The organism is Pseudomonas sp. MSSRFD41 (assembly GCF_014230245.1).
GTDB lineage: Bacteria > Pseudomonadota > Gammaproteobacteria > Pseudomonadales > Pseudomonadaceae > Aquipseudomonas > Aquipseudomonas piscis.
The window spans coordinates 57,283-287,968 of the sequence record NZ_JACKZK010000006.1 but is presented as its reverse complement, the minus strand read 5'-3'; the positions used below and the strand labels follow the sequence as shown (position 1 = coordinate 287,968).

The following is a 230,686-nucleotide window of genomic DNA, read 5'->3' as shown; positions in this document are numbered from 1 at the left end:
ACTCCGGCCGCGGTGTTGAGCAGGATCGGCCACAGGGCGGCGAACGCCAGCAGGAAATAGATCGGCTGGTCGCCCACGCCCATCAGCATCACCACCACCGGCATCCAGGACAGCGGCGAGATCATCCGCAGGAACTGGAACGCCGGGGTGGTGGCCGCCTCCAGGTGCCGATAGCTGCCCACCAGCAAGCCCAGGGGCACGCCGATCAACAGGGCCAGCAGCAGCCCCACCAGGATCCGCTTGAGGCTCACCCAGGCATGCTCGTACACCTGGGGTTGCCCCAGCAGCTCGAACAGGCTGGCGAACGTCGCCTCGGGAGAGAAGCGTGCCGCCAGTCCATCGTCACCCGCCAGGTGCACGCCCAGCCACCAGCCCAGCAACAGGCTCGCCAGCCCGGCCAGCCCCAGGCCCCAATGCCCCAGGGAGGAAGGTCGCTTGTCCATCAAGGGGCGAACTCCTCACTGCGCTCGAAGCTATCGGCCAGGCCGAAAGCCTTGAGCCCGCCGACGCTGGCGATGGCGTTGCGCACGAAGCGATCGTCCACCAGGTCCCGGGCGGTGTGCTGGGGGTCGAGAGCGGCAAGGAAACCCTTGTCGCCTTCGATCAAGGTGTCCTTCAGGCGCTTGACCAGTTCCTCGGTGTAGCTGGGGAACGGATACGGCTGGAAATCGATGCGCTGCTCATCCCATTGGCCATTGCGGATCGCTCCACTGGCCAGGTAAGCCTCGCGGTCCGTGGCGGCTGGCGCCAACACCCGGTCCAGCACCTGGGGCGCGTGGGGGGTGTAGCGGTTGCTGCCGTCCTTGGACAGCAATCGGGCGGCTTCGGCGCGGTGCTCGCGGGTCCAGAGCTGGGCCTTGACGATGGCGTTGACCACCTTCTGCGACCACTCGGGACGGTGGTTCAAGTCTTGCTCGTGCATGAACACCACGCAGCAGGCGTGGTTGCGCCAGACATCGCCGGTGAAGCGTTGTACCCGGCCGACCTTGAGTTCCTCGGCCAGGGCATTGAAGGGCTCGGCGACGATGTAGCCGGCAATGCGCTTGCTGGCCAGGGCCGGCGGCATGTCCGACGGCGGCAGCACCACCAGGTTGACCTCATTGGCGCCCAGGGCGCTGCCCGCGGCCTTGCTCACCGGCACCAGGCCGTTGTCGCGCAGCAGCTGCTGCAGCACCACGTTGTGGATCGAGTACCAGAACGGAATCGCCAGGGACTGCCCCGCCAACTGCCGGACCTCGGTGATGCCGGGAGCCACGGTCAGGCCGGAACCGCCGACATGGTTCCAGGCCACCACCTTGGCCGGCACCTGACTGCCGTAGCGGGCCCAGACGGTCATCGGCGACAGCAGGTGGATGACGTTGACCTGCCCGGAAATGAACGCCTCGATCACTTGGGCCCAGCTGCGTAACAGCACCGGGCGTTCGGCCTTGATGCCCTCGGCCTCGAACAGGCCGTTGTTGTGGGCGACCAACAAGGGCGTGGCATCGGTGATCGGCAGGTAACCGATGCGCACCGGCGCATCCGGCTCCAGGGCCGCGCGAGCCTGCAGGCTGTTGAGCAGCGGCAAGGCACCACCGGCGGTCAGCAGCGCGCTGAGTTTGAGGAAGTCACGACGCGTGTGGGTGAAGTCGTCCAGGCACATGGTCAATCTCCGACGGTGCAGGCAAAGGGGAATTGAGGGGGGTGCGGCTCGCCCGCCGAAGGGTCTTGAGAATCTCGATGCGCAAGGCGCCCAGTTCCTCGATCCGTTCGGCGCGCGGAGCCGGCAGGTCGATGCGCCACTGGCCGAGGATGTGCGCCGGGCTGTTACCCAGTAGCAGCACCCGGTCGGACAGCAGCAGGGCCTCGTCGATATCGTGGGTGATCAGCAGCGCCGCAGTGCGGTGCTGGCCGATCACCTGGAGCAGCAGTTGCTGCATGTCGGCCCGGGTCACCTCGTCCAGGGCGCCGAAGGGCTCGTCCAGCAACAGCACCTGGGGTTGACGGGCCAGGCAGCGGGCCAGCGCGGTACGCTGGGCCATGCCGCCCGACAACTGCGCCGGGTAGCGCTGGCGCGCATGTTCCAGGCCGACATCGGCGATGGCCTGGTCGATGCGCTCCTGGCGCTGGCGGGCACTCAGGTGCGGCTGGCGGGCGAAGTCCAGGCCAAAGGCGACGTTGTGCTCGAGGTTCAGCCAGGGCAGCAGGCTCGGGTCCTGGAACGCCACCGCAACCCGTGGATGGGGGCCTTCCAGCGCCTCGCCGGCCAGGCTCACCTGGCCCTTGTGCGGTGCCTGCAAACCGGCCAGGACCCGCAGCAGGCTGGATTTGCCGACGCCGCTGGGCCCCAGTACCGAGACCACTTCCCCGGCTTGCAACTGCAGGTCGAAGTCTTCCAGTACCGAGTGCCAGCCATCCGGCCCGTGGTACCCCAGGCTCACCTGCCGGGCGTTCAACAGGCCGCTCATGCAACGTTCCGCGCCTGGCGTTGCAGCTCGGCGCGCAATTGCACCAGGCTCGGGGTGACGATGGGCACGAACGCCGACTCGCGCCAGCGCCGGGCGAAGCCACTGCCGTGCTCGCACAGATAGGCCTTGCCGCCACTGGCCTGCAACTCCAGCTGCACGGCACTGGCAGTGGCTTCGGCCAGGGCGATGCGCACCCGGAACAGCGCCGCAGGCTGGCCGAGGAAGCGACCATCGAGCAGGCCGGCCTTGAGCTGCGTGACGCTCTGCTCCAGCGCCTGGCGTTGCTGCTGCAGAGGCTCCTGGAGTATCGAGCGCTGCCCCAGGTGGCTCTCGACTTCGGCCAGGGCCCGGCGCGCCAGGCCAATGGACAAGGCGCATTGCAAGCCGAGGAACCCCGGGCGCAGCGCCGGCAGGAACACCCGGGCATCGTCGTGCAGCAGCCAGTCGCGGGTGAGCTGCACCTGCTCCAGGTCCAGGGCCGCGGTGTTGCTCGATTGCAGGCCCATCAGTTGCAGGTCGTCGGAACGTTGCAGGCCCGGCAAGGCATCGGGGATCGCCAGGATCAAGGGCGCACCACCCTCCTCGCGTTCCACCGCTGCGGCCACCACGAACCCGCTCCTGCGCAGGTTGGTGACCCAGTGCAGGCGCCCGTTCAGGCTCCAGCCGTGTTCCTGGTCACGGGCGCGGACCTGCAGGGCCTCGATTCCGGAGAGGTACTTCATGGCGTTGGACAGCCCGGTGGCACCGGCCAGCTCGCCACTGAGCAGCGCTGGCAACAGGCGCTCGCGCAGGGCCTGGTTGGGGCTGTGCAGCAAGTACTCGATGAAGGCCCGCTGGCCCCAGCAGACGAACGCTGCCGCCAGGGAATGACTGGCCACTTCGGCCATGGCCTCCAGGGTATCGGTCAGGTCGCCGCCGCTTCCCCCCAGTTCCTGGTCGATGCCGATCCGTAGCACGCCACCGGCCGCCAGCTGGGCGAGCACCGACTGCGGGTCGCATTGCCCCAGGTCCAGTGCCTGGGCCTGGGCATCCAGCCATTGACTCAATTGCGTATCGAGCATGTGATTTCTCCTTGAAAAAGGCGCCGCCAACCTGCCGGCGCCCTGGCTCATTGACCTTGCGCGGACCAGCGATACTTGGCCAGCTCGGGGTTCAGTTCAGTACCGGCGAACACGTTGGCGAAGTTGCACAGGGTCGCCAGGCTGATGCCCAGGATCACCTCCAGGGCATTGCCTTCGCTGTATCCTGCGGCCTTGAATTCGGCGTAACGCTGGTCGCTGACCTTGCCCCGGGTGGCGATGACTTCCCGGGCGAAGGCCGCCAGGGCCTCCAGCCGGGCCTCGGGCAAGGTGCTCTGCTCACGCAGGGCGCTGATCACCGGATCGGCGAGTTTGGCCTTGTTCAGGGCCACGGCGGTATGACCTGCGACACAAAAATCGCAACCATGGGTGGTCGCGGCAATCAATTGCACCACTTCACGCTCGGCCAGGCTCAGTTCGGACTTGGCGTTGAGTCCCGAGACCGTGACATAGGTTTCCAGGGCAGCCGGGGCATTGGCCAGGATGCCCAGCAGGTTGGGAATGTAGCCTGAGTTCTTCTGGGCGTTTTCCAGGAATGGCCGGGCCGCTTCTGGAGCGCTGGACAAGGTGTGTAGAGTGACGCGGGACATGGAGTGGACTCCTGCTGTGTAGGTGTGCGTCAAGTCTGTTGGTTATAAGAATTCCGATCCATATTCTAAAGTAGCGATTACTTGCTCCTGAGTATTTCCCTTAGATGATTTCGTCGAACCCAATGGTTGATTGGTTATTAGAAGGCCTGGAGCTGGACGCCAGCCTGTTCCACGTCGGACGCTACTGCGGCGGCTGGCATGCCAGTACCCAGGGCCTGGCCCGGGCCAGTTTCCACCTGATCGTGCAGGGGCACTGCTGGCTGCATATCGACGGGCTGTCCCAGGCGGAGCGCCTGGAAGCTGGTGATGCGGTGTTCCTGTTGCAGGACCTGGACTACCGGTTGTCCAGCGCGCAGCAAGCCTCCCAGGCGCAGCAGTTGCCACGCCTGCCCATGGCCGCCCTGGACCTGGGCGCCCAGGATGGGGTCGGACTGGTGTGCGGTTTCTTCCACTTCAAGTCCGGGCTGTCGTCGCTGATCATCGAGGGCTTGCCCGGCTGGATCGTGCTGCGCGCCGGCGATCCATCGCTCGCCGCGGCCCGGGCCCTGTTCCAGCTGATTCTCGAGGAATGCCGGCGCGACCCCGCACCATCCGCCGCCCTGCTGGAGCGCCTGAGCCACTTGCTGTTCCTGTATGTGCTGCGCCAGCAAGTCAATGATCGCCAGGACCTGGGTGGCCTGGTGGCGCTGGCCCGGCACCCGGCCTTCGCGTCGTTGCTCGAGCAGTTGATCCAGCATCCCGGCCAGCCCTGGCCCCTGGAAAGCATGGCGGCCCTCACCGGCCTGTCGCGCTCGGCGTTCTTCAAGCGCTTCAACGAACTGGCCGGGCAATCACCGGGGCAGGTCCTGCTGGCCTTGCGCATGCGCCATGCCTGCCAACTGCTCAAGGCCAACCAGACCGTTGAACAAGCCGGCGCCGCCGTCGGTTACCAGTCCATCGCCGCCTTCACCCGAGCCTTCACCAAGGCCGTGGGCCTGCAACCGGGGGCCTATCGCAAGCAGCATGAAGGACGTTGAGCCTCAGGAGCGGCTCGGGCAACCCAGCGACCGTGGCTGGCGCAAGGCCAGGGCGCAACAGCACGCCGCGACCAGGGTGATGGCGGCCATTACCTGCAGCAACTGGGCGAAAGCCTGGCTATAGAGCTGCCACAGCAAGGGCTGCGACAACGCATCGGCCAGCGCCGGCAGCACGGCCCCATCCCCCATGGCCAGGGCGGTGGCCGCAGCCGCCACGGCACTTGGGTCATATCCCGGCAAGCCGTTGGCCAATCCGCCGACGAGCAGGGCCTTGAGCAAGGCCAGGCCGGCCGCCACGCAGATCGCTTCACCGCAGGCGCGCAGGGTGGTGAAGATGCCCGTAGCCATCCCGGCCCGCTCCACCGGCACCACACTGACCGACAGATCATCCATCAGCCCCCAGGGCAGGCCGGTGCCGATGCCGATCACCAGCAGCGGCCAGAGCAGCGCCATGGCCGGCTGCCCCACAGGCACTTGGCTCAACCAGAGCAGGCCGCCGGCAGCGATCACCAGGCCCAGGCACGACAGGCTGGCCGCGCTGCACCAGCGAACCAGCAGGCCCGCCACGAACGGCACCAGCGCCATCGGCGCCGACAGGGCGATCATCATCGCCCCGGCACGCCAGGGGCCCAGGCCTTCGATGCCGATCAGGCGCAATGGCAGGAGAATCAGCAGGACGATGAAGCACACGGCGGTCGCCACCGGCAACAGCTGGATCCCGATGAACCGTCGGTAACCGAACAGGCTCAGGTCCAGCATTGGCCGCCGGTGCCGCAACTCGATGTGGATGAACACCCCCAGGCTCAGTGCTGCGCCCACCAACAGGCCCAGGACCCGCAGGCTACCGAGGCCATCCTGGGGGATCTGCATGATGGCGAACGTGAGCGATACCAGGAAGGTGCTGAAGGTGAAGATGCCTGACTTGTCCAGTGCCTGGGCTCCGGGGTCGCGGCTCTCTTGCATACGCGGTACACCGAAGATCAGCACCGCGCCACCTATCACCGCCCCCAGCAGGAAGATCGATTGCCAGCCCGCTAGCTGTACCAGGGCCCCGGCAATTACCGGCCCGGAGGCCAGGCCCAGGCCGAAGGCGCTGCCCAGCAGGCTGAAGGCCCGGGTCCGGGCCCGACCTTCGAACGCCTGGGCCAGGGCCGCAGCGCCGGCGGCCATGGCCAGGGCCGCCGCGAATCCTTGCAAGCCCCGCAACAGATCCAGCAGCCAGACCTCGCGGCAGAAGCCGATCAGCAGCGACAACGCGGTGAAACCGGCCATGCCCAGGACGAAGACGCGCTTGCGCCCGTAGCGATCGGCCAGGGTTCCGGCCAGCATCACCGAACTGCCGAAGCTCAGGGCGAAGGCGTTGATCACCCAGGCCAGGGCCACCGGGCCGCCGCCTAGGGCTTGCTCGATGGCGGGCAAGGCCATGGCCGGGCCGGTGTACTCCAGGGGCAGGATCAGACCGGCGGCGCAGACCGCGAACAAGATCCAGTAACGATCGGTAGCTGAGGGAGAAGACATGGGACCAGGCTCGAAATCCAGTGAGCCTGTGATGCTATTACTGCGTTTTATGCATTGACATGACCGCCACGTCAAAATCAAATTGCGCCATGCGCAAGAATCCAGACAACGCCGCATGGCGGATATTTTTCCGGGTAGTGGAGCGCGGCAGCCTGACCCTGGCCGCCGAGGACCTGGCCCTGGAGCCCTCTTCGGTCAGCCGCCAGCTCACCGCCCTGGAGCACCGGCTCAATACCCAGTTGCTCAATCGGAGCACCCGCAAGGTCAGCCTGACACCGGCCGGCACCCGGGCCTATGAACAGATGCGCCCGTTGCTGGAGGAGATGGACGCCTTGCTGGCCAGCCTCGACCAGGGCACTCCCGAGCTCTCTGGACGCCTGCGAGTCAGCGCCCCGGTGGCCCTGGGCGAACGTCATGTCAGCACCTGGCTCGCCGGTTTCCAGCGCCAGCATCCGGCCCTGGTCCTGGACCTGGTGCTGTCCGACCGGGCGCTGGACCTGATGGCCGAAGGCATCGATGTCGCGCTGCGGGTGGGCCACCTGCGGGCCTCGTCCCTGGTGGCCCGCCCCCTGGGACAGTTATCCCATGGCCTGTACGCCAGCCCTGACTATCTGCGAGTCCATGGCGCCCCACTCCAGCCAGCGGATCTGGGCGAACATCGGGCGCTGGTCTACTCCTGGATGACCGAGCAGAACCCGAGCCAGCTGCTGCTCAGCCAAGCCGGCGAGGTGGCGAAAGTCGAGCTCAAGGCCAGCTTCTTCCTCAACAGCCTCGGCGCTATCCATAGCGCCCTGCTGGCCGGCGCCGGACTGCACGCCGGGCCGGACTGGCTGCTGGCGCCGTCGGCACGCCGTGGAGAACTGGTGAAACTCCTGCCCAACTGGCAACTACCCGCCCTGCCGGTGCACCTGATGCGCCTGCACAGCCGTTTCGTGCCCCAGCGCATCAGCGCCCTGTGCGATTGGCTGGAGCAGTGCTGGCAGCAGCTGGAAGACTTGCGCTGAGCGTCAGTTCAGCGCCGATGGGCCAGGGACCTGACCAGGCGATCGCCGGCACTCTGCACCCCCTGGACCAGCAGCACCAGGATCACCACAGTGGCCACCATGACCTGGTTGTTGAAGCGCTGGTAACCGTAGCGGATCGCCAGGTCCCCCAGGCCCCCGCCACCAATGACCCCGGCCATGGAAGAAAAGCCGATCAGCAGCACCAGGGTCAGGGTCAACCCGGCCAGCAGCGCCGGCAGCGCCTCGGGCAGCAGCACCTTGCCGATCACATGGCCGACATGCCCACCCATGGCCAGCACCGCCTCGATCCGGCCCTTGTCCACCTCGTCCAGGGCGTTCTCGACGATCCGGGCGAAGAACGGGAAGGCGCCGATGCTGATCGGCACCACGGCGGCGGTGCTGCCCAAGGTGGTCCCCACCACCAGCCGGGTCAGGGGGATCAGGGCGATCAGCAGCACCACGAAGGGCAGTGAGCGCCCCAGGTTGACCAACATCCCCAGCAAGCGGTTGAGTCGCACCATGGGGAGCAGCCCGTCCTGGCGGCTGACGAACAGCAAGATGCCCAGGGGCAGGCCGATCAGCACAGTGAACAGCGCGGCCAGCAGCACCATGTACAGGGTTTCGCCGGTGGCGTTGAGCAGCAGTTGCGCCAGTTCGGGCCCATCCAGTGCCAGGCTCATAGCCGCTCACTCCGCACACCGCGCTGGGCCAGGGCGCCCAACAGCTGCTCGAAGCGGCCTGGGTCCGCCGCGCCGGCAGCGATACGCAAGCGCCCTACCCGCTGGCCGGCCACGGTCTCCACGCCGGCGGCCAGGACCTGCAGCTTCAGCGCCTGCTGCTGGCTCAACTGTTCCAGTAGCGGCGCGGCGCGCTGGTTATCGAAAAAGGTCAATTCGGCCTGCAGTTGCTCGCCTGCCACGGGCAGGTTGTAGCCCGGCAGCAGTGCCCGCCCGAGCGCGGACTGCGGGTCCGCCAGCAGGCGCTCGATCGGCCCGCACTCGAGCAACTGCCCGGCAGCCAGCGAGGCCGCGTGGCTGCAGATCGCGCGCACCACCTCCAGTTCATGGGTGATCAGCACTATGGTCAGCCCCAGCTCACGGTTGATCCGTTGCAGCAGTTGCAGGATCGAGGCCGTGGTGTCCGGATCCAGGGCACTGGTGGCCTCGTCCGAGAGCAGGTAGCGCGGACTGGCCGCCAGGGCGCGGGCGATGCCTACTCGTTGCTTCTGGCCACCGGACAACTGTGTGGGAAACGCCTGGGCCTTGTCGCCCAGCCCCACCAGTTCCAGCAACTCCAGGACTCGGGCGCGGCGTTGCGTCTTGGCCAGGCCGGCGATTTCCAGCGGTACCGCGACGTTATCCAGCACCGTGCGTGAATGCAGCAGGTTGAAGCCCTGGAAGATCATGCCGATGCGCTGGCGCTGGCGACGCAACGCGGCTCCGGACAGGCGGCCCAGGTCCTGGCCATCCACCAGTACCCGCCCGCTGCTGGGGCGCTCCAGCAGGTTCAGGCAGCGCAACAGGGTGGACTTGCCGGCACCACTGCGGCCGAGGATGCCGTAGATCGCTCCGTCGGGAATCTCCAGCGATACCTGCTGCAAGGCCGCCGGCTGGCCGTCACCGTAGCTCTTGCCCAGTTGCTGGACCTGGATCATGGCTGCTGGCTCGCGACCGGGAGTACCGAGCCGGCGAAGGTCCGGGTGATGAAACCGGCCACTTCAGGCGATGCCAGGTCCTTGGCCAGTTGGCGAATACGGGGATCGTCCTTGAGCTCGGGCGTGGTCACCAGGATATTGGCATAGGGGTTGTGCTCGGCCTGCTCCAGGCCCAGGGCATCCTTGGCCGGCACCAGCCCGGCCTCCAGGGCGTAGTTGCCGTTGATCACCGCCAGGTCCACGTCCTCCAGGGCCCGGGGAATCTGCGGCGACTCGATCTCGAGGATCTTCAGGTGCCGTGGGTTCTCGGCAATGTCCTTGGCAGTCGCCTGGTCGCGGGCCGGATCGCTGAAACCGGGCTTGAGGCGGATCAACCCATGGTCCTGCAACAGGTAAAGGGCGCGGCTGAGGTTGGTGACGTTGTTGGGCACCGCCACCGTACCGCCCTGGGGCACCTGGTCGAAAGCCTGATGCCGCCGGGAATAGATGCCCAAGGGTTCGATATGTACGCTGGCCGCCACCGCGAACGGTTGCCCGAGGGCCTGCTCCTGGGACTTGAGGTATGGCAGGTGCTGGAAGTAGTTGGCGTCCACATCGCCATGGGCCAGCAGCTCATTGGAGTTCACACCGTTGGGAATCTCGATCACCTTGAGCTCCAACTGGGGGTCGAGCTTTTGCACATAGGCGAGGATCTGGGCGTGGGGCACCGGGTCGGCGGCGACTCGCAGCGGTTGCGCGGCGGCGCCCAAGGGGCCGAGCCCGATCAGCAACGCCAGGGCGGACAGATAGGTCTTCTGCATGGGCAATGTCCTTGATCGACGAAAAGGTCAGGCACTCACGGCCTTGGGCACCAGGGCATCGGCATAGAAGCGCCGGGCCACATCCGGATGCGAACGCAGGCGGCCCTTGAGGTAGTTCCAGCCAACGTCTCGAAACAGCGGGTTGTGCGGGTCGCTGGCCGGGCCGCGGGCTTCGTCTCGCAACGCTGCGGGCAATGGATACAGCGGCACTCGGGCATCCAGCTGGGCGCCGAGGAAAAACGCCAGGGACAGCCGCTCGCGCCCCGCCGGTGGCGACAGGACCCGGTGCACGGTAGCCCGCAGGTAGCCATGGGTGGCCAGCTCCAGCAGCTCGCCGATGTTCACCACCAGGGTGCCGTCCCGTGGCGGGGCATCGATCCAGCGGTCCTCCTCAACTTGCACTTGCAAGCCCGCCTGCTGGTCTTGCAACAGGAAGCTGAGGAACCCCGAGTCCTTGTGCGCCCCGACGCCCTGGTTGCTCTGCCCGGGCACCTGGCCCGGATAGCGGATCAGCTTGATATGTTCGTTGGGACGCTCACCGTACAGCTCATCGAATGCGGTCTCCGGCAACGACAATGCCAGGGCGAAGGCGCGCAGCAGGCGCAGGGACATGCCGGTCATCGCCTGCTGCCACTGAAGCAGCAACGGCTTGAATTCAGGCAACTGCGCGGGCCACTGATTGGGTCCTTGCAGGCGAACCCAGGGTGGGCTGTGCGGCTCCAGGTCCAGGGCCGGGCGCTCGGCTCCCAGGTCGAACTGTTCGCGCAGGTCCGGCTGGCCACGGGTGATTTCCGAGGCCGCGCGGGTGTAGCCACGAAAGTGCGGCGAGTGGATCATGTCCACCGCAGCCTTGTCGGCCTCGGGCAAGGCAAAGAAGGCCCTGGCCTGGTCCTGCACTCGACGCAACAGCTGGCTGTCGAGGCCATGTCCTTTGAGGTAGAAGAAACCGACATCCCGCGCCGCCTGGCGCAGGTCGTCGAGAAAGGCCTGGCGCGGTTCGGGCGCGGCGTCCAGCTGGGCCAGATCCAGGACAGGTAATGCAGTGATATCCAGCGAATGCGGCATGTTTCACTCCCCTGTGAATGATCATCTCCGAAGAGCGGTGCCTCAGAGCTTGGCGAGGGACACCTCGGTGGACTTGACGAAGGCGATCACCTCGCTGCCGACCTTGAGCTCCAGGTCGCGCACCGAACGCGTGGTGATCACCGAAGTGACGATGCCCGAAGCGGTCTGTACATCGATCTCCGAAACTACCTGGCCCTGGTGGATCTCCTTGATCACGCCCTTGAACTGATTGCGTACGTTGATCGCTTGAATGGTCATGCGGGCACATCCTCTGTTGGCACCGGACTCAGGAGTTGAGCGGCTGGCGATTAACATGCACCTTCGCTCAAATCCTTAAAAGGAATAAATAATTAGAACTTTATTCTTTTTAGAGATATTCAAGATTCCACCGTCTTGCTTTCATTCCCACGCCTTCGGTGCTTGACCGGCACTGGACGCTTTGTTTCCCTGTGCCCTTCCCTCATCGATCCACAGATGCCAGGAGATAGTCATGCGCAGGTTGCAGCTCGCCGGTATGCAGGTTCCAGTCATTGGCCAAGGCACCTGGCGAATGGGCGAGGATCCTCGGCAACGAGACCGGGAAGTCGCGGCATTGCGCGGCGGCCTCGACCTCGGGCTGAGCTTGATCGACACCGCCGAGATGTACGGCGAAGGCGGCGCCGAGGAAGTGGTCGGCCAAGCCATTGCCGGGCGGCGCGACGAAGTCTTCCTGGTCAGCAAGGCCTATCCCCACAACGCCGGCCGCAAGAGCCTGCCCCAAGCCTGCGAGCGCAGCTTGAAGCGCCTGGGCACCGAGGTCATCGACCTGTACCTGCTGCACTGGCGTGGCCAGTATCCGCTGGAGGAAACGGTCGCGGCCTTCGAGCGCTTGCGCCAGGACGGCAAGATCCGCCGCTGGGGCGTCTCCAACTTCGACGTGGCGGACCTGGACGAGCTCGATACGCCGGCCTGCACCACCAACCAGGTGCTGTACAACCTGGAATCCAGGGGGATCGAGTTCGACCTGTTGCCAACCTGCCAGCGACTGGGAATGCCCCTCATGGCCTACTGCCCGATCGGCCAAGGTGGCGCCTTGCTGGCCGAACCAGTGCTGCAACAGGTGGCACGGCGCCACGGCGTTACACCGGCCCAGGTGGCCCTGGCCTGGCTGTTGCGCCAGGACGGCGTACTGGTCATTCCCAAGGCCGTGCATCCCGAACACGTGCGCCTCAATGCCGAGGCTGGCGAGGTGCAGTTACAACCCCAGGATCTGCAGGAGCTGGACCAGGTGTTTCCGCCCCCTGCTCGCAAGCAGCGCCTGGGAATGGTCTGAGCCAAGTCCGCACTACGCACAGGCAATGCTCCTGGTGAACGAACAACACTCGCCATGACACCAGGCAGGCCGTGGCCTTGTACTCAGACAAATCTAATTTGCCGTCGATGATTTAAGAATTGTCTGATGCCGGCCTGTCATGCCCACAATTACAGTTGGCGCATGAGATTAAAAAGCTATCTACATCAGATCAATCCTCTATTTTCCTCTCCCGAAGCAGCCCGCCGGCTGCTTCGTGTCGTTGCGCTGATCTTTCTCATCGTCCTGCTGGGCGCCGTCTACAACTTCCTGCGCTCGACCCTCAACAATGAACTGTCCCAGCGACGCAGCTACATGAGCAGCGCCATCACCGAAGCCCAGGCATTCTTCACCACCCGTAAAGCCCTGCTGGAAAGCCTCAGCCTGGCCGCCGTGTACCAGCCCCAGCCGATCACCGACGACCTCGCGCCAAGCAACGACGCCTCCGAAGAGATCCACCTGCGCCTGGGCTCGCCCGGCGAACACCAGTGGGGCCTCTGGCTCACCCAGCGCATGCGCGACTATCTCGAGCACAAGCAACTGACGCTGTTGTACGTCCACGCCGGGCCACAATACGAAGTCCAGCAGCTATTCAGCCCCCATCCGGAAACCACCATCCTGCCCCGGCCCCTGCTCACCAGGCTGTCCAGCCTGACACCCGGCGAAGTGCCCATGGGCGATGAGCTATGGCTGACGGATCATTCTTCCGGAGCGGCTCGGCTGTACATCTTCACCCGCCTCGACGAACGCTTCGCCGACTCCGGCTGGCTGGGCCTGGAGATGGACGGTAGCAGCGTCTCCGAAGCCCTGCAGAACCAGGACGCCGGTGACTTCATGATGTTCAGTTCCCTGGGCGGACTGCTCCTGAGCAGCACCCCCAACCTCCAACTGATCGAAGCCGTGCAGCGGGTCAAGGGTGAGAGCTTCTTCGGTTTCCTGGGCAGCCGCTGGTGGCCCGACCATGTAGTGATCCGCAAACAACTCGGGACTTCCGACTGGCAGTTGGTGTACTCCTTCGACCTGTATGCCCTGCTTAGGACTCTCTTCCCCCAGTTGCTCGCCGCGTTGTTCATCAGTCTCTTCGGCATGGCCCTGATCGGCCTGCTGACCCACTGGATCGAGGTGCGCCTGATCGCTCCGGCACTGCATCGGATCCAGGCCCTGATCGAAAGCGAGGCGTTCAGCCGCGATGTGATCCAGATCGCTCCCGTGGCCCTATGCGTACTGCGCCGCAGCGATGGCCAGGTGGTGTTGGAAAATGCCCTGTCCCAGCAATGGCTGGGCAATGGCAGCGAACGCCAGCAGTTGTGCACCGGCTGGATCGCTCGGGCATTCGAAGCCAATCGCTCCGACGGCTCGGACTATTTCGAGACCGCTGGTGGCCGCCACCTCTATCTCAGCTCGGCACCCACCCGCTACAAGGGCGAAGACGTGCTGTTCTGCGCGTTCAGCGACATCACGGCACGCAAGCAGATCGAGGCCACCCTGGAAGAAGCCAGGCGCCTGGCCGATACCGCCAATGAAGCCAAGACGCTGTTCCTGGCCACCATGAGCCACGAGATCCGCACGCCTCTGTACGGAGTCCTCGGAACCCTTGAGCTGCTGGCGCGCACCCACCTTGACGAGCAACAACGGGATTACCTGCGGGCCATCGAAGGCTCCTCCGGCACCCTGCTGCAACTGATCTGCGACGTGCTCGACGTATCCAAGATCGAGGCCGGGCAACTGGCCCTGGAGCTCAGCGAGTTCAACACCCTGGAGCTGGTGTACGAACTCGTCCAAAGCTATGCCGCAGCTGCCCGGGCCAAGGGCCTGCAACTCTATGCCTGTATCGATCCGCAATTGCCGGAGATGCTGCTGGGCGATGTCACGCGAATCCGCCAGATCCTCAGTAACCTGTTGAATAACGCGGTCAAGTTCACCGACTCGGGACGCATCGTGCTACGAGTCGGGGGTGGCCACCGCGATGGCTCGCACAGCGACTTGGTCTGGCAAGTATCCGATACCGGCCGGGGCATCTCCCGGGACGATCAGGCAATGATCTTCGAGCCTTTCTACCAGACCGGAGGCAACACCAACGTCGTCGCTGGCACCGGCCTGGGCCTACCGATTTGCCAGCGCCTGACCCTGTTGATGGGGGGCTCACTGCGCATGGTGAGCGAGCCGGGACTGGGCAGCAGCTTCAGCCTCACCCTACCGCTGGAAGCTGGCACCGCCTCGCCACGACTCATGCCCGCCAGCCCGTTGCCTGCGCGGATGATCCACGTGATATCGCCGGTCCGCGAACTGGCCGAGTCGGTGACCGGCTGGCTACGTCGTTGGGGCGCGCGGGCCCAGGTCGGCCTGTCGGGTTGCAGCGGCCATGACAGTGACAGCGTCCTGATCGAAGTACACCCCGGTATCCTGGAGCAAAGGCTGGAACCCGGCTGGACCGGGCCGCTGGTACTGGCCTGCGGTGACGGTCACCACGCGACACCCACCCACGAAGGCGCCTGGCAGGTCAACAGCAACGATCTGCGGGGGATCCACCAGGCCGTCAGCCAGGCCCTGGGAGTCTGGGTCAACCACGACGAACACCACCACGACAGTCGCGACCTGAAGAAACTCAGCCTGCATGTGCTGGTGGTCGAGGACAACCTGATCAACCAGTTGATCCTCAAGGACCAGCTGGAAGAACTGGGCTGCAGCGTGGAGCAGGCGGCCAACGGTGAAGAAGCGCTAGGCATCTGGGAGAACGGGGATTTCGACGTGGTGCTGACCGATGTGAACATGCCCAGGCTCAACGGCTACCAGCTAGCCAGGGAGCTGCGTCGTCGCGGCTGCTCGGCCCCCATCATCGGGGCGACGGCCAATGCCATGCGCGGAGAAGAACAATTGTGCTTCGACGCCGGGATGAATCATTGCCTGGTCAAACCCTTTGTATTGAGGGCGTTGTTCAACTACCTGGCACTGTATGAAAAAACCGCCCATGAAGCTGCGAAACACTTCGAGCGCCGAAAGATCGCGGCTCCCGGAACTCGACATTCTGGCGCCCCGCCACCTGGCGGCGAACCTCGGCGCAGCAAGCCGCCACCGGCCTGGACGGTAGCCCCACGACCGGGCACCGGCTGACTCGCAGGGAACTGGCCTGCGGTATGGCCCATCCGGCACTGATCTCCTCCCACCCTCTGTCCCGGCCCTCTTCGGGACCTAGAACCGTATTCAAAGAAACAGCCCCGTCAGCGGGTCTTAGCCATGTGTTCGGTATATCAGTGATGAAGTCCCCCACTCTCTTTCCAGATTGCCTGGTTCGCTGCCAGCCACGGCTAAACCTGGGCTTGTTGATCCTGCTCGGGCTGGCCCTGCTGTGCACCAGCCTGGGCTGGACAACGGTGTGCTTGGTGGAACGTCAGTCCGATACGCTGCGGGTGCACTTCATCCGGTTGATGGAGAACATCCAGGAGCAGGAACTGTTCCTCAAGCGTGCGGCGAGCCTCGCTCTGGCCAGTTCGTACCAGGCCAATACCCGCTATCCGCTGCGATTACCTACCGCCTTCGCGCCTCTGGTCCATGGCAGCTGCGCTGATCGGCCCCGGTCGGGCTCCATGGTCCCGCACCGCCCACTGGTTACCAACGACCTGCCGCGACTGCTCATGGTGGGCATGCATTTGTCGACGTTCTATCGAAGTTTCTGGTCCGGGTCCCACTACAGCCCACCCAAGGTGCTGCTGCTCAATGCCTGCAGCGGTTTCGACCTGGCTACCCTCGCGCCTCGTGTCCGCTCTGAAAAGCTGGACGCCCGTGCTGATACAGACGCTCCGTCGGTGCCGGAGCTGCGCCTGGCGCTACTGAAGCAGCGACGCCTCGTCGCGCAACCGGTTGACTGGCAACCGTATTCCCAATCCGGCTCGACCGGCAGCGGCGCCCAACTGCTGGCCCACATCACCCTGCAGCTGGCTCCGACACAGCTACAGGTAATGGGAGCCGACGGCTGGATGAAGATGGTCTCGCTGCTGGCACTGGACCAAGCCGGCAAGCTGGAGGGTCTCCTGAGCGCGCCGGTCTATGACGACTTCACCCTGATCGACCCGGCAGGCACCGTGCTGGCCGGTTCCCTGGGCTCGACCACGACCCTGCACGATGGCGCGAATTTCGACCGCCAGGGCGTCATCCTGAAGTTCACCAGTCACACTCCTCCATGGACCGGTCTCTACCGCATCAGCTACCGCAACCTCTACGGGCAAGCACCACGGGCCATGACCTGTCTGCTGGGGTTGGTATTGGGAGCGGTCGCCTGGGGCTGGGGAGCCAGCCACTGGCAACGCAATCGCAAGCCAGTCGCGCTACACCCACACCATGAGCAAGTGGTGGAAAGCGAAGCCTTCAGCCACACCCTCATCGAGAGCGCCCTCACGGGCCTGTGCGTAGTTCGCCGAGAAGACTTCAAGCTCCTGCTGGAAAATCCCTACGCTCGGCAAGGAGCAGGCAGCAGCGGCCTGCTATCGGTGCTGGCACAGGACCCGCAGCGTATCGACGACGGCGAGACCTGCCTGGTCGTCGGAGGGCGCCACTTGCAGGTGAAGTTCGTCGCGACGCGCTACCAGAACCAGGACGCGGTGCTCTGCACCTTCAATGACATCAGCCAGCAAGTTGAAAGCAGCCTGGCGCTGAAGCTGGCCACGCAGGCGGCGGACCAGGCCAGCGAAATCAAGGCCCGGTTCCTGACGATCATGAGCCAAAGACTGCGGACACCGCTGTACGCAGCACTGGGGACCCTCGAACTGCTCGGCCTGACGCCACTGGATCCGCGCCAGACCAACTACCTGCACACCAGCCAGCGCTGCTCGAATGCCCTGCTCCAATTGATCAGCAATGTTCTCGACATCTCTCGGATCGAGGCCGGGCATATCGGCATCGCTCCCGTGGAGTTCTGTCCGCTGGACGTGGCGGAGGCAGCCCTGCAGGAGTTCGCGGCCGCGGCCCAGCAGCGAGGGCTGCAACTCTACGCCTCCATCGATCCCCAACTGCCAGACCTGTTATGGGGAGACGCCCGGCGGATTCGCCAGGTACTCGACAACCTGCTGGGCAATGCCATCAAGTTCACCGACAACGGCCGGGTGGTGTTGCGCCTCCGGCTGCTGGGATCGATCGGACAGCAAGCCTGCATCGAATGGCAGGTCACCGATACCGGCATCGGCATCCCCGCGGCAAAGCAGGCGCATCTGTTCGACCTGCATCAGCAGTTGAACGATGTCTCCAGTCGTGCCGGCTTTGGCCTGCCCCTGTGCCATCGGCTCTGCACCCTGATGGGTGGACAATTGCAGGTCACCAGCGAACCTGGATTGGGCAGCAGTTTTTCCGTGCGCCTGGAGATGCCGCGCCTGCCCGGCTCCTTGCCAGGCCTGACGCCCCTTCCGGACGGGCCTCCCGTGCACGTCCGGGCACCAGTACCGGAATTGACGAAAAATATCTGCGACTGGCTCAACCGCCTGGGCATCCAGGCCTCGCCCGCGCCTGCCGAATGGAGCCAGCAGCCGCAACACCGGGTCCTGGTCGACCTGCTACCCCGGACAGCCCTGTACTCCTGGCCAGGACCGCGGGTCAGCGCGCTGTGCGACCCATCCCAGGAACGACAATCCCGGGACCAGGAGTGGATAGTCAGCGCATACGATATCCGGGCCATCGCCAAGGCGGCCTCCCGGGCCCGCCAGGGACAACTCTCTGCCCAAGCCCCGGCGGTCGATGGCACCAGGAACCCGTTGTGCCTGCATGTACTGGTGGCCGAGGACAACCCCCTCAATCAGGCGATCATCCAGGAACAACTCCAGGCGCTGGGCTGCCGGTCAACCCTGGCGGACAATGGCGAGCAGGCCCTGCAGTACTGGCAACCACGGCTGTTCGACCTGGTGCTGGCAGACCTCGACATGCCGCTCATGGACGGCTATGAGCTGGCCCGGCAATTGCGCCGGCGCGACCCGCAACTACCGATCATCGGCATCACCGCCCATGCCCTGGGCGAAGAGCGCAGCCGTTGCCTCGCCGCCGGGATGAACGCCTGGATCGTCAAGCCCATGGACCTGCAGCACCTGTGGCGGCAACTGTCGCTACTCTGCCCACCCACGGCCGATGCACTTGCGCCCCAGGCATCGCCCCCCCGACCCGGTGACCTGGAGTTCCCGCAGCTCTCTGCAAGGATGCGCCCGTTGTTCGTCGAGACCCTGAACCACGACCTGCGACGCCTGGATCACACACTCGCCAGCGTCGACCTGCAAGCTGCCGCGGAACGCCTGCACAGCATCGCCGGCGCCCTGGGGGCCGTGCAGGCTCGAGCCCTGGCCAGGGCCTGCGCCGAACTGGAGTGCCGACTGCAGGACGAGCCATGGAGCCCATCCCTGGAGCAGCAGGTCCGGCAGCTGATGCAGCGGTTGTCCGAGCTGCTGGCGTTTCTTGAATAACCAGGGGCGGTGATTGCATATGCCGCCCGTCCTACGTTCACCCAGCCGATTGGCGTACTAAACGGATTGTCTCTGTCATGGAAAAACTCAAAGTAATCATTGCCGATGATCACCCCATCGTGCTGCTAGGCATCCGCGAACTGATGGAGCGCGACGAACGCTTCGAGATCGTCGGCGAGGCAATGAGCTCAGGGGAGTTGGTTCAACTGCTGGAGAGCCGGCGCGTGGACCTGGTGATCACCGACTACAACATGCCCGGGAACTCGCCCTACGGCGACGGCCTGAAGCTGGTGGAGTTCATCACCCGTCACTTCGAACGCGTGCAGATTCTGGTCCTGACCATGATCTCCAATCCGCTGATCCTCAGCCGCCTGCAGGAATTGGGGGTCATGGGGATCATCCAGAAAAACCAGTTGCACGAGGAAATCCAGCTGGCTCTCAAGGCCGTCGCCCAGAAAGGCATCTACCGCAGCCCAATGCCCAGCAGCCACTCGGTGGTGGAGTCGAACGTGGCGCTCAACGAGCGGATCTCGGCCTTGTCGCCCAAGGAATATGAGATATTGCGCCTGTTCGTATCCGGCAAGAGCGTCAGCGAAATCGCCCGCAGCCAGAACCGCAGCTCCAAGACCATCAGTGCCCAGAAGATCTCCGCCATGCGCAAACTGGAGGTCCAGAGCGACCTGGACCTCTTGACCTATTGCATTGGCCGCAATCTCTTCAATTGAACCCCGCCCGCAAAAGGAATCGCCCCAACATGCCCCCTTCAACGGCCCGTGACACCGACCTGCTGGATCTGGAACGCCTGCAAGGCGCCTGGGAGCAGACCGGGATGGAAGACAGCGGCATCCTCAACCCGCCCGACGAGCACAGCGCCCCGGGCGCCCTGACCTGGATCGAGGGCGAACGCTTTCGCGTGGTGACCGTGGATGGCCAGCTGCTGCTGGCCGGAAGCTTCACCCTCGATAGCAGCACCACGCCCAAGTCCATTACCTGGGTCGACTGGATCGGCGCCGATGCCGGCCAGCCCCGGCCTACCCGCTTCCACACCGCCCCCGGGCAAACCCTGCGGCGCTTCGCCCGGGTTCGTCCGGGCCGCTGAAGACCTCCAAGCCTGCACGCCCCATCGACGGCGCAGCGGTTGCTACTGGCAGTCCCGCGCCGTTTCTTCCTTGGCGATAGCCCACCAGCGCGGCAACAACCGGCGTACCCGCGGCTCGGCAAAACGATCGTCGATCAGCATCAGCACCCCTCGATCGGCCTGGCTGCGGATCACCCGCCCTGCCGCCTGCACCACCTTCTGCAAGCCGGGGTAGAGGTAGGTGTAGTCATAACCGGCGCCGAACAGCGCGCCCATGCGCTGCTTCATCTGCTCGTTCAAGGGATTGAGCTGGGGCAGGCCCAGGGTGGCGACAAAAGCCCCGATCAAGCGCGAACCCGGCAGGTCGATGCCTTCGCCGAACGCCCCGCCGAGTACGGCGAAACCTATGCCCTGCCCCTCGGCCTGGAACCGCAGCAGGAATTCCTCCCGCGAGCTTTCGTCCATGCCCCGCGACTGCAACCAGATGGGAATTGCCGGATGCTCGCGGGCCAAAAGCTCAGCCACCTGTTGCAGGTAGTCGAAACTGCTGAAGAACGCCAGGTAGTTGCCAGGGCGGGCCGCGAACTGGCCGGCCATCAGCTCGACGATGGGCGCCAGCGAGGCCTGGCGCCGGGCATAACGGGTCGAGATCTGGCTGACGATGCGTACATCCAGTTGCGTGGCCACGAACGGCGACTCGACATCCAGCCACACGGCGCTATCGGGCAAGCCCAACAGGTCGCGATAGTAACGCTGGGGTTCGAGGGTCGCGGAAAACAGCACCACGCTGCGGGCCGCCTCCAGGCGCGGGCGCAGCAGCGCCGCCGGCACCACGTTGCGCAGGCTCAGGCGCGACAGGCTGCGCCGGGCACTCAAGGTGCGCTTGCTGACATCGAAGATGAAGGGCTGCTCGTCGAACAGCTCCGCCACCCGGGCAAACTGCAGCAGCTCGAAATACAACCCCTGCACTGCCGCGTCCAGGCCCTGGGGGTGTTCATTGAAGTAGTCGCCGATGGCTGCCACGCACAACCCCAGGGCCTTGAGCCAGGCGCCGGGCAAGCATGCATGGGCCTGGTACGGCGCGACCTGGTCCTTGTGCAGGGCGTTCCACTCGCGGTTCAGGCGCTGCAAGGAGCTCTTCAGGGCCTGTGGTGCCTGCTTGCGCACCTGGGCCAGTTGCTGCTGGTCGAGGCTGGCGCTGTACATGCCGCGACCGCGTTCCACCAGGTTATGGGCTTCGTCCACCAACACCGCCAGTCGCCACTGGTCGGCCTGGGCCAGGCCGAACAACAAGGCCGTGAAATCGAAGTAGTAGTTGTAGTCGGCCACCACCAGGTCGCTCCAGCGGGCCATCTCCTGGCTCAGGTAATAGGGGCAGACCTGATGCTCCAGGGCCAGCTGGCGCAACGCCTGGCGATCCAGCAATGGCACCTGGCTGGCCGCCTGGCGGGCCGCCGGCAGACGCTGGTAGAAACCCTTGGCCAATGGACAGGACTCGCCATGGCAGGCGTTGTCCGGGTACTCGCAGGCCTTGTCCCGGGCCACCAGCTCCAGCACCCGCAGCGGCAACCCGCGATGCTCGGCGAACAGTACCCTGGCGGCATCCAGGGCCAGTTGCCGGCCCGGGGTCTTGGCGGTGAGGAACAGCACCTTGTCCAGTTGCTGCGGGGCCATGGCCTTGAGCATGGGAAACAGCGTGCCCAGGGTCTTGCCGATACCGGTGGGAGCCTGGGCCAACAGGCAGCGACCGGTGCTGACCGCCTTGTACACCGACTCGGCCAAATGGCGCTGGCCGGGACGGAACTGGCCATGGGGAAAGGCCAGCTCGCGGCAGGCCCGGTCCCGGTCTGCGCGGTGCCGCAGTTCCTGTCGCGCCCACTTCAGGAAGATCGCGCATTGGCGCTCGAAGAACGCCTGCAACTGCCCGGCGCTGTACTCCTGTACCAGGGCGGTTTCCTCTTCGCTGTGGATGTCGAAATACACCAGCGCCACGCGAATGCCCGGCAACTGCCGGCTCTGGCACAGCAGCCAGCCATAGACCTTGGCCTGGGCCCAATGCAGTTGCCGATGGTTGTCGGGCATGCGCGACAAGTCGCCGCGAAAGGTCTTGATCTCCTCCAGCAGGTTCTGCCGGGGGTCGTAGCCATCGGCCCGGCCCTTGACCCGCAACGGGCCGTGATGGCCCTCCAGGGACACTTCGCTCTGGTACTCGGGGTTGCGCCGGGCGGCCACCGTGCGATGGCCCTGCATGCCTTCCTGGGCGGTGGGCGATGGGGTGAAGCGCAGGTCAAGGTCCCCGTGCTTGGCGCTGAACTCGCACAAGGCGCGCACCGCGATGCGATAACTCACGCCGGGGCGTCCTGCCATTGCACGTAGCACACCGCCACCGGCATGCCGTGCTCCTGGCAGAAGTCCAGCCAGCGCAACTGGTTGTCCTGCAAGCGGTCGCCCGGGCCCTTGACCTCGATCATGCGGTAGCGCTTGTCCTCGGGCCAGAACTGGATCAGGTCCGGCATGCCGGCGCGGTTGGCCTTGATATCCAGCAGCAGGCGCTCGAACCAGTGCTTGAGGTGCGCGGCCGGCAGGCAGTCCAGGGCCTGCTCCAGCAATTCCTCGCTCAAGGCGCTCCAGAACACGAAGGGCGACTGCAAGCCCCACTTGGCCACGAAACGCTGGCGGATGCTGTCGCGGTAGCGACCATCGTCCAGCTCCTCCAGGCAGGCCTGGAACAGCTCGCGGCGGCGCTCATGGAAGTCCTCGCTGAGCAGATCCACCGGGCCGCGCTGGAACGGGTGGAAGAACGCGCCAGGCAACGGCGCGAAGATCGCCGGCCAGCAGAGCAATCCGAACAATGAATTGACCAGGCTGTTCTCCACATAGTGCACCGGGGCCAGGGGCCGGTGCAGATGAGCCTGGACCACCTGCTCCACCGCCAGGCCCTCGCCATCGCGCGGCAAGCACAGCTCCAGGCGGGACACCTCACGGCTCGCCACCCGGGCCACCGGCGGGCCGCCCAGCTTGCGTCGCAAGCGCGGCAACATGCGCAGCAATTGCTGGGCCTCGGCCGCGCTTTGCGGCGCCGAAGCGGCCTGCTCGGCCAGTGCCAGGGCGGCGGGATAGTCGGCGCTGCGCTCCAGGACCCGGATCAGGCGCAAACGGGCCCCGGGATAGGGGCAGCGCTGGTAGATCAGCCTGGCCTGCTCCCAATCCGCCAGGCGCTCGCAGTGCTGGCCCAGCAGGAACAGCAGCTTGTCGCGACGCTTGTGCAGCCAGGGGTTGTCGCTGTCGAAGGCGCTGAGGCGGGCCAGCAGCCCAGGCAGCGACGCACCGGCCTCGAACGCTTCCTGGCACTGGTGCAGGTAGAAAAAGCCATCCACATCGGCACGGCTGCGCAGGCCCCGGGCATCGGCGCTGATCTCCACGGTCTCGTAGCTGTAGACCCCAAGATCCGCCAGGACGAACTCCGACCAGTCCTGGTAGAGGTTGCCGAAGAACATCAGGCGCAGGCGATCGCACAGGTCCATGACCGTCAGGCTCAGCAATCGATCCTCCAGTTGCGGGCACCACTGGCCGAATGCCCGGGCCTGGGGATAGGCCTCCTGCAGCACCTGCAGCCACTGCTCCTTCCTGGCCTTGGCCGGCAAGGCCTGGTCCTTGAAGCACAACTGGATCTCGGGCTTGCTCAGCAGGCCGAACAGTTCTTCCAGGGGCAGTGGCGCCTGGTCGTCGATCCAGCCCAGGTCGAGCAATGGCGCCAGGGCCCGGGCCGTATCGCCGATCTCCGGATAGCTCAGCCGGGCCTGGCGAAAATGCCGCCCCTTGCGCATCACCATGCGCACCAGCAGTGCCTGTGCCGGTTGCCCGAGCGAGGCGAAATCGACGATGAAGCGCTGCTCTTCGCCGCTCAACACATCGGCATAGCGTTGCTCCAGCCAGCCCAGCACTTGCCGGAAGTTATGCAGGTAGTAAAGGGGGTTCTCGAGGGGGTTGGAAGTCACGGAAGAAAGGCGCCACGGCAGGTCAGTACTGGTTATGCGTACAGATAGCAGCCGCTACCCCTGCCTGGCAAACGTTATTGGATAAATGGTGGAGAGAAGATTTTTTCCATGGACCAGCGAACTTTCGTCGTCTTCACTACACCAAGGGCCAGGACTTATAGTGCCCGCGCAACGCGGATACCCCATCGATATCGAGGTCTGTATGAACCTGAAGAACCTGGGCCTGCCCCTGGCCATCCTCGCCACCCTGGCCCTGGCAGGCTGCTCCACCCCCACCGTGGTAACCCTGCAGAACGGTACCCAGTACCTGACCCGCGACCAACCCAAGACCAAGACCGCCGACGGTTTCTATGAGTTCCAGGACATCTCCGGCAAGACCATCCGGGTCAAGGCCGACGATGTCGCCACCGTCCGCAAGGAAAAATGACCCGCCCGGCTCAGGGCGACCAGGGTGACCCGGGCAAACCGCCCTGCCCCGGTTCACAGAACACCCCGGCGGCCTTGCCACGCTTGACCAGTTCATCCCTTACCTGTCGGCAGCGCTGACGCTCCCGGGCGTTGGCATGGTCGATGCTGATGTTGCCGGTAGTGTCCGGAACCTTGTTGTCGCCCAGGCGCAGATTCACCACTGGCTGCTCGGGCTCCAGCCGGAAGCGGCTGCTGGTGGCCGGTTGGCTGTCCACGGGCGCCGGCTGGCCGGCTGGTAGTTGATCAGGGCTGACCCCGTAGCGTTTCAGGATCGAACCGGGAGGCAGCTCCCCGGCCGATGCCCACGTGGCCCACAGGGCCAGCACCAGGCCGCTCGCATACCTCTTGCTGCTACTCACTGTCAAAACGCTCCACTACCTTGAATCGATTGCACCGCGTGTCATGTGCCTGAAGTAACGCATCGGCGCCACGACACTTTAAGAGTATTGGAGTCATTGGTTGACCAATCGGTCACTCGATTGCCCAAAAACAGCGCGAGTCCTGTCGAAGTCGCGCTGCTCGCCTGTCAGGCGATGGTGATGCCGGAACCGTTGAGCTGCGTGAGGCTGACGCCCACCAGGGTCACCGAATCCTGGCCGAAGGTCAGTACCGTATCATGGCCGCTGCTGCTGGCATGGGCCCGGTAGTCCTGCCCCGGCAGTACGCCGCTGACGCCCATGAACACCAGCTTGTCGCCGCCTTGGTAACCGACGATACGGTCCTGGCCGAAGTGGCCGGTGAACAGGAAGGTATTGTCGCCGCCCCCCGACTCCATCAGGTCGTTGCCGGTCCCGCCGACGAATACATCGTTGCCCTGGCCACCGATCAGGTGGTCGTTGCCATCCAGGCCGAACAGCCAATCCCCGCCGGCATGGGCCTTGAGCACGTTGTCGCCGGCATCGCCGCGCACCGACGAGGCGTAGCGGGTCAGTTCGTCACCAGCCTTCAGGCCCTGGTCGGTGACCTGGTGCAGCACCTCGTCCTTGAACAAGCCCCAGAGGAACCCCGGTTCCTTGCTCTGGATCGCGCCAATGTCGCGGGTGAGGCTGATTCCGCCGTTGGCATCGCGCACATACAGGGTGCCGGCACCGTCGCTGGCGAAACGGTAGTCGTTCACCGAGTGCTGCAGGTCGAGGACGTTGCTGCCCTTGCCGCCGAGGATGATGTTGTAGCCGCCGGCATCACGGAAGGTGTCGTTGCCATCGCGACCCTCCAGGTAATCGTTGCCGCTGCCACCCTGGATCAGGTCGTTGCCGTCGGTGCCGATGATGAAGGTGCTGCCCTTGTGGGTCTCGGCATTGCGGTTCAGGTCCTGGACCCAGGTGGTGGCCCGGGCCGGGTCCGACAGGTTGGCCACCACGATGGTGGAGTCCTTGCTGGTGTACTCATAGAACTTTGAATCCAGCACCCGGGTCAGGCCATCGCCATAGCCGGTGGGCAGGTGGGAGATCCAGGTGGAGATCTTGAGGATCGAGAACGGCACCACGTTCCATAGGGTCGAGGCGTAGTGGTCGTTGAAGTTGACGATGTTGTTGGTGGCCGACGCCTGATGGGTATCGTGGATGCCCACCGAGGCCAGGTTGAAGCTCGAGCCGTCGAGGGCACGGAACACCGGGTCATTCTCGTAGCCGATGTTCAGCACCTTGTCGCTGGCGCTCTGGGTCGGCGAGGCGTAGGCGATGTAGTGGGCGTCCTTGAAGAAGCCCGACCAGCGTCCACCACTCAGGTCGGCCAGGCTGTTGACCGCCAGGCCGCCCAGGCTGTGGCCACTGACCAGGATGTCCTTGCCGGACAGGCCGTTGGCCTGGGCGAAGGCCGCGACATCCCCCAGCAGCTTGCCAAAGGCCTCGCCGGCGTAGTTCTTGGCGTAGTCCTTGGGCCCCAGGGCTGCCAGCAGGTCGCTGATCAGGTCGCCGATGGTGTCGCTGATCAACGACTCCCGTGGCCCGCTGGTACCGCGGAAGGCGATGCCGATGGAGCTCAAGTGTCCTTGTGCATCGTACTTGCCGAGGATCTCCACCTGGGCCGTCTCATAGCCGTTCTTTTCGCCGAAGAACGTCCCCCGGGCATCGACCTTGCCGGTATAGCCCAGTTGCTGGGCGCTGATGGTGGACCAGCCCGCCTTGTTCAGCGCCTCCTTGGCGGCCCTCTCCGAGTCCGGGTTCCAGGGGATGCCGGGGATCACCCCCTGGGAATCGCTGCTGCCGATCAGCGCGGTGATCAGGGTCGCCGGCAGGCCGAGGCCGAAGCCATTGTGCTGGTAACCCACGGCAAAGCCGTTGTCGAGGTTGTGGTAGGAATACAGCGTGATGGCCATGGCATCGGTGAACAGCGCCTTGGATTCAGCCGTACTGAGGTTTTTGTAGTCATAGACACCCATGGTATTGCCTCTCTTTTGTTAGAGTTTTCAGAGATAGCTCGTGCCCCGCGAACCCATTGCCAGGGTCCGCGGGGCTGGTACAACACCTTGCATATCCGTTGCCGGGGCCTCAGAACGCCCAATCCAGGGTCAGGCCGACCCCATGGCTCTTGTCACGACTCCCCAGCAGTGCGTTGTAGTCCAGGTTGACCCGGGCCTGGCGACCCAGGGCGATCCCCGCCCGTGCGCCGACCACCGCCGCATCACGGTCCAGGGACAGCGCCTGGACCTTGTAGCTGTCGCCCTGGCCAGCGAAGGCCAAGTGCTGGTCGGACCCGGTGGAACTCAGGTTGTGCTGCCAGCCCAGGGTGGCGGACAGCTCCAGCGCCTGGCCGCTGGACAATTGCAGTTGTTTGCCGGCACGCAGGCCCAGGGTCGAGAGCCAGGCATCGCGATTGTCCTGTCCACCCTTGAGCGCGGCGGCGCCGCCATGCTCCTTGAAGCTGTCGCTGGCGATATGCACATAGGCCAGGTTGGCGAACGGCTCCAGCGCCATGCTCGGCAGCGCGACCTTCCACGCGGCCTCGCCGAACACCTGGGTGCTCTGGGCATCGCGCTTGCTCTTCTGGCGATCGGAGACCTCGTTGTACTGCAGCTCGCGCTTGGTCTCGATGCGGTGCCAGCTGTGGCTGCCACCCAGGCTCAGGCGCAGTTGCTCCAGCTCCTTGCCGGCATAGGCACCCAGGTGGTAGCTGTCGACACTGGCCGAAGAGTGACGGTCATCGCCCATGCTCAGCGAGCTGTCGCTGTAGCCGGTGAAGACCCCGAGGCGGGTGTCCTCGCTCATCTGCCCGTCGATCCCCAGCAACATGCCGCCAATCGAACGGCTATAGCGCGCATGTCCGGAGTCACCGTCGGCCTTGCCCCAGGCTCCCAGGGCCTTGACCCACAGGCCGTTGCCCTGGCCTTCCAGCGCCGGAGCGGCGGCGCTGCCCTGCTGACGGGTACGCTCGCCCACGGCATCGCGCAGTTGGCGGCTGTCGTTGAGCAGCAGGTTACCCACCGCCGGATGGATTTCCCCGGACAGTTGATCGAAAGCCTGCTGCGCGCTGCTGGCATTGGCCGACAACAGCAGGCTCTCGTAGACCGGATTGCCCGCACCAAGCCGGTCGGCCGCCGCGGCCACCGAACGCTGGTTGGCGGTCAAGCCGACACTGGCGAAGGACGTGGCGTTGCGCTGCACGGCCAGTTGGACCGCGCTGCCGGTATAGGCCAGGCCACCCCCGAGGAACAGCGAATTGGACTGCACATTGGCGAAACCGCCCTGCACCCCTCCTGCGGCATCCAGGATGTCGAATTGCCGTCCCACCAGGCTCGTCGCCCGCTGCGATTGCAGCGAAACCCCGGGGTTCTGCAGATCCAGGGCCAGGTTCGCACCGCCCAGGCTGACCTGGCCATCACTGACCAGGCGGTCGCTGCCCGCAGCGCCCACCTCCACGGCATAGGTCGAGCCCGGTTGGAAGGTCACGTCGTTACTGACGTGCAAGGTGCCGATGGAATTGCCCGGGGCCACCACGCCGCCGGCATTGGCCACCAGCGCGCCGATCCGGCCATTGCCGCCCAACACGCCGCCGTCGTTGACCGTCACCGTCGATTGCAGCGAACCATTGACCGCCAAGCGCCCCTGGTTGACCAGGGTTGGACCTGTGTAGCTGTTGTTACCGGTCAGCACCAGGGTGCCGATGCCCTGCTTGGTCAGGCCACCGTGGCCGGAGATATCGTTGCTCCACAGGTCCAGCACGCAGCTCAGGTCATTGCAACGCCGCTGGGTCGGCTTGCCGGCGTCCACCAGGGCGCCGATGCCCGGCAGGTCGACCACGAACTGGCTCGGGCCGTAGCCGCCGGCGATGCGGAACTCCTCGGGAATGTCCTGCTCGGTGACCAACATGCCCGGGCCACGGATGCCCTTGTCCAGGTTGATCATGCCCCAGCCGTACAGGGCATCGATGCCCGGCGCGCCCATGTCGGTGGCGGTGGTGCGCAGCACGCTGGCGATCTGTGCGCCGCTCATGTAGGGGAAGCGCTCCATCAGCACTGCCGCCGCGCCAGCGGCATGGGGCGCGGCCATGGACGTGCCGTTCTTGTTGGCGTAGCCCAGGGTCAGGTTTTCCAGGCTGGTGCCGCCAATCACCGCGCTGTAGATCCGGGTGCCCGGGGCCGATACGCAGAAACTCGCGGTGTAGCCACAGCGCGACGAGAACGTGCTGATCAGGTACGGGTTGGTGCTGCTGGTGTCGGGGTTCTGCTGCAACGCCGCCACGGTCATCCAGTTGGGAGCTATTTCCGGGACGAAAAAGCCCAGCCCGGCAATCGCATCGGGGTTGTTCAGGTTGTAGTCGTTGCCGGCGGCGAAGATGGTCAGGACTCCGCTACGGGCCGCAGCGATGGCGCCGTCATAGGCGCCACCGGGCAAGGTGCCCAACAGCGGCTGGATCTGCGCGAACTGCGCCCGGGCGTCGTCCACGGTGAAGTGCGGGAAATCCGGATTGCGCCCGCCCTTGGCAAAACGATCGGTGATGCCGATGCCCCAACTGTTGTTGATGATCCGCGCACCGCTGGCCACCAGGCTGTCCCAGCCGGCCTTGTACACCGCGCCATCGTTGCCCAGGACGATGCCATCCTCGGGGCCGGGGTCGCCGTTGTCGGCACTGATGATCTGCGCATCGAAGGCCACGCCGTGCATCGACACACCGTCGCGGTTGCCGGCGGCGATGCCGCCGACGTGGGTGCCGTGGGAACCGAGCTTGCCGTCCGAGCCCACCGACGGGCTGCCGTCATAGCGGAAGGCATCGCCGGCCTTCACCGGAATATAGGGGTCGGTGTACTGGCGGATCCCGCTGGTGATAAGGGTCACGATCTTGTCCTTGCCGGCGAACTCCGGGTGCTTGGCATACACCGGTTGGTCGAAGATCCCCAGCTTGACGTCCTTGCCGCTGTAGCCGGCGGCATAGGCGCTGTCGGCGTTGATCGCCCCCAACCCCCAGTCGGCCTTGAATTCGCTGCTGCGCCAGCTGCTGGCATCACCCAGGCGCCCAGTCTCCACGTAGGGCGCGGCCTGGGTCGTGCCCATCAGCGCTGCCCAGCCCACCAGCACCCGCCCCAGTGGGGCCAGGGCCCAGCCCTGCCCGAGCGCGCGGCCATCCTTTCTGACTTGCTTCACTACGACCTTCCTTAGTTGCATTGATGAAAAACTGCGTTGGTCAAACTCCGTATGGCAACGCCTGGCTGGCAAGCCCATGGGCTCGCCAGCGCCACGGCGTTTCAGAAACGCCACTGCAGGTTGAGTCCTGCACCATGCTGTTGCTCACGACTGGCCAGGCGCCCCTGATAGTCCAGGCTCAGGTCCAGGTCGCGGGTCAGCCCGACCCGGGCCTGGAGGCCCACCAGCGCGGCATCGCGCAAGGCCGGTGCCGTCTGCACCCGGAACGGCAAGTCGCTGCCGGCAAAGGCCAGGTGCTCGCGATCCTGGGTCCCGCTCAGGCGGTGCTGCCAGCCCAGGCTCGCCGCCAACTGCAGGTCCTGTTGCGAACCCAGTTGCCATTGCTGGCGTGCGCGCAAGCCCAAGGTGCCGAGCCAGGCATCACGCTGCTCGTCACCGGCCTGCAGGGCCGCGGCGTCGCCCTTCTCATGGAAGGCATCGCGATCCAGGTGCTGGTAGGTCAGGTTGGCGAAGGGTTCCAACTGCGCCGCCGACACCGCCAGGCGATAGGCCGCCTCGGCGAACAGCTGCTGGCTGCGGGCATCGAGCCGTGCGCGCTGGCGGCCGGACACCTGGCCATAGGCCAGGTCACGCCGGACCTCGGCGCGGTGCCAGCTGTAGCTGCCGCCCAGGCTCAAGCGCCACTGCTCCAGGTCATGGCGGGCATAGGCGCCAAGGTGGTAGCTGTCGACCGTGGCCCGGGAGTGGCTGCCGCCCATGCCCAGGGAGCTGTCGCTGTAGCCGGCGGCCAGGCCGGCCCGGGTCTGCTCGTCGACGTCACGGTCCAGGCCCAGCAGCAGGCCGCCCAGGGAACTGGTATAGGACTCGCTGCCCTGCACACCCTCGATCCGCCCCCAACTGCCCAGGCCCTTGAGCCAGAGCTGGGACGCACCCGCCTCACCCGCTGTGGTACCAGCGGCGTCGGTCTGCAGGGCCCCACCTTGCGCACGCTCGCCCAGGGCATCGCGCACCAGCGCGCCCTGGCTGAGCAGCATCGAATCCAGCGCCGGGTAGATCTCCCCGGCCAACTGCCGCAGGCCATCCCGGGCCTGCTCCGCCGAGGTCGAGAGCAACAGGCTTTCATACACGGGGTTGCCCGGCCCCAGCCGCTCCACGGCGCCACCACTGGCGCGCTGGTTGGCCGTGGCCCCGACACTGTCGAAGGTCGCGGCGCTGCGGCTCACCTCCAGCTGCACGCCGCTGGCCGAATAGTCGAGCAGGGTCCCGAGGAACAGGTAGCCGGGCTGGACCTGGGCGAAGCGTCCGTTGACCCCGCCCGCGGCCTGCAGGATGTCGAACTGGCGCCCCACCAGGCTCGCCACCGGGCCGCCGGCCAGCAGGTTCGGCTGGGGCTCGGGCACCAGGCTGAGATTGGCGCCAGCGACACTGGCCTGGCCGCCCACCACGAGCCGGTCGCTGGCCGTGGGCGACAGCTCCACCCGATAGGTCGAGCCCGGCTGCAAATCCAGGTTACCGGCGACATTCAAGGTACCGATGGAGTTGCCCGGCGCCACCACGCCCCCGGCCCTGGCGGTCAGGGCAGCGATCCGGCCGTTGCCGCCCAGGGTGCCGCCGGCATTGACCGTCACCGCCGATTGCAGGTTGCCGTTGACCGCCAGCAACCCGCCATCGACCCGGGTCGGGCCGCGGTAGCTGTTGTCCCCCGCAAGCACCAGCCAACCGGCACCGGACTTGACCAGGCTGCCCTGGTAGACCCGCTGCGCGGCGGCCGCGTCCCGGGCCATGCCCAGGGCGTAGTCAGTGCGATCCTGCTGGCTGGCTCCCGCCGCCAGGCCATTTTCCCAGCCGCGATCCTTGAGGGTCTGCTGCCAGGCTTGGCGTTCCGCGGCATCCTCGGCTTGGCGCTGCACCAGGGCCTGGTCGGAGATACCGTTGCTCCAGATATCGCCCTGCCCGCGCCCCAGGTTGACGTCGAACTCCCCCAGCAACTGCCCGGGGCCGTGCAACGCCCGATCCAGGTCCGGCACGCCCCAGCCCACCAGGTTGCTCGGTCCCTGGGTCGGCGAGCCATCGAGCTGGCGCGAGGTGGTCAGCAGCACTTGCAGGGCCTGCTGGTTGTTCAGGTAGGGATAACGCTCCATCACCAGGGCCAAGGCCCCGGTGGCGTGGGGTGCGGCCATCGAGGTGCCGTTGTAGGTGGCATAACCGCCACCCGGCACGGTACTGCTGATCGCCGCGCCCGGGGCGGCCAGGCACCAGTACTTGGCGATGCCGCACTGGTTGTATTTCTGCTGGTTGTTCTTGTCCAGGCCCGACACCGCCAGCCAGTGGCCTTCCAGCTCCGGTTGGAAGTACGGCAGCGCCGAGCGCACGCTGGCGTTGGCATAACCGCTGTTGCCGGCGCTGAACACGTTGATCACGCCGCGACGCGCCACGTCCCCGGCGGCGTCGAGCCAGGTGTCCTGCTGGAAATGCTGGGCATAGGCCGCACGCAAATCACCCAGGGTCTGGTAGCTGACATCCTTGGGCTGGCTGCCCCAGCTGTTGTTGATGGCCCGCACCCCGGCATCCACCAGGGCACCGTAGACCGCCTTGAAATACCGTGGATCGGGGTCGGTGCCGAACAGCAGCTTGTCGTTCTTGTTGGTGTTGCCCACATACACCTGGGCATTGAAGGCCACGCCATGCATGCCCACGCCATCCCGGGCCGCGCCCATGGTGCCGGTGACATGGGTGCCGTGGCTGTCGTTGGCGCCATTGAGCACCCCGGACACGCTGAACGGGGTGCCGTCCAGATACTGGCCGGTGGCGGTAACCGCGTGAAAACGTCCGGGACTGGCCTCGGGGTGGGCGGCATCGAACCCCGAGTCCAGGGCACCGATGCTGACCCCGGCGCCGGTGATCCCGGCGGCGTAGGCCTGGCTCGCCTGCATGCGCTCCAGGCCCCAATCCTGCCGGTATTCGGCCGAGCGCCAACTGGCGGGGTCGCCCAGGCGGCCAGTCTCCTGATAGGCCGCCACGGCCGACAGCGGCAACGCGGTGGCGAACGCCAGGCACAGGGTGCCTGTCAGCGTCTTGAGCTGATCACATCTCACATCCATGTCGATGACTTCTCTTGTTTTTGTTGTCGGACCGCCCGTTCCGGGTCGATCGGTGTGTCGCTGCATTGCCTGGCCGCAAGCCCGCGGCCCTATCGAGCCGGAGGCGGTCGCCCGCCCCTGGCCTGTGACTTGGATTTCAGGCGAAAACCAAGCTCGAGCCGTTGACTCCCTCCATGCCGACGCCCAGCAGCGTCACCGAGTAGTCGCCCACCTTGAGCAAGGTGTCGCCACCGCTCTGGGACAGGTGCTGGCTGTAGTCGAAATGGGCATCGACCCCCGGCACGCCCATGAACACCAGCTTGTCGCTGGCCTGGTAACCGTGGATCAGGTCATCGCCGAAGTTGCCGCTGAACAAAAAGGTGTTCACTCCGCCACCGCCGGACTGCATCACATCGTTGCCGCTGCCACCGACGAAGGTCACGTTGGGCCTGTCGCTACCCAGGAAGTCGTTGCCATCATGACCGAACAACCAGTCGCCATCGACGCCGGCCAACAGGGTGTTGCCACCGCCATCGCCATTGAGGGAATGGTTGTAGGCATACCACGCATGGCCGTCGAACATGCCGTCGGTGCTGAGGCTGTAGGTGACGTCCCGACCGCCCCACTGCCAGAAGCTGCCCTGCTCGTGGCTGACCAGCGCGCCGATATCGCGGGTCATGCTGATACCGCCGTAGGCATCGCGGATGTACAAGGTGCCGTCGCCGTCGTTGGCGATGGAGAAGTTCTGCAAGGGTTGGCGCAGCTCCAGCACGTTATGGCCCTGGCCACCGTGGATGATGTTGTAGCCGCCATCATCGCGGAACCGATCGTCGCCGGCGCCGCCATCCAGGTAGTCGTTGCCCTTGCCGCCGTGCAGCAGGTCCTTGCCTTCGGTGCCGATGATGAAGGTGCTGCCGCTGTGCTGCTCAGAGTAGAGGTTGAGGTCCTTGACCCAGACCTGGTCGCGCTTGCCCTCGGACAGGTTGGAGATCACCACCGTGGAATCGCGACTGGTCAGGTCATAGAAATCCGAGGCGATCAGGCGATTCAGCCCCGCGGCGTAGTCCACCGCGCTATGGGCCGACCAGGACGCGGGGTTGAGGATGCTCCGGGGCACCAGCTTGCCCAGCAGCGACGAATAGTGATCGGTGAAACTGACGATGTTGTTGGTCGCCGAGTCCTGGGGCCGGTCATGGGTACCCAGGGACGAGGCGTTGAAGTGGGTACCGTCCAACACCCGGAATACCGGATCGTTCTCATAACCGATGTTCAGCACCTGATGACTGTCGGCGCTCTGGGTCGGCGAGGCGAAGGCCACATAGTTGGCATCCTTGAAAAAACCGCCCCAGTGCTCACCGCTCATGGCCGCCAGGCTGTTGACCCCCAGGCCGCCCAGGCTATGCCCAGTGACCAGCACGTCCTTGCCGGCCAGGCCCTGGGCGGCGGCGAAGGCGGCGACCTTGCCCAGCAGGTTGTCGAAGGCCAGGCGGCTGTAGTTGTCGGCAAAACCCGGGGAAAACGCCGCCTGCAGGTCGTTCACCGCATCGGCCAGGCTGTCGGTGCCGCGAAAACTGATGCCGATGGACAGCAACTGCCCACTGGCGTCGTACTTGCCGAGGATCTCCACCTGGGCATCGCTGACCGAGGCTTGCTCGCCGGATATGGTGCCCTGGGCGCTGACGTTGCCCTCATAGCCCAGCTGTGTCGCGCTGATCGGTCGCCAGGACGTGCCCGGCAAGGGCTGTCCCGTGGGGGACGAGGCGTACAGGGCCAGGTTGATGGCGTCGCTGTACTGGGCTTTACCGGCACTGCCAAGGGCGTTCTTGTAATCGAAGATGCTCATCCGCTTTCTCCTTTTTTATCCCTGTGCCCGCGTCCTTCGGCAAAGGCCTAGGGCACCGTGCGTTGACCGAAGGCCTCGTCGACCCTGGCCAGGTCAGTTTCACGCAGGGTTCCTGCGTAGTAGTGCAGCTTGGTCCAGGCCATCAGGTAGTCGTAGCGGGCCTGGGCCAGGTCGCGTCGGGTGGTGTACAGCTGCTGCTCGGCGTTCAACGCGTCGAGGTTGACCCGCTCGCCGCCCAGGATGCTCTGCTTGGTGGAGACCACCAGCGCCTCGGCCGAGGTCAGGGCCTTCTGATAGGCGCGCAGCTTGTTCACCCCTGATAGACAGGCACTGAATTGCCGGCGCAGTTCAATCAGGGTTTCCCGGGTCCTGCCGTCCAGCTCGTACTCGGCCTGTTCCATATTGCGACTGGCCTGGCGCGTCGAGGCCGAGACCCCACCGCCAGCGTAGAGCGGCATGCTGATCTCGATACCGATGGTGTTGGTGTCGTAGCGCTGGTTATAGGTGTTGCCACTCTCGGACTCGTTCTGGCGCGAGGTGGCATAGGCGCTGAGCCTGGGCAGGTGCCCGGCGCGATTGCGCTCCACCTCGTAGCGGGCCACCTCCACCCGCTGGCGCTGGGAGGCCAGCATCGGGTTGTTGCTCAGGGCCATTTCGTGCCAGCTGTCGTAGTTGGCCGGGCTCAAGGCGAACGACTGGAAGCCCTCCTGCAGCGGATCCAGGTCACGCACGTCGATGGCCGGTTCGCCAATCAGCGCCGCCAGCTCACGCAGGGCCGCGTCTTGTTCGTCCCGGGCCTGGATCTCCTCGGCGGTGGCCAGCTCGTAGCGCGACTCGGCCTCGAGGATGTCGGTGCGGGTGCCCTCGCCTTGTTCGAACAGGTGGCGGTTCTGCTGGAATTGCTGGTCGAAGGCCTTTTTCTTGGCCAGGGCGATATCGATCTGGTCCTGGGCGAACAAGGCCTTGGTGTAGTAGTCCAGGACGCGCACCAGCAACTCCTGGCTCTTGCTGCGAAAGTTCTCGTCGGCGAACAGCGCCTGGGCCACGCCCTTGCGGTAGTTGGCGTAGGCCTCGTAGTCCAGCAAGGGCTGCTGCAAGGTCAGGGACGAGCCATAGCTGTCGTAGTTGCGTTTGTCGGTCTGGCTACCGCCCCGGGGAGCTGGATAGGTGGCCTTGGAATTGTTGTGGCCCTTGTTGTAGCTGTAGCTCAACTTGGGCAGCAATCCTGCCCGGCCGATGATGCGGTTCTCGAGGCCGGCGTCGCGTTCCTTGATGGCGGCCAGGAACACCGGGTCGTTGCGCAGCGCCAGCTCGTAGACCTGGAACGGCCCCATGGCCTGGGCCCCCTGGCACACCAGCAAGGACAGGGTTGCAGCGAGGATGGAAAACTTACTCATGCGACGCGACATCCTTATTCTTCGGTCAGGGCGGAACCAGCCCGGTCGATCAGGGGCTTGAACAGGTAGTTGAGCAATGAGCGCTCGCCGGTACGCACGAACATTTCCGCCGGCATCCCGGGCTTGATCACCAGGCCGTCGAGCTTTTCCATGGCCTGGTCGCTGACACTGCTGCGCAGCACGTAGTACGGCATGCCGGTGCGCTCATCGATCAGCTGGTCGGCGGAGACCAGGCTGACCTCGCCGGAGACCCGGGGGGTGCGGCTCTGGTTGAAGGCCGTGAACAGGATGTCCACCGGCAGCTGGGTGCCGACCTTGTCCACCAGGTTCACCGGCAATCGCCCTTCCACTTCCAGGTGGGTGCCCTGGGGCACGATTTCCAGCAGGGTGTCGCCCTGACGCACCACCGCACCCTCGGTATGCACCCCAAGGTTGACCGCGATGCCGTCGGCGGTGGCGATGATCTCGCTGTGCTGCAGGTCGAAACCGGCGGATGTCAGCTGCTGCTCCAGGGTCTGGGTCTTGAGCTGGGCTTCGGCCAGTTGGCTGCGCACTTCCTTCTGGTATTCCTCGCTGTGCTGCTGCAACTTGAGCCGGGATTCGAGAATGCCCTGCTCCACCCGACCACTCTCACCGGTGTTCTGCGCCAGCTCCTGCTGGACCTGGGACAACTGGCGCTGGTACTCCAGCAGGCGGTTGCGCGGTATATAGCCGTTGTCGGCCAAGGGTTGCAGGTTAGCCAGCTGCTGGCGCAAGGAACCGGCCTGGTTGTCCAGGTCGTTGCGGGCTCGACGCATGCCCGCCAACTGCGCGGTGGCGCCTTCGATATTGGCGCGGATCCCCGCCTGTTCGCGCATGAAGGCCTCGCGCCGACTGCTGAACAGCTGCCGCTGGCCCTCGAGCACCAGGGCCAGGCGCGGGTCGTCGCTGCTGGTCAGTTGCGCCGGGAAGTCCACCTGCTTGAGGTTGTCGCGTTCGCTGCGCCAGCGCGCCAGGCTGGCCATGGCCATGCGGTACTGGGCCTGCAACGACTGCACGTCCGCCGCCACCTGGGTCTGGTCCAGGCGGAACAGCGGCTGGCCCTGCTTCACGCTTTCGCCTTCACGCACCAGGATCCGGCTGACCACACCGCTGCTCATGGATTGCACGGCCTTGCGCTTGCCGGACACCACCACCGTGCCCTGCACCGGGATCCCCTGGTCCAGGGGCGCCAGGGCGGCCCAGAGGAAGAAGCTGCCGGCGCCGGCCAGTGCCAGGAACCAGCCCAGGCGGGCAAAGAAACCGGCGTCGCGTTCGACCCGTTCGGGCACGTAGTCCTGTTCGATCATCATGTTGCTGTCCTTGCTCATGCGCCTTGATTCCGCGTCGGGACCTGGTACTGGCGGCTCATGCTCAAGCCGCCGGGAGCCGCTGCGGCAGGTCGCTCCCGAGGTGCTTCCTGGGCCTGGGCTTGCTGTGCGCCGGCCAGGGCCTTGAGCACTTCCTGGCTGGGGCCGAAGGCCTGCAGGCGCCCTTCATTGAGCACCAGCAGCTTGTCGGCCAGGGCCAGCACCGAAGACCTGTGGGTCACCAGTACCACACTGGTTCCCCGGGCCTTGAGCTGGGCGATCGCCGCGGCCAGGGCGCTTTCGCCCACGGTGTCGAGGTTGGAGTTGGGTTCGTCGAGCACCACCAGGCTCGGGCTGCCATACAGCGCCCGGGCCAGGGCCACCCGCTGCTTCTGGCCGCCGGACAGGCCGCTGCCATCATCACCCAGGATCGTGTCGTAGCCCTGGGGCAGACGCAGGATCAGCTCATGCACCCCGGCCATCTGCGCGGCCTGGACCACCTGTTCCGGATCGGCCTGGCGAAACCGCGCGATGTTCTCGGCGACGCTGCCGGTGAACAGTTCGATGTCCTGGGGCAAGTAGCCGATGTAGGGGCCCAGCTCATCGCGGTTCCAGCGGTGGATATCGGCGCCATCCAGGCGCACCGTGCCAGCCAGGGTCGGCCACACGCCCACCAGCACTCGCGCCAGGGTCGACTTGCCGGAGCCGGAAGCGCCCAGCACCCCCAGTACTTCACCGGCCTGGAGGCTGAAGTTCACCTGCTGCAGGGTCGCCATGCGCCGCCCGGGCGGGCCGGCGCTGACCTGTTCGAAGCTCACCTGGCCCTTGGGCGCGGGCAGCGACATGGCGCTGTCACCCGGAGGAAACTCGCGCAGCAGCGAATCCAGCCGGTTGTAGGCCAGCTTGGCGGCGCTCCACTGTTTCCACACCGCGATCAGTTGGTCGATGGGACTCAGGGCCCGGCCCATGAGGATCGAGCCGGCGATCATCATCCCGGCGGTCATGTCGCCCTTGATCACCAGCCAGGCGCCCAGCCCCAGCACCAAGGATTGCAGGCACAGGCGCAAGGTCTTGCTCAGGGAGCTGATGACCGCGCCGGTGTCGCTGGCCTGGTTCTGCAGGCCGAGAAAGCGCGAGTGCACGCCGAACCAGCGCTTGCGCAAGGCACCTAGCATGCCCATGGCCTGGATGGTCTCGGCATTGTGCAAGTGGCTGGTGGCCAACTGCGTGGACCGCTGCGAATACCCGCTGGCCTCGCTCAAGGGCTTCTTGGTCATGGCCTCGTTGAGGAATGCCAGGGCGATCAGCAGGGCCGCGCCCGCGGTGGCCATGACCCCGAGCCAGACGTTGAAGGCGAAGATCACCAGCAGGTAGATGGGGAACCAGGGGGCGTCGAAGAACGCGAACAGCGCCGGCCCGGTGAGGAACTGGCGAATCTGGGTCAAGTCGCCCAGGGACTGTCCGGCATACCCCTCGCCGCGGGCGAGGTTGCGCTCGAACGCGGCCTGGTAGACCCGCAGGTTGAAGCGCCGCTCCAGTTGGCTGCCGATGCGGATGACGATGAAGCTGCGCAGCACTTCCAGCAGGCCGATGAAGACGAAGAAGCCCACCACCATCAGCGACAGCATCGCCAGGGTGGTCTCGTTCTGCGAAGACAGCACCCGGTCATAGACTTGCAGCATATAGATAGAAGGAACCAGCATAAGCAAGTTGATCAGCGCGGTAAAACAGCCAACGCTGATCAAGATGCCTTTATATTCGCCCAGTGCCTTGAACAGTGGTGCGGGATGAGTGTTCTTCACCATTTTTTAACCATATCCCTGAGCTGTTAATCCGCGTTCGATGGCGAGGAGACAATGTAGTACATCACTAACAAAGTGCTCTTCTTAGTTCATAAAGCCTGCGGACACAGACAATTCGGACAGCTGTTTGCAACAGCAGCCCGAACATACTCCTGTCGGTCAAGCGAAAGACAATATAGTGGCCGTCGAATATTGAACTAGACGAACATCACCGACCGTTAATTAGCGGCACGCTGCAGGACTATCAGGCCGTCACTTTTCAGGCGTGCTTCATACCGGCCTTCCTGCTGGCGACTGAAAAAGATCACCCTGGACCCTTCGCGCCCGGTGATGGAAATACCGTCGGGCTCGGGGAACCAGCCCACGGCGGTTTCACCGATCCATCTGGACAGGCACTCGACGCCATCGCCCAGGGCCGAACCCTGCAGCAAGTCCAGGGTGCAGGATTCGCCCGGCTGGGCCGCCTGCTGCAATTGCCAGTGTCCAACCAGCTCCGAGGGGTCCGCCAAACGCAGGCTGCTTGCCATGGTCATCGCTCCATAAAACATCGTCAGCATCGCCAGCAGCCGCAAGGCCGCCTGGCAACACAAGGTGTGAGGGTTCATAGGGTCCTCCGTCAGCGCAGTAGAATCGCTCAGCCCCAGGGCTGATACAACCAAGGAAGGCGACGCATGCGCGCCGCCCTCCGCCTACTTCACTCAGGCGACAATGTCGCTGACCGCTGCCTGGCCCACGGTGGTGACCAGGAAGTCCGCCACGCCGTGCCCGGAGAAGTCCACCGACAGGGTGCTGACACCACCGGAGGTGGTGAGGATGGCATCACCCGCCGCGCCGCTGAAGGCGTTGACGAAGTGCAGGCCGGCGCCCTTGGTGATACCGGTCAGATCGATCTTGTCCTGGCCGCTGACGAAATCCATGATCTGGTCGGCCGCACCCGGCTTGGAGTCGGTACTGGCACCGAACACGAAGGTGTCCGCGCCGGAACCGCCCCACAGCTTATCGGCACCGCCACCACCGTAGATGATGTCGTTGCCGGCACCGCCCTTGAGTTCGTTGGCGACATTGTTACCGATCAGCAGGTCGTTGCCCGAACCACCGATGGCGTTCTCCACGGTCACACCCTTGGCAATGGAAACGTTGCCGATCAGGCCACCAACGTCGGAGAACGAAGTCTCGTTGAGGTTGATTTTCTGATTCTGGGTAAAACCGGAGAAGTCCAGGGTGTCGTTGCCGCCACCGTCCCACACCGAGAACACCAGCTTGTCGGCCGACGAGGTCGCGCTGTAGAAGTCGCGCCCGGTGTTGGAGTTGAAGCCGTAGGTGGTGTCGCCGGCACGGGTGGCGTAGTTGGCACCGTAGAGCTTCTGGATCGCCGCGATGTCATCGATCAGCGGAGCGGACGCATAGGCTTCGACCCCGCCCTTGCTGAAGTTCTGGCTGGTGTTGCTTTCACTCCAGTAGCTCATGACGCTGTAGCCGCGGGTGTCCTGCCCGTAGGTCGCATCGTTGTAGGTCGGGTTGCCATTCCCGGCGTTGTAGTCGCCAGGGTGGGCCAGGCCCAGGGTGTGGCCGATCTCGTGGGTCAGGGTCTGGCGACCGTAGTTGTTCAGGTCCGGGGTCTTGTTCGGGGTATAGCTGCTGTTGATCAGGTACCACGAAGTCCCGTCATAACCCGCGCCAGTGCCCGGCAGGTAGGCGAACGCCGCAGCACCATCCTGGCCGCTGCTGTAGTTGCCGAAGGTCATGTGGCCATCACCACCGGAAGCCTTCTCGGTGAAGACCACATTGGCCACATCGGCCCAGGATTGCATGGCGAGCACGGCCTGGGCTTTCTGCTGGGCATTGAACTGGCTGAACCCGGCGATACCATGCTTGTTCATGGTGCTCTGGGAGGCCGAGGTCAGGAAGGTATAGGTCAGATCGATCTTGCCATTGCCGTTCAGGTCCTTGTACGAAGCACCGTCGCGCAGGATCTGCGTGGCGGCCTGGTCGACCGAGAACGAAGGTTTGCCATTGACCGTGAGATTGCCGCCACGATCGTACTGGTGGCTGAAGCTATTGACCTGGTTATACGCCGAACTTGCTGCTGCCAAAGGCACCAGTTGTTGTTCGGCGGCATCAATAGCGTCATTCACTTTTACTTTCGACATAAACACACTTCCTTGTAATCAATGGAACAGTTTTTGTCCGATAGCGACAATCCCTGGCGAGATCGTCCTATCACTCGCCTTAAGTAGGCGCAAGGAAACTGACACAATTTGAAATCGGACGTCCACTACTTTTTTGACGTCAAATTCCACTGTTCCGGGAAACTCCAGCAAACAATGACTGCCCAGTCCAGATATTCCCTTTTCAATTGCTGGGCAGCACTCATTGTCTGACAATCTACAATTTAATTATTAAATATCGCTCCTGTTGAATTATGCCGACTGTGTCTCAGTTTTTTTGTACTTACTTAATGTTCCAACCACTGAGTTGCAGTGCATTCCTCAATATCTGCGGAGTCAGGGCCGGTACTTGCACGCCGTCGGCTCTGGTCATCGGCTCGCCAGCCAGCAAGGCATTGATGATCGCCTCTTCCACGGCCTCGGCGGCAGCGCTGAACAGCGGAGAAATGTGATCGTTGTTGAGCATTGCCAGCGCAGAAGTGAAGCCCTGGTCCTTGCGCGCGTAGTCCGCCGTCGGCAGGTCCCGGTTTCCCGTGGCAAAGGCCAGGAAGATATCGCCGCTGGAATCCTCGGTCCCCCCACCGGTCCGGGCGATACCGACGGATGCCCGCTGGGCCAGTCGCTGGCACTGGTGCGGCAACAGCGGTGCATCGGTGGCCAGGATCACCACGATCGAGCCCATGCCCGGGGTACCGCGCTCGGCGAAGGGCGAGACGATATCGCGTAGCTGGCGCCCCACCGGATAACCATCGACTCGCAACTCCTCGCGCTTGCCATGGTTGGCCTGGACCAGCGCGCCGACGGTATAGCCACCCTGCTCCGCCGCCAGACGCCGGGACGCGGTGCCGATCCCGCCCTTGAACTCATGGCAGATCATCCCCGTGCCACCACCGACCGCACCCTCGGCCACCGGTCCGGATTCAGCCTGGGCCAATGCCTCGCGCACCTGCTGCGGTCCCACATGCTGGCCCCAGATATCGTTCAGCAGGCCGTCGAAGGTTTCCATCACCACCGGCATGCACCAGTACACCGCAGGATCGGCCAGTTCCTCACGCTCCAGGGCAATCAGCGCATCACGCACCACGCCCACGCTGTGGGTGTTGGTGATGGCGATCGGCGTGGTCAGGGTGCCGGCCTCGCGGATCCATTCCAGGCCCGTGGCATCCCCATTGCCATTGAGTACATGGCAGCCGGCGAAACACGGCTGCAGGCGCGCATGCCCGGCACGCGGCTGGATCAGCGTAACCCCGGTGCGCACCTGCTTGCCGTCGATCTCGGTCTTGAGGGTGCAGTGGCCGACCCGCACCCCCGGAACATCGGTGATCGCATTGAACGGGCCAGGTGTTCCCAGCCCCAGGCTGATGCCCGCTTGACGTGCTCGCATAACCACTCCTTACAGTTTCTGGAACGCCGGGCTGTACCGGCCATTGGTGCCATAGAGAATCACCGACAGCGCCAGCAAGCCGACGATCACCATGATGTCGCGCAGGGACGCTGCAAGGAACAGGTTGACCAGCAGGTAGCCGGCACCGATCACCGCCAGCAGCGCCGGCAACGGCCACAGCGGCATGCGATAGGGATGCTCGCGATCGCGCAGCAACACGCGGCTCATCAACGCACTGAAGGCCACCACCAGGTACACCAGCATGATCAGCAGCACGCTGAAGGACGTCAGGTCCGCCAGGTTCGAGCTGAAGCTGAGCAGCGCCGAAGGCATCGCCAGGAACAGCGTGGCCAGCCAGGGCGAATCCCAGCGCGGATGGATGCGAGTGAACAGGCGGTTGATGCCTGGCGTCCACAGGGCATCGCGACCGCTGCTGAACACCACCCGGCCGATCTGGATGACGATGGCGACGATGGCGTTGAACACCGAGAGGAAGATCCCGGCGCTGACCACCCGGGCCAGGGTTTCGTTGCCGTGGCTGGTGAGCAGGTAGCCGATCGGGTCGGGGCTGGCGAGCATTTCGCTCAAGGACGGCGCACCGATGAGCAACGCGGTGAGCGGCACCAACTCGATGATCACCACCAGCGCCAGGGACCAGAGCACCGCCTTGTGCACCCCGCGTCCGCCGCACTTCATGTCTTCGGCCAGCAACACCGCCGGACCGAAGCCGTTATAGGAAAACAGGCCGATGCCCACCGCGCCGATCACCAGGGCCCAGGGCGCCAGTTGCAGCACTCCATGGTCGACGATCTGCGGCTGCAGCAGGATGCTCACCGGCTGGCTGGCGTTGCCGAACCCCAGCCAGACGATCACCAGCAACGCCGCCACTTCCAGCAACAGGCAGGTGCCGGTGATCCAGGCATTGAGCTTGATGTTGAGAATCCCCAGCAGGTAGCTGCAGGTGACGATCACCAGGGCCACGGTCTGGGAGTCGTACTGGGTGCCCAGGGCATTGTTCAGGTAAGTGGCGGCCCCCGTGGCCAGTACCGGCGGGATGAACAGCAACATCACCAGCACGGTGAGGAAGGTCGCGTAGCCGGCCAGGCCGCCGAACACCCGCTTGGCATACACATACTCGCCGCCGGCGCTGTTGTGGGCCCGGCCCAGCTCGGCGTAGCAGAAGGCGAACATCAGCGCCAACAGGCCTGCCATGACAAAGGCCAGGAACACCCCGCTGCCGGCCTGGTGGATAGCGAAGGGGGCAATCACGAACACCGAGCTGGCGGGGGTCACGCCAGACACGGTGATGGCCACCACATCGAACACGCTCAAGGTGGGTTTCAGCGCGCCATCGGGCGCGGAGGGAGAGCTCATATCGTTATCCTCGTGCTTATTGTTGGTCTGAGGCAGGAACGAGATTCATCGGGTGGGTGCGCTCTGGGTCGCACTTGACCGCAGCTACTCTAGGCAGTGGGGCGATGGCGACCAATTCCCCTATTGGAGTACTCCCCCTTGACGGCACCCGGTAAATCGACGAAACCGTGCCAGGACACTTGCAACAGACCCGTGGAGTAAAACCTTTGAGTAACCTGTTCAGGGAAGTCGGCCTGCATGCCAGCCTGGGGCGCACCCTCTCGCTGATCGGCCACCCACGCCTGTGGAAGCAGTTGATCCTGCTGTTGCACCAGGCCACGCCGTTCGACAACGCCCTGGCGATCTTCTACCCGGTGGACGGCCCGCCCCGGGCCTTGGAGGAGTACGACGCCGAACCCAGCAGCAAGCCGGCGTCGATGCTCACCTACCTTAATGGCCTGTATCTGCTGGACCCGTTTTTCCAGGCCTGTCGCGAGGGCTATCCCAGCGGCCTGTACCGTCTCGAAGAGGTGGCGCCGGACCACTTTCGCCAGAGCGAGTACTTTCTCAACTACTTTCACGACAACGTGCTGGAGGACGAAGTGCAGTTCATTCTGCAACTGCCTGGGGCCGGCACCCTGTCGCTGTCGCTGGGCAGCCAGCGGTTGTTCAGCAGCGAGGCCATCGGCCAGCTCACCACCTTCGCCGCCTGGGTGCTGCCCCTCATGGAACAGCACTGGCAGCACAGCCAGGCCCGCCCGCAGCTGCCGGCCGCCGAGGAAATGGCCAGCCAGATCCGCGATGCCCTGAGTCATTTCGGCAGTGGCGTGCTGTCGGAGCGGGAACTGGAAATCGCCCGGCTGATCCTGCGCGGGTTTTCCTCCAAGGCCATGGCCGAGCGCCTGAAGATCTCCCCGGACACCATCAAGGTCCACCGCCGGCACCTGTACGCCAAGCTGGACATCTCCAGCCAGCCGGAGCTGTTCTCGCTGTTCATCCAGTCCCTGGGGCACGACCTGGAAAACCCCTGAGCCCGTGCGCGACCTGCGACAGCGGCTACACGCAGCACGAACCTGTAGCCATCGCGAAGCTGCGACAAGGCCCGCAGGGCCTTCAACGATCACGCCACCCCACCAACCTCACGGCGGCTAAACGCTCTCAGGCATTCAATGAACGCGCACGGAAATCCCGGGGCGACTGTTCGAAGTGTTTCTTGAAGGTGCGGCTGAAATGCGCCGAATCGGTAAAGCCCCATTTGAAGGCGATATCGGTGATCGATTCGTTGCGCAGGTGTGGGTTGCTCAAATCCGCCGCACTGCGCTTGAGCCGTGAACGCTGGATGAAACGACAGACGCTGTCGCCCTGCTCCTCGAACAGCCGGTACAACTGGCGTACCGAAATGTTCAACTGGCCGGCCAGGGCCACCGGGGTCAGCCCCGGCTCGTTGAGCGATTGCTGGATCAGTTGCCGGGCCTGGTCGCGCAGGCACTGGCCATGCAGGACTTCATCGTGGCCGGCAAGGCTGTCGGCGGTCTGGCGCAGGGTCGGGCCGAGCAAGGCGATCAGCGCTTCCTGCAAGGCCTGGCCCTCCTGTTGCGCCGCACAGCCGTGCAGGTCGCCTGCGCAGATCTGCTCCACCAGCAAGCGCATCAGGCGGCCGCTGGCGCAATGCTGCGACAACTTGCCGAATTTGCGTTGCTGGGCCGGCAGGTGGCGATAGACCTCCTCCCGGCTCAAGTGGAACGAGGCATGCTCGATCAAGCCATGGGGCACGATTTCACAGGCGCCGGCGGAATCCAGCAAGGCCATGTCGCCAGGCGCCAGTTCGATGCTCTGGCCATCCTGGCTCAGGCGCGCATGGCCGCTGCGCTGGACGATCAGGAAGCAGTGCCGATCGTCGGCCTGGTCGGCGCGGGTGTCTTGCCGGGAAATCAGCCCGGCGTTGGTGCGGATCTGCGCCACCTCCAGCCCGGCATAGTCCCGCAAGCCCACTTCGCCGATGAACAGCGCGGGGTTGTGCGCCGGGCGGGCATCGAAACGGCCGCAAATGCCCTGCAGGGCGCCCAGCCAGGAACTGAAACTTTGGGAAGCAAGCACTGTGCACCTCCAGGAGCCGGTTCGGGCCGCCATTGTTTTTATGGCGATATCATTAACATGTTATCTATTTACCAGGCAAGGCGCCTGGCAGCAGGGATAACCTGTCACGGCTCAAGCAGAAGCTGGGCCAGCGGACGCCTCAGTAATCCGCCAGCAAGCGCTGCAGATGAGCGAAGCTGTCCAGCAGCGCCTCTCGTTGCACAGCATTCAAGCGGATATAGCGACGCATGCCCGGCAGGCGATTGACCACCTCGCTGGCGCCGAAGTGCTCCAGGCGTACCTGCCAGCCCTGGTCATCGCGGTGCAGCTCCAAGCGCTTGAAATCCAGGGGCAGCAACTCGGCCAGCAGCTGGGGGTCCTGGCACAGGCGCTGGATCAAGGGCGCCCAGTCGGCCTGCTCGCCGTCACGCACGCGAGCAGTGAGCCCCTGGCGGCGGATCGCCCCGGTATGGCGCAAGCTGATGCGCGCGCGCCCCGGGCCGGCAGCGGGCACCCGCAGCTGCCATTGGCACACCACGATATGCATCAGGAACTGCGCCTGGGCGCACTCGGCCACGTCGAACTCCAGGCCGCGCCGGGGGCAATGAAAACGCCCCCGGGCTGCGTCCTGGCCGACATAGCCGAGCCCCACCAAGTCCCGGCGCAACTGACCCAGGGTCAGCCCCGGGCGGTAACCCGAGGGCGGCCGGTGCCACAGTTCAAAGAGGTTTTGTCGCCAGCTTGAAAGGTTCATCGGCCACTTCCTGCCGAGAGTTCGGGAGATCTTCCGGGGCCAGGCCCAAGGCCTGTTCCAGCACCTCTTCCACCGGTACCGGGCGAAACGGATTGACCTTCTGCACCACCAGGGTCCAGACCAGCGCATACGCCGCGGTCAGGCCCAGCATGCTGCCGAACGGCACGTAGATGTCCCTCGGGTTCATCCCCGGTGGAGTGATGAACCACATGCCCAGCAGGATGCCTACCGAAGAGAGGATCTGCGGCAGCGGGAACCAGGGCGACTTGTAGGGCCGTGGCAGGTCCGGCCGGCGAATGCGCAGCATCACCACCGCCAGTGTGACCAACAGATACGCCGTGCTCCAGGCGCAGACCGCCGCCAGCACCAGGTGCATGATGCTGTCGGTGCTGCCGCCCAGCCACCAGGCGTGCAGGCAAGGAATCAGCACCGCCACGGCGATGCACAGCAGCGGCGTCTTGAAGCGCGGGTGCAGGTAGGTGAAGACCTTCGGCAAGGCGCCGTCCTGGGCCATGCCATAGAGGATGCGCGGCAACCCGGCCATCAGCGTATTGATGGTGGCGGCACCGGCGAACAGCAGGCCGATCCCCAGCCAGATACGCCCGAACGGGCCCATGACCTGCTCGGCGAAATGCGGGATGGCCATGGGTGTCTCCAGCAGGTGGACGCTGCCATCCTCGCTCAGGGCGACGTTGGCCACCTGGCGCTTCATCGCCGCGCCATAGATGAACATGCACACCGCCACCCCCACCAACCCCAGGGCCATGGCCCGGGGAATGGTCCGCGCGGCCTGGCGTACGTCCGGGGTCAGGGGCGTGACGAACTCGCAGCCGACGAACATGAACATCGCCATGCCCACCAGGGACAGGATAGTGGGCAGGTCGGTGCCCACCGTGGAAGCCCCGAACCAGCCATCGAGCTGCACCGCCGGGGCCTTGAGCACGCCCAGTACGCCGAAGATGATCAGGGTGCTCCACATGCCGAAGGTCAGGATCACCTCGGCACGGCTGAAGGCCGTGATCCCCACGGCGTTGAGCAGGCCGAAGAACAGCACCAGCCCCACCCCCACCAGCCAGGCGCTTCCGCTCTGCTCCAGCAGGGTATTGAGGGACTCGAAGTTGACCAGGGCCATGACCCCGCTGAGGATGGTTTCCGCGGTGCCGGCGAACACGTGGACGATCAGGTAGGCCGACAAGGTGCCGGTGATGGCGAAGAATCGCCCCAGGCCGCAGGCCAGGTAGTCATAGACCGAACCGTTGGTGGGCAACAGGCAGGCCGCCTCGGCGAAGGTGGTGGACTGCGCCAGCATCATCAGCAGGGCGATCGCCATGGCCGCGGCGAAGGCCCCGCCGCCGATGCCGAAACCGGTGGTGGCGGTGAGGATCACCGGGCTGGCCATGATCAGGCCCACGGCACTGGCCAGGGCCGTGGGAAAACCGACGACACCCTGGTGCAGGTGCCGGTTGAGTCTGTCGTTGAGCGACATGCTGGTAAACCTCGAAAGCAGGGATTGATGATTGTTGTTCTAGGCATTTCAAGGACACGCGTGGCCGCCATGCTCGGCTGTCTGGCGCAGCCTGGAGTCGTCCCGCAGGGCTGGCCTGCGGGACCTGGCTCAATAGGCGATGCACACCGACTTGTTCTCGGTATAGGCCTCGATGGCCGCATGGCCCATCTCGCGGCCGAGGCCGGACTGCTTGTAGCCACCGAAGGGCATCGAGGGGTCGAGCATGTTGTGGGTGTTGACCCAGACGGTGCCGGCCTTGATCTGCGGGATCAATTGCATGACCTGCCCCAGGTCGTTGGACCAGATGCTCGCGCCCAGGCCGTACGGGTTGTCGTTGGCCAGCGCCACCACCTCTTCCAGGGTGTCGAAAGGCATGGCGACCACCACCGGACCGAAGATTTCCTCGCGCACCAACTGCTGCCCGGCCTGCACATCGGCCACCACCGTGGGCCGCACGTAGAAGCCACGCTCGCCGAAGGCCACGCCGCCGCACAGCAGCCGCGCGCCCTCCTCGACTCCGCGCTCGACCATCTGCAGCACCCGGCGCTGCTGCTTGGCCGAGATCAACGGGTTGATCTGCGCTTGCTCGTCCAGGCCCGGGCCGATGCTCAGCGAGCCGGCAATCGCCACCAGCCGGTCGAGCACCTGCTGATAGATGCCGCGCTGGATGTACAGCCGCGAACCGGCGGTGCACACCTGGCCCTGGTTGAAGAAGATCGCCGCGCTGGCGCCAGCGGCGGCGGTGTCCGGATCGCAATCATCGAGCACGATCACCGGCGATTTTCCGCCTAGCTCCAGGGAAAATCGGGTCATGTTGTCCACCGCCGCATGACCGATCAGCTTGCCCACCTGGGTCGAGCCGGTGAAGGCCAGCTTGTCGATGCCCGGATGGGCCGCCAAGGCCGCCCCGGCCCCGGCACCACTGCCGGTCACCACGTTGACCACCCCGGGGGCGATGCCCGCCTCCAGGCACAGCTGGCCCAGGCGCAGCGCGGTGAGCGGGGTCTCGTCCGCCGGCTTGAGCACCACGGTGCAACCGCAGGCCAGGGCCGGGACGATCTTCCAGATGGCCATCAACAGCGGGAAGTTCCACGGCACGATGGCCCCCACTACGCCCACCGGCTCCGGCACCGTGTAGGCCCGGTACTGCGCGCCGGGCACCGCGGCGATGGACACATCCAGGCTCTTGCCCTCGATCTTGGTCGCCCAACCGGCCATGTAGCGGGTGAACTCCGCCGCCGCGCCCACTTCCAGGGCCCGGGCCAGGTGGATCGACTGGCCGTTGTTGAGGGTTTCCAGTTGCGCCAGCTCCTCGCCATTGGCTTCCAGCACATCCGCCAGCTTCAACAACAGGCGTTCGCGATCGGCCGGGCGCAGCGTCTTCCATTCTCCCTCGAAGGCCCGGCGCGCGGCCCCCACCGCCAGGTCGATGTCGGCCTGGGCGGCCATGGCCACTTCGGTCAATTGCTCGCCGGTGGCCGGGTTATGGACCGGCATCCGCGCCCCGGAGAGCGCCGGGCGGTTCTGGCCGTCGATCAGCAGGCCGTGCTGGCTGTCTATGAATGCGGCGACACGTGGGTCGATGGCAACGCTCATCGTCAATCCTCCTGGTTGTACCTGTCGACCGAGACTCTGAGCCCAAAGCCCGATGCCGTCTTGATCCTGGCTGCCGCAAAACTTGGCGCTGGCTGCCAGGCTCGGCAGCCTCGACAAACACCTGGCAGCCTGGATCAAATTGCCTGGCACACAGAGGCAAGCAACACGTCGGCCAATCGCGCCCTAATGGCCCCACGCTGTTCGAGCCCTATCAGGAGATCCAACGTGAGCCAAGCAAGCCATTTCTGGCATCCCATGCTGCACCCCAACGAGATGAAGCAACGCGAACCGATCCGCATCGTGCGCGGCGATGGCTGCTATGTGTACGACGACCAGGGCCGTCAACTGGTGGATGGCGTGGCCGGGTTGTGGAACGTCAACGTTGGCCACAACCGCAAGGAAGTGAAGGCGGCCATCACCGCCCAGCTCGATGAGCTGGAGTACTTCCAGCTGTTCGACGGGGTCAGCCATCCCCGCGCCGAGGAACTGTCGCGGGTCTTGATGAACCTGCTGGAGCCTGAAGACATGCGCCGCGTGGCCTTCAGCTCGGGCGGCTCGGACGCCATCGAAAGCGCCCTGAAGCTGGCTCGCCAGTACTGGAAGCTGGAGGGCCAGGCCGATCGCACCAAGTTCATTTCCCTGCGCCAGGGCTACCACGGCACCCACTTCGGTGGCGCCTCGGTCAACGGCAATACGGTGTTCCGGCGCAACTACGAGCCGCTGCTGCCCGGCTGCTACCACATCGACACTCCGTGGCTGTACCGCAACCCCTACAGCCAGGACCCAGAGGAGCTGGGCAAGATCTGCGCCGACCTGCTGGAGCGGGAAATCCAGTTCCAGAGCCCGGACACCGTGGCGGCCTTCATCGCCGAGCCGATCCAGGGCGCGGGCGGGGTCATCGTGCCGCCGGCCAACTACTGGCCATTGATCCGCGAGGTTTGCGACAAGTACGGCGTGCTGTTGATCGCCGACGAAGTGGTCACCGGCTTCGGCCGCAGCGGTTCGATGTTCGGTAGCCGCTTGTGGGGGGTCAAGCCCGACATCATGTGCCTGGCCAAGGGCATCACCTCGGGCTACATCCCCCTGGGCGCCACCGTGGTCAACCGGCGGATCGAGGAAGCGTTCGAGAAGAACGGCAACTTCACCGGCGCCATCATGCACGGCTACACCTACGCCGGGCATCCGGTGGCCTGCGCCGCGGCCCTGGCCTGCCTGGACATCGTGGTCAAGGAAGACCTGCCGGCCAACGCGGCGAAGATGGGCGACTACCTGCTGGCCAAGCTGCAGCCGTTCGTCGAACGCTTCGACAGCGTTGGCGAAGTGCGTGGCCAGGGCCTGATGGTGGCCCTGGACCTGGTGGCCGACAAGAGCACCCGCGAGCCCATCGACCCCACCAGCGGCTACGCCAACCAGGTGGCGCAGATCGCCCGGGAGCACGGGGTCATGGTGCGCCCGGTGGGCACCAAGATCATTCTCTCGCCGCCGCTGGTGATCCAGCCGGCGCAGGTGGATGTCATCGTCGACGCCCTCGCCCAGGGCCTGAGCCAGGCCCGGCGCTGACCGGCCCACCGGTACTGCCCGCATTCGCAGCGGGCAGGGCCGGCACTCTCCAATGGCCGGCCGCCATCGCGCGGCCCGCTACCTGCGCCAGCCCCGAGCCCCTGCCCAGCGGGCAGCCAGGAGTCTTCCATGAACGCAGTCGCCATGCCCCATGAACTGGGCCAACGCTGCATCGCCGCCTTCACCCGGGTAGTGCCCGCCACCCTCTGCGCCTTCTACCGCATCGACCCACAACTGCAAGCACAAGACTTCGCGCTGTACCGCATGCCCGAGCAAATGCACCAGGCCTACTTGCAACGCTATCGGCGCTACGACCCGCTGCAACCACAGCTGTGCGCGGCCGCCGGGCGCCCGGTGCTGTCGCTGCACATGGGCATGGCCCGCCAGGATCGTCACGACACCCTGGTGTACCAGGGCTTCCTGCAGCGCCACGGAGTGCTGGATGTGGTGGAGATCCTGGCCTGCGACAAACAGCGGCCTATCGCCGGGCTTTCGCTGCTACGCGACGCCAGCCTGGGGCGCTTCAGCAACGATGAGCTGACCACCCTGCAAGCCTTGCAGGGGCTGCTGGAAATCGCCGCCCGGGCCCCCTGCCCCGAGGCCGACCCGCGCTTGGCCGGGCTGACGCCCCGCGAGCGGGAAATCGCCTGGCTGCTGCGCGATGGCGCGGACAACAAGACCATCGCCCGGCGCCTGGACCTGGGCCTGCCCACGGTCAAGACCCACCTGATCAACCTGTTCCGCAAGGTCGGCGCGGGCAACCGCACCGAACTGGTAAGCACGCTGTTCCTCTGAAACAGCCAGGACTCAACCATCCGGTTGATGGGCAGGCACCGCACCAGGCCCGAACATGCAGCTCTACGACAACGCACAAGAGCCTTGCCATGAACCTGCAACCTGAATGGATCACCGTCGGCGCCCTGGCCGACGGGTTTGCCGGCGACAACCATATCCTCCCCGCCCGCGACGACTTGGCCGGGCGCCACCTGACCCTGCACTTCGACAACGGCTGGCAGATCGAGCACCGCTTCGGCGCCGCCACCCTGAGCTGGAACAACATCGGCGAAACCGCCAGCGAGGCACTGGCCTACCGCGCCACCTCCGTGCGCCCCGGCCTGTACCTGGTGGACTTTCTCAAGCAGGACCAGGGCACCACCCATTCGGTGAGCCTGGTCCTGGACCTGGAGCGCCAGTGCTTCACCGCCGTCCTCGGGCAGATGCCCAGCCGTGAAGAATCCCGTACCGATCTGTTCAGCCGGGCCCTGGCCGGCGGCGAGCTGACCAGCGTCAAGGCGCAGTTCCTGCACGGCGCCATCGACCGCCCGTGCACTGCCGACACGCCACGGCACGCCCCCACCCAGGAACTGGTCGGCCTGCGCAACCAGTACGTCTACAGCGCCAGCGAGGCCTACGAACACGTCTACCTCAATGCCGATTTCTACAGCTGGCAGTGCCTCAAGGGCGTCGAGCAAGGGCTGGCGGACACCGACCGTTGCCACTACTACAAGGTCGCCGAGCAGCTGTACCTGTTCGTCTGGCGGGAAAAGATCGTCCCGACCCTGGGCCTGGTGCTGATCGACCTCGCAGCCGGGCGCAGTGACGGCAAGATCTTCGGCTACCAGGGCGCGGACTTCGAAAGCTTCGCCAATTTCCCGGTGGGCGCCCTGGCCCGGGTGCTCAATCGCACCAGCCATTGCTGAGCCTTTGCCACCGCACACTTTTTACAGGACCTTGCCATGACCCTGGGACTCGACCTGCAACGCGTCGCCGACTGCTACCAGAGCGAACTGCAACTGTTTGCCGAGCGCCATCCGCGCTCCGGCGCCTTCTACCGCCAGAACCTCGAGCACTGGCTCTACGGTGCCCCGTTGCACTGGATGCAGCAATGGCCCGGCTCGTATCCGATCATGGTGGCCGATGCCCAGGGCGCGACCCTGACCGACTGCGACGGCCAGCAGTACGCCGACTTCGCCCTGGGCGACACCGGGGCCATGTTCGGCCATGCCCAACCCGCGGTGGCCGCAGCCATCGCCGAGCAAGCGCGGCATGGCTCGACCCTGATGCTGCCCACCGCCGACAGCCTGTGGGTCGGCCAGGAGCTGAGCCGGCGCTTCAAGCTGCCCTATTGGCAGGTCACCACCTCGGCCACCGATGCCAATCGCTTCGTCTTGCGCCTGTGCCGGATGATCACCGGCCGGCAGAAAGTGCTGGTGTTCAACTGCAACTATCACGGCAGCGTCGACGAGTCCCAGGTGGAGTTCGATGCCGGCGGCCAGATGATTCCCCGCGAAGGCGTGCATGCCAACGGCCTGCATCACCAGGCCACCACCCGCCTGGTGGAGTTCAACGACCTGCCGGCCCTGGAGGCGGCCCTGGCCCATGGCGACGTGGCCGCGGTCCTCACCGAACCCTTCATGACCAACGTCGGCATGGTGCCGCCGGCGCCGGGCTTCCATGACGGCCTGCGGCAACTGACCCGGCGCTACGACGTGCCGCTGATCATCGACGAAACCCATACCCTGTCCTGCGGACCTGGCGGCTACTGCGGCGAGCATGGCCTGGAAGCGGACTTTTTCGTCCTCGGCAAGTGCATCGCCGGGGGCATTCCCACCGCGGTCTGGGGCGCCAGCCAGGCCATGGCCGAACGAATCTGGCAGGTACTGCCGCACTTTGCGCCGGGCCAGGCGATCAACCACTTCGGCTTCGGCGGTACCCTGGCCGGCAACGCCCTGCAGATGGCCGCCATGCGCGCCACCTTCAGCGAGGTGATGAACGAGGCCAACTACCAACGCATGTTCCAGCTGGCCGAACGCCTGCGGGCCGGGGTCGAGGCGATCATCCAGCGCCACCGCCTGCCCTGGCACGTGACCCGCATCGGCGCCCGGGTCGAGTACCTGTTCATGCCCCATGCCCCGCGCAATGGCGGCGAAGCCCACCATGCGCGGCACGGGCTGATCGAGGCCTACCTGCACCTGTACCTGCTCAATCGCGGGGTGCTGCTGACGCCGTTCCACAACATGGCCCTGCTGTGTCCCAGCGCCAGCGAGGAGCAGGTGGACCTGCACAACCGCCTGCTGGACCAGTGCCTGGCCCAGGTGCTGCCGGGAGCAGGTTCATGAACGGCGAACAGGCAGGACGCATCGCCCTGGTCACCGGCTCCGGCCAGGGCATCGGCCGGGCCATCGCCCAGCTGTTCGCCGCCCAGGGCGCCAGGGTGATGCTGGCCACCCGCGGCGCCGCCGCCGGCGCCGAGACCCTGCGCCTGATCCGCGAGGCCGGCGGCTGCGCCGAGCTGCTGGCCATCGACCTGGGTACCCGAGCCGCCGCCGAGCAGGCCGTGGCCGCTACCGAACAGGCCTTCGGCGGCCTCGACCTGCTGCTGCACAACGCCGGGATCTTCCCCCTGCAGCGGCTCGCCGAACTGGAGGACGCGACCCTGGACAGCACCCTGGCGGTCAATCTCAAGAGCTGCTTCTGGCTGGCCCGGGCCGCCCTGCCGGCGCTGCGCCGGGCCCAGGACCCGCGGATCGTCGTGACCTCCTCGGTCACCGGGCCGCGCACGGCGATTCCCGGGCTGGCCCACTACGCGGCGTCCAAGGCCGGGGTCAACGGGTTCATCCGCGCTGCGGCGCTGGAACTGGCGGAATACGGGATCACGGTCAATGGCGTCGAGCCGGGGTTGATCGCCACCCAGGCCACCGACAACCTGGGCGATGCCGGTGCCCTGGCTAGGCACATTCCGCTCAAGCGCCTGGGCGCGCCCCAGGACATCGCCTGGGCCATGGCTTTCCTGGCCTCCCGGCAGGCCGGCTACATCACCGGGCAGACCCTGGTGGTGGATGGCGGTGCCGTGCTTGCGGAGAACACCCAGATCTAGCAGGACGTTGAACAACTACCTGCGTGGCCATCGCGGCGTTAAAAACAAGCCGGTGCGCCAGCCCGGTCAAAATGCTCATTTAGCACGCGTAAACTGCGCTTTTTCGCCTGTTTTGCCTTGCGTTGGCTGACTCGCCTAGGTTTTTTCAACGGCCTGTTAGCGGCTTGGGTTGTCAGTTGCCGCTGCGGACCTTGTTCCACAAACGGGTGCGGAGCCGGTCGATATCCAGCGGCATGGCCTGCAAGGCGAACAGCTTGTCCATCATCGCCGGGCTCGGGTAGATCTTGGGGTCGCCCTTGATCGCCGGATCGACCCGGCTGTCAGCCTGCTGGTTGCCATTGGCGTAGTGCACATGGTTGCTGATATCGGCCATCACCTCGGGACGCAGTAGGTAGTCCATGTAGGCGTAGCCGGCCTGCTCGTCCGGGGCGTCCACCGGCATGGCCACCATGTCGAACCACAGCGGCGAGCCCTCCCGGGGAATCGAGTAACCGATCTGGATACCGTTGCCGGCCTCCTTGGCGCGGCTTTCGGCCTGCAGGATGTCACCGGAAAAGCCCACTGCCACGCAGATGTTGCCGTTGGCCAGGTCGCTGGTGTACTTCGAGGAATGGAAATAGCTCACATAAGGCCGGACCTTCATCAACAAGGCTTCGGCTTTTTTGTAGTCCGCCGGATTCTTGCTGTGGTGCGCCAGCCCCAGGTAGTTCAGGGCTGCCGGTATCAGTTCCGGGCCGTTATCCAGGATCGCCACCCCGCACTTCTGCAACTGCTGCATGTACTCGGGCTTGAAGATCAGGTCCCAGGAATCCAATGGTGCATCGTCCCCGAGCACTGCCTTGACCTTGGCCACGTTGTAGCCGATGCCGGTGGTGCCCCACAGGTAGGGGAAGCCGTACTGGTTGCCCGGGTCATTGACCTCAAGGGCCTTGAGCAGCACCGGGTTGAGGTTCTGCCAGTTGGACAATCGGGTCTTGTCGAGCTTCTTCAGGGCCCCGCCCTGGATCTGCCGGGCCATGAAGTGGTTGGAAGGAAAGACCACGTCGTAACCGGATTTTCCGGTCATCAACTTTCCGTCCAGGGTTTCGTTGCTGTCATAGACGTCGTAGGTGAAACCGATCCCGGTTGCCTTCTGGAACTGGCGGTTGGTGTCCGGTGCGATGTAGTCGGACCAGTTGTAGATCTTCACCGTATCGGCGGCCTGGGCCAGGGCGGCGGCCAGGCACAACGGGCTCAGTAGCAAAGCGCGAGTCTTGCGGGTCATGGAGCGATACCTGTGGTTGGTTTTGTTATTGGCAGGCAGTTGGCGATCAGAAGATCAGCACGTAGGTCTTGCGCACGGTCTCGAGGATGTCCCAGGTCCCGGTGCTGTTGGCCGGCAACATCAAGGCATCGCCGGCCTGGATGTGCACGGTTGCGCCATTGTCGGGGGTGAAGCTGCAGCGGCCCTGGATGAAGTGGCAGAACTCCTGGGCGACGATCTGCCGCCGCCAGCGTCCTGGCGTGCACTCCCAGATGCCGGTCTCGACCCCGTCGCTGCGCTCCACGGCGGTGACCGAGGTCACGGCCAACGGCTCGCCCAGGGGCACGGCGACCGGAGCCGATTGCTCGAGGATGGCCGTGGCGGTGTTCTTCAATTGCGTGATGCTCATGGTGCTACCTCTGGCTGGAAGCGCCGAGCGCACAGCGCCCGGCAGGTGAAGCCGGGTCAGTGCATGAAGCCTTCCATGAACCCGGCGATCCGGCTGGCCATCCTGCGCCGCCAGGGAGCCGTGGCCGGATTGGCCAGGGTCTGGTCTTCGTGAACGAAGCTTTGAATGATGGCGTTGTAGCCCAGCCAGCGGCAGGGCTCGGGTTCCCAGGCCCGCAGTCGCTCCAGGCCGCCTTCGGGCAGGACCCAGGGCTGGCGTACCAACGGGCTGTCGCGCTCAAGGATCAGCTCGGCCAGGGTCCGGCCGCCCAGGTTGCTGGCCCCTACGCCCTCGCCACCGTAGCCGCCGGCCAGCGCGATGCCCTTGCGGCGGTCGCAGAGCATGTGCGGATGGAACTGGCGCGACATGCCCAGGTTGCCGCCCCAGGCATGGGTGATGCGCACGTTCTTGAGTTGTGGAAACAGCTCGCCGAACAGGTAGCGGCGCAGGTGCACTTCGTCCTCGCTCAGGCTGAAGTCGTGGCGCAGCTTGCCAGCGAACCGATAACCGCCCCGGGCGCCGAACACCAGGCGGTCGTCCAGGGTGCGCTGGCCGTAGGTGACCTGGCGACTGCCCTCGCTGAAGGCCTGGCCCTGGCTCAGGCCGATCTCGTCCCAGGTGGACTGGGGCAGCGGCTCGGTGGCCACCAGCAGGCTCTGCACCGGCAGTTGGTAGCGCCCCAGGGGCGCCAGGGTCACCGAATAGCCCTCCACCGCCGGTACTATCCAGCGGCTGCGCACCGCCGCCCGTGGAGTCTGCAGGCTGCCGGACTGCCAATGGGTCACCGGGCTGTTCTCGTAGAGCGCCACACCCAGGCGCTCCACTGCCCGGGCCAGGCCGCGCACCAGCCTGGCCGGCTGGATGGTGGCGCAATGGGCTGCCTGGATCGCCCCATAGGCATTGGCCACGCGCAATTGCCCGGCCAGTTGCTCGGGGGTCAGCCAACGGTAGTCGGCCTCACCCAGGCCCTGGTCATGCAGATGCGCCAGGTACTGGCGCAGGCTGGCGTGCTGCTCTGGATAACGGGCCGCGCAATACAGCACGCCACCCTTGCGGTAGTCGCAGACGATGCCCTCACGTTCGATGACGTTGGCCACCTCATCGGGGATGCCATGCAGCAGTTCATAAGAAGCCCGGCGCTGCTCGGCCGGTAGCGGCGCCAGCAGGCGGTCCTCGCCCAGGAGGTTGCCCATCAGCCAGCCGCCATTGCGCCCGGAGGCACCGAAACCGGCGATCTGCGCCTCGAACACGGCGATCTTCAACCCCGGTTCCAGGCGCTTGAGGTAATAGGCGGTCCACAGGCCGGTGTAGCCGGCGCCGATGATCGCCACGTCCAGGTCCTGGTCCCGCTCCAGGGCCGGCCGGGGGGTTAGCGGCTCGTCGAGCTGATCCATCCACAAACTGATATTGCGCCACCCAGGCATGCCAACACTCCGCTAACCGAACCTTCGATGAGCCGATCCTAGTGCCTGGCCTCAGGCGCTGTCTTGTGCCCGTGCACGCAAGGAAATTTCCCGGGCATAGGCCTTGGGGGTCTGGCCGGTGTGCTGGCGAAAGCAGTTGTAGAACGCCGACAGTGAATTGAAACCCGCGGCGAAGGCCAACTCATCGATCCGCACCGGCGGCACGGCCCGCTCCAGGACCACCAGCACATGTTGCAGGCGCGCCTGGTTCACATAGCGGTAGAAGCTCTGGCCCAGCATCTGGTTGAGCAGGTAGGAAATCTGGTTACGGCTGTAGCCACACTCGCTGGCGACACGTTGCAGGTCCAGCTCCGGGTCCAGGTAAGGCTGCTGGTGCTGGAAATACTGCTCCAGGTCGTCGGCCATGCGCCCCAGCTGGCGCGGCGATAACCCCAGGCGGCTGGCTGCCGGGCGCGGACCGCCGGCAGCCTGGCCCGAGGAAGCTTCGCGCACCAGGGCCGCATATTCGTTGACCCGCCAGATCAGGCCGTCGCGTACGGTGATCGCTTCGCTGGCCCGGAACGACACCAGCCCCTGGCCGCCCCTCAGGGTCACCTGGTACTGGATGAAGGCCGTGTCGCCATCCAGGCGGATGCGGTCGCAGTGCTCCAGGGTCTCGTCCGGTGCCCGCGGCATGCTGGCCTGCACGTATTCGCGCAGGTCGGCCAGGGCCAGCGTGCGATTCTGGAAGAAATCGTTGTATTGGACCTGCGGGTGGTACAGCGCCAGCACCCCATCCAGGTCGCGGTGTTTCCAACAAAGGTGGTAGCGCGTCACGGTGTCGCCGGTGGCCCGGGTCTGCGACGATGGGTCGTCAGCAACAGACATACATTTCTCGGACAGGAAAAAACGCAGCTTGCCGAACTTGCCCACAGGCGGCAATCGCCACCCCGATAACCGGGACAATCGGTGCGCATGATCATCCAGCACAGACAGGACTGGCATCAAACTTTCATGAACGAACCGCCGAACGGTGGCCAAAAAAACTGCAGGCGGCCATGACCCGGTGCTATTTTCAATACCTCACCCGAGCGGCTCAGCGACGAGCCCTCGTCCTCCCGCGAGCACAAGGAAGCGCTCAATGAATCAAGGTGGGCCACCGATGAACACAGTCTGGGCCAGCAAAGTCACCTTTCCCAACGCCTGCCAGCTGATGCGCTGGCATTTTCATCCCATGGGTTTCGAAGCCAGCATGGATGCGCCTGGCAGCATGATCGCCCGGCTGTTCGACCGCGCCAGCGGCGAAACCATGATCGCCATCGCCGGCATTCCCTGCGCGACGGTGATGAGCGCCGCGGATGTCGAACGAATAATCGAGGCGGTGGAGGATGAGCTGCAGGCCCTCTCGCCCTCCCTGGCCTTCAAGGCCTGACCCCTTCACCCAGGCCCGCCCAACCGGCGGGCTTTTTCATGGCCGCTGTCGCAGATCCTGGAAGTACGGCTTGTCCTTCGGCACCCGGTCCGAGGCCCTCGGAGCATTGCCCGCACTGGAGTCCTGGCGCTCGACATACCAGTAGCAATGCTTGACCGCGCGGGTGATGCCCACGTAGGCCAGGCGCAGGATCTCGTCTTTCTGGGCACTGTCGTAGGGCGTGGCGTCGCCGTCCTTGCCCAGCCCGGCCATGCGATACACCTGGTTCTTGTAGGGTGAGCTGCTCAGGTGCTGGCAATCGCCCAGCAGGAACACCACGTCCGCCTGCAGCCCCTTGGCGCTGTGATAGGTCAGTTGCTTGAGCCGGCGCGCCGCCAACGGCAAGCTAGAATCAACATTAACTATTTGTGAAATACTGTTTTCAATCAATAACTTATCGATACTTTTTCGAAACAACATCAAGATCGAATCGCCCTGCCGATAGTGCTCCGCCAAACGCTGGGCCAAGCCCTCGTCGTCCCGGTCCAGCACCTGCACCGGCCATGACTCGCGGGCCTCGCCGCTGGCCTTGGCCTTTTTCCCGGCGATGGCCGGGGCCGCGCGGACGATGTGCTCGGCGGCATCGATCACATGCTGATGGCTGCGGTAGTTCTCGCTGAGCATGACCCGGGTGGTGCTCGGCGAAACGAACTCCTTGTTGAACTCGATGAAGTAGCGCGGCGAGCTGCCACGCCAACCATAGATCGACTGCCAGTCATCACCCACGCACAACAGCGAGGAATGCTGCGCCCCTCGCCCCAGGTGCAGCGCTGAGCCTCGGCGGCGGATCTCGCCGAGGCTGGCCTTGATCCAGGAGACGATCTGCGGCGAAACGTCCTGGAACTCGTCGATCATCAGGTGCGACATCGGTCTCAGGCAGGCGTCGGCCAACAGCTTGAAGTTTTCCGGCGAACGCTCGCTGAACAGGGCGAACATGCGGTTGTAGGTCATGATCGGTGGCGACTGGTCCAGCAGATGGTCTTCCAGGGCGCGCCAGAACAGGCTCAGGGCCTCGAAGAAATACCGATCCGGGTCGTCCTGGGCGAAGCTCATGCGGCCCACGGCGTCGCCCACATCCAGCCCCAGGTTCTCGATGAACCCGGCGGCGGCGACGAAACAATCCAGCAACGGCGCCGAGGCCAGCTCGCCCTTGACCCGATAATCGAAGCCAGGGCCGGCACTGGCCTGGGCCGAAAAAGCGCCGAGGGCGCGCTTTGAATCTTCGTAACTATCAAGCCAAATCAATGGTTTACGGAAGAAAGCTTGAAACAGGGTGCGCTTTACCGCCCACTCCGCGCGGACGCTCAGCTTGGCCCCGGGACGGGTGATCTGCGGGTTTTCCCGTGGGTCGAAACCCAGCACCACCCAAGCATCGAGCTCGGCGCAGTAACCGTGGCAATGGAACTGCGCGCCGTTGATCTCGAAGCGCTGGCGCTTGGGTTCGATGCCCTTGATCGGCCAGGCCCCGGCCCTGAACCACAGGTCCTCGAGGGTGTCACACAGTTCTTCGTCGCGCTTGGCCGCCAGTTCGGTAACGGCCATGCGCTTTTGCACATCCGGATGGTCACGCTCCAGCTCCTTGAGTTGCAGGGCGTGGCGCACCAGCGGTTTCAAGGCCAGGCGAAAGCGCTCGTCGCTGTTGTACAGCGCCTGGTAGCAGGCGTTGAGGTGCTGGCGCTGGGCATCGTTGATGCGCAGGTCGAAGGGGTTGCTGTCCACCTCGGCATCGAGGCCCGGCTGCCGTTCGCTGAGGTTCTCGAACGCCTGCAGCCGTTCGAACCCCGGCAAACTGCGGACCATGGGCAGGATTCGCGAATGGAAGGTGCGCACCAGGTCCCGGGCCTGCCGGGCATCCAGTTGCCGCCCCCACAGGGCGAATACCTGGATCAGCTTGGCGATGAAATCCTTGCGCGACTCGCGGGTGAAGGTCACCACGGTCATGGAGTCCAGCTCGAATCCCAGGTAGTGATGGAGCAACAGCAGGCGCAGCACCAGCGAGGTCGACTTGCCGGCCCCGGCCCCGGCGATCACCGCAGTGGCCGGAGTGTCGCTGAAGATCATCTTCCATTGCGCGGCGCTGGGCTGGGCCTCGGGCGCCAGCAAGCGCGCGACATCGGCCTTGAAGCGCTTCTTCAGCTCGGCCCCCAAGGGCAGGCGCCAATCGTCGAACAACCGGTCGTCGACGCCAGGGGGCCGATGCTCGGTATCGCGGCTGTCGCGGATCAGCAACACCTGGCGCCCCTCCTCCAGGCCTTCGAGGCGCCCCTCGCGGTAGCCGTACTCCACGCCCGCAGTATGGCCACTGCGAAAGCCATCGGCCTGGCCGTGCAGCCAGGAAGCCCGATGCTGGGCTCGCAGGCGGGTCAGGCCGTGGCCGAAGAAGCGCGCCGCCAGGCGCTTGAACAACGACATCTGGGCCAGGGGCATGAGCTCGGGGGGCAGATCGGGGGTGTGTTGCGACACGCGGACTCCAGGGTGTGGTGCTTGAGCGGTAATGGTCGCCGGATTTTCTCGGAGCATCCAGCGAATTGCTTGCAGGTCATTAACTTAAGCGATGAACCGAAGGTTTGACACCAGCTTTTGGCCCGATAAAGCATCTAATTTATCGATTTGATAAAGGCACTTTTTGCGCTTTTTATCGATTAATGACTGATAGAAGATGCACGCCATCAACCCACGGCTATCGTCCTTGGCCAGGTGCAACGTGCCATGACGAGCCTTGATCAGGAGACGATCATGCTTGAACTCAGACCCTTCAGCTCCCTGGGCGGCGCCAACCACGGCTGGCTGGATGCCCATCATCACTTTTCCTTCGCCGAGTACTACGACCCCGAGCGCATGCACTGGGGCAACCTGCGGGTCTGGAACGACGATGTGATCGCCCCCGGCACCGGCTTCCCGCAGCATCCGCACCGGGACATGGAGATCATCACCTATGTGCGCGAAGGCGCCATCAGCCACCAGGACAACCTGGGCAACAAGGGGCGTACCGAGGCTGGCGACGTGCAGGTGATGAGTGCCGGCACCGGCATTGCCCACAGCGAGTACAACCTGGAAGACACTCCCACCAAGATCTTCCAGATCTGGATCATCCCCAACCAGGCCGGTTCTGCACCGTCCTGGGGCGCCAAGCCGTTTCCCAAGGGCCAGCGCGAAGGCTTCGTGACCCTGGCCAGCGGCAAGGACGGCGATGTGGAGAGCCTGCGCATCCGTGCCGATGCGCGGTTGGTGGCAGCCAACCTCAAGGCCGGTGAAAGCGCCGAGTACCACCTGGACAACGGCCGCCGGGCCTACCTGGTGCCGGCCACCGGGGTCATCGAGATCAATGGCTTGCGCGCCGAAGCTCGCGACGGCGTGGCCGTGCAGGATGAACGGGTGCTACGGGTAACCGCAGTACAGGACAGCGAGATCGTCCTGGTGGACCTGGCCTGAGACCGGGCACGGCACAGCGGCAAATAAAAAGGGGCGACCATGATGGTCGCCCCTTTTTCATTGCCGGCAATCGCCTGATCAGTTGCCGCTGATGGCGCCATCCACCAGGGTCTGGGCTTCCTGCACCAGTTGCTTGAGGTGATCGTCGCCGATGAAGCTTTCGGCGTAGATCTTGTAGATGTCCTCGGTGCCCGACGGTCGTGCGGCGAACCAGCCGTTCTCGGTCATCACCTTCAAGCCGCCAATGGCCTGGTCGTTGCCCGGAGCGTGGCTGAGGATCTGCTGGATCGGCTCGCCCGCCAGCTCGGTGGAGGTCACCTGCTGTGGCGACAGCTTGCTCAGCAACGCTTTCTGTTGCGGGTTGGCCTTGGCATCGACCCGTATCGAGAACGGCTCGCCCAGCTCATCGCACAATGCACGATAGGCCTGGCTCGGATCGCGGCCCGTGCGGGCGGTCATTTCCGCCGCCAGCAACGCTGGGATCAGGCCGTCCTTGTCGGTGCACCACACCCCGCCATCCCGACGCAGGAACGAAGCACCCGCGCTTTCTTCGCCACCAAAGCCCAGGGAACCGTCGAACAAGCCGTCGGCAAACCACTTGAAGCCCACCGGCACTTCATACAGGCGCCGGCCCAGGCGGGCCGCCACGCGGTCGATCAGGCCACTGCTGACCACGGTCTTGCCCACCGCGGCATCGGCGCGCCATTGCGGACGATTCTGGAACAGGTAGTCGATGGATACCGCCAGGTAGTTGTTCGGTGCCAGCAGGCCCCCGCTGGGGGTGACGATGCCGTGGCGGTCGTGGTCCGGGTCGCAGGCGAAGGCCACGTCGAAGCGCTCCTTCAGGCCGATCAGGCCCTGCATGGCGTGGCTGGAGGATGGGTCCATGCGGATCTGCCCGTCCCAGTCCACCGACATGAAGCGGAAAGTGGCGTCGACTTCACGGTTCACCACGTCCAGGTCCAGCTTGTAGTGCTCGGCGATCGCCGACCAGTAGCGCACCCCTGCTCCGCCCAGCGGATCCACGCCCAGGCGCAGCTTGGCGTTGCGGATGGCCTCCAGGTCGATGACGTTGACCAGGTCGGCGACATAGCTGTTGAGGTAGTCGTGGCGATGAGTAGTGTCGGCCTTCAGCGCCTGCTCATGGCTGATGCGCTTGACCCCGGCGAGCCGGGCCGCCAGCAGCTCGTTGGCCTTGGCCTCGATCCACTTGGTGATATGGGTATCGGCCGGGCCGCCGTTGGTGGGGTTGTACTTGAAGCCACCGCTTTGTGGCGGGTTGTGCGACGGCGTAATGACGATGCCGTCCGCCAGGCCCGAGGTGCGACCGCGGTTGTAGCAGAGGATGGCGTGGGACACCGCCGGCGTCGGGGTGTATTCGTCGCCAGCGGCGATCATCACGGTCACGCCGTTGGCCGCCAGCACTTCCAGGGCACTGGCCCCGGCCGGGGTGGACAGGGCGTGGGTATCGATCCCCAGGAACAGCGGGCCATCGATGCCCTGGGCTTCGCGGTACAGGCAGATGGCCTGGCTGATGGCCAGGACGTGCCATTCATTGAAACTCAGGTCGAACGAACTTCCACGGTGCCCGGAGGTACCGAAGGCCACGCGCTGGGTTGGAACCGATGCATCGGGCTGACCGGTGTAGTACGCCGTCACCAGTCGCGGGATGTCGACCAACAATTGCGTGGGTGCCGGTTTGCCCGCAAAAGGACTGAGAGTCATGCAAAACCTCAAAAAAAGGATGGTTCGGAAATGCCGCGCAGTTTACTGGCAGTTCGACCATTGCGCGACGGAATCTATCCCGGAATCGACAGCAAGATTTATCGACGGGCATACGCCAGCAATACCGGCCAAGTGCGGCATGCCAGGGGAAGCTGGGAAGGGAAAAGCACCAGGCCCCACGACTGGGGGCCTGGGATCGGGTCAGACCGGCTCGACCTGCAAGGCGACTCGTTCGCGGCATGGGCATTCGTCCATGTAGCGGTGCGCCTGGACGAACTCGCTGAACGGGAACACCCGGGTCTTGAGCGGCAGCAATACCCGGTCGGCGGTCAACTGGTTGATGTCGCGCAGGGCGCGCTGCAGCGCCACCTGGTCCTGGCTGATGCCCAGCTCGGGCTTGCCGGTGAAGTTGCCGATGCAGTGCACGAAGAACTGGATGTTCTTCTGGAACGCCGCGCAAGCCGGGAACGGTGTCTGGTTGCCGCCCTGCAGGCCGTACAGCACCAGGCTGCCACGGGGCGCCAGGACATCGCCGAGCATCGACATCTGCGGCCCGCCGAGGCCATCGAAGACCACGTCGACCCCACGACTGTCGGTGAGCTTGTTGACCTGCAGCAGCAGGTCCTGCTCCTCGGTGACTATGACTTTTTCCGCCCCCAGGGACAGCAGGTATTCACGCTCCTCGGCATTCTTGGTGACCGCGATCACCCTTGCGCCCAAGGCCTTGCCCAGTTGCACGAAGGCCGGTCCGGCGCAGTGGCTGGCATCGGTGACCAGGGCGAACTGCCCGGGCTTGACCCGGGCCAGGTCGGCGTAGGCGAAATAGGCGATCAGCAACGGCGTGTAGTGCACCGCCGCCTCGATCGGGCTCAAGACCTCCGGATAACGAGTCAGGGCCGAGCGCGGCAAGACGATCTGCTCGCCATACACCGGATAGTCGTTGGGACTCTCGGCGGGGAAACTGGCGACCTTGTCGCCCACCGCCAGGTCCTCGACCCCATCGCCCACGGCGGTGACCACGCCGGCCATCTCGTGGCCCAGGCCGGAAGGCAGCCGGGCATGGGAGGAAGCCAGGTTCTGCCGCCAGAGCACGTCATACCAACTGATACCGATGGCTTCGACTCGTACCTGCACTTCGCCTGGCGCAGGCAACGAGGCCGCATGCTCTTCGCACTTGAGCACCTCGGCCGCTCCAAACTTGTGAAAACGAATCGTGCGGGACATCGCAAACCTCGTCAAAAAATAACCTCTAATGCCGCGGACTTTATCCGGGCTTTGAAAGCAAGACTATCAGTGCCTATTAATAGTCGACATGCCTGTCATCGATTCCGTGCCCTTGAAAATCGGGGCTGGGCGGGCTGCGAGCCGCCTGCCAGGCAATTAGCCGGTGCAGAGTAGCAGCCTTTACCCGTAAGATTCACGCCGGCCATTGTTTCGATATGGCCGCTCCAGTCAAGTTCGCTGAATCTGCCAGGACTCCAGATGAATCGTAATGACCTGCGTCGTGTCGACCTGAACCTGTTGATCGTGTTCGAAACATTGATGCACGAACGCAGTGTGACCCGCGCCGCCGAGAAACTGTTCCTTGGCCAGCCCGCCATCAGCGCGGCCCTGTCGCGCCTGCGCAATCTGTTCGACGACCCACTGTTCGTACGTACCGGCCGCAGCATGGAGCCCACAGCCCGGGCGACGGAGATCTTCGCCCTGCTGTCCCCGGCCCTGGATTCGATCTCCACCGCCGTGAGCCGCGCCGCCGAGTTCGACCCGGCCACCAGCAATGCGGTATTTCGCATCGGCCTGTCCGACGACGTCGAGTTCGCCCTGCTGCCGATGCTGCTCAAGCGCCTGCGCGCCGAAGCCCCGGGCATCGTGCTGGTGGTGCGCCGGGCCAACTACCTGCTGATGCCCTCGCTGCTGGCTTCCGGGGAGATTTCCATCGGCGTCAGCTACACCACCGACCTGCCGGCCAACGCCAAGCGCAAGGTCCTGCGCCGCAGCATGCCCAAGCTGCTGCGCGCCGACACCGTGCCCGGTCCCCTGGGCCTGGACGACTTCTGCGCCCGCCCCCACGCCCTGGTGTCGTTCGCCGGCGACCTGAGCGGCTTCATCGATGAAGAGCTGGAAAAACTCGGGCGCAAGCGCCACGTCGTGCTCGCGGTGCCGCAGTTCAACGGCCTGAGCACCCTGTTGGCCGGCACCGATATCCTCGCCACCGTCCCCGACTACACCGCCGAGGCCCTCACCGCCGCCGGCGGCGTACGCGCCGAGGACCCGCCCCTGCCGGTGCGCAGCTTTGAAATGCACATGGCCTGGCGCGGCTCCCAGGACAACGACCCGGGCGAGCGCTGGTTGCGCTCACGGATCCAGATGTTCTTCGGCGACCCTGACAGCCTCTGAGACCACGCCCAGGACTTTTCCATCGATCTGCAGGCTCGCTGACCAGGACCCTACCGGTACCGACCGGCACCCTCAATAAGCAGGAAATTTCCTAACCCGAAGCTGGAAAACCTGAGCATGGGGCAATACCCTGCCACCACCGCCCGAGGTTACGAGCTGAAACATGTCAGGGAATACACCGTTTGAAAGCCCACGTTGGATGCGGGACCTGGTCCGCTTCCTGCCACTCAAGAGCCAGTTTGTCCTGTCCGGCAACATCCGCGACTTGCAGGCCAGCGAGGTGGCCCCCGGCACGGTCACGGCCCTGAGCTTCAACCAGGCCCTCGGCGACACCCTGCTCGCGGCCGGCTACGCCCATGTACTGACGTGGGACCCGGTGACCGGCATGCGCGCCATCGGCAAGGCGGACAGCGATCCTGCAGCGGGCCAGACCCTGCTCAAGGAGCTGGGCCTGACCCCGGTGGATGGCGCCGCCCCGGCAGGCCCCGATCTCTTGGCCGCCACCGTGCAGCGCCTGGTGAATCGCGCCGGCCCACCGATTGCCCTGGTCATCGACTTCGCTTCACGCCTGGTGGTGCGCAACGATTCCCTCAGCGCCGCCGAACACCAGCTGTTCACCCAGGCCCTGGTGCACTCCCACCAGGCCCGCAGCCGGCCACTGCCGGAGCTGCGCAAACCCTTCTTCAATACCTTGCTGTGGCTCGTGGAAAAGGAAGGCGACCTGCCCGACTGGCTGCTGGTGGACAACCCGCGGCTGCGCCACATTCCGGTATCCCGGCCCGACCAGCTGACCCGCCGTGCCCTGGCCCCGGCCCTGCTCAAGAGCCTGGCCGGCAGCCAGGAAGCCAGCGAGGACAGCACACGCGAGGCGGTGGATGCCTTCGTGCAGAATACCGAAGGCCTGCTGCTGCTCGATCTGAGCGCCATCGCCCAACTGGCAAGGGTCGAGGGCGTGGCCATGGAACAGATCGCCGATGCCGTGCGCCGCTACAAGATCGGGGTCACCGAAGATCCCTGGCTGCGCATCGACCGCCAGCAGATCCGCCAGGCCGATGAACGAGTGCACCAGCGGGTCAAGGGCCAGGATCATGCGGTGACCCACATGCTCGACATCGTCAAGCGGGCGATGACCGGGGTCGGCGCCAGCCGCAAGGGCAACCGGCCCCGGGGCGTGGCCTTCCTCGCCGGTCCCACGGGCGTGGGCAAGACCGAACTGGCCAAGACCATCACCAGCTTGCTGTTCGGCGATGAAAGCGCCTATATCCGCTTCGACATGTCGGAGTTCAGTGCCGAGCACGCCGACCAGCGCCTGATCGGCGCGCCGCCCGGTTATGTCGGCTACGACGTGGGCGGCGAGCTGACCAACGCCATCCGTGAAAAACCCTTCAGCGTGGTGCTGTTCGACGAAATCGAGAAGGCCCACCCGCGCATCCTCGATAAATTCCTGCAGATCCTCGACGACGGCGTGCTCACCTCCGGGCGCGGCGACCGGGTGTATTTCTCCGAGGCGCTGATCGTATTCACCTCCAACCTGGGCATCTATCGCCAGGGCGACAACGGCGAGCGCGTTGCCAACGTGCTGCCCGGCGAACCCTTCGAACAGATGCAGGAGAAGGTCCACAACGAGATCGACCGCTACTTCAAGCTGGTGCTGAACCGCCCGGAGATCCTCAACCGCATTGGCGAGAACATCATCGTCTTCGACTTCATCCGCGAGGATGTGGCGATCCAGATCTTCGAGCAGATGGTCGACACCACCTTCAAGGACCTGCAACAGCAACAGGCGTTGTTCATCGAACTGAGCCCCCAGGCCCGCCAAGGCCTGCGCGCGCTGTGCCTGCATGACCTGTCCAATGGCGGCCGGGGCATTCGCAACCAGCTCGAGGCGCGCCTGCTCAATCCATTGTCCCGGGCCCTGTTCGACCAGGATGCGCAGCCGGGCGAGCGTTTCTCGATCACCGCGCTGGACGCCGGCGGGTTGCTCATGGAACGCCGCTGAAGATGCAACTGAGCCTGTCGCGGGTGCATTTCCCGGTCACCACCCTCGGCCCCGGGCGGCGCCTGGGCATCTGGTTCCAGGGTTGCAGCATCCGCTGCCCCGGGTGCATTTCCGCCGATACCTGGGGACCGGGCCAGCGGCGCCTGGACATCGACCAGTTGCTCACGCAACTGGCGCCCTGGCTGCGCGAAGCCGACGGCATCACCCTGTCCGGCGGCGAACCTTTCGATCAGTTCGAGGCCCTGCTGCTTTTACTCCAAGGGCTGCGCCGCCTCAGCCCTGTGGACATCCTGGTCTACAGCGGCTATCCGCTGGAGCGCCTGCAACCCCAGTTACGCAAGGCCGAGGGCCTGATCGACGGCCTGATCAGCGACCCCTACGAAGAACGCCTCGAACAATCCCTGGCGCTGCGCGGCAGCGACAACCAGCGCCTGACCCTGCTCACGCCCCTCGGCCATGCGCGCCTGGCGTCCTATGAGCGTCCCCTGGAAGCCGCCGACAAGGCCCTGGACCTGATGTTCGACGTCAACGGCAGTGTCTGGATGGCCGGCATCCCCCGACGTGACGACCTGCTGCATCTGCGCGACCTGCTGCAGGAGCAAGGCCACCAAATACAGACCAGTGCGCACCGCCACTGAATGGAATTCTCCCGATGATTCGCTTCTGCCCCAACTGCCAGACCGAACGCCCGCTCCAGGAGCTGTTCTGCGAAGGCACCGTAGACCAGCACCCCTGCAACTGGGACCTGGCCGGCGAACCGCTGCGCGCCGACGGCTGGCGGCCCCAGGTCATCGTCACCCAAGACGCCATGCCCCAAGACCCGATGCCCCAGCACGGCCCAGGCCAGGACAGCCCGCCGCCAGAGGCCCCGGCCCAGCCCGAGACCATCGCGCCGGGCCTGGTTTGCAGCAACGGCCATGCCATGGAGCCAGGCGACTTGATGTGCCTGGAGTGCGACGCGTCTCCGGCCCAAGACCAGGACCAGGTCCCTGGCAACGCGACGCCTGGGCCGGCACTCCCTGATGCCGGAGGCGACCCGGCCAGCGCCAGCCAGACCCTGATCGACGGCTGGGCGTTGATCCGCCAGATCAGCAGCACCGACGGTGTGCGCGAACGCTACCTGGCCAGCCACCAGGCAACGCCACTCCAGGCGGTGTTGACGCTCTACCGCCCCGGCGCCGAACCCGACCCGGCGATCTACGATGTGATCCGCCGCCTGCCCCGTGCGCATGTGCCCGAGATCATCGCCACCGGACGCTGGGACGGCCGGGCCTACGAGGTCATCGAAGAGCTCAGCGGCGGCACCCTGGCGGACCTGGGCAGCATCATTCGCGACACCGACAGCGTGCGCCATGTGGTCCGGGAACTGGGCCAGGCGCTGCATGCCTTCAACGAAGCCGGGCTGCGCCATCGCGACCTGCGCCCGGCCAGCCTGCTGGTGCGCACCCGCGAGCCGCTGGACCTGGTGATCAGCGGCTTCGGCTCGGCGCGCCTGTCGGAGTTCGACCTGGATATCGTGTCGCCCCTGGAAACCAGCCGCTACATGGCCCCGGAAGCCATCGCCGGCGGGGTAGCCGCGGCCTCGGACTGGTGGAGCCTGGGGATGATCCTGCTCGAACAGTTGACCCAGGGCGCCTGTTTCGAAGGCATCCATGCCAATGCCTTCCTTATTCATGTACTGGCCAACGGGGTGCCGATCCCCGATGACCTGGACCCGGGGCTCAACCTGTTGCTGCGCGGACTGCTGGCCCGGGACCGGCACCAGCGCTGGCAGTGGCCCGAGGTCGAGGCCTGGCTCGGTGGCCATCCGGTCGCGGCGCCGGCCTCGTCGTTCCAGGAGCGCGACGACGGCGAAGGCGCCACCTTGCAGCTGGGCCAGCGCCACTACCACAAACCCCGGGTGTTCGCCCTGGCCGCGGCCCAGGCCGAACACTGGGCCCAGGCCCTGGACCACCTGCTGCGCGGGGTGATCGTGACCTGGGCCGAACAGCTCGGCCTGCCCTCCTCGCTGCTCGCCGGCCTGCGCCAGGTGGTGCAGCACGACGGCCTGGAAGACGACTTTCGCCTGATGCTGGCGCTCAAGCTGCTCAATCCGCAAGTGCCGCTGATCCATCGCGGCGACATCGTCACCCCGGGCTGGTTGCTCGAACACCCGTTGGAAGGCTACCGGCTGATCAGCGGTTCGGTTCCCGATCTGCTGGAGCAATTGCAGACCGACAACTGGCTGTCGCGCCTCAAGCTGCGCGCCGAGCAGGTGCGCCAGCGCGCCCTGCACCAACAGGTCGAACTGGTGGAAGAAACCCTGCGCATCTACCTGCTGTCGACCTCTCGCGCCAGGCTCGCCACCCAGTGGCAGGAGCGCCAGCGCCTGCTGCCGGATACCGAGCATCCTGGCCTGGCCTACCTGTCGGAACGGCGGGTGATCGCCGAAGAAGACCTGATCGTGCTGCTCAGCGCTGCCATCGAGCAATTCCGCTCGGTCGACTCGATCATCCAGGAAGCCACCGAGCTGGCCCAGCGCACCGAGGTCGGCTGGTTCGACAGCGAGCAAGCAAGCGCACTGCTTGAGCACCCGCGCCCGGACCTGTACCGCAGCGTCGACGAGCGCATCCGTGGTTTCGCCCGCAGCGGCGTGCCGGCGGTGGATGAGTGGGCCGAGCAGTTCCGCCTGGAACGGCGCATGCCCCTGGCCAAGGTGCTGGTGCTGCTGGCCATTCCCGAGAGCCAGTGGCTGGAGCCGCAAAAGCAGCACTACGTATCGCAGATCCTCGACTTCTTCGAGAAAAAGGTAGTCACCGCGGTGATGCGCGGCCCTTTGGTGCGCATGAACATCGGCAAGACCACCGCCCGCGTCGACCTGGCCGAACTGCACAGCGAGCGCCGTCCCGCCGCCGCCCTGCTCGACCACCTGCTGCAACGCAACGAGCGCGCGGTGAACCTCGACCCGGAATGCTTCCAGGCCGATCCGCGGATCGAGGCCCGACTGCATGCGCTGTACCGCCAGAGCGCGTTGTACAAGCGCGACACCGGCATCGACGGGCTCTACCTGGGCTTCCCCTTCTTGCTCAGCCGCGATCCGCGCGGCAACGCCCGCCCGCGGATCATCCCGTTGCTGCTGTGGCCGGTGAAACTGCTGCTGGAGCTGGGCCAGCGCGGCAACGCGCGGCTGGCCTTCGACGGCGAACGCGAAGAGGTGCGCCTGAACCCCGCGCTGGACAGCGTGCTCGGCGTCGAGACCTGCAAACTCTGGCGCAAGACCGCCGATGAACTGCTCGGCCGTTCGTCCATCCGCACCAACGACGTGATGGATGCCTTCGGCATGCTCGCCGGCGTACGCTCGCGCACCTTCGCCAGCCTGCCGGCCAGCACGGTGGAGGTCGCGCCCTACCAGGACGAACTGGCCTGCGCGGCGGTGCTGTTCCACGTCACCTTCATGGGCCAGGCCATTGGCGAGGACCTGCGCCAGCTCAAGTCGCTGTCACCCAACGGCACGGGCCTCGAGACCGCCTTGCGCCTCAGGAATGGCGAGGACGAACAGCCACCGGCCGATCCCGGGGAGCTGCAGCGCTATTTCACCGTGGCCAGCGACCCGTCCCAGGAAGCGGCAGTGCTCCAGGCCCGGCAAGGCCCCGGCCTGCTGGTGGAGGGGCCGCCCGGCACGGGCAAGAGCCAGACCATCGTCAACATGGTGGCCGACGCCATCGGCCGCCAGCGCAGCCTGCTCATCGTCTGCCAGAAACATGCGGCGCTGGAGGTGGTGCACAAACGCCTGGTGGCCGAAGGGCTTGGCCAGCGCATCGTCATGCTCAACGACGTCAACCGCGACCGCGAGCCGATCATCCGCAGTATTCGCGAGCAGTTGGAGGCCCTGTTCGCCGCTGGCGGCGACAGCCAGGGCTGGTTGCGCCAGCGTGAACAGACGGCGGCGCGGATCGAGGCCCTCGAGGGCGAACTCGATCGCTACCACCAGAGCCTGCATCACCCGGACCCGGCCAGCGGCCTGAGCTATCGCCGCCTGCTGGGCGAGCTGATCGAACTGGAAGATGGCCCCGCGCCCCTGGAATTCCCGGCCCTGCGCCAGCACCTGGCGCCCCTGGACCCCGCCAGCCTGACCCGCCTGGAGGAGCGCTGTGCACCACTGGTTCGCCTGTGGTTGCCGGCACGCTACGAAGGCAGCCCCCTGGCGCAGCTGCAAGCCTTCGCCGCCGATCGCCCGACCCTGCAAGCCTTCGACGACAACCTGCGGGACTTCGCCCAGGCCGAGGCCGATCGCCAGGCCACGCTGCAAGCGCATCCGGCCAGTTTCGAGATCGACGACCCCGCGCCCTACCGCGCATGGATGGCGGCGCACGTCGCCACCTTGCTCGACCTGGACCCGCAGCAGCGGCTGCGCCTGGCCCGCTGGCTACCGCTGTTCCGCCTGCGCGAGCATGAGTCGGTGGCCCGTGGCGAGGCGATCCTCGACGAGCTGCGACAACTGCAGCAGCAACTGCGCCAGTTGCCGGAAGATCGCTACCAGGCGGCGCTGTCGCCCGCCTTGGGGCTGATCGACCACAAGCGCCTCGGCAGCCTGGGCCAGGATTGCGCCAAGGTCATGGCCGCCCGTTCCTGGTGGTCGCGGATCAACCCCGTGCACCTGCTGCGCCGTGGCCGGCTGCGCGAGTTCCTGCAGCAACGGGGTGAAAACCGGGTCGAGGAAGTCCTGCCCGCACTGCACGCGGCCATCGACCTGGAGCGCCAATGGCGCCCGCTGCGCGCCGAACTCACGGCCCTGCAACGGGAGCTGGGACTGGACGCCCCCGCCCCCGAAGCCGGCCTGGAGCTGAGCGCGACGGTCACCCTCGACATCCGCCAGCTGCTGGAGATCCAGGTCCTGGCCCAGGCCCTGGCCCAATCGCCCCGCGTCCGCCAGGCCGACGCTGCGGTGCTCAGCGGCGACAAGCGCGAGTTCGAAGCGTTGCTCGGCGACCTGGACGCCTCGCTGATTCGCCAGGGCGTACGCCAGACCAGCCTCGACCAGCTCAAGCTGCTCGGCCACTGGCTGGGCGCCGAACTGCTGGGGCAACTGCAACAGGCTATCGAGCACAACCAGAGCAACGAGTTGCCCCTGGCCCGCCTGCAACAAGCCCTGCCCTGCCTCGGCGCCTACCAGGCGTTCCGTGGCCGAGCCAGCCTGCTGGGCCCGCAGGAGCTGGAGCTGCTGGCCCTGCTGCGCCAACGCCAGGCGCCATTGGACGCCCTGGCGCCCGAGCAACTGGAAGCCGCCGTGCGCCGCCTGCTGAACCGCGAGGCGCGGTTGGGCTGGAAGCACCGCATCGAGCAAGCCCACCCCGAGTTGCTGTACGGCCAGGACGAAACCCAGGCCAAGGTCGCCAGCCTGGCCCAGGCCGATACCCGCATGCGCGAGCTCAACCGCGAGCTGCTGGCCAAGGGCATCGATCCCTCGCGCCTGGGCAATCGCAAGCAATGGGAAGACGTGACCCGGCTCACCGGCAAGCGCTCGCGGCGCCTGCGCGAATTCATCGAGCTGGGCGCGCCGCTGGGGCTGATGAACCTGCGCCCGGTGTGGCTGATGAACCCGGACGTGGCCAGCCGCGTGCTGCCGCTCAAGGCCGGCCTGTTCGATACCGTAATCTACGACGAAGCCTCGCAGATGCCGGTGGAGTTCGCCCTGCCGACCCTGTTTCGCGGGCAGGTCACGGTGGTCAGCGGCGACGAGAAGCAGATGCCGCCGACGGCGTTCTTCTCCAGCCGGGTGGAAAGCGACGAAGCCGAACTGTTCGACGGCGACGAGCCCGACGCAGAAGCCGACCAGGAGCAACGCGAGGCCTTCGAAGACACCTGGAACCGCCGGGAGATCAAGGACTGCCCCGACCTGCTGCAACTGGCGCGCAATGCCCTGCCCAGCACCACGTTGCAGATCCACTATCGCTCCGCCTACCGCGAGCTGATCGGCTTCTCCAATGCCTCGTTCTACGGCAACCGCCTGAATGTGCCCGTGCGCCATCCACAAGCCAGCATCGAGCGGGTCAAGCCGCTGGAGCTGATCCAGGTCGAAGGCCTGTACCAGAACCAGAGCAACGCCCAGGAAGCCGAGCGTGTCGTGCAGTACCTGGCCGAGCTGTGGCGCCAACCCTACGAGCAGCGCCCCTCGGTCGGCGTGGTGACCTTCAACCGCAAGCAGGCCGAACTGATCGAGGAACACCTGGAGGTCCACGCCGCCCAGGACGAGGTGTTCCGCAGCGCCTACGCCCAGGAGCGCGAACGCAGCGAGGACGGCGAGGACATGTCGGTGTTCGTCAAGAACGTGGAGAACGTCCAGGGTGACGAGCGCGACGTGATCGTCTTCTCCTCGACCTTCGGCCGCAACAGCCAGGGCACCTTCCGCCGCAGCTTCGGCGTGCTTGGCCAGACCGGCGGCGAACGGCGCCTGAACGTGGCGGTCACCCGCGCACGGCACAAGGTGGTGATGATCACCTCGATGCCCATCGGCGACATCTCCGACATGCTCAATACCCAGCGTGCGCCGGCCAGCCCCAGGGACTACCTGCAAGGCTACCTGGAGTACGCACGGGCGCTGTGCGCCGGGGAGTTCGCCTACACCGGCAAGCTGCTCGACCGGCTGCAGACCGACCGCGGCAACCTACAACGCGACCAGGGCCAGGAGCGCGACGGCTTCGCCAGGATCGTCGGCCAATACCTCCAGGCCCAGGGTTGGCAGGCCGCGCCGGCCAGCGAGGGCGACGCCTTCGGCCTGGACTTCGCCATCGAAAACCCCGGTACCGGCACCTACGCCATCGGCATCGAATGCGACGCCCCTAGCCACACCTTGCTGGAACGCGCCCGCGCCCGCGAGATCTGGCGCCCGTCGGTCCTGCGCCGGGCGATCCCGCATATCCACCGGGTGTCGTCCCAGGCCTGGTACCACGACGGCGACAACGAACGCGCCCGTCTGCGCGAGGCCATCGAACGGGCACTGCCGTCCGCCCGGCCAGGTCCGGTCACGGCCTCTTCCAGCGATACGGAGATCTGCCCATGAGTGGTCCCAAGGTTGTGCGGATCGTCACCCGCGAAGAAATCATCGCCCTGTGCGAGGGGCACCTGCAGCGCCTGGAACAGGCCATGGCCCGCTGGGAAGCCCAGGCCGCCAGGCTCGGCGAATTGAACGAGGAACAACGCAACGCCACCCGCGCCCGCGCTGAGCGCCTGCGCGCCCTGCTCGACCAGGAACAGTTCGCCCAATTGCAGAAAGCCGTGCCGATCGAGATCGAGTACCTGCGCCGCGACCAGACAGAACGCGAGGAACGCGCGGTGCTGCGTGCGACCGAGCAACGCCAGCGCCAGCGCCGCCAGCAAGAAAATGCCGCGACCCTGCTCGGCGCCCTGCGCGCCGCACAGGCAGCGGTTGCGCCCGAGCTGTTGCAAGACGTGGCGCGCCTGGCCGAAGGCACCGACCTCGCCCATGCGCAGCAGGTCCTGGCCCAGGGCTTCAGCCAGCTGGCCAGGGTCGACGAGACGGACAGCTTGAGCGAGCGTCAACGCGAACTGGCCCGGCAACTGCGCGAAGAGACACCCCAAGCCAGCCTCGAACAGTGGATCGCCGCGCAACAGCCAGCCGAGCGTGATCCGCGCCTGCAACGCATCGACCGGCATATCGCCGAACTGCAACTGCTCCAGGGCGCGCCAGCCGCGACCCCGTTCCTGCAACGGCTGGCCCGGGCCGAAGCCCAGGAGCAGGCGCAACAGCGCAACCTGTTGCTCGACAGCCTGGTGATCGAGCTGGCCGAGGCCACGCGTGACTTCCAGCAGCGCCGCGAACTGCTTGGCCAGGTGCAGGACCTGGCCAGCGAACTCCATACCCATGCCACGGCCGATCACGCGGCCCTGCTGCGCCAGGTCGCCGAGTGCCACGAGCACAGCGACCTGGCGCTGCTGCAAGCGCTGAAGTCCGAATGCGAGGCCGCGCTCAGCGCTGTGCTACAGGCCCAGGCTGCACTGGCCCGGCGCCAGGCCATGCTCGAGGGGCTGGCCCGGCTCGGCTACGAGGTTCGCGAAGGCATGGCCACCGCCTGGGCCGAGTCCGGCAAGGTGGTGCTGCGCAAGAGCGCCACCCCAGGTTACGGCGTCGAAGTCGGTGGCAAGGCCGACAACGGCCGCCTGCAGGTGCGCGCTGTGGCCCTCGACCCACAGCGGGACAAGGGGCGCGATCGGGATATCGAGACGATCTGGTGCAACGAATTCCAGCGCCTGCAAGCGCTGCTCAAGGACGGCGGCGGCGAACTGCTGATCGAACGCGCCTTGGGGGTGGGCGAGGTGCCGCTCAAGGAAGCCACGGTCATGGGCGAGGAACCAGAGGCGGCGAACGTCCAGCAGCGAACGCTTTGAGCTCGCCGGACGCTCGCCCCTCTCTCGGTTCAAGCCGGCCCTGGCTCCAACCCGCGATGGGCCTGGCGCCACTGGATCGGGCTGACGCCGTACCAGCGGCGAAAAGCCCGGGAAAACGCGCTGATTTCCGAATACCCCAGGGCCAGGGCCAGCTCGGAGATCGGCAGGGTCGATTGCTGCAGGTAGTACAGCGCCAGTTCCTGGCGCACGGTGTCCACCAGGCTCGAGAAGGTCAGGCCGCTTTCCCCCAGGCGGCGCTGGATGGTCCAGCTGGGCATGCGCAGGTTATGGGCCACTTGCTCCAGGCACGGGTAGCCCTCGCCGAGCAGGTCGCGCACCTGGGCCCGCACCTCGGCGACCATGTCCGGTCGGCCTGGGTCGGCGCCGGCCACCGCGAGCTTGTGCAGGCTCTCCAGGAGGATCGCCAGCAGCTTCGGGTCGTGCCCGGGCATCGGCCGCTGCAGCACGCTGCGGCGAAACACCAGGGCGTTGCAGGGTTGGCCGAACAGCACCGGGGCATCGAACACCTTGCAGTGCTCATGCCAGGCCTCGGGCTGCGGATGTTCGAAATGCACCCGCTCCGGCGCCCAGTTCTGGCCCAGGGCATGGCGTATCAGGTTGGCGAACATGCCCAGGGACAGCTCGGCATCCTGGCGCTTGCGCAAGATGGCGCCGTATTGCACCTGGTAGTCGAGGCGACACAGCTCGCCGTCCTCCACCAATCGCAGCAGGCTGCCCTGCTGGTGCGCCGGAAAGGCCCGGGCGACGTTGCGCAGGCCCTCGCCGAGGGTCGCCGAGCACATCCCCACATAACCCAGCAGGCCCAGGGAGTCCGGGCGGAACTGCTGGCCATAGCGCAGGCCGAAATTATGGTTGCCGGTCTGCCGGGCCGCCTCCTCGAACACCGAGCAATACTGGTTCAGGTCCAGGCTCAGGGTCGGGTGCAGCAATTGCTCGGGATCGATGCCGGCCATGCCCAGGATGCGTTCGGGATTACCGCCGTGCATCTGGATGAAATCGCTCAGGCCGGTGGCGGCCGAGGCGAGGACGCCGACCTGGCTTTCATGGGGACGGCTCGTGGACGTGGTGATCAGGGGCACCGGGAACCTCCTTGCACAGTCACCATGGACGGGGGGCTGGACTACGCAAGTTCCATTCCAGATCCCCGCCAGGCCCCGCGGCGCCGGGCTCCGCGGTCTCAAGCCCGGCACTGTCGGCGCCAGGCGTTGCTCGGAGCCGGGCGCCAGTGCACCGGTGCGGGGCGTAGCGGTTTGTAACATCGATTCAATGCCCCCCGTGCGCCAGGACACCCCGCCAGCCGTCATCCAGGTAGCGCCGGCACAACCCCAGGGTCTGCTGCACCCACTCGCGCCCCAGGCACTCGGCCTGCGCCGTCCCCCGGTGGGTTCCGGTCCAGGCCAGCAGTTGCAGGCGCCGCTGCATGATCAGGGTCGGCAGCATGGCCAGGTCCTCGGGCGCAAGCGCCAGCTGGCTGCAGTAGCCCTGCAGCCAGTTGTCGATCCATTGCGCCAGCTCAGGACGATGCTCGAAGAAACTCAAGGCCGCGGCCAGGTCGTGCAGGTACCAGCCCAACCCGCAATCGTCGAAGTCGATGATGCGCGTGTGCTCGCCCTGCACCAGCAGGTTGGCCAGGCGCAGGTCGGCATGGATCAGGCCGAAACGCTCGGGCCCCTGGCCATAGTCGGCCAGGCGCTGGCCGAGGACGCCCACCACCTCGCCGATCAGCGCCCGAGCCCCCTCGTCCAGGTAGGGGGCCTGCTGCCAGGGGCCCCAATGCCCTTCGGGACCGAGCATGCTCGCGTGGTTCCAGGTCATGCGCGTGAAGTCCCGGGGCTTGCGCCAGCGCCGGGCCTGTTGGTGCAGGCGCGCATTGATCGCCCCCAGGCGGCGGAACGAAGCATCGAGGCCGTGGGACGGAGGCTCGCGGCCCTCGATCCAGTCGAACAGCACCACATACCGGCTGCCCAGCCCGGCCAGCTCGACTTGCTGGATCAACTGGCCATCCAGGCCGGCGATAGCGTCGGGCACTTGCAGCCCCTCCTCGCGCAGCGCCGCCAGCCAGGCCAGTTCGCTGGCGATCTCCTGGTACGAGTGATAGGCCGGGCGATGCACCCGCATCACCGAACGCCGACGGCTGTTGTGCAACAGGTAGGTGGCGTTCTCCGAATGGCTGAGCAGGCGCAGCTCGCCGTGCAGCGCCGGGGCATAGCGCAGGACGGCCCGGCTGGCCAGGGGGGCAACGGCATCCAGGTCGTTGGCGGGGTTCGAGGCAGTCATCATCAGCGCGCTCCAGGGTAGATAGGCCACCACAGGATGCGAGGCGGCCGACGCGCATCGCTTGACCGCCCGGGGCGAAATCTTGACTCCAGGACACAAGGCGCGCGGCCGTCGCCACAGATTTGATATTTCAGGGTAAAAGTTGTGCCGCGCGGTCAAGTGCGACCCAGCGTCCGCGCTCCACCATCCCGTTCAATCCACGCAAAAGGACTTATCCATGCTCACTTCACTTCAAGGCAAAAGCGTTCTGGTCACCGGCGCCACCAGCGGCATCGGCCTGGGCATCGCCTATGGCTTCGCCCGCCAGGGCGCCCGGGTCGCCATCAGCGCCCGCCACGCCGACAAGGTCCAGGGCGTTGCCCGGCGCATGCGTGACGAAGGCCTGCAGGTCGAGGGGTTCGTCGCCGATGTGGCCCAGGGCGCCGCGGTCCGCCAGCTGCTGGCCGACGTCGCCGGCAGCCACGGCGGGCTGGACGTGCTGTGCTGCAATGCCGGGGTGTTCCCCTCGGCCAGCCTCGAACAGATGAGCGAAGCCGACTGGGACGGGGTGCTGGCCACCAACGCCAAGGGCAACTTCCTCTGTGTCCAGGCGGCCCTGCCCTACCTGCGCCAGGCCGAGTACGGGCGGGTGATCCTCACCTCGTCGATCACCGGCCCCGTGACCGGCTTCCCCGGCTGGGCCCACTACGGCGCCAGCAAGGCCGCGCAACTGGGCTTCATGCGCACCGCGGCGCTCGAACTGGCCAGCGATGGCATCACCATCAATGCCGTGCTGCCGGGCAACATCCTCACCGAAGGCCTGCAGGGCATGGGCCAGGAGTACCAGGACAGCATGGCCGCCTCGGTGCCGCTGCGGCGCCTGGGCAGCGTCGAGGACATTGCCAACGCCGCGCTGTTCTTCGCCTCCCGCGAAGCCGGCTACATCACTGGGCAGAGCCTGGTCGTCGACGGCGGCCAGATCCTGCCCGAATCCCTCCAGGCCCTTGCCTAGAGGCTTCACCTCTCTGACGGAGTGCCCCCATGAGCGAGATCTATACGGACAAGCTGTCCCAGCAACTCGATGCACCGGCCCGGCCCCAGGAAGTCCAGCGCTTGCGCAAGAACGCCGTGGGCCTGATGGGGGTACTGTTCATGACGGTGGCCACGGCGGCGCCGATCACCGCCATGCTCGGCAACGTGCCGATCGCCATCGGCAGCGGCAACGGCCAGTACGCGCCCGCCGGCTATCTGGTGGCGACGTTGATCCTGGCGCTGTTCGCCATCGGCTATGCGCAGATGGCCAAGTACATCACCGCCACGGGGGCCTTCTACGGTTTCATTGCCCACGGGCTCGGGCGGGTGGTGGGCATGGCCGCCGGCATCGCCGTGACCCTGACCTACATCGTCTTCGAAGCGGCGCTGGTGGGCATCTTCGCCTTCTTCTGCGTCGACCTGCTGGCCAGTGTCAGCGGGCTCCAGGCGCCCTGGGTCCTGTTCGCCCTGGCCATGCTGGCGGCCAACGGCATCCTCAGCTACTTCGACATTTCCCTGACCGCCAAGGTGCTGGGCATCTGCCTGGTGCTGGAGATCCTGATGCTGGCGTTGATGGCCGGCGCCGTGCTCTGGCACGGTGGCGGCCCCCAGGGCCTGGCGCCAGAGTCGATCAATCCGCTCAAGGCCTTCACCCCAGCCCAGGGGGTGATCGGCGCCAATGCCGGTATCGGCCTGTTCTTCGCCTTCTGGTCCTGGGTCGGCTTCGAGTCCTCGGCCATGTACGGCGAGGAATCGCGCAATCCGAAAAAGATCATTCCCCTGGCCACGCTGCTGGCGGTGATCGGCATCGGCGTGTTCTACGTCTTCGTGTCGTGGATGGCCATCGCCGGCTCCGGCCCCAGCGAAGCCATCCGCCTGGCCCAGGACCCGGCCCAGGCCGCCGAGGTGTTCTACGGCCCGACGCGCCTGTACCTGGGCGAGTGGGCGGTGAGCCTGTTCAAGCTGCTGGTGGTAACCGGCTCGTTCGCCTGCGGCATGGCCTTTCACAACTGCGCCTCGCGCTACCTCTATGCCCTGGGCCGGGAGAACCTGTTCGACTGCCTCGGCCGCAGCGTCGGCCGCACCCACCCGCGCCACGGCTCGCCCCACGTGGCCTCCACCGTGCAGAGCCTGATCGCCACGGCCATCGTCCTGGCCTTCCTGGCCGCGGGCAAGGACCCCTACGCCGATCTCTATGCGTTGCTGGCGATCCTCGGCACCATGGGCATCCTGATCGTCCAGGCGCTCTGTGCCTTCGCAGTGGTCTGCTACTTCCACCTGGGCACCCGCCATGTGGCCCAGCGTCATTGGTTCAAGACCTTCCTCGCGCCGCTGCTGGGCGGGCTGGGCATGCTCTACGTGGTCTACCTGCTGTTCGCCAATCTCAGCTTCGCCGCCGGCAGCGCCGCGCAATCGCTGCTGTTCAAGCTGATTCCCTGGATCGTCGCCGCCAGCTTCGCCCTGGGTGCGGCCATCGCCCTGTACTTCCGGCATTTCGACCGGCGCAAGTACCACATCATCGGCAGCATCGTCATGGACGATGAGCGTCAAGAGCCCTGAGGAGCCTCGCCATGTTGAAAGTCAACGCCTTCCAGGCCGAACACGCCGAGGCCCTGGACAGCGCCCAGCGCGCCCTGATCGAGCGCCGGCAACGCTTGCTGGGACCGGCCTACCAGCTGTTCTACGAGCAACCCCTGCACCTGGTCAGCGGCAGCGGCGCCTGGCTGCAGGACCGCGCCGGGCGGCGCTACCTGGACCTGTACAACAACGTCGCCTCGGTCGGCCATTGCCATCCCCGGGTGGTCCAGGCCCTGGCCGGGCAAGCCGCGCAACTCAACACCCATACCCGCTACCTGCACGAAGGCGTGCTGGACTACGCCGAAAAGCTCTTGGCCACCCTGCCCGTAGAACTGGGCCAGGCGATGTTCACCTGCACCGGCAGCGAGGCCAACGACCTGGCCCTGCGCATCGCCCGGGACTACAGCGGCGGCACCGGGGTGATCGTCACCCGCTACGCCTACCACGGCATGACCCTGGCGATTGCCGAGCTGTCGCCCTCGGTGGGCGACTACGTGCCGCTGTCCCGGGACTGCCGGGTGGTGGATGCGCCGCTGCACGACGCCTGGCACCCGGAGCGGGTGGGCCAGGTCTTCGCCGCCCAGGTGCGCGCGGCCATCGCCGATATGCAACGCCATGGCATCCGCCCGGCGGCGTTGCTGGTGGACACCCTGTTCACCAGCGACGGGGTGTTCGCCGACCCGCCGGGCTTCCTCTCCCCGGCGGTGCAAGCCATCCGCGAGGCCGGCGGCCTGTTCATCGCCGACGAAGTACAACCGGGTTTCGCCCGCACCGGCAGCCACATGTGGGGCTTCGAGCGCCACGGCCTGGTACCGGACCTGGTGACCATGGGCAAGCCGATGGGCAACGGCCACCCGCTGGCGGGCTTGGCGGTACGCCCGCATATCGTCCAGCGCTTCGGCCAGCACGCCAGCTACTTCAACACCTTCGGCGGCAACCCGGTGTCGGCCGCGGTGGGCCTGGCGGTGCTGCAGGTGATCGAGGAAGAAGGCCTGCAAGCCAATGCCTTGCACGTGGGCGGCCTGCTCATGCAGGGCCTGCAGAGCCTGGCGGCGGATCATCCGGTGCTGGCCGAGGTGCGTGGCGCCGGCCTGTTCCTGGGCGTCGATATCCGCCAGCCGGACAGCGGTGCGATGGACCCGGCGACCGCCCGGCGCCTGGTCAACCAGCTGCGTGACGAAGGCATGTTGATCGGGGTTGCCGGAGCGGCCAACAGCACCCTGAAGATCCGCCCGCCGCTGTGCTTCAGCCAGGATCAGGCCGGGCAGTTCCTCGACGCCCTGGAGCGAGTCCTGCGGCGCCTGTCAGGGCACCGCTAAAAACTACCTGCATTGCCATCGCTGCGTTAAAAACCGGCGGGGGCGCCAGCCCGGTCAAAACGCGCATTTACCTCTTGTAAACTGCGCTTTTTCGCCGGTTTTTGCCTTGCGCTGGCTGCCTCGCCTACGTTTTTAGAGACGCCCTGCAAGGGCCAGGCCTGCCTTGAAGAACCCGCCAGTCAGTCAACCTGGAGGAGCGAAGCTTGCTCGCGAGGGTGGTTAACGCTAGCGCGTATTGCCTGGATCAACGCAGCGCCCTGAAGCCCATCGCGGGCAAGCCGGATCGCCGCCCGCTCGCTCCTACAATCTCCTTAAGCAACCTGGCCCGGCCCTGCTCCATAGAAGCCCTGCTCGGCGAACAGCTGGCGCAGCTCATCGAGCACCTGGACGTCCTCGATGGTCGCCGGCACCGCCACTTCCGGGCCCCGGGCCAGGCTGCGGATGGTCTTGCGCAGGATCTTCCCCGAACGGGTCTTGGGCAGGCGCTTGAGCACCAGTACCCGACGCAGCGAAGCCAGGGCCCCGACCTGCTCGCGCACCCGCTGCACCAGTGCCTGCTCCAGTTGCCCGGGGTCCACCCGGGCGTCCTGCTTGAGCACCACGAAGCCCACCGGCACCTCGCCCTTGAGGGCATCGTCCAGGGCCACCACGGCGCATTCGGCCACCGCCGGGTGCTCGCCCAGGGCCTGCTCCAGGCTACCGCTGGACAGGCGATGGCCGGCCACGTTGATCACATCGTCGATGCGCCCCATGACGAACACATAACCCTCGGCATCCACATAGCCGCCGTCGCCGCTCAGGTAGTAGCCGGGAAAGGTCCCCAGGTAGCTGTCGACAAACCGCTGGCGGTCCTGCCACAAGGTATTGAGCACCCCGGGCGGCAAAGGCAGGCGCAGCACGATGTTGCCCGGTTCGCCACAGGGCACCGGCTCGCCCTGGTCATCGAGCACCGCCAACTGGTAGCCGGGCACCGGCAGCCCCGCCGAACCGGTCTTGACCGGGTAACCAGCGGTTGCACGCGGCGTGCTGACCACTGGCCAGCCGGTCTCGGTCTGCCACCAGTGATCGATCACCGGGCAGGGCAACGACTCGCGCAGCCAGTCGTAGGTGGCCGGGTCCAGGCGCTCGCCGGCCACGTACACCGCCTTCAGGCAGGACAGATCGTGGTCCTGGCGCAGCCGGCCATGGGGGTCCTCGCGCTTGATGGCGCGAAAGGCGGTGGGCGCGGTGAAGAACACATTCACCCGGTGCTCGGCGATCACCCGCCAGAATGCCCCGGCATCGGGGGTGCGCACCGGCTTGCCCTCGTAGAGCAAGGTGGTGCAACCACGGATCAGGGGCCCATAGACGATGTAGGAATGCCCCACCACCCAGCCGATGTCCGAGGCGGCCCAGAACACCTCCCCCGGCTGGGCGTCGTAGACCGCCTGCATGCTGTAGTTCAGGGCCACCGCATGGCCGCCATTGTCGCGCAGCACGCCCTTGGGCTTGCCCGTGGTGCCCGAGGTATGCAGCACGTACAACGGCTCGCCGGCCAGCAAGGGCACCGGTGGCACTGCCTGGGCGCCGGCCATCAGCATTGCCCAGTCGGCATCCCGGCCTTGGCGCAATTCGGCGCCGGCCTGGGGCCGGGCGACGACCACCACCCGCTCCGGCGGCTGCGCCACCAGTTCCAGGGCCTTGTCCACCAACGGCTTGTAGGGCACCACGCGCTCGTACTCGATGCCGCAACTGGCGGTCAGCAGGACCTTGGGCCGGGCATCGTCGATGCGCACCGCCAGCTCCGCCGCCGAGAAGCCGCCGAACACCACCGAATGCACCGCCCCCAGCCGGGCGCAGGCCAGCATGCCGATCACCGCCTCGGGGATCATCGGCATGTACAGCACCACCCGGTCGCCCTGCTCCACCCCCAACCCACGCAACATGCCGGCGCAGCGTGCCACCTGTTCCAGCAGTTGCGCGTAGCTCAGGCGCCGTTGCTGGCCGGTGACCGGGGAGTCGTAGATCAATGCCAGGCGCTCGCCATGCCCGGCCTCGACGTGCCGGTCCAGGGCCAGTTGGCAGGTATTGAGCTGCCCATCGGCGAACCATTGGTAGGTCTGGGGATCCTGCTGCTGGAAGATCTGCCGGGGAAAGCGCATCCAGTCCAGCAAGCGGGCCTGCTGGTGCCAGAAGTCGACGGGATCGGCCTGGGCATGGGCCAAGGCGGTCAGGTAGGCATTCATTGCGCGATGTCCTGTTCTTGTTGGAGGTTCGATAGGCCGCGCTCGCCGTGCAGGTTCGCCGCCGGCCTGCGCCCATCCTGGGCAGGCCGCCCGGTCCCTGCTTGACCCTGCACCACAGTTTTTTGACTCTGCGCCGCGAGCCTCCTGGCAGCCTAGTCGATCCGCCACGGCCGGCCAGCCTGGCCCTCAGCTGCGCAGTGGGAAATCGGCGAAGAGTTCGCCCAGCTCCTGCCACAATCCAGGCAACCCCTGCCGGGGCGCTGTCGCGGGCAGGTCGGCATCGAGCATGCGCGCCCTACGCCCCCGTTGCACCACTAAACGCTGCATGCCCTAGGCCGGCGGCGCTGCCTCGGCCTTCCCCCGCACGCCGTTGTGGCCCTCGTGCAGCAGGGTGAAAGGGTTGGCAACGAGTGGCGCGCCCCCGCTCATGTTCATGAAGCGCCCCAATTGCACCGCGCCTTGGGGATCGAAGTCATGGCGCAACGCCTGTTGCAGGGCGTCGATCAGCGGCGCATCGTCCAGCGGATGGCGGTGCAGCAAGCCGCGCAAGTCAAGGCAATCTGCCTGGCCCGGTCTCCTGACGGCTCCTTTGCAGGTAGGCCAGACCAGGCATGGGCCGCCGGCGTCCGCCGCCCTACCCTGGGTGGCAGCGCAGGCATGCGATGAGTGCGCTCTTCTATGTTGACCCAACGTGTGCTGCACGAAATCTATTGGCATGCCTGCAGCATTTATCCAAAGGAATGCTGCGGGTTCGTGCTCGCCGATGCGGCTGTGTCAGCATGCCGGGGCGCGGCATCCAGATCCTCGTCCTCGACCGCCTGGCCGACTACCCCGGCTGAGCGCCGGGCCCAGCGGTGCCGGCCAGGCCCTGGCCGGCCCGTTCCAGGTGGCGCCACAACCACCCCGGCAACACCTGCGGGTCAAGGCTGTCGATCAGGTTCTTCAGGGTCAGGCCCAGTTCGGTATCGCCCTCGATCACCAGGCGCCGGCGGAAGAACAAGGTATCCGGGTCTTCCTGGCGACTGGCCAGCAGCAGGAACTCGCGCCAGTTGCCGCGGATGCTGACATCGGCCCGGGCCCGCCGGGCGATGTGCAGGCCATCGCGCTGGCGCGTCAGGTACCAGGTCAGGTCCAGGTCGCTGATGCGCAGGCACAACCAGCGCCCGCGCAACAGGTCGAACTCGCCCTCGGCCAGGGGCTCGGCCAGGCAGCGGTTGAGCGCCTGCTCCAGGGCCAGGCGCTGGAGGCCGAACGGCACCCGGCGCAGCAACGGCAAGATCCGGTCGGCACCCTTGAGGGCACCTCTAAAAACTACCTGCGTTGCCATCGCTGCGTTAAAAACCGGCTCAACATGCTCATTCACTTCAAGTGAACTGCGCTTTTTCGCCGGTTCTTGCCTTGCGCTGGCGGCCTCGCCTACGTTTTTAGCGGCACCCTTGAGCAGCCATTGCGTGGGTTTCAGCACAGTCCCGCCTCCTCGGCCCGCAACATGCCCGCCTGGCCATGCCAGTAACCATTGCAGCCATCCACGCACAGCGGTGGCGCCTCGCCCTGGCAGACCCGGGCGAAGGCCTCCACCACCTGGACCATGCCTTCTGCCCGGGGGCTCAGGCGCAACAGGTCGGCACCACAGGCCACCAGCCCCGGGTAATCGGCCAGCAGGTTGGTGACCTCGGCCGACAGGGTCTGGATGCCATTGAGGGTGAACAGCGCCTGGCCTTCCTGGCTGCTCAGGGCCAGGCCATCGGGGTAGTTGATGCAGCAGAACTGGCAGTCGTCCTTGGGGCGGTTTTCCGCGCGGGCGGTGAAGCAACGTGCCGAGTAGGCCAGCGGCAGGTGGCCGTAGGCGAACACCTCGACCTCGGGCAAGGCCCGGCCCAGCCCGGCAACTTGCTCGAGCACGGCGCGCACCAGCGCCGCGGAGCATTCCACCGGCGGCACCCAACGGATCATCCCGCAGTCCTGCAGCTTGGCCAGGGCGTGGCCGTTGTACAGGTTCAGTGCCGGGCCGGCCACGAACGGCAGTTGGCGCTCGGCCAGGAACTGCACCGCGCCCATGTCGTTGGCCTCCACCAGGAACTGGCCGTTGTCGCACAGGCGGCGCAGGCTCGACAGCTCGGAGGCGGCCTCGATCAGGGCCAGGCCCGACAGCACGATCTGCGCCGCACCGGCCTGCTGCAGCTCGCGCCCCAGGCCCAGCCACTGGTCCAGGTTGAGCACCCGGCGCTTGGAGCACACGGTTTCCCCCAGGTAGATCACATCCAGCGCCAGGCTGGCCATCTGTTCGTAGAATCGCGCCAAGCGCTCCTTGTCCCAGTAGTAGAGGACGGGTCCCAGGCTGAGCTTCATCGGTAGTCCCTCATTGCCATGCACGGTGGTAGGCGCCCAGGGTGGTCTGGCTGCCTTCGGAAAGCCCGGCCAGCACATGCCGCCACTGGTCCTTGACCGCGAAACGCTCGGGCGCCCGGCGATGGGCATCCAGCGCGGCGCGCCAGACCCGGGTGACCTGCTCGACATAGGCCGGGCTGCGCTGGCGCCCTTCGATCTTCACCGCCTGCACGCCGATCGCCGCCAACTCCGGCAGCAGGTCGAGGGTGTCGAGGCTGGTGGGTTCCTCCAGGGCATGGAAGCGCTTGCCGCCGACCATGAACCGGCCCTTGCACAGGGTCGGGTAGCCGGCCGGTTCTTCAGGCCCGTAGCGGTCGATCAGCACCTCGCTCAGGCGGGCGCTCAAGCCCTCGGCGTCCTCGCTCCAGCGCACCGCCTTGGCCGGCGAGCAGACCCCGCACAGGTTCGGCGACTCGCCCGTGATGTAGGACGACAGGTGGCAACGGCCCTCGGCCATGATGCACAGGCTGCCGAAGGCGAACACCTCGATGGGCACCGCGCTGTTGACCGCCACCTGGCGCACCTGGGCCAGGGACAGCACCCGGGGCAACACCGCGCGACGGATGTTGTAGTGCTGGGAGTAGAACGCCAGGGCGCTGGCGTTGGTGGCCGAGCCTTGCACCGACAGGTGCAGGCTCAGGTGCGGATGGCGCTCGGTGGCGTAGCCCAGGACTCCGGGATCGGCGGCGATCAAGGCATCCACGCCATGGTCGGCGGCGCGGTCCACCGCCCGTTGCCAGCGCTCCCAGCCCTGGGGCTGGGGGTAGGTGTTGACCGCCACATAGAGCTGGCGCTGGTGTTGGCGGATATGGGCGACGGCGGCGTCGAACTGCTTGTCGTCCATGTTCAGCCCGGCGAAGCTGCGGGCATTGGTGTCATCGCGAAAACCGACGTAGACCGCGTCGGCGCCTTGGCGTACCGCGGCCTTGAGTGCAGGCAGGTTGCCTGCCGGGCAGACCAGTTGCATGGGCATTCCTCTTCAAAGAACCTGCTGCCCCCACCTTTCGTGCAGACCGCCAGCAGGCCCGGAGCGCTGGAAAAAAAGCGCTGCCAGTCTAGCCAGCGCGCCCGGCAGGACCTTGACGATAATCAAGAGCGCTCACTGCATCCGCTCGGCGAACGAGAGGAACTGCACCGGGTCGTCCTGGCGCAGTTGCCGCTGGCACTCCACCAGCGCCAGGGACAGCAGCGCATGGCCGACGGCCTGCAACAGGTCGGACCAGGGCCTGTCCGGAACTGTCGATCTCGAAGGTGCGGGTATCGCTGATGGTCAGCGCGGCTGAGGTTCATGGATACAAGGGTGCGTTACGCCAAATGGCCATGGCCTGGGCGTCCTGTAGGCGGGGAATCGGCTGTGGGCCCACGCCTGGACCCGAAGCCCCGGCGCCCCCCCCGCCTTGGAAGTACTTCCGGGGGGCGGCTCAGGGCGCCAGGCGCTGGCGCCGCCACTGGCCATCCTGGCGCCGGTAGTCGAGACGGTCGTGCAGGCGGTCGGCCCGGCCCTGCCAGAACTCCAGGCGCTCGGGCTGCAGGCAATAGCCTCCCCAATGCGCGGGCCGGTGCAGGGGTTCCTCGACGAAACGGCGGATGGTCTGGGCCAGCAGTGCCTGCAACTCATCGCGATCGGCCAGCGGCCGGCTCTGGGGTGAGGCCCAGGCGCCGAGGCGGCTGGCCAGGGGCCGGGAGTCGAAATAGGCGTCGGACAGCTCGTCCGCCAGGCGCGCCACCGGACCCTCGATCCGCACCTGGCGCTCCAGGGCCGGCCAGAAGAAGGTCATGGCGGCCTGGGGGTTGGCCGCCAGCTCCAGGCCCTTGGCACTCTGGTAATTGCCGAAGAAGGTGAACCCCTCAGCGCTCACCCCCTTGAGCAGCAATACCCGGCCATGGGGCCGGCCCTGGCTGTCCACCGTCGCCAGGTGCATGCTGTTGGCCTCCACGGGAGCGCTCTCGGTTGCCCGTGCCTGCTCCAGCCACTGGCCGAACAGCAGCAGCGGATCGTCCGGCGCCTGCTCTTCGTGCAGGCCACCTAGGGTGTAGTTACGGCGCATCTGGGCGAGGGACAGCGGCATGGCGGTGATCTCCTGGTAAGTGCCGCGCAGTCTGTAAGCAGCACCACCTGCGCACCTTGACCGTCATCAACGCCGCTGGCGCTACTTGAGCCGCAAGCGCCTGGCCAGCTTGTGCAGGTTGCTCGGGTCCACCGCCAGCAGCCGCGCCGCAGCGGCCCAGTTGTCGCCGCTCAGGCGCAAGGCCTGGACGATGCACTGGCGCTGGCAGGCATCCACCGCATCCCCCAGGGAGGTCAAGGGCAAGCCCGGGGCCGCCGGCTGCTCGGGCACCGGCGGCGACGCCGGGGTGCTGTCCAGGTCCAGGACCGCAGGCTCCAGGGTGATGATCAGGCTGCGGCTGCCGTCGCGGCTGAGCTGCTTGAGCGCGGCCCGGCCGATCACGTGTTCCAGTTCGCGCACATTGCCCGGCCAGCGGTAGCCCAGCAGCGCCCGCTCGGCCGCCGCCGACAGGCGCAGCCCGCGCAAGCCCAGGCGGGTGCGGTTGAGTTCGAGAAAGTGCCCGGCGATCAGCAGCACATCGTGGCCACGCTCGCGCAGCGGCGGGATCGGCACCGGGTACACCGACAAGCGGTGATAGAGGTCGGCGCGGAACAGGCCGTCGCGGATGCTGTCGGGCAAGTGCCGGTTGGTGGCGGCGATGATGCGCACATCGACGTGCAGCGGCTTGTCCGCCCCCAGCCGTTGGATCTCGCCATTCTGCAAGGTGCGCAACAGCTTGGCCTGGACGCTCAGGGGCAGCTCGCCCACCTCGTCGAGGAACAGCGTGCCGCCATTGGCCGCGTCGAAGCGCCCGGCGCGATCGCTGGTGGCACCGGAGAACGCCCCTTTGACATGGCCGAACAGCTCGCTCTCGGCCAGGGATTCGGGCAAGGCCGCGCAGTTGACCTGCACCAGAGGCTTGTGGCTGCGCCGCGACAGGCGATGCAGGCGCCGGGCGAACAGTTCCTTGCCGACCCCGGTCTCGCCCAACAGCAACACCGGCAGCTCGGCGTCGGCCAGCACGTCCAGCTCGTTGAGCAACTGGTGCAACACATCGCTCTGGCCGAGGATCTCGCCCTCCTCCACGGGCCGCCGCATATCCACGGGACCGCTGCGGGACAAGCGCAGGCTGCGGTTCTCCTGCTCCAGGCGGGTGACGCGCACGGCCGCTTCGATCTGCAGGGTGCAGCGCTTGAGCTCGTCCCGGGCGGCATCGTCGAAAGTGCCGGCCTGCAAGGCATCGAGGGTGATCGCGCCCCAGATCCGGCCTTCGATATAGAGGCTCACGCCCATGCAGTCGTGCACGGCCAAGGGTTCGCTGACGGCGGTATCGAGCAGGCCGTCGTAAGGGTCCGGCAGGCGGCTGTCGGGTTCGAACCAGGTCGGCTCGCGCGAGGCCATGATCGCCGCCAGCCGGGGGTGCTGGGCAATCACGAAGCGCCGCCCGAGGGCCTCGTGCACCAGGCCGACGGTGGCCAGCGGCCGCAGGCTGTCCTCCTCCAGGCGCAACAGGCCGACCGCACCGCAACGAAAGTATTCGCGCAGGGTCTGCACCAGTCGTTGCAACCGCACGGCATTGGGCAACTCGACGATCAGGTCGGCGGCCAGGCTTTCTCGCAGCATGGTGATCCTCACCCTCTATGGTCATATCTACCCAGGGAAATCGCGGTGGATTTCACCATAGTCCCGGAAACGGCCATTGATTCCGGGCAATCAAAGCTGGCATGGGCGATGCACTCACCCGGCAGGACCCACACCACCCAGGAATCTCCTGATGAACCCGACACTGTCCCAAAGCGAACTCATCGAACACATCCTGTCGCGCTTTCACGACCGCCACCGTGAGCAACTGCCGGAACTGATCCGCCTGGCCCGCCGGGTGGAACAGGTGCATGCCGGCGACAGCCACTGCCCCGAAGGCCTGGCCGACCATTTGCAGGACATGCAACAGGAACTGGAAAGCCACATGCTCAAGGAGGAACAGGTGCTGTTCCCGCTGCTGCAACGGGGCATGGGCCGCCAGGCCGGCGCGCCGATCCACGTGATGCGCCTGGAGCACGACCAGCACGGCGAGGCCCTGGAGCGGTTAATGCAACTGACGGGGCAGATCACCACTCCAGGGGCCGCCTGCAACACCTGGCGCACCCTGTACAGCGGCCTGCAGGAATTTCGCGACGACTTGCTGGAGCACATCCAACTGGAAAACGACCTGCTGTTCACCCGGGCCCTGCAATAGCCCGCGCCCCTCCCGGTCCGGCCCGCTCCCAGGTGGAAACAGGCCGGCCCGCGTCGGTCAATGCCAATAGAACATGGCCTTGGCCAGGATCACGATCAACACCATATGCCCGAGGATACTGCGGCGGATGCCCAGCGCCCGGGCCTCGCTCAAGCGTCCGCCGAGCAGCCAGAACGCCAGCAGGAGGTAGTGGCCGATGATGCTCAGGGCCAGGATGATCTTCAGCCCCAGCAAGCTGGCGAAGGTACTGCCCAGCGGATGCGCCAGGGCCAGGCGGTGGTGCCAGGCCAGGCCGATGCCGGCGCCATAGAGCAACAGCACCACGCCATGCAGGACCTTGCGCGAGCGCACCGACAGCGCCTGGTCGACCCCGGCCTGGGCCGCGGCCGGTACCTGGCGGCGCACCGCCGGCCAGATGAGCAGCTCGAAGAACAGCGTGCCGATGAACGCGATGGCCGCCAGCAGGTGGATCAGCAACAGATAGGGATAGAACATCCTGGACTCTCCCGGACCTTAACCTGGTTGGCCGTCGACCCGTGGCTGCAGCAGCATCGGTCCGTAGCGCCAGGCATACAGGGCGAAGGCCAGGGCCCAGCACGCGCCCGCCAGCCACAACCCGGCCTGGGGCAGCCAGGGCACCAGCAGTACCCGGCCGACGCCGGCCAGATTGATCAGGATGAAGGCCAGGGTCATCCCCGCCGGTGTCTGCAAGGGCCGCCCGGTATGGCCGAGGCTGACCCGGGCGATCATCGCCAGGATCAATCCGGCCATGGCGCCGATGGTCAGGCAGTGCACCGCCAGGCTCGGGTTCAGCGCCACCCCGCCATGCCACAGGGCCATGCCCAGGCAGGCCAGCGCCAGCCAGGCATAGGCCAGGTGCAACGACCACAGCAGCGGTACCTGCCACAGGCCGCGATCATGCCAGCGCCACAGGCGTACCAGGTGCCCGAGCGCCAGGAAGGCGAACAACAGGCCCAGCCATGGCCTCGGGGCCAGGGCCAGCCCAGCGGCATACAGCAGCGCCACCAGGGCCGAACCGCCCAGCAACAGCCAGTCGAGCCAGGGCCAGGGCGCCACCGCCTCGGCCCGCCCCAGCCCGCGCTGGGTGAAGAACGGAATCACCCGGCCGCCGATCAGGCCCATGATCGCCGCCACCAGCCAGATGCCGGCCAGCACCGCCTGGCGCTGCCAGCCCTCATCGCCACGCACCAGGCCGCACACCGCCAGGCCATCCACCGCCGTCAGCAACAGCAGGACCAGCACCAGCGGATAGTTGCGCTGCTGGCGCACCCGCCACAGGGTCCGCGCCATGACCAGCGCCACCAACAATGGAAAGCCCAGCTCCAGCGGCGCCAGCAGCGGCCAGGGCAGGTCCGCCAACCAGGCTACCCGGGCGGCCAGCCACAACAGCGCCAGGCCCGCCAGCGGCTTGCCGGACAGGCCCGGCTGGCCGGTCCAGGTCTGCACCGCGGTGAGCAGGAAGCCGGCGATGATCGCCAGGCCGAAACCGAATACCAGTTCGTGGCGGTGCCAGGCCAGCCAGCCGCCCGCGGGCTGCCAACTGCCCAGCACGCCCTGCAGCGCCGCCAGCCACAGCGGTATCGCCAGCAGCGCGAGGACGCAGCCGGCGAGGAACATCGGACGGAACGCCAGGCGCAACAACGGCGCTACGGCCAGAGCCTTACGGCGATCAAGTACTTGCATCGAGCCACTCCTTACTTGTTGCCGGTGCTATCCACGACGAAGCGAAGCCCGGCGTCACCTTCTGCCATTCACCGACCGTCGCCGCCGCGCCACGTCAACGAAGCAGTCGATGGGCCGGTCGACGACAGCGGCGAACTGGCTGTCCAGGTTGATAGTGCAAGGGGCGTGCCCTGTGCGCGGGCGCGGCTGGCCGGCGCCCTGCCGCCAATGACGGGGTAAAAACAACCCGTTCATGGTCATTGCAACCCTAGTTACCAGGGTCATTTAAACCCTGCCGCCATTCAGGTCGAGGGTGCGCGGGCGTCCGGGGGCAGGTCCGGGCCTTGCTCGGCAAAGCTATCCCGCGTTCCTGGAGTTCCCATGAAAAACATCATCCAGCTCCTGGCCTGGTTCTGCATCCTCAGCGCCCGGGTGGCGACCGCCAGCGGTATTTCCCTGAGAACCTGTTCACGCTCTAGCGAGCGACGCTCAGGCAAGGCAAAAATAGCTGAGAAAGCGCAATTTATGGCCCTAAATGAGCATTTCGAAGCCACTTTTAACGCCGCATGAGTTAAGCGCAGCAGATCGTGAACAGGTTCCGAGCCTGGTCTGAACTCCTGAACGACGAGCAGCTCGACGAGTTGATGGCCACCAGCCAGCTGCTCAGCGTCGACAAGGGCGAGCCGCTGTTCCACCAGGGCGGACCCGCCGATGCGTTCTATTTCGTCATCGCCGGGACGGTGAAGATCTACCGCCTGACCTCGAACGGCCAGGAGAAGGTCTTCGAGGTGATCGGGCCGACGCACTGAATTGTCATCAACCGCGAAGCCCGATCATCTTCAACGGCCTGGCATTGGACTTACTTGGTCAAGGTCTTGTGGTCTGCTCGTCCAGGTAGTTGAAATGGTCGCGTAGATCGTTCAGGAGCCTGAGTACCAGTGGGGGTGCTTCGAGCGTTTCCAGCACAACGGGAAGTATTTGAATCGACTTGAAACCAGGTGTCAGGCTGACACCCGGCTCCAATACGCGCAGGCATGAATGTGGTTTGAGGTGGCGGTCCGATCCTTGACGAAGGCCTCACGTACCGAGTGGAGCATCGCCAGTGCCTGCTGTGCCGGGTCTTGACGTTGCACCACGCCAATGTTGCGCACAGGACAATAATTATTTGCGCCCGAGGGAATTGATAGGAACCTAACGAAAGGCGCATGCTAGAGGGCTTGCCATGGGCTTATATCATTCCGAATGATAGTTACCTTTGCTTCATTCGATTCGTGAGATACAAACCCGCCGAGCATCATCCGCCCATCTCAAATTACCTTGGCGGATGTACCCATGGACCAGTCAGTCAAACTCTTAAGTTTTCCACTAGCCGCGCTCGCCGTGCTGGTGTTGAGCGCCTGCGGCAAGGCTCCACAGACCGCCTCCGCCCCAGCGGCAGCCAAGGTCAGCGTGGCCAAGGTGCTGGAGCAACCCGTCAACGAATGGGATGAGTTCACCGGGCGCCTGGAGGCTCCGGAAACCGTCGAGATCCGCCCACGGGTCTCGGGCCAGATCGACCAGGTGGCGTTCACCGAAGGCGCCCTGGTGAAAAAAGGCGACCTGCTGTTCCAGATCGACCCCCGGCCGTTCCAGGCCGAAGTGCGTCGCCTGGAAGCCCAGCTGCAACAGGCCCGGGCCACCGCGACCCGCAGCGCCAACGAAGCCCAGCGTGGCCAGCGCCTGCTGACCAGCAACGCGATTTCCGCCGAACTGGCCGACACCCGCACCAGCGCCGCCCAGGAAGCCCGGGCCGGGGTCGACGCGATCCAGGCGCAACTGGACCTGGCCAAGCTCAACCTCAGCTTCACCCGCGTCGTCGCGCCCATCAGCGGCCGGGTCAGCCGTGCGCAGATCACCGCCGGCAACCTGGTGACCGCCGACGTCACCGCGCTGACCAGCGTGGTCTCCACCGACAAGGTCTACGCCTACTTCGACGCCGACGAGCGCGTGTACCTCAAGTACACCCAGCTTGCCCGCCAGGGCCAGCGCGGCCAGAGCACCCCGGTGTACCTGGGCCTGTCCAACGAGGACGGCCACCCGCACCTGGGCCAGATGAACTTCGTCGACAACCAGGTCAACCCCAAGACCGGCACCATCCGTGGCCGCGCGGTGTTCGACAACAGCGATGGCAGCTACACCCCGGGCCTCTACGCCCGGCTCAAGCTGGTGGGCAGCGGCACTTACTCGGCGATGCTGATCAACGACGAAGCCGTGGGCACCGACCTGGGCAAGAAGTTCGTGCTGGTGATGGACGCCGATAACAAGCCGGCCTACCGCGCCGTCGAACTGGGGCCGAAGATCGAAGGCCTGCGCATCGTGCGCAACGGTTTGAGCAAGGACGACACCATCATCGTCAAGGGCCTGCAACGGGCACGCCCGGGGGCACCGGTCACGCCTGAAGTGATCCCCATGGCCAGCAAGGAAACCCTCGCTGCCCTGGCCCAACAACGCCAAGCACTGGAAGCCAGCAACCTGCAGCAGGTCACCCCTGCCAAGCCGGCTGTGGCCGTGAAACTCGCCGCCGCGACTCCGCGCGGTTAAGGGACGACTCTCAAGATGAATTTTTCCCAATTCTTCATATCAAGGCCGATCTTCGCAGCGGTGCTATCGCTGCTGATCCTGATCGCCGGCGCCATCTCGCTGTTCCAGCTCCCCATCAGCGAATACCCGGAAGTGGTGCCGCCGACCGTGGTGGTACGCGCCAACTTCCCGGGGGCCAACCCCAAGGTGATCGGTGAAACCGTAGCCGCGCCGCTGGAGCAGGCCATCACCGGGGTCGAGAACATGCTCTACATGTCCTCGCAATCCACCGCCGACGGCAAGATCACCCTGACCGTGACCTTCGCCCTGGGCACCGACCTGGACAATGCCCAGGTCCAGGTGCAGAACCGCGTGACCCGGACCCTGCCCAAGCTGCCGGAGGAAGTGACGCGCATCGGCATCACCGTGGACAAGGCCTCCCCCGACCTGACCATGGTGGTGCACCTGACCTCGCCGGACAAACGCTACGACATGCTCTACCTGTCCAACTACGCCATCCTCAACATCAAGGACGAGCTGGCGCGCCTGGGTGGCGTGGGCGACGTGCAGCTGTTCGGCATGGGCGACTACTCGCTGCGCGTGTGGCTGGACCCGAACAAGACCGCTTCGCGCAACCTGACCGCCACCGACGTGGTCAGCGCGATTCGTGAACAGAACCGCCAGGTCGCCGCCGGTGCCCTGGGCGCGCCACCTGCGCCCAACGCCACCAGCTTCCAGCTGTCGGTCAACACCCAGGGCCGCCTGGTCACCGAGGAAGAGTTCGAGAACATCATCATTCGTTCCGGCGAAGACGGCGAGATCACCCGCCTGAAGGACATCGCCCGGGTCGAGCTGGGGTCGAGCCAGTACGCCCTGCGCTCGCTGCTGGACAACCAGCCGGCGGTGGCGATCCCGATCTTCCAGCGTCCGGGCTCCAATGCCATCGAGATTTCCAACGAAGTGCGGGCCAAGATGGCCGAGCTCAAGCAGAACTTCCCCGAAGGCATGGACTTCAGCATCGTCTATGACCCGACCATCTTCGTCCGTGGCTCCATCGAGGCAGTGGTGCATACCCTGTTCGAAGCCCTGGTGCTGGTGGTACTGGTAGTGATCCTGTTCCTGCAGACCTGGCGCGCCTCGATCATCCCGCTGGTGGCGGTACCGGTCTCGCTGATCGGCACCTTCGCGGTGATGCACCTGTTCGGCTTCTCGCTCAACGCGCTGTCGTTGTTCGGCCTGGTACTGGCCATCGGCATCGTGGTGGACGACGCCATCGTGGTGGTGGAGAACGTCGAACGTAACATCGGCCTGGGCCTGAACCCGGTGGAAGCCACCCAGCGCGCCATGCGCGAGGTGACCGGCCCGATCATCGCCACCGCCCTGGTGCTGTGCGCGGTGTTCGTGCCCGCGGCCTTCATCAGCGGCCTGACCGGACAGTTCTACAAGCAGTTCGCCCTGACCATCGCCATTTCCACGGTGATCTCGGCCTTCAACTCCCTGACCCTGTCCCCGGCCCTGGCGGCAGTGCTGCTCAAGGAACACCACGCGCCCAAGGACCGTTTCTCGCTGTTCCTCGACAAGCTGCTGGGTGGCTGGCTGTTCAAGCCGTTCAACCGCTTCTTCGAGCGCGCCAGCAACGGCTACGTCGGCACTGTGCGCCGGGTCATCCGTGGCAGCGGCATCGCCCTGTTCCTGTATGCCGGCCTGATGGTCCTGACCTGGTTCGGCTTCGCCCACACGCCCACCGGCTTCGTTCCGGCCCAGGACAAGCAGTACCTGGTGGCCTTCGCCCAGTTGCCGGATGCGGCGAGCCTGGATCGCACCGAGGACGTGATCAAGCGCATGTCCGACATCGCCCTGAAACAGCCGGGCGTGGAAAGCGCCGTGGCCTTCCCCGGCCTGTCGATCAACGGCTTCACCAACAGCCCGAACAACGGCATCGTCTTCGTCACCTTGAAGCCCTTTGAGGAGCGCAAGGACCCGAGCATGTCCGCCGGCGCCATCGCCGGGGCCCTGAACGGCAAGTACGCTGATATCCAGGATGCCTACATGGCGATCTTCCCACCGCCACCGGTACAGGGCCTGGGCACCATCGGCGGGTTCCGCCTGCAGGTCGAGGACCGTGGTGGCCTGGGCTACGAGGACCTGTACAAGGAAGTGCAGAACGTCATCGCCAAGAGCCGCAGCGTGCCGGAACTGGCCGGGCTGTTCACCAGCTACCAGGTCAACGTGCCCCAAGTGGACGCGGCCATCGACCGGGAAAAGGCCAAGACCCACGGCGTGGCGATCTCGGACATCTTCGACACCCTGCAGATCTACCTGGGCTCGCTGTATGCCAACGACTTCAACCGCTTCGGACGCACCTACCAGGTCAACGTCCAGGCCGAGCAGCAGTTCCGCCTGGAAGCCGAGCAGATCGGCCAGCTCAAGGTGCGCAACAACAAGGGCGAGATGATCCCCTTGGCGACCTTCATCAAGGTCAGCGACACCGCAGGTCCCGACCGGGTCATGCACTACAACGGCTTCGTCACCGCCGAGATCAACGGCGCGGCAGCCCCGGGCTACAGCTCCGGCCAGGCCCAGGCGGCGATCGAGAAACTGCTCAAGGAAGAACTGCCCAACGGCATGACCTACGAATGGACCGAGTTGACCTACCAACAGATCCTGGCTGGCAACACTGCGCTGTTCGTGTTCCCGCTGTGCGTACTGCTGGCCTTCCTGGTGCTGGCCGCCCAGTACGAAAGCTGGAGCCTGCCGCTGGCGGTGATCCTGATCGTGCCCATGACCCTGCTGTCGGCCATTGCCGGGGTGATCCTCTCCGGTGGCGACAACAACATCTTCACCCAGATCGGCTTGATCGTACTGGTGGGCCTGGCGTGCAAGAACGCGATCCTGATCGTCGAGTTCGCCAAGGACAAGCAAGAGGAAGGACTGGACCCGCTGGCCGCGGTACTGGAAGCCTGCCGCCTGCGCCTGCGGCCGATCCTGATGACCTCCTTCGCCTTCATCATGGGCGTGGTGCCCCTGGTGATCTCCAGCGGCGCGGGTGCGGAAATGCGTCATGCCATGGGTGTGGCGGTGTTCTCCGGGATGCTCGGGGTGACCTTCTTCGGCCTCCTGCTGACCCCGGTGTTCTATGTCCTGATCCGCAACTACGTGGAGCGCAGCGAGGCCCGCAAGGCCGCCCGCGCCCTGCAACTGGAGATGCAACAATGAGTTCGAAAGTCTTCCTGCCGAGCCTGCTGGTACTGGCCCTGAGTGCCTGTGCCGTAGGCCCGGACTACCAGACCCCGAGCACCGAGGCGGCGCACATCGGCGCCGCCGGCGACAGCGCTGCGGGCCAGAAGAATTTCGATCGCGCGCGCTTCGAAGGCATCTGGTGGCAGCAGTTCGACGATCCGACGCTCAACCAGCTGGTGAGCCAGTCGCTTGAGGGCAACCGTGAGCTGCGGGTGGCCTTCGCCCGCCTGCGGGCCGCCCGGGCGATCCGCGATGACGCCAGCAACGACGCCATGCCGACCATCACCAGCCGCGCCAGCAGCAACCTGGGCAAGGGCCAGGTGCCCGGCCAGACCAGCAAGCGGGTCAATAGCGAGCGCTACGACCTGGGGCTGGACATGGCCTGGGAGCTGGACCTGTTCGGCCGTATCCAGCGCAACCTGGAAGCCACCGAAGCCGACCAGCAAGCCGCCGAGGCCGACCTCTACCAGTTGCAGGTGACCATGATCGCCGAGCTGGTGGATGCCTACGGCCAGCTGCGTGGCGCACAACTGCGGGAAAAGATCGCCCTGGCCAACCTGGACAACCAGAAGGCCTCGCGCAAGATCACCGAAAGCCTGCGCGACGCCGGAGTGGGCGACCAGCTGGACGTGGTCCGCGCCGATGCGCGCCTGGCCGCGGTGGAGGCCAGCGTGCCGCAACTGCAGGCCGAGCAGGTACGCCAGCGCAACCGCATCGCCACCCTGCTGGGCGAGCGTCCGGACAAGCTCAGCGTCGACCTTTCGCCCGCGCAGTTGCCGGCCATCGCCAAGGCCTTGCCGATCGGCGATCCGGGCGAGCTGCTGCAGCGCCGGCCGGACATCCTCAGCGCCGAACGCAAGCTGGCCGCCGCCACCGCGCGAATCGGCGTGGCCAAGGCCGATCTGTTCCCGAGGGTCAGCCTCAGTGGTTTCCTCGGCTTCACCGCCGGACGTGGCTCGCAGATCGGTTCCTCGGCGGCCAATGCCTGGGCCCTGGGCCCGAGCATCACCTGGGCCGCCTTCGACCTGGGCAGCGTGCGGGCGCGCCTGCGCGGCGCCGACGCCAATGCCGACGGCGCCCTGGCCAACTATGAGCAGCAGGTGCTGCTGGCCCTGGAAGAATCGGAGAATGCCTTCAGCGACTACGGCAAGCGCCAGCAGCGCCTGCTCTCGCTGATCCGCCAGAGCGAGTCCAGCCGCGCCGCCGCCGACCTGGCCGAGATCCGCTATCGCGAAGGCACCGTGGACTTCCTGGTGCTGCTGGACGCCCAGCGCGAGCGCCTGGCCGCCGAAGACTCCCAGGCCCAGGCCGAAGTCGAGCTGTACCGCGGCATCGTCGCCATCTACAAGGCCCTGGGCGGTGGCTGGCAACCCGAGACGCTGGCCAGCAACTAAAGAATTGCAACGCGCTCCTTTGGTTGGCCGCAACCAACCAATGTTTGGCCCCGTGGATCATTCGGTCGCGGGGCCTTTTTTTGCCCGGATACCGACCTGCCGCCACGCAAGGCTGCGCCCGGCCGGGGCGGCATACCGATGCCGCAGGGGCAGGCGCTTGCACCCGCTGAAGATCGCCAAGCAAGGTCCTGCGGACCTTCGTGCAGCCTCGCCGATGGCTCGACAGCGGCTACACGGCGAAGAATCGCCGATAGAGGAGATCGATCAACCAGTCGGCCATTACGATTGGACAGCCACCCGGCCCGCTCCTAACCTGCGCTCGCCTCGTAGTCGCCCAGGCCCTTGTCCCCATGATCGTGCGTCCCAAACCGAACCTGATCGCCCTGCTCTTCGCCCTCAAGGGCTCGATCGCCAAGCGCATCGCCCTGCGCTGCGCCCTGGTGACCCTGCTGGCCTCGGTCATAGTGCTGGTGGAAACCTTGCAGCCCAGCTACTTCTCCAGGGTCAGCGCCACGCCGTTTACCCTGCTGGGGCTGTCGTTGTCGATCTTCATGAGCTTTCGCAACAACGCCTGCTATGACCGCTGGTGGGAAGGCCGCAAGCAACTGGGGCAGTTGGCCATCGAGGTGCGCTCGCTGATCCGCGAGAGCCTGGTGCTCGAAGGCCATCGCGAACGTGAAGGCTTGCTGCGTGACCTCTGTGGTTTCGCCCACAGCCTGGTCGCCCGGCTGCGCCACGAGGACGAGGCCAGTGCCCTGGCGCCCTGGGCCCAGGCGCCCGTGGACCGGCAGCACCCGAACCTGACCGACGCCCAGTTGCAGCACATCGGCCGGCGCTGCTCGCACTGGGCACGGCAAGGGCTGATCAGCGAATGGCGCTATACCCAGCTGGAAACTCGCCTGGTCAGCCTGAGCCTGGTTCAAGCCGCCTGCGAAAGGATCCAGAACACCCCGCTGCCCTTCCCCTACACTTTGCTGTTGCACCGCACCATCTACCTGTTCTGCATCCTCCTGCCTTTTGCCATGGCCGAACCCCTGGGCTGGCTGACGCCGCTCTTCACCGCCATCGTCAGCTACACCTTCCTGGGCCTGGACGAGATCGGCGACGACCTCGAAAACCCCTTCGGCTACGACGACAACGACCTGCCCTGCAGTGCCCTGCTGCGCGGCCTGGAGCGCGAAATGCTGGCGGCGTTGGGTGAACCGCAACTGCCACCGCCGCTGGAACCCCGGGAATACGTGCTGACCTGATCCCGGGTTTGACTCGGGCCGGTTCCTGGTCGAAGCTTGCTCCCTCTTCAAGTCGCCAATTTCCCGTGCCCATGACCCGAGTCCGCCGCTACCTGCTGATCAGCCTGCCCATCGTCATCCTCCTGGTCCTGACCTGGTCGTTCTGGCGCAGCGCTCCACCGGCGGTGCCGGATGCCATCAGGCACGGCTACGGCCAGGCGCTGGAGAAGGCGCGCAACGGTCAACCCGGTGCGGCCAGGGTGCTCTACCAGCAACTGGGCCGTCCGGATCTCGACGACCAGCAACGTATCCGCCTGCTGGCGGTGCTGCCCAACTACCCCAGCCCCCAGGCCTTGAAACTGGCCGACGCCGACCTGCAGCACCCTTCGCCCGAAGTGCGCAAGGCGGCCATCAAGAGCGTGCTCGGCCTGGTGCCCAGCGGCAAGCGCAGCCTGCTGCTGGGACCTCTGCTGAGCGATGCGGAGCAAAGCGTGCGCTTCGCCGCGGTGGACGCCCTGCTGGGCCTGTCCCCGGACGACCAGGGCCTGTACTTCGGCCCGCTGCAACAGGTGATCGACGAATACACCCAGGTGCTCAGGACCCGTGGCGATAATGTCGAGGCCCAGTACCAGCTGGCGCGCCTGTACCTGCACAACGCCGACCTGGCCAGGGCCCAGCAGACCCTGGAGCAGGCACTGAAACTGGCGCCGGACAACCTGCAGGCGGTGGTCTTGCAGATCGAGGTGCTGGACAAGCAGGGCCAGAGCGAGGCGGCCCGCCAGTTGCTGGCCAAGCAGCTGCAGGCCCAGCAGGACTCGGCCTACCTGCAGCACGCCCTGGGGCTGTGGCTGCTACAGCACGGCCAGGGTGAGTTCGCCCTGCTGGGCCTGGCCCGGGCAGTGGAACTGGAGCCGAACAATGCCGCCTACCGCTACGACCTGGCCACTACCCTGCACAGCCAGCAGGAACTGGAAGCCGCGCAGAAACAGCTGGAGGAAATCGTCCAGCGCCAACCCTACAACCGCAAGGCGCGGGTGTTGCTGATCAGCTATTGGAAGGAAAGCGGCCAGTTGCAGAATGTCCAGGTGCTGCTGGCCCAGCTGGAACAGCAGAACCCCGACGACCCGGCCCTGCAGCAGGGCCTCTGAGCCTTCGCCGCTGCGCGAGGCGCGACAAGGCCAGCAGGACCTTCAGCGTCCCACCAGGCCACCGCGTATTGCGGCCGCTGCGCGCCCGGGCGCAGCCTTCGGCAGCGGCTACATCCGTTGTTGCCGCTGCCGAGCCCGCGAGGCTGCGACAAAGTCCACAGGACCTTCAGCGCTCGACCAGGCGAATGGTTATGGGCCTGCGCACCCGAGCCCCGGTGGCGATAAAAGGTTGAACCGCGCTGGCGGCAAACGGTCAAGTGAACAAAGCGGCATCGCGGCCCGCGGGCCGCCACCGATCGAACTCATTGCGAGGGGATTGCTTGATCACTTCATCTACGTTGCTCAGCGAAAAGGCCGGCACCGGCATCGAAGGCCTGGACGACATTCTCAACGGCGGCCTGTCGCGCAGCCACGTGTTCCTGCTGGAGGGCGAACCCGGCACCGGCAAGACCACTATCGCCCTGCACTTCCTGCGGGCCGGGGCCCAGGCCGGTGAGCGCTGCCTGTACATCACCCTGTCGGAAACCGAGCGCGAACTGCGCCAGGGCGCCCAGTCCCATGGCTGGGAGCTGGACGACAATATCCACATCTTCGAGCTGACCCCGCCGGAGAGCCTGCTCGATACCGAGCACCAGCAAAGCCTGCTGTATTCCTCTGACCTGGAATTGGGGGAAGCCACAAGGCAGATCTTCGAGGTGGTGGAACGGGTCAAACCGACCCGGGTGGTGATCGACAGCCTCTCGGAAATCCGCCTGCTGGCCCAGAATTCCCTGCGTTATCGCCGCCAGATCCTGGCGATCAAGCACTACTTCGTGCGCTACGACGCCACCGTCCTGCTGCTGGACGACCTGACCAGCGACACCCTGGACAAGACCGTGCACAGCGTGGCCCACGCAGTGATCCGATTGGAAGAACTGACGCCGGGCTACGGCTCCGAACGCCGGCGTATCCGGATAATGAAGTACCGCGGCCAGAAATACCGCGGCGGGTTCCACGACTTCACCATCCTCGGCAATGGCGTGCATGTGTTCCCGCGCCTGGTGGCGGCCGAGCACCGCAGCGGTTACCAACGCGGCACCCTGGCCAGCGGCATCGCTGAACTGGACGCCCTGCTCGGCGGCGGGATCGCCAGCGGTTCCAGCACCCTGATCCTCGGCCCGGCCGGCACCGGCAAGTCGCTGCTGGCCCTGATCTTCGCCATCGCCGCCGTGGCCCGGGGCGAGAAAGCCGCGCTGTTCATCTTCGATGAGGAACTGGGGCTCTTGTTCGAGCGCATGGGCAAGCTGGGTATCGACCTGCAAGCCTTGCACGACAGCGGCGACTTGGTGGTGGAACAGGTGGATGCTGCCGAGCTGACGCCAGGCGAGCTGTCGCACCGGGTGCGGCGCTGCGTCGGCCAGGGCCAGATCAAGACCGTGGTGATCGACAGCATCAATGGCTACCAGGCGGCGATGCCCGAGGAGAATGCCCTGATACTGCACATGCACGAGCTATTGCTGTATCTCAACCGCCAGGGCGCGGCGACCTTCCTGACCGTGGCCCAGCATGGCCTGGTGGGCGACATGCAAGCTCCGGTGGACATCACCTACCTGGCCGATACGGTGATCCTGCTGCGCTACTTCGAATCCTTGGGCAAGGTGCGCCGGGCCATATCGGTCATCAAGAAACGCACTGGCAGTCACGAATCGACCATTCGCGAATACCGCATCAGTGACCGGGGCCTGACCATCGGCGAACCCCTTGACGCCTTCCAGGGCGTATTGCGCGGCGTGCCCCACTACCACGGCGAGGACAAGCCATTGCTCAAGGACGAGGTGCCATGACCCTAGGGCCGGCCTTTTCCGAACGGGCCCTGGTGCTCACGCCCCATGGCCGCGACAGCCAACTGGCACAGAGGATGCTGAGCGAAGCCGGGGTCAGCAGCCTCGTCACCCCGCATCTGGCGGCCCTCTGCGAGGAACTGGAGCAAGGCGCGGGATTGGCGATCATTGCCGCCGAAGCCTTGCTGGGAGTCGACCTCGAGCCGCTGCGGCGTTATCTGGAGCAGCAGCCGGCCTGGTCGGACCTGCCCATCGTGCTGCTGACCCGCCACGGCGGACCGGAACAGAACCCGGCCGCCAGGTTCAGCACGCCCCTGGGCAATGTCAGCTTCCTCGAGCGGCCCTTCCACCCCGCTACCCTGATCAGCCTGGTCAGCACCGCGTTGCGTGGCCGACGCCGACAATACGAGGCTCGTGACCGACTGGTCGACCTGAGCCAGAGCGAACTGCGCCTGCAACGCACCCTGGAAACCCTGGAACAGCAGGTAGAGGAGCGCACCGCGCAGCTGCGGCACAACGAAGAGGCCCTGCGCCAGTCGCAGAAGATGGAGGCCGTGGGCCAGCTCACCGGCGGTATCGCCCATGACTTCAACAACATGCTCACCGGCATCATCGGCAGCCTGGAGCTGCTGCGCCGGCGCCTGGCCCGGGGCCGGACCGAGGATCTGGACAGCCTGATCGAACTCGGGGTGACCTCGGCCAACCGCGCCGCCGGACTGACCCACCGCCTGCTGGCCTTCTCCCGGCGCCAGTCGCTGGATGCCAAGCCCGTGGAGATGAATGCCCTGGTCAGCGCCATGGGCGAGCTGCTACAACGCAGCCTCAGCGAGAACATCCAGCTGGAACTGCGCCTGGGCGAGCAGCTGTGGGTGGCCGAGGCCGACCCCAACCAGCTCGAGAGCGCCCTGCTCAACCTTGCACTCAATGCCCGCGACGCCATGCCCGACGGTGGCCAGTTGCTGGTGGAGACTTTCAATCGCCAGCTGGACCTTAGCTTCACCCAGGCCCACGACAACCTCGAGCCCGGCGACTATGTGGTGCTGCGGGTCAGCGACAACGGTTGCGGCATGCCCGAAGCCATCCTCAACCGGGTATTCGACCCCTTCTTCACCACCAAGCCCATCGGCCAGGGCACGGGCCTTGGGTTATCGATGATCTATGGCTTCAGCAAGCAGTCCCACGGCCACGTGACCCTGGACAGCACCCAGGGCCAGGGCACCCAGGTCTGCCTGTACCTGCCGCGTTTTCGCGGTGACTCGACCAGCGATGAACATCAGGTGCAGGAGCAAGCGACCACCGTGGAAAACGGCGAGACGGTACTGATCGTCGAGGATGACCCGGCGGTGCGGGTGCTGGTCAGTACCGTGCTGGGCGAGTTGGGGTACCACTTCATCGAGGCCGGCGACGCCCAGGGCGCCATGCCGATCCTCGATTCAGCACAGCGCATCGACCTCCTGGTCAGCGACGTGGGCCTGCCGGGCATGAACGGCCGGCAGCTGGCGGAAATCGGTCGGCAACTGCGCCCAGAGCTCAAGGTGCTGTTCATCACCGGCTACGCCGAGCATGCGGCGGTCCGGGGCGGCTTCCTCGACCCTGGCATGCAACTGATCACCAAGCCGTTCACCTTCGACCTGCTGACCACCAAGGTGCGGGAAATGCTCCGCGACTGAGGCCGCTCAGGCCAGCAACCGCTGGATCTGCTCGTGCAAGCTGTCGAGGTCGAACGGCTTGGCCAGGATCGGCGCCTTGCGGGTGATAGGGCTGTCGCACTCGAGGATTTCATTGGGATATCCGCTGATGAAAATCACCTTCAGGTCCGGGCGCAGCTTGACCGCGGGTTCGGCGATCATCACCCCGGTGATGCCACCCGGCAGCCGGTAGTCGGTGACCATCAGGTCCAGGTTGGGTTTGGTGGCCAGGATCTCGAACGCCTGTTCGCCGTTCTCGGCCTGCAGTACCCGATAGCCCAGGCCCGACAGGTAATCGGCCAGCAACATCATTATCACCGGTTCATCTTCGACGATCAGTACGACGTCTTGTGCATCTTCACTCATGGAAAACCTTTGTTCGGTCAATTACTGCAAGGAGCTGTTGGCGTTTGCCGACCTGCCCGCAGGCAAACGTCAGCAGCCACTGTACGACCATTGGCTCACGCAGAGGTTGCGTGGGCGTGACGCTTTTACGCACCAGTGGACAATGCCGCCTCCGCCAGCGGCAGGGCGACCCGGAACATGGCCCCCTCGCCAATCCGGCTTTCGACGCTGATCGTGCCGCCGTGGGCGGTGACGATCTGCTCGGAAATGAACAGGCCCAGGCCCAGGCCCGCGGCCACATGGCTGGCGCTGACCCGCTCGAACTGCTGGAAGATGCGCCTCTGGTTGTCCTCGCTGATCCCGATCCCATGGTCGCGGACCTCGATCCGGGCCTCCCCTTCCTGGCAATAAACCCGCACCTGGATAGGGCTCTTGGCGCCGTAGCGCAGGGCATTGGTCAGCAAGTTGGAAACCACCTGCTCGATGCGGAACTCGTCCCAGTTGCCTTCCACCGGCTCCTCGGCGTCCAGGCTCAGGGTGGACTGCGCCGCCTCCACCTGGGGCGCGAAGTTCTCTACCAGGCCTCGCACCAACTGCGCCAGGTCGAAACGTGACGGGCGGATCGACAACTTGCCGGTACGAATTCGCGAGATGTCCAGCATGTCCTCGATCAACCGGATCAGGCTCTTGATCTGCCGTTCGTCGCGATCGACCATGGCGTGCATCTTGTCCAGGCTGAAGGCCGCGGCATTGTCCCGGGCCAGGTGCATCTTGCGCAGCTGGGTCTCGAGAATCAGACCATTGAGGGGCGTGCGCACTTCATGGGCAACGATCGACATGAAGTCATCGCGCATGCGCACGGCCTGCTCCAACTCGTTCTGGGTGGCCTGCAATTGCCTGAGCAGGGCCTCCTGCTCGCGCCGGCTCTGCTCCAGGGCCTCGACCTGCTGCTTCATGGCCTTGCTCTGGCGGTACAGGTCGACGAACACGTTGACCTTGCTCTTGACCGCGTGAATGTCCAGGGGCTTGTGCAGAAAGTCCACCGCCCCGCTCTCGTAGCCCTTGAAGGCATAGTTGAGCTCGCGCCCGGCGGCGCTGACGAAGATGATCGGGATGTTCTTGGTCTTCTCGGTACCACGCATCAGCTCCGCCAGCTCGAAGCCGTTCATGCCGGGCATCTGTACATCGAGGATGGCCATGGCGAACTCATGCTGGAGCAACAGCGACAAGGCCTCGTCGGCCGACAGCGCCTTGTACACCTGACGGTCCTCGCGCTTGATCAGCGCCTCCAGGGCCAGCAGGTTTTCCGGCAGATCGTCGACGATCAGCAACTTGGCTTGGATATTACTCAACATGCGATTCGTTCCAGCTCGGCCAGCAGCAAGCTGATACCGCGCAAAGGGAGGATATGGTCCGGCTGGTGCAAGGCCAGTGCGGCATCGGGCATGGTCGATACCTGGGCCTCGCCGGGGTCCTGGACGATGGTCAGGCCGCCCTGGCGCTTGACCTCGGCCAGCCCGGCGGCGCCATCCTGGTTGGCCCCGGTCAGCAGTACGGCGGCCAGGCGCTCGCCATAAGCATCGGCGGCGGACTCGAACAAGTAGTCGATGGATGGGCGCGAATGGTGGACCCGCTCCTCCTGGCTCAGGGACAGGCTGCGGTCCTGCTCCACCGACAGGTGGTAGCCAGGAGCCGCGAAGTACAGGGTGCCCGGCACGATCTGTTCCTTGTCGTCGGCTTCCTTGACTCGCAGCGACAGGCGTCGGCCGAACACCTCGGCCAATTGGCTGCGGCGCTCATCAGGCAGGTGCAGGACCACGATCACCGGCAGGCGAAACCCACGGCCAAGGTCGCCGAACAGGCTCAGCAAGGCCTCGACGCCGCCAGCGGAAGCGCCCACCACCACGGCCTCGATCCGCGGCCGGGGATTGGTACTGCAAATGTCCTGGCTCATGACTTGCGGTAGATCCGTTCTTGTTTGACCAAAGGCTCGAAATGCTTGGCATAGGCGGAAAAGTCCAGGGTTTCCTTGCTGCCCAGCACCAGGAAACCACGGTGGCAAAGGGACTCATGAAACAATCCGAAGGCCCGATCCTGAAGCTTTTTATTGAAATAAATCAATACGTTACGACAAGAAATCAAATGCGTCTCGGAAAATACGCTGTCGGTGGCCAGGCTGTGGTCGGCGAAGGTCAAGTTCTCGCGCAGGCTCTTGTCGAAGATCGCGTAGTCGTAGGCGGCGGTGTAGTAGTCGGCGAAGGAACGCTTGCCGCCGGCACGCTGGTAGTTGTGGGCATAGGCCCGCACGTTCTCCAGGGAGAAGATGCCCTGCTTGGCCTTTTCCAGGGAACTAGGGTTGATGTCCGTGGCGTAGATGATGGTGCGCTCCAGCAGCCCTTCCTCGCGCAGCAGGATGGCCATGGAATAGACCTCTTCACCGGTGCTGCACCCGGCGATCCAGATCTTCAGCGACGGATAGGTCCTGAGCAGCGGCACCACTTCCTGGCGAATGGCCAGGAAGTGCGAAGGGTCGCGAAACATCTCGCTGACCGGGATGGTCAGGAACTGCAGCAACTGCATGAAGGCGGTCGGGTCGTGCAGGACCCGCTCCTGCAAAGCGGAAATGGTCTTGCAGTCGAACTGGCGCAAGGCATGGTGCACCCGGCGCTTGATCGAAGCGCCGGAGTAATCGCGAAAGTCGTAGCTGTATTTAAGGTAGATAGCTTCGATCAACAGACGCAGTTCGATCTCGGTATTGCGCTCCACTAAATTCTTTCCATCTTGGGTAGCCACACGCGGATAAGTGAAAACAACCGGTCAAGATCGATGGGCTTGGCCAGGTAGTCGTTGGCGCCGGCCTGCAGGCAACGCTCCTGGTCGTCCTTCATGGCCTTGGCGGTGACGGCGATGATCGGCAGCTTGCGCCAGCGCGGATCCTTGCGGATCTGCGTGGTGGCCTCGAAACCGTCCATCTCCGGCATCATCACATCCATCAGTACCAGATCGATGTCGTCGACCTCGTTGAGCCTCGCGATGGCTTCCAGGCCGTTACGACCGATCACCACCACCGCGCCCTTGTGTTCCAGGGCACTGGTCAAGGCGAAGATGTTGCGCACGTCATCGTCCACCAGGAGGATCTTGCGCCCCTCGAACACCTTGTCGCGGCTGCGGGCGGTCTTGAGCATCTTCTGCCGTTCATGGGACAACTGGGATTCGACTTTGTGCAGAAAAAGCGTCACTTCGTCCAGCAGGCGCTCCGGCGAGCGTGCGCCCTTGATGATGATCGAGCGCGAATACTTGCGCAGCTCGGCCTCTTCGTCGCGGGTCAGGTTGCGCCCGGTGTAGACGATCACCGGCGGGAACGAACAGATGTCCTCGGTGGACATGCGCTTGAGCAGGTCGTTGCCCAGCATGTCCGGCAGCTTGAGGTCGATGACCATGCAGTCGTAGATGTTCTCGCGCAGCAACTCCAGGGCGTCCTGGGCCAGGCCCACGGCGGTGATCTCGATATCGTCGTCGCCGATCAGCCGGGCGATGCTGTCGCGCTGCAGATCGTCGTCCTCCACCAGCAGCACGCGCTTGACCTTCTGCGTCAGCTTGGCCTCCAGGCGAGCGAAGACGTCCTTGAGCTCCTCGCGGGTGGTGGGCTTGACCGCATAGCCCACGGCGCCCATGTGCATCGCCGCTTCCACCCGGTCTTCGACCGAGATCACGTGCACAGGGATGTGCCGGGTCTGCGGATGCTCCTTGAGCCGCTGCAGCACGGTCAGGCCTGAGTGGTCGGGCAGGCGCATGTCCAGAAGGATCGCATCGGGGATGAACTGCGTGGCCAGGCCGTAGCCTTCGTCGGCGCCGTGGGCCACCAGGCACTGGTAGCCCAGCTCGTGGGCCAGGTCGAAGAGGATATGAGCGAAGTTGGCTTCATCCTCCACCACCAGGATGCTGCGGCCGCTGAACGGCGCCTTGTCCCGGTCGTCGGCGAAACGCGGGATCGGGGCAGGCTCCACCACTACCTCCGGCACCGCTTGCGGCGGTTGGAGCACGGCCACCGGCGCAAGCGGTGCCGGTTCCGCCGGGAGCACCGGCGACTCGGCGTCGTAGTGCTCCGGCAAGACCAGGGTGAAGATACTGCCGCGCCCCGGCTCACTGCTGACGCTGATGGAGCCCCCCAGCAGGTTGGCCAGGTCGCGAGAAATGGACAGGCCCAGGCCGGTGCCGCCATAACGCCGGTTGGTGGTGCCATCGGCCTGGCGGAAGGCTTCGAAGATGCTTTCCTGCTGGTCCTGGGCGATGCCGATCCCGGAGTCCTGCACGGCGAAGGCGATCCCGGCACCGGGGTGGGCGGACACCGTCAGGCTGACCTGGCCCTGCTCGGTGAACTTGACAGCGTTGGACAGCAGGTTCTTGAGCACTTGCTCGACCCGCTGGCGATCGGTGAACAGCGTCTGCGGCGCCCCGGGTTGCAGCTCCACGCGAAACTCCAGGCCTTTTTCCGCCGTCAGCGGCTGGAACAGGTTGCTCAAGCCCTCCACCAGGCGCGATACGCTGGCGTTCTCCGGCCGGACCTCGAGCTTGCCGGCCTCGACCTTGGAGATGTCCAGGATGTCGTTGATCAGGTTAAGCAGGTCGTTGCCCGCGGAATAGATCGACTCGGCGAACTTGACCTGCTCTTCGCTGAGATTTTCCTGGGCGTTCTCGGCCAGCAGCTTGGCCAGGATCAGCGAACTGTTGAGCGGCGTGCGCAGCTCGTGGGACATGTTGGCAAGGAACTCGGACTTGTACTTGCTCGAGCGCTGCAGTTCTTCGGCGCGCTCCTGCAGCTTGACCTGCGCATCGTTGAGCTCGCTGTTCTTGCGATCCATGGCGTCGCGCTGCTCGGACAGCACCTGAGCCTGTTCCGCCAGCTGTTCGTTGGTCTGCTCCAGCTCCACTTGCTGGGTTTCCAGATGCGCCTGGGACTCCTTGAGAATCCGCGACTGTTCTTCCAGCTCCTCGTTGGCGGTCTTGAGCTCTTCCTGCTGCACCTGCAGTTCTTCGTTGAGCTGCTGGGTCTCGGCCAGCACTTCCTGCAAGCGTTGGCGATAGCGCGCCGCCTCGATGGAAGTGCCGATGTTGCCGGCTATCAGTTCCAGGAACTCGATATCGCGCTCGCCCAACTCGCGCAGGAAGCCCAGTTCGATCACGCCGTTGACCCGGTCGTCGTCATGGGTCGGCACCACCAGCACGCTGCGGGGCAGACCCTCGCCCAGGCCCGAGCTGACCTTGAAGTAATCGACCGGCACCTCGTCCAGGCGAATCACCCGCTTGTGCTGGGCCGCCTGCCCCACCAGGCCCTCATCGCTGTACAGCGCCTGCCCCTGCTCTTCCTGCTCGCGGGAGAAGCCATAGGCTGCCACGCGCTTGAGACCGCCGTGCTCTTCGCGCACATACAAGGCCGCCACCGCCGTTCCCAGGTACTGGGCACAGAACTGCAGGACGTTGCGTCCCAGCAGGTTCAGGCTCAACTGCCCCAGCATCTGTTCGGCCAACTCGGTCTGGCCGTTGCGTAGCCAGGCCTGGCGCTCCAGCATGCGGGCACTGCGCAGCTCAGCCTCGAGGTTATCGCTGTAGCTGCGCGACAGGGCCAGCAGGTCGCGGCGCCCGACATAGGCCAGCAAGCCGCTGATGCCCACCACGAACAGCAGGTACAGGGCGACGCTGAAAATCGTGGTGCGACTGACGTTCTCATTACGCTGCTGGCGCAATTGCTGCTCCACGTCCACCGCATCGTCGTACTCCTTGCGTACCTCGTCGGTCAGGCGCTTGCCGCGTCCGGCCAGCACCGCCTCGCGGTAGTCGCCGTTATTGCGGCGCAGCTCGATCATGCCCTGTGCGTAGTTGTTCCATTCCAGTTGCAAGGCCTCGATGCGCCGGACCCGGTCCACCTGCTGCGGATTGTCCGCCACCAGATCCTGCAAACCCCGCAGTTCGCTGATGATGCGCGGCTTGGCCACCTCATAGGGATCGAGGAATTTTTCGTTGCCGGTGATCAGGAAACCGCGCATGCCGGTTTCCAGGTCGATGGTCAGGCGCGCGGCCTCGTTGAAGTTGTTGATCACCCGGTCGGTGTGCTGCACCCACTGGATCACCGACAGCAGGTAGGTGATCAAGGACACGAAAAACACCGCACTGAGTACGCCCACGCCAAGAGGCAGGCTGATGTTGCGGGTCAGCAGCTTGCGAAAACTCTGTTCATCAACCGAGGACGGACGAATCATTGGATGGACCTTGGCACTGGTAAAAGAAAGGAAGTTTGCCCCACATTCGGCCATCGCAGCTATTTTTTATAACCTGCATGCCGGTAATCTGGGATTTGCTCTGCCTTAGGACAATAGAAGCGGTTATTCTTGCTGGCACTTGTACAAGCGATTTTTTTGTACAGTTTCGGGAACTTGTGACCTCGCGCCATTTACTGATGCACAAGGCCGCTTGCCGCGGCTCCACCGAATCCACCCCTTGAGAGTGCCCCTATGCCCGCTAGTGCCCCCACCATCCTAGTCGTCGAAGACGATGCCATCGTGCGCATGCTGATCGTCGACGTCCTCGAAGAACTGGAATTCGCAGTGCTCGAGGCCGATGGCAGTGACGCGGCGCTGGAACGCTTGCAGGACCGGGAGCAACCCATCGACCTGCTGATGACCGATGTCGGACTGCCGGGCATGAACGGTCGGGAACTGGCCGAGCGCGCATTGCTGCTGCGTCCCCGGTTACCGGTGCTGTTCGCCAGCGGCTACGCCGAGTCCATCGACGTACCCGGCGGCATGGCGGTGATCGGCAAGCCGTTCTCCATCGACCAGTTGCGCGACAAGGTGCGCAGCATCCTCGGCTGAAGCGGGCGCCAGCCTCCAGGGCTGTGGTTTAATGGCGTTTTTTCGCCCTCGCTCGCCAGGAACCCTATTCCATGCCCATCACCGCCGCGATCAAGGTCCTGGTCATTGGCTACGTCTGGCCCGAACCGCGCTCCTCGGCCGCCGGCGGGCACATGATGCAGATCCTGCAGTGCTTTCTCGACCAGGGCTGGGACCTGACCTTCAGTAGCCCGGCCAAGCCCGGCGAACACAAGGAAGACCTAGAGGCCCTGGGCATCCGTGAATGTCCGATCGAACTGAACAACGCCAGCTTCGACCGCTTCGTCGCCGAACTGGCGCCGGACATCGTGCTGTTCGACCAGTTCATGATGGAAGAGCAATTCGGCTGGCGCGTGGAGCAGCACTGCCCCACTGCCGTGCGGGTCCTGGAGACCTCGGACCTGCAATGCCTGCGCCATGCCCGCCACCAACGCCTCAAGGACCACCTGAACAGCGGTGCCGCGGACGACGACTTCAGCCCGCTGTTCGCCCAGGCCCGGGCGGACGAATTCCGGCACATGGCCGAGACCGACCTGGCCAAGCGCGAGATCGCCGCTATCTACCGTTGCGACCTCAGCCTGATGATTTCCCAGGTGGAGATCCAACTGCTGCGGGAGCAGTTCGGCCTGCCACCGGCATTGCTGCACTGGTGTCCGCTGATGCTCGACCCAGGGCCCCGGGCCTGCGCGCCCTTCGAGCAGCGCGAGCACTTCCTCAGCATCGGCAATTTCCGCCACGCGCCGAACTGGGACGCCGTGCTCTGGATGAAAAGCCGTGTATGGCCGTTGATCCGCCAGCAGCTACCGAACGCGCAACTGCACCTGTACGGCGCCTATACCCCACCCAAGGCGGTGGCGCTGCATAACCCCGCCCAGGGCTTCTACATCATGAACTGGGCCGAAGATGCCTTGCAGGTGATGAGCGCCGCACGCATCTGCCTGGCGCCCTTGCGCTTTGGCGCCGGGATCAAGGGCAAGCTGCTCGATGCCATGCTCTGCGGCACCCCCAGCGTGACCACGCCCATTGGTAGCGAATCCATGAACGAACCCGGCCTGCCCTGGCCGGGCATGGTCGCCGAATCCGCCAGCGCCCTGGCGACGGCGGCAGTGCGCCTGTACCAGGACCAGGCCTTGTGGCAACAGGCCCAGGCCGATGGCGCGCAACTGCTAGAGGCCCGTTACCGGCGGCACGTCCACGGCCCGGCGTTGATCCAGCGCCTGCAAGAATGCCGCGAGCATCTGGCCCAAGAGCGTCGGGACAACTTCACCGGCGCCATGTTGCGCCACCACCATCACAAGAGCACCCAATACATGGCCCAGTGGATCGAGGCCAAGAACCGCACCTGACCCCTGGCGGCGTCGTATCCAGAGGGTATTTGCCCTCTTCAACCCGGCCTCCTGCAACACTGGGGCCTGAGTCCTTGCCAGTGCACCTGGCACCGCGCTGCACGAGACCTGCAGCTCTCCCGCATGGGCCGGCCATCGACGTGTCCATCGAGCAGCCGCGGCTCCCGATGCGGGACGACGGCCGTCGGCAAGACATCATCGACCGAGCCGAACCGACAGAGACGTCACGCTTTGAGAAGCGATCTCGTTCAGCTTCCGTTCAGCAGTTGTCAATGATTTTCATTTAGCAACAAGTATCATTATGTTACAACTTAGCTCCCTACCTTGTTTTCCCCGCGGGGGCCGAATGCTCGTTCCATTTCTGATCATGCTGCGCGAAGGGATCGAAGCCGCGCTCATCGTTGGCATCATCGCCAGCTACCTGCAACAGACCGGACGCGGCCAGTGGCTGCCCGCCGTGTGGGTCGGCGTGTTCCTCGCCGCGGCCCTGGCCCTGCTGGTCGGCGGCGGACTGGAGCTGGTGAGCGCCGAGTTCCCGCAGAAGCAACAGGAATTGTTCGAGGGCCTCGTCGGCCTGGTGGCCGTGGGCATCCTCAGCTCCATGGTGTTCTGGATGCGCAAGGTCGCGCGCTGCATCAAGCACTCCCTGCACGCCTCCCTGGACCAGGCCCTGGCCGGCTCCCGGAACCAGCTCATCGCCCTGATCGCCATGGTGTTCTTCGCCGTCGCCCGCGAAGGCCTGGAAACGGTGTTCTTCCTGTTGGCGGTATTCCAGCAGAGCGAAGGCCCCGGCGCGCCCATCGGCGCCCTGCTGGGGCTGGTGGCGGCGATCATCGTCGGCTACCTGATCTATACCGGCAGCATGCGCCTGAACCTCGGCGCCTTCTTCCGCTGGACCGGGCTGTTCATCCTGGTGGTGGCCGCCGGCATCCTCGCCAACTCGGTGCAGGCACTGCATGAGGCCGGGCTGTGGAACCACCTGCAGACCGTGCTGTTCGACTTCAGCGCCAGCCTGCCCATGGACAGCCCCCTGGGCTCGGTCCTGGCCGGCATGTTCGGCTACCAGGAGGCCCCTACCATCAGCACCCTGGGCGCCTACGTGCTGTACCTGGCGGTGACCCTGGTGCTGTTCTTCCTGCCCGGCGCCACGCTAGCCAAGGCACCCGGCTCGTCTTCCGTTTCCAGTCAGTAAGGCTCCCCATGACCCAGCAAGCCTCTCCCCAGGCCTCGCCGCCTCGCGCTCTGCGTTGGGCGGTTGCCGGTTCGGTGATCGTGATGGTCGCCGCCGGCGGGCTGTTCTACTACGCCTCGCACCTGGCAGCCGGCAAGCGCCAGGCCCACCAGGGCGAGATCGCCGTGACCATCCACCCGCACAGCTGCGAGCCCAACGCGCTTACCGTGCCCGCCGGCCGTGCCAGCTTCCGCATCGTCAACCGCTCGGAACGCGCCGTGGAGTGGGAAATCCTCGATGGCGTGCTGGTGGTCGAGGAACGGGAAAACATCGCCCCGGGCCTGAGCCAGGTGATCAACGCCAACCTGCAGCCCGGCGACTACGCCATCACCTGCGGCCTGCTGAGCAATCCCCGCGGCACCCTGCACGTGACCCCCACCGCCGAATCCGACGCCCAGGCCAAGGCCCGGCCGTCGCTGGTGGCCTTCGTCGGCCCGCTGTCGGAGTTTCGCGTCTACCTGAGCACCCAGGGCGGCGCCCTGGTCAAGGCGGTCGCGGCCTTGCAGCAAGCCATCGAGGCCGATGACCTGGCCCAGGCCCAGGCCCTCTACGTGCCGGCCCGCGCCGCCTACCAGCGCCTGGCTCCGGCCGCCCAGCGCCTGGCCGAGCTAGACAACGCCATCAATGCCCGCGCCGATTACTTCGAGCAACGCGAGCAAGACCCAGGCTTCAGTGGCTTCCACCGCCTGGAGTACGGGCTGTTCCAGCGCCGCGACCTGAACGGCCTGGCCCCGGTGGCCCAGCGCCTGGCCCAGGATGTCGCCAGCCTCAAGCAGCAACTGCTGGCCCAGACCCTGCCGCCGGAACAGCTGGTGGGCAGCGTCGCCCGCACCATCCGCAACCTGGCCGAGTTGCGTGCCACCAGCGGCGAGGAGGAACGCTACAGCCACAGCGACCTCAGCGGTTTCGCCGCCAACCTGGAGACCACGCGCAAGGTCGTCTACCTGCTGCGGCCGCTGCTGGCCAAGTCCGCCGCGCCGTTACTGGCCCGGGTGGATGAGGCCGGTAACGCCCTGGACACGCGCCTGGACAACCTGCGCGACGGCTTCGGCTACCAAACCTATGACAAGGTCGACATCAGCCAACGCCAAGCACTCGCCGACAAGGCCAAGGCCCTGGCCGACGCCCTCGATGGCATCGATCCCGCACTGGGCCTTTCGGGCCTGTAACCACACGAGTCCTGCGCCATGAACGATTCAGACCAGTCCAACCCTTCCTTCGATGCCCAGCGCCGGCGTGTGCTGTTGGGCATGGGCGCCGCCGGCATGGCCCTGGCCGGCAGCAGCCTGGCCGGCCCGGCCATGGCCGAGCAGGTGCCGGCCCAGGTGACCGTGGCGCCCAGCAGCGACCGGACCCAGGAACGCAACGCCTTCCATGGCCAGCACCAGAGCGGCATCGTCACCGCGCGCCCTGCTGCCGGAATGATGGTGGCCTTCGATGTCCTGGCCAGCGACCGCGACGACCTGGAGCGCCTGTTCCGCACCCTCAATGCGCGCATCGCCTTCCTCATGCAGGGCGGCCCGGTGCCCCAGGTCGATCCGAAGCTGCCGCCGCTGGACTCGGGCATCCTCGGCCCGGTGGTGACCCCGGACAACCTGACCATCACCGTCTCGGTGGGCGAGTCACTGTTCGACGAGCGCTTCGGCCTGGCCGACGCCAAGCCCAAGCGCCTGGTGCGCATGGTGGGCTTTCCCAACGACGCCCTGGAACCGGCCTGCTGCCATGGCGACCTGAGTTTGCAGTTCTGCTCCAACACCGCCGACACCAACATCCATGCCCTGCGCGATATCGTGAAGAACCTGCCGGACCTGCTGCTGGTGCGCTGGAAACAGGAAGGCAGCGTACCGCCCCAGGCCCCGGCCAAACCGGGCCAGCCGGCTCAGAGCGCGCGCAACTTCCTGGGCTTTCGCGACGGTTCGGCCAACCCCGACTCCAACGACCAGAAGGCCATGCAGCAGATCGTCTGGGTCCAGCCCGGCAGCGACGAACCGGCCTGGGCCGCCCATGGCAGCTACCAGGCGGTGCGCATCATCCGCAATTTCGTCGAACGCTGGGACCGCACCCCGCTGCAAGAGCAGGAAAGCATCCTCGGCCGGATCAAGGCCAGCGGCGCGCCCCTGGACGGCCAGTGGGAAAGCCAGGTCCCCGACTACGCCAAGGACCCCCACGGCAAGGTGACCAAGCTCGATGCCCACATCCGCCTGGCCAACCCGCGCACCGCCAAGACCCAGCAGAACCTGATCCTGCGCCGGCCGTTCAACTACTCCAACGGCGTGAACAAGAACGGCCAGCTGGACATGGGCCTGTTGTTCATCTGCTACCAGGCGGACCTGGAGAAAGGCTTCATCACCGTGCAGAACCGGCTCAACGGCGAACCCCTGGAGGAGTACCTCAAGCCCACCGGCGGCGGTTATTTCTTCACCCTGCCGGGAGTCACCAGCGACCAGGACTTCATCGGTCGGTCGTTGCTCGCCGCCACGGCTGCCAAGGCCAATACCTGATCTGCCCCACCACAATAACCCCCACGGAAACGTCCCATGAAAAAGTCGCCTCTCGCTGTGTTGCTGACCCTTGGCTTGCTCCACGCTCCGCTGTCGGCACTGGCCGCGCCGGCGCCGCTGGAGCTGGTGGGGCCGATCTCCGACTACAAGATCTACGTCACCGAACAACTGGATGAACTGGCCAGCCATACCCAGCAGTTCACCGATGCGGTGAAGCAAGGCGACCTGGCCAAGGCCCGGCAGCTCTATGCACCGACCCGGGTCTACTACGAATCGATCGAGCCGATCGCCGAGCTGTTCAGCGACCTGGACGCCTCCATCGACTCGCGCGTCGACGACCATGAACAAGGGGTCAAGGCCGAGGACTTCACCGGTTTCCACCGCCTGGAGTACTCGTTGTTCTCCGAGAACAGCACCCAGGGCCTGGGCGACCTGGCCGACCGCCTGAACAAGGACATCAAGGACCTGCAGGCCCGCGTCGCCGGCCTGACCTTCCCACCGGAAAAAGTGGTCGGTGGCGCCGCCGCGCTGCTCGAGGAAGTGGCCGCGACCAAGGTCTCCGGCGAGGAAGATCGCTACAGCCACACCGACCTCTATGACTTGCAGGGCAACATCGACGGGGCCAAGAAGATCGTCGACCTGTTCCGCCCACAGATCGAGAAACAGGACCAGGCCTTCGTCGCCAAGGTGGACAAGAACTTCGCCACCGTGAACAAGATCCTGGCCAACTACAAGACTGCGGACGGTGGCTTCATGACCTACGACAAGGTCAAGGACAACGACCGCAAGGCCCTGGTGGGCCCGGTCAACACCCTGGCCGAGGACCTCTCCACCCTGCGCGGCAAGCTGGGCCTGAACTGATCCGCCCGACAGGAATCGGTTCGCCGGTTCCTGCACCAGCGCCCCCTTGCGCTGCAAATTAGGCCTGGGCAGCCGTGCGTTATCCCGATAACGTGCACGCCCCGATGTTCCTCATGGAAGACCTGCTATGCCCACCCCCTCCGCCTCCAGGCCCCTCTCGCTCTTGCCGCTGATGGCGGCCTACATGGCCTGCACCATGTCGATGATGGCCTTCGTCTCGCTGATCGGGCCGATTTCCCGGGTGCTGCACCTGCAAACCTGGCATGCCGGGGTGGCGGTGACCGTGGCCGGGGTGATCTGGGTCTTGCTGGCCCGCCCCTGGGGCCAGGCCAGCGATCGCTATGGCCGCCGCCGGGTGCTGTTGCTCGGGATCGCCGGCTTCACCCTGGCCTACTGGGCCCTGTGCCTGTTCATCGATATATCGCTGCGGACCTTGCCCAGTGTCGCCGTGGCCTTCGCCGGCCTGGTCTTGGGCCGGGGCTTGATCGGCGCCTTCTACGCGGCAGTACCGGTGGGCGGATTCGCCCTGGTGGCCGACCACTTCGAACCCCAGCACCGGGCCCGGGCCATGGCCTCCCTGGGCGCGGCCAACGCCGTAGGCCTGGTGGTGGGGCCGGCCGCCGCCGCGCTGCTGGCCCGGCACAGCCTGAGCTTGCCCTTCTACGTCATGGCCATCCTGCCGCTGCTGGCGCTGGTGGTGATGCATCGGCGACTGCCGCGCCAGGAGCTGCACCTGGCCCAGGCGCCGGGCCGGGTGCGCCTGAGCGATCCGCGGCTGGCCCGGCCAATGGTGGTGGCCTTCGTCGCCATGCTCTGCGTGACGCTGGCGCAGATCACCGTGAGCTTCTATGCCATGGATCGCCTGCAGATGAATTCCGCCGACGCGGCGCAGACCGCCGGGATCGCCCTGACCATGGTCGGCCTGGCCCTGATCTGCGCCCAACTGGTGGTGCGCAAGCTGGAATGGCCGCCACTGCGGATGATTCGCTTCGGCGCCCTGCTTTCCGCGGTGGGTTTTGTCGGGGCCATGCTGGTGGACAGTGCCTGGGGCCTGTGGTTGACGTTCTTCGTCTCGGCGGCCGGCATGGGTGGGGTGTTTCCCTCGTTCTCGGCCCTGGCAGCCAACTCGGTGCAGGCTTCGGAACAAGGCGCCACGGCCGGTAGCATCGGCGCCGCCCAGGGCCTGGGCGCAGTGGTCGGGCCAATGGCCGGCACCTTGATCTACGCCATGGAGCCACGCCTGCCCTACCTGCTGGCGGCGCTGCTGCTGGCGTTGGTGGCGCTGTGGCCCTACCCGCCGAAGACAAGCTGACCCACTGGCCGCTGCACCACGCCGATCTCGACTTGCACAAAGGGCCTGCGGCCCTTTGTGCAGGCTCGGCAGCGGCTACGGGTTCGCGCTTCGTGTAGATCGCATGCCCCGCAGGGGCACGGTGATATTCACCGCCTGCAGGGCCTGGCGGCGACAGATCAGAGGATGCGGTACAGCAGGCGCTCGATACGCACGCGGCTGACCCGGCGCAGGAACTTGCTCACCGCCTCCGGGTAATCCGCCAGGCTGTCCAGGTGCTGGAAATGCTCGATGCGCCGGGTATGGCGGTAGATATCTTCCAGCTCGGCACGCCGCGGCTCCAGCAACTCGCCCTTGGGATCGTCCAGCAGCAGGGCGTTTTCCAGGTCCAGGCGGAACGCCCGTGGGTTGAGGTTGTTGCCGGTGAGCAAGGTATAGCGCTCGTCGATCCACAGCCCCTTGAGGTGATAGGTGTTGTCGCCGTCGCGCCACAGGTGCAGGTTCAACTGCCCATTGTCGATGAACTTCTGGTAGCGCTTGGCGAAGCGCCGCAGGCTGATTTCATACAGATAAGGCAGTGCGGCAATGACCTTGAACGGCTCGCTGGGCGCAATGAAGAAGTCGTTGGCGGTCTTGTCGCCGACGACGATATCGATCTTCACCCCACGCTCCAGGGCGCGATTGAGTTCGCGCACTACCGGCAACGGCAGGTTGAAGTACGGGGTGCAGAGGGTCAGCTGGCGCTGGGCTCCGGCCATCAGTTCGCAGATCACCCGATTCAACCGGTTGCCCTTGCCCACCCCGAGCAACGGGCTGACCGTCAGGCCGCTCTTGTCCAGGCTGCCGGCGGCGGTGTCGTAGGTCGCATGCTTGAGACGGCTGCGCAGGTCGCCGATATCGTTGCGCAGGCTGCGGGTGGTCGGTGGCTTGGGCAGGTCCAGGCGATGCACCGCCCGTGACTCCACCAGGCCGTGCTGCACCAGGTGATGCATGGAGTCGGCCAGTTCGCGGTTATGCAACAGGTGATAACGGTCGAAGCGGTACTTGTCGAGCTTGTGCAGGTACACGTTGTTCAGGCTGGCGCCGCTGTAGAGCACGCTGTCGTCGATCACGAAACCCTTGAGGTGCAACACCCCGAACAGCTCGCGGGTCTGCACCGGCACGCCGTAGATCGGGACCACGCTGGCATGGCTGCGGGTCATCTCCTGGTACCAGGCCGAGTTGCCCGGCTGCTTGCCGGCACCGATCAGGCCGCGCTGGGCACGCATCCAGTCCACCACGACCACCACATCCAGTTCCGGACGGGCAGCCTTGGCGGCGTGCAGGGCTTCGAGGATTTCCTGGCCGGCTTCATCCTGCTGCAGGTACAAGGCGACGATATAGATACGCCGGGTCGCCTGGGCAATCTGCTCCAGCAGGGTCTGACGAAATTGCGCAGCACCCCGCAGGGTGATGAAGGCCTCGGCGGCCAAGGGGAAGCTGCGCAGCTTGGGTAGCAGGGTACGTTTGAAAAGCAACGGCATGGGCTCGCGGTGACTCGAATCCGAAAGAGCGCAAGAGCTTACACCATGGATAGGTTGCAGTCCCCTGTCAGTCCCACATGACACTCAAACTGCCCGCAGCAAACGCACTTGGCGTCGCTCGGCGGCCAGTTCGCAACAACACATTGACCAAGGAGAACGATCGTTCTACTCTCTGTCGCATGAACGAAATCACTCACTCCGAAACACGCGACATCATTCTCGATGTCACCGAGAAGCTGATCTATAAAAGTGGCATCGCCGCCACTGGCATGGATCTTCTGGTCAAGACCGCCGGCGTTTCGCGCAAGAGCATCTATCGCTACTTCGACAACAAGGAGCAGTTGGTGGTGGCCGCCCTCGAACGGCGCGACGAGCGCTGGATGCGCTGGTACCGCGGCGAGGTGGACAAGGCCCAGGGCTCGGCCCAGCGCCTGCTGGCACTGTTCAGCGTGCTCAAGGGCTGGTTCGCCAGCGAAGGCTTTCGTGGCTGCGCCTTCATCAACACCAGCGGGGAAACCGGTGATCCGCAAGACCCGGTACGCCAGGTAGCCCGCCGCCATAAACAGAAACTGCTCGACTACCTGCTCGAGCTCTGCCAGGCACATGGCGCAGCGCATCCGGCACAACTGGCGGCGCAGCTGCTGGTGCTGATCGATGGCGCCATCACCGTCGCCCTGGTCATGGGCGATCACAGTGCAGCCGATAATGCGCAATGCATGGCGCGAAAGTTATTGGACCTTTGATTATCCGCAACCCCGGCAACTTCTTAGTTGCAACAGCAACTTTCACTGGAGACAGGTCATGTCATCTAACCCGCAAGTGCGTCCACCGCTTCCCCCCTTCACCCGCGAGTCGGCGATCGAGAAGATCCGCCTGGCCGAAGATGGCTGGAACTCCCGGGATCCGGAGCGGGTATCCCTGGCCTACACCCTGGATACCCAATGGCGCAACCGCGCCGAATTTGCCCATAACCGCGAGGAGGCCAAGGCCTTTCTCAGCCGCAAGTGGGCCAGGGAACTGGACTACCGGCTGATCAAGGAACTCTGGGCCTTCACCGACAACCGCATCGCCGTGCGCTACGCCTATGAATGGCACGACGACTCGGGTAACTGGTTCCGCTCCTATGGCAACGAGAACTGGGAATTCGACGAACAGGGGCTGATGGCCCGGCGTTTCGCTTGCATCAACGACATGCCGATCAAGGCCAGCGAACGCAAGTTCCACTGGCCCCTGGGACGCCGCCCGGACGATCATCCGGGCCTGACCGAACTGGGCCTGTAACGGCTACCTGTGGCCCTGCGGGCCATGCGCAGCCTGCGGCAGCGGCTACACGAAGCCCGATCTGTAGCCACTGGCCCGCAGGGCCTTCGACGCATCAGGCCGCGGCGTCCTGCCCGGCCTGGGCCTCCAGTTCGCGCACCAGGGGCAACACGCGGCGGCCGAAATACTCCACTTCCTCCTGGAAGTGCAGGAATCCCGCCAGCACCAGGTCCACCCCCACCGCCTTGAGTTCGACGATTCGCCGGGCAATCTGCTCCGGCGTCCCGATCAGGTTGGTCTTGAAACCATCGTTGTACTGCACCAGATCCTCGAAGCTCGACTTGGCCCAGTTGCCCTCGCCCTCCGGCGAAGCCTTGCCGGCCTGCCTGGCCGCCTCGCCGAAGGCCCGGACCGCCTCTGGGTCGGCCTGGTCGATGATCTGCTGCAACACCGCCCGCGCCTCTTGCTCGGTATCCCGGGCAATCACGAAGGCATTCACCCCGATCTTCACCTGATGCTGGTTGGCCGCGGCCTTGGCGCGAATGTCCTCCACCTGGGCCTTGATCCCTTCCACGCTGTTGCCGTTGGTGAAGTACCAGTCCGAAACCCTGGCGGCCATGTCCCGGGCCGCCCGGGAACTGCCACCCTGGAAGATCTCGGGCTGGCCCAGGGGCTTGGGCTTGAGGCTGTAGTTGTCGAAACGGTAGAAATCGCCCCTGAAGGTGAAGTGATCCTCGCTCCACACCCCACGCAGGCAGCGGATGAACTCCTCGGAACGGCGATAGCGCTCGTCATGCTCCAGCCAATGCTCGCCGATGGCCTGGAACTCGCCCTTGAACCAGCCACTGACGATGTTCACCGCGATGCGACCTTCGGTCAGCTGGTCGATGGTCGCCAATTGCTTGGCCGCCAACGCCGGTTGCCAGGGCCCGGGCAGAATCGCCGCGATCACCTTGAGCTTGCTGGTGGCGGCCAGCAACGCATGGCTGAAAGCCACCGACTCCTGCTGGTACTCGGCACCGTAGCCGGCGGTGAAGCGGATCTGCGTCAGGGCGTATTCGAAACCGGCGGCCTCGGCGATCTGCGCCAGCTTGCGGTTGTAGTCGATGCCCCAGTGGGTACGCTGCTCGATCTTGCTGACCACCAGGCCACCGCTGACATTGGGCACCCAATAGGCGAATTTCACGGATTGCTGACTCATGGTTCGGTCCTCGGGACTGGGAAGGTACCCAGGCCCCGAGCAGCATATGTGCCAACCCCGCCACGACCTCACCTGGCGGCCGCTGCGTGCCCGTGCGCAGCCGGCGGCAGCGACTACACGAGCCCGCGCTCTACGGGTGGTTTTCACGGATCGGCACAGCGCTTGGGAAGTACCGAGGATAGCTATTTGTTGCAGGGCTGTTGCCAGGGCAACAGTTGCCGGCGGACTGGGCACGGGCTCGGCCAGCAAAACCGCAGCCATGACAGTCGGCACGCTGTGTGCAATCACCAGCAGGACCTTTTGTCTTTTCCTGCCGATTGCGGAGCCATGCCATGACCGAACACCAGGTGATCAATCCATTGTCCACGGGGGTCGACTACGAGCCCCTGGCCGAGCGCTTCCGGCCGATCTTCCAGCGTATCGCCGAGGGCGCGGTACAGCGTGAGCAGCAGCGCGAGCTGCCCTACGAACCCATCCGCTGGCTCAAGGAGGCGGGGTTCGGCGCGGTGCGGGTGCCAGTGGCCTACGGCGGCGCTGGCGCCTCCGTGCCCCAGCTGTTCCAGTTGCTGATCGAGCTGGCCGAGGCCGACGCCAACTTACCCCAGGCCCTGCGCGGGCACTTCGCCTTTGTCGAGGACCGCCTCAATGCCGCCCCGGGCCCGGGGCGCGACCTGTGGTTCAAGCGGTTCGTCGAGGGCGATATCGTCGGCTGCGCCTGGACCGAGATCGGCGCGGTGGAGATCGGCCAAGTGCTGACCAAGGTCAGTCCGGACGGCGAGCACTGGCGGCTCGACGGCGAGAAGTTCTACAGCACCGGGAGCATTTTCTCCGACTGGATCGATGTCTATGCCCAGCGCAGCGACACCGGTGACAACGTGATCGCCGCCGTTCGCACCCGGCAGCCGGGCGTCGAGCAGAGCGACGACTGGGACGGTTTCGGCCAGCGCACCACCGGCAGCGGCACGGCGCGTTTCACCCAGGCCAGGGTGGAGGCCGGCAACGTCATCGACTTCGCCACCCGCTTCAAGTACCAGACCGCCTTCTACCAGTTGGTACTGCTGGCGACCCTGGCCGGCATCGGCCGCGCGGCGCTGCGCGATGTGGCCGAAGCGGTACGGCTGCGCCAGCGCGTCTACAGCCATGGCAACGCGCCACAAGCCAGCGCCGATGCCCAGGTGCAACAGGTGGTGGGCGAGATCGCCGCCCTGGTGTATGTCGCCGAAGCCGCCACCCTGCGGGCCGCCCAGCCGGCACAGCGTGCCTACTTGGCAAGGTTCGCCGGCGCCCCGGAGCAGGAACAGGCAGCCAACCTGGCGGCGGAACTGGAATCGGCCACGGCCCAGGTCGCCGTCACCGAACTGATCCAGCGTGCCACCAGCGAGTTGTTCAATGCCCTCGGGGCTTCGGACGTGCGCCGGGGCAAGGCCCTGGACCGCCACTGGCGCAATGCGCGCACCGTGTCATCGCACAATCCGGCGATCTACAAGGCACGGATCGTCGGCGACTGACAGATCAATGGCAACGAGCCGCCGTTCGCCTGGAAGGTCGGCAACGCTCCGAAAAGCTGAGGCGCGGACGGCGCTGAGCATGCACCGACGGCGGCAGCCAGGACCTTGGTCGCAGTCGCGCTGCGGCGCGCGATGCAGGTAAGATATCGGCCTTTCGCGCAGCCCCTTGCGCTCCCGCCGAATAAGCCGAATCCATGCCTTTCGATCTCAGCGTTGACTTGACCACCCTCGCCATCCTCGCCCTCGTGGCCTTCATCGCCGGTTTCATCGATGCCATCGCCGGCGGTGGCGGCCTGCTCACCACCCCGGCCCTGCTCACCGCAGGCTTGCCACCGCACCTGGTGCTGGGCACCAACAAGCTCAGTTCGACCTTCGGCTCGGCCACCGCCAGCTTCACCTTCTATCGGCGCAAGCTGTTCCACCCCCGGCAATGGATGCACGCCATCGTCGGCACCCTGGTCGGCGCCCTGACCGGAGCCATAGTCGCCCACTACCTGCCGGCCGAATGGCTGAACAAGATGCTGCCGGTGATCGTCTTCGCCTGCGGCCTGTACCTGCTGTTCGGCGGCACGCCCAAGGCCCCGCTGGACAGCGAGGCACCGATCAAGAAGAAATGGCAATCGCCCCAGGGCTTCAGCCTGGGCTTCTACGACGGCGTGGCCGGTCCGGGCACCGGGGCGTTCTGGACCGTCAGCAGCCTGCTGCTCTACCCCATCGACCTGGTCAAGGCCAGCGGCGTGGCGCGCAGCATGAACTTCGTCAGCAATATCGCGGCGCTGGCGGTGTTCATCTTTTCCGGGCAGGTGGATTGGATCATCGGCCTGAGCATGGGCCTGTCGGTGATGGTCGGGGCCTTCTTCGGGGCACGCACCGCCATCAGCGGTGGTGCCAAGTTCATTCGCCCGGTGTTCATCACCGTGGTGTTGGGCTTGACCGTGCGCCTAGCCTGGCAGCACTGGTTCAGCGTGGCCTAGGCGACGCGCCACATAGAGGTCGATCAGGTAGCGGGCAATCGAGCGCGACGCCGGCAACGGCGGCAGCGCGTGCACGTTGAACCACTGGGCATCCTCGATCTCGTCTTCCTGGGGCAGGATCTCGCCAGCGGCATACTCGGCATGGAAGCCCAGCATCATCGAGTGCGGGAACGGCCAGCACTGGCTGCCCACGTACTGGATGTTGCGCACCTCGATGCTCACCTCCTCGCGCACCTCGCGCACCAGGCAATCCTCGGCCGACTCGCCGGGCTCGGCGAAGCCTGCCAGGGTGCTGTAGACCCCCGGCACGAAGCGTGGCGAACGCGCCAGCAGGATTTCGTCGCCACGGGTGATCAGCACGATCATGCTCGGCGAGATCCGCGGATAGGCCCGCAGGTCGCAACCCTGGCAGTACATCGCACGTTCGAGCGGCACCTGCACCGTGGGTTTCCCGCAACTGCCGCAGAAACGGTGTTCCCGGGCCCAGGTGCCGATTTGCGCGGCATAACCGAGCACCTTGTACAGGGTATGGTCGCTCTCCAGCATGAAGGCCCGCAGGCCTTTCCAGCCGCAGCCCTGGACCTGGGCGCGGGAAGCGAGCTCGAGCAGGTACACCGGCTCGCCATCGAGGTGGCCGAGGCCATGCTCGGCCAGCACCGGCAGGTCCTGGTTCTTGAGCCAGTGCCGGGGGAACAGCACGCCATTGTCGTCGTAGAGAAAGCCTTCCGGGCCACGGGCCACGGCCCAGCCGCCGGGAAGGTCGGTATCCAGTACTGCGGTGGTCCAGCGTGCAATCATCTTCAGTCAGTCCAGGAATTGGGGTTTCTGTTTGCTCATGTGGGCGGCGATGGCCACGCGCAGGTCGTTGGACTGGAGCATGGCGGCGTTCCAGGTGGCCACGTACTCCAGGCCATCGTCGATGCGGTGGTCGCGCATGTAGCTGAGCATTTCCTTGGTGCCGGTCACGGCGATCGGCGACTTGGCGGCGATCTCCCGGGCGATTTCCATGACCCCGTCCAGCAGGCTGGAGGCATCGGCGTAGGTGCGATTGACCAGGCCGATCTGGCGCGCCTCCTCGGCGCCGAAGGTCCGTCCGGTGTAGGCCAGCTCACGCAGCATGCCGTCGCCGACGATACGTGGCAAACGTTGCAGTGTGCCGACATCGGCGGCCATGCCGATATCGATTTCCTTGATCGAGAACTGCGCGTCGGCCGCGGCATAGCGCATGTCGCAGGCGCTGATCAGGTCGATGGCGCCGCCCAGGCAGTAGCCCTGGATCGCCGCCAGCACCGGCTTGCGGCAGTTGTCCACGGCGTTGAACGAGGATTGCAGTTCAAGGATCTTGCGTCGCAGCAGGCGCGCGTTGCGCCCCACGTCCTTGCCCAACTCATTGGCCACCCCGGCCAGCAGCATCAAGTCGATGCCCGAGGAGAAATGCTTGCCGGCGCCACTGAGTACCACCACTCGCACCGCGTCGGTATCGTCGATCCAGCGGAAGATATCGACGATCTCAGTCCAGAACGCGGCGTTCATGGCATTGATTTTTTCCGGCCGGTTGATCTGCACATGGGCGATGTTATCGGCGAGCTCGACACGAAAGGCTTGGTATTCGGACATGGCGACGATCCTTCTCTGGTCAGCAAACAAGGGCCGAACTATAGCAAGCGGCAAGCGCGCCCCGTAAGGCAGCGCATTGGCCAAAAACAGGACTGGACCTGGCCTGCTGCCTCATTCGGTGATCGGTTCAGGCCTGTTTTATCGTGTAGAAGGCGGCGGTCTCATAAGGCACGGTCACCTCGCGGCTGTCCCGCAATTGGGGTTCGCTGGCAACCAGCTCGGCGAGCTGTCGCTCCAGCGCGTCGCGCTGGTCCTGAGGCAGCGCGGCGATGAAACTGGTGGAGCGCACGCGATTGAAGATCACATCTTGCACGGGCCCCGTGTGCCCATGGCTGAAGTGCTGCTCCTGCAACGGTCCGAAACCAGGATGGGGAAAGGCCTGGCGCCAGGCCCCGGTGTAGTAGCGTGGCGTATCGCCCTGCAGGGCATTGACGATGCGCTCCAGGTGCGCCACCCAGGGCACTCGCGCATCGCGCTGGTTCCAAACCAGCGCCAGCTTGCCATTGGGCTTGAGCACCCGGTGGATTTCATCCAGAGCCTGGTGGTTGGCGAACCAATGAAAGGCCTGGGCACAGGCCAGCACATCCACCGAGGCTTCGCGCAGCGGGATCGCCTCGGCGCTGCCATTCAAGGCCCGGGCATCGGGATACTGCTGCGCCAGCTTGGCACGCATCTGCGCCACAGGCTCCACGGCAATCACCTGGGCGCCGGTCGCCAGGAGTCGTGCGGTGAACTTGCCCGTACCGGCCCCCAGGTCCACCACTACCCTGCCCGGCTGCAGCGCCAGCACCTGGCGTAACCAGGGCTCCAGCTCGGGCGGATAGCCCGGCCGGCCGCGAGCATAGGTATCGGCCGCCTGCTTGTAGCCATCGGCCGCGGCATGATGAATGGGCCGGTCGTTCATGAGGCACCTCCTGGTCAGGGGAAAGCGCCGTTGAGGATAAACCCTGCATGCCGCCGGCCACATGAAATTAATGTCAGCACGCCCCTGCCGGGGCTGGTGGCTGACGCGTCAGCGCGACGTGGGCAGGCTCAGGCGAAACCGCGCGCCGCCCAGTGGCGAGGCTTCCACCGTCAAGGTGCCACCCTGGGCCTCCAGGGCCCGGCGACTGATGGCCAGGCCCAGGCCGAAGCCACCGGTGGAGCGATCGCGGCTGCGATCCAGGCGATAGAAGGGTTCGAACACCCGCTCGCGCTCGTCGTCAGGGATGCCGATACCGTCATCGTCGACCCAGATCTCGCACCCCTGGTCGCTGACCAGCACCCCGACCTGGATGCGCTTCTCGCAATAACGGGTGGCGTTGCGCAACAGGTTCTGCAGGGCCCGCGCAGTCAGGCGCGGGTCCAGGGTGAAACGCTCCAGGGTGCCGTGCAGCAGCACGTCGATGACCAGGTCCGATTCCAGCTCGTCGTCGACGCTGCCCAGGATGCTGTCGATGAACTCGTCCAGGGCCACCTCGATCTGCTCCGGCAAGCAGGCCGGGTTCTGCAGGCGGCTGTAGGACAGCAGCTCCAGCACCAGCTCATCCAGCTCGCGGATGTGCGCCACCAGCCCTTGCAGGCGCTCGCGGCTGGCTGCCGGCAAGTCGTCGGACAACGCCAGGGCCAGGCCGAAGTCGAGCCGGGTCAGCGGCGTGCGCAATTCGTGGGATACCGCATTGAGCAGGTCGCGCTGCTGGTTCAGCAGTTGCTCGATATCGCCGGCCATGGTGTCGAACACGTGGGCCAGGCTGCCGATGTTGGAGCTGGCCGGCAACTGCGTACGCTCGTCCAGATGGCCCTTGCCGAAGCGCTCGGCGGTGCGCTTGAGGCGCTCCAGGTCACGCCAGTGGGGACGCACCCACAACAGCAGGCAGGCCAGCAGCACCGCGCCGATCAGGACGTTGATGCTCCAGTACAGCAGGTTGACGTCCAGCGGGTCCGGCGGCATCACCAGCTTGACCGCCAACTGCTCGTGCAACGGCGACACCGCCAGGGTCCGCGAACCCCAGTCGCCAACCCGCACCACCTTCTTGCCAGCCAGCAGGCGGGCGCGTTCGTCGGCGCTGAAATCAGGATCGTCGATGCGGACCAGGGCCACCTGCAACGGGCGGAAGTCCTCGTCCATCTCCCTGGCGAGCGCCGGCCATTGCGCCGGGGGCTGGGCGCGGAACTGCCTGGCGATCAGCTCCTGCAAACCCCGGGACTTGGCCAGGTTGTAATCGATGAAGCGCTGGTGAAACACCTTGATCACCAGGTCAGGGACCAGGTACATCGCGGCACTGAAGGCCACGATGGTGATCAGGTACAGCCGGACCAGGATGCGTAGCATGGGTTCAGCATTCCCACTCGGAACGGCTGAACAGGTAGCCCTTGCCCCAGACGGTCTTGATCTTGCGGGCCTCGCCGGCGTGGTCGTCGAACTTGCGCCGCAGCTTGGAGATGGCCACGTCCACCGAACGGTCGGTGCCGTTGAACTCGATGCCGCGCAAGCGCTGGAGGATCTGGTCGCGGCTCAGCACTTCGCCGGCATGCCGGGCCAGTACTACCAGCAGGTTGTATTCGCCGCTGGACAGTTCCACCAGTTGCCCGCGCCAGGTTACGGTGCGCTCCGAAAGATCGATGCACAGGTTGCCCATGAGGATCCGGTCGCTGGCGGTCTGCGGCTCGCCCAGGCTGCTGCGGCGCAACAGGGTCCGGACCCGGGCCAACAGCACCCGCGGCTCGCAGGGCTTGGTCACATAGTCGTCGGCGCCCATTTCCAGGCCCAGCACCTGGTCGTGGCTGTCGTCGCGGGCGGTCAGCATCAGGATCGGCAGGCTGGCCGAGTCGGCCCGCAGCAACCGGCACACTTGCAAGCCATCCAGGCCCGGCAGCATCAGGTCGAGGATCACCAGGTCCGGCGGGTTGCTCCGGGCCCGCTCGCGCACCTGGTCGCCACGGCTGATGACGCTGACCTGGTAACCGTTGCGTTCCAGGTAGCTGGCAATCAGCTCGGAGAGCGCGGGGTCGTCTTCGACAAGGAGGATATTGGCCATGGAAGAGAAATCTTTATTGAAGAAATACGAACAACCGGCGTTATCCATAGATACGCCGGGAACTAGCAGCAAGGTTGCCAAGCATATACAACGCGGCCCCGACAGGCTCGTGCGCTTCACATTTTTTCACACAGCGGCTACATAGCTTCACAGCGCCTTAACCCCCATGCCCTTAGCATGCCGGGTTCATCATTGGGGTATCAGTATGTCGAACAAACTCTTCGCGCCGCTTTGCCTGCTGGTCATGGCCGCGACGCTGAGCGCCTGCGGCCAGTCCGGCAGCGAACAGAAACCGGAACCGGTCAAGGTCCGCACCGAGATCGTGCGCAGCCAGGCGTTGTCCATCACCAGCGAATTGAGCGGGCGGATCGCCGCGCCGCGCATTGCCGAAGTCCGCGCGCGGGTGGCCGGCGTGGTGCTGCAACGGACCTTCCGCGAAGGTTCGGACGTCAAGCAGGGCGACGTACTGTTCCGCATCGACCCGGCGCCGTTCAAGGCCGACCTGGACAGCGCCGTGGCCAGCCTGCGCAAGGCCGAGGCCACCGCGTTCCAGGCTCGCCTGCAGGAGCAGCGCTACTCGCGGCTGATCGCCGACCAGGCCATCAGCGGCCAGGAATACGACAACGCCCGTTCCGCCGCGCGCCAGGCCGACGCCGAAGTCGCCGCCAACCAGGCCGCGGTGCAGCGGGCCAGGCTCAACCTGGGCTACGCCACCGTCACCGCGCCGATTTCCGGTCGGGTCGGCCGCGCCCTGGTCACCGAAGGTGCCCTGGTGGGCCAGGGCGAAAGCACGCCCCTGGCGCTGATCCAGCAGCTGGATCCGATCCACGCCGACCTGACCCAGTCCACCCGTGAGCTCAACGAACTGCGCCGGGCCCTGCGCGCCGGCCAACTGCAGCAGGTCGGCAAGGACCAGGCCAAGGCCACCCTGGTGCAGGACGACGGCAGCCTCTATCCGCTACCGGGCAAGCTGCTGTTCACCGATATCAGCGTCGACCCCGGCACCGGCCAGATCACCCTGCGCAGCGAGTTCCCCAACCCGGAACTGGACCTGCTGCCCGGCAGCTTCGTCCGCGTCCGCCTGGAGCAGGCGGTCAACCGCCAGGGCATCAGCGTGCCGCAGCGGGCCATCCAGCGCGACGGCGCCGGTATCGCCCAGGTGTTGCTGGTGGACGCCGAAAACCGCGTGGTACAGCGCCCGGTGCACCTGGGCGGCGTGCAGCAGGACCGCTGGATAGTCACCGACGGTCTCAAGCCCGGCGACCGGATCATCGTCGAAGGGCTGCAGCACGCCCGTCCCGGCGAGCAGGTCGAGATCGATGACGCCCCCCTCGCGCACGTCCAGAACCCAGGCCAATAGGTAGTTACAGATGCCGCAATTCTTCATTGACCGCCCGGTATTCGCCTGGGTGGTCGCCTTCTTCATCCTGATCGGCGGCGCCCTGGCGATTCCCCAGTTGCCGGTGGCCCAGTACCCCAACGTCGCCCCGCCACAGATCGAGATCGCCGCCACCTACCCGGGTGCCTCGGCCCAGACCATGGACGAATCGGTGGTCAGCCTGATCGAGCAAGAGCTCAACGGCGCCGACCACCTGCTGTACTTCTCGTCCCAGAGCAGCCTGGGCAGTGCCACCATCACCGCCACCTTCCAGCCGGGCACCAACCCGGAGCTGGCCCAGGTGGACGTGCAGAACCGCCTCAAGGCGGTGGAGCCACGCCTGCCCCAGGCCGTGACCCAGCAGGGCCTGCAGGTGGAGAAAGTCTCTGCCGGCTTCCTGCTGCTGATCACCCTGAGCTCCAATGACGGGCGCCTGGACGAGGTCGCGCTCAGCGACTACATGGCGCGCAGCGTGCTGAACGAGATCCGCCGCCTGGATGGCGTCGGCAAGGCCCAGTTGTATGGCGCCGAACGGGCCATGCGGATCTGGCTCGATCCGCAGAAGCTGATCGGCTTCAACCTGACCCCGGCCGACGTCAACGCCGCCGTGGCCGCGCAGAACGCCCAGGTACCGGCAGGCAGCATCGGCGACCTGCCCGGCCCTTCCACCCAGGAAATCACCGCCACCGTGCTGGTCAAGGGCCAACTGAGCAACCCGGATGAGTTCGCCGACATCGTCCTCAAGGCCAACCCCGACGGTTCCACCGTGCGTATCGGCGACGTGGCGCGGGTGGAAGTGGGCAGCCAGGAATACCAGTTCGGCACGCGCCTGAACGGCAAGCAGTCCACCGCCGTCGGCGTGCAGCTGTCCCCCGGGGCCAACGCGCTGAACACCGCGACCCTGATCCGGGCGAAGATGGACGAGCTGTCGCGCTACTTCCCCGCCGGCGTGGAATACAAGATCCCCTACGACACCTCGCCGTTCGTCAAGGTCTCGATCACCAAGGTGCTCTACACCCTGCTCGAAGCCATGGTCCTGGTGTTCCTGGTGATGCTGCTGTTCCTGCAGAACATCCGCTACACCCTGATCCCGACCCTGGTGGTGCCGGTGGCGCTGATGGGCACCTTCGCCACCATGCTGGCCCTGGGTTTCTCCATCAACGTGCTGACCATGTTCGGCATGGTGCTGGCCATCGGCATCCTGGTGGACGACGCCATCGTGGTGGTGGAGAACGTCGAACGGATCATGGCCAACGAGGGCCTGCCACCCCGGGAAGCCACGCGCAAGGCGATGCAGCAGATCACCGGCGCGATCATCGGCATCACCCTGGTGCTGGTGGCGGTGTTCATCCCGATGGCCTTCATGCCAGGCTCGGTGGGGGTGATCTACCAGCAGTTCTCGCTGTCCATGGCCACCTCGATCCTGTTCTCGGCGTTCCTGGCCCTGACCCTGACCCCGGCCCTGTGCGCGACCCTGCTCAAGCCCATCGCCGCCGGCGAGCATCACGAGCGTGGCGGCTTCTTCGGCTGGTTCAACCGCCGCTTCGAGCGCCTGACCGACAGCTACCAGGGTGGCGTGGCCTATGCGCTCAAGCGCAGCGGGCGCTACCTGCTGATCTACCTGGCGTTGCTGGTGGTCATGGCGCTGCTGTTCGTGCGCCTGCCCTCCTCGTTCCTGCCGGTCGAGGACCAGGGCTACACCCTCACCGATATCCAGCTGCCACCGGGTGCCAGCCAGAACCGCACCATTCGCGTGGTGGAACAGATCGAGGCGCACAACGCCTCGGAACCGGGCGTGGGCGACAGCACCATCATCCTCGGCTTCAGCTTCTCGGGTAACGGGCAGAACGCGGCGCTGGCCTTCACCACCCTCAAGGACTGGTCGCAACGGGGCCGCGACGATTCGGCGATGAGCATCGCCGAGCGCGCCACCGCAGCCTTCGGCGAAATCAAGGATGCCGTGGCCTACGCCATCCTGCCGCCGCCGATCGACGGCCTGGGCACCTCCAGCGGCTTCGAGTTCCGCCTGCAAGACCGTAGCGGCGTCGGCCATGAAGCGCTGATGCAGGCCCGGACCGAACTGCTGCGGGCCGCGGAAAAGAGCCCGATCCTGGCCAACGTGAGGGAAAACGCCCTGGCCGAGGCGCCCCAGGTGCAACTGGCGATCGACCGCAAGCAAGCCAATGCCCTGGGCGTGTCCTTCGGCGATATCGGCAGCCTGCTGTCCACCGCCCTGGGCTCGGCCTACATCAACGACTTTCCCAACCAGGGCCGGATGCAGCGGGTGGTGATCCAGGCCGAGGGCGACCAGCGCAGCCAGGTCGAGGACCTGCTGCGCCTGAACGTGCGCAACAGCGCCGGCAAGATGGTGCCGTTATCGTCCTTCGTCAGCGCCAGCTGGAAGATGGGCCCCGCACAGTTGACCCGCTACAACGGCTACCCGGCGGTCGACGTCTCCGGCGAGCCGGCAGCGGGCCGCAGCACCGGCGAAGCCATGCAGGAGATCGAACGCCTGGTGGCCCAGTTGCCGAACGGCCTGGGCCTGGAATGGACCGGCCTGTCGCTGCAGGAGCGCCTGTCGGGCAGCCAGGCCCCGCTGCTGCTGGGGTTGTCGCTGCTGATCGTGTTCCTGTGCCTGGCGGCGCTCTACGAGAGCTGGTCGATCCCGGCCTCGGTGCTGCTGGTGGTGCCGCTGGGCGTGCTCGGCGCAGTACTGGCGGTGACCTTGCGCGGCATGCCCAACGACGTGTTCTTCAAGGTGGGCCTAATCACCATCATCGGCCTGTCGGCGAAGAACGCGATCCTGATCATCGAGTTCGCCAAGAGCCTGTACGACGAGGGCCATGACCTGCTGGACGCCACCCTGCAGGCCGCCCGCCTGCGCCTGCGGCCGATCGTCATGACCTCCCTGGCGTTCATCCTCGGCGTGGTGCCCCTGGCCATCGCCAGCGGCGCCAGCTCCGCCAGCCAGCAGGCGATCGGCACCGGGGTGATCGGCGGGATGATCACCGCGACCCTGGCGGTGATCTTCGTCCCGGTGTTCTTCGTGGTGGTGATGAAACTGGTCAAGCGCAGCTCGCGCTAACCGCTACCCGAGCGCGCAGCGGGCGCCAGCGGTGTACCGGGCCGATCGCGGTTCCACGGCCGCTACGCGCCCGGTCGCGGCCTCGCAGGTTCGGCAGCGGCTACAGATCGCGCAGGCGCGCCATGGCCAGCGCATCGACGTAGCGGCCGTCACGCACCGCGTAGTCGCGCAACTGGCCCTCGGTCTCGAAACCGAACTTGCGGTACAGGCCGATGGCCGCCAGGTTGTCGGCGTACACCGTCAGCTCGACCCGACGCAGGTTCATCCAGTTGTCCGCCACCTCCAGCACCGCCGCCAGCAGGCGGCTGCCGATGCCCTGGCCCTGCCAGGCCCGCGCCACCCCCATGCCAAAGCTCGCGCAATGGGAGCGCCGGACCCGCCCGATCTGCTCCAGGCTGCAATTGCCGATCACCACGCCCTGGTGCAGGGCCACCAGGGCCACCAGCCGCTCGTTGTCCAGCCCGAGGCGCTTGCGCCACAGCTCGCGGGACGGGTAAGGCATCTGCAGGGTCTGGCTGGCCACCGTCGGTTCACTGTAGAGCGCGGTCAAGCCATCGAGGTGAACCTCGCTGAAACGCTCGATGACGATGGTCGCGGGAGAACTGGGCATGGCGGGGCGTCCTTGTCGTTGGAGTGGCCATCGAGTGTAAAACGCCGGTCCCGGCCATGACGAGAATCTCCCTCAGGCAAACCAGTCCTCGCGCTCGGTGAAGGCATGCAGGATCAGGTCCACCAGTTGCTGGACCTCGGCCTCGTGCTGCACCTGGGCGTTCATCGCCAGCCAGGCGCGGCGCGGCATGCTTTCGCCGAACAGCCCGGGCAAGGCGGTCAGGCCCCGGTCGAAGCGGCTGATGTACCGCGGCAGCAAGCCGATGCAGGCGCTGCAGCGGATCATCTCCAGCATCAGCTCATAGGAATGCACGTGCACCACCCCGGCCAGCCGCGAATCCACCAGGCTGTTCCAGGGGCGGAAAGGTTCGATCTGCCGGTCGTGTTGCCACTGCACCAGCATGTAGTCGGCCAGGTCATCGACGCTGTCGGGACGCGCCGCGACCCGGGAGTAGCGCTTGGCGATGTGCGGCAGGTAGTCGATGCGCGCCAGGGGCATGGGTTCACGGATGGCGAAGCTGGGCCCCGGCAAGGGCGAGTCGGCGGCCCCCAGCCACAGCACCAGGTCGGCGCTCAGGGCCTGCAGCGACAGGTCGCTGTCGATGGAGATGATTTCCAGGCGCGCACTGGCGTTGCGCCGCAACAGGGCAATCAGGTCGCGACCCAAGATGTCATGCAGGAGGGTCTCGGCCACCGCCAGGCGAATCAGCGGCTGCTCGATCACCGGCAGGCGCCGCTGGTGGGCCAGGGCGATCAACTGGGCCTGCAATTGCAGGCCTTCGCGGCTCAGGCTCAAGGCGTTGCCCTGGTAGCAGAACAACGCACGCCGCAGGTGCTCTTCCAGCAGGGCCAGTTGCTTGCGCAGCAAGGTGGCCTTGATGTTCAGGCTGCGGGCTGCCTGCATGAAGCAACCGCAACGGGCGCTCACCAGGAAATACTGGGCGACCTGCGGATCGATCCCGGCCGCCAGGGCCAGCCAGGCTTCCCGGGGTTCCTGGGGAACACTGTAGGGAACAACGCCCTGGAGTGGAGCAGGTTCGAGAAATGACATCGGTGACTCCCTGTCTTGTTGAGTGTTGCGTCCTTGGCTTGCGCCGGTGTTGGCAGCAAGCAGGCCGTGACGGCACGCCCCACTTCCTGCCCTGCCCTGAAACCGCGTGGACCGGGCCACGACGCCCCGCGAGACGGCGCCAGCCCCTGGCCCCGCTCCACGCGGGCCGGTTACTGAGTCTTTTCCTCCAATGCCTGGTTGAGCGCCGCGCCATCGATACTCAGCGTCGCGGTGTTGAGCATGCCCTCCAGATAGGCCTTGGCGATCTGCTCCTGGCGCTGGGCCCGCAGGGCCTGGACCAGGCGCTCACGCACCTCGTCCAGGCTGGCGGTACGCGCCGGTTGCAGCTCGGTCAGCTTGAGCACATGGAAACCCGCCGCGCTCTGCACCACCTCCGATACCGCGCCGACCTTGAGCCGGGCCACGGCGTCGCGCACCTGGGGCACCAACTGCTGCAGGGGCTGCAAGCCCGAGTCGCCCCCGTGCCGGGCACTGTCCGGGTCCTGGGAATACTGCGCAGCCAGGGCGGCGAACTCACCGGGCGCGGCCTGGGCCTTCCTGGCGATCTCCTGGGCCTGGCGCCGCACCTGCTCCAGCGCCTGGGGCTCGGGCACCGCCAGGAAGACCTGGCTGACCCGATACAACGGCGGGGTCAGCCAGGCCGACTTGCCGCTGTCGTAGGCCTGTTGCAGTTCGGCGGCGCTGGGGTAATCCGCCGGCACCTGGCTGACCGACTGCATGTAGTCGCGAAAGACGATCTGCTCGGTGGCAGCGCGGGTTTGCTGCTCCACTTCCGGGCGTTGGCGCCAGCCCTGGGCATCGGCCTGCTCCAGCACCGCCTTCTGTGCCAGGCGCGAACGGATCCAGGTCTCCAGGGCCGGGCGATTGCCGCGCAGTTGAGCCCGGGCCTCCTCCGGCAGGCTGGCGAACAGCGCCTGGAGCTCCGCCACCGCCACCTGCTGGTTACCCAGGCGCGCCACCGCCGGGGTATTCGCCAGTTGCTGCTGCAGCGCCGCCGGGGCCGGCTGCTGGGCCGCCACCGGATCGCTGCCCGGACGCAAGGCCAGCCCCAGGGCCAGGCCCAGCAGGGTCAGCGCCCCGGCACCGACCACCAGGGTCGGCTTCTTCACAGGACCACCGCCTCTGCCGCGCCACTGGCCTGCGGCGTGCCGGCTGGCTCGACCTGGGCTTGGGCCTGCAGTTGGGCGGCCTGCTGGCTGTACTCACGCAGGTAGACGATGAACTCCTGGAGCAGGCGGTCCCACAACTCCAGCTGGCTGCGCAGGTGGGTATCGCTGACCCCAGCCACCACCACGTCCATTTCCATCACCAGGAATTCACCCTGCAACGACAGCCGGGCGAAGCGCCGCGAGGCGTTCCACAGCTCCGCCAGGCCGGCCGGCAACTCGCCTTGGACGCGCAACGCACAGCTGTAGGTGAAGTCCACGTAGTGCCCGGCCTCTGCCGCCGGGTTGCCGAAGCGCACGGCATAGCCGATGCCCTGGCTGGCGCTGAGCAACTGCACGATACCGTTCTGTTCGGTGTGGTTGACCCGGTAACCGGCGCCTTGCAGCAGGTCGGTCAGGCTGTCGGTGGTGACGCTGGTGATCAAGGTGGCTTGTGTCATGTCTGTTCTTCCCTGGTAATCAATGAGCGCTCGCCGCCCGTGGGGCGTCGAACTGAGTCTGGTACAGGTCATCGCCGAAACCCTGGGCCAGTTCCTCGAACTTGACCCTAGCACTACCTGCGAAAGGCTGGCGGATTTTGACCACCTCGGCCACGTCGATCTTCTCGTAGGCCGTGAGGATTTCCTTGGCGACGCCGTACATCCGTTGATTCTTGACTGCGCATTGCTGCACTTGTGTGTCACGTTCGTTCAATTGCGCCTGCAGCTTGACCCGCTCGGCCTCCTTGCCCCGGGCCAGCACCAGCAGCTCGTCGTAGGCTTTCTTGAACTTGCCCAGTTGCTCGCTGTTGGCGGCAGCCTGGGCCTGGGCCTGGCTCTGCAGGTTCTGCTGCTGGCCGGCCAGTTGCTCGGCCACGGCACGGCTCCTGGCCAGTTCGGCGGTGAGCTGCTTGACCTGGGCCTGGGCCTCCTTGGCCGCGTTTTCCGCCGCCAGCCGCGCGGCGGCGGCCTGGGCCTGCTCGCTCTGCAAGGCCTGCAACTGCTGGGTAGTGCTGCGCAACTGGGTGCGCAGGCGCTCTTCCATGCCTTCGGCGGCGGCGGGCGCGCTGGCCAGCGCGCCCCAGGCCAGCAACAGGCCCACGGCCCCTGCCCTCGTCCGGCTGTTCATAACCTTCCTCCCTGCGCTTAGAAGCGCGTATTGAGTTCAAGCTGCATGACGTCGACTTCATAACGCGGCCCGTAGACTTCCGAGGCGCTCATGTAGCGGGCCGTGGCATAGATGTTCTTGTCGATGCCGTAGTTGCCACCCAGGAAGTAGCCCTTGGCGTTGGTCCCGCCCAGGTGGAACGAAGAGTCGTTGAAGCCGTCGGGCAAGGCGTCGGGCTGGATGTACTTGTAGCCGGCCAGCAGGTTCCAGTCGCCGGCCTTCTTCATTTCCAGGGCATTACCCAGGGTGAACTGCAGCATCAGCGCATTGGCGCCGCTCTCGAACTCGCCATTGCGGTTGATGTTGTTGACGATCTGGCCTTCGCTGCGCTTGAGCATCTCGGCCTTGTCGTAGGCCAGGTTGCGGATGTAGTTGCCCTGGGTGCGCAGGCGCAGGTCATCCGGCAGCTCGGTATCCCAGGCCAGGTTCAGGTCCAGCACGTCGAACTTCGAGGCCAGGCCCACGTATTGCGGTTGCGGGGTCAGGCCGGGAGTGGCCGGGTTGGGCGCGATGTTGCGCAACAGGAACACGCTGTTGCCCTTCTGCATGAAGGCCACCCGCGAGCCGTCGGTATCGCAGCCCGGGGCGCCGGCCCAGGGCGTGCAAGGGCTGGAGCGCTGGCCTTCGATATCGTCGAAGCGGTAGTAGGCCAAGGCGCCCTTGAGGCTGTTGCTGCGGTTGATCTTCCAGTGGGCGCCGATCTGCCCGCCGAACAGCCACTTGGTGTCGCTTTCGTTCTTGTCGAAGCCGTTGCTGGTGGACGTGTCGTTGGTGTACTCCACCGGGAAGGCGCCGACCGTGCCGAACAGCCCCCAGTCGCTGTCGAGCTTGTGGTTGAAGATTGCCGCCACGCCGTCGAAGTTCAGGTCGTTGGAGTACAGCATGTCGGTGGAATAGAACGGGTTGGCGATCCGTCCGCCGGTCAGGGTCAGGTCCTGGGTGGCCTTCCAGGTCAGGTAGCCCTGGTCGAGCCAGATGTCCTTCTTGCCGAAGCCGCCGCCCAGGGTCTGGGTGGTGGACACCGGGTTGTTGTCCGAGCCGGTGCCGATGCGGATGCCGGCGGTCCATTCCGGCGAGATCACCGCCTTCATCCCCAGGCGCGCCCGCAGGCGGAACAGGTTGTCGCGGTCCTCGCGGGTATTGAGCAGCGGCGGCAGCTTGCTGTTGGTGTCCTTGTTGACGTCGTAGGGGCCGCTGTCGTTGAGCTTGGCGTAGTCGACGATCTCGTTGCTGTTGTTGTCGGCGAAGAACCGCGACTCGTTGCGCAGGCGAATGTCGCCATCGAAGGTGATGCGCGAGACCCAGTCCGGGAAGGTGTTGGGCTGGGCCCAGTTCTCCTGCTTGGCGGTGGCCATGACCTCGGCCTTGACCTGGTCGCGGATCTGGTCACGGACGATGGCCGGCACGTATTGCACCCGCACGTCCCCCGGCGCGGCCGCAGGTCCGCCGGCGGCCACCGCAGCCACCGCGGCGTTGGCCTGGCGAGCCTGCTGGGCCTCCTTCTCGGCCTGGGCGATCAGGCCGTCGGCCTGTTCCTGCTTCAGAACCCCCTGCTGCACCAACAAACGGATCAGGTTGATCGTGGCGTTCTCCGAAGGCGCGGCCGCCGCGGCCGTGGCCTGGCCGGCCAGGCCCAGGGCGACCATGCCGAGCGCCAGGGTCAATCGATTCAGGGTGGAAATCATCTGCACACAACTCCTGTAGAAACTGCAAAAGGGGTTCGATCAATTCGGGCGCCGGCCCTTGAGGGACAGGCGCACAGGCAAGGTCAGGGAAGCCGGCATGCGCTCCTTCAGGCGCGGCGTGGCCCGCAGCGCCGCCAGCACCTGTTCGTCGGTCTGGGCATCGCCGCTGGAGTGGGCCAGCAGCACCCGGGTGACCTGGCCGTCAGCACCCAGCCACAGGTCCACCTGCAGCGAATAGGCCTTCTTGCGCAGCTCCGGATCCTCGCGCAGCGCGCGCTGGAAGGTCGCCGCCAGGTATTGCTTGTAGGTCCCGGTGCCCAGGCCGCCGCCACCGGAGCCGGCCATGCCGCCGCCCTTGCCGGCGCCGATGTTGAACGCGTCGCCGCCGGCCTGGGCGTCGCCATCGATCTGCATCGGGCTGGCCAGGTCGTCCGCCGGCGATGGCGGCGCCTCTTCCTCGGGCTTGACCTCCTCGGGAGTCGGCGTGGGTTCGGGCTCCGGCACCTTTTCCTCCACCGGTTCCGGCTCCTTGGGCTTTTCCGGCGGCGGTGGAGGTGGCGGTGGTGGCGGCGGCAACGGGATGATGGTCGGCACCTTCGGCGCTTCCCGGCGCACCCCGGCCATGTCGTTGGCCCACTGCCACAGCAGCCAGGCGGCGACGCCGGCCAGCAGCAGCCCGAGGCCCCACTTGAGCAGGCGCACGCTTTTCGGCTTTTGCTGAACCGGTGGCAGCTGGATAGGTTGTTGTGCGGTCATGACTCAGCCCTGGGGTTTGCCGGTGACCAGCCCGACCTGGGACAGCTCCAGGCGGCGCAACAGGTCGAGGACCTCGATCACCTTCTGGTACTGCACCGTGGCGTCGCCGCGGACGATGATCGGGAAGTCCGGGTTCTGCGCCTTTTCGATGCGCAGGCGCTCTTCCAGCTCGCCCAGGGTCACCGGGTAGGCATCGAGGAACACCTGGCCGCCGTCGTTCACCGAGATGGCCTTGGTCTTGGCCTGCGACAACGACACCGAGGCGCTGGCCTTGGGCAAGTGGATCTGAATGCCCGAGACCTGGGCGGTGGCGGTGAGGATGAACATCACCAGCACCACCATCAGCACGTCCACCAGGGGCGTGATGTTGATGCTGTCGACGGCGGCATCGTCTTCGTCGTCATGGGAGGCGTTCACGGAAGCCATGGCAGTTCTCCTCAGGCCGGGATCGATGCGTTGCTGTGGCTGACCCGCCAGTGGGCGTTCTCATGCTGCTGGCTCTCGCCGTGCAGCTCCGCCAGGCGGGTGATGAACTCGTCGACGAACACCCGCATGTCGGCCCCCACTTCCTTGTTGCGGGTGATCAGGCGGTTGTAGCCGAACAGTGCCGGGATCGCGACGAACAGGCCCATGGCGGTGGCCAGCAAGGCCGCGGCCATGCCCGGGGCGATGGCGTTGATGTTGACGTCGCCGGCCATGGCGGTGCCGAGGAACACCACCATGATCCCCAGCACCGTGCCCAACAGGCCGATGTAGGGACCGCCGGCGATGGCGTTGGACAGGGTCGAGAGCCTGGCGCTCAGCTGCTGGTTCTCGCGAGTGCGCACCCCGTCCATGGAGCAGCGGATGGCTTCGATGGTGGCCGCCGACACCGACGAGGTATCGGCGCCCTGCTCGCGGCGGGTGCGGATCTCCTTGACCGCCACCAGGTACAGGCGCCACAGCGAGGAGTGTTCCAGGCGCACGGCCAGGGCCTGGTCATCGGCGAACATCTCAAGACGGGTGCCGACCTTGGCGAACTGCTCGCGAAACAGCGTATTGGCGGCGCTGACCCGGCTGACCATGCGGTTCTTGCGCAGCATGATCACCCACGACTGGATCATCATCGCCACCAGCACCAGGATGATCACCCAGGCGTCCACCGGCACCGCCTTGAGCAAGAAGCCCAGGCTGCCGAAGCCGAAGCCCGACTGCTCTTCATCGACACCGTAGGCCACCAGTTTCGACTCGGCGCCCTGGGCGCTGGCATCGGCCAAAAGCAGCGCCGCGGGACGTGCCACCTTGGACAGGCGCAGCTCGTCCATGGCTCCGGTGAACGGCAGGAAATGGCTGGCCTCGGCCCCTGCCGCGGCCGGCAGGTCGGCGCCGATGGCCAGCGGCGAATTGAACGACGGGATGGCCTGGGCCAGGCTCGCGGTTTCCCGGCCATTGACGTACAGCGCCAGGCGGCTGCCCTCGCCGCTCAGGGCCAGGTGCTGCCATTGCCCCGGATTCAAGGGCTGGGTGGATACGGCGCGCTGGCCGTCCACTTCCACGAACGGCATGCCCTGGTTGACCCCGACCAGCAGGCTGCCGGCGCCTTCGCGCCGGGCCAGCAGCAGCTGTTCGCCACTGGCCTGGTCCAGGCGGACCCAGGCGCTGAAGGTGAAGGCGCCGCCGGCATTGTGCTGCAGCGAGGGGCTGGCCGGCAGCAGCAATGGCTGGCCACTGAACTGCAGGGCACGGCCGATCACGCCGTCGATACTCGCCCCGGTGGCACCCTGCGCGGTGTTGCCATAGGCGGTGGTGTCCTTGGCCGGGATGCCGTTGCCACCCTCGAAATGGTAGATGGCGGTGTAGCTGGGATCGAAAGTCAGCTGGCCGTTGGCGGTGGCCGGGGCCTTCTGGTTGCCGTAGTACATCCAGATGTCCTGGCGCTGGCCACCTTCGACCTTGGGTACGTCGACCCAGATCAGCGCCATGCCCATCAGGGGGTCGAAGCTCTCGATCTGGTGGTTGAGCACGGTCTTGTCATCGGCGGCGACGAAGCGCAGGTCGGAGCCGTCTTCCTTGACCCCGTCGAAGGTGAAGTTGCCGGTATGCAGGCGTACCAGCAGCGCGGTACGGCCCAGGGCCTCGTTGATGGCCGCCCCCTGGGGCGTGGTATCGACACTGATCTGCTTGCGGTAATGCCAGTCGTCCTGCCACCAGGCATGGGCCGTGGCCGGGAGCACGAAGCCCAGGCAGATCAACAGGCTCAGGAATAAGCGTTGCATGGAAGGGTTCTCCGTAAAAAGTCAGAACGTGGCTTGCACACTGAAGTGCAGGCGCGGGTCGTATTTCTGAGTGTTGGGACCGTCCTTGAGGGGGTAGCCCCAGTCCAGGCTGCCGGACAGCCACTTGCTCAAGCTGGCGCGGGTGCCCAGGCCGACGCTGGCCAGGCTGTATTGGTCTTCCTGCTCGGGCAGTGGCTCATGCAGGCTCAGGCGCGCCCCTTCGGCGAAGGCGTAGAAGCGCCACTCCTGCACGTAGCTGCCGAGGAACTTGGCCAGGGACGGCGTGCGCAGTTCCTGGGAGAACAACCAACCTTCGTCGCCGGTGCGCTCGGCGGCCAGGTAGCCACGCACCGAGGTGGCGCCACCGGCGGAGTACTGTTCGTTGGAGACCAGCGGGCCCGAGGCCAGCTGGAACGCGGTCTTGGACGCCGATTGCCAGTCGTTGGCGAAGGTGTAGGTGAAGCTGGCGTCGCCCTTGAGCACCGAGAAGCTGGCGCTGGCTTCGTCACGCTTGTAGTGGAACTCGCGGGCGTCACTGCCATAACCGAAGAAACGCCGGGTACCGATCACCAGGTTCAGGCCCAGGCTCAATTGCGACTTCTCGCTGTAGCGGTAGCCGTTGTAGCCGAAGGTCAGCGGGGCGTACTTGAGCGGGATCTGGTCGCTGCTGCGGCCAAAGCGCATCTCTTCATCGAAGTCCTTGAAGTCCACGCCCGCCGACAGCGAGTTGGCCCAGTTGGCGCTGGCCGGCAAGGCATAGATCGCCGCGACCCCGTAGGAATGGCCCTTGCCCAGCACGTTGCTGCCGCCGATGGTGGCGATGTTGCTGTCGGACTGGTAGCCGGAGAACTGCAGGCTCCAGCGATCGCTCAGGGGAGCGGTATAGGAAGCGGACCAGACCTTGGCGTTGGAGGTGTCCTGGGGCGCAGTGAAGAAGGTCAGGGAAACGCTGTGGCCCAGTTGCCAGAGGTTGTCGTAGCCGACACTGGCCACGGTGCGCAGCTTCTCGGTATCGGCGCTGTAGTCGTTGTTCAGGCCGATGCTGGCGCGCCAGGGATTCTTGTCTTCCACCTGCAGGTCCACATCCATGGTTCCCGGCCGCTGGCCTTCGCGCACCAGGGGCATGACCTGGCGCCCAGCACCGCGATTGAGCCCCGCCAGCTGGTCCTGCACCGTGGCGAAGTCCGGCACCTGGCCCTCTTGCAGCGCCGGCACCTGCTCGCGGATCTCCACTGGCGAGTAGTGCTTGGCGCCCACCACGCGCACCCGGCCGACCCTGGTCTCGCTGACTTGCAGGTAGACGATGCCGTCCTCGACCTTCTGCTCCGGCAACTCGACATACACCGACTGGTAGCCGCGGGCCTGGTAGACCTTCTGCAGCGCATCGCGGGCGCCCTCGATGTCGCTCAGGGCCTTCTGCGGCCCGAGGAACGGATACACCGCCTCTTCGATGGCCCGGGCGTCGAGCACGGTATTGCCGCGCACGAAGTACTCGTTGACGTCCACCAGGCGCGCCGGGGCCTGGGCCTCCTGCGCAGGTTCGGCCGGCCCCTGGCCGCCCTCCTCGGCCTGCACCGCCGGCGCCAGCGCCAGCCATGCCAACCAGCCGCACAACGGCCACCAGCGCCCGCTACTGCCCGGTCGTCCTGATTTGCCCGAATACTCCACACCGCCCCCTAGAAGTCTGAAAATTGGCGCGCGCACGCGCATTGCCGTCGCCGTCTGCACAGCGTTTGGCCGATTCAATTGCTGGTGATCGAAGTGTTGTCGTGACGTGCCAGCCAGGTATGCAGCAGCGCGAAGTTCAGCGAGAACTCCGGCATCTGCAGCAAGGCTTTGCAGAACACTTCACCGATGATCTGGTGGATCAGGTGCACCGCCCGAGGGTTGTTCAACAGCGCGGCGATATCGCGGCTCAGGACACTGAAGCTCCAGACCTTCTGGTTCAGGCCCAGGCCGACGAACCAGCGGAACAGCAGGTTGTAGTTCAGCTGTTCGTAGAGCTGCTGTTCGCTGGGCACCGAGTACAAAAGCTGCAGCAACAGGATGTGCATCACCGTGCGTGGGGCGATGCACAGGCCGGCCTCGGCATTGAGGGTCTCGAACAACTCGGCATGGCGGTCCAGCAGCTCTTCGATCTGCGGGCGCAGCAGCACCAGCGAGTGCCCTGGCGGGATGTAGCTGGACACCTCCTTCAAGGCGCCCTGCCAGTCATCCTGGGAGACGATCCAGACCCACGGCGCCCCATAGCGATAGACCGAGACCGGCTTCTTGCGCGCCGCCTCGACGATCTTCGACAACCGCTGGTCCAGCTCCTGCATGCCCACTTTCGAGTAGCGTTCCATAGTCCCCATAGCCTCACTCCCGGCGTCCCGCCTCGGCTTAGAAAAGTGGCCTGGCGGCCCCCTCAAGCGCGTTACATACCCAAGACGTGCGTGGCGATGGGCTACCGAACTTTTGTCATAAAAGCTTCATTCACAAGCTGGGCAGCGGCCTGAAGCCGTCCGCCAGGTGGCGCGGTGGGTCGGGGGTCCTGCGGCCGCTGCGCGGTGGGTCGAGGTTCCACGGCCCCTGCACGACCGGTCGCAGCCTCGCAGGCTCGACAGCGACTACAGCCGTTGCAAGCCCGGAGTGGTGGGTCAGGCGGAGCACAAAGGCAGGCACGAGCCACCACAACGCAGCCCAGGCGTTGATCGAAGGCTTCGAGTCACTGTTGGGGGAAAAAACATTCTGGCAAATGGCCTCACAAGAACAGCTCTGTGCGGCCATGCGGGAAATGCTCAATTATCACGGACACGGGCGCCTGGAGCCTCGACCTGCCTGACCTCGCCCGGCTGTTTGGCGAGCATACGCAGAGCGACGGAATGACCGTCTCGAGGCTGGCCGGTTTTGCCGGACCTGGACCTTGCAGGCTACGGGTTTGCCGATCAGTGTGTTTCGACCAGGCAGTGACGACAGGATCAATGGTCCATTCCGGCTAAATGCTGTATTACGTTGCCGACAACAGCGACCGGTAAGCCCCGCTGGAAAATCACCACGACCATCCATCCCCGCGCAGGAAACGGAACCACCCCATGAAGTTCATTTCGGCAGGCAAGCGCGTCGAGCCGCGGCGGGTCGGCTATCGGAGCCTGGGTTTCGGCGAAGCCACATCCCTGGAGACAACCCCCTTTGAGCTGCTGATAGCCCCTGGGGAGCTGGCCCAGGGCTTTATCCAATGCGCCGACGGGTTCATCAGCCAGTGCCGGGACGATGACCTGGCCCAGGGTTTTGCCGACATCGTGCAATTGCAGCGCCTGGGCTACCCGAAGTTCGAAGACCTGCTGGCGAACCAGCCGCAGCTGGCAGCCGGGCTGATCAAGGACTACCTCTACTTCGACCTGCTGCATGCACTGTTCCCCAACACCAGCGCACTGGCGCTGGTCATCAACGAGATCGCCAGCGTCCTCGTCGCGAAGAGCACAGTGACCATCACCGGCCTGGCGTTTCCCGTCGATCACCGACACTCAGCGCACTGACCTGCCGGCGCGAACCTTAGCTGGTCGTTTGCAACAGGCGGGCCATGTCCAGCAGGTAGGCGGCCCGGGCCTGGCTGTCGAGATCTTCCAGGCTAGGCACCACCGGCAACAGCAGGCAGTAGTCCGCCAGGAGCTGCGCATCCCCCCATGAACGAGCCCGAAGGCATCCGGCCAATCACCTGGTCATTGGCGCCCTGGCGGGCCAGTTCGACACGTTGCGAAATCAGCGACATTCATTACCCCTTGATAGGGGGCCCGGCCTCGGCCACCAAGAAGCAAGTGCTCAAGCCTCGCTCGAAAGTGAGCGGTTCCATACCGGCAACCCCATGCTTCTACAGTGGCCTGGCACCGGCCTACGGCCTACACCGCACGCACGACGGTGTAGGTCAGCGTGGCCGAGAACAGCGCCAGGACGATGGCCGTGCCCCTGGAAAACAACGGGCCCGATACCCGGCCCAGGTATTGCGCGCGAATGCCGGCACCGAGGGAAACCCAGAGCAAGGCGATGGGTGCCAGCGCCAGGAAGAATGCGCCCAATGAAGGAACGAAACTCCCCACGTTGGCAAACGAAGTGGCCGGGAAAATCACGCTGGCAAAGATCAGCCCCTTGGGATTGAGCACGGTGGCGATCAGCAAGTGGCGCGGCCAATTGTCGAAGCGCTCGACCTGATGGGCGCCACGGGTCGAGGTCTTCCAGGTCTTCAGGGCCAGCGCCGCGATGTAGCAGGCACAGGCCAGCTTGATCAAGTGGATCAGCCACGGATGGTCCTGGGACAACAACGCCAGCCCCCAGCCCCAGGTACAGATCGAGACGGTGTAGCCGAGCATCTCGATCAGCACCAGGGGCAAGGAGCGCCACACACCGAACTTGAAGCCCGAAGCCAGCAGCAAGGTATTCGAGGGGCCTGGCACTATCAGTATCAGGGATGAGAACAGCGCGATCTTGTAGAGGTCGTCCATTGGTATGTTTTCCTATTCCGTCAGGAAAGTCGTTCTTGTTCGAGGAAATGCGGCTACTGCGTTGCCACCGGTCAGGTGGAGCGCCCACCCACGGATTTGTAGAGGCTGATCAGGTGCGTCCGGAGCTGGCTGTCGCTATCGACCAGGTCGCGCTGGGCCTCGAGCAGGGAACGCTGGGCATCGAGTTGGTCCAGGTAACTGGCATCCCCGGCGGCGTGCCTGGCACGGGTCCACTCGTAGGCGCGAGCCTTGCTGTCGTAGCTGTCCTTGAGGTGTGCCACACGCCGGTACTCGTTGTGGTAGCGGCTCAGGGCATCGTCCACCTCCTGCCATGCCGCCAGCACGGTCTGGTGAAACGCCACGGCCGCCTCCTGCTGTTCGAGCTTGCGCAGGACCACGGTCTTGCTGCGTCGCCCGCGGTCGAACAGCGGCAGGTCCAGGCGCGGCCCCACCGACCAGCTTCGGCTGCTCCAGTCGGCAAACTTGCCGCCTTTATAGGATTCGAAGCCGAAGTCGGCCCCCAGCATCACGCTGGGATAGAGTTCTGCCTCGGCTACTCCGATGCCGGCCGTGGCCTGGTGCAACCTGGCTTGCGCGGCGCGAATATCCGGACGCTCGCGAGCCAGCTCGGCCGGCAGCCCCAGCCGCAAATCCGGCAATGAGTTGCCAGGAGCCGGCCCGGGTGAGCCGGCCAGCAAAGCGTCCAGAGCACCGGGACGCTCGCCCAGCAATACGGCGATGCGGTTGGCCGCCTGGGTCTGTCGTGCCTTCCAGCCGGGTATCTGGGCGTTCAAATTTGCCAGTCGCGCCTCCTGGCGCTCCACCGCAAAACCGTCCTCCTCGCCTTCACGGGCCTGCACCGTCACCACTTGCAGGTGCTCGGCGAGGATCTTCGCTTCCTGCTCCAGCAGGCTGGTCTGGCGCTGCGCGGTACGCACCTCGATGTAATTTCTCGCCAGTTCGCTGGAGACGCTGAGCAGTACATCGTCCAGGGTCGCGGCAGCGCTATCGACCTCGGCCTCGGCGGCTTCGCCAAGGCGCGACACCCGCCCCCAGATATCCAGCTCCCAGGAAACGTCGAACCCGGCCTGGTACAGGCTGTAGGGATCGGTCAGGGCCTTTTCCAGGGTCTGGCGGTCGCCGCCCAGGGCTTCGAGCATGCGATTGTTCGGGGCATACCGGCTTTGCCGATTCCTGGAGGCCGCGCCGGAGAAAGACACCTCGGGCGTCTCCAGGGATGCGACGATCTGGCGCTGCAACCGGACCTGGGCAAACCGCAGCAAGGCGGTATGCAGGTCCGGGTTGTCCTCCCTCACCCGGGCCTGCAGGCGGTCCAGGACCGGGTCGCCAAACACCTGCCACCAATTGCCGTGGCTGCCTTGGGCGGCGGTCACGGATGGCGCTCCAGGTGCTGCCGGCAACGCCGGTCCACTGTGCCAGTCCGTCCACCGATCAGGGCTTTGCACCTGGGGCGCCTTGAAGTCAGGACCGACGGTGCAGGCCGAGACAGCCATCAGCAGGGCCGCCGCCAGCCCATTGAGCAGATATGCAGAATGAATCGTTTTCATGACGTTCCTTATCCAGCCAATTCAAACCAATCGATTGCGAAACAGCCAGGCGGCCAGTGGCAGGGTCACCAGCGCCACGGCGAACATGGGCACCAGGTTCGCCGAGACATCGGCCAGGCTCGCCCCTTCCAGGTAGATCCTCCTGACCAGGTCGATGGCGAAGCGCAGCGGGTCGAGGTAAGTCAGCCATTGCAAGGCCTGGGGCATGCTATGCACCGGGGTGATCAACCCGGACAGCAGGATCAGCGGCATCATCAACACGAAGGTGTACACCATGGCCTGCTGCATGTTGGCCGAGAGAGCAGATATGGACAGGCCGATCCCCACGCAGGCGCTGGTGAACACGAACAACCCCAGGTACAGGTCCAGCACGGAGCCGATCATGGGGATCTCGAACCAGAACAGCCCGACCAGCAGGATCAGGCTCGATTGCAGCAAGCCGATCAGCACCGAAGGCAACGCCTTGCCCAGCAAGATCACAAAGGGGGTGAGTGGCGTGACCAGCAGTTGGTCGAAGGTGCCTTGCTCACGTTCCCTGGCCACCGAGAGCGCCGCCAGCATCAGGGTCTGGATCATGCTCAAGGCGGCGATCAGGCCAGGCACGATGTTCCAGCGGGTCTGCAAGTTGGGGTTGAACCAGGCACGTGTTTCCAGGCGTACGGGAGCGTTGGCGGCCCCCAGGAACTGCTGGTTGAAATCACCCACCAGGTTGGCGATATGCCCGGCCGCCATCCCGGCGGTCGTGGAGTTGCGCCCATCCAGCACCAGTTGCAGGCCGGCATTGTCCTGGCGCGCCAGGCGCTCGTCGAAGTCCACGGGGATGTGCAGCACCAGCAGCGCCTCGCCACTATCGATGGCCGGGGCGATCTCGCCGACGCTGGTCAGCGTCGCCGCCCGGGCAAAGACCCCGGAAGCATCGAAACGCGCGATCAGTTCCCGCGAGGCACGCCCCTGGCTCTGGTCCAGCACCGCGTATGGCACGTAGTTCAGGTCGTAGGTCGCGCCATAACCGAAGAGCAGGGACTGGACGATCGCCGGAGCGATCAGGATCACCCGGTTGGCCGGGTCCTTGACGATGGCCAGGATCTCCTTCTGGATCAGGAACAACAGCTCGCGGAGGAAGTTCATCAGCTTGTCCATTGGCTCACCCCACCTTCTTGCGCGTGCACAGGCGTGCTGCGTTCAACAGGAACACCGCATAGACCGCGAGGATCGCCAGGTTCTTCGCTACCAGCGCCCAGTTGTTGCCGGCCAGGAACAAGGTCTTCACCAACTCCATGAAATAAGTGGCCGGCAGGATCGAACCGACCATGCGGATGAAGGTCGGCACATTGCGCAGGTCGAACAGGAACCCCGAGAGCATCAACGCCGGCAGGAAGCTGAAGATGATCGCGATCTGGCTGGCCAGGAACTGGTTGCGGGTCTTGGCCGAAATCAGCAGGCCGATGCCCAGGGTCACCAGCAGGTACAGCATGGAACTGAACAGCAGGAGCAACAGCGATCCCTGGATCGGCACCTGGAACAACAGCCGCGCGGAGACCAGGCACATCACCAACCCCAGGAGTCCCACCACGAAATACGGAATGATCTTGGCCAGCAGGATCTCGATCGACTTGACCGGGGTGACGAACAACGACTCGAGGGTGCCCCGCTCCCATTCCCTGGCCAGCACCAGGGACGTCAGGAAGGCTCCCACCAGCGTCATGATCAGGGCGATCAGCCCCGGAACCAGATACCAGGTGCTGCTGTTGGCGGCGTTGAACCACATCCGCTCCACCACCAGCACCCGTCCCGAGGGTGGCGCCTGCCTGGTGCGTTCCAGGTACTGCTGCTGCCAGACCGCCAGCGCCCCCCTGACATAACGCCCGAGGGTCGCCGCGCTGTTGGCATCGGCGCCATGCAGCAACAACTGCAAGCGAGCGTCATGCCGTTCGAGCCGCCTGGAGAAATCGGCCGGAACCCGAACGATGCCATCGACCCGACGCTTGTCCATCAGTGCCTGTGCCTCGACCATGCTGGTGACCCGGGTGACCGAGAAGTAGGTCGAGCTCTCCAGCTTGGCCACCACATCCCTGGCCGTGGGCGAGCTGTCTTCCAGGACCACTGCCAAGGGCGTGTTGCGGATATCCAGCGACAAGCCGTAGCCAAATATCAGGATCAGCACGATGGGCAGGATCACACCGATGGCCATGTTGCTCTTGTCCCGCAGCAACTGGCGGAACTCCTTCCTGGTCAGTGCCAGCAGCCTGCGCCGCATACCCGATCCCGCGCCATTGAAGTCGGACATGCTGGCTCCTTAGTGCGCCGCGGCCCGGGCTTGGGCCCGGGCACGCTCGACGACGGCGATGAATGCACTGTTCATGTCGTCCAGTGCCTGGTTGTCCTGGTGACGGACTTGTTCCGGGGTGCCCAGGGCCAGCAAGCGCCCGGCATCCTGAATCACGATGCGGTCGCAATACTCGGCCTCTTCCATGAAATGGGTGGTGATGACGATCGTCGTGCCGCTTGCCGCCAAGGCGGTGATCCGTCGCCAGAAAGCCCGCCGGGCCAGGGGATCGATGCCGCTGGTGGGCTCGTCGAGAAACAGGATTTCCGGCTCGTGCAACAAGGCGACCGCCATGGCCAGGCGCTGCTTGTAGCCACCTGGCAGCTCGCCGCTGCGCACATGTTGTTGTTCGCCCAGTTCGAACTGCTCGAGCATCTGCGCCATCCTGGCCCGTAGCCGGGCACCATGCAGGCCATAGGCGCCGCCGAAGAAACGCAGGTTCTCCACGGCCGACAGGTTGGCGTACAGGGCGAACTTCTGCGACACGTAGCCGATGCGACGGCGTGCCGCGGCCCGCGCGGTGCGCAGGTTGACCCCGGCCACCTCCAGGTAGCCACTGGAAGCCGGGAGCAAGCCGCAGAGCATGCGGAAGGTGGTGGTCTTGCCCGCCCCGTTGGGACCGAGCAAGCCGAAAATCTCGCCCTTCAGGACTTGGAACGAGGTGCTTGCGACTGCCGTGAAATCGCCGAACTTGCGCACCAGGTCGCGCACCTCTATGACCACCGGACGCTGTAGGGCGGCCTTTTCCTGGCTGTCGTTGGCCGCTGGCTGTTGCGTCCCATCGACTGCGACGGTTTCCTTGGCCTGCTGCCTGAGCAGCACCATGAAACCATCCTCCAGGCGCGCCGCCAGGGCCTGGGGCGCCGCCAGGCCGGCCAGGGACTCGATCTGCGCCAACTCCGCCTGGGCGCTGCGGATGAAGCGCACCTGGCCACCTTCCGGCACCGCATCGACCACGTGCTCGCGATCATCGAGCAGGCCGGCCTGCAACGCCCTGGCGGGGGTACCGTTGGGCGGTGCAACGCCATAGCACATGCCTTGCGCCAGCTGGCACAGCTGTGCGGGTGGCCCCTGGGCGATCATTTGGCCCTGGTACAACACGAAGACCTGGGCGCAGCGCTGGGCCTCGTCCATGTAGGCGGTACTGATCAGCACCGTCAGGTTCTCCTGCTCGATCAACTGCTCGATGATGCTCCACAGCTCCCGGCGCGACAGCGGGTCCACCCCTACCGTCGGCTCATCGAGCAGCAACAGTTGTGGGGAGCGCACCAGAGTGCAAGCCAACCCCAGTTTCTGTTTCATGCCGCCGGAAAGCTGCCCGGCCAGGCGTCCACGGAACCGCTCCAGGTCCATCATGTGCAAGAGCCGGGAAAAGCGCTGGTCGCGCTCCGGACCGCAGACACCGTGCAGATCGGCATACAGTTCCAGGTTCTCCTGGATAGTCAGGTCCTCATAGAGCCCGAATTTCTGAGGCATGTAGCTGATGCGGTCCTGCACTTGCTGTGGCTGCGCGCCGACATCCAGGCCCAGCACGCTCAACTGGCCCGCGTCGGCCTGCATCAACCCGGCGATCAGCCGCAGCAAGGTGGTCTTTCCCGCGCCGTCAGGACCGACCAGGGCACTCAACTGGCCACTGGGAACCTCCAGGGATACCCGGTCCAGGGCTAGCTGTTGCCGGGCGCCGGCCTTGAAGTGCTTGACCAGTTCGGACGCCTGGACCGTAGCCACCGCGGCGCTCATGGCGTGTCCTCGGCACCCGGCGCCTGGTCGAGGTAGACGGTAGCCGGCATGCCCAGACGCAAGCGATCGCCAGGGTCCTTGACCAATATCCGGATCTCGTAGACCAGGCTGGTGCGCAGGTCCTCGGTCTCGACCGACTTCGGGGTGAATTCGGCGACCGAGGAGATGTAGCCCACCCGGCCGTCGATGGCCTGGTCGGGAAAACTGTCGGTGAACACCCGCGCGGGCTGGTCCGGTCGGACCTGGCCGAGCTGGCGTTCGTTGACATAGGCGCGGACCCATTTCGGATCGGTCAGCGCCAGGGCGAATACCGGTCGCGCCGGGGAAGCCATGTCGCCGGGTTCGAGCAGGCGGGTGCGTATCCGGGCCTGGGTCGGGGCCTTGAGCTGGGCCCGGGCGAGGTCATGTTCCAGCAGATCGAGATCGGCCCTGGAGACCTGCAGGTCGGCTGCTGCCTGGGCGATGTCTTCGTCCCGTGGGCCGATCTTGGCCAGGGTCCAGGACTCACGCTGTTCCTGGACCTGGGCCTTGGCCACTCGCAAGCGAGCGGCCGCCTGATCCAGGCGCTGCTGGCTCACGCCCTTGCCCTGGGTGTCGTCGGCGATGCGCCGCAGGCGTTGGTGTTCCAACTGGGCCAATTGTGCTTCGGCCTGGGCTGCCTCGAACCGCGACCGGGCCTGCTCGACCTCCTGGGGCCGGGTACCATTCTTCAAGCGCAGCAATGCCTGTTCCTGGGCATTGATCCGGGCCCTGGAGCGGGCAATCTCCAGACGCAGCGTGCGAGTGTCGAGCTCGGCCAGAACCTGGCCGGCCTGCACCAGGTCGCCCTCCTCGGCATGCAGCGCCGCGATCCGTTCACTGCCTTCGAACGCCAGGGACACCTGGCGGATGTCGACGTTGCCATGGAGCTTGAGGCGCCCGTCCGACTCTCCGGGCTTGAGGAGAAACCAGGAAACCCCTGCCGTTACCGCCAGCAGTACGGCAACCCCTGCAATCAACTGCTTCTTCATCCATGAGTCCTTTGTTTGCCAAGGCCTAATTAAAATTCAATTTGAATTGAAATTGAAAAATAACAGATACTGGCCGTGAAGCAACCCCCTATGCCCGACCATGAGGAACCCCATGAGCACTCGACGCAGAGCCGGCAGAAGCGACGGCGAACACACCAGAATCCGCATCCTCGAGGTGGCTGCCCGGCTGTTCGCCCAGCACGGCTATGCCGCCACCGCGAGCAAGCTGATCTGCGAAGAAGCCGGCGCCGACCTGGCCGCCATCAACTACCACTTCGGCAGCCGCGAGGAACTGTACAAAGTGGTGCTGATCCAGGGGCACCAGCAGTTGGTCGACGTCGAGATCCTGGCGCGCATCGCCCACAGCGAGGAACCGGCACAGGCCAAGCTCGATGTGTTCATCGACACCCTGGTCGACCGGGTACTGGATGAGCAAAGCTGGCAAAGCAAGGTCTGCGCCCGGGAAATACTGTCGCCTACGGTTCATTTTTCCAGCCTCATCCAAGAGGAAGTGATGCCCAAGTTCCGCCTGCTGGAGGCCATCATCAGCCAGATCACCGGCTTCGCTCCCGGCGATCCCGCGCTGGCCCGCTGTGTCATCAGCATCATTGCACCGTGCCTGATGCTGGCGGTGATCGACCGCCAGCAGGCCAGTCCATTGCAGGCCGTGCTGCGGCACGATGCGCACGCCCTGAAAACGCACCTCAAACTGTTCGCCCGATCCGGCCTGGCTTCCATCGCCCCATGAGCCACTCAACTCACCAGGCTGCCGGCCGCTTGGTGCAGGGCGCCCCCCAGGACAACCTTCACCCGGGACATGACCTGGCCATCGAGGAAGAAATGCCCGCCGGGAAAAACGAACTGCTCGAAACCGCAGCCCGCGTACTCCCGCCATTGCCCCATGGGTTCGGGCGGAGCGATTAAGTCCTGGGCGCCGCTCAGGCACGTGATGCCGACCTCCAACGGCCCGGGGTGGGCACGGCCATAGGAATGAACCATCGCGATATCCGCCTGGATGATGGGCAAGTACATCTGCATCAGGTCTTCCTCGGCCAGCACCACCGCTGGCACGCCTCCCATGGCTTGCAGCACTGCGATGGCCTGCTGCGCGGGCAGTTGGTGCAAGGGTTCCACCCGCTGCGGCAGATGGGGCGCGACCATGCCTGACAACACCAGTTGCAAGGGCAGGCGCTGCCGGCGCTGCTGCTGCACATTGGCGACCGCGAACGCCAGCAATGCCCCCATGCTGTGCCCGAAGAAACAGCAGGGGATATCGTCGCTGAACTGCTCCAGGCAATCAGCCACGGCCTGGGCCGCGACCTGCAGGTCGACATAAGGGGCTTCCCGGCTGCGCCCTTCCCGTCCCGGCAGTTGCAGCGCATACAAGTCGACCTGGTCGTACAGCGGCAGGAACCAACGATGGAACACCGATGCCCCGCTCCCGGCGTAGGGGAAGGTGAACAGGCGCATCTTGCCCCGTGGCCGGCTGGCATAGGGAAACCACAACTCCTGGTCCAGGCGTGACGCAGTCCGCATGTTCAGCCCTCCACTCGCCGGGCCAGGGCGAAGCGATCGACCTTGCCGTTGGCGTTGCGCGGTAGCGCCTCCAGGCACAGCAGTCGGTCGATGATCATGTAGCGCGGCAGGCGCTGGGCGCAGTGGCGCTTGAGATCGATGATCGACAGCCGAGCCTGGCCCTGGGGAACCAGCACAGCCCACAACTGGGCGGTCATTCCCTCCCCGCTCACCAGCACCGCCGCCTCGCTGACCAGGGGATGGGCGAGCAACGCGGCCTCCACCTCCCCGCGCTCGATGCGGTTGCCACGCAACTTGAGCATGTCGTCGCGCCGCCCCAGGTATTCGTAGTTGCCGTCCGCCAACTGCTTGACCATGTCACCGGTCTTGTAGGGCCCCTGGTGCGCTGGCTTGCCGAAATAACCCAGCATGACCGTGGGGCCCTGGACGATCAGTTCGCCCTCTTCGCCAACGGCGCAGGGGCTGCCATCGTCTTTCTGCGCCCAGATGCGGTTGCCGGACGCCGCAGTGCCGATGGGCACCGGCAACAGGCGCTGGGGATCGATGGCAGTCACCTCGAACGCGGTGCACACGTTGGTTTCCGTGGGACCGAACAGATTGGCCAGGCGCACATCGGGATAGGCGCCACGCAGTTCGCGCAGGTGCTTGATCGGGAAAGGCTCGCCGGCGAACAGCACGACCCGCAAGGTGCCTTGCAGATCGCTCAGGAGGTCGCCGTCCTGCATCATCAGCATGAGCACCGAGGGCACCGAATACCACACCGTGATCTCGTGGAGCCTGACGAACTCGGTCAGCAATCGCGCAGAGTAGGCGCTGGACTCGGGCACCAGGTAGACCGTCCCGCCGCTATTGAGCGCGCCATAAAGATCCAGGACCGAGAGGTCGAAGTGAAACGGCGCATGGTTGGCGAAGCGATCGCCCGCCTCGAAGCCGTAGCTGGCGCACGCCCAGTCGACGAATGCCAGGGCGTTGCGATGGCTGAGGGAAACCCCCTTGGGCACGCCGGTGGAGCCGGAGGTATAGAGGATGTAGGCCAGGTCATCGGGCTGGATCTCGAGTGACGGCACCACACAGGAACCGGCCTCGATATTGCGCCAGTGGCGCGCGTCGGCCGCATCGTCCAGCACTACGCAGCGCACCTGCTGCAGTTCGGAAGCGACGAGTTCCTCCAGGCGCGCACCGGTGCAGATGAGCAGCACTGCCTGGGAGTCATGGACGATCTTTTGCAGACGCGCCACCGGGCTCATCGGATCGACCGGCACGTACACCACGCCCAAGCGCAAGGCGGCCTGCATCACCGCCACCAGGTCGACCGACTTGTGTGCCCACAGCACGACCCGCTGACCCTGGCGCACCCCCAGGGCACAGAACATGGCGACGAATTCCCGGGTCCTCGCCTCCAGCGCTTCGTAGCTCAGTCCCTGGTTTTCGTCCACCACGGCCAAGTGCTGCGGATAACGCGCAGCGCTATGCATCACCCGTTCATGTAGCAGCCTCATAGCTTCAACTCCCGGGCGATGATCTCGTGTTGCATGTCGGTGGTGCCGGAGAAAATCGTGGTGCCGACGGAATCACGCAGCATCGACTCGATACCGAAGGACTCCAGGCAGCCCCTGCCGCCGAAGATCCTGATCGCATCGATGCTCGAAGCCAGCGCCCCCTCGCTGATCGCCAGCTTCGACAAGGCGATGTTCAGTTGCCCCGGATCGCCCTGGTCCATGCCCCAGCACGCCCGGAACAGCAGCAACCGGGCCGACTCCAGGCGCAGCTTCATCTGCGCGATGCGGTGCGAGACCGCCTGGTTGTCGCCGATGGCCTTGCCGAACTGGCGCCGGGTCCGGGCGTGCTCGATGACCTGCTCCAACTGCCGTTCCATCATTCCCAGGAATCCCGCGAACAGGCAGGCACGCTCCCAGCCCATCGAACTCTGGAACACCTGCCGGCCCTGCCCCTCTTCCCCCAGGCGATTGGCTTCGGGAACCTGGCAATCGTCGAAGAACACTTCGCCGGCCGGGCAACTCTTGAGGCACACCTTGGCCAATGGATCGCTGACCCTGATGCCTGCGGTATTGCGTTGCACCACGAACCCGCTGACGCCCAGGGCGCCGTACTCGGGGTTACTGGTGGCATAGGTGACGAAGATGTCGGCGATCGGCGCATTGCCGGCGAAGCTCTTGTGGCCGCTGAGCCGGTAGCTGCCGTCTGCCTGGGGCCAGGCCCGGGTCTTGAGGTTGCTGGAGTCCGAGCCCGCTTCGGGTTCGGTGATCGCGTTGGAACCGATGAACTCGCCACTGGCCAGCTTGGGCAGGACCTCGCGCTTGACCTGCGTCGAGGCGAACTCGGCGATGGGCATGGCGCAGGCGAACTGGTGCGCCGCAGCCGCGAAGACCAACCCCATGTCGGTGCAGCCCAGGCCGAAGGCATGCATCGCGATGGCCGTCGACAGCGCCCCCAGGCCCTGTCCGCCGTACTCCTGGGGAATCGACAAGCCCAGCAAGCCCGCCTCGCCGCAGGCCGCCCACTGCTGTGCGGTGAAGTAGCTCGAATGCGGGTTGCGACTCTCGGCCAGCGGGCCGGCACACAGCTCGGCAATCATGGCGACGTGTTTTTTCTGGGCGACATCATAGTTGAAGTCCATTTCAACTCTCCTTGCGCATGGAAGGTTTTCTGAAGGATCGATAGAAGATCAGCCGGCCGACCTCCGAAGGCACCTGCATCAGGCCCCACCAGAGCGCCTTGAGCTTTCGCAGGGTGGTCAGTTGATAGACACGAGCGTGAGGATTAGCAAAATCAAAAATAGGCGGAACAAAACTGGCCTTGGCCAACTCCGCAAAAATGCGGCTTGCAGCGTGCGCCGCAGAAACCTGGGTGCCTTGGACGTCATCACAAAGGTCCAGCGTAGTGTTGAGAATATCCTTGTACCCCTGGTACAGCGGCATCCAGAAACCATCCTCGGCCAGTCGGTCGATCTCCTCGAAAGCCTGTGGGTCCAGGGACTTGGCGAAAGCATCGTTGACCTTGCGCGCGGTGATGGTGGCGGCGATCGACTGCAGCAGCCAGACCCGGGCGAAGGCGTTCCATAGCTCGGGGTCGCGAAACGCGACATAGGCGCCTGCAGCTATCCGATCGCTCAGCTTGATGATGCTGTCCTGGGTGACGATGAACTCGCGCAGCGCCCGGCTGCGGTAATCCCCGCTGCGTACCGCATCGATCAAGCGATGGGCCAGGCCCAGCACCAGTTCCGCGCCATTGGAAAGCTTGCGCGAGAACAGCAGGTCGTTGGTCGCCGCGCCTTCGTCGAACATCAGGCAGCGGCGTTCGAGCGCCGAAGGGCACACTTCGCGCAGCGGCTCGCGAACCGTCCATTCCCGTACTCGCCGGGCACCGCCCAGGTGCTTGGCCAACCCGGGATACTTGTCGACCAGCCCAGCCAGCACCTGGTCGCCGTCAGCGCCCTGGCAAGCATCCTCGCGTACCGACACCAGCACGCTGACCAGCGGGTTGCGCGAATGCGCGTGGTTGTCGAAGGGAATGATGCCGACCCAGCCTTCCTCGAGCACATGGTGCAGCGTGCCGTCATGCCACTGGCCGGGGAAATCGTCTTCGACGCAGGCATCGAACGGCACCACCCCGAGCATATGGGTGGAAAATCCCCGGGTCCGGGCCTGCAAGGTGCAGGCCTCCGAGGGCAAGCCGGCGTGGCGGGCGACCATCTGCCCGGCCGGGCTGCCGTCGACGATGAAGTCGGCGCTGACCCACCCTCCCTGCGCCACCGCGACCCTGGCTCCGCGGTCGTCGAGCACGACCCGCGGGGCATCCTCCACCTCCACCAGTTGCACGCCATAACGCACCGCCGCAGCCAGCAGGTAGGCATCGATATCGGGCCGGAACAGGTGGTTCTCACCATGTTCGGAAGGCACGTTGAATTGCAGCGCCTGGCCCATGTCCACCGCCCGGCCCGGCTGGTGGTAGATGAACCCGAGGTTCTTCTTGACCCCGGAAGACGGCATGACCTTCTGGTGGATATCGCGGGTACGGGCAATATCCTTTATCTCCGGCACCGAATAGCGGTCGGCGATCAACTCGAAAATCATCGACGTATAGGGAATCGTCGCCTCGCCCGTCAGGTCCGGCGGCAGGTGCCGGTTGCGCAGCAAGCCGACACGGACATCGTTCCTGGCCAGGCAGGCAGCGAGCATCGTCACGCTGATACTGTTGCCAGCCAAAAGAACGTCGTAATGGTTTGGCACCTGGCCAAACAGCGCATCATTCATAACCACCTCAATGGCAGATCATTCTTCAGGTATCGGTGCCACAGGCCCGTCAGGCCTCGGCCAGGCAGCCCTGTTCCCTTATGGAGCGGGCCAGGAAATCCGGCCACATCAGGCCCGGGCATTCGAGAAACTCACGAGCCTTGATCTCCAGCTTCAGATCGCGGCGACAACGGGCCACCATGTCCATGACCAGCAACGAATCCAGGCCGTAGTCCATCAGGCTGCCGCCGTCTTCGAGCTTGGCCCGCACCTGCTCGGTCTTGACCCCGAGCAGTTGGGCGTACTGCTCCCAGACATAGTCATCGAGCAAGGCCAGCACCCCAGCCTCGTCGCTGGCCGAGAGCCGCTCCAGAATGTCGCCACCGGTGCTTTCGGTGACCCTGGCGACCGGCGCCTGGCTGCGGATGTACTCCAGCAGGGGCTGCGGGCCGCGAGACTCCAGCAACGGCTTGAAGCGATTCCAGTCGACCCCCGACACCACCAGCTGGGTCATGCCGCTGGCCAGGATCCGCGACAGCAGGCCGATGTTCTGCGCCGGCACGATCTGCTTCAGGCCGACACTGGTGAGGAAGTTCAGGACCTGCTCGTCGAACAGGTGGCTGCCTCCGGCCCACAGCCCCCAGTCGATCACCAGCGCCTGCAGGCCCTGGCTGCGGCGATGCCACGCCAGGCCATCGAGGAACTGGTTGGCGGCGGCATAACTGGCCACGTGTTGCGAGCCCCAGACGCTGGCGATCGTCGAGCACATGACGAAGAAGTCCAGGTCCTGGCCCAGGGAGAGTTCATGCAGCAACCAGGTGCCCTGGACCTTCGGCCGCATGACCTGGTCGAAGCTCTCGCTGTCGATATCCCCGAGGTCCTGGGGAATGGAGATACCCGCCGCATGGAAGATGCCCTTGAGCTTCAGGCCTGGCGCTGCGCACCCGGCGAATACCCCGAGCATGTCCTGGCGCGAGGTGATATCGGCCTGCACGTAGCGAACCTGCGAAGCCTGCGCACCGAATCGCGCCAACTCGGCGCCCACCTGCTCCAGCGGACGCCGGCCGGTGATCACCACCTCGGCGGCCCCCTTGTCCAGCAGCCACTGGGCCATGGCCAGGCCGATCCCGCCCATGCCGCCGGTGATCAGGTAGCTACCCTGGGCGCAAGGCACATAACCGCGGCTGGGCAAGCGAGCCTCACTGAAGTGATTCAGGCGCTGGACATAACGCTTGCCGGGGCGCAGGCAGATCTTGTCTTCCCCATCGGGATCGATGACTTGTGCAGCCAACGCCCGGGCCCAGTCATGATCGTCGGGAGCCAGGTCGATCAGGCCGCCCCAGTGCTCGGGATGCTCCAGGGCGATGGTCTTGCCAAGCCCCCACAAGGGTACCGTCGCCACCTGCATGGCCTGGCCGGGCTCCAGGCCGACCGCGTTCGCCCCCTGGGTGACCAGCCACAGCCGGCCGCCGCGCTCGCCCAGGGCGATCAGCGCCTGGACCAGTTCCAGCACCGGGTGGAACAGCTGCGCCGACAGGTTCGACAGCTCCTGCAGGCTGGTGCCATGGGCATCGACGACGCCCTTGCCGTCGAGCACGACGATCTCGGCGGCCAGCGCCTGGCTGTCCAGCGAAGGTGACTGGCCCGGGGCCTGGGCCAGGGCGACTCGACTGGCTTCGAGCAGTGCCTGGGGCGACATGACCAACGCTCGGTGCCCGGCCGACTGCAACTGCTCGACCAGTGGCTGGGCCAGCTCCGGTGAACTCGCGACCAGGGTGAACAACCGATCCGGACGGGGCGCCTCGGCCTGTTTGCGCGGACGCTCCAGCCAGTCGAGGCTGTAGAGCACATCTGGCTGGCAAAGCGTGTCGCGCAGTGCCTGCTCGTCGCCAGCGACGTCCAGGCTCACGCCTTCCAGCCGCCCCACGGGCTGGCCGGTGCTGCCATACAAGATGCAATCGAACTGTTGCGGATCCGCCGGGCTGGCGACCAGGGCCAGGCTTTGTACCTGGTGCATGCTGGCCCGCGTGCACGTCCAGCGCCGGATACCTGCCACCGTTGCGCCCGCGTTATCCGGTATCGCCTGGCCGAGGTACTCCAGGATCTGGGCCAAGCGGTTGCCTTGGCATTCGGCTTCCGCCGGCAGCTGCATGTGGTAGACGAACCCCGGTTCCTGCGTCGGCTCCTGGGCAGCGTCCGGCAACGACCCGGCGCCGTCGGGGTGCGCATCCAAGGTCAGCGACAAGACCGCTTGCCAATCGGCAGTGGCGGCTTTGGCCGCGTCGCTCAAGGCAAAGCAGCGCACTTCCCAGGCCGAGCCTGCAAGCGGCTTGAGTTCGGTGAACAGGTTCAGTTGGTCATCCGGATGCATGACCAGGGCCCGGGGCATGCTTGCCAGGCTGACGACACAGGACTCCAATTGCAGCTGGTCGATGATCTCGGCCGTGAGAAGCGCCAGCAACCGAGTGGGCCGCAGCACCACCAGGTCCTCGCGGCACTGCGCGCCCAGCGCCTGCAGCCGGGCACTGTCCAGGGTCGCCTCGAACGCCGGGGTCGGTGCCTTGACCGGGTGCCCCAGCAAGCCCGAAGAACCGGGCTGGGCCGACGAGCCGCCGGCCGATGCGCCCTGGGCCACGTCGAACCAGTAGCGCTGGCGCTGGAACGCATAGCTGGGCAGGGGTTGGCGCAACGCGCCGTCGTGTTCGTGCAGTCGCGCCCAGTCCAGATCGTAGCCGGCGACATAGAGCTGCGCCGCAGCGATACGCAGGTCCCGCGAGGGCTCGCCGGTGCGACGCATGCTGGCAATGGCCAGCATCTCCTGCGCCCCTTCGTCACGACCGACCAGCGGCGTCAGCACCGCATCGCCAGCCACTTCGAGGAAAGTCCCGATCGACAGCGCTTCACGCAAGGTAGTGATGCCAGCGCTGAACCGGACGGCCTGGCGGGTATGCATGCACCAGTAGTCAGGCGAACTCAGGCTCGACAACGTATGCACCTGCCCCGTGACGCCGGCAATGACGGGCATGCGTGGCTCGCTGAAGCGCAGCTGCTTCACCGTCTCGCGGAATGCTTCGAGCATCGGCTCGGTGGCGGCGCTGTGGAAGGCATGGGACACGGCCAGCTCGCGCACCTTGCAACCACCGGTGCGCAGGCGCTCGGCCAGGGCCCGGACCTCGGCCTGCGGCCCCGCTACCACCACGTCCTGCGGGCTGTTGACCGCGGCCAGCTCGACGCTGGTTCCCGGCGACTCCCGGAGCACTGCGGCCAACTGCTCTTCGCCCATGCCCAGGGCGCACATCGCCCCACCCGCGGTCATCAGTTGCTGCGCCAGGCGACCACGCGCCTCGACCATGCGCAAGGCATCGGCGAGGGAAATCGCCCCAGCCACGCAAATGGCGCTGATTTCACCAAAGCTGTGCCCGAACACCGCATCCGGGGCGATTCCCCAGTGCATCCACAGGCGAGCCAGGGCGTACTCGACGGCGAATATGGCTGGCTGTGCGTACCGGGTCTGCTCCAGGTAGCCTTCGCTGGCGGCCGAATCGTCCAGCACCAGGGTGAGCAGATCCACCTCCATCATCGGGCCGAGCAAGGCCCGGCACTCGTCGATCCGTGCCTTGAAGAACGGTTCGTGCTCGTACAGGTCCCGGGCCATGCCGCGGTACTGGCAACCCTGGCCGGGAAACAGCATGACCAGCCCCTCGCCGGCCCCTTGGCAGCGTCCGTCGAAGACGTTGCCGATGATCTTGCGCGATGCATAAGCCGCCAGCTGCTCGCGCAGCCCTTCGCGGCTATCGGCAACGGCGGCGAAGCGATGGCCGAAATGCGCGCGGCCCAGGTTCGCCGTGTAGCACAGGTCGCGCAATTCGAGTTCGTCATGCTCGGCGATGAAACGCTCGTAGCGCCCGGCAACCTGGCGTCGCGGAGTTTCGCCCTTGGCCGAGATAGTCAACAGCTGCCAGGGGCTGCCACGTCCCGCGGCGCGCGTCCTGGGCGGCGGGTCCCCCACCACCACATGGGCATTGGTCCCGGTGACACCGAACGAACTGACCCCGGCGTGCCGCGCCTTGCCCTGGCGCGGCCAGGCCGTGGCCTCGGTGACCACCTTCAGGGCCAGGCGATCCCACTCCACCCGAGGGTTGGGATTATGGAAGTGCACTTGCGGCACCAGGGTTTCCTGCTGCATGCACAAGAGGATCTTCGCCAGCCCGGTGACCCCGGCGACTGGCTCCAGGTGCCCCATGTTGGCCTTGATCGAACCGACCAGCAGCGGTGCCGCGCTATCACGCTGCTGACCCAGCGCGGCATGCAGTGCCCGCAGTTCGATCGGATCGCCCAGGGCCGTGCCGGTGCCGTGGGCCTCGACATAGTCCACCTCCGGGCCTTGGAGCCCGGCCTGGCCCAACGCCAGGCGGATGACTTCCTCCTGGGCATGGATATTGGGCACCGTGATCCCACTGCTGGCCCCGTCGTTGTTGACCGCGCTGCCCTCGATCACCGCCATGATCGGATCCTGGTCGCGCACCGCATCGCCCAGGCGCTTGAGGGCGAGGATCACGCAGCCTTCAGCACGCCCATAGCCATCGGCCGCGGCATCGAAGGTCTTGCAGCGCCCATCGGGCGCTACCGCGCGCAGCTTGCTGACCAGGATGAAACCGTAGGGCGACAGGATCAGGTTGACCCCACCGGCCAGCGCCACGTCGCTCTCGCGATTGCGCAGGCTGTTGCAGGCCTGGTGCAGGGCCACCAGGGACGAAGAACACGAAGTGTCGAGCACTACCGCCGGCCCCCTCGAGCCCAGGGTGTAGGCGATGCGCCCGGCGACGAAACTGGTCTCGCCATAGAACTGGTAGGCATTGACGTCCTCGGCCACGCCCAGTTGCTGGCGCAGGCGCACGTAGTCATTGGTGCTGACGCCCATGAACACTCCCAGCTTCTTGTCGTGCAGGCTGTCAGGGGCGATAGCGGCATGTTCCAGGGCCTCCCAGGCCACCTCCAGGGCCAGCCGCTGTTGCGGGTCCATCCCTTGCGCCTCCTTTGGCGAGATGCCGAAGAAAGTCGGGTCGAACTGGTCCACCGCGTCGATGAACCCACCGCGCATGACATAGGCCTTGCCGGGCGCCTGCGGATCGGGATCGTAGTAGTCGGTACCGTAGAGTCGGTCGCTGGGCATGTCGCCCACCGCATCGGTGGCGTTCTTCAACAGGTTCCACAAGCGCCTGGGGTTATCGGCGTTGCCCGGCAGCCGGCAACCCAGGCCGACGATGGCGATGGGCTCGCCGGATGCCTGGGACTTGCCGGCGACCTTGTCCTTGAGCGCACGGATGGTGGTGATCGCCTGAGCAAGGCTCTCTTGCAGCTGGTCCTTGCTTACATCGCGGATATCGTTATCCATAAAAGGCCTCGATCGATGATTCTCTGGCAGTTGGCGCGCAACTGCCGGGCTAGTAGTTGGCCAGTTCCCGCAACTCATCCTCGAGTGCGCCAATCAGCTCGGCCCGGGACAGTTGATTCAGGTCCTGCTGTTGCGCTGCCTGCGCGCCGGGCTCGGCAGCGACAACCGGTGCGGGCTCCAGGAGCTGGTCCACCAGGTAATTCGTCACCTGCTCGATGCAGGTGTACTCGAAGCCGAAGGTGGACGGCAGGTCGATGCCCAGTGCTCGGTTGAGCCTGGCGCGCAGATCCAGCGACATCACCGAGGACATGCCCATGTCGAAGAACCCCTTGCGTACGTCCAGGTCCCGGCCATCGGTGATGCCCAGCACCTGCCCGACCATTTCGCAGACCAGCGCCTGCATCGCTCGGCGCTGGCGCGCGGGAGGCATGCCGGCGAACGCGTCCAGGCGCGGGCCTTGCTCGATGTCCTGCATGCCTACGTGCTCCAGCAGCGGCCAAGGCAGGATGCTCTGGTACAGGCGCTTGAGTTGCGGCCACTGGACGTCGAGCAGGCCGCGTGGGCCATGACCGCCCTCGAGCAGGCGCAGGATGCCCTGCTCGATTCGAACCTGGCTCAGCGGTTGCAGCCCACTGGCTTGCAGCGCCGCCCTGGCGTTGGCATCGTGCTCCAGCTCGCGCTCGCTTTGCGTCACCTGCAGCAGTTGGCAAGCAAGACCTTGGCGGCGGCGCTGATCGTGGATCCAGGTGGCATAGGCATCGGCGATGGCACAGGCGGCAAAACCCGCACCGCCGAGCAGGGAGGTGACGCTGCCGATGATCAGGAAGAACGCCCGAGGGTCGTCCAGCGCCTGGTGGATCTGTTGCAGGACTTCAAGCTGGCGGGCGAGCGCCCGCGCCTGGGAACCGAACTCCGGTTGGGCCAGGGCCACGGTGCGCCAGTCGGTGCCGAGATGAACGAATCCGGCGATAGGCCCCTGTGCCCGCAGTGAGCCAAGAAGCTGCGCCAGGGCCAAGTCTCCCTCCTGCGCAAGCATGACTGTCGACAGCGGCAGCGGCGTCGGTTGCGGCCTGCGCACTTGGTCCGGGGCCTGGCTGAGCAGCAACGCGCGCTGGGCGCCGCGCCGGGCGAGCGCCAGCAACACCGGTTCCAGGTCGCTGCCGGGGCAAGCGTGGATCAGTACCGTTCCGGCCAGCGGTGGCAGGTCCAGCGGCCATACACCAGCGGCTGGCTCCTCCACCAGGTACTGGGCCCGGACCCGAACACCCTCGATCGCCAGGTGGTCATGGCTGGGTTGTCCCCGCAGCAGCTGGCAAAGGCTGGCGTAGCTTCTGCTGTCGCGTCCATCGAGGCTGACCAGGCCACCCCACCAGGCCGGATGTTCCATGGCGAAGATATGCGCCGCACCTTGCCATGCGGCGTGGATCACGGCCGCCACCGGTTCACTGGCCTGGCTGCCGGCCACGGCAAACCAGATCGGCTTGGCGGGCTTGGCGCTGCTCGCCGTCGCGGCGGCCAGGGCCTGCATGAAGTCGGTGCCGGCCAGCAGCGCCGGCGACAGGCCACCTTGCCCCACCCCGGTACCGGTGGTGCCGAGCACTACCAGCCCACGACAGCCAGCGTCCGCGCCGACCCGGCGCAACACCTGGGCAAGCCGCTGCGGTAACGGCTGTGTGTCGTCCTGCAAGGCGATGACCTCGACCGGGCAATGCCCTGCCTGGCAGGCCGCTTCCAGCGGGCGTGCATCCTCGGCCTGACACGCCAGTACCAGCCAATGTCCCGGAGCCGGTTCGCTGGCCTCGGGCAACGGATAGTCGCGCCATTCCCGGCGGATCATCGGTACTTCGGGGGCCGCCTCGGCGATCTCGGCCAGGTACCGCGAACCAGGTTCGGCCAATAGTGGAGCCTCGAACAGAGCGACCCGGCAGCCCTGCAAATCGAAAGCTTGCAGGCAGCCCGCCTGGCCATCCGCCCCAGGAGCCAGCACGACCCTCAGGCTTGATGGCAGGTCGGCAAGCACCTGGACCCGGGCAAACCCGAGCAGGGCCGCGGCATGGGCACCCTCGAAGAGCTTGATCGCGTTTTCCAGCAAGTCCGCCTGGCGTTGCTCCGGCGCCAGGGACGCCGCGAAGTGGCTCAAGGCTTGTCGCGGCCCTGCCGCCGAGCTTGCCGACAATCCGGGCAAGCCCTCTTCGGATAGCTCCAAAGGCTGTTCGCCAGGCACTTGCAACTCGCCCGGCAGGTGCATCTCGCAATCCTGTAGCGTTCCGCTCATGCACACGTGGCGGATTTCGTCATGGACGCCCTGCACGGCCAGCTCGAACGTGGCACCGCACGCCTGGAGATGCAGGGTCAGATGCGAGATCAGAGGTTGCCCGGTGGCCAGGCCCACGCGGGCAATGCGCAGGTCGCGAATCTGCTGCGGGCCCCGTGGTGTTTCGCGGATGGCCTGCAACAGCGCATCGAGCAGCCAGTACGGCTTGAGCCCCTGGCCCCGGCCAGCGAGGGGCTCGTAGTAGTCACCCTGCGGATCGAGCACCGCGGACCAGTACCAGATGTCGCCCGTCGGACGTGCCAGGGAATGCAGGCAGGGATGGGCCGGTAGTGCTCGCGACGACGGGCCGGACAACGCCGGGGCGACGGTCTCGATCCAGTAGTCGTTGAGCTGCCAGGGGTAGCCCGGGAGCTCGAGTGCCCGATGCCCCTCTGGCAAGCGCTCGGGACAGGACGACCGGTCCCCGCGCATGAAGGCGTCGGCCAGGAGCGCCCAGGGCTCATCGCATGAGACCTTGTCGCCAATCGCTGAAGAGCCCTCGAGCCAGGCCTGCAACGCCTCGCGCAATTCCTGGCAGTTGCGCCCATGGACCACCAGGCGTTCCTTGAACCAGGTACGGCGCACCAGGGCGTTGGAGCAGATCTCCTGGGCGGCATGCCCGGTCTCGGCCAGGAAGGCCAGGTAACGACCGGCCAGGGCCGACAAGGCCGCCGGCGTGGCCGCGGATAGGCACAAGGCCACAGGTTCGGCGCCGTCCGACAGGGGCGCGACCGGTAGCGGCCGGTGGCCCTTGAGCAGGACATGCACGTTGGTGCCGGTAAAGCCGAAGGCACTGACCCCGGCAATGCGCGCTTCGGCCGGTTCCGGCCAGGCCACGGCCTGGCGCGGCAGCTTGAGGTTCATCTGTTCCCACGCCACTCGGGTATTGGCGGTATGCAGATGGGGCTGCGGCGGCACCAGGCCCCGCTGCGCCACCAGGCAGGCCTTGATCAGCGAGGCGATGCCGGCGGCTGCCTCCAGGTGGCCGATATTGGCCTTGACCGAGGCGACGGTCAGCGCCGGCGTGCCCTCGGCGCACCCCTGGCGATAGGCGTTATGCAAGGCATTGAGTTCGATGGGGTCGCCGAGCACGGTGCCGGTACCATGGGCCTCCACGTAGCCGACTTGCTCGGCCCGCACCCCCGAACGGGCCAGTGCGTCCCTGACCAGCGCCTCCTGCGCCGGTCCGTTGGGAACCGTCAGGCCGGCACAGGCACCGTCATGGTTGATCGCCGAGCCGAGGATGGTGGCGACGATGGGGTCCCGATCCTGTTCGGCGTTGGCCTGGCGCTTGAGAATGACCACGCCGCAACCTTCTCCCCGGCCATAACCATCGGCACGGTCATCGAAAGTCTTGCTGATACCGTCCGCCGCCAATGCACCGGCCTGGCCCATGGACTGGAAGATCGACGCCGAGGCAATGACGTTCACCCCGCCAACGATGGCCACATCGCACTCTGCGCTGCGCAGGCTGTTACAGGCCAGGTGGATGGCGGCAAGCGATGACGAACAGGCGGTATCGACGGTCAGGCTCGGCCCGCGCACGCCGAGAAAATGCGAGAGGCGCCCGCACATGGCGGAAAACGAACTGCCGGTGCCGTAGTTGGCATCCACGCCTTCGGGGCAGTTCAGGACCCTGGCTTCGTAGTCATGGGAGTTGGCTCCGACAAACACTCCGACCCGCTGGTCGAGCAGTTTTTCCTGGCTCAGGCCGGCCCGCTCCAAGGCTTCCCAGGCCACCATCAGCAGCAGGCGCTGCTGCGGATCCATGCTACGGGCCTCCTTGGGGGAAATCCGGAAGAAATCTTCGTCGAACCCCTCAGGGCACTCGATCAGGCTGGCAAAGCGCGGGAAGCCATCGCTGGCCGCCGCACCGATCAACCGTTGCTGGGGTACTGGCACCACGGTCGGGGTCTGTTCGAGCAGCAGTTGCCAAAGCGCCTCGGGGCTGTCGGCCTGGGGAAACCGACAGGCCATGGCCACCACGGCGATCTGCGCCGGGCAATCGCTCGCGGCTGAGTTTCCAGGCTCGCCCTCAGTGCCCGCCGGCGTGGCTTGCGCTTGGCTGGACAACAACCCTTGCAGATAGTGGCTCAACCGGTTGAGCGTGGGATGGTCGAAACCCACGGTCGCCGAGAGCTTGAGGCCAAGGCGCTGCTCCAGCTTGCGCTTGAATTCGACCAGGGAAATGGAGTCCAGGCCCAGCTCGAAGAAACCGCGATCAGGGTCCGGGTCGACACATGCCGCACCGATGATTTCGCTCAGCAAGGCCTTGATCTGGCCGGGCACGTCGATGGCCAGGGCGGTCCTCGCCGGCTCCCGTACCGCAACCGGCATCGCCACCTGCAACGCAGGTTCCGGCTGCCCGGGCTGGCTCAGCGGCACATCGCGGGCCTGGGCACGGATATTGCCCTGGGCGTCATAGACCACCACTTGCGCCCGCAGGTCCGCCAATGGCTCGACCAGGGGCGCCACCGGCGCGGGGGTGAACCAGAAACGCTCGTGCTGCCAGGGATAAGCCGGCAGGTCGATGGCCTGTTCCTTGGGCTGATAGGCTTGCCAGTCGAGCTTCACGCCCTGCTCGTACAGTCGAGCGAGGATTGTGGCCAACTCGGTGGCGGCGTCGCCCTGCTTGTGCAGGGCCCCGCAGACCAGCCCCTCGACACCGCGGTCGGCCAAGGCCTGGTTGATCGAGGCCGCCAACACCATGTGCGGGCCGAGCTCGACGAACAACCGGTGCCCCTGGTCGACCAGGTGCTCGATGGCCCGGTCGAAGCGCACGGTGCCACGGGCATTGTCGAGCCAATACTGAGCGTCGGCCAGCGCCATGACGTCAGGCATGGCGCTGGTGGACACCCAGGGGATCGATGCCGGTACAGCCTCCAGGCCGTCCAACCCCGAACGGATGGCTTCCAGGCAGGCATCCATCTGATAGGAGTGGAAGGCATATTCGGCCGGCATCAGGTAAGTGAAGACGCCTTCCTCGCGCAACTGCCGATCCAGCTCCAGTACCGCTTCGGGGCTGCCGGACACCACGCAGCTGGTGCGGCTATTGACCACCGACAGCTCCAACTGCCGGTCCTCCGCCAAGCGCGCCTGGAGCGGTTGCGCCGCCAGCCCCACCACCAGCATGCGGCCCCGGCCCAAGGTGCCTTTCATGGCCTGGGCGCGGAAGTGGATCACCCGTACCGCCGATTCCAGGTCCAGGGCTCCGGCGCAATAGGCGGCAGCCACCTCGCCCATGGAATGCCCGACCACAGCGGCGGGCCTCACGCCCCATTGGCCCAGACACTCGGCCAGCGCCACCTGGATAGCGAAGATGCACGGCTGGGCGAACTCGGTGAGGTGCAACCGGGACGCGCTTTGCGCACTGCGTAATTCGGCCTCGATGGACCAGTGCGCCCATTGCGCCATGGCCTGGTCGCAGCGCTGGATCATCGACAGGAACACCGGTTCACGCTCCAACAGGTCCCGGCCCATGCCGACCCATTGGGCGCCCTGTCCGGTGAAGACGAAGACCGCCGCTGGTTCGCTTTCCTCGTCCGTGGCGCATGCCGCGCAGGGGACCGTCAGCTGTGCAAGCTGGTTCTTCAACTGAGCACCATCGACACCGACCACCGCACGACGGAAGGCAAAATGTTCCCGGCGATGCAGCGCGCTGGCGACGAAAGCTTGCAGCTGCCGGTCATCCTGCTCTGGCAACTGGCCGGCATAGGCCCTGGCCTGGTCCGGCACGCCTTGGGCGGACTTGGCCGACACCGGGAGAATCCAGGGCCGAGGCCGCGCCGCGGGCACCTGTTGCGAGCGAGCCTGGCGATAGGCGCTGGCGTCTTCCAGGATCATGTGGACATTGGTGCCGCTGAGTCCGAAACCGCTGACTCCGGCCAGCAGCGAGCGCTTGGGCAAGGCTTCGAGCGTCGTGGGGATGCAGAGCATGGAACGCTTCCAGTCCACCAGCTCGTTCAAGCGCGTGAGATGCAGTTGCGGGGGAACCTCGGCATGCTCCAGGACCTTCATGGTCTTGAGCACGCTGGCCATGCCGGCCGCCGCGTCCAGGTGGCCCATGTTGGCCTTGACCGACCCGACCATCAGCGAGCGCTCACGGCCCTGGAAGACCCGGGCCAGGGAAGACAACTCGATGGGATCGCCCAGGGGCGTGCCGGTGCCATGGGCCTCGATGTAGTCGATGTCGTCCACCGACAACCCGGCGACCTGCAACGCCTCGGCGATCACCGCGGCCTGGGCGTTGGCATTGGGTACGGTCTGGCCAGCGCTGGCGCCATCCTGGTTGATGGCCGAGCCCCTGATCACCGCCTGGATCGGATCGCCATCGCGCATGGCATCCGCCAGGCGCTTGAGCACCACGACTCCACAACCTTCGCCTCGGACGATGCCGTCGGCGGCGGCATCGAACACCCGGCACCGCCCGCTGGGGGAAATCGCCCGGATCTGGCTCATGTAGATCGTCAGGTCCGGGGCCAGCATCAGGTTCACCCCGCCCGCCAGAGCCAGGTCCGCTTCACCGGCTTGCAAGGCACGACAGGCCAAGTGCATGGCGACCAAGGACGAAGAGCAGGCCGTGGTCACGGTCATGGCCGGGCCATGCACCCCCAGGTGATAGGCGATACGCCCGGCGGCGAAGCTGAACTCCTTGCCGGCGGCATAGTAGGGATCGATCTGCCCGACCCCGGCCTCGCGTGAATGCAGTGCCAGGTAGTCCATGCCCAGCATCCCCACATATACCGCGGTGCGGCTGCCCTTGAGCTGTTCGCGAGTCATGCCGGCACGCGCTACGCCTTCGCAGGCGACTTCCAGCAACAGGCGCTGCTGGGGGTCCATTTCCCTGGCCTCGGAGGCCGAGATGCCAAAGTAATGGGCGTCGAAGCGATCGACATGTTGCAAGAACGCCCCGACCTTGCAGTAGGTCGTACCGGTTTGCGCGGCGGACTCGTCGTAGATTGCCTCCGAGTCCCAGCGCTGAGTGGGTACCGGTCCGATGAAATCGGTCCCAGTACGAAGGAGTTGCCAGAATGCTTCGGGAGTCGTTGCGCCTTTGGCGAAGCGGCAACCACTACCGATGATGGCAATGGGTTCAAAATCCATGGGCGCACGGGCATCCATTCAGTCATCTCCTTCGACTGGGGTATGTGTCGTTTCCTAGAAAGCAGGCTTGGCGGTGGGGACCTGCATGTCGCCCAGGTACTTGTGCCAGAGGTGGTCCGGATCGCTTTCGACAGCGGCGATGATCTCGCGCATCTTGTCCAGCACTTCCAGGCGTTTGCCGCTGTAGACGTCACCCTGGAGCAACTGGAGGATATCCAGGCGATAGCGTGGGTCCTGGACGAACGCGGTGAACAGGATGTTCAAGCGGTAGTAGAGAGTGATGAACTCGTACCAGTTCTTGATGCCATTCCTGATCATGCCTTCGTAGCGGGTGAAGCTGGATTTCTGGAAGTCGTTGTTCCTCACCGCCTCGATGATGTCGCCGCTGGCGATACGCGCACTGTTCAAGGCCACGCTGACACCACTGGAGAAGATCGGATCGACGAACCGCGCGGCATCGCCGATCAGGACGAAGCTGTCGCCACACACTTCCTTCATGCCGTAGCTGTAGTCCGCCTCTTTTTTGAATGGGCGCAACTGCTCCGACGCCTTGAGAGCGTCATGGAGGTTTTCCCGGGTCTTGACCGCTTCCCAGAAGAATTCCTCGTACGAAAGATTGGAGTTGGTGTAGTTCTGCTTTTGCGTGACCACACCGACGCTGGTGATGGTCTCGGTGATCGGAATCTGCCAGACCCAGGTATTGGTCAGTGGCAGGAAGTGAATGAAGATGTAGTCGACCTTCTCCGGATTCTGGGTCGCCGACCTGCGGTCGAAATTATCGAACCAGGAATGGATGGCGAACTGGTTGAATACCGGGTCTTTTTCCCGCAGGCCCAGGCGCCGGCCCAGCAATACGTTACGGCCACTGGCGTCGACTACCATCTTCGCCTTGATCTCGACACTGCGCTTGCCCAGCTTCGCGTTGACGATGACATTGCCTGGACTGATGAACTCGACGTCGGCGACTTCCACTCCCTGGAACACCTTGGCCCCCAGCGAACCGGCATGCTCCAGCAGGATGCGGTCGAACTTGCCGCGATCGACGTGGTAGGTGAAATCGCGGTCGACGCCTTCCTGCTTGCGTTCGTTGAAGAGGATTTCCGCTGAACGGAAATCATGGTCCAACCCCTGGAAGCCCATCTTGTCTTCAGGGCCCGAGTCGGCCGAAGTCCAAGCCGCTCCGAACTTCTTCGGAAAGTTGGCCTTCTCGATCTTCTCCATCACGCCGATGTCCAGCAATACCGGAGTGGTGGCAGGAACCAGCGACTCGCCGACATGCTCGCGCTCGAACAGGTCCTTCTCGAACACCGCGCACTTGACCCCTTCCTTGGCCAAGTAGGAGGCCATCGTCGAACCGGCTGGCCCGCCCCCGATAATTACTACGTCATAATCATGATCGTTCATTGCACACTCCCTGTTATGCGCACTCGGCCTTTAATTGTTCGACTGTTCTGGATATTGCATTCAGATCTTTGAAGTACTTGCCGGTAATGTGCGTACTTGGAATCGAAACACCCATTTCATCCCTGATGTAGACCATCAGCTTGACGATATTCATTGAGTTGAGAATGCCCCACTCAAGTAGTGGAGTCTGGTCATCCAGTTCGTCATCTTTCGCACTTGGTCCGATCAAGTCCTCCATGATGTAACGACGAATTCGTTCCTTTATTTCCGCTCCGTCCATAGACGTACACTCCTGAAGTCGACACTCGTGGGTTGGAAAAACCCGTACAAGATCAACAATAAGAATGCACTTGTGAATAGTCTGTTTTGCAAAGCGCCTTTGCACATTCGCAAAGGTGATAAGCCTTGTGAAGGCAACTGGGATGACAACTAACGCTATCTCACCGAAATGACAGAAAAATCCCGCCAGGCATTGGCCCGAAGGGCCGCCCAAGCATAGATCGGCCATCTATTGCAATTAGCCACTAGGCTCATTTCTCCGGGATAGCGCAATCTCACCCTATACTTTAAGGGCAGCAACGATTCGTTCTGGAACATCAGTACCGCTTTGAAACCTTATGTATTGATTTTCATCAAGCGCAATAAAAACGACAATCCGCGCGACTTGACAAAAAAAAAGGCTGGCCTTACTAAGGAGGAGGACATGATTTATCTGTAAACCGTCCTTACAAAAATAAGACACTACAGGTTCTAAAAGGATTTAGAAATGAAGGCGCTAGGCGTTGTCAATGACATAGACCTTTATATATCCGTGACCAAAACGGGTAGCTTCTCCGAGACTGGCAGGTTACTTGGAATCCCCCCTTCCTCGGTCATGCGTAGAATAAACAGTCTGGAAAAAGAGCTGGAGACCTGCCTGTTCAACCGTTCAACGAAGAGCTTGATACTGACTGATATAGGGCTGATCTTCCTTGAACATGCAAAAAACATCTCCAGGAGCATCGTACATGCCAGGGCCGAAGTAAAAGAGCATACGGCTTCGACGATGGGCGTACTCAAGGTTTCCGCTCCAGTCGCCTTCGGTAGACGCCATGTCGCCCCCTTGCTGAGTCGGATCCTGAATCATCATCCGGGTTTGAAGATCGACTTCTCCCTCGACGACAAAGTGGCCGATCCGAGGACCGACAATGTCGACGTGTGCATCAAGCTCGGCATCTTGCCGGACAGCGACCTGATCCCTTCGAGGCTCGCGGACATGCGCCGCGTGCTGTGCGCAAGCCCCGAATACATCAGGCAGCACGGTTGCCCGCAAACCCTGGACGACTTGTACAAACATGCCTGCCTGATCCACAGCAGTTGCAGCAATCTGTCCCTCAGCTGGCAGTTCAAGGTCGGCGGAGTGCTCAGGAAGCTCACCCCCGATAGCCGGCTATCGGTCAATAGCGCGGAGTTGCTGGTCGATGGTGCCCTCCAGGGCATCGGCATCATTCATGCGCCAACCTGGCTGGTGCATGAACAGATTGCCAGTGGCCAACTGGTTTCCTTTCTCGATGAATACAGCGTGAGCGCTCCCCAGCATGGCGCGATCTATGCCCTGAGAGCCCGCGGCAGCGTGGTCCCGGCCAAGACGAGCCTGTTCATCAACGAACTGAAACGTTCGATCGGCAGCCCGCCGTACTGGGACCTGCCTTTTACCAAGACGGCGCCCCTGGCCATGCCGCCCCTGCCCTTCGACAGCGCGATACAGGCCGCGTTGTCCTGAACCTCCACCCTGCAGAACAAGAGCCGAGCATGATGAACAAGTACGACGTGATTATCATCGGAAGCGGGATCAGCGGCGCCCTGACGGCGGCTGTCCTGGCGAAATCCGGCTTGAAGGTGCTGGTGCTGGATGCAGCCCAGCACCCCAGGTTTTCCATCGGCGAAGCCATGACGCCGGAAAGCGGCTTGCTGCTGCGCTTGCTCTCACAGCGCTTCGGCATACCGGAAATCGAGTACCTTTCGAGCCCGGACAAGATCATCCAGCACGTTGGGTCGAGCGCCTGTGGGCTCAAGCTGGGGTTCAGCTTCGCCTGGCACCAGGAGGGTACGCCTTCTTCCCCCGAGCACCTCGTCGCGCCCTCGCTGGATGCCCCGGAAGCACACCTGTTCCGCCAGGACGTCGATGCCTTCGCGCTGCTGATCGCCCTGAAGTACGGTGCCGAGCTGAGGCAGAACATCCGGATCGAGGGCATCGAACTCGGTGCCAGCGCGGTACAGGTCAAGTTGCCTGCCGACCAGGTCGTGCAAGCGTCATTCATCATCGATGCCGCTGCCCAGGGCGCCCCGCTCGCCCGCCAACTGGGCGTACGCACCACCGAGGGCCTGGAGACCGATACCTGCTCGTTCTTCACCCACATGCTCAACGTGAAGAGCTACGAAGACGCCCTGGCCCCTTTGTCGCGCAGCCGCTCGCCCATCCAGCTGTTCCAGAGCACCCTGCACCACATCTTCGAAGAAGGCTGGCTGTGGGTCATTCCCTTCAACAATCACCCCCAGGGCACCAACCTGCTATGCAGCGTCGGGTTCCAGTTCAACCACGCCAAGTATCGTCCCACGGAGTCTCCCGAGGTCGAATTTCGCAAGCTGCTGAAAAAGTATCCGGCCATCGCCGAGCACTTCAAGGACGCGGTCAACGCCCGGGAGTGGATCTATGCGCCGCGTATCAACTATCGCAGCACGCAGTGCGTCGGCGATCGCTTCTGCCTGCTCCCGCAAGCCGCGGGCTTCATCGATCCGCTGTTCTCCAGGGGGCTGATCACCACCTTCGAGTCGATCCTGCGATTGACTCCCAAGGTGCTCCAGGCCGCTCGCGACGACGATTGGCAAAGAGCGCATTTCATCGAGGTGGAACAGCATTGCCTGAACGCGGTGAGCACCAACGATCAACTGGTGTCCTGTTCATACGAAGCATTCAAGGACTTCCATCTGTGGAACGTCTGGCATCGGGTCTGGCTCAGTGGCTCCAACCTGTGCTGCGTGTTCCTCAAGGGCCTGCTGGACGAGCTGGAACAGCACGGCGACGGCCCACGGTTCGACCTGGCGCTCCAGGCTGCACGCTTCCCGGGCTGCGTCTCGCTGGATTCGCCCACCTACGAGCATCTGTTCGCGCAATCGTGCCAGGTCGTGCGCCAGGCCAAGGACCAGGGTTGGCCAGCCGCCGATACAGCCCGGGCCCTGCATGACCTGCTCAAGGAGCACGAGCCCCAATTGCTGCCCTTTGGCTACTCGAAGATTTCCAATCGGTTCATCGTCAAGGCCCCGGTGACGCCAGGTTGATCAATCACCGCCTGGCCAGGACGCCACTGCCATCGAGCGGCAGGAGCCCTGCCGTACTGCGGCCTGCCAGCAACCCCCTGGGTCAGCGACAGATACCCCCGCTGCATGCTCGCCCTGGCAAGGCGGGCGAGCTTGACCGAAGAGCGGGTGGTGACGGCCGGCAACACCCCGAGCGCAGATCTGACGCAGCCGGTCACAAGGTCGACCCGGGCCCCCGGTTCATTGTCGCCTGGGCCTTGCCCAGGCACCGGCGAACGGCGCAAGCTCCTCTGGGCAACACCGGCAACCGCTGATCAGCGGATGATCGGGGTCGCTGTCGGGAAAGGTGACCGTGACCTCAACCCCTGCTCGCAGCGGCGTCCGTTCACAGCCCCAGCTGGCCACCCCCGACAACCAGCAACGGCTCTTGTCGTCGAATCGGCCTTCGCGATCCCAGGGAAACATGACCTCGATCCTTTCCGGGGGCCGCCCCGACAACCTCTCCTGCTCATCCAGGGCGATCACAACAGCTCGCTGATCCGGCACCTGGGGTTTGCGGTGGATCAGGACAGGACGGTAGGTCGTGTTGCAGGCAAGGACCGTGAAACGGCTGCGGTATCCCTCCAGCAAGCCGTCCTCGTCTACGACGCTGCCAGCATCGTCTCTTGGCACCTGTGGCTGCTTGCCTTCATGGGTGACCTCGGTCAGTAGCCATAGATCGTTGCACTCCAGGCCCGGATAACCAGAAAGGCCCACGACATGCCCACTGGCCAGGCCCGGTTGTTCGCCTTGCCCTTCATGGCGATCGATCCAGTAGCGGCGCTCCGCGGCGGGCAACAGGGTCGGCCCGACCGACCCGCCGGCCTCCCGGCCACGCACGTGCCCAAAGGACGCAGGCGAGCCAATACGGGGAAACACCGCCTGGTCATCCCCAAACACCAGTACATGGCCCTGGGCACTGTGCTGGAAGTGGAAGTGAATGCCCTCCTCCTCGCACAAGCGCTGGATAAAGTGCAAATCCGTTTCGTCGTACTGGGTGCAGTAATCGCGCGCGCGATAGCTCGCCTTCAACTCAAGCCGATAGGCATCGCCCAGGATCCCGTGCTCTTCCAGGATCAAGGCGATAATCTTCGGCACTGGGAACCGCTGATAGATCCTGCGGTTGACGCCGTGGCGCAAGTAGGACAAATGCGGTACGAGCACCAGGTTGTAGCGATCCGCATTTTGCTGAATGTGGTAGATCCGCCCATGAACACCGTTGCCCCGGGTGTCGAAGGCCAGGAAAGCCTCGGCATCGACAAGGCGCTGGAGATCCATTCCAGGCCGCCCGCCCACAAGCTCCACCGTAAAGAAATAAGGCTTGCTGATCGCCTCCTCCCCAGAGAAGGCAAGCACGTGAAAATCGTGCTCGAAGCCGTCGATCGTCAAACTGAAATGGGTCTGATTGGCTGGGACGAACATCCGCTGTTCTCTTCCTGCATGAAGCGTTGATTGACACTGTCACCGACAGCAATGTCAGAAACCGGGCACATCGGCCCAGGACCGCTGCGAAGAGCCTGCGTGTCCAGACATCAGAATGAGGGGCGAGGAAACTTCACGCTTGGGGCTCGCAACGGTTCATTGCGGAACACGGGGGGACACGTCCGCCCCCACCCGTTCAGCACCACCAGGTCCGGTTAAATACTGCTCTTGACCTTGGTCCAGACTCGCGTGCGAATTCGTTCCAGCTTCAACGGCAACGGTTCGAGGGGAACCAGGGTGGCTACTGTCTTTTTGTCTGGATAGATCCACGGATTGTCTCGCAACTTCTGCTCGACGAACTCGGCGGCATCTTTATTGGCATTCGGATACAACGTGTGGTTTGAAGTCTTGGCGATAACTTCCGGCCGCATCATGTAGTTAATGAACGCCATTGCTTCCCGGGGGTGCGGAGCGTCTTTCAGCACTACCAGATTTTCCGACCAGACCAGTGCACCTTCGCGAGGCAGGCTGTAGGTGATCCTGCGCCCGGTGTTGCTCTTTTCATTGAGCGCCTGCGCTGCAAGTGCACCATTGGCCCAACCCACTACTGCACAGATATTGCCGTCCGCCAGATCGGTATCGATTTTGGATGAATCGAAATAGACGATGTAAGGGCGGATCTTCAACAGTAACTCTTGAGCTTTTTGATAATCGTCCGGATTGCGACTGTTGCTGGGTAATCCCAGGTAATGCAGGGCAATCGAAATGATTTCGCTGGAAGAATCAAGCATTGCCACGCCACAGGATTGGAGTTTGCTGATGTTCTCTTCCTTGAAGATCAAGTCCCAGCTATCGACTGGAGCATCATCGCCCAATGCCGCTTTGACTTTATCCACATCGTAACCAATGCCGGTAGTACCCCATAAATAGGGTACGGCATAACGATTACCAGGATCATTGACGGCGAGTTGGGCGAGGATATCAGGGTCGATATGCGACAAGTTGTCCAGTTGACTGCGATCCAGCGGTTGCAGTACCCCCGCCTGGATCAGGCCTGGCAGCACATTGGAGGTTGCCACGACCACGTCATATCCCGTACGCCCGGCCATGACCTTGCTCTGCATGATCTCGGCACTGTCAAATGCATCCATGTGAATCCTGACGCCTGCTTCGCGCTCGAACTCCTTGGGAGTCTGGGGTGCAATGAGCCCGAACCAGTTGTACAGGTACACTCCGGGCTCTGCAGCCGCCGCCGATGTGTTTATTCCTGCACAGAGAAACACGGCCGAAAAAATGATTCGCAAATGTGATTTTCTCATGCAACATCCTTGTCAAGACGACGTGCCTTCATGGCTATCGTGAACCCCGGCAGTGAATATACCGGTCGTTAACGAATAGTAAATACCTACGAATACTTACCCTTTACCTACGACTTGTTAACCCTAAAGGGGTAGAAAATGTCACTCGACCTTCAGAATCTGGCCTGGCATCGATCGATCGGAAAACTGATCACGCAGTTGAACCGCCCGGACTTCTGGAGTTCGCTGGTGCGCACATTGAATGAGCATGTGCCAATCGACAACTGGGTGGTATTGATCTTTAGCGACAAACACGTTCAGGTGGTCAGCCTCCCTGAAGTAGCGGATATAGAAGAAGTCGACGCCTTCACTCAACGCTATATCAAAGGACTGTACCTGCTGGACCCATTCTACATAGCCAATCGAGAGAACCCGCAAAGCGGTTTCTTTCATCTTCTGGATATTGCGCCGGAGTACTTTTTTGAAACCGAGTACTACAACGAATACTTCGCGCAGTATATTTCCGTGGATGAAGTGCAATACAACGTCCAACTCGATGCAGAGAGGACATTGTGTATTTCAATTGGCAGCCGTAGCCATTTCAATCAGAACCAGATCACCGTGCTCGACATCATCAAGCCGTGGGTCATGGCACTCATGCAGCAGCGCATGCACTTCGAGGTCGACGTAGATAAAAGCGTCCATGCACTCCACCCATGGTCAGCAACGATTACCCAGCTGGGCACACAGATAACCACGCGTGAAAGCGACGTGCTGCGGTTGTTGCTGAGCGGGTTCTCCAGCAAAGAGATCGCGGGGAAACTCTCCCTCTCGGCAGAGACGATAAAGGTTCACCGCCGCAATATTTACGCAAAACTGAAGATCAAGTCGCAGTCCGAACTGTTCGCGCGCCTGTGCATGCCCAAACAGGATATTTCGGCTCCGGGTTGAACCTGGCGCTCACGCCTCGAACGACCTGCAGCTCGCCATGGCGGCCCTGTTCGATCGGGGGCGTGCAGGTGACTGGCGCTAGGCGACGCCGGGCGGCCATGGTTTGGCGTCGTTCCTGTCCGGTGGACCGAACAACTCCACCTCCCATTCCTCGAACGCGGGCCGGGCCTGATAGTGCGGATCACAGTACTGGCGGATGTGCTGGGCGGCCCGGTACTCGGCATATTTGGCATTGACCGGTACGCCCTGCTCGTCCAGCTCCAGGACATTGGCGAAGATCGCATAGGCGACTTCCAGCATGCTCGGCTCCTCTACCATGCAGGCACGGTAGTCGATGCCCTCCAGCAACGGATGGCCCAGGGTGCCATTGGCCACCCAGAAACTGAACGTGCGCAAGGCTCCGGAAAATTCCGGGCTGAGCTTCTTCGGATAACGCATCAGATACACCTGTGCTTGATCGGGGGCGCATTCTCGTTTGCCAGGCGCCAGGAGCACAAGCCTATGCCGAACGGTTCACACGCCCTCCCCAACCCGGCACAATGCGCCCCGGCCAGCGCCCTCGAACCACTCCCATGCCAGCAAGGACCGCCCGTTGAATCTCCTGCACAAACTGCTCAGCGCCTTCAAGCCACCTGTCGCCACTCGCCAAGAAGCCCAACCCCAGAGCGAACCCGAAGGCTCCAGCCTGGCCCCGACGCCTCATGAGCCCAGCGCCGAGGAGCAGGCACTGATCGCCCTGCTCGACGCTGGCACCGCCTGCCTGGACCGCCATTGGCAAGGCATCGGAACCTGCGAACAGGATGTGCTGGGCTTCGCCATCAGTCCAAGCTTCATGGGGGGCCCCCACTGGCCCTCCACTCGCCAGGCCTATCGCGTCGTGCGTCGGCCCCACAGCATCATCCTGGCCACCGAGGGCCTGTCCGATCCGTTCGATGGCGTCGAGGGCGAAGTCCTGGGCAACGGCTTCGAAATGGAGCTGTTCATCGATACCCCGGACATCCCCGCCCACGCCCAGGGGCCACTGGGCCACGTGCATCCCTTCGCGGCCAGCTGGTGCTTCGAACTGCTGCGCTGCGTGGCGGCGACGGTGGCCGATGCCGGTGGCTATCGCTCGCGCCTGGAACGTCATGGCGTGCTGTCCCTGGAGTTGCCCGGGGTCAGCGAGTCCCGCGCCATGAGCGAACAATTGCCGGCGCATTTCGTCAGCGCCGATGACTGCGCCGGCGTGCTGATCGGCGGTCCCACGGCCAGCTTCCCCACCACCGTGGCCGACATGCCGCTGTCGCCGGTGTTCCTGGTACCGGTGGTGCTGATCACCGCCTCGGAACTGGACTACGTGCGCAATGGCGGCGCCCAGGCCCGGGCGGATCTGGTGGCGCGCCTGGATGCCTCGGGCCTGGGGCACGTGAGCCATCTGCAACGCGCCAGCGTGATCTGAACCGACCAGGAGCCTAGCCAGTGCCGGAGCATTATCCGTACTTCACCTTCCATCTGTTCGCCGCCCGCTTCGCCAGCCACGCCGAGGCCGAGCTGTTCGCCTTCGAACAATGGGAAGCCGAACCTGGCCCCGAGGCCAGTGCTGCCCAGTACCAGGCCTGGGAAGACCACAACCCGACCTGGCGCCTGGCGCAAGAGCTGGAGCGGCACCTGGATTCGGATTTCATCGAACTGCTGCCCCGGGAAGAGCACCCCCACTACATGGAGTCGCTGATCCACAGCGACGTCGAGCGCCAGCGGCTGCACTCGCAGGTCGCCAGCGACCATAGCCACTTCATCCTGGTCGCCAGCGCCGCGCTGGATGACCAGCCACCTCCCCGGCAGGGCACCAAGACCCTGGACTACCTGGGCGTATTCAATCGAAGCCTGCCATGAACAAGATCCTTGCCTTACTGCTGCTCGGCAGCCTGCTCGGCGGCTGCCAGAGCGACACCAGCGCGCAGACCGACGCCATGGTCGGCCTGCGCTGCTGGCACTACCGCGACCAGGAGTCCCTCTCGCGGGAGATGCTCGACTATATCCGCCGCCAGGGCGAAGCCGGCAACCCGATGTGCCAGACCCTGCTCGCCACCCTGTACGAACGCGGTCATGGAGTCGTGCAGGATACGGCCCGGGCCAGAGCCTTGTATCTCTCGCAAACCCAAGCCAATCCCGGAGCCTACTACCATCTCGGGCGCCTGGACGAACAAGAGGCCGACTACCTCCGGGCCAGGGATCACTACCAGCGTGCCGCGGCGGCCGGGAGCAGGGAAAGTGCCCTGGCCCTGGCCAGGTTGATGGAGGAAGGCAAAGGTGGCCCACAAGACCTTCCGGGGGCGCAGCAGTTGTACTTCAGCGTTCTCAAGCAGAGCGGCGATGATGCCTGGAAAGGCATCGACCGGCTGCGTGGCCATGGCCTGGAGCTCAATGCCGAGCAGCAAGCGCGGTACAACCAGGTCTGGACCGCCTCAGCCAGGAGCCGGCTCAGCCGCAAGCTCCGACTGCTCCAGCATCGAACGCTCGGCAAGCTCAAGCTCGGACCTGATGTGAAGCCAGCCGTGGTCGAGGTGCGGTTCGTGCCCGGCTCCGCTGAACCGCGGCTCAAGCTGCTGGAAAGCTCTGGCGATACGCCCCTGGACCAAACCATCCTCCAGGCCCTGGGCAGCTATCGTTTTGTCGGCGAGCCGATCCCCCAGGCCGGCCAGGATGACTGGCGGGTCAAGGCCCATATCGACCCACACGCCAGATGACCCGGCCTTTTGGCCCAACGTGCGCACCTGCGATCGAGCGGAGATTCCGCTGACGGACACTTGGTGCTAAAAAGGCCCCCAAGCCCCAATGCCGATCAGTCAAGGCAAGGGTAGGAGCGAGGCTAGCCCGCGATGGACTTCAGCGCGCTGGGTTTATCCCGTCAATACGCGCTACCGTCCACGAGCATCGCGAGCAAGTTTCGCTCCTGTAAGGATCACCCCGCTTGACTGACTGGCGCCCCGACTCAACCCTTGCCGCGCCAAGCCGTACCACGAGAACCCGCATGATCGAAGTCACCGAAGTCTCCATTGCCCAACTGCGCGCCGCCCTCGAGTCCGGCCAGACCACCGCCGTGGAACTGGTCCAGGCCTACCTGGCGCGGATCGATGCCTACGACGGCCCCGCCACGGCCACCGCCCTCAACGCGGTGGTGGTGCGCAATCCCCAGGCCCTGGAGGAAGCGCAAGCCTCTGATGCCCGCCGCGCCAGGGGCCAGCTCCTCGGGCCACTGGACGGCATCCCCTACACCGCCAAGGACAGCTACCTGGTCAAGGGCCTGACCGCCGCCTCCGGCAGCCCGGCCTTCAAGGACCTGGTGGCCCAGCGCGACGCCTTCACCATCGAGCGCCTGCGCGCCGGCGGCGCCATCTGCCTGGGCAAGACCAACATGCCGCCCATGGCCAACGGCGGTATGCAGCGCGGGGTCTATGGCCGCGCCGAAAGCCCCTACAACGCCCAGTACCTGACCGCGCCCTTCGCCTCTGGCTCGTCCAACGGCGCCGGCACCGCCACCGCCGCCAGCTTCAGTGCCTTCGGCCTGGCCGAGGAGACCTGGTCCAGCGGCCGTGGCCCGGCCTCCAACAACGGTCTCTGCGCCTACACCCCCTCGCGCGGGGTGATCTCGGTACGCGGCAACTGGCCGCTGACCCCGACCATGGACGTGGTGGTGCCGTACGCCCGGACCATGGCCGACCTGCTGGAAGTGCTGGACGTGGTGGTCGCCGAAGACCCGGATAAACGCGGCGACCTATGGCGCCTGCAGCCCTGGGTGCCGATCCCCGCCGTGGCCAGCGTGCGCCCCGTTTCCTACCCGCAACTGGCGGCCGACGCCAGCGCCCTCAAGGGCAAGCGCTTCGGCGTGCCGCGCATGTACATCAATGCCGACCCCGAGGCCGGCACCAGCGCCAAGCCAGGAATCGGCGGCCCCACTGGCCAGCGCATCGTCACCCGCGCGTCGGTCATCGAGCTCTGGCGCCAGGCACGCCAGGCCCTGGAAGCTGCCGGCGCCGAGGTGCTGGAAGTGGACTTCCCGCTGGTGTCCAACTGCGAAGGCGACCGCCCCGGCGCGCCCACCGTGTTCAATCGCGGCATCGTCAGCAAGGAATTCCTTCATGACGAGCTGTGGGAACTCTCGGGCTGGGCCTTCGACGACTTCCTGCGGGCCAACGACGATCCCAAGCTCAACCGCCTGGCCGATGTCGACGGGCCGCGGATCTTCCCCCACGACCCGGGCACCCTGCCCAACCGCGAGGATGAACTGGCGGCGGGCATGGACGAGTACGTCAACATGGCCAAGCGCGGCCTCAAGACCTGGGACCAGATCCCAACCCTGGCCGACGGCCTGCGCGGCCTGGAGCAGACCCGCAAGCTCGACCTGGAAGACTGGATGGACGCCCAAGGGCTGGACGCGGTGCTGTTCCCCACCGTCGCCGACGTCGGCCCGGCGGATGCCGACATCAACCCCGAGTCGGCCGACATCGCCTGGAGCAACGGTATCTGGGTGGCCAACGGCAACCTCGCCATCCGCCACCTGGGCGTGCCCACCGTCACCGTGCCCATGGGCGTGATGGCGGACATCGGCATGCCGGTGGGCCTGACCTTCGCCGGCCGGGCCTATGACGACACGAACCTGCTGCGCCTGGCCTCGGCCTACGAGTCCACTGGCAGCAAGCGCCTGGTGCCGCCGCGCACGCCCAAGCTGGCCGTGCAGTAACGCAAAAAACGCAATCGGGGCCGCCGTGGCCCCGATCCTCATTCCTGCCCGCTCAAGGCCTCACTGCTCATCCCCGGGCTGCAGCGGCGAATGCTGCCAGTCGAACCGCGCGATCAACTGCCTGCACAGCTCATCCAGCTGCGGATGGTAGTAATGCATATGGGGCACCGGCATCTGCGCTTCGCCCAGGCCAAAACCCAGGGCATACAACGCGCTGGCATAACGCTCCAGCGGGCCATAGGCGTAGATCAGGTTGTGCCGGTCCCAGGCCACCGTGGCCTGGTCTTCGGGCGAGTGCACCCAGAAATCGAAGCGACTGTCGCCACACAGTAATGGCTTGAACTCATCGATGAAGTCCGCGACCTCGGCCAGGGACAACGGCGGGCTCATGTAGCGGCCTACCGGCACCCCCTCGCGGCTGGTATGCAGCACGAACAACAACAGCAGCGGCTGGGTGAGGCAACGGGCCAGGCTGAGCAACACTTGCGGATCGGACCCCGGCACGCCGGCCACCACCCGCTCGCCGCCATTGAAGGGCGCGATCTGGAAGACCGGCGGGTAACTGTGCTCGACCCACTGGTCATCGATCATGTGTGCAAATCTGTGCATAACGGCCTGATCCTCCCGATCAACTCTCACACCTGGCCTGACGTCCATTCGTCAGGGCGGCGAATGTAAAGCACTCGGGGCAAGCTAGATAGCCTTATCGAACACGACCTTGAGCCGTGGCGGCTACTGCACCTCCAGCAGCCTGAACTGCAGCGGCGAAGCGGCCTGGCCCGGGCAATAGTCGACCGTCAGGCTCAGCTCGCCGGGCCGGCCCGCGGACCACAACCGGCATGTCATTCGCAGCGTGCCCGGTTCCTGGGTCGGGTAGCAGTCGAAGTCCACTCGCCCGCTCCTGTCGGGCGTCAGCGCCCTCTCCCAGGCGGGCAGCGCAAGACTGGCCAGGCAGGCCGCGCCCGCCTCGAGTTCCTCGAGCATTTCCTCATAAATCGCGGCACTGATGCCGTACTGCGCCAGAGCCCCGGGCGCGCCGCCCTGGATCGCTCGCAGCAATCCGGCCAGCAAGTCGTAGATCCGTTGCAGGTCCCCTGCGGGCAGGGTGGTTCTCCTGAAATTGCACGGCGGCCATGCCAAGGGATGCCCCCCGGCACCAACAGTCCAGCCTCGTCAAACCTCGCTGGCGCCCTGTACCCTACTGCCGACCCTTTTTCCCCTAGGACACCGATGAACGACCACCCTGTTCCCCTGGCCAACGGCTGGACGGCCCGGTTCACCTACCGTGGCGAATTTCGCATGGGCGCCGAAGGCTGGAGCCTACTCTTGGAAGGCCCCGGGCAACAGCGCATCGGTTACTTCGACAGCCAGATCGTGCTGGTCAACGACGAAGATGGCGCCCAGGCCCGCTCCTGCATCAGCCTCTGCGAGGACGGCACCCAGGGCTACCTGGCCATGGGGCCGGACCAGGGCTGGGTGCTGGACTTCACCCGTTCCATGCTTGCCCCGCACCGGGTGCGCATCCATCACCACCACCCCGGCTACGATGAAAGCGTCTCGGTCTGCGAACAACCGGCCTTCAAGCGTGAGCGCCAGTACATCCGGGTGGCTGGCCAGTTCATCTACCTGACCTTCCCCCTGACCCGGGACGAGGACTTCCCCAAGGTCTGGGAGGAGTACCTGGCGATACGCCGGCGGCAACTGGACGAGCTGTACTTTCGCAACTGACACCGCGCGCCGTCGCGCCCGGCCCAACCATCGGCCCTAGCGCAGGCTCCAGGACATTCCGACATACACCCCCAGGCCTTCGCCCGGGGTCGAACGGGCGGCATCCTGGCCCTTGTCGTCGTAGCCCGGGGTAACGGTGGCGGCATAGCGCTGGCCGGTCAGGTTGCGCAGGTCGACCCAGGCCTGCCAGTCGTTCTTCGGCGCGTTGTAGCCCAGGGTCGCGCCGAACAGCGCATAGGGGTCGGCGTAGTAGCTGTTGGCGTAGTCCACCGCCACCTTGGACACCAGCTGGGTGTTGACGGCGGCGAAGAAGCCCTGCGGCCAGTCGTAGCGCAACTCGCCCTGGTAGTAGTGCATCGGCAGACCCGGCAGGCGGTTACCGCCAAAACGTGGATCGTCGCGGTAGTGGAAGTCGCTGAAGGTATAGGCCTGGCGCAGGCCCAGGCGCCCCACCCCGGGCCGCGACCACAGCTCGCTCTCCAGGCTGGCCTCCACCCCCTGGTGCACCGTGGGGCTGGCGTTGAGTTCATAAGGCATGGTGGCGCTGGACTCCGGCCATACCGACAACAGTTCATGGCGAACCTGGGCGTAGTACCAGGCCAGGCTCCACTGGCCCAGGGCGCTGTCGCCCCGGCCGCCCAGTTCCAGGGTGGTGGCGGTCTGGTTTTGCAGCTTGATCGGATCGCGCTGGGTTCCCGTGGCGGCGCCGCTGCCGGTCGGGAAGCGCAGGTTGGAGCTATAGATCAGCGACCAGGGATGCGGCGCCTCCACCGAACGGCTGAGGTTGCCGAACAGCTGCACATCGCGGTTCAACTGGTAGCGCAGGCCCAGGCGCGGGGCATAGTCCCAGTCGCCGAGGCTGGTCTTGCCGCCGCCCTCGGGATAGGTCACCGCGCTCTCGCGGCGGGTGTAGATGGCCGCCAGGCCGGTGGTCAGCCAGAGGTCGTCGGCGATCTCCAGATCATTGCTGAAATGCAGGACGCTGTCCGAACCCTGGTAGGTGAAATTGCGCATCCGCGTGCCCGGTGCGTAACCACTGGTAGTGCCAGTGGGGATACGCACGAACTCGCTGGCGCCGTCGTTGGGCAGGTGCTTGGTCACCCGCAGGCCCAGGGTGCTGCGGCTCTCCAGGCCCCAGAGGGTGTCGCGGCGCTTGTAGTCGAGGGTGCCGCTGACATCGCTATACGCCACCTTCAGGCGGTTGGGGCCTTCGCGCAGGTCCATGGGGTAGTCGTGGTAGACCAGGCCGGCCTGCAGGCTCGAATCGTCATCGATGTACCAGGTGGTCTTGTTGCCGACGAAGGTGCTGCCCGGCTGCTTGCGCCGGTCGTCCCGGGACACATAGGCAGGGTTGGCCGCCCGGGGGGAATGTTCGATGGAATGCTTGGTCACCCGCCCGGCCAGGTCGTTGTCGGTCTGCCGGTAGCGCAGGTAGAAACGGGTTTCCAGGTTCGGGTTCAAGCGATAGCCGAAGTTGGCCACCACTCCCCGGCTGTCGCTGGCGGTATGGCGCTGGTAGCCGTCGGCGTTGGAATCGGTCAGCGAGACGTAGTAGTCGAAGTCCCCCAGCACTTGCCCGGAACTGACCTGGCGCTGCTGGTAGCCGTGGCTGCCGGTGGCGTAGCGCACCTGCAACAGCGGCGCGTCGTAGCCGGTATGGCTGATGTAGTCGATGGCGCCGCCCAGGGCCAGGGCGCCACGGTCGAAGCCGTTGGCCCCGCGCAGCACCTCCACCCGGTCGACCCACAGGGGCTCCAGCAGCTCGTAGGGGGTTCCGCCAGGGCCGCTCAGGGGCAGGCCGTCGAGCAGGGTGTAGAGCCCCGAGGCGTGGGCCCCGGGGGCACGGTTGATGCCCGAGCCACGGATCGAGATCTTCACCCCCTCGTTGCCCGCGGACTGGGCATAGACCCCGGGCTGGTAGGCCAGCACGTCCTGGTTGCTGGCCACCCGGCCCTGCAATGGCCGGCTCATCTGCACCAGGTTGCTTCCGCCGGGAACCTGGGCCAGCTGCGCCCGGGATTCTTCAGCCCCCTGCCCGGCGTCCTCCTGGCCTTGTCCCAGGACCTGCGCCGGAGCCAGCTCCACGGCACGGGTTTCGGCAAACGCCGGGCAGGCCAGGGCCAGGCCCAACAGGGCCGTGGGCAAGGATTTTGGCGCAGACATCGAGAAAACTCCGACAGGCAAAAAGAGAGCAATGCAAGGTGCGACGCAGGAAAGAACGAAGAGAACACAGAGGAATTTGGCTTATTTCGCCAGGAAAGCGGATGTCGGCAGTCAGGCGTTCACAGAAAGGCACGCGGGGGGACTAGCGGTCCTGGGTGCCCGCCAGGAAGTGCGCCACCAGGGCATTGGCGTGGCCATGGCCCATGCCATGTTCGGTCTTGAGCCAGGCCACCAGCTCCATGTGTTTCTTGCCGCCGCCCCTTGCCAGCAACTCCAGCCAGTGGCCGTATTTCTTTTCCTGGCCGTAGTTCTTTTCAATGGAAGGGAAGTACGACGCCGGCCCTTGGCGCTGTTCATTCATGGCTGATTCTCCGTCTTCTGGCTGCCCTTGATGTTATCGATCAGGTCCACCACGTAGTTCTGGTTGAACCCCGCGACAAAGGACCAGAACAAGAGCTTGGCGTAGGCGGCATAACCACCGGCGTGCTGGCAGAAGATCACGTAGAAGCTGTTCTCGCGATAGCCACAGGTTTGATCGGCAACGATCGTTGGAAACAGCTCCCCTTGCACCACCCCGGAGATGAACAGGATATACAGCAGGCCGGCGAGGATGCCGCCGATGAACGACGGCAGTACCAGGCTGAACCAGGAACTGCACAAGCCGATGATCTGCTCGTCGCTGAGGCTGGAAAGCTGGCGGTGAAAGCCGACATAGCCGCCGATGTTGCCGGCAATGAACACCACCGAGGGAATGGTATAGCCGTCGGCCATGGCCACCGACACCAGGGACGCCGCCAATAGCAGCACAAAGATGAGGAACAGTCGTTGCCACAGGATGTTCAGCGCTTCCTGGCGGTTCATGCTCGTCTCGCAGGCGTGGGTGGTCGAAGGGGCCCTGCCCCTTGATCACGATAGATCAGCCCTGGCGCCTGGGAGGACTTTTTACCCAGGAGGCGTTCGCCCGCTCCTGGCCGCTGGCCGGCACTTCCGCTAAGCCGGGTAACCGGTGATCTGGCGGATGCTCTGGTACAACGGCTTGAGCTGGCGGTACATGCGCAGGTACACCTGGCTGTACAGTCGCTGGTACATCTGCCGGGCCTGGGGCTGGGGCTCGAACACCGCGCCGACCCGGGTCATGGCGCTGATGGCCGTGGCGAAATCCGGGTACAGCCCCAACCCCACCGCACAGGCGATCACCGCGCCCAGCCCCGAGGCCTCGTAGACATGCGGACGCTCCACCGGCAGGCCGAAGATATCGGCGGTCAGTTGCATCGCCGCATCGCTCTGGGAACCGCCACCGGCCACCCGCAGGCGGGTGATCTTGAGCTTCGAGCGTTTCTCCATGCGCTCCATGCCCTGGCGCAGGGCGTAGGCCAGGCCCTCGAGGATCGCCCGGTAGATATGCGCCCGGGTATGCACGTCGCCGAAACCGATCATCGCGCCCTTGGCCTCCATCCCCGGCTCGCGAATACCCGGCGACCAGTAGGGTTGCAGGGTCAGGCCCATGGACCCCGGGGGCACCGCCTGGACCAGGGCGTCGAACAACTGTTCCGGCTCCAGCCCCTGCTGCGCCGCCTGCTGCACCTCGCGCAGGCCGAACTGCTGCTTGAACCAACTGACCATCCAGTAGCCACGGAAGATCATCACCTCGCAGTTGTAGTGGTCCGGCACCGCTGCCGGATACGGCGGAATCAGCGGCACCACCTCCAGGTAATGCGCGCGGGTGGTGGTAATGGTGGCCGTGGTGCCATAGGAGACACAGGCCGTGGTGGAATCCTGGACCCCGGAGCCCAGCACCTCGCAGGCCTTGTCGGCACCGGCGGCGATCAGCGGCAGGCCCTCGGGAATGCCGGTGTGGCGACTGGCCTCGGCGGTGATCCGGCCCAAGGTTTCACCAGGCTTGTGCAGGGTCGGCAGTTGCTCGCGGCGTACCGCCAGGGCCTGCCATTTCCAATCGCTGGGGGCGGCCCAGCGCAGGCGCTTGTAGTCGAACGGCAGGTAGGCCACGCAGCACCCCACCGAGTCGACGAAATGGCCGGTCAGGCGATGGGTGAGAAACCCCGACAGCAGCAGGAACTTGTCGGTGGCGGCCCAGATCTCCGGCTGTTTCTGCGCCACCCAGTTGGCTTCGGCCTGGGCGCGGAAGTAATCCACCGTGGCCTCGGCGCCAATCAGCTTGAACAACCAGCTCCAGGGGCCCTTGAGCTTGCCCTCGAGCTCGGCCTGGCGCTGGTCCAGCCAGAGGATCGCCGGGCGCAGCGCCCGCCCCTGGGCATCGACGTTGATCAGGGTGCCGCGCTGGGTGGTCAGGGACACCCCGCGGATCTGCGAGCGGTCGATGCCGGTCTGCTGCCAGAGGATCTGGCAGGCTTCGCCGAGCTTGGCCCAGTAGTAGTCCGGGTCCTGTTCGGCCCAACCGGGCTGGGTCGAGTAGTAGGCCTCCAGTTCCACCTTGCCCTTGCCGATCAGGTTGCCCGCAAGGTCGAACAGCAGCGCGCGCACGCTCTGGGTTCCGTTGTCGATGGCCAGCAGGTAGTCCCGCTCATTGTTGTGATTATCCATGGGGCTCTCTTGGTTAGGCGTCAGTGCGAGGCAAGCTGTGGTGGCGTTGCCACAGGGCGAGGTAACGCTGTTCTTCGGCTTGCCAATGGGCGTCGCTCCAGCCCAGGCGCTCCTGGCACAGGTTGCGGATGGCTGGCAGGTAGCTGGCGCCGCCCTCGGCCAGCAGCAGGCCCAGGCGCGTGCGGCGCAGCAGCAGGTCGTCCAGGTGCAGGACCATTTCCGCCTCGGCGGCAAAGGCCAGTTCGGCCCACAGGGTGTCGCTGGCGCCGACGCACTCGTGGCCCAACTGCTCCACTAACTGCGCCAGCCGCGGCAGGTCACGGCCATGGCGCCCGGCCAGGCGCCGTAGCTGGGCGCCGCTGAGCCCGGGAATGTCCACCGCCGGCACCGGGGCGAACACCGGGGCGCCGTCGTCGCTGACACTGCGTCCGATCATCGCCCCACAAGCGGCCAGCACCTCGATGGCCTGGGGCCGGAAGGTGGTGAGCTTGCCACCGGCCAGGGTCACGCACCCCGGCTCCTGCCATAGCACATGCTCGCGGGTTTCGTTGGACGGTTTGCCCTGGGAGTCCGCGCCGCCAGCGGCCACCACCGGGCGTACCCCGGCCCAGGTCGAAAGCACGTCGCCGGCGACGATCCGCGCCTCGGGAAACTGCTGGGCGCAGGCCGCCAGCAGGTAATGCAGCTCCTGCTGGCTGATGCTGGCGCTCAAGTCCAGGTCTTCATGGTGGTCCAGGTCGGTGGTGCCGACCACGGTGGCGCCTTCCCAGGGAAAGACGAACACCGGTCGGCGGTCCTCGGCATGCATGAAGCTCAAGGCATGGGCCACCGGCAGGCGCCAGCCCGGCAACAGCAGGTGGCTGCCACGCAACGGCCGCAACTGGCGCCCCGCATCCGCCGGCCGCAAGCGCTCGGCCCAGGCGCCCGTGGCCACCGCCAGGACCGAGCAGCGCAGCTGGCGTGGCGCACCGCCTTCGCTGTCGTCGATCTCGACCCCGCAGACCCGCCCCTCCTCGCGCAACAAACCGGTCACCCGCACGCCGTTCAACGCCAGGGCGCCATCGGCCCGGGCCTCGGCCAATACCCGCAGCACCAGCCGCGCATCGTCGGTCAAGGCATCGAGAAAACAGGTGCCACCCAGCAAGCCCGGGGTCTTCACCCCCGGCACCAGGAACGGCAACTGCCCAGCATCGTGGAACCTGTGGTTGCGCCGCCCGGCCAGGGCGTCATAGAGGCTCAGCAGACCGCCGAACACCCGTGGGCCGGGGAACTGGCCACGGTAATGGGGCATCAGGAAACCCATGGGCTCGACCAAGCCGGGAGCCTCCTGCAACAAGCGCTGGCGCTCGCGCACCGAATCCCGGGTCAGGCGCCACTGTCCCTTGGCGATGTAGCGCAAACCGCCATGGACCATCTTCGAGGAACGGCTGGAGGTGCCCCAGGCAAAGTCCCGCTGTTCCAGCAGCAGGCAGCGCCAACCACGCCGGGCCGCCTCACGCAGGATCCCGGCGCCGCTGATGCCGCCGCCGATCACGATCAGGTCCCAGGGTTGAGTCGCCAACCTGGGCAGCGCCTGCTGGCGCCACTGGGCATTCCAGTCCTGGTTCATGGCTCACTGCTCCAGCAAGGTGCCGGGATTGAGGCGCCCGGCCGGGTCGAAGTGGCGACTCAGGGCCTGCAGCGCATCAATGGCCAGCGGACCCTTTTCCCGCAACAGGTACGGCGCGTGGTCCTTGCCCACCCCGTGCTGGTGGCTGATGGTGCCGTGGTGATTGACGATGGTCTGGCTGGCAGCGTGCTTGAGCGCCTGCCAGCGGGCCAGGGTCGCCGGGTACTGCCGGTCCGGACGGAACACGTAGGTGGTGTAGATGCTCGAGCCTTCGCCATAGACGTGGGACAGGTGGGTGAACACATGCACCTGCTCGCCCTCCGCGGCCAGGCCGTCGCGCAGGCTGTCCTCGATGCGTTGCAGCAAAGCATCGACGTTGCTCCAGTCGGTAGCGGTTTCCAGGGTGTCCACCAGGTAGCCGGCGTTCCACAGGCTTTCGCGCAGGTAGGGGAAACGGAAGCGGTTCTGCGCCCACTTCTTGCCCAGCAGGGTGCCGGTGAATACCCCGCCAAAGACCTTCAAATGCTGGCGCGCCTGGCGCAGGGACAAGGCGTTCTGCCGGCGATTGCCGGTCACGCCGAAGGTCAACAGGCACTTGCCCTGGCCCGCGCCCCGCAGCGCCAGGTACTTTTCCAGCCAGGCGATCTGTGTCGGGTGGCCGGCCAGGGCCAGTTGCGTCTCGGTCTCCACGGCGTTGGACAGGCGCAGCATCGACAACGGCACCCGGGCCTGGGCCAGGACTCGCACGGCCTGCAGGGCCTGGGTCCAGTCCGGCAGGAACACCCCGTAGAAACGCTCGTCGTCCGGCAAGCGGCTGACCCGCACCTTGACCTCGGAAATGATCCCGAAGCGCCCTTCGCTGCCCAGCACCACTTCACGCAGGTCGGGGCCGGCGGCGGAGGCCGGGAAGGTGGCGATCGGCATCGGCCCGGCGAAGGTCTCCAGGGTGCCGCCGGCGAACAATTGCTCGATGCGCCCGTAGCGCAGCGACTGCTGGCCGCTGGAACGGCTGGCGACCCAACCGCCAAGGGTCGACAGCTCCCAGGACTGCGGGAAGTGCCCGAGGGTGTAGCCTCGGGCGCGCAACTGGCTCTCCACCTGGGGGCCGCTGGCGCCGGGGCCGAAGGTGGCCAGCAGGCTGTCTTCGTCCAGGTCCAGCAGGCGGCTCATGCGCGCCAGGGACACCGTCAGCACCGGTCGCTCGGACCAGGCCGGGTTGATATGGCCGGCCACCGAGGTGCCGCCGCCATAGGGAATCAGGCACAGGTCGCGTTCCTCGGCCAGGGCCAGCAATTGGCGAATCTGCCCGGCGCTTTCCGGAAACGCCACCGCATCCGGATAGACCCCCAGCTCGCCTTCACGCAACGCCAGCCAGTCCGCCAGGCTCTGGCCCCGGGCGTGTAACAGCCGCTCCTGGGGTTCGATGCTGTACAGCGGATGGGCCGGCAAGCGCGATGCCGGCACCCGGGCCAGGGCCTGTTCCAGGGAAGCTTCCGGCAACCTGAATCCCGGCCCCAGGCGCTCGGCGAGAAAGCCCGCGCCTTCGGCCGGCAATTCGACCACCGTGGATGCATCCCCCCAGCCATTCCAGCGTCGCATGCGTATGTCCTTGTGCTGTTCTTATAAGTCTTGCGTAAGGCTCCCTATACTAGGGCGCGGCTGCCGGCTGTCACGGTCGCATCGAGCCATTGGGTGTAGCCGATTGAGTCAGCCATGCCCGCGCCAGGAGCGAAGCAGGTGACAAGCCGCCTGTGCTGCCGAACAATCCCCTGCCCGTCCCCAGGATCGAACCGCCCATGCCCGCCCCGCTGAAAACCTGCTCCCCGCTGTTCTGGTCCCCGGACCTGGGCATCGACTATGGCGCCGCGACCTTGAGCCTGCGCGACCTGCTGCCGCAAGTGGGCCAGGGCATCTCGGCGTTCTTCGAACCGGAGGATCGGCTGATGGTCGGTGAGACCCTGCAGTTGATCTGGCACCCACCCGTGAGCGATATCAACGGCTGGAGCGAACAACCTTCGGAACTGGCCCACAGCCATTTGCTGCGGGCCAGGGTCAGCGGGCCGCGGCAGTCACCCGGCCAGCCGATGCATGACCTGCATCGGGGCCGGCAGCGCTTTGCCTTGCAGGTCCTGGCCCGCACCCCGCTGCTGGCGGCCCTCAAGGCCCAGCCGCTGGACCAGCAGGCCTGGAGCCTGCCGCGCATCGGCAGGCCGCAGGGCGCTTGCCTGAGCTGGGATGAAGCCCATGGCTGCGGGCGCGCCGACGTCGGCGGACTGACCTGCCTGAGCGCCGCCAACGGCAACGAAGGCATGCTGGAGATGATCCTGGAGATCATCGGTGACCAGGTCAGCGGGTTGTTATCGGTGCACCTTGGCCCTGGCGGGAATACTTACGAATGGGGTCGGCGAGTGCTCGCGGGCGCGGAGCTCATTGCCATTCGCCGGGCCCTGGAGCACGCCCGGCCGCTGCAGGACACCCAGGACGCCTACCTCGTCGATTGAGTGTCAAGCGGGGAAAAAACTCCCGTACTGGACTAAGCAGCTGTTTTCAAACCGATTTTTTTTGCGCTGGGGGCTTCCCAAACCGCCGGTGAGTTGTTAAATTTGCGCCCGTTCTTGCAGCGGTCCTCCCCGGACCGGCACTTCAAGCAAGTAACGTCGCAACAGCTACAGGGGCGTCGCCAAGCGGTAAGGCAGCAGGTTTTGATCCTGCCATGCGTTGGTTCGAATCCAGCCGCCCCTGCCATTTTTCTTCCTCGTTGTTCATTCCTCCAGGCTTCGCGCCAGGAACTCCAGCATCGCGTTGACCTTGGGCAATCCCTGCCGGCTCTTCATCCATAGCAGGTTGATCGTCTGCCCCCGGGTCGCCAAATGCGGCAAGACTTCCACCAGGCTGCCATCCTGCAGTTGGCGCTTGACCAGCCACGACGGCAGGTGGGCGATGCCATAGCCGCCCAGCACCGCCATCAGCAAGCCCTCCCCCGCACCCACCACGCAACTGGCGGCAACCGACCGGCGCTCGATCTGCCCCGGCTCGCCGGTGGCGAAGCTCCAGGGATGCACGCGCCCATCCGCCCAGCCATAGGCGATGCACTGGTGCCGCTCCAGGTCGGCGATGACCGCTGGTTCGCCACGTTGCGCCAGGTAACCCGGGGCGGCACAGAACAGGTATTGCTCGGTTCCCAGGTGCCGATGCCCAAGCTCCGCCGGCCACAGGTCGGGGCCACCCAGGCGCACGGCGATATCGACCCCGGCCTCAATGGGATTGGCCAGATGCTCGGAGAAGGTCACATGGGGCTGCAACTGCGGATGCTCCCGGGCAAATTCGAGAATCGGCCCCAGGACCCGGGCCCGGCCGAATGCCCCCGGCAGGTCGATGCGCAGCTTGCCGCGCAGCTCATGCCGTTGCGCCTGCAACTCGAGCTCGGCCTCTTCCAGTTCGGCCAGCACGCCACTGCAAGTGCGGTAGAACGCCAGGCCGGCATCGGTCAGGGCCAGGCTGCGGGTGGTACGCCGGAACAATCGCGCCTGCAGCCGCGCTTCCAAGCGAGCGACGGCCTTGCTGATGGCCGACGCCGTGAGGTTCAAGCGTTCGCCGGCCGCCTTGAAGCTGCCACAGTCGGCCACGCAGACAAACACGTCGATACCCTTCAAGCGTTCGGAGGAAAACATTCGGCATCCTGTCTATTAATGAATCTGATTCACCTCAGTCGATAAAAAGCATCATAAAACAGAACCAGATTCCCCAGTAAGCTGATCAGCCCTCCATCGGTATCACTGCAGAGGCACAGATGCTGCGCACCCTGAAACACTATCCGGCGGCCCTCAACCTGTTGTTGGCCGGTACCCTGCTGCTGACCCTCGCCCGGGCGGTGACCCTGCCCTACCTGGTGATCTACCTGGCAGGCAGCTTCCAGCTGGATGTCGCCGAAATCGGCCTGGTGCTGGGCAGCAGCCTGATCATCGGATCGGTGTTGAGCCTCTATGGCGGTTTCCTGGTGGACAGGATGGCCAACCATCGGTTGGTCCTGTACTGCTGCGCGGTGTTCACCCTGGGCTTCGTCGGTAGCTTCGCCGCTCGCAGCCTCTGGTCGTTCTACCTGTGCCTGCTGGCGATCAACCTGGCCTACGCGGTGTTCGATATCGCCATCAAGGCCGGCCTGGCCCGGCAGCTCCCGGAAAACCAGCGCAGCACCGGATTTTCCATCAAATACACCCTGACCAACATCGGTTACGCGATCGGCCCGTTCCTCGGCGCCGGGCTGGCCAAGCTGGATATTAGCCTGCCCTTCGTGCTGTCCGCGGCCTTGGGTGGCGGGTTCTTCTGCCTGTACCTCGCCCGGGGCGAGCGAGTCCCGCTCGTCACTGAACCCACCCAGCCCCCCCTGGCGTTCCTGGCCCTGGGCAAGCAATTGCTGGCGGACTACCGCCTGGTCTGCTTCACCCTGGGCGGCCTGCTCAGCGCCGTGGTCTTCGGCCAGTTCTCGGCCTACCTGTCGCAGTACCTGGTGATCACCACCTCGGCTGAGGTTGCCTACACCACCATCAGCACCCTGGTGGCCACCAACGCGCTGCTGGTGATCTGCCTGCAGTACGCCATTGGCCGACGCATCCTGCGCCAGCACCTGAACCTGTGGCTGGCCACGGGCCTGGGCCTGTTCCTGCTGGGCATCGGCGGCTTCGCCATGGCCAGCAGCCTGGCGCTGTGGGTACTGGCCATGGCCGTGTTCACCCTGGGCGAAATCATCGTCTTCCCTGCCGAGTACATGTTCATCGACTGCATCGCCCCCGAGCACCTGCGCGGGCTGTACTACGGCGCACAGAACCTGTCCAACCTCGGCGGCGCCCTGGGGCCGATGCTCTGCGGCCTGGTCCTGGCCAGCCAGCCACCCCAGGCGATCTTCTGGATGCTGGGCCTGTTCGTCGTCGGCGGCGGGCTGTTCTACTGCCTGGGCGCCGCCAACCTCGGGCAGGCGCAAGCCAGGCCTGCGGACTGAAGGGCAGCGCTCAGGCAGGTGCCTGGCCCAGGTACCGGGCAATACGCAGCAACGCGCACTGGGCCGCCTCGGACAAGGCCAGGGGCGGCTCCTCGATCATGTACCGCAGATGCTCGAAAGCCAGGCCGGCCTCGTTATGTTCCAGGTAGTCAAGGACGATCTCCCGTCCGTGCTCCAGCCCCGCCTGGGCCAATGCATGCTCCGGCGGCACCTGGCCACCCAACTGCTGGTAGGCCTGGGCCATGAGCAACGACGCCTCATCCAGTACCTGGATCAAGTCGGTTCGCCAAGGATCGATCGATACAGGCATGCTCATACACTCCTCGTTTTCTGGAAATCGCTTGTCGGGTACCGTCCGCGGGATTTGCCAACCGGCCCCCGTCACGCCGCCAAACCTTCACAACCCCTGCTGCATCCCGTTCCTCTGTGCATCTCCCCTGCAAAGAGCGATGCCCCATGAAAAACACCCAATTGAGCCAGTTGATCCTCAACGACCACGCCCGCATCGAAGCGGCCATCAGTACCGGAGCCGCCTGGGAAGTGTGGTTCCAGGTGGAATTCCTGATGCTGTTGCGCGCGGCCCACCTGAGCGCTGCCCGGGAAGTGCCCTATCCGAAGCCCAACCAGGACCTGCGCCTGGATGTCCTGGCGCGCCAGGGCGTCGAAGACTACGCCATCGAGCTGAAGGTCGAGAGCGCCACCAATGCCGGTAACCGGCTGCTGGCCGAAACTCGCAAGGACATCACCAAACTGACCAAGTACACCGAACCGGTGGAAGCCCGCTGGGCAGTGGCCCTGGGCTACAGCGACGTGGCCAAGCACGGTCTGCGGGACTTTGCCACGGCCAACAAGACCTGGGTCATCTACCACGAGGCCGGCTACATGGGCTGCATGATCGCCACGGTTCCCTGATCCCCGGCCTGTGGCGGCTGTACGCCCGTGCGCAGCCGCCGCGGCTACAGGCCCTCGCCGAGGCTCGCCAGGGCCCGCCGGGTCACCTGTTCGATATAGGCCGGCTCACCATAGATCCGCGCGAGCAAGATCGCCCCTTCGTAGTCCGCCACCAGCTGCCTTCCCATGGCCAGCGCCTGCTCCGGTTCGTACCGGGCAACGAACAGCTGGGCCAAGGCCTTGGCCCAATCATCGAGAAAGGCCCGGATCGGCTGCATCAGCTCGCTCTTGCCATAGCTCGCATCCACCGCGATCACCCCCATCAGGCAACCGATGGCCCCGTCCTGGAACAGCTTCATGGACTTGCGCCCGATCTTTTCCAAGCGCTGGCTCGGGGTGAGTTGCTCATCGAAAGCCACGGCGAACAAGCTCCCGGCGATGACCTGATGGGTCTGTTCCAGCACATCGCGCAACAGCGATTCCTTGTTCGGGTAATGGTGATAGAACGAGGCCTTGGTCAGGCCACAAGCGGCGGCCAGGGTATCCATGGTCGTGCCGTGATACCCCAGGCGCTTGAAGGTGCTGGCGCAGCGCTGGAGCAGTTCGTCGCGGGAAATCTTCGAGGGGCGCATGGCTCATTCCTGGGCGGGATCACGGCCAGTGATTCTAAGGTATAAGCGGCCCTGCCTCAATTTGACGGTTACCAAATGTTTGTTTAGTTTCAATAACCGAACGCTTGGTCAATAACTCGCCAGGCGCTCGCTCATTCAACGAACAACGCATTTCAGGAGAACGCCAAGATGAACCAAGCCACTAGCACAGCGGGCCGGGTCACCCGGGAGCAACGGGGCCAGGTGTTGTTGATCGGCCTGGACCGGGCCACCAAGCGCAACGCTTTCGACAGCGCCATGCTCGAGGACCTGTCCCGGGCCCTGGGCGAATACGAGCGCGATGAACAACTGCGTTGCGCGGTGCTGTTCGCCCACGGCGAGCATTTCACCGCCGGGCTGGACCTGATGGAGTTGACGCCGAAGCTGGCCAGTGGCGGCATCGCCTACCCCGAAGACGGCATCGATCCCTGGGGCGTGATCGGGCCACGGCGCAGCAAACCGGTGGTGATTGCGGTACAGGGCGCCTGCTGGACCGCCGGCATCGAGTTGCTGCTCAATGCCGATATCGCCATCGCCGCCAGCAATGCACGCTTCGCCCAGCTGGAAGTGCTGCGCGGCATCTCCCCGGCCGGTGGCGCCACACTGCGCTTTCCCCGGGTGGCCGGCTGGACCCGGGCCATGCGCTACATGCTCACCGGCGAGGAGTTCGACGCGGCCACGGCCCTGGACATGGGCCTGCTGGTCGAGGTAGTGGCCCCTGAACAACTGCTGGCCCGGGCCATCGACTACGCCGAGCGCATCGCCAAGGCGGCGCCGTTGGCAGTCAGGGCGACCTTGCAGTCGGCCTTCCTCGCCCTGGAGCAGGGAGAAGAGGCGGCCCTGGCCCAGCTCAACCCGCAGCTCATGCAGCAGGTGCGCAGCGAGGATGCTCGCGAGGGAGTGATGGCCATGCTACAAAAACGCCAGCCCGTGTTCCTCGGCCGTTGAACCACCCTGCCCGCTCCCGAACCCCTGCCCAAGGATGCCTGCGTTGAACATTGCAGTCCGTACCGATCAGCCGTCCGCCAGTAGCGAGCCGTTGACCCTGGTGGCCACCGATGGCTATCGCCTGGGCGCCCTGCGCTACCCGGCCATCGGCACTGCCAGGGGCAACCTGCTCCTGGCCAGCGCCGCCGGTGTCCAGCAGCGCTTCTACCGGCGCTTCGCCGAACATGCCGCGCGCCGCGGTTTCAACGTGCTGACCCTGGACTACCGGGGCATCGGCCAATCCCGCTTCGGGAGCCTCAAGGGGTTTGCCATGTCCTTCCTGGACTGGGCCTACCAGGACCTGGCCGCAGCCGTGGAACTGCTGCGCCACGACGCGCTGTCCTTGTACTGGGTCGGGCACTCCTTCGGCGGCCACGCCTTCGGCCTGCTGCCCAACCACCAGGCCGTCAGTGCCTGCTACAGCCTGGGTAGCGGCGCCGGCTGGAGCGGCTGGATGCACTGGCGCGAGGCTCTGAAAATGCGCCTGCTATGGAAGCTCGTCCTGCCACCGCTGGTGGCGTACAAGGGCTACATGGCCTGGAGCCTCCTGGGCATGGGCGAGGACCTGCCGCTGGGGGTCTACCGCGACCTCAAGCGCTGGTGCGAATACCCGCACTACTACTTCGACGACCCGCAGATGGCCCATCTGGCCGAACTCTACGCCAGCGTACGCACGCCCTGCCTGTTCGCCACCTCGGTGGACGATCCCTGGGCCCCGCCGCGCTCGCTGGATGCCTTCGCCAAGGGCTACTGCAACGCCCCCATGACCCGGCTCGACCTGAAGCCGCCAGCCGGCGCCCGCCCCTATGGTCATATGGGCTATTTCCGCGACGATGCCCAGCCCCTGTGGGACGACATCCTCGACTGGCTGCTGGACCAGCCCACCCCGCTGCCGAGCTGATCCGGACAAAAAAAGGGGCGATCGACGATCGCCCCCAAAGCGTTGCTACCACGAGAGAACCTTATAGCGTCAGTTGCTTGCGCTCCTCTTCGGTGAGGCGAGCCCGCGCCTGCTCATTGAGCGGGCCGGCGCCCAGTACCTGCACCGGGCTGTCGGGGTTGTAGACCGGGGCCTGGCTGGCTTCCTCGTGTGGACGCTGCACCTGCTCGGAACCGAAACCCAGTACCTCCACGGTGACGATGGACGCCTGGCCCTGCCTGGACGCCGCCTGCTGGTTGCGCGCCGCATCTTGCGCGGCTTGGGAAGCCGCCGAACCCGCGGCACTGGCCGAGGTCATGGCGCTGGTATTGACCACCGCGGCTACCGGAACCCCGGAGGACTTGCCCTGGGTCTGGATGTTCGCCGCGTTGACGACCCGCAGGGCGGCGATGTTGACGTTGCCCGAGACCCGGATCCCGGCCTCGCCGGCATCGATGGTGCCCAGGGGCGCGATCAGGTCGATGTCGCCCGACGGCACCTCGGGAATGGGTGCCAGGGTGGCGATCCCCGCACCGGTGCTAGGCACCGATGGCGCCAGGCTGACGTTGCCCCAGTTGTCGTAGACCCGCTTGGGCGGGGTGTAGACCACGGTGGTCTTGGAACCCCGGCCGGCGTTGATGTCGCCCTGGGCCGACCAGCCCATGATGGCCCCGCCGAAGGTGGTCATGATCCGGCTCTGGCCCAGCAGGATGCTGCCCAGGGAGTACAGCTGGATGTCTCCCGCCCCCTGGGTGATGATCCCCGCCGAGGCCGGCGGCGCGTCGCCTTCGATACCGAAGGTCTGGCTGCCACCGGGGGTCAGCATCTGGATGCCGCCGCCGAAGTTGGTCCGCACCCCCGAGCCCCCGAACAGGGTGATATCGCCCTTGTAGGTGATCGGGTTGCCGGCCACGTCGGTCTGCGGGAACAACGCGGCGATCGCCGCCCGGCCCCGGGCGTAGCTGCCCTGGCGCACCCCACCCTCCTGGTTGTACTCGCGGCCGGCGGCCTTGAGTTCGGCAAAATACACATCACGGGCGAATACCCGCTGCTGTTCCGCCGGCAAGGCCGCGTAATAGGCCCGGGCCTCGGCGGCACCGCCAACAAAACCGAAGCGCCCGGCCAGCCAGCCCACCAGCTCGTTCTCGTAGGTCTTGGCCACCCGCTTGCCCGCCAGGGATTCGCCGTTGCCGGCCAGGTTGTCCGGGTTGAGATAAGCCTCGACGAAGCGCCGGTAATCCGGCCCGCTGGCGCCGACCCCGGCCTGCATCACGATGCTCGCCCCAGGGCGACTATCCCCCGGCGCCACGGCGCCGAGGCTGGTGACGCTGACCTTGTCGTCCATCAGGAGGTTGCGCCCCGCCGTCAGCTCCAGAGTACCGGGGCCGGCGACGTTGAAGCTGCTGTAGAGAATGTCGCGCCCGGCCCTGACGATGGAGATATCGCTGGGATTGTTATGGATAAGCAGGTTGCCTTGCGATGAAGAACTATCACCCGGGTTACGCTCACCAAAGAGCTGCCCGCCACCCACGATGTCGCGCCCCGCCATCATCCAGACCGGGCGGCTGCCTTCGTACCAGGTCTGCCCGGTATGCAGATCGCTCGCCCCGCTGCCAAAGCTGATGATCCGGCCACTGCTGACCCCCACCAGATCGCCATTAACCGCATAGAACCGTGCCGGGTCCGCAGCCCCGTCAACCAGCCCGGCGACACTGCCAGAGCCGAAGGCGAACAAAGGCAAGGTGGACGTAGCCGGATTGCCGCTGGCCGAAAGGTTGCTGGCCACTACGGCATCGCCGACCCGGCCAACGAAGGCCGGACGCCAGGGAGTGGCCATCGAGCTGGCGGCGGCGCCAGACTGGCTGACGACCAGACCACCGGCCTGGATCGAGTCCTGGGCGAGGAACTGCAGCTGCCCCTTGGCGCCCGGCGCCAACAGCAGCGGATAGCGGTAGTTCACGTCCTCACGCTCTGGCGCGGCGGCCTTGCCATAGTAGAGGCTGCCGCTGGCAGCCGTGGCCCGCAGAATCGAGGGATAGACTGCCGCCAGGTCGGTCATGCTAAGGGCACTGGTAAACGGCGTCAGGTTGCCCCCCAGGGCCAACAGATCGATGCCTGTGGTGTCGGTCCACAAGGTGAACCAGCTCTGTCCAGTGCCCTGCTGCCCGCCACGACTGAAGGGCGCGGTATTGAACTGGCGGACCCGCCCCGGATCCTCGACGCTCTGTACCACCAGGTCGCCACGCGATTGCAGCTGGAACGTGGCGTCCCCCGGTACCAGGGTCATACCGCCCTGGGCCAGGCTGCGAGTGGCACGCAACGGGTCGAAGGCCCGGGTCTCGTTGGGGTTGTGATCTTTTGCGGCGCCACCATACAGCAGGTCGATACTGCCCTGGGAAGCGCTCTGCAGCGCGGTATCACCCCGCAGGTTGACCAGCATGCCGCCCAGATGATCGCCGCTGGTGCTGGCAAGCGGGTTCAGGGCCCCGGCGATACGTACCTGCAGGTCGCCACCACCGGTCAGTTGCAGGCTGCCATCGCTGGCGACCCTGCCGGTGCTGCCTACCGCCAATACCAGGCCCTGGCTGCGTGGTCCCATGCCAGCGGACGAACTGGCAGCCGGGGCCAGGATCCCGGCATCGCCAGCGACATTCATCTGCAGGTTGCCGCCGCCCAGGGTACCGAACCCGGTGAACCCCATCAGCTTGTCGGCGGCTCCCGCCGTATAGGTACCGAAGTTGATCCACCAGGCCGTAGGTTGCGCAGAGCCGCCGGTATCGACGTTCGCACTGCCCTGGCGCCACAGCCAGCTGCCCACCTCGGCCGAGTCCCAGCCCTTGTCCTTGGGATTGGGCCATGGGTTGCTCGCCACGCCGGTGATATTGCCGGTCAAGTCACCGCCGACATCGACCCGCAGGTTGCCTCCCGCCTCTGGATACCAGGCTCGGTAGAGGCTGGTGGTACTGCCGTTGACGAACTGTTCGAAGTAGCTGCCCGGATCATTCAGTACCGTGCCACCGCTGCCCAGGCCCCGAGGTTGGTTGTAGGGATCACCGGCACGGGTCGCGATGGAAGAGGTGCCGGCGGTATAGACCCCATACAGCGAGTCCATGCTCAGGTTGCCGGCGCTGAGCAGTTCCAGGTCGCCGGTACCGGTACGGATCACGCTGAAGCGGGTGCTGGACGGCTTGGCTTCATATTCCTTGGCGCTCTGCGCCAGGCAGAAGGTGGGCGTTTCGCTACACAGGGCCTCCACCGAAGGCATTCCGAGGTCCTGAATGAATTTCTCGTCGATCACCGCTCCCAGCTTGACCTCGATGCCCGCCAGGGCCAGTTCGTCCACGGCGGCCTGGGTCCAGACATAGGTGGTCTTCATCGCGCAGAATTCCGGAGTCGCGCCACAAAACTCAGCGATGGTGCCCAGGTCCAGGTCATCAAGCACCTTCTGGTCCACCGGATCGCCTTCCTTGACGAATACTCCGTTTTCGGCCAATGCCTGGACCACTGCGGCCGTCCAGGTAAACACCCCCTTGGCCGGCAACTCGTTGGCGTACATGCCGTAGTGGCTGTCGGCCAGATGCAGGTCGCCATGGCGCGGATTGGCCTGCAGGATGCGGCTGTCGGCGGCCTCGGTGTCGCCCCCGGCTACCAGGCGCAGGGACCAGGACTGCGAGCCCTCGGCCAGCATCGGCGCGATGGCCCAGAGCTTGCCCTGGCGCCCGGCCACTTCCGGACGTAATTGCACCGACTCGACGCCCGTCGGCAACTTGACGTTGGTGCCTGCTGGAATCAGCGCGCCCTTGGGTAATGGCTTGTTGCCATCGAGCAGCACCAGGTCGCCAGCCAGGCTGGGCAAGGCCACGCCCTTGGGCCAGGTCATGGCCTTGACCCGGGTGTTCTGGGCCAGCAGGCTGCCGGCCTCCAGTTGAGTGCCGACGGCCAGGGTCTGGGCCTCGCCGAGCAGGGTTCCGGCGGCGAACAGCAGGTTGCCGGCGGCATCATGTATGGCCGCCGCCAGCACGGTACCGGCCGGCAGGACCAGGCTCTGGTCGAGGATCGCGGTCACCGGCAAGCGAGTGCCCGCCGCCAGGGTCAGGCCCTTGATCGGCAAGTCATAGTTGAGGGTCGCGCCGGAGGGGAAGCGGGTGCCATCGGCCAGGGTCACCCCGGTGCCCGGCACGATGATGTTGCCACCGGTGAAGTCCACGCCCGGCAACAGCACCCACCCCTTGTCGTCCACGGTCTGCGGTGGCGGGGCGAAGCCATCGTTGATGCTGCCGTAGATACTCAGCTCGCCACCGGCGCGCAGCACCAGGGCGCCGACCTCACCCGAGCCATACACCGAAGTCTTCTGGCTGTGGGGGTTGACGCTGGCATAGCGGTAGCCGGACAGGTCCAGGTCGCCCTGCACCACCAGGTCGCCGTCAGGGGTCTTGCTGACGATCTGGACTCCGGGGCGCAGGTGGAAGGCGTCGGCATAACCGGCGTTGTTCAGCCCGGCCAGCTTGTTCTGCATCAGGTCGCTGTTCTGCAGGGCGGCGTTGATGAAGGCGCTGCTCAGCTGGTGCTTCTGGTCCAGGTAGTCCTGGGTGATTTCCTGATAAGGACGGCCACTGGCGGCATCGTTCTTCTGCGGCGCATCGTCATAGCTGACCATGCCGTTGACCGCGATCGAGCGCGCGCCCTGGATATCCAGGCGGCCCCGGGCATCGATGGCGATATCGTCGCTGCTGCCGTCGGGCCTGAATAGCCGTGGGGCATTGAGCTCCAGGGTGCCACGGTTGCGGCCGTCGTTTTGTCCCGCAGCGCCACCGACCGCCACCTCCGTGCCATGGCGCAGGTCGATGCGCGCGCCCTCGGCCAGGGTCAACTGGCCCTTGCCGGAATCCAGGACCACGGTGGCGCGGTTGGGCGCATCGATGATCTTGCCGTAGCTGTCCACCCGCAGCTTGCTGCCATGGGCATCGAGCACCGCGCCGGAGTCCAGGACCAGGCCATTGCCAGCCGCCAGGTTGATGCTGCCGACCCGCTCGCCACTGGCGTCCACCAGGCCGTTGACCCGCAACCGGCCGTTATCCAGGGAGACGTTGATGCTGTTGGCCTTCAGGCCATCGCCGATGGTCAGGTCGCCCTGCTTGAGCTGGAAGCTGCGTGCGCCATACACCTGGCCCTGGTTCAGGCGCTGGTTGAGAGCGGCGAACTGCTCGTCCAGGGTACCGCTGCCACCCAGGCGCTGGGCCTGGATTTCCACCGCGCCGCCCAGGTACGGCACCCGGGTGCCGCCGGCATCGTAAGAACCACTGCTGGCGCCAAGGATCTTGCCCGCCAGGTCCACCAGCCCCGCGCCACTGCCCAGGGCCACGGCGCGCAACTTGCCGGCCTGGTTGCTCTGCGCCGACAGGTCGATGCTCGAACCCGCCGCCTGCAGTACATTGCCGGCGCGGCTCTGGAGCAACACCTCGCCGCCGACGCCGTAGCGGGTCAGGTCGTTGAAGGCCATGCCGCGCCCGGCCACATCGATCAGCGCGGCATCGGTCAACTGCACATCGCCACGGGCCTCCAGGGACACCTTGCCGCTGGGCAGGACCACCGCGCTGGCCAGGCGGATGCTGTCGCCGCTCAAGGACAACTCGGCGCCCTGGCCATTGGCCTGGCCGCGACTGCCGGCCGTGGCGCCGATATCGATGGCGCCACCAGCCGTGATGCGGTTCACCGAACCGGCTTCGCCGGTCATCAACGGCGTGCGGATAGTCAAGTTGCCACCGCTGTAGGCAAAACCCTTGAGTGGGTCGTAGCCGCCCTGGCTCTGGTACACCGCGAGGCTGCCCTTGTGGTTGGCAGTGATGCGCTGGCTGGCGTTGAGATTGACGTTGGCGAACCCCAGGGCCAGGCGATCGAAAGTCTTGGTGGTGCTCGGCTGGGCGAAGGCGCCGTAGCCGAACTCGATGCGCTCGGCATTGATCTCCAGGCGTCCGCTACCAGTGCCGGCACCGCCGGCCACCACTGTCCCGGCCGGGCTCGTGGCCCCCTGCCAGATCAGGTTGGCGGTATGGATGCTGGCCACGTCATGGGCGCCACCGGAACCGTAGAGGGCCGGAGTCGAGAGCATGAGGTTGCTCAGCAACGATTTGCCGGTCACCGGATCGTAGGTATCCAGGCCCGCGCTGCCATAGAAGTTGAAGCTGTCCCGGGCCGAGAGTTGCAGGGTTTCCAGGGCCGGGGCGCCGAACTGGGTATCGCCGCGCAACAGCCGATCCAGCACTTGCTGGGTCAGGGTCATGCCGGCCGGCAGGCGATTACCCGCGGCCGCGGCGGCCAGGGCTTCGGGGCTGCCCACATTGATGCTGCTCAAGCCCAGGTTCAGGTGCCGGGTGCCATAGCGCACCTGGTCCCCCAGCTCGAAGGTCTTGTCGGTCAGGGCAACGATGCTGCCCTCGGAGTACAGCGCGGTCTGTCCGGTGCACAGGCGAGTGCCGCAGCTACCCACCCGGATACCGCCACTGGGCTGCTGGGCCGCAGGCGCGCTCACCACATTGAGCAAGCCATTGGACACCGCCAGCATATTGCCTACCTGATAGGTGAAACCGTCCCGCGCGTCATAACTGGCCTTGCCACGACCGATGGTGTTGATCGAAGCCCCCTGCTCTACCAGGATCTCGCCGGTGTTGGCCACCAGGAACACCTCCGGCGCCGCCAGGGCCGCCCCTTGGCGCAGGATGATCGAGCCATTGCTGGTATTGGTGCCCTCGGCCAGGGTGATGAGGTTACCGCTCTGCCCATACTTGACCAGGGTCAGGCCGCCGAGCATCAGGCGCCCGGCGCCCAGGGCATTGAGACTGTCGGCATCCAGGGTGACTCCGGTAAAGCCGTCGGTGGCCGATTGCCCGGCCTTCACCACTTCGATACCGCTACCGCTGCCCCTGTTCAATACCGAAACGGTACCGCCAAAGCCCCCCGTCGCAGCCTCGAAGCGGCCTGTGCCCTGGAAAGAGAACGCGTCGCTTCCGGCGCCGGCTTCCAGCGCCAGTTTCAGGGTCTTGGCGTCCACCGGCAGCAAGGGCCGCGGCACGCCGAGCTTGGCCGCATCGGCCATGGCGAATTGTGCGTAGCTGGTCTCGTTGTACTGCGAATAACGGCGCAGGGTGTCGGCCGAGGTCAGGATCAACTGGCTGGCGACGCTGTTGCCGATCCCGGTGTTGGCGATGGACAGGCGCCCGGCGGTGCTCCAGGAACCATTGCGCATCAGCTGGGCCGAGCCCTCGCTGCCAAGTCCCGCCAGGCCGTTGATCTCCACGCGAAAGGCCCCCGGCAGCAGGGCATAGGTGGATGGCATCAGGGTATAGGTACCCGCCGCCAAGCCGGGCACTCCGGCGCCGATGGTCACCTGCTGGCCGATCAGCGGATCTACCGCGCCGCCCTCCGGCGCCACCGGCGCGTAGCCGGGTTGGGCGCCGGGAACGATGGCGTAGATCGGATTGCTCGCCAGGCCCGGCAAGACCAGGACGCCATTGGCACCGATCTGCACCAGCGGGCTGTAGCGGGCATCGGTGGAACCGCCACGCCCGGAGATGAAACCCGCGCCCAGCAACTCGCCGCCGCCGGACAGGTCCAGGGTCGCCCCTTGCTGTACCTTCACCGACTTGCCGCCCAGGATCACGCCGACACTCAGCTCGCTGTTTTCATTGACCAAGCCACCCTGGCCCACGAAGTTCACGGTCTTGCCGTTGTACTTGTAGACCTGGCCATCGACGGTACCGCCATAGGGCAACACCAGGCCCTTGCCGCTGACCGAGGTCAGGCTGCCGGGCAGCAATTCGACCTTGCTGCTACCCAGGTTGCCGATCTCGATCAGGCCCAGGGGGGCGCGCACCACACCGCCCTGCTTGATATTGGCGGCACCCAGCTGCAGGCGGCCGAAGACCGAGTACGGCACGGCCGAGTCAGCGTTGCCATTGCGCGCAATGGTCAGGGTCCGGCTCGGATCGAATGCGAGGCCTGCGTAATCGTACTTGTAGCCGGCGATCACCCGGGCCCCGACCTCGGTCCCCGGATACAACTGCGCTGCGCGCAGGGTCATGTCGCCCTGGGTCAGCAGCTGGGTGCTGATGCCCTTGGCGATCACATCGGCGCCAGCGCCGGCGAGGAAGCGCAGATCGCCCTGGCTATCGAGCCGGACATGATCGAAGCCCCGCCGTTCGATATTCACCAGGCTGTCGTTGGCCTGGCGCAGGTCGCCCTTGCTGCCGAACATCACGTTGCCGCGCACATCGATCAGGCGGCCATCGGCGTTGAACAATGCCTGGGTGGCGCGCTCCGACGGCCTGCCGATGGAGACCACCGGACGCACATACTGGTCCTTGGCCTCCGGCGGCGCGAGGATGCCCGCCAGCAACAGGTAAGGCGCCGACAGGTTGACCCGGGTATTGGCCGTGGCGGTTTCCGCCAGGCCCAGGGCGCCACTGTACAGGCGCAGGCTCTGCCCCATGCTCAGCGACACATCGCCATCGAAGCTCAACAGGCCGTTGCTCAGCAAGGCCAGGTTGCCAAAGCCGCCGGCTGTCACTTGGTCCACGCCGAGGCCGCCATGGCCATACTCAAGGGCTGAGCCCGCAGCGTCGGGGGATCCGGGCAGGACATTGGCCTGGTGAGTCTGGCTGACGACCAGTTCGCGGGCCTTGAGCACCCGGTCGGTCACCGCGCTCTTGGCGTAGTACGGGCTCTCCAGGGCCACGGACAAACTACCGCCCGCCGCACCGGCACCGCCGGCCCGAGCGACGAAACTGCCGTCCAGGTACAGGCCGTTGTTGGAGGCGAAGCCAATGCTGCCGCCATTGCTGGCGACCTGCACCCGCCCTTGTCCGGGAATGTCCAGGGCGGCCTGGGTGCCGGATGCATCCAGCCGCGCACCGTCGCGCACCACCACGAACAGGTCACTGGCCTTGGCGATGCCGGTGGCCAGGTCGATCTCGCCACCGATGCTGATGTTGCCGCCGTTGCGCACCTGGCCATAGCTGCGCCCACGATTGTCCACGGCGCTCACTGCCCGGGCCGCGACATCGATCAGCGCCTGCTCGCCGACCCAGATCGAGCGTCCGTGGCCGGCAGCGTTGGCTGCCTCGGAACTGGCCACGGTGAGGCCAGCGAGGCTGACGCTGCCGCCCCAGGCATTGAGGGTGCCGTTCATGGTCAACTGGCCGACGCTGCGCAAGTTGATGGCTTGCCCCGGATCGACATTGATCACCGCGCCCTGGCCCACGTTCAGCGCCGTGGTCGCCAGTTGCGCGCCGCTGGAGTACTGGTTGCCGGCGGTCAGGGCCAGCCCGGCGCCACGGCGCTGGGTCAGCACGCCTTTGGTCGCATCCTGCTGGTACAGATCCGGCAGCCAGGGCTCCAGGATGCTGGCCGGATCGCTGCCGGTGCCGGCGTTGCCAGCCTGGGAGCCGAGGCGATAGACCGGCATCTTGACGTCGACCCTGGCGTTCTCGGCGACCACCAGTCCTTCGTTGCCGGTGATGTCGTAGGCTGAGAAGCCCTTGTCGAAGAAGTCCCCCGCCAACTGCAGGGTGCCGGGCTGCGGCGCCACATCCCGCGCACCGATCAGCACCTTGTGCGCCTGCAGGGCCAGGGTGCCGCCGCCGTTGAGCCCATGGCCGCGCAGCTCTGCGTCGAGATCCAGCTTGCCATCGGCCGCCAGGGTCACATCGCCCCCCTTGCCACCGCTGAGCTTGCCATCGAATCCGATGGTGCCGCCGGAGCCGGCATCCACCAGGCTGCCCTTGGCCAGGTTGAGGTCGCCACTGCTGCGCAGCGACACCTTGCCGCCGTTGCTGAACGCCACGCCGCCGTTGTTCAGCGGATCGAGGGCCAGGTTGTTCCAACGCCCCGACACATCCAGCTTGACCCCGCGGGTGACATCGACCCGGGCCTGGACGCCGCCAGTGGGGGCAAGGATCACGTCGCCCACCGCGAAATTGCGGTTCGCATCCACCTGGCTCAGCACGTTGCCGGCATTGATACTGCCGCCGTGGGCAGCGAGGTTGGCGTTGATCTTGACCTGGGGACCGAACAGCGTGATGTCCCCTCCATCGGCCACCGTCAGCGCGCCATCGACCTGGATCCGCTGCCGGGCACCGACCTTGATCGCCCCCAGTTGCAGGCCATTGAGCTGGTCGCTGTCGAGTACCAGCCGCCCCTGGCGATCGGCGGGCAAGGCGCTGTCCAGGTCCAGGCCGTCGGCGATCTTCTGCTGGTTGGCGGCGATCAGCACCTGGTCCACGGTGGGGCTCAAGGCATGGCGCAGGACACCGCTGGTCTTGTTATAGATCGGCGTGTAGTTGCCGATGATCAACTGGGCGCGCTGGGCTGCCGCCTTGTGCGATTGCTGGTAGCCATCGAGGTTGGGCTTGGGCGCCTGGACCTGCCGGTCGCCCTTGAACACATCGCTGACCAGTTGCCCTTCGAGCACCGCGTTGCCGGTGCCGATCACCAGCTTGCCGGCATCACGGCCCACCGTGTAGCCCGCCTCGTAGCGCTGCTGCTGGGCGATCAGCGGGTTGTAGTAGTAATCGGTGCGCCCCCAGCGCGGGCTGCTGTCCACATAGCCTTTGTAGATCCCGGTGTAGAGCAGGTCCCCTGGAGCCCGGGACAGTTCGTACAGGCGCCCGTCCACGCCCTTGAGCCAGGTCTGCTGGATATAGCCGCCTTGCACGTCCACGGTACCGCCGGACAGGTTCAACTGGGCGCCGGACTGGGTCACCACATCCTTGCCGGTGAAGGTCAGGGTCCCGCCCTGGGCCATCCACTCACCGATGTTGTGCCGCTGGGTGCCCAGGTAACCGCCCACTTCCAACAGTCCGCCGGCGGTGTACCAGCGGTCGCTGGCGTAACCGTTGGTGCCCGCCGGCACGAAGATCAGCTCGCGCAGGTCGACCCACACATCGTTGTTGATCAACTTGCCGGCGTCACGATTACCCGCCGAATCGCGTTGCTCGTTGCCCTGGAGGTTGATCTTGATGTTGTTGGATTCCATCGCCACCTTGACCCCGACGGCGCCGGCAACGTCGATCACCGCGCCGTCGCGCACCAGGCTGCGCTGGCCGGCGCTGACCGCTACCTGGCCACCGGTGGCCAGGGTGATGGAGCCCTTCTGGAAGTCCACGGTACCGCCACTGACGATCTCCACCCGGGACTGGTCGGTACGGTCGGCAACGCTGCTGAGGTTGTTGAACTGGCCGGTGATCAGGTTGGCCGGGGTGCCGTCGAGGTTGCCCAGGCCGCTGTTGCGCTGGCTATCCAGGGCGCCGCTGCCGCTGCTGTCCAACAGGATCGCGGTAGTGCTGCCCTGCCCCAGGGTCACGCTACCGCTGCCGTCGCTGGCGGAGTTGAGCAAATGGATGGTGCCCCGGGTATCCACCGAGGTACTGGCCAGCGCCACGCCGTTCTGCAGCACTTGGTGGCCGGTCAGGGTGATGTCGCCGGTGGAGGCCATGATCAGGCCATTGTTGCTGACCTTGCCGGCACTGCTGCCCGGCTTGAGCGAGGTGGCCACTTCATTGCCGCGGGTGGTGGAACGCTGGTTGCCCTCGGTCCCGACTCCGCGGCGAATGTAGAAACTGTCCCCGGCGGCCAGGGTGGTCTGGCCCTTGGCGGTGACGATGGTCCCGGCGTTCTCCACCTCGCTGCCCAGCAGCAGGGCGTAGCCACCGGCATCGGTGGAGGTGGCCGGGGCATGGGTCTGGATCGAGGCGCCAGCCTGGACCAGGACCTTGCCGGCGGCATCGGTGAAGGTCGGCTGGCTGCCGTTGGCGTCGACATACAGGCCACGCTTGCTGAATTGCTCGTCGGTGATGGTGGCTGCGGCCGCCACCAGGTTGCGCACGTTGACCTGGCTGGTGCCGCTGAACACCACGCCGTTGCGGTTGATGATCATCACCGTGCCGGCGCCCTTGATCTGGCCCTGGATCTCGCTGGGCCGACCATTGGGATCATTGATCCGGTTCATCAGCGCCCAGTTGGACTGCTGCTGGAAATCCACCGTGGTGTTGCGCCCGACGTTGAAGGTTTCCCAGTTGAGGATGGCCTTGTCGGCGGTCTGCTCGATGGTCACCGTGGTCTTGCCGCCGGATTGGCTCTGCACCGGCCCCTTGGCGTTGATCCAGCCCTGGGTCAGGCTGTTGTCGACCTTCAGTCCGCCCTGGCCGAGGCCATCGGGAACGCTGCTGACACTGCCGAACGCAGCCTGGCGGGCCGCCGCCTGGGCCGCCTGTTGTGCGGCGATGGCCGCCACCGTGGAGTTGAGATTGCCCAGCGAACGCTGCAATTGCTGGTTGACCCGCACCTGCTGGGACAGCGGAGGCGGCATGCCCGGCACCTGGCCATTGGTACGCGCGGCAGTGGCCGCCTGGGAGGCGCCCTTGTCGGCGAACCAGCCGGAACTGAACGCCGGGGCGGCATTGGCACTGCCGGCCATCAACAACAGGGCGATGGCCTGGGCCAGGGGCTTGAGCCGCAGGATCGGCGCCTGGGAATCCAGGCCAGGGGGGTTAACCGGTGGTTTGCAGCGAACCATTACTACTCATCCTTTGTTATGACGCCCAGGGTGCGCGACGCTGTACGGCCCAGGGCGTGCGTCACTGCTTTAGGAATAGGCCGTTGTCGAAGGACACGACCGAACGCTTGTCATGGAAAATTCATGTTCTGGGTGTAACGCTCGCCGGTCGGCGCCGAACGGTGTGCCGCCCCTGCGATGAACGGGCTGGGCGGCCCGGAATGAAAAGATCAGCAACGGTCGAAACCGTTGCTGATCCGGGTGTTGCGGGTATCGGACGCGTCAGTTACAGCGGACGGCCGATGGCGTTGCAGACGCTGGCATTACCGATGCTCAGGCCGCTGGAAGCCGTGACGAAGCTGTCACGAATGGCGGTTTTCCAGGCAGCTGGCAGCGGTACGAAGCGGTTGTTCTTGATGGCGTTGTCGTTGTTGGTCAGCGAGCTGGAGCCGTAGTGGCGACCGAAGAAGGTGCGTACTTGCGAGGTCTGGGTGGCATCGGCGTAGCACTGGCTGAAGATCAGGTTGGTGAAGCCCAGGATCGGGTAGCCAGTGGAGGGGTAAGGCACGACGCTTGGATCGCTTGGGTTAGCGCTGGCGGCGAAGACCGGCACCCAGTTGTTGGGCTTGTTCAGGTCAACGGTTGGCACCGGTACAGCGTTGATGGCAGCCGACACGTTGGCTGGAGCAGGCGAGACGCCTGCGATGTTCTTGGCGACGTCTTTACCGACGCGAGCGACCTTGGTGGCGTCATCCAGGCCAGCCAGGGTTGGCGCGGCGTAGTCAGGGCTCATGTAGGTCACGCGACCGTCGCCAGCGTTCAGCGCGTCCATCACGCCTTGGCTGGTTACAGCGGCCACGGCACCGGCTGGCAGGCCGCCCGAGTAGCTGGAAGCGAAGTTGGTGGTCACGGCGAAGGTGCCGGTTTCGGCGCACTTGGCGTTCAGGAAGCGGGTGAACAGCTCGGTGGTGCCGCTGCTCTCGTTGCGGTAAACCACGGTGATGGCGCCAGTGCGGCCGGAGCCGGAAATCTGGCTCCAGTCGTTGACACGACCCGAGAACACGCCGCACAGCTCGTTGACGCTCAGGTCAACGGCAGCGGAGCCAGCCTTGTTGAACGGAATGGCTACCGAAGTGGCCACCGAAGGCACCTGGATCAGTGGACCCCAGGCGGCGTTGTGGGCAGCGGCGTAGTTGCTCAGCTCAGTGGCGCTGAGTTTGGAATCGCTACCGGCCCAGTGCACGTTCTTGCCGGTGGTGCCGGCCACGAACTTGGTGTAGTCGTTGTTCAGGAAGGCAGCCTTGCCGTTGCCGCTGCCTACGCCGATGTAGGGAGCGAAACCGGCGGTCAGAACGCCAGCGGTCTGGTACAGCGGTTGTGGCAGGGTAGCGCCACCACCGTTGATGTCGGCCATTGCGGCCTGTGCCGAGCACAGGGCAGCCAGGGTCAGGGATGCCGCGAGAACATTGCGCTTAAACATGAAGAATCTCCTTTCGTCGTGTTCGTACGTTGGGTGAATAGCTCTTGCATGACGCCATGGCGCTCGGGCCAGAAGCCTTGATCCAGAGGGCTTGTTGGGTGAGGCCATGGACAGAGAAGTTCGCAGCTTCCGGTGACAGTTAAAGGAAAAATGCTCGGGAGAAACCGACTGTTACTGCAAAAGATTCTCGGGTGTTCACAGCGCTTTTTTAAGGCCCTTTCGCCCAAGGTGACAGCCAGGTTTCCACAGCCTGGGCCGGCATCTTCCGCCAGGCGCCGTAGCCTCTGGGAGCGCGGCTGGAACATGACAGAACGAGGAACCCGAGGATGCCTGCCGAGAGGGTCGGGAGCGCGGGGAGCAGCCTGAAAAAAGAATCTGCCGGCCCGGCCCTCGCGGTGCGAGCGAAAGCTCGTACCGGGCAACTTGGTGCCTCGGAACAGGCAGGCATCCATGGCCGGCAGATCAGCACAACCGGTTTGCCGGCCACGGTCGGACGGTGCGAGCGCCCTCGCCCCGATCAAGTCACCAGCTGGTTGATCTCGATGATCGGCAGCAGCACCGCCATGACGATCACCAGCACCACCGCGCCCATGACCACGATCATCAGCGGCTCCAGCAGCGCGGTCATGCCCATGGCCCGGCGCTCCAGGTCGCTGGACAAGGTCTGCGCCGCCCGTTCGAGCATCGGCGGCAAGGCACCGGTCTTCTCGCCGCTGGCGATCAGATGGATCAACAGCGGCGGGAAGACTTTCTCCACCCGCAGCGCCGCCGCCAGGTTGGCGCCCTCGCGGACCTTGGCCGTGGCCTCGCTGACGCTCTGGCTCAAACGGTCGTTGGACAGGGTCTGGCGCGCCGCCTCCAGGGCCCGCAGCAACGGCACGCCGGCACCGCCGAGGATGGCCAGGGTCGAGGCGAAGCGCGCGGTGTTCAGGCCCAGCACGAACCGCCCGACCAGGGGCAGGCGCAGGATCCGGCCATGCCAGCTCAAGCGCGCCTGGGGGTTGCGCAGGTAGATCCGCCAGCCCCAGAACCCGGCCACCAGGACGGCGAAGCACAGGCCGCCCCAGGCGCGGATGAAATCGCTGGCGGCGAGCATCGCCAGGGTCAGCCCCGGCAAGTCCTGGCGGGCCTGGGAAAAAGCACTGACCACCTGGGGCACCACGTAGCTCAAGAGAAAAATCACGATGCCGATGGACACCAGGCCCACCACCCCGGGATAGATGAAGGCTGTGAGGATCTTGCCCCGCAGGCCATTGCGCTCCTCGATGTAGTCCGCCAGCCGCTCCATGACCTGGGCCAGGTCGCCGGACTCCTCGCCGGCGGCGATCAGCGCCCGGTAGATTTCCGGAAAGTCCCGAGGCCGGGCCGCCAGTGCCTCGGCCAGGCGCATGCCGCTGCGCACATCGGCCCGCACCGCGCTCAGGGTCTGGGCGATGTGCTTGCGCTCGGCCTGCTCTACCGTGGCACTCAGGGCCGCCTCCAGCGGCAGGCTGGCCCCCAGCAAGCTGGCCAACTGGCGGGTCGCCCAGGCCAGGTCGTTGTCCGAGAGCTTCGGGCTGAACATGCCCCCTGCCCCGGCCGCGCCCTGGTTGCCGTCCCGTTGCACCTGCAAGGCCGTCAGGCCCCGGCTGCGCAACGTGGCGAAGGCCGCACCCTGGCTGTCGGCCTCCAGGTGCCCGGACTCGATCTTGCCGAGGCTGTCGGCAGCTTCGTAGCGATAGCGATTCATCAGGCGTCCCGTGTCACACGAAGGATCTCTTCCGGCGCAGTGGCACCGCTGCGCACCCAGCGCTCGCCGTCCTCGCGCATGCTGAACATCCCGGCGCGCCGGGCCGAAGCGCGCAACGCCTGCTCATCGGCGCCCTGGTGGATCAGGCTGCGGATCTCGTCATCGATGCAGAACAGCTCGTGGATCCCGGTACGCCCGCTGTAGCCGATCTGGTTGCAGGCCGGGCAGCCCACCGGACGCCAGGTGCCGGGGTTGGCCGGGGCGGGCTGCTTGCACTGGTTGCACAGGCGCCGCACCAGGCGCTGGGCCAGCACGCCGAGCATCGACGAGGCCAGGAGGAACGGCTCCACGCCCATATCGATCAGGCGGTTGACCGCCGACACCGCATCGTTGGTGTGCAGGGTAGCCAGCACCAGGTGCCCGGTGAGAGACGCCTGGACCGCGATCTGCGCGGTCTCCAGGTCACGGATCTCGCCGATCATGATGATGTCCGGGTCCTGGCGCAGGATGGCGCGCAGGGCCAGGGCGAAGGTCATGTCGATCTTGGCGTTGACCTGGATCTGGCTGATACCCGGCAGGTCGTACTCCACCGGGTCCTCCACGGTGAGGATATTGCTGGTACTGGCATCCAGCCGGGCCAGGGCCGCGTAGAGGCTGGTGGTCTTGCCGCTGCCGGTGGGGCCGGTGACCAGGACGATGCCATGGGGCTGGCGGATCAGGCCGTCGAGCCGGGCCAGCAGCGCCGGGTCCATGCCCAGGGTCTCCAGTTGCAGGCGCCCGGCTTGCTTGTCCAGCAAGCGCATCACCACCCGCTCGCCATGGCCGGTGGGCACCGTGGAGACGCGGATATCGATGGGCCGCCCGGCAACGCGCAAGGCGATCCGACCGTCCTGGGGCAGGCGTTTTTCGGCGATATCCAACTGGGCCATGATCTTGATCCGCGACACCAGGGCGCCATGCAGTGCCTTGCGCGGCGAAACCACGTCACGCAGGGTGCCGTCGACTCGATAACGCACCACCGAGTGGGTCTCGTAGGGTTCGATATGGATATCGCTGGCCTCGTCCCGTGCCGCCTGGGTGAGCAAGGCGTTGATCATGCGGATCACCGGCGCGCCGTCCTGGGTATCCAGCAGGTCGGTGATCTCCGGCATGTCCTGCATCAGCCGGTCCAGGTCCACCTCGTTCTCCGCCGCGCCCACCACTGCCGCGGCGCTGCCGGTATCGGCATAGGCGGTGGCCAGCAGGCCGTCGAGTTCGTCGTCGCGCACCTGTTCCAGGCGCGCCGGGCCGAACTGGCGTCGGGCCTCGGCGATGGACCAGCCAGGGGTCGAGGCGCACACCAGCAGCACCGCGCCCTCCTCGTCGTGGCGCAGCAGGAGGCGCTGGGATTTGGCCCAGGCGTAAGGGAGCTGGGCGCTCATCGCCAAACCTCCATCCGTCCAAGAATTCCTACACGAAGCAGGCCATGACTCGAACCTGTCGCCCCGCTCATTGCACAGGCACCGCGCGGATGGTGGCCCGGATGCCCTGGGGCGCGTCCTGCAACGACACCGGTTGCGCCCCGGGAATCGCCTTGGCCGCCGGCGGCAGTTGCGGCAGCGGCATGTCCGGCATTGCCCAGCTGTGCTCGGGCTGCAACTGGCCCTGGGCCCGGCGCATGAAGTCGTAGCGGTTGAGGGTAATGCTGCGCCCCGCGCCGCTGTCGCGAATGATGTAGGGCCGCAGGAACACCATCAGGTTGGTCTTGTTGACGCTGCGCTTCTCGTTGCGAAACAGCGCTCCCAGCCCCGGGATGCTCGACAGCCACGGCACCGCATCGTTGCTCTGGCTATAGCCATCCTGCAGCAGGCCGCCGAGCACCATGATCTGCCCGTCGTCGAGCAGGATGCTGGTGTCGATCGCGCGCTTCTGGGTCACGGTGCCGGCTTCCACCGAGGCCCGCGCATCGATGCTGCTGACCTCCTGGTAGATGTCCAGCTTGACCGTGCCACCCTCGGATATCTGCGGCCGCACGTTGAGCTTGAGCCCCACTTCCTCGCGCTGCACCGTCTGGAACGGGTTGTTGCTGTTGCCACCGCCGCCGGTGACATAGCTGCCGGTGACGAAGGGAATGGTCTGGCCGACGAAAATGCTCGCGGCCTCGTTGTCCAGGGTCAGAAGGTTCGGCGTCGACAGCACGTTGGAGCCGCCCTTGCTCTTGAGCGCCCGGGCCAGGACCTTGAGGTCCAGCACCTTGCCGATCCCCGGGATGTCCACGGTGCCGTTGACCACACCGACATTCAGGCCCTTGGGCAGCACGTCGATGCTGGTCTTGCTGCCCGGGTTGCCCACCAGTCCGCTACCGCCAAGGTTGACGCCGCCAAAACCACCCCGTCCCGCCATGTTGCCGGCTTGCCATTGCACGCCGAATTCGTTGGCATCGTCTTCGTTGACCTCCACGATCAAGCTCTCGATCACCACCTGGGCGCGGCGCTGGTCCAGTTGGTCGATGACTTCCCGCAGGTTGCGATAAAGAGGATCAGGTGCGGAGATCAGCAAGGTGTTGGTGGTGGCGTCGGCCTGGATGGTCACGCCACCGGCACTGAAGGCGGTGTTCTGCTCGCCCTGCTGGCCATTGCTGCCCAGGCCGCTGCTACTGCTGCCGCCCTGACCGTAACCCTTGGTGGTGCCGCCGCTGCCGTTGCCCAGGCTGCTATTGCCGGCGGTGCTGGTGCTGCTGCCAGTCTGGCTGCCGCCCTGGCCACTGCTGGTGCCGCCGCCCATGCCGCTGAGCATGGCCCGGGCGCCATCGTTGCCGCCGCTGTCGCTTTCCCCGGTGAGCAGGCCACGCAGGGCCTGGGCCAGCTTGCCGGCCTGGGCGTTGCGCAGGTAGACCACATGCAGGTTGCTCGGGTTGCTCTGGGCGTTGTCCAGCTTGTAGATCAAGTTACGCGCCAGCTCGGTGCGCTCGGGGCTGCCGGCGCGGATGATGATGGAGTTGGAACGCGGATCGCCGATCACGCTGATCTTCTGGGTCTGGTCGCTGCCCTGGTTTTCCAGCAGCTCGGAAACCATGGTGGCGATGTCCACGGCGATGCCGTTCTGCACCGCCACCACGTCGGTGTCGATGGCGCTCGGGGTGTCGATGCCATTGATGATCTGCGCCACCCGCTGCAGGTTCTCGGCGTAGTCGGTGACCACGATGGTGTTGTTGCCCGGGTAGGCGTTGATCGGATTGTTGGGCGAAACGATCGGCCGCAGTACCGGAATCAGGTTCACCGCGTTTTCGTATTGCAGGCGGAAGGTGCGGGTCAGCATGCCGTTGCCGGCCGGCTTGTCGGCACTGTAGATCGGCCCGCCCAGCAGCTTGGCATCGGCCTCGGGCACCACCTGGGCCACGCCGCCGACGTCCACCACGCTGAAGCCCTGCATGCGCAGCGCCGCCAGCAGCATGTCGTAGGCCTGGTGCGCCGGCACCTGGCCCTCGCTGACCAGGGTCAGGTTGCCCTTGACCCGTGGATCGACCAGGAACTGCTGGCCGGTGGAGCGGGACAAGGCCCGCACCACCGCCTGGATGTCGGCCTCGACGAAGTTCAGCTGCACCGGCTGGTCACCCAGCGGGTTGCGCGGCACGCCGGTGCTGCGCGGCGTGGCCTGGGCGCGACTGTTGGTCACCGGATGCAGCACCTTGGGCCGCTGGGCCTGTTGCGCCTGCGGGCGCTGGCGGTCGGCCAGGGCATCGCCGCCGCGCCGGGTATCGGCCAGGGGCTGGCCCAGTTCGCTGTCCACCAGCATCGGCTGTGGCGGGGTGGACTGGGTGGTGCTGCAGGCCCCTAGCGCCAGCAGCAGGAAAGGTGCGGCCTTGCGACACTGGCGCACGTATTTGGAACCTGACCACTTCATGAAGCTTCCTTAGCGCCCTGCGCCTGATCCATGCGAACGGTCCCGGACAGTGTGCCTGCCGAGTCATCGGCGGCGGCCGTGCCCGCGCGTTGCAGGCGAGCCTCCACCACCTGTAGCGAAAGCTGCCGGGGCGAGCCCAGCAACCAGCCGACCACGGCATCCGCCGGGGCCTGCTCGAAGGTCAACCGCCAGCTCTCGGGGCCGGCTTCATCGCTCTGCTGCAATTGGTAGTGATCCTTGAGGCCAGCCCCGTCCAGGGTCTGGCGCAAGGCCTGTTCCAGATCGGCTCCAGACACCTGGCCCGGGCCCGCCGCCACTTCGTGCAACAGCACTTCCAGGGCCTCGGCCTGGGACCGCAGCTTGGGTGTCTCGACTTGCCAGTAGTCGATCTTGCGCAGGGCCGGCTGGATCAGCAGCGACCAGCTCAGCAAGGCCAGCAGGCCGACCGTGGTGCCGGCCAGCAAGCGCTTCTCGCGCAGGGCCAGGCTGCTCCAATAGGCCCGGGCGCGGGTGCGCAGCGCGCTCCAGCGAGCCCGGTACGGCGCCAGCAGGGCTTTATTCATCATCGTCGCCCTCCGGGGTTTGCATGGCGTCGGCCGAACGCGCGCCAGCAGGAGCCAGGGTCCAGCCATTGGCCTCGCGCTGGACGCTGTAGCCGGCCTGGGTCAGTGCGCCCTGCCAGCTGTCATCGGTGACTCGCGGTGCATCGGGCAACAGTTCCAGCTGCAGGCGCTCCTGGGCATAGGTCAGGCTCTGGACGCTGCCGACCATGAACGGCATGGCGCCGGCGGCCTGTTGCAACAGGTTGGCAAACCCTTGGGCCGGCTCCCCCGCCGTGCCACTCTGCCGGGCCTCCAGTTGCTGGCGGGCCTGTTGCAATGGATTGAGCACCACCGGCAATTCGGGGAACGCCTGGCGCACCCTTTGGATCATCTGGGCCTTGAGCCGTTGCCCCTGGTCGGCTTCACGCGCGGCGTACAGGTTCAGGCCCAGCACCCAGACCGCCACCGCCAAGGCGCAGCAGCCCAGGGCCCGGCCCCAGCCCTTGGCCGCGACACGCCCGGGCAACGCCCCGGCATGCAGGCTCCAGGTCGGGACGGCGCCGTTCCAGCGTTGCTCGGCCGGCTGCCGGGCAATCCCCGCCGGCGCTGGGTCACCGATCCAGGCCAATTCGCCCGCCGTACCGCGCCGTTGCTCCAGGCTGGCCGGCAAGGCGCCCTCCGCGTCCTGCGGCAGCAGCGGTTGAACGCCGCCCAGCACCAGGTCATGGCGCAGGACCAGCCAGCCATCCACGGCACACAGGTTCAGTTGTCCGGGCGCCGGTACCGCCAGGGCGTAGGGGGCTGGATACAAGCCCTGCAGCCTCAGGCCGGCCTGTTCCAGCCAGCGTCCCAGGGCCTGCAATTGCTCCAGCGCCAGCCAGCCCAATACCACTTGGCCATCGGCCTCGCGCGGGCCGTGGGCTATATGCATGAGCTCGACGGGACCGAGGATCAGCGCCTGGGCGGCACAAGCCACCGCCGCCTTGATTCGTGCCGGCGGCAGTGGCGGCAACTCGATGCTGGTCAACAGGCTGTCCTGGGGGTGCAGGAAACACTCCACCGGCAGTGGCTTGGCGCCTTTGCCCATGGCTCCCAGTTGCTCCAGGGAGCAACGTCCGCTGGCAGCGACCCGGTCATGGCGATCCAGGCGGGCAAAATCCACTGGGTGCTGCACGGGATAACCGGCCTGGCCCAGCTCAGCCAGGCTGGGCAAGACAATACGCAAGCGGCTCATGCACCCACCCGCGACCAGATCACCTGGGGCATGCGGTCCTCGGGACGGTGCAGCAGGGCTTGCAGGCTGACCCGGCGCTGGTCGCGGCGCGCCTGGCCCTGGAGCAGGAACCATTCGCTGGTGATGCCGACCCGCACTTGCTCCACCGCCACGTCCGGCATGCGCAGGCGGTTGACGAAATCACCCCGGTTGATGAACCAGTGCCCGGCGTCGCGCTCGACCACCAGGGCCCTGGCCCGCGACAGCGCCAGGCCCGGCACCACCGCGGCCAACACCTCGGCGGTGGCGGTATTGCCGTTGACCCAGGTATTGCCCGGCAAGATGCTGACGTGCTGCGCCAGGCGCAGCAGCAAGACTTCGCTCATGCCCGGCAGCCCCCGCAGCTCTTCCACGCTGCGCAGCATCGGCTGGCGGGCCGGCAGCACCCGTGCCTCGGCGCCGGGCGAGGTCAGGCGACCACTGTCGAAGGCGCCACGGACCTTGGCCGCACTGTCCGGGCTGTCCAGGCGCTGGGGGTAGGAAGCGATCACCCGCTGGCTGATGCGCCGGCCCAGGGCCGAATCGATGCCGATCAGCTGGCACAGCTGTTCGAACCCCTGCAGCTGCACCGCATCCACCTGCCCCTGGAACACCAGGTTGCGCAGGTTGAACTTGCCTTGCTGGTCTTGCAGGCGCCCCTGGAAGGAGTCGTTGAACCCGCCCAGCGCCTGGTCGCCGATGGGCCGCGCCCAGGGCTGGTCGAGGCGCGTCAGGACATCGCGCTGGCGCGCATCCCAGAGCAGTTGCCGGCTGTACTCCAGCCCACCCTGCAACACCGCGCTGCCCACCACCCGCCCCTGCTCGGCCTCCACCGTGCGCATGAAGGACGTCTGGCGGGTGAGCATCGCCGCGGCGATCACCGCCACCACCGCGGCGATCAGCAAGGCGCTGATGATGGCCATGCCACGCTGCTTCGCCACACTGGGCGAACGGCTGTTCATGGCCGGCCTTACAACTGCCAGGAGCCGATGTCGGCATTCACGCCTTCGCCATCGGGCTGGCCGTCGGCGCCGAGGGAGAATACGTCCACCTCGCCGTTGGCCCCCGGGTTGAGGTAATGATAAGGATGCCCCCAGGGATCGTTGGGCAAGCGCTCCAGGTAGGAACGCCAGTTGCTGTCCTTGGCATTGGCCGGGCGTTCCACCAGGACCTTCAGGCCCTGGTTCATGCTCGGATAGCTGCCATGGTCGAGGCGATACAGCTTGAGCGCCTGCATCAGCCCGGCGATGTCCTGCTTGGCCGCGGTGGCACGTGCCTGGTCCGGACGATCCAGGACCTTGGGCACCACCATGACGGCCAGGATCCCGAGGATCACTACCACCACCATGATCTCGATCAGGGTGAAACCGCGCTGGGCGCGGCCGCCCCGGGTCCGCCGCCGTGTCCAAGCGCCCCCGGCGTCCTGGCCGCTAACCTGGGCTGCCACGCCACAAGCTTCCTGCTCCTGGCCTGGCGAGGCGATCTCCCGGCCTGCCGACAACGCTCCGCAGGCTTGGGGTGGGGACGTTTCATGCGCGATATCCATCTCGACATTCCTTGGCTTGAGTTCGATTCGTCGCGCAGTGTTGCAAGAAGATATGTCAGTGGTATTGAAAAACCTCGGGAGTTTCGGTCGCCATTCCGTCAAGCCCGCGGGCTAGTCTGCGAGGCTGTTTCCCGGTTTCGAGCAGCCCATGCGAGCGGTGTCCAAACAAGCTGGATTCACCCTGATCGAGGTCCTGGTGGCCCTGGCCATCATCGCCGTGGCGATGTCGGCGGCAGTGCGCGTGGCGGGCCTCATGACCCAGGGCAACGGGTTGTTGCGCGACAAGTCCCTGGCCCTGCTGGCGGCCCAGAGCCGCCTGGCCGAACTGCGCCTGGAGGGCAACCCGCATCCGGGCCTGAAGAATTTCGAATGCGACCAGGGCCGGCTCAAGCTGCGCTGCGAGCAGGCGATCGTGCCCGGCATTGCGCCGGGCCTGCTGCGGGTCAGCGTGCAGGTACGCGACCGCAGCCGCGAAGCGCCGCCCCTGGCACGGCTGGAGAGCCTGGTCGGCCGGCCACAGGCGCCGCGCCAGTGAAGCTCAGCGGGTCAACCGTGGCAGGGCCGGCGAGTCCGGCAGCTTGCTGACCTTGACCCGCGACTGCTCGCCGCCGCGCTCGATGAGCACGCCATCGGCCTCGATGGCAGCCAGGCGCACGCCCTGGGTCAGCCGTTCACCGGCGAGGAAGCTGCGCGCCGGCCCGTCGTTGAGGCTGAGGATGGCCACCGCCCCGCGGGCCCCGGCCATGACCCCGCAGACCTTGATATCCACCTGCGCCGGCCGGTTGGCGAACCACTGCAGGGCCGGACTGTCGGCCCGTGCGGCGAGCACCTGGGGCGCAGCCATCGGGGTCTGGGATTCGGCCGGGGTCAGCAGCAGGGACGACCAGGTGACGACACCGGCCAGCGCCGCCACCAGGGCCGTGTACTGCAATAGCCGGGGAGCTGAAGATGGGTTGAGCAGCGCGCGTAGCATGGGCAGGACCTCCTGTTTGTCCGTCCCCGCAGCCTACAGCTCAATTCTCACGGTTTTATTTCACTGGACGATCATCTGCCTCGGGCAGTCTGGACCCATCGCCAAGGAGTGCAACGTGATGCAGAGCGGCAAGCAACAGGGGTTCACCCTGATCGAACTGATGGTGGTGCTGGTGATCATCGGCATCGCCAGCGCCGCCGTGGGCCTGAGCATCAAGCCCGACCCGCTGCAGCAACTGCGCAAGGACGCCGAGCGCCTGGCGCAACTGCTGCAAGTGGCCCAAGCCGAAGCCCGCACCGATGGCCGGCCCATCACCTGGCGGGCCAATGCCAAGGGATTCGCCTTCGACCGCCCGGCCGATGGCGGCAGCGGCGTCGACGACTTTCGCCATGACCGCCAACTGCGCCCGCGCCGTTGGGATAGCCCCGCCATGGACGTGCGCATCGAACCGCGCCAGCGCCTGGTGCTCAATGCCGAATGGATCAACCCGCCGGTTCGGATCGTGCTATC

General features: G+C 65.6%; 170 protein-coding genes, 1 tRNA gene and 4 pseudogenes (2 of these 175 running past the window's edge). 65 read left to right on the top strand and 110 right to left on the bottom strand.

The window, feature by feature from the left end:
- The 5 genes in view from H7A76_RS12945 to H7A76_RS12925 are tightly spaced (at most 47 nt apart) and all read right to left on the bottom strand, a layout consistent with a single transcriptional unit that may run on beyond the window.
- Positions 1–443: the 5' portion of an ABC transporter permease gene (locus H7A76_RS12945; RefSeq protein ID WP_185698844.1), read on the bottom strand. The gene continues 319 nt to the left of window position 1, outside the view; the window shows 443 of its 762 coding nt (coding positions 1–443); it begins with the start codon at positions 441–443; the stop codon falls past the left edge of the window.
- The gene (locus H7A76_RS12940; RefSeq protein WP_185698843.1) at positions 443–1,642 is read right to left on the bottom strand and encodes an ABC transporter substrate-binding protein; all 1,200 of its coding nucleotides are present in this window, start codon (positions 1,640–1,642) and stop codon (positions 443–445) included. The genes H7A76_RS12945 and H7A76_RS12940 overlap by 1 nt, the downstream gene beginning before the upstream one ends.
- Positions 1,608–2,447 (bottom strand): ABC transporter ATP-binding protein, encoded by an 840-nt coding sequence (locus tag H7A76_RS12935; protein ID WP_185698842.1) that lies wholly within the window; start codon positions 2,445–2,447, stop codon positions 1,608–1,610. Before H7A76_RS12935 ends, H7A76_RS12940 begins: the two co-directional genes overlap by 35 nt.
- The gene (locus H7A76_RS12930) at positions 2,444–3,508 is read right to left on the bottom strand and encodes an acyl-CoA dehydrogenase family protein (RefSeq protein WP_185698841.1); all 1,065 of its coding nucleotides are present in this window, start codon (positions 3,506–3,508) and stop codon (positions 2,444–2,446) included. The genes H7A76_RS12935 and H7A76_RS12930 overlap by 4 nt, the downstream gene beginning before the upstream one ends.
- A gap of 47 nt (positions 3,509–3,555) precedes the next feature.
- Entirely contained in the window at positions 3,556–4,116 is a 561-nt protein-coding gene (locus tag H7A76_RS12925; protein WP_185698840.1) for a carboxymuconolactone decarboxylase family protein, read from the bottom strand.
- A 104-nt stretch (positions 4,117–4,220) separates the two neighbouring features.
- On the opposite strand from H7A76_RS12925, the gene H7A76_RS12920 reads away from it, so the two are divergent.
- On the top strand, positions 4,221–5,132 hold the full coding sequence (locus tag H7A76_RS12920) for an AraC family transcriptional regulator (protein WP_185698839.1): 912 nt from the start codon (positions 4,221–4,223) through the stop codon (positions 5,130–5,132).
- A 3-nt stretch (positions 5,133–5,135) separates the two neighbouring features.
- Here H7A76_RS12920 and H7A76_RS12915 read toward each other — a convergent pair whose 3' ends face one another.
- Positions 5,136–6,650, bottom strand: coding sequence for an MFS transporter (locus H7A76_RS12915; protein WP_185698838.1), 1,515 nt, complete (start codon positions 6,648–6,650; stop codon positions 5,136–5,138).
- An 89-nt stretch (positions 6,651–6,739) separates the two neighbouring features.
- Between H7A76_RS12915 and H7A76_RS12910 the strand changes: the two genes are divergently transcribed.
- Entirely contained in the window at positions 6,740–7,654 is a 915-nt protein-coding gene (locus H7A76_RS12910) for a LysR family transcriptional regulator (RefSeq protein WP_185698837.1), read from the top strand.
- Positions 7,655–7,662: 8 nt separating this feature from the next.
- On the opposite strand, the gene H7A76_RS12905 is transcribed toward H7A76_RS12910, so the two are convergent.
- From H7A76_RS12905 to H7A76_RS12885, 5 genes are read right to left on the bottom strand one after another with little or no spacing between them, the layout of a single operon-like run.
- Entirely contained in the window at positions 7,663–8,334 is a 672-nt protein-coding gene (locus tag H7A76_RS12905) for a methionine ABC transporter permease (protein ID WP_185698836.1), read from the bottom strand.
- Positions 8,331–9,308 carry a methionine ABC transporter ATP-binding protein gene (locus tag H7A76_RS12900; RefSeq protein WP_185698835.1) on the bottom strand — a complete coding sequence of 326 codons (978 nt, stop codon included), beginning with the start codon at positions 9,306–9,308 and terminating at the stop codon, positions 8,331–8,333. The genes H7A76_RS12905 and H7A76_RS12900 overlap by 4 nt, the downstream gene beginning before the upstream one ends.
- Positions 9,305–10,108 (bottom strand): MetQ/NlpA family ABC transporter substrate-binding protein, encoded by an 804-nt coding sequence (locus H7A76_RS12895; RefSeq protein ID WP_185698834.1) that lies wholly within the window; start codon positions 10,106–10,108, stop codon positions 9,305–9,307. Before H7A76_RS12895 ends, H7A76_RS12900 begins: the two co-directional genes overlap by 4 nt.
- A gap of 27 nt (positions 10,109–10,135) precedes the next feature.
- Positions 10,136–11,173: an isopenicillin N synthase family oxygenase gene (locus H7A76_RS12890; protein ID WP_185698833.1), complete on the bottom strand. Its 1,038-nt coding sequence runs from the start codon at positions 11,171–11,173 to the stop codon at positions 10,136–10,138.
- Between the two features lie 42 nt (positions 11,174–11,215).
- Positions 11,216–11,431: a molybdopterin-binding protein gene (locus tag H7A76_RS12885; protein ID WP_022638908.1), complete on the bottom strand. Its 216-nt coding sequence runs from the start codon at positions 11,429–11,431 to the stop codon at positions 11,216–11,218.
- 232 nt (positions 11,432–11,663) lie between these two features.
- Here H7A76_RS12885 and H7A76_RS12880 point away from each other — a divergent pair, with 232 nt between their 5' ends.
- From H7A76_RS12880 to H7A76_RS12860, 5 genes are all read left to right on the top strand, one after another.
- Positions 11,664–12,485, top strand: coding sequence for an aldo/keto reductase (locus tag H7A76_RS12880; RefSeq protein WP_185698832.1), 822 nt, complete (start codon positions 11,664–11,666; stop codon positions 12,483–12,485).
- Positions 12,486–12,647: 162 nt separating this feature from the next.
- Positions 12,648–15,614: an ATP-binding protein gene (locus H7A76_RS12875; protein WP_185698831.1), complete on the top strand. Its 2,967-nt coding sequence runs from the start codon at positions 12,648–12,650 to the stop codon at positions 15,612–15,614.
- 143 nt (positions 15,615–15,757) lie between these two features.
- Positions 15,758–18,937, top strand: a complete 3,180-nt coding sequence (locus H7A76_RS12870) for a hybrid sensor histidine kinase/response regulator (protein WP_185698830.1) — start codon at positions 15,758–15,760, stop codon at positions 18,935–18,937.
- 77 nt (positions 18,938–19,014) lie between these two features.
- Entirely contained in the window at positions 19,015–19,662 is a 648-nt protein-coding gene (locus tag H7A76_RS12865; protein WP_185698829.1) for a response regulator, read from the top strand.
- A gap of 29 nt (positions 19,663–19,691) precedes the next feature.
- The gene (locus tag H7A76_RS12860; protein ID WP_185698828.1) at positions 19,692–20,036 is read left to right on the top strand and encodes a TIGR03067 domain-containing protein; all 345 of its coding nucleotides are present in this window, start codon (positions 19,692–19,694) and stop codon (positions 20,034–20,036) included.
- Positions 20,037–20,078: 42 nt separating this feature from the next.
- On the opposite strand, the gene H7A76_RS12855 is transcribed toward H7A76_RS12860, so the two are convergent.
- Together H7A76_RS12855 and H7A76_RS12850 are read right to left on the bottom strand one after the other, a co-directional pair.
- A complete protein-coding gene (locus H7A76_RS12855; RefSeq protein WP_185698827.1) occupies positions 20,079–22,364 on the bottom strand; it encodes an ATP-dependent DNA helicase in 2,286 nt (761 codons plus the stop codon).
- Positions 22,361–24,013 (bottom strand): VRR-NUC domain-containing protein, encoded by a 1,653-nt coding sequence (locus H7A76_RS12850; RefSeq protein WP_185698826.1) that lies wholly within the window; start codon positions 24,011–24,013, stop codon positions 22,361–22,363. The genes H7A76_RS12855 and H7A76_RS12850 overlap by 4 nt, the downstream gene beginning before the upstream one ends.
- Positions 24,014–24,215: 202 nt before the next feature.
- Here H7A76_RS12850 and H7A76_RS12845 point away from each other — a divergent pair, with 202 nt between their 5' ends.
- A complete protein-coding gene (locus tag H7A76_RS12845; protein ID WP_103325114.1) occupies positions 24,216–24,440 on the top strand; it encodes a YgdI/YgdR family lipoprotein in 225 nt (74 codons plus the stop codon).
- A gap of 10 nt (positions 24,441–24,450) precedes the next feature.
- Here H7A76_RS12845 and H7A76_RS12840 read toward each other — a convergent pair whose 3' ends face one another.
- The 12 genes from H7A76_RS12840 to H7A76_RS12785 all read right to left on the bottom strand — a co-directional run bounded on the left by H7A76_RS12840 (position 24,451) and on the right by H7A76_RS12785 (position 44,436).
- On the bottom strand, positions 24,451–24,840 hold the full coding sequence (locus H7A76_RS12840) for a hypothetical protein (RefSeq protein ID WP_185698825.1): 390 nt from the start codon (positions 24,838–24,840) through the stop codon (positions 24,451–24,453).
- 167 nt (positions 24,841–25,007) lie between these two features.
- Positions 25,008–26,861, bottom strand: a complete 1,854-nt coding sequence (locus tag H7A76_RS12835; protein ID WP_185698824.1) for a polyurethanase — start codon at positions 26,859–26,861, stop codon at positions 25,008–25,010.
- 109 nt (positions 26,862–26,970) lie between these two features.
- On the bottom strand, positions 26,971–29,970 hold the full coding sequence (locus H7A76_RS12830) for an autotransporter domain-containing protein (RefSeq protein WP_185698872.1): 3,000 nt from the start codon (positions 29,968–29,970) through the stop codon (positions 26,971–26,973).
- A gap of 191 nt (positions 29,971–30,161) precedes the next feature.
- Complete coding sequence (locus tag H7A76_RS12825) at positions 30,162–33,161, bottom strand: autotransporter serine protease (RefSeq protein WP_185698823.1); 3,000 nt, start codon at positions 33,159–33,161, stop codon at positions 30,162–30,164.
- A gap of 136 nt (positions 33,162–33,297) precedes the next feature.
- The gene (locus H7A76_RS12820) at positions 33,298–34,983 is read right to left on the bottom strand and encodes a polyurethanase (RefSeq protein WP_185698822.1); all 1,686 of its coding nucleotides are present in this window, start codon (positions 34,981–34,983) and stop codon (positions 33,298–33,300) included.
- Positions 34,984–35,030: 47 nt separating this feature from the next.
- On the bottom strand, positions 35,031–36,392 hold the full coding sequence (locus H7A76_RS12815) for a TolC family outer membrane protein (protein WP_185698821.1): 1,362 nt from the start codon (positions 36,390–36,392) through the stop codon (positions 35,031–35,033).
- Between the two features lie 2 nt (positions 36,393–36,394).
- Positions 36,395–37,711: an HlyD family type I secretion periplasmic adaptor subunit gene (locus H7A76_RS12810; RefSeq protein WP_409303193.1), complete on the bottom strand. Its 1,317-nt coding sequence runs from the start codon at positions 37,709–37,711 to the stop codon at positions 36,395–36,397.
- 14 nt (positions 37,712–37,725) lie between these two features.
- Entirely contained in the window at positions 37,726–39,513 is a 1,788-nt protein-coding gene (locus H7A76_RS12805; protein ID WP_185698819.1) for a type I secretion system permease/ATPase, read from the bottom strand.
- 215 nt (positions 39,514–39,728) lie between these two features.
- Positions 39,729–40,115 (bottom strand): AprI/Inh family metalloprotease inhibitor, encoded by a 387-nt coding sequence (locus H7A76_RS12800; protein WP_185698818.1) that lies wholly within the window; start codon positions 40,113–40,115, stop codon positions 39,729–39,731.
- A 93-nt stretch (positions 40,116–40,208) separates the two neighbouring features.
- Entirely contained in the window at positions 40,209–41,660 is a 1,452-nt protein-coding gene (locus H7A76_RS12795) for a serralysin family metalloprotease (protein WP_185698817.1), read from the bottom strand.
- A gap of 301 nt (positions 41,661–41,961) precedes the next feature.
- Positions 41,962–43,062 carry a P1 family peptidase gene (locus H7A76_RS12790; RefSeq protein ID WP_185698816.1) on the bottom strand — a complete coding sequence of 367 codons (1,101 nt, stop codon included), beginning with the start codon at positions 43,060–43,062 and terminating at the stop codon, positions 41,962–41,964.
- A 9-nt stretch (positions 43,063–43,071) separates the two neighbouring features.
- A complete protein-coding gene (locus H7A76_RS12785; protein WP_185698815.1) occupies positions 43,072–44,436 on the bottom strand; it encodes an APC family permease in 1,365 nt (454 codons plus the stop codon).
- Between the two features lie 206 nt (positions 44,437–44,642).
- Here H7A76_RS12785 and H7A76_RS12780 point away from each other — a divergent pair, with 206 nt between their 5' ends.
- On the top strand, positions 44,643–45,446 hold the full coding sequence (locus H7A76_RS12780; RefSeq protein WP_185698814.1) for a helix-turn-helix transcriptional regulator: 804 nt from the start codon (positions 44,643–44,645) through the stop codon (positions 45,444–45,446).
- A gap of 127 nt (positions 45,447–45,573) precedes the next feature.
- Here H7A76_RS12780 and feaR read toward each other — a convergent pair whose 3' ends face one another.
- The 4 genes from feaR to H7A76_RS12760 form a co-directional block, all read right to left on the bottom strand.
- Entirely contained in the window at positions 45,574–46,512 is a 939-nt protein-coding gene (gene feaR / locus H7A76_RS12775; RefSeq protein WP_185698813.1) for a transcriptional regulator FeaR, read from the bottom strand.
- 139 nt (positions 46,513–46,651) lie between these two features.
- Entirely contained in the window at positions 46,652–47,245 is a 594-nt protein-coding gene (locus H7A76_RS12770) for a DUF3156 family protein (RefSeq protein ID WP_185698812.1), read from the bottom strand.
- On the bottom strand, positions 47,211–48,731 hold the full coding sequence (locus tag H7A76_RS12765; RefSeq protein ID WP_185698811.1) for an APC family permease: 1,521 nt from the start codon (positions 48,729–48,731) through the stop codon (positions 47,211–47,213). The genes H7A76_RS12770 and H7A76_RS12765 overlap by 35 nt, the downstream gene beginning before the upstream one ends.
- A gap of 129 nt (positions 48,732–48,860) precedes the next feature.
- Positions 48,861–50,348 carry an aldehyde dehydrogenase gene (locus H7A76_RS12760; protein ID WP_185698810.1) on the bottom strand — a complete coding sequence of 496 codons (1,488 nt, stop codon included), beginning with the start codon at positions 50,346–50,348 and terminating at the stop codon, positions 48,861–48,863.
- A 225-nt stretch (positions 50,349–50,573) separates the two neighbouring features.
- On the opposite strand from H7A76_RS12760, the gene H7A76_RS12755 reads away from it, so the two are divergent.
- From H7A76_RS12755 to H7A76_RS12735, 5 genes are all read left to right on the top strand, one after another.
- Positions 50,574–51,908, top strand: a complete 1,335-nt coding sequence (locus tag H7A76_RS12755) for an aspartate aminotransferase family protein (RefSeq protein ID WP_083235972.1) — start codon at positions 50,574–50,576, stop codon at positions 51,906–51,908.
- A gap of 129 nt (positions 51,909–52,037) precedes the next feature.
- The gene (locus H7A76_RS12750) at positions 52,038–52,703 is read left to right on the top strand and encodes a helix-turn-helix transcriptional regulator (protein ID WP_068583425.1); all 666 of its coding nucleotides are present in this window, start codon (positions 52,038–52,040) and stop codon (positions 52,701–52,703) included.
- A gap of 89 nt (positions 52,704–52,792) precedes the next feature.
- Entirely contained in the window at positions 52,793–53,608 is an 816-nt protein-coding gene (locus tag H7A76_RS12745; RefSeq protein WP_185698808.1) for a molybdenum cofactor biosynthesis F family protein, read from the top strand.
- Between the two features lie 36 nt (positions 53,609–53,644).
- The gene (locus tag H7A76_RS12740) at positions 53,645–55,027 is read left to right on the top strand and encodes an aspartate aminotransferase family protein (RefSeq protein WP_185698807.1); all 1,383 of its coding nucleotides are present in this window, start codon (positions 53,645–53,647) and stop codon (positions 55,025–55,027) included.
- On the top strand, positions 55,024–55,785 hold the full coding sequence (locus tag H7A76_RS12735; RefSeq protein ID WP_185698806.1) for an SDR family oxidoreductase: 762 nt from the start codon (positions 55,024–55,026) through the stop codon (positions 55,783–55,785). The genes H7A76_RS12740 and H7A76_RS12735 overlap by 4 nt, the downstream gene beginning before the upstream one ends.
- Positions 55,786–55,957: 172 nt before the next feature.
- Here H7A76_RS12735 and H7A76_RS12730 read toward each other — a convergent pair whose 3' ends face one another.
- From H7A76_RS12730 to H7A76_RS12715, 4 genes are read right to left on the bottom strand one after another with little or no spacing between them, the layout of a single operon-like run.
- Complete coding sequence (locus H7A76_RS12730) at positions 55,958–57,049, bottom strand: polyamine ABC transporter substrate-binding protein (protein WP_185698805.1); 1,092 nt, start codon at positions 57,047–57,049, stop codon at positions 55,958–55,960.
- Positions 57,050–57,095: 46 nt separating this feature from the next.
- Positions 57,096–57,437: a cupin domain-containing protein gene (locus H7A76_RS12725; protein WP_185698804.1), complete on the bottom strand. Its 342-nt coding sequence runs from the start codon at positions 57,435–57,437 to the stop codon at positions 57,096–57,098.
- Between the two features lie 56 nt (positions 57,438–57,493).
- Positions 57,494–58,900 carry an FAD-binding oxidoreductase gene (locus H7A76_RS12720; RefSeq protein ID WP_185698803.1) on the bottom strand — a complete coding sequence of 469 codons (1,407 nt, stop codon included), beginning with the start codon at positions 58,898–58,900 and terminating at the stop codon, positions 57,494–57,496.
- 51 nt (positions 58,901–58,951) lie between these two features.
- Positions 58,952–59,767, bottom strand: a complete 816-nt coding sequence (locus H7A76_RS12715; protein WP_185698802.1) for a helix-turn-helix domain-containing protein — start codon at positions 59,765–59,767, stop codon at positions 58,952–58,954.
- Positions 59,768–60,041: 274 nt separating this feature from the next.
- Between H7A76_RS12715 and H7A76_RS12710 the strand changes: the two genes are divergently transcribed.
- Entirely contained in the window at positions 60,042–60,311 is a 270-nt protein-coding gene (locus H7A76_RS12710) for a DUF1652 domain-containing protein (RefSeq protein WP_185698801.1), read from the top strand.
- Positions 60,312–60,347: 36 nt separating this feature from the next.
- On the opposite strand, the gene H7A76_RS12705 is transcribed toward H7A76_RS12710, so the two are convergent.
- Positions 60,348–62,813 carry a UvrD-helicase domain-containing protein gene (locus tag H7A76_RS12705; RefSeq protein WP_185698800.1) on the bottom strand — a complete coding sequence of 822 codons (2,466 nt, stop codon included), beginning with the start codon at positions 62,811–62,813 and terminating at the stop codon, positions 60,348–60,350.
- Positions 62,814–63,086: 273 nt separating this feature from the next.
- Between H7A76_RS12705 and H7A76_RS12700 the strand changes: the two genes are divergently transcribed.
- Positions 63,087–63,782 carry a pirin family protein gene (locus H7A76_RS12700; RefSeq protein ID WP_185698799.1) on the top strand — a complete coding sequence of 232 codons (696 nt, stop codon included), beginning with the start codon at positions 63,087–63,089 and terminating at the stop codon, positions 63,780–63,782.
- 78 nt (positions 63,783–63,860) lie between these two features.
- On the opposite strand, the gene pgm is transcribed toward H7A76_RS12700, so the two are convergent.
- Both pgm and H7A76_RS12690 read right to left on the bottom strand, forming a co-directional pair.
- Entirely contained in the window at positions 63,861–65,507 is a 1,647-nt protein-coding gene (gene pgm, locus H7A76_RS12695; protein ID WP_185698798.1) for a phosphoglucomutase (alpha-D-glucose-1,6-bisphosphate-dependent), read from the bottom strand.
- A gap of 201 nt (positions 65,508–65,708) precedes the next feature.
- Entirely contained in the window at positions 65,709–66,731 is a 1,023-nt protein-coding gene (locus H7A76_RS12690; protein WP_185698797.1) for a zinc-dependent alcohol dehydrogenase family protein, read from the bottom strand.
- Positions 66,732–66,989: 258 nt separating this feature from the next.
- On the opposite strand from H7A76_RS12690, the gene H7A76_RS12685 reads away from it, so the two are divergent.
- From H7A76_RS12685 to H7A76_RS12665, 5 genes and pseudogenes are all read left to right on the top strand, one after another.
- Positions 66,990–67,904 (top strand): LysR family transcriptional regulator, encoded by a 915-nt coding sequence (locus H7A76_RS12685; protein ID WP_260497959.1) that lies wholly within the window; start codon positions 66,990–66,992, stop codon positions 67,902–67,904.
- A gap of 125 nt (positions 67,905–68,029) precedes the next feature.
- Positions 68,030–69,903 (top strand): annotated as a pseudogene (locus tag H7A76_RS12680) (AAA family ATPase).
- A gap of 2 nt (positions 69,904–69,905) precedes the next feature.
- Positions 69,906–70,541, top strand: coding sequence for a 4Fe-4S single cluster domain-containing protein (locus H7A76_RS12675; protein WP_185698795.1), 636 nt, complete (start codon positions 69,906–69,908; stop codon positions 70,539–70,541).
- A gap of 14 nt (positions 70,542–70,555) precedes the next feature.
- A complete protein-coding gene (locus tag H7A76_RS12670) occupies positions 70,556–76,942 on the top strand; it encodes an AAA domain-containing protein (RefSeq protein WP_185698794.1) in 6,387 nt (2,128 codons plus the stop codon).
- Positions 76,939–78,288 (top strand): hypothetical protein, encoded by a 1,350-nt coding sequence (locus H7A76_RS12665; protein ID WP_185698793.1) that lies wholly within the window; start codon positions 76,939–76,941, stop codon positions 78,286–78,288. Before H7A76_RS12670 ends, H7A76_RS12665 begins: the two co-directional genes overlap by 4 nt.
- Positions 78,289–78,317: 29 nt before the next feature.
- On the opposite strand, the gene H7A76_RS12660 is transcribed toward H7A76_RS12665, so the two are convergent.
- The gene (locus tag H7A76_RS12660) at positions 78,318–79,388 is read right to left on the bottom strand and encodes an AraC family transcriptional regulator (protein WP_312026253.1); all 1,071 of its coding nucleotides are present in this window, start codon (positions 79,386–79,388) and stop codon (positions 78,318–78,320) included.
- Between the two features lie 184 nt (positions 79,389–79,572).
- On the bottom strand, positions 79,573–80,589 hold the full coding sequence (locus tag H7A76_RS12655; RefSeq protein ID WP_221775206.1) for a phosphotransferase enzyme family protein: 1,017 nt from the start codon (positions 80,587–80,589) through the stop codon (positions 79,573–79,575).
- Between the two features lie 214 nt (positions 80,590–80,803).
- On the opposite strand from H7A76_RS12655, the gene fabG reads away from it, so the two are divergent.
- The 3 genes from fabG to H7A76_RS12640 are packed head-to-tail and all read left to right on the top strand — an operon-like array spanning position 80,804 to position 84,494.
- The gene (gene fabG / locus H7A76_RS12650; protein ID WP_185698792.1) at positions 80,804–81,577 is read left to right on the top strand and encodes a 3-oxoacyl-ACP reductase FabG; all 774 of its coding nucleotides are present in this window, start codon (positions 80,804–80,806) and stop codon (positions 81,575–81,577) included.
- A gap of 29 nt (positions 81,578–81,606) precedes the next feature.
- Positions 81,607–83,157: an APC family permease gene (locus H7A76_RS12645; RefSeq protein ID WP_185698791.1), complete on the top strand. Its 1,551-nt coding sequence runs from the start codon at positions 81,607–81,609 to the stop codon at positions 83,155–83,157.
- A gap of 11 nt (positions 83,158–83,168) precedes the next feature.
- On the top strand, positions 83,169–84,494 hold the full coding sequence (locus H7A76_RS12640; RefSeq protein WP_185698790.1) for an aspartate aminotransferase family protein: 1,326 nt from the start codon (positions 83,169–83,171) through the stop codon (positions 84,492–84,494).
- Between the two features lie 311 nt (positions 84,495–84,805).
- Here the strand turns inward: H7A76_RS12640 and H7A76_RS12635 are convergent, their stop codons facing one another.
- The 8 genes from H7A76_RS12635 to norR form a co-directional block, all read right to left on the bottom strand.
- Positions 84,806–86,719: an acetate--CoA ligase gene (locus H7A76_RS12635; RefSeq protein WP_185698789.1), complete on the bottom strand. Its 1,914-nt coding sequence runs from the start codon at positions 86,717–86,719 to the stop codon at positions 84,806–84,808.
- A 186-nt stretch (positions 86,720–86,905) separates the two neighbouring features.
- The gene (locus tag H7A76_RS12630; RefSeq protein ID WP_185698788.1) at positions 86,906–87,046 is read right to left on the bottom strand and encodes a hypothetical protein; all 141 of its coding nucleotides are present in this window, start codon (positions 87,044–87,046) and stop codon (positions 86,906–86,908) included.
- A gap of 3 nt (positions 87,047–87,049) precedes the next feature.
- Entirely contained in the window at positions 87,050–87,268 is a 219-nt protein-coding gene (locus tag H7A76_RS32775) for a hypothetical protein (RefSeq protein ID WP_409519183.1), read from the bottom strand.
- 277 nt (positions 87,269–87,545) lie between these two features.
- The gene (locus H7A76_RS12620; RefSeq protein ID WP_185698787.1) at positions 87,546–88,046 is read right to left on the bottom strand and encodes an SCP2 domain-containing protein; all 501 of its coding nucleotides are present in this window, start codon (positions 88,044–88,046) and stop codon (positions 87,546–87,548) included.
- A gap of 131 nt (positions 88,047–88,177) precedes the next feature.
- Positions 88,178–89,068: a U32 family peptidase gene (locus H7A76_RS12615; RefSeq protein ID WP_185698786.1), complete on the bottom strand. Its 891-nt coding sequence runs from the start codon at positions 89,066–89,068 to the stop codon at positions 88,178–88,180.
- Positions 89,069–89,078: 10 nt separating this feature from the next.
- Entirely contained in the window at positions 89,079–90,074 is a 996-nt protein-coding gene (locus tag H7A76_RS12610) for a peptidase U32 family protein (protein WP_185698785.1), read from the bottom strand.
- A 454-nt stretch (positions 90,075–90,528) separates the two neighbouring features.
- Positions 90,529–91,176, bottom strand: a complete 648-nt coding sequence (gene pdxH / locus H7A76_RS12605; protein WP_185698784.1) for a pyridoxamine 5'-phosphate oxidase — start codon at positions 91,174–91,176, stop codon at positions 90,529–90,531.
- 81 nt (positions 91,177–91,257) lie between these two features.
- Positions 91,258–92,778 (bottom strand): nitric oxide reductase transcriptional regulator NorR, encoded by a 1,521-nt coding sequence (gene norR / locus H7A76_RS12600; protein ID WP_185698783.1) that lies wholly within the window; start codon positions 92,776–92,778, stop codon positions 91,258–91,260.
- 178 nt (positions 92,779–92,956) lie between these two features.
- Between norR and H7A76_RS12595 the strand changes: the two are divergent.
- Positions 92,957–93,391: pseudogene (locus tag H7A76_RS12595) on the top strand (hemerythrin domain-containing protein); the annotation flags it as partial.
- A gap of 57 nt (positions 93,392–93,448) precedes the next feature.
- Here the strand turns inward: H7A76_RS12595 and H7A76_RS12590 are convergent.
- Positions 93,449–93,886 (bottom strand): hypothetical protein, encoded by a 438-nt coding sequence (locus H7A76_RS12590; RefSeq protein WP_185698781.1) that lies wholly within the window; start codon positions 93,884–93,886, stop codon positions 93,449–93,451.
- Positions 93,887–93,904: 18 nt separating this feature from the next.
- Entirely contained in the window at positions 93,905–95,095 is a 1,191-nt protein-coding gene (locus H7A76_RS12585) for an NnrS family protein (RefSeq protein WP_185698780.1), read from the bottom strand.
- A gap of 360 nt (positions 95,096–95,455) precedes the next feature.
- Here H7A76_RS12585 and H7A76_RS12580 point away from each other — a divergent pair, with 360 nt between their 5' ends.
- The 9 genes and pseudogenes from H7A76_RS12580 (at position 95,456) to H7A76_RS12540 (ending at position 108,134) form a co-directional block, all read left to right on the top strand.
- Positions 95,456–95,644: a hypothetical protein gene (locus tag H7A76_RS12580; protein WP_185698779.1), complete on the top strand. Its 189-nt coding sequence runs from the start codon at positions 95,456–95,458 to the stop codon at positions 95,642–95,644.
- A gap of 14 nt (positions 95,645–95,658) precedes the next feature.
- Positions 95,659–95,868, top strand: a pseudogene (locus H7A76_RS12575) (cyclic nucleotide-binding domain-containing protein); the annotation flags it as partial.
- A 538-nt stretch (positions 95,869–96,406) separates the two neighbouring features.
- Entirely contained in the window at positions 96,407–97,654 is a 1,248-nt protein-coding gene (mexE, locus tag H7A76_RS12570; RefSeq protein ID WP_185698778.1) for a multidrug efflux RND transporter periplasmic adaptor subunit MexE, read from the top strand.
- A 15-nt stretch (positions 97,655–97,669) separates the two neighbouring features.
- Entirely contained in the window at positions 97,670–100,849 is a 3,180-nt protein-coding gene (locus tag H7A76_RS12565; RefSeq protein WP_185698777.1) for an efflux RND transporter permease subunit, read from the top strand.
- The gene (locus H7A76_RS12560; RefSeq protein ID WP_185698776.1) at positions 100,846–102,267 is read left to right on the top strand and encodes an efflux transporter outer membrane subunit; all 1,422 of its coding nucleotides are present in this window, start codon (positions 100,846–100,848) and stop codon (positions 102,265–102,267) included. The genes H7A76_RS12565 and H7A76_RS12560 overlap by 4 nt, the downstream gene beginning before the upstream one ends.
- Before the next feature lie 350 nt (positions 102,268–102,617).
- Positions 102,618–103,517: a bestrophin family protein gene (locus tag H7A76_RS12555; RefSeq protein WP_185698775.1), complete on the top strand. Its 900-nt coding sequence runs from the start codon at positions 102,618–102,620 to the stop codon at positions 103,515–103,517.
- A 71-nt stretch (positions 103,518–103,588) separates the two neighbouring features.
- Positions 103,589–104,644 (top strand): HEAT repeat domain-containing protein, encoded by a 1,056-nt coding sequence (locus H7A76_RS12550; protein WP_185698774.1) that lies wholly within the window; start codon positions 103,589–103,591, stop codon positions 104,642–104,644.
- 320 nt (positions 104,645–104,964) lie between these two features.
- Complete coding sequence (locus H7A76_RS12545; RefSeq protein ID WP_185698773.1) at positions 104,965–106,467, top strand: ATPase domain-containing protein; 1,503 nt, start codon at positions 104,965–104,967, stop codon at positions 106,465–106,467.
- Positions 106,464–108,134 carry an ATP-binding protein gene (locus H7A76_RS12540; RefSeq protein WP_185698772.1) on the top strand — a complete coding sequence of 557 codons (1,671 nt, stop codon included), beginning with the start codon at positions 106,464–106,466 and terminating at the stop codon, positions 108,132–108,134. The genes H7A76_RS12545 and H7A76_RS12540 overlap by 4 nt, the downstream gene beginning before the upstream one ends.
- 6 nt (positions 108,135–108,140) lie before the next feature.
- On the opposite strand, the gene H7A76_RS12535 is transcribed toward H7A76_RS12540, so the two are convergent.
- The 5 genes from H7A76_RS12535 to H7A76_RS12515 form a co-directional block, all read right to left on the bottom strand.
- The gene (locus H7A76_RS12535; RefSeq protein ID WP_185698771.1) at positions 108,141–108,518 is read right to left on the bottom strand and encodes a response regulator; all 378 of its coding nucleotides are present in this window, start codon (positions 108,516–108,518) and stop codon (positions 108,141–108,143) included.
- A 125-nt stretch (positions 108,519–108,643) separates the two neighbouring features.
- Entirely contained in the window at positions 108,644–109,852 is a 1,209-nt protein-coding gene (locus tag H7A76_RS12530) for a hybrid sensor histidine kinase/response regulator (protein ID WP_185698770.1), read from the bottom strand.
- On the bottom strand, positions 109,846–110,451 hold the full coding sequence (locus H7A76_RS12525; protein ID WP_185698769.1) for a chemotaxis protein CheB: 606 nt from the start codon (positions 110,449–110,451) through the stop codon (positions 109,846–109,848). Before H7A76_RS12525 ends, H7A76_RS12530 begins: the two co-directional genes overlap by 7 nt.
- On the bottom strand, positions 110,448–111,263 hold the full coding sequence (locus H7A76_RS12520) for a CheR family methyltransferase (RefSeq protein WP_185698768.1): 816 nt from the start codon (positions 111,261–111,263) through the stop codon (positions 110,448–110,450). The genes H7A76_RS12525 and H7A76_RS12520 overlap by 4 nt, the downstream gene beginning before the upstream one ends.
- The gene (locus H7A76_RS12515; RefSeq protein ID WP_185698767.1) at positions 111,263–114,754 is read right to left on the bottom strand and encodes a response regulator; all 3,492 of its coding nucleotides are present in this window, start codon (positions 114,752–114,754) and stop codon (positions 111,263–111,265) included. The genes H7A76_RS12520 and H7A76_RS12515 overlap by 1 nt, the downstream gene beginning before the upstream one ends.
- Before the next feature lie 252 nt (positions 114,755–115,006).
- Between H7A76_RS12515 and H7A76_RS12510 the strand changes: the two genes are divergently transcribed.
- The 7 genes from H7A76_RS12510 (at position 115,007) to H7A76_RS12480 (ending at position 122,635) form a co-directional block, all read left to right on the top strand.
- Positions 115,007–115,366: a response regulator gene (locus tag H7A76_RS12510; protein ID WP_185698766.1), complete on the top strand. Its 360-nt coding sequence runs from the start codon at positions 115,007–115,009 to the stop codon at positions 115,364–115,366.
- A gap of 71 nt (positions 115,367–115,437) precedes the next feature.
- Positions 115,438–116,730: a glycosyltransferase gene (locus tag H7A76_RS12505; protein WP_185698765.1), complete on the top strand. Its 1,293-nt coding sequence runs from the start codon at positions 115,438–115,440 to the stop codon at positions 116,728–116,730.
- A gap of 346 nt (positions 116,731–117,076) precedes the next feature.
- Positions 117,077–117,922 (top strand): iron uptake transporter permease EfeU, encoded by an 846-nt coding sequence (gene efeU / locus H7A76_RS12500; RefSeq protein WP_185698764.1) that lies wholly within the window; start codon positions 117,077–117,079, stop codon positions 117,920–117,922.
- Between the two features lie 8 nt (positions 117,923–117,930).
- Entirely contained in the window at positions 117,931–119,130 is a 1,200-nt protein-coding gene (efeO, locus tag H7A76_RS12495) for an iron uptake system protein EfeO (RefSeq protein WP_185698763.1), read from the top strand.
- Between the two features lie 18 nt (positions 119,131–119,148).
- Positions 119,149–120,462 carry an iron uptake transporter deferrochelatase/peroxidase subunit gene (gene efeB, locus H7A76_RS12490; RefSeq protein ID WP_185698762.1) on the top strand — a complete coding sequence of 438 codons (1,314 nt, stop codon included), beginning with the start codon at positions 119,149–119,151 and terminating at the stop codon, positions 120,460–120,462.
- Positions 120,463–120,498: 36 nt separating this feature from the next.
- Positions 120,499–121,323, top strand: a complete 825-nt coding sequence (gene efeO, locus H7A76_RS12485; RefSeq protein WP_185698761.1) for an iron uptake system protein EfeO — start codon at positions 120,499–120,501, stop codon at positions 121,321–121,323.
- Between the two features lie 127 nt (positions 121,324–121,450).
- Positions 121,451–122,635 (top strand): MFS transporter, encoded by a 1,185-nt coding sequence (locus tag H7A76_RS12480; RefSeq protein WP_185698760.1) that lies wholly within the window; start codon positions 121,451–121,453, stop codon positions 122,633–122,635.
- 158 nt (positions 122,636–122,793) lie between these two features.
- On the opposite strand, the gene pssA is transcribed toward H7A76_RS12480, so the two are convergent.
- Positions 122,794–124,137 carry a CDP-diacylglycerol--serine O-phosphatidyltransferase gene (gene pssA / locus H7A76_RS12475; protein ID WP_185698759.1) on the bottom strand — a complete coding sequence of 448 codons (1,344 nt, stop codon included), beginning with the start codon at positions 124,135–124,137 and terminating at the stop codon, positions 122,794–122,796.
- 179 nt (positions 124,138–124,316) lie between these two features.
- Here pssA and H7A76_RS12470 point away from each other — a divergent pair, with 179 nt between their 5' ends.
- Positions 124,317–124,880: a TetR/AcrR family transcriptional regulator gene (locus H7A76_RS12470; RefSeq protein ID WP_185698758.1), complete on the top strand. Its 564-nt coding sequence runs from the start codon at positions 124,317–124,319 to the stop codon at positions 124,878–124,880.
- 58 nt (positions 124,881–124,938) lie between these two features.
- Entirely contained in the window at positions 124,939–125,418 is a 480-nt protein-coding gene (locus H7A76_RS12465; RefSeq protein WP_185698757.1) for a nuclear transport factor 2 family protein, read from the top strand.
- A 94-nt stretch (positions 125,419–125,512) separates the two neighbouring features.
- Here H7A76_RS12465 and sfnG read toward each other — a convergent pair whose 3' ends face one another.
- A complete protein-coding gene (gene sfnG, locus H7A76_RS12460) occupies positions 125,513–126,598 on the bottom strand; it encodes a dimethylsulfone monooxygenase SfnG (RefSeq protein ID WP_185698756.1) in 1,086 nt (361 codons plus the stop codon).
- Positions 126,599–126,930: 332 nt separating this feature from the next.
- On the opposite strand from sfnG, the gene H7A76_RS12455 reads away from it, so the two are divergent.
- Together H7A76_RS12455 and H7A76_RS12450 are read left to right on the top strand one after the other, a co-directional pair.
- On the top strand, positions 126,931–128,106 hold the full coding sequence (locus H7A76_RS12455) for an acyl-CoA dehydrogenase family protein (protein WP_185698755.1): 1,176 nt from the start codon (positions 126,931–126,933) through the stop codon (positions 128,104–128,106).
- A gap of 194 nt (positions 128,107–128,300) precedes the next feature.
- Positions 128,301–129,080, top strand: coding sequence for a TSUP family transporter (locus tag H7A76_RS12450; RefSeq protein ID WP_185698754.1), 780 nt, complete (start codon positions 128,301–128,303; stop codon positions 129,078–129,080).
- Here H7A76_RS12450 and nudC read toward each other — a convergent pair.
- From nudC to H7A76_RS12425, 5 genes are all read right to left on the bottom strand, one after another.
- A complete protein-coding gene (gene nudC / locus H7A76_RS12445; RefSeq protein WP_185698753.1) occupies positions 129,048–129,878 on the bottom strand; it encodes an NAD(+) diphosphatase in 831 nt (276 codons plus the stop codon). The genes H7A76_RS12450 and nudC overlap by 33 nt on opposite strands.
- A gap of 6 nt (positions 129,879–129,884) precedes the next feature.
- A complete protein-coding gene (locus tag H7A76_RS12440; protein WP_185698752.1) occupies positions 129,885–130,697 on the bottom strand; it encodes a crotonase/enoyl-CoA hydratase family protein in 813 nt (270 codons plus the stop codon).
- Positions 130,698–130,824: 127 nt separating this feature from the next.
- Positions 130,825–131,601 (bottom strand): class I SAM-dependent methyltransferase, encoded by a 777-nt coding sequence (locus H7A76_RS12435; RefSeq protein ID WP_185698751.1) that lies wholly within the window; start codon positions 131,599–131,601, stop codon positions 130,825–130,827.
- A 108-nt stretch (positions 131,602–131,709) separates the two neighbouring features.
- Complete coding sequence (locus H7A76_RS12430) at positions 131,710–133,008, bottom strand: ATP-binding protein (protein ID WP_185698750.1); 1,299 nt, start codon at positions 133,006–133,008, stop codon at positions 131,710–131,712.
- A 4-nt stretch (positions 133,009–133,012) separates the two neighbouring features.
- On the bottom strand, positions 133,013–133,714 hold the full coding sequence (locus H7A76_RS12425) for a response regulator transcription factor (RefSeq protein WP_185698749.1): 702 nt from the start codon (positions 133,712–133,714) through the stop codon (positions 133,013–133,015).
- A 205-nt stretch (positions 133,715–133,919) separates the two neighbouring features.
- Here H7A76_RS12425 and H7A76_RS12420 point away from each other — a divergent pair, with 205 nt between their 5' ends.
- Together H7A76_RS12420 and H7A76_RS12415 are read left to right on the top strand one after the other, a co-directional pair.
- Complete coding sequence (locus H7A76_RS12420) at positions 133,920–135,074, top strand: efflux RND transporter periplasmic adaptor subunit (RefSeq protein ID WP_185698748.1); 1,155 nt, start codon at positions 133,920–133,922, stop codon at positions 135,072–135,074.
- A 10-nt stretch (positions 135,075–135,084) separates the two neighbouring features.
- Positions 135,085–138,177 (top strand): efflux RND transporter permease subunit, encoded by a 3,093-nt coding sequence (locus H7A76_RS12415; RefSeq protein WP_185698747.1) that lies wholly within the window; start codon positions 135,085–135,087, stop codon positions 138,175–138,177.
- A 100-nt stretch (positions 138,178–138,277) separates the two neighbouring features.
- On the opposite strand, the gene H7A76_RS12410 is transcribed toward H7A76_RS12415, so the two are convergent.
- The 11 genes from H7A76_RS12410 to H7A76_RS12360 all read right to left on the bottom strand — a co-directional run bounded on the left by H7A76_RS12410 (position 138,278) and on the right by H7A76_RS12360 (position 149,211).
- Positions 138,278–138,787, bottom strand: coding sequence for a GNAT family N-acetyltransferase (locus tag H7A76_RS12410; RefSeq protein WP_185698746.1), 510 nt, complete (start codon positions 138,785–138,787; stop codon positions 138,278–138,280).
- Between the two features lie 72 nt (positions 138,788–138,859).
- Positions 138,860–139,837 carry a LysR family transcriptional regulator gene (locus H7A76_RS12405; protein WP_185698745.1) on the bottom strand — a complete coding sequence of 326 codons (978 nt, stop codon included), beginning with the start codon at positions 139,835–139,837 and terminating at the stop codon, positions 138,860–138,862.
- A 170-nt stretch (positions 139,838–140,007) separates the two neighbouring features.
- Positions 140,008–140,967, bottom strand: coding sequence for a peptidylprolyl isomerase (locus H7A76_RS12400; protein WP_185698744.1), 960 nt, complete (start codon positions 140,965–140,967; stop codon positions 140,008–140,010).
- On the bottom strand, positions 140,964–141,464 hold the full coding sequence (locus H7A76_RS12395) for a YbjN domain-containing protein (RefSeq protein WP_185698743.1): 501 nt from the start codon (positions 141,462–141,464) through the stop codon (positions 140,964–140,966). Before H7A76_RS12395 ends, H7A76_RS12400 begins: the two co-directional genes overlap by 4 nt.
- A 19-nt stretch (positions 141,465–141,483) precedes the next feature.
- Entirely contained in the window at positions 141,484–142,131 is a 648-nt protein-coding gene (locus H7A76_RS12390) for a DNA repair protein (protein WP_185698742.1), read from the bottom strand.
- A gap of 17 nt (positions 142,132–142,148) precedes the next feature.
- A complete protein-coding gene (locus tag H7A76_RS12385; RefSeq protein ID WP_185698741.1) occupies positions 142,149–143,855 on the bottom strand; it encodes a putative porin in 1,707 nt (568 codons plus the stop codon).
- 39 nt (positions 143,856–143,894) lie between these two features.
- On the bottom strand, positions 143,895–144,611 hold the full coding sequence (locus H7A76_RS12380) for an energy transducer TonB (protein ID WP_185698740.1): 717 nt from the start codon (positions 144,609–144,611) through the stop codon (positions 143,895–143,897).
- Positions 144,612–144,614: 3 nt separating this feature from the next.
- Entirely contained in the window at positions 144,615–145,037 is a 423-nt protein-coding gene (locus H7A76_RS12375) for a biopolymer transporter ExbD (RefSeq protein ID WP_185698739.1), read from the bottom strand.
- Between the two features lie 11 nt (positions 145,038–145,048).
- A complete protein-coding gene (locus tag H7A76_RS12370) occupies positions 145,049–146,866 on the bottom strand; it encodes a DUF2341 domain-containing protein (protein WP_185698738.1) in 1,818 nt (605 codons plus the stop codon).
- Between the two features lie 21 nt (positions 146,867–146,887).
- Positions 146,888–148,576 carry a ShlB/FhaC/HecB family hemolysin secretion/activation protein gene (locus tag H7A76_RS12365; protein ID WP_260497958.1) on the bottom strand — a complete coding sequence of 563 codons (1,689 nt, stop codon included), beginning with the start codon at positions 148,574–148,576 and terminating at the stop codon, positions 146,888–146,890.
- 32 nt (positions 148,577–148,608) lie between these two features.
- Entirely contained in the window at positions 148,609–149,211 is a 603-nt protein-coding gene (locus H7A76_RS12360; protein ID WP_409299549.1) for a transposase, read from the bottom strand.
- A gap of 729 nt (positions 149,212–149,940) precedes the next feature.
- Between H7A76_RS12360 and H7A76_RS12355 the strand changes: the two genes are divergently transcribed.
- The gene (locus tag H7A76_RS12355; RefSeq protein WP_185698736.1) at positions 149,941–150,384 is read left to right on the top strand and encodes a hypothetical protein; all 444 of its coding nucleotides are present in this window, start codon (positions 149,941–149,943) and stop codon (positions 150,382–150,384) included.
- Between the two features lie 34 nt (positions 150,385–150,418).
- Here the strand turns inward: H7A76_RS12355 and H7A76_RS12350 are convergent.
- The 7 genes and pseudogenes from H7A76_RS12350 to H7A76_RS12320 all read right to left on the bottom strand — a co-directional run.
- Positions 150,419–150,617, bottom strand: a pseudogene (locus tag H7A76_RS12350) (hypothetical protein); the annotation flags it as partial.
- Between the two features lie 127 nt (positions 150,618–150,744).
- Complete coding sequence (locus tag H7A76_RS12345) at positions 150,745–151,344, bottom strand: LysE family translocator (RefSeq protein ID WP_185698735.1); 600 nt, start codon at positions 151,342–151,344, stop codon at positions 150,745–150,747.
- Positions 151,345–151,415: 71 nt separating this feature from the next.
- On the bottom strand, positions 151,416–152,912 hold the full coding sequence (locus tag H7A76_RS12340; RefSeq protein WP_185698734.1) for an efflux transporter outer membrane subunit: 1,497 nt from the start codon (positions 152,910–152,912) through the stop codon (positions 151,416–151,418).
- 21 nt (positions 152,913–152,933) lie between these two features.
- Positions 152,934–154,052 carry an ABC transporter permease gene (locus H7A76_RS12335; RefSeq protein ID WP_185698733.1) on the bottom strand — a complete coding sequence of 373 codons (1,119 nt, stop codon included), beginning with the start codon at positions 154,050–154,052 and terminating at the stop codon, positions 152,934–152,936.
- Positions 154,053–154,056: 4 nt separating this feature from the next.
- Positions 154,057–155,199 (bottom strand): ABC transporter permease, encoded by a 1,143-nt coding sequence (locus H7A76_RS12330; protein ID WP_185698732.1) that lies wholly within the window; start codon positions 155,197–155,199, stop codon positions 154,057–154,059.
- Positions 155,200–155,208: 9 nt separating this feature from the next.
- Entirely contained in the window at positions 155,209–156,978 is a 1,770-nt protein-coding gene (locus H7A76_RS12325; RefSeq protein ID WP_185698731.1) for an ATP-binding cassette domain-containing protein, read from the bottom strand.
- Complete coding sequence (locus tag H7A76_RS12320) at positions 156,975–157,988, bottom strand: HlyD family efflux transporter periplasmic adaptor subunit (RefSeq protein WP_185698730.1); 1,014 nt, start codon at positions 157,986–157,988, stop codon at positions 156,975–156,977. The genes H7A76_RS12325 and H7A76_RS12320 overlap by 4 nt, the downstream gene beginning before the upstream one ends.
- Positions 157,989–158,100: 112 nt before the next feature.
- Between H7A76_RS12320 and H7A76_RS12315 the strand changes: the two genes are divergently transcribed.
- Positions 158,101–158,736, top strand: coding sequence for a TetR/AcrR family transcriptional regulator (locus tag H7A76_RS12315; RefSeq protein WP_185698729.1), 636 nt, complete (start codon positions 158,101–158,103; stop codon positions 158,734–158,736).
- A gap of 5 nt (positions 158,737–158,741) precedes the next feature.
- On the opposite strand, the gene H7A76_RS12310 is transcribed toward H7A76_RS12315, so the two are convergent.
- The 8 genes from H7A76_RS12310 to H7A76_RS12275 are packed head-to-tail and all read right to left on the bottom strand — an operon-like array spanning position 158,742 to position 178,273.
- Positions 158,742–159,524 carry a thioesterase II family protein gene (locus H7A76_RS12310; protein WP_185698728.1) on the bottom strand — a complete coding sequence of 261 codons (783 nt, stop codon included), beginning with the start codon at positions 159,522–159,524 and terminating at the stop codon, positions 158,742–158,744.
- A gap of 2 nt (positions 159,525–159,526) precedes the next feature.
- A complete protein-coding gene (pltF, locus tag H7A76_RS12305) occupies positions 159,527–161,023 on the bottom strand; it encodes an L-proline--[L-prolyl-carrier protein] ligase (RefSeq protein ID WP_185698727.1) in 1,497 nt (498 codons plus the stop codon).
- Positions 161,020–162,162 (bottom strand): L-prolyl-[peptidyl-carrier protein] dehydrogenase, encoded by a 1,143-nt coding sequence (gene pltE / locus H7A76_RS12300; RefSeq protein WP_185698726.1) that lies wholly within the window; start codon positions 162,160–162,162, stop codon positions 161,020–161,022. Before pltE ends, pltF begins: the two co-directional genes overlap by 4 nt.
- 1 nt (position 162,163) lies before the next feature.
- On the bottom strand, positions 162,164–163,798 hold the full coding sequence (locus H7A76_RS12295) for an NAD(P)/FAD-dependent oxidoreductase (RefSeq protein ID WP_185698725.1): 1,635 nt from the start codon (positions 163,796–163,798) through the stop codon (positions 162,164–162,166).
- Between the two features lie 49 nt (positions 163,799–163,847).
- Complete coding sequence (locus H7A76_RS12290; protein ID WP_185698724.1) at positions 163,848–169,172, bottom strand: type I polyketide synthase; 5,325 nt, start codon at positions 169,170–169,172, stop codon at positions 163,848–163,850.
- A gap of 49 nt (positions 169,173–169,221) precedes the next feature.
- Positions 169,222–176,607: a type I polyketide synthase gene (locus H7A76_RS12285; protein ID WP_185698723.1), complete on the bottom strand. Its 7,386-nt coding sequence runs from the start codon at positions 176,605–176,607 to the stop codon at positions 169,222–169,224.
- A 36-nt stretch (positions 176,608–176,643) separates the two neighbouring features.
- Positions 176,644–177,993 (bottom strand): NAD(P)/FAD-dependent oxidoreductase, encoded by a 1,350-nt coding sequence (locus tag H7A76_RS12280; protein ID WP_185698722.1) that lies wholly within the window; start codon positions 177,991–177,993, stop codon positions 176,644–176,646.
- A 13-nt stretch (positions 177,994–178,006) separates the two neighbouring features.
- Entirely contained in the window at positions 178,007–178,273 is a 267-nt protein-coding gene (locus H7A76_RS12275; protein ID WP_185698721.1) for a phosphopantetheine-binding protein, read from the bottom strand.
- Between the two features lie 486 nt (positions 178,274–178,759).
- On the opposite strand from H7A76_RS12275, the gene H7A76_RS12270 reads away from it, so the two are divergent.
- Complete coding sequence (locus tag H7A76_RS12270) at positions 178,760–179,755, top strand: LysR family transcriptional regulator (protein WP_185698720.1); 996 nt, start codon at positions 178,760–178,762, stop codon at positions 179,753–179,755.
- Between the two features lie 29 nt (positions 179,756–179,784).
- Positions 179,785–181,311 carry an NAD(P)/FAD-dependent oxidoreductase gene (locus tag H7A76_RS12265; protein WP_260497957.1) on the top strand — a complete coding sequence of 509 codons (1,527 nt, stop codon included), beginning with the start codon at positions 179,785–179,787 and terminating at the stop codon, positions 181,309–181,311.
- A 219-nt stretch (positions 181,312–181,530) separates the two neighbouring features.
- Here H7A76_RS12265 and H7A76_RS12260 read toward each other — a convergent pair whose 3' ends face one another.
- Complete coding sequence (locus H7A76_RS12260; RefSeq protein ID WP_185698719.1) at positions 181,531–182,751, bottom strand: contractile injection system protein, VgrG/Pvc8 family; 1,221 nt, start codon at positions 182,749–182,751, stop codon at positions 181,531–181,533.
- Between the two features lie 215 nt (positions 182,752–182,966).
- Positions 182,967–184,070: a polyamine ABC transporter substrate-binding protein gene (locus tag H7A76_RS12255; RefSeq protein WP_185698718.1), complete on the bottom strand. Its 1,104-nt coding sequence runs from the start codon at positions 184,068–184,070 to the stop codon at positions 182,967–182,969.
- Between the two features lie 138 nt (positions 184,071–184,208).
- Here H7A76_RS12255 and H7A76_RS12250 point away from each other — a divergent pair, with 138 nt between their 5' ends.
- Entirely contained in the window at positions 184,209–185,000 is a 792-nt protein-coding gene (locus tag H7A76_RS12250; RefSeq protein WP_185698717.1) for a helix-turn-helix transcriptional regulator, read from the top strand.
- A 78-nt stretch (positions 185,001–185,078) separates the two neighbouring features.
- Here H7A76_RS12250 and H7A76_RS12245 read toward each other — a convergent pair whose 3' ends face one another.
- On the bottom strand, positions 185,079–185,438 hold the full coding sequence (locus tag H7A76_RS12245; protein ID WP_185698716.1) for a hypothetical protein: 360 nt from the start codon (positions 185,436–185,438) through the stop codon (positions 185,079–185,081).
- A 154-nt stretch (positions 185,439–185,592) separates the two neighbouring features.
- Here H7A76_RS12245 and H7A76_RS12240 point away from each other — a divergent pair, with 154 nt between their 5' ends.
- The 4 genes from H7A76_RS12240 to H7A76_RS12225 all read left to right on the top strand — a co-directional run bounded on the left by H7A76_RS12240 (position 185,593) and on the right by H7A76_RS12225 (position 189,720).
- A complete protein-coding gene (locus H7A76_RS12240; protein ID WP_185698715.1) occupies positions 185,593–186,438 on the top strand; it encodes a suppressor of fused domain protein in 846 nt (281 codons plus the stop codon).
- A gap of 20 nt (positions 186,439–186,458) precedes the next feature.
- Positions 186,459–186,872, top strand: coding sequence for a hypothetical protein (locus H7A76_RS12235; RefSeq protein ID WP_185698714.1), 414 nt, complete (start codon positions 186,459–186,461; stop codon positions 186,870–186,872).
- Positions 186,869–187,726 carry a tetratricopeptide repeat protein gene (locus H7A76_RS12230; protein WP_185698713.1) on the top strand — a complete coding sequence of 286 codons (858 nt, stop codon included), beginning with the start codon at positions 186,869–186,871 and terminating at the stop codon, positions 187,724–187,726. Before H7A76_RS12235 ends, H7A76_RS12230 begins: the two co-directional genes overlap by 4 nt.
- A 284-nt stretch (positions 187,727–188,010) precedes the next feature.
- A complete protein-coding gene (locus tag H7A76_RS12225) occupies positions 188,011–189,720 on the top strand; it encodes an amidase (protein WP_185698712.1) in 1,710 nt (569 codons plus the stop codon).
- Between the two features lie 60 nt (positions 189,721–189,780).
- Here H7A76_RS12225 and H7A76_RS12220 read toward each other — a convergent pair whose 3' ends face one another.
- Complete coding sequence (locus H7A76_RS12220) at positions 189,781–190,329, bottom strand: hypothetical protein (RefSeq protein WP_260497956.1); 549 nt, start codon at positions 190,327–190,329, stop codon at positions 189,781–189,783.
- Positions 190,330–190,452: 123 nt separating this feature from the next.
- Positions 190,453–190,791 (bottom strand): hypothetical protein, encoded by a 339-nt coding sequence (locus tag H7A76_RS12215; protein ID WP_260497955.1) that lies wholly within the window; start codon positions 190,789–190,791, stop codon positions 190,453–190,455.
- 159 nt (positions 190,792–190,950) lie between these two features.
- Here H7A76_RS12215 and H7A76_RS12210 point away from each other — a divergent pair, with 159 nt between their 5' ends.
- The gene (locus tag H7A76_RS12210) at positions 190,951–191,448 is read left to right on the top strand and encodes a hypothetical protein (protein ID WP_185698711.1); all 498 of its coding nucleotides are present in this window, start codon (positions 190,951–190,953) and stop codon (positions 191,446–191,448) included.
- Positions 191,449–191,484: 36 nt separating this feature from the next.
- Here H7A76_RS12210 and H7A76_RS12205 read toward each other — a convergent pair whose 3' ends face one another.
- The 6 genes from H7A76_RS12205 to H7A76_RS12180 all read right to left on the bottom strand — a co-directional run bounded on the left by H7A76_RS12205 (position 191,485) and on the right by H7A76_RS12180 (position 199,381).
- Positions 191,485–193,611, bottom strand: a complete 2,127-nt coding sequence (locus H7A76_RS12205) for a TonB-dependent receptor domain-containing protein (RefSeq protein ID WP_185698710.1) — start codon at positions 193,609–193,611, stop codon at positions 191,485–191,487.
- Positions 193,612–193,753: 142 nt separating this feature from the next.
- Positions 193,754–193,972 (bottom strand): DUF4287 domain-containing protein, encoded by a 219-nt coding sequence (locus tag H7A76_RS12200; protein WP_185698709.1) that lies wholly within the window; start codon positions 193,970–193,972, stop codon positions 193,754–193,756.
- On the bottom strand, positions 193,969–194,472 hold the full coding sequence (locus H7A76_RS12195; RefSeq protein WP_185698708.1) for a hypothetical protein: 504 nt from the start codon (positions 194,470–194,472) through the stop codon (positions 193,969–193,971). Before H7A76_RS12195 ends, H7A76_RS12200 begins: the two co-directional genes overlap by 4 nt.
- Before the next feature lie 129 nt (positions 194,473–194,601).
- The gene (locus H7A76_RS12190; protein WP_185698707.1) at positions 194,602–196,173 is read right to left on the bottom strand and encodes an FGGY-family carbohydrate kinase; all 1,572 of its coding nucleotides are present in this window, start codon (positions 196,171–196,173) and stop codon (positions 194,602–194,604) included.
- A gap of 13 nt (positions 196,174–196,186) precedes the next feature.
- Positions 196,187–197,782, bottom strand: a complete 1,596-nt coding sequence (locus H7A76_RS12185; protein WP_185698706.1) for a glycerol-3-phosphate dehydrogenase/oxidase — start codon at positions 197,780–197,782, stop codon at positions 196,187–196,189.
- A 3-nt stretch (positions 197,783–197,785) separates the two neighbouring features.
- Positions 197,786–199,381 carry an FAD-binding oxidoreductase gene (locus tag H7A76_RS12180; protein WP_185698705.1) on the bottom strand — a complete coding sequence of 532 codons (1,596 nt, stop codon included), beginning with the start codon at positions 199,379–199,381 and terminating at the stop codon, positions 197,786–197,788.
- 197 nt (positions 199,382–199,578) lie between these two features.
- On the opposite strand from H7A76_RS12180, the gene H7A76_RS12175 reads away from it, so the two are divergent.
- Both H7A76_RS12175 and H7A76_RS12170 read left to right on the top strand, forming a co-directional pair.
- The gene (locus tag H7A76_RS12175; RefSeq protein WP_185698704.1) at positions 199,579–200,283 is read left to right on the top strand and encodes a hypothetical protein; all 705 of its coding nucleotides are present in this window, start codon (positions 199,579–199,581) and stop codon (positions 200,281–200,283) included.
- Positions 200,284–200,452: 169 nt separating this feature from the next.
- A tRNA-Gln gene (locus H7A76_RS12170) sits at positions 200,453–200,527 on the top strand.
- 17 nt (positions 200,528–200,544) lie between these two features.
- On the opposite strand, the gene H7A76_RS12165 is transcribed toward H7A76_RS12170, so the two are convergent.
- Entirely contained in the window at positions 200,545–201,453 is a 909-nt protein-coding gene (locus H7A76_RS12165) for a LysR family transcriptional regulator (RefSeq protein WP_185698703.1), read from the bottom strand.
- 119 nt (positions 201,454–201,572) lie between these two features.
- Here H7A76_RS12165 and H7A76_RS12160 point away from each other — a divergent pair, with 119 nt between their 5' ends.
- Positions 201,573–202,778: an MFS transporter gene (locus H7A76_RS12160; protein WP_185698702.1), complete on the top strand. Its 1,206-nt coding sequence runs from the start codon at positions 201,573–201,575 to the stop codon at positions 202,776–202,778.
- A gap of 10 nt (positions 202,779–202,788) precedes the next feature.
- Here the strand turns inward: H7A76_RS12160 and H7A76_RS12155 are convergent, their stop codons facing one another.
- Positions 202,789–203,094, bottom strand: a complete 306-nt coding sequence (locus H7A76_RS12155) for a MafI family immunity protein (RefSeq protein WP_260497954.1) — start codon at positions 203,092–203,094, stop codon at positions 202,789–202,791.
- 140 nt (positions 203,095–203,234) lie between these two features.
- On the opposite strand from H7A76_RS12155, the gene H7A76_RS12150 reads away from it, so the two are divergent.
- On the top strand, positions 203,235–203,690 hold the full coding sequence (locus tag H7A76_RS12150) for a hypothetical protein (RefSeq protein WP_022644122.1): 456 nt from the start codon (positions 203,235–203,237) through the stop codon (positions 203,688–203,690).
- A 44-nt stretch (positions 203,691–203,734) separates the two neighbouring features.
- Here the strand turns inward: H7A76_RS12150 and H7A76_RS12145 are convergent, their stop codons facing one another.
- Positions 203,735–204,301 carry a TetR/AcrR family transcriptional regulator gene (locus H7A76_RS12145; protein WP_185698701.1) on the bottom strand — a complete coding sequence of 189 codons (567 nt, stop codon included), beginning with the start codon at positions 204,299–204,301 and terminating at the stop codon, positions 203,735–203,737.
- Positions 204,302–204,469: 168 nt separating this feature from the next.
- Between H7A76_RS12145 and H7A76_RS12140 the strand changes: the two genes are divergently transcribed.
- Together H7A76_RS12140 and H7A76_RS12135 are read left to right on the top strand one after the other, a co-directional pair.
- Positions 204,470–205,267 (top strand): crotonase/enoyl-CoA hydratase family protein, encoded by a 798-nt coding sequence (locus tag H7A76_RS12140; RefSeq protein WP_185698700.1) that lies wholly within the window; start codon positions 204,470–204,472, stop codon positions 205,265–205,267.
- Positions 205,268–205,310: 43 nt separating this feature from the next.
- Positions 205,311–206,207: an alpha/beta fold hydrolase gene (locus H7A76_RS12135; RefSeq protein WP_260497953.1), complete on the top strand. Its 897-nt coding sequence runs from the start codon at positions 205,311–205,313 to the stop codon at positions 206,205–206,207.
- A gap of 61 nt (positions 206,208–206,268) precedes the next feature.
- On the opposite strand, the gene H7A76_RS12130 is transcribed toward H7A76_RS12135, so the two are convergent.
- The 9 genes from H7A76_RS12130 to gspG form a co-directional block, all read right to left on the bottom strand.
- Positions 206,269–218,793: a filamentous haemagglutinin family protein gene (locus H7A76_RS12130; protein WP_185698698.1), complete on the bottom strand. Its 12,525-nt coding sequence runs from the start codon at positions 218,791–218,793 to the stop codon at positions 206,269–206,271.
- Between the two features lie 265 nt (positions 218,794–219,058).
- Positions 219,059–220,252, bottom strand: coding sequence for a substrate-binding domain-containing protein (locus tag H7A76_RS12125; protein ID WP_185698697.1), 1,194 nt, complete (start codon positions 220,250–220,252; stop codon positions 219,059–219,061).
- Positions 220,253–220,769: 517 nt separating this feature from the next.
- On the bottom strand, positions 220,770–221,981 hold the full coding sequence (gspF, locus tag H7A76_RS12120) for a type II secretion system inner membrane protein GspF (protein WP_185698696.1): 1,212 nt from the start codon (positions 221,979–221,981) through the stop codon (positions 220,770–220,772).
- Positions 221,981–223,402 carry a type II secretion system ATPase GspE gene (gene gspE, locus H7A76_RS12115; RefSeq protein WP_185698695.1) on the bottom strand — a complete coding sequence of 474 codons (1,422 nt, stop codon included), beginning with the start codon at positions 223,400–223,402 and terminating at the stop codon, positions 221,981–221,983. The genes gspF and gspE overlap by 1 nt, the downstream gene beginning before the upstream one ends.
- A 67-nt stretch (positions 223,403–223,469) precedes the next feature.
- Positions 223,470–225,863, bottom strand: coding sequence for a type II secretion system secretin GspD (gene gspD, locus H7A76_RS12110; protein ID WP_185698694.1), 2,394 nt, complete (start codon positions 225,861–225,863; stop codon positions 223,470–223,472).
- Positions 225,860–226,426 carry a type II secretion system protein GspM gene (gene gspM, locus H7A76_RS12105; protein ID WP_185698864.1) on the bottom strand — a complete coding sequence of 189 codons (567 nt, stop codon included), beginning with the start codon at positions 226,424–226,426 and terminating at the stop codon, positions 225,860–225,862. Before gspM ends, gspD begins: the two co-directional genes overlap by 4 nt.
- Entirely contained in the window at positions 226,419–227,639 is a 1,221-nt protein-coding gene (gspL, locus tag H7A76_RS12100) for a type II secretion system protein GspL (RefSeq protein WP_185698693.1), read from the bottom strand. The genes gspM and gspL overlap by 8 nt, the downstream gene beginning before the upstream one ends.
- Complete coding sequence (gene gspK / locus H7A76_RS12095; RefSeq protein ID WP_185698692.1) at positions 227,636–228,619, bottom strand: type II secretion system minor pseudopilin GspK; 984 nt, start codon at positions 228,617–228,619, stop codon at positions 227,636–227,638. The genes gspL and gspK overlap by 4 nt, the downstream gene beginning before the upstream one ends.
- Positions 228,620–228,627: 8 nt before the next feature.
- Positions 228,628–229,104 carry a type II secretion system major pseudopilin GspG gene (gene gspG, locus H7A76_RS12090; RefSeq protein WP_185698863.1) on the bottom strand — a complete coding sequence of 159 codons (477 nt, stop codon included), beginning with the start codon at positions 229,102–229,104 and terminating at the stop codon, positions 228,628–228,630.
- Positions 229,105–229,351: 247 nt separating this feature from the next.
- Between gspG and gspI the strand changes: the two genes are divergently transcribed.
- Positions 229,352–229,738 (top strand): type II secretion system minor pseudopilin GspI, encoded by a 387-nt coding sequence (gspI, locus tag H7A76_RS12085; RefSeq protein WP_185698691.1) that lies wholly within the window; start codon positions 229,352–229,354, stop codon positions 229,736–229,738.
- Between the two features lie 3 nt (positions 229,739–229,741).
- On the opposite strand, the gene H7A76_RS12080 is transcribed toward gspI, so the two are convergent.
- Positions 229,742–230,176 (bottom strand): type II secretion system protein N, encoded by a 435-nt coding sequence (locus H7A76_RS12080; protein ID WP_185698690.1) that lies wholly within the window; start codon positions 230,174–230,176, stop codon positions 229,742–229,744.
- A gap of 118 nt (positions 230,177–230,294) precedes the next feature.
- Between H7A76_RS12080 and gspH the strand changes: the two genes are divergently transcribed.
- On the top strand, positions 230,295–230,686 hold the 5' portion of the coding sequence (gene gspH, locus H7A76_RS12075) for a type II secretion system minor pseudopilin GspH (protein ID WP_185698689.1). It continues 70 nt past the right edge of the window; the window shows 392 of its 462 coding nt (coding positions 1–392); the start codon lies at positions 230,295–230,297; the stop codon falls past the right edge of the window.

What these genes read in the sequence shown, in the direction of transcription:
- H7A76_RS12325 (WP_185698731.1), bottom strand. Translation starts at nt 156,978, where the DNA reads ATGAGCGCCGCGGTGGCTACGGTCCAGGCGTCCGAACTGGTCAAGCAC.
- H7A76_RS12745 (WP_185698808.1), top strand. Translation starts at nt 52,793, where the DNA reads ATGAACCTGCAACCTGAATGGATCACCGTCGGCGCCCTGGCCGACGGG.
- H7A76_RS12690 (WP_185698797.1), bottom strand. Translation starts at nt 66,731, where the DNA reads ATGTCCCGCACGATTCGTTTTCACAAGTTTGGAGCGGCCGAGGTGCTC.
- H7A76_RS12265 (WP_260497957.1), top strand. Translation starts at nt 179,785, where the DNA reads ATGATGAACAAGTACGACGTGATTATCATCGGAAGCGGGATCAGCGGC.
- H7A76_RS12760 (WP_185698810.1), bottom strand. Translation starts at nt 50,348, where the DNA reads ATGAGCGTTGCCATCGACCCACGTGTCGCCGCATTCATAGACAGCCAG.
- H7A76_RS12155 (WP_260497954.1), bottom strand. Translation starts at nt 203,094, where the DNA reads ATGAGCATGCCTGTATCGATCGATCCTTGGCGAACCGACTTGATCCAG.
- H7A76_RS12715 (WP_185698802.1), bottom strand. Translation starts at nt 59,767, where the DNA reads ATGTCTGTTGCTGACGACCCATCGTCGCAGACCCGGGCCACCGGCGAC.
- H7A76_RS12790 (WP_185698816.1), bottom strand. Translation starts at nt 43,062, where the DNA reads ATGCGAGCACGTCAAGCGGGCATCAGCCTGGGGCTGGGAACACCTGGC.
- H7A76_RS12465 (WP_185698757.1), top strand. Translation starts at nt 124,939, where the DNA reads ATGTCATCTAACCCGCAAGTGCGTCCACCGCTTCCCCCCTTCACCCGC.
- efeB (WP_185698762.1), top strand. Translation starts at nt 119,149, where the DNA reads ATGAACGATTCAGACCAGTCCAACCCTTCCTTCGATGCCCAGCGCCGG.
- H7A76_RS12405 (WP_185698745.1), bottom strand. Translation starts at nt 139,837, where the DNA reads ATGTCATTTCTCGAACCTGCTCCACTCCAGGGCGTTGTTCCCTACAGT.
- gspK (WP_185698692.1), bottom strand. Translation starts at nt 228,619, where the DNA reads ATGAACAGCCGTTCGCCCAGTGTGGCGAAGCAGCGTGGCATGGCCATC.
- H7A76_RS12285 (WP_185698723.1), bottom strand. Translation starts at nt 176,607, where the DNA reads ATGGATGCCCGTGCGCCCATGGATTTTGAACCCATTGCCATCATCGGT.
- H7A76_RS12900 (WP_185698835.1), bottom strand. Translation starts at nt 9,308, where the DNA reads ATGATCCAGGTCCAGCAACTGGGCAAGAGCTACGGTGACGGCCAGCCG.
- H7A76_RS12740 (WP_185698807.1), top strand. Translation starts at nt 53,645, where the DNA reads ATGACCCTGGGACTCGACCTGCAACGCGTCGCCGACTGCTACCAGAGC.
- H7A76_RS12585 (WP_185698780.1), bottom strand. Translation starts at nt 95,095, where the DNA reads ATGCAAGTACTTGATCGCCGTAAGGCTCTGGCCGTAGCGCCGTTGTTG.
- H7A76_RS12550 (WP_185698774.1), top strand. Translation starts at nt 103,589, where the DNA reads ATGACCCGAGTCCGCCGCTACCTGCTGATCAGCCTGCCCATCGTCATC.
- H7A76_RS12345 (WP_185698735.1), bottom strand. Translation starts at nt 151,344, where the DNA reads ATGGACGACCTCTACAAGATCGCGCTGTTCTCATCCCTGATACTGATA.
- H7A76_RS12905 (WP_185698836.1), bottom strand. Translation starts at nt 8,334, where the DNA reads ATGAGCCTGGCACTGGATGGGCCCGAACTGGCGCAACTGCTGCTCAAC.
- H7A76_RS12835 (WP_185698824.1), bottom strand. Translation starts at nt 26,861, where the DNA reads ATGGGTGTCTATGACTACAAAAACCTCAGTACGGCTGAATCCAAGGCG.
- H7A76_RS12245 (WP_185698716.1), bottom strand. Translation starts at nt 185,438, where the DNA reads ATGCGTTATCCGAAGAAGCTCAGCCCGGAATTTTCCGGAGCCTTGCGC.
- H7A76_RS12260 (WP_185698719.1), bottom strand. Translation starts at nt 182,751, where the DNA reads ATGTTCGTCCCAGCCAATCAGACCCATTTCAGTTTGACGATCGACGGC.
- H7A76_RS12410 (WP_185698746.1), bottom strand. Translation starts at nt 138,787, where the DNA reads ATGCCCAGTTCTCCCGCGACCATCGTCATCGAGCGTTTCAGCGAGGTT.
- H7A76_RS12355 (WP_185698736.1), top strand. Translation starts at nt 149,941, where the DNA reads ATGAAGTTCATTTCGGCAGGCAAGCGCGTCGAGCCGCGGCGGGTCGGC.
- H7A76_RS12440 (WP_185698752.1), bottom strand. Translation starts at nt 130,697, where the DNA reads ATGTCCGAATACCAAGCCTTTCGTGTCGAGCTCGCCGATAACATCGCC.
- H7A76_RS12185 (WP_185698706.1), bottom strand. Translation starts at nt 197,782, where the DNA reads ATGAACCAGGACTGGAATGCCCAGTGGCGCCAGCAGGCGCTGCCCAGG.
- H7A76_RS12940 (WP_185698843.1), bottom strand. Translation starts at nt 1,642, where the DNA reads ATGTGCCTGGACGACTTCACCCACACGCGTCGTGACTTCCTCAAACTC.
- H7A76_RS12450 (WP_185698754.1), top strand. Translation starts at nt 128,301, where the DNA reads ATGCCTTTCGATCTCAGCGTTGACTTGACCACCCTCGCCATCCTCGCC.
- H7A76_RS12875 (WP_185698831.1), top strand. Translation starts at nt 12,648, where the DNA reads ATGAGATTAAAAAGCTATCTACATCAGATCAATCCTCTATTTTCCTCT.
- fabG (WP_185698792.1), top strand. Translation starts at nt 80,804, where the DNA reads ATGCTCACTTCACTTCAAGGCAAAAGCGTTCTGGTCACCGGCGCCACC.
- H7A76_RS12815 (WP_185698821.1), bottom strand. Translation starts at nt 36,392, where the DNA reads ATGTCGCGTCGCATGAGTAAGTTTTCCATCCTCGCTGCAACCCTGTCC.
- H7A76_RS12825 (WP_185698823.1), bottom strand. Translation starts at nt 33,161, where the DNA reads ATGGATGTGAGATGTGATCAGCTCAAGACGCTGACAGGCACCCTGTGC.
- H7A76_RS12670 (WP_185698794.1), top strand. Translation starts at nt 70,556, where the DNA reads ATGATTCGCTTCTGCCCCAACTGCCAGACCGAACGCCCGCTCCAGGAG.
- H7A76_RS12820 (WP_185698822.1), bottom strand. Translation starts at nt 34,983, where the DNA reads ATGAGCATCTTCGATTACAAGAACGCCCTTGGCAGTGCCGGTAAAGCC.
- H7A76_RS12150 (WP_022644122.1), top strand. Translation starts at nt 203,235, where the DNA reads ATGAAAAACACCCAATTGAGCCAGTTGATCCTCAACGACCACGCCCGC.
- H7A76_RS12795 (WP_185698817.1), bottom strand. Translation starts at nt 41,660, where the DNA reads ATGTCGAAAGTAAAAGTGAATGACGCTATTGATGCCGCCGAACAACAA.
- H7A76_RS12370 (WP_185698738.1), bottom strand. Translation starts at nt 146,866, where the DNA reads ATGCAACGCTTATTCCTGAGCCTGTTGATCTGCCTGGGCTTCGTGCTC.
- H7A76_RS12275 (WP_185698721.1), bottom strand. Translation starts at nt 178,273, where the DNA reads ATGGACGGAGCGGAAATAAAGGAACGAATTCGTCGTTACATCATGGAG.
- H7A76_RS12210 (WP_185698711.1), top strand. Translation starts at nt 190,951, where the DNA reads ATGAACGACCACCCTGTTCCCCTGGCCAACGGCTGGACGGCCCGGTTC.
- efeU (WP_185698764.1), top strand. Translation starts at nt 117,077, where the DNA reads ATGCTCGTTCCATTTCTGATCATGCTGCGCGAAGGGATCGAAGCCGCG.
- H7A76_RS12380 (WP_185698740.1), bottom strand. Translation starts at nt 144,611, where the DNA reads ATGACCGCACAACAACCTATCCAGCTGCCACCGGTTCAGCAAAAGCCG.
- H7A76_RS12870 (WP_185698830.1), top strand. Translation starts at nt 15,758, where the DNA reads ATGAAGTCCCCCACTCTCTTTCCAGATTGCCTGGTTCGCTGCCAGCCA.
- H7A76_RS12330 (WP_185698732.1), bottom strand. Translation starts at nt 155,199, where the DNA reads ATGTCCGACTTCAATGGCGCGGGATCGGGTATGCGGCGCAGGCTGCTG.
- H7A76_RS12270 (WP_185698720.1), top strand. Translation starts at nt 178,760, where the DNA reads ATGAAGGCGCTAGGCGTTGTCAATGACATAGACCTTTATATATCCGTG.
- H7A76_RS12865 (WP_185698829.1), top strand. Translation starts at nt 19,015, where the DNA reads ATGGAAAAACTCAAAGTAATCATTGCCGATGATCACCCCATCGTGCTG.
- H7A76_RS12920 (WP_185698839.1), top strand. Translation starts at nt 4,221, where the DNA reads ATGATTTCGTCGAACCCAATGGTTGATTGGTTATTAGAAGGCCTGGAG.
- H7A76_RS12885 (WP_022638908.1), bottom strand. Translation starts at nt 11,431, where the DNA reads ATGACCATTCAAGCGATCAACGTACGCAATCAGTTCAAGGGCGTGATC.
- H7A76_RS12765 (WP_185698811.1), bottom strand. Translation starts at nt 48,731, where the DNA reads ATGTCGCTCAACGACAGACTCAACCGGCACCTGCACCAGGGTGTCGTC.
- H7A76_RS12470 (WP_185698758.1), top strand. Translation starts at nt 124,317, where the DNA reads ATGAACGAAATCACTCACTCCGAAACACGCGACATCATTCTCGATGTC.
- H7A76_RS12860 (WP_185698828.1), top strand. Translation starts at nt 19,692, where the DNA reads ATGCCCCCTTCAACGGCCCGTGACACCGACCTGCTGGATCTGGAACGC.
- H7A76_RS12310 (WP_185698728.1), bottom strand. Translation starts at nt 159,524, where the DNA reads ATGCGGACTGCGTCACGCCTGGACCAGGAGTTGTGGTTTCCCTATGCC.
- gspL (WP_185698693.1), bottom strand. Translation starts at nt 227,639, where the DNA reads ATGAGCCGCTTGCGTATTGTCTTGCCCAGCCTGGCTGAGCTGGGCCAG.
- gspF (WP_185698696.1), bottom strand. Translation starts at nt 221,981, where the DNA reads ATGAATCGCTATCGCTACGAAGCTGCCGACAGCCTCGGCAAGATCGAG.
- H7A76_RS12770 (WP_185698812.1), bottom strand. Translation starts at nt 47,245, where the DNA reads ATGAACCTTTCAAGCTGGCGACAAAACCTCTTTGAACTGTGGCACCGG.
- H7A76_RS12710 (WP_185698801.1), top strand. Translation starts at nt 60,042, where the DNA reads ATGAACACAGTCTGGGCCAGCAAAGTCACCTTTCCCAACGCCTGCCAG.
- H7A76_RS12665 (WP_185698793.1), top strand. Translation starts at nt 76,939, where the DNA reads ATGAGTGGTCCCAAGGTTGTGCGGATCGTCACCCGCGAAGAAATCATC.
- H7A76_RS12320 (WP_185698730.1), bottom strand. Translation starts at nt 157,988, where the DNA reads ATGAAGAAGCAGTTGATTGCAGGGGTTGCCGTACTGCTGGCGGTAACG.
- H7A76_RS12725 (WP_185698804.1), bottom strand. Translation starts at nt 57,437, where the DNA reads ATGAGCATCACGCAATTGAAGAACACCGCCACGGCCATCCTCGAGCAA.
- H7A76_RS12915 (WP_185698838.1), bottom strand. Translation starts at nt 6,650, where the DNA reads ATGTCTTCTCCCTCAGCTACCGATCGTTACTGGATCTTGTTCGCGGTC.
- H7A76_RS12640 (WP_185698790.1), top strand. Translation starts at nt 83,169, where the DNA reads ATGTTGAAAGTCAACGCCTTCCAGGCCGAACACGCCGAGGCCCTGGAC.
- H7A76_RS12255 (WP_185698718.1), bottom strand. Translation starts at nt 184,070, where the DNA reads ATGAGAAAATCACATTTGCGAATCATTTTTTCGGCCGTGTTTCTCTGT.
- H7A76_RS12230 (WP_185698713.1), top strand. Translation starts at nt 186,869, where the DNA reads ATGAACAAGATCCTTGCCTTACTGCTGCTCGGCAGCCTGCTCGGCGGC.
- pltF (WP_185698727.1), bottom strand. Translation starts at nt 161,023, where the DNA reads ATGAGGCTGCTACATGAACGGGTGATGCATAGCGCTGCGCGTTATCCG.
- H7A76_RS12205 (WP_185698710.1), bottom strand. Translation starts at nt 193,611, where the DNA reads ATGTCTGCGCCAAAATCCTTGCCCACGGCCCTGTTGGGCCTGGCCCTG.
- H7A76_RS12935 (WP_185698842.1), bottom strand. Translation starts at nt 2,447, where the DNA reads ATGAGCGGCCTGTTGAACGCCCGGCAGGTGAGCCTGGGGTACCACGGG.
- H7A76_RS12735 (WP_185698806.1), top strand. Translation starts at nt 55,024, where the DNA reads ATGAACGGCGAACAGGCAGGACGCATCGCCCTGGTCACCGGCTCCGGC.
- efeO (WP_185698761.1), top strand. Translation starts at nt 120,499, where the DNA reads ATGAAAAAGTCGCCTCTCGCTGTGTTGCTGACCCTTGGCTTGCTCCAC.
- H7A76_RS12145 (WP_185698701.1), bottom strand. Translation starts at nt 204,301, where the DNA reads ATGCGCCCCTCGAAGATTTCCCGCGACGAACTGCTCCAGCGCTGCGCC.
- H7A76_RS12435 (WP_185698751.1), bottom strand. Translation starts at nt 131,601, where the DNA reads ATGAACGACCGGCCCATTCATCATGCCGCGGCCGATGGCTACAAGCAG.
- H7A76_RS12385 (WP_185698741.1), bottom strand. Translation starts at nt 143,855, where the DNA reads ATGATTTCCACCCTGAATCGATTGACCCTGGCGCTCGGCATGGTCGCC.
- H7A76_RS12880 (WP_185698832.1), top strand. Translation starts at nt 11,664, where the DNA reads ATGCGCAGGTTGCAGCTCGCCGGTATGCAGGTTCCAGTCATTGGCCAA.
- H7A76_RS12125 (WP_185698697.1), bottom strand. Translation starts at nt 220,252, where the DNA reads ATGTTTAAGCGCAATGTTCTCGCGGCATCCCTGACCCTGGCTGCCCTG.
- H7A76_RS12655 (WP_221775206.1), bottom strand. Translation starts at nt 80,589, where the DNA reads ATGATGACTGCCTCGAACCCCGCCAACGACCTGGATGCCGTTGCCCCC.
- H7A76_RS12560 (WP_185698776.1), top strand. Translation starts at nt 100,846, where the DNA reads ATGAGTTCGAAAGTCTTCCTGCCGAGCCTGCTGGTACTGGCCCTGAGT.
- H7A76_RS12720 (WP_185698803.1), bottom strand. Translation starts at nt 58,900, where the DNA reads ATGCCTGGGTGGCGCAATATCAGTTTGTGGATGGATCAGCTCGACGAG.
- H7A76_RS12340 (WP_185698734.1), bottom strand. Translation starts at nt 152,912, where the DNA reads ATGAAAACGATTCATTCTGCATATCTGCTCAATGGGCTGGCGGCGGCC.
- H7A76_RS12530 (WP_185698770.1), bottom strand. Translation starts at nt 109,852, where the DNA reads ATGTTGAGTAATATCCAAGCCAAGTTGCTGATCGTCGACGATCTGCCG.
- H7A76_RS12505 (WP_185698765.1), top strand. Translation starts at nt 115,438, where the DNA reads ATGCCCATCACCGCCGCGATCAAGGTCCTGGTCATTGGCTACGTCTGG.
- H7A76_RS12250 (WP_185698717.1), top strand. Translation starts at nt 184,209, where the DNA reads ATGTCACTCGACCTTCAGAATCTGGCCTGGCATCGATCGATCGGAAAA.
- gspI (WP_185698691.1), top strand. Translation starts at nt 229,352, where the DNA reads ATGCGAGCGGTGTCCAAACAAGCTGGATTCACCCTGATCGAGGTCCTG.
- H7A76_RS12620 (WP_185698787.1), bottom strand. Translation starts at nt 88,046, where the DNA reads ATGGCAACGCAGGTAGTTTTTAGAGGTGCCCTCAAGGGTGCCGACCGG.
- nudC (WP_185698753.1), bottom strand. Translation starts at nt 129,878, where the DNA reads ATGATTGCACGCTGGACCACCGCAGTACTGGATACCGACCTTCCCGGC.
- norR (WP_185698783.1), bottom strand. Translation starts at nt 92,778, where the DNA reads ATGCTGCGAGAAAGCCTGGCCGCCGACCTGATCGTCGAGTTGCCCAAT.
- H7A76_RS12390 (WP_185698742.1), bottom strand. Translation starts at nt 142,131, where the DNA reads ATGAACAGCCGGACGAGGGCAGGGGCCGTGGGCCTGTTGCTGGCCTGG.
- H7A76_RS12315 (WP_185698729.1), top strand. Translation starts at nt 158,101, where the DNA reads ATGAGCACTCGACGCAGAGCCGGCAGAAGCGACGGCGAACACACCAGA.
- H7A76_RS12805 (WP_185698819.1), bottom strand. Translation starts at nt 39,513, where the DNA reads ATGGTGAAGAACACTCATCCCGCACCACTGTTCAAGGCACTGGGCGAA.
- H7A76_RS12930 (WP_185698841.1), bottom strand. Translation starts at nt 3,508, where the DNA reads ATGCTCGATACGCAATTGAGTCAATGGCTGGATGCCCAGGCCCAGGCA.
- H7A76_RS12555 (WP_185698775.1), top strand. Translation starts at nt 102,618, where the DNA reads ATGATCGTGCGTCCCAAACCGAACCTGATCGCCCTGCTCTTCGCCCTC.
- H7A76_RS12800 (WP_185698818.1), bottom strand. Translation starts at nt 40,115, where the DNA reads ATGAACCCTCACACCTTGTGTTGCCAGGCGGCCTTGCGGCTGCTGGCG.
- H7A76_RS12890 (WP_185698833.1), bottom strand. Translation starts at nt 11,173, where the DNA reads ATGCCGCATTCGCTGGATATCACTGCATTACCTGTCCTGGATCTGGCC.
- H7A76_RS12195 (WP_185698708.1), bottom strand. Translation starts at nt 194,472, where the DNA reads ATGAACCGCCAGGAAGCGCTGAACATCCTGTGGCAACGACTGTTCCTC.
- H7A76_RS12510 (WP_185698766.1), top strand. Translation starts at nt 115,007, where the DNA reads ATGCCCGCTAGTGCCCCCACCATCCTAGTCGTCGAAGACGATGCCATC.
- H7A76_RS12630 (WP_185698788.1), bottom strand. Translation starts at nt 87,046, where the DNA reads ATGCAGCGTTTAGTGGTGCAACGGGGGCGTAGGGCGCGCATGCTCGAT.
- H7A76_RS12480 (WP_185698760.1), top strand. Translation starts at nt 121,451, where the DNA reads ATGCCCACCCCCTCCGCCTCCAGGCCCCTCTCGCTCTTGCCGCTGATG.
- H7A76_RS12910 (WP_185698837.1), top strand. Translation starts at nt 6,740, where the DNA reads ATGCGCAAGAATCCAGACAACGCCGCATGGCGGATATTTTTCCGGGTA.
- H7A76_RS12140 (WP_185698700.1), top strand. Translation starts at nt 204,470, where the DNA reads ATGAACCAAGCCACTAGCACAGCGGGCCGGGTCACCCGGGAGCAACGG.
- H7A76_RS12430 (WP_185698750.1), bottom strand. Translation starts at nt 133,008, where the DNA reads ATGCTACGCATCCTGGTCCGGCTGTACCTGATCACCATCGTGGCCTTC.
- H7A76_RS12810 (WP_409303193.1), bottom strand. Translation starts at nt 37,711, where the DNA reads ATGATGATCGAACAGGACTACGTGCCCGAACGGGTCGAACGCGACGCC.
- H7A76_RS12165 (WP_185698703.1), bottom strand. Translation starts at nt 201,453, where the DNA reads ATGTTTTCCTCCGAACGCTTGAAGGGTATCGACGTGTTTGTCTGCGTG.
- H7A76_RS12610 (WP_185698785.1), bottom strand. Translation starts at nt 90,074, where the DNA reads ATGCAACTGGTCTGCCCGGCAGGCAACCTGCCTGCACTCAAGGCCGCG.
- gspE (WP_185698695.1), bottom strand. Translation starts at nt 223,402, where the DNA reads ATGAGCGCCCAGCTCCCTTACGCCTGGGCCAAATCCCAGCGCCTCCTG.
- H7A76_RS12700 (WP_185698799.1), top strand. Translation starts at nt 63,087, where the DNA reads ATGCTTGAACTCAGACCCTTCAGCTCCCTGGGCGGCGCCAACCACGGC.
- H7A76_RS12730 (WP_185698805.1), bottom strand. Translation starts at nt 57,049, where the DNA reads ATGACCCGCAAGACTCGCGCTTTGCTACTGAGCCCGTTGTGCCTGGCC.
- H7A76_RS12225 (WP_185698712.1), top strand. Translation starts at nt 188,011, where the DNA reads ATGATCGAAGTCACCGAAGTCTCCATTGCCCAACTGCGCGCCGCCCTC.
- H7A76_RS12565 (WP_185698777.1), top strand. Translation starts at nt 97,670, where the DNA reads ATGAATTTTTCCCAATTCTTCATATCAAGGCCGATCTTCGCAGCGGTG.
- H7A76_RS12360 (WP_409299549.1), bottom strand. Translation starts at nt 149,211, where the DNA reads ATGGAACGCTACTCGAAAGTGGGCATGCAGGAGCTGGACCAGCGGTTG.
- H7A76_RS12635 (WP_185698789.1), bottom strand. Translation starts at nt 86,719, where the DNA reads ATGAATGCCTACCTGACCGCCTTGGCCCATGCCCAGGCCGATCCCGTC.
- H7A76_RS12525 (WP_185698769.1), bottom strand. Translation starts at nt 110,451, where the DNA reads ATGAGCCAGGACATTTGCAGTACCAATCCCCGGCCGCGGATCGAGGCC.
- H7A76_RS12080 (WP_185698690.1), bottom strand. Translation starts at nt 230,176, where the DNA reads ATGCTACGCGCGCTGCTCAACCCATCTTCAGCTCCCCGGCTATTGCAG.
- gspD (WP_185698694.1), bottom strand. Translation starts at nt 225,863, where the DNA reads ATGAAGTGGTCAGGTTCCAAATACGTGCGCCAGTGTCGCAAGGCCGCA.
- H7A76_RS12365 (WP_260497958.1), bottom strand. Translation starts at nt 148,576, where the DNA reads ATGCGCGTGCGCGCGCCAATTTTCAGACTTCTAGGGGGCGGTGTGGAG.
- H7A76_RS12290 (WP_185698724.1), bottom strand. Translation starts at nt 169,172, where the DNA reads ATGGATAACGATATCCGCGATGTAAGCAAGGACCAGCTGCAAGAGAGC.
- H7A76_RS12750 (WP_068583425.1), top strand. Translation starts at nt 52,038, where the DNA reads ATGAACGCAGTCGCCATGCCCCATGAACTGGGCCAACGCTGCATCGCC.
- H7A76_RS12180 (WP_185698705.1), bottom strand. Translation starts at nt 199,381, where the DNA reads ATGCGACGCTGGAATGGCTGGGGGGATGCATCCACGGTGGTCGAATTG.
- H7A76_RS12645 (WP_185698791.1), top strand. Translation starts at nt 81,607, where the DNA reads ATGAGCGAGATCTATACGGACAAGCTGTCCCAGCAACTCGATGCACCG.
- H7A76_RS12425 (WP_185698749.1), bottom strand. Translation starts at nt 133,714, where the DNA reads ATGGCCAATATCCTCCTTGTCGAAGACGACCCCGCGCTCTCCGAGCTG.
- pgm (WP_185698798.1), bottom strand. Translation starts at nt 65,507, where the DNA reads ATGACTCTCAGTCCTTTTGCGGGCAAACCGGCACCCACGCAATTGTTG.
- H7A76_RS12375 (WP_185698739.1), bottom strand. Translation starts at nt 145,037, where the DNA reads ATGGCTTCCGTGAACGCCTCCCATGACGACGAAGACGATGCCGCCGTC.
- H7A76_RS12925 (WP_185698840.1), bottom strand. Translation starts at nt 4,116, where the DNA reads ATGTCCCGCGTCACTCTACACACCTTGTCCAGCGCTCCAGAAGCGGCC.
- H7A76_RS12535 (WP_185698771.1), bottom strand. Translation starts at nt 108,518, where the DNA reads ATGAGTGAAGATGCACAAGACGTCGTACTGATCGTCGAAGATGAACCG.
- H7A76_RS12615 (WP_185698786.1), bottom strand. Translation starts at nt 89,068, where the DNA reads ATGAAGCTCAGCCTGGGACCCGTCCTCTACTACTGGGACAAGGAGCGC.
- H7A76_RS12295 (WP_185698725.1), bottom strand. Translation starts at nt 163,798, where the DNA reads ATGAATGATGCGCTGTTTGGCCAGGTGCCAAACCATTACGACGTTCTT.
- H7A76_RS12415 (WP_185698747.1), top strand. Translation starts at nt 135,085, where the DNA reads ATGCCGCAATTCTTCATTGACCGCCCGGTATTCGCCTGGGTGGTCGCC.
- H7A76_RS12895 (WP_185698834.1), bottom strand. Translation starts at nt 10,108, where the DNA reads ATGCAGAAGACCTATCTGTCCGCCCTGGCGTTGCTGATCGGGCTCGGC.
- H7A76_RS12420 (WP_185698748.1), top strand. Translation starts at nt 133,920, where the DNA reads ATGTCGAACAAACTCTTCGCGCCGCTTTGCCTGCTGGTCATGGCCGCG.
- H7A76_RS12830 (WP_185698872.1), bottom strand. Translation starts at nt 29,970, where the DNA reads ATGGGCACGACCCAGGCCGCGCCCTACGTGGAGACTGGGCGCCTGGGT.
- H7A76_RS12845 (WP_103325114.1), top strand. Translation starts at nt 24,216, where the DNA reads ATGAACCTGAAGAACCTGGGCCTGCCCCTGGCCATCCTCGCCACCCTG.
- H7A76_RS12130 (WP_185698698.1), bottom strand. Translation starts at nt 218,793, where the DNA reads ATGGTTCGCTGCAAACCACCGGTTAACCCCCCTGGCCTGGATTCCCAG.
- H7A76_RS12160 (WP_185698702.1), top strand. Translation starts at nt 201,573, where the DNA reads ATGCTGCGCACCCTGAAACACTATCCGGCGGCCCTCAACCTGTTGTTG.
- H7A76_RS12220 (WP_260497956.1), bottom strand. Translation starts at nt 190,329, where the DNA reads ATGCACAGATTTGCACACATGATCGATGACCAGTGGGTCGAGCACAGT.
- sfnG (WP_185698756.1), bottom strand. Translation starts at nt 126,598, where the DNA reads ATGAGTCAGCAATCCGTGAAATTCGCCTATTGGGTGCCCAATGTCAGC.
- H7A76_RS12395 (WP_185698743.1), bottom strand. Translation starts at nt 141,464, where the DNA reads ATGACACAAGCCACCTTGATCACCAGCGTCACCACCGACAGCCTGACC.
- H7A76_RS12540 (WP_185698772.1), top strand. Translation starts at nt 106,464, where the DNA reads ATGACCCTAGGGCCGGCCTTTTCCGAACGGGCCCTGGTGCTCACGCCC.
- H7A76_RS12580 (WP_185698779.1), top strand. Translation starts at nt 95,456, where the DNA reads ATGAAAAACATCATCCAGCTCCTGGCCTGGTTCTGCATCCTCAGCGCC.
- H7A76_RS12590 (WP_185698781.1), bottom strand. Translation starts at nt 93,886, where the DNA reads ATGTTCTATCCCTATCTGTTGCTGATCCACCTGCTGGCGGCCATCGCG.
- pdxH (WP_185698784.1), bottom strand. Translation starts at nt 91,176, where the DNA reads ATGCCGCTGTCCCTCGCCCAGATGCGCCGTAACTACACCCTAGGTGGC.
- H7A76_RS12515 (WP_185698767.1), bottom strand. Translation starts at nt 114,754, where the DNA reads ATGATTCGTCCGTCCTCGGTTGATGAACAGAGTTTTCGCAAGCTGCTG.
- H7A76_RS12785 (WP_185698815.1), bottom strand. Translation starts at nt 44,436, where the DNA reads ATGAGCTCTCCCTCCGCGCCCGATGGCGCGCTGAAACCCACCTTGAGC.
- H7A76_RS12190 (WP_185698707.1), bottom strand. Translation starts at nt 196,173, where the DNA reads ATGGATAATCACAACAATGAGCGGGACTACCTGCTGGCCATCGACAAC.
- H7A76_RS12335 (WP_185698733.1), bottom strand. Translation starts at nt 154,052, where the DNA reads ATGGACAAGCTGATGAACTTCCTCCGCGAGCTGTTGTTCCTGATCCAG.
- H7A76_RS12200 (WP_185698709.1), bottom strand. Translation starts at nt 193,972, where the DNA reads ATGAATGAACAGCGCCAAGGGCCGGCGTCGTACTTCCCTTCCATTGAA.
- mexE (WP_185698778.1), top strand. Translation starts at nt 96,407, where the DNA reads ATGGACCAGTCAGTCAAACTCTTAAGTTTTCCACTAGCCGCGCTCGCC.
- gspM (WP_185698864.1), bottom strand. Translation starts at nt 226,426, where the DNA reads ATGAATAAAGCCCTGCTGGCGCCGTACCGGGCTCGCTGGAGCGCGCTG.
- pltE (WP_185698726.1), bottom strand. Translation starts at nt 162,162, where the DNA reads ATGGACTTCAACTATGATGTCGCCCAGAAAAAACACGTCGCCATGATT.
- H7A76_RS12685 (WP_260497959.1), top strand. Translation starts at nt 66,990, where the DNA reads ATGAATCGTAATGACCTGCGTCGTGTCGACCTGAACCTGTTGATCGTG.
- H7A76_RS12175 (WP_185698704.1), top strand. Translation starts at nt 199,579, where the DNA reads ATGCCCGCCCCGCTGAAAACCTGCTCCCCGCTGTTCTGGTCCCCGGAC.
- H7A76_RS12280 (WP_185698722.1), bottom strand. Translation starts at nt 177,993, where the DNA reads ATGAACGATCATGATTATGACGTAGTAATTATCGGGGGCGGGCCAGCC.
- efeO (WP_185698763.1), top strand. Translation starts at nt 117,931, where the DNA reads ATGACCCAGCAAGCCTCTCCCCAGGCCTCGCCGCCTCGCGCTCTGCGT.
- H7A76_RS12455 (WP_185698755.1), top strand. Translation starts at nt 126,931, where the DNA reads ATGACCGAACACCAGGTGATCAATCCATTGTCCACGGGGGTCGACTAC.
- H7A76_RS12675 (WP_185698795.1), top strand. Translation starts at nt 69,906, where the DNA reads ATGCAACTGAGCCTGTCGCGGGTGCATTTCCCGGTCACCACCCTCGGC.
- pssA (WP_185698759.1), bottom strand. Translation starts at nt 124,137, where the DNA reads ATGCCGTTGCTTTTCAAACGTACCCTGCTACCCAAGCTGCGCAGCTTC.